This window comes from Chryseobacterium herbae (assembly GCF_025154075.1).
Taxonomy (GTDB): Bacteria; Bacteroidota; Bacteroidia; order Flavobacteriales; family Weeksellaceae; genus Chryseobacterium; species Chryseobacterium herbae.
In genome coordinates this window covers 178,493-355,000 of sequence record NZ_JAOAMU010000007.1, presented here as the reverse complement: position 1 = coordinate 355,000, position 176,508 = coordinate 178,493, and the positions used below count along the sequence as shown (strand labels likewise).

Genomic DNA, 176,508 nt, shown 5'->3' with positions numbered 1-176,508 from the left:
TAGAGTTTTAGAGTTTTAGAGTTTTAGAGTTTTAGAGTTTTAGAGTTTTAGAGTTTTAGAGTTTTAGAGTTTTAGAGAAAATAAAAGCATTTCTGGAAATATCCAAAAAAAATAAAAAAATATACGCAATCATCTGTGTCAATCCGTGAAATCTGTGGTTAAATATAATCTCCCGCAGATCTTACAGATTATGCAGATCTAATTATCAAATTTTAAAAGAATTATTTTATGATCTTCAAAATCCTCGCCTATCCAAAAGAATAATGATGTATGCAATCATCTGTGCTAATGTGTGCTTATCAGTGGTTAAAATAAATAACACATTGATCAACTCATTTTCTTCAAAATCTTCTCAAAAGTATTGATATTCCTGCTCGTAAACTGGTCTTTAAGGCTTTTCTTCCCCAAAACTTTTCCAAAAGAAGAATCCAAAGTATTCCCCTTCGGAACCTGCCAGTAAAACAAATTGTTAATGATTTCAGCCTTTTCGTTTTCAGTCTTGGAAGCTGCTTCAAATTCTCCCATCAAAACATTTTCTACTCCGGGATTCCCTACAAATCCATAGATATGCAGATCATCATTTTTTTCAAAAGGAATACTGTTCCAGAATATTTCCGTTTCTTTCTGAGACCTTATGAATAAGAAAGCTTCGTAAGAAAAATGATCGGACATCGCTTTTTCTAAAATTTTCTTTAAATCATCAGCTTTTTTATCAGAAGAGAACACAATATTTCCGGAAGCCAATATAGAACTTACATCCAGCATTCCGGCCTCTTTAAACACCTGACAGACATCAGCCATTTTCATATTGGTTCCTTTTACGTTCACGCCGCGGAGAAAAGCACAGTATTTCATTTTTTTTAAGGATTTTTTTGGAGTTGGAGTGTATTAGAGTATTAGGGTTTTAGGGTACCAGTCTAACTTCTAATTTCTAGCTTCTAACTTCTCTAATCAATTTTAATATACAAATTATAATCTGTTCCCGATGGTTTAAGATGATAGATCTTTTCCAGGATGGGGTTATCACTTTTCAGGTTATCTTTTATCCTGAATTCTTTCATCAGTTTGTAGTGGGTCTGATAATACAAAGCATCATTTCCTTTAAATAGATTTTTATAGGACAGAAGATATTTGGGTTTCCTGTTTTTGACGGTATTGATCCAATAATGGGCCTTATCTTTTTTCACTTCCGCCTGAATCTGTTTGTTTACCAAACCTACTTCATCAATGGTTTTTAACCCTGAAAAATAAGGAACATATCCAGCTGGTTCCAAAAGAATCCATTGTTTTTTATCTTTCTCGAAAGCGTCCAAAAACAGTCCGATTCCTCTGCGGTAATTCCACTCTCCGTTTCCTGTCGCAATGGCATGTACGGTTTGGAAAGCCAGCATCGGAACGATATAAAACACCACCAATAATGACAACCATAGATTTCTCCTCTCCTTCTGCTCCAGTACAAAAATAAGAACGGGAACGAAAAGCAGAAGCTGCGGAACCCAGTAATACCAGTCGAATAAGCTTTTTTGAGAGAGAAAAATAATCTGCTTTACCCAACCGAAAATAAAAATCATCCATAAAAAATAATTTCTCTTTTCTCTTTGTCTGACAAGATAAATAAAGCAAAGCAGTTCAAAAATCAAGACTATGATTGTAACCGGATTGAAGTCTCCGGGAAGTTTCAGCATTCCCCAGAAGTTACCGAAACTCACGAGGAAATAATTAAGATTTTGCTCAAAAGTAAAATTGTGCTCGTACAAAAGCTTTTTGGCAACAATGGTATTATTCACAAGCTCTCCGAAATACAACCAGTTGAAGGACAGAACAGATAAAAGCCCCAGAATTCCTCCGAAAACGTAATTCCATTTTACCTTTCTGTTCCAGAAAACATCTACCAGGAATACAATTCCAAGGAAAATCACCGTATCGATTCTTGTAAACATGATCAGAACCGGCAGAAAAATAAGTGCCCATCTTTTGCCTTTACTGAAGCCGTAATACAGAAGCGCCATTTCCAGAAAGAAAAGAATTCCATATTCCATTCCGAGAATGGAGATCTTTACTCCGGGAGGTAATATTCCGATTAAAAATATAAAAATAGCTTTATGCCATGGGTTTTTAAGGGTAAGATTCGCAAGAAATAAGGTTCCTATCGTAAAAAGGATAGAATTGAAAATTAAAAGAGGTTCAATAAAATATTCTTTGCCGAAGATCAGATTGAACAGATAGGAAACAAAAACATACAGATGGGTGGTAGAAGCTGAAATCTTAGTTTCGCCATTAAAACCTATCACTCCATAATCCAGTAAATTCTGGGCTACTCTCCAGGTGATGAATGCATCTTCCTGAATATAATGAGTCAGTAAAAAAAGAAGTTTTAAAACAACCGTAAAAATTACGGCATAGATAGGGATCCTATTAATTTTATTTTTTGCCATCACGCATTTTTTGTTTGACAAATATAATCTTAAAATTCATGAATCCCAATAACAAAAAAACGGAACCGAAGTTCCGTTTTTGTTAAGTATTTTATTGTGTTACTTTGATAATCGCTGTGGTGATCTGCTCCTCTTTTTCTTTTGAATAAGTAGAATCAAAAGGCTGCATCACATCAAACAGATATTGGTAGAAAGGGGTGATCTTCTGTACATTTTCAGATTCCTTTATCGCCTTTTCTTTACCCATCACCTGAAGCTCTTTGATGAAAGCATTGAACTTTTTATCAATCGGCTCTATGGATTTTACAAGGTATTCGTATGCTTTATCATCCTGTCCAAGCTTCTTATAGGCGTCTGTAACGGCTGCAACAACAAGAGAATATTCCATAGGTTTCGTTCTCATCTGTCTTCTTGCAAAGTTTTGATCTGCCGGAGCAAGGCTTAGATAATAATCATACTCTTCAAAGATTCCTTTTTTAAGGATTTCTGCCAGCTGAAGACCTTTTTTCTCCTGTCCTGCAATGATATATCCTGTTACCATAGCACTCAGTGAACGAGGATCATTAAATTTCTCAGCAGGAATTTCTTTTGATGCAAGATCCAGTAATTCTACTGCTTTAGCTTTCTGTCCATTTAATGCCAGTGCTGAAGCGGCTCTGCTTGCTGACATTCTGTAGCTCATGATATTGGATGTAGCGGTTTCATCAAAGTGGCTTTTTAAATGTTTAAAATTACCCCATCTGAAGTTTTTCACTACATTATATAAAGAATTTGGATCTACTCTTCCCATATCTCCATCTACATTCTGAGTCGTATGGATAGGAACCAATCTGTAGCTGAATCCGTCAAACTGAAGGTATTCATTCAGATAAAAAATATTTTCGTTGTCGTAGATTCCTCCTGATGAGAAGTTGATTGGACGTTTCCAGTCGAAGTTCGCCAACATATCCAGCATGATCAGGTTATTTTTATAAAGCGTGTTTCCTTTATAAGTGATCATAATCTGGTTCACTACGTTTGGAAGATCTGCCTGATTGATGATTCCTGCCTTTAATGCATTTTCCTTATTCACAGGAAGAATGAATTTATTTACCGGAAGGATATTGTATTTCTCAAACTTCTCTTCCCCGAAGTACATTTTCAAAAGTTCGTCTTTTTCAGGAGATTTGAACTTGATGAAATTCACCGCCTCTTTCAGCGTTAATGAATCCTGAGTAAGGTATTTTCTGAATCCTGCAAATTGTGTATCCGCAACGCCTTGTTCTTTTAACATAGAGAAAACGCCTTCCCAGTCTTCTTTCTTCATCATATAGATCTGGTCGTTGACACCGTCTCTGTAGTCATCATGAGTCAACTGGCTTGGAATTCCTGCCGCGTTGTATGTTTTTCTCTTGATCTGGTCTAAATTCCAAGGTGTAGAAGCAAGCGTGAAATTCACCACTTTTACATCATCCCTGAATCTTTCCGTTTCCTGGATAGCCCATACCGGATACGTGTCATTATCTCCGTAAACAAATAAGATGTCGTTTTTAGGAAGTGATTTTAATACGGAATAAGCATAGTCGTAAGCCGTATATCTGTTGCTTCTGTCATGTACATTATAGTTCTGGAAGCCCATCATGAAAGGTACGCCTAATAGAACTACACCAAATGCGATATTCGCTCCGTTAGATTTTATTTTGGACTGGACCAACCATAAAATAGCGCCGGCACCCATTCCGATCCAGATGGCAAATGCATAGAACGAGCCTACCATCGCATAATCTCTTTCTCTTGGTTCAAATGGTTTCACCCCTGTATAGAAAACAATTCCTACACTGGTTAAAACAAATAAGGAAAGAAGCGCATAGAATCTTCCAAAGTCTCTGTTTAGTTGGAAAAAGAATCCGATCAGTCCTAATAGTAATGGTAAAAAGAAGAACTTCACTGTACTTTCATTCTGGAATTTTGCAGGCATTTTATCCTGGTTTCCTAATAAAGCATTGTCTATAAAAGAAATTCCTGAAATCCAGTTTCCTTTTGTATTTTCCATGTTTCCTTCAAGGTCGTTCTGTCTTCCCACGAAGTTCCACATCAGATATCTTACGAAATAATAACCGTTCTGGAATGTAATGAAATAGTCCATATTCTGAGCCAGTGAAGGCTTCTGAACATTGATCAGGTTATAAGGTTTCACTTTCAGATAATCGGCCGCTGTGATAGATTTATCTTCATATTTCCCTCTTAATTCGTCAAAGATCTGCTTCGCCTGAGGATTGTCTGCCACTTCTTCATTGGCGTAATTGAAGGTGAAATCCGGAGCTCCGTACATTGAAATGTAGTTTGCCATCACATCCTTATCTTCATTGAACATTCTTGGCATTAAGCTGATCTGAGATTTACTGAAAACATAGTTGAAACGGTCACCCGTTTTTCTGTACGTTCCGGTTTTCTCATCCTTTTCATAGATCTCACCTGTTTTTTGAGTCTTGAAACTTCCGTCTTCATTTTTCTCAATTCCGTTGGCATCAAGGAAAGCGGTATAGTTTTGTCCGTAAATAGTTGGCCAGTCACCGTACTGCTCTCTGTTATAGTAATCCAGCATACCAATAGCTGTATCCGGATCATTAAGGTTCATCGGAGGATTCGCATTCGCTCTGATTGGAATGACCATCCAGCATGAGAACCCGATGATCATAAAAACCACTGACAATGCAGCAGTCTGATAAATATTTTTCTTAGCTTTTCTTGCATATTTGATGATGAAGAAACATGCTACTGTCATTAAAATAAATGCGACGATCGTTCCTGAGTGGAAAGGTAGTCCAAGTCCGTTCACGAAGAATATTTCAAGTCTTCCGAACATCGTCATGATCAATGGGAAGATAATTTTGAAAACAATGATCAAAATTCCCAGTGTGATCGCATTCGCCCAGATAAAGTTTTTCCAGGTAAATTTGTAATTTCTTGCATAATATACCAAACATACGGCCGGTACTGCAAGCATCCCCATCATGTGTACCCCTACAGAAAGTCCTAATACAAAGAAAATAAGGATGATCCATCTTTCGCTGTCTTTTGCCAGGTACTCGTTTTCCCATTTTGTAATCAGCCATACCAACAAGGCGATAAACATAGAAGCCATGGAATATACTTCCCCTTCTACTGCAGAAAACCAGAAGGTATCTGAGAACGTGAAGCACAATGCTCCTACCGCTCCTGCAAAAAGAATAGAAATTTCCTGGTGCTTCGTTACTTCTTCAAAATCCTTGTTTAAAAGTCTTCTTACAAAATGTGTAATCGTCCAGAATAGGAATAAAATCGTCAGTGCACTGAATAATGCAGACATTGCATTGATGACGATAGAATAGTTTTCTCCTTTTCCTAAAGCAAAAATGGCTGCCACGGCACCCACGATCTGGAATAAAGCCGCTCCGGGAGCGTGCGTTACTTCAAGTTTTACAGCTGAGGAAATGTACTCGCCGCAGTCCCAGAAACTGAAATTGGGTTCTATGGTCGACAAGTACGTGAAAAATGCAATGACAAAAATCACCCATCCTAAAACGGTGTTCCATTGCTTAAAAGTCCAATTTTTCATAGTATTAAATCAATTACGCGAAAATAAGGCTTTTATAGCATTCCGTGGTGTTTTTAACAAAATTTAAAAAATTTGGCGTAGTATTTGTGATCGTACTTCGCGTAAGATTGCAAATCAGAAAATAAATTTTGCTGAATCGCTGGCTTGAAATCAAACAAAAGTTTAGTAATTATTTATTTTTTTGTATTTTTGCGGTCAGATTTTTATTGAAAATAACAAATAATGAGTAATGTTTACGATAATATTCTTGGCCTAATAGGACATACTCCTATGGTGAAGCTTAATACTGTTACAAAAGATATTCCTGCAACCGTTTATGCCAAGTTAGAATCATATAATCCTGGACATTCCACAAAAGATAGAATAGCACTTCATATTATAGAAAACGCTGAACAAAAAGGTTTATTAAAGGAAGATTCAGTAGTTGTAGAAACTACTTCCGGAAATACCGGTTTTTCTATTGCGATGGTCTGTATTATCAAGGGATATAAATGTATTCTGGCGGTAAGCGACAAAACAAAGCCTGAGAAAATTGCTTATTTAAAAGCATTAGGGGCTACTGTATACATTTGCCCGGCTAATGTTGCAGCAGACGATCCGAGATCATATTATGAAGTAGCTAAAAGAATAGCTTCAGAGACACCAAATTCAGTTTACATCAATCAATATTTTAATGAGTTGAATATTGATGCACACTACCAGACTACAGGTCCTGAAATTTGGGAGCAGACAGAGGGTAAAATCACACACCTTTTTGCCTGCACTGGAACAGGTGGAACATTGTCCGGTTCGGGGAAATTTCTAAAAGAGAAAAATCCTGCTGTCAAGATCATCGGTGTGGATGCTGACGGGTCTATCCTGAAAAGCTACCACGAAACCGGAGAGATCCATAAAGAAGATGTACATCCTTACCAAATCGAAGGAATGGGGAAAAATTTGATCCCTGCTGCCCTTCTTTTTGACAAGGTAGATGAGTTTGTAAGAGTAAATGACGAGATGTCCGCTTACAGAACCCGTGAAATAGCGCTTAAGGAAGCTATCATGGGTGGATATACTACAGGAGCTGTAACCCAGGCCCTGATTCAGTATGCACAGTCTCACGAGCTTACCAAAGACGACATCATTGTCCTGATATTCCCGGATCACGGTTCGAGATATATCACGAAGGTATACAGCGACAAATGGATGGCCGAACAGGGTTTTGTAAATAACTGCGTACACAACTATGATGAAGTTTTCAAAACAGAATTCATCAAATAGAAATATATAAACCACGATACCAATAAAGTCTTTTGTGTTTTACAGGAAAGACTTTTTCACTTAAAAATTACTATACAAAATGTTAGATATTTTTGAACGTATTAAACAAAATCCAGGTCCATTGGGACAGTTTGCAGATTATGCTGAAGGGTATTTTGTTTTCCCAAAACTGGAAGGTCCAATTGGTCCAAGAATGAAATTTCAAGGTAAGGATGTAATTTTCTGGAGTGCAAACGATTATTTAGGACTTTGTAACCACCCGGAAGTTTTAGAAGCTGATGCGAAAGCTGCTGCAGAATTCGGAATGTTTTATCCGATGGGCGCAAGAGCGATGTCAGGAGAAACCCAGCAACATCAGCAATTGGAAAAAGAATTGGCGGAATTCACTCAGAAAGAAGCTGCTTATTTATTGAATTTCGGTTACCAGGGAATGGTTTCAGCTATCGATGCATTGGTAACAAGACATGATGTAATTGTATATGACGCTGATTCTCACGCATGTATCGTAGACGGAGTTCGTCTTCACATGGGGAAAAGCTTTACGTTCAAGCATAATGATATAGAAAGTTTAGAGAAAAACTTAGCCAGAGCCACTAAAGTAGCAGAAGAAAACGGAGGGGGAATTTTAGTGATTACTGAAGGGGTTTTCGGAATGAGAGGAATGCAGGGGAAACTGAAAGAAATATGCGACTTAAAATCTAAATTCAATTTCAGACTACTGGTAGATGATGCACACGGTTTTGGAACTTTGGGTAAAACCGGAGCGGGAGCTGGTGAGGAGCAGGGATGTCAGGATCAGATTGATGTTTATTTCTCTACTTTTGCTAAATCTATGGCCGGTTTCGGAGCTTTCCTTTCCGGAGATGAAACGATCATCAGATTTTTAAAATATAATCTTCGTTCTCAGATTTTTGCTAAATCTCTGACCATGCCAATGGTAATCGGAGGTTTGAAAAGACTGGAGCTTTTAAGAACACGTCCCGAAATCAAAGCTAAATTGTGGGAGAATGTATATAAACTTCAAAACGGTCTGAAAGAGAGAGGGTACAACCTTGGAAACACCAATACGTGTGTAACACCTGTTTTTATTGAAGGAACTACGATTGAAGCTACCCTTCTTGCTAAAGACCTTAGAGAGAACTACGGCGTTTTCACCTCAGTAGTGGTATATCCTGTAATTCCTAAGGGAATGATCTTATTAAGACTGATCCCGACTGCATCACATACAGATTCAGAAATTAATGAAACATTAGCCGCTTTCGACGGTATCCGTGAAAAATTAACTTCCGGACATTACAAGGAAATGGAAAAACAGATGAATATCGAGTACAAACAAATGTAATATTGATATCATCATATACATCTTAAAAACCACTGAATTATTTTCAGTGGTTTTTTATAAAATAATCTCAAATTGAAGAATGGAAGTTGCGGGATACTTTTTTGGGAGTTAAAGTTTTGGGTTATAATAGTTGAGTATTTATACAGGCTCAAATTAACCTACTTACACACGCTCAGCCTTAATCTTAACCTTAGCCTCATACAAAAAAACAAAATAGCAAATGAAATTTAAGGGTTACCTGTTGGGAGTTTTGTCGTCGGTTTCATTTGGACTGATCCCGATCTTTATTCTGCCACTGAAGAAGGCTAATTTTTCAATGGACATTACTTTGTTCTACCGGTTTTTATTTTCTGCCCTGATGATCGGAGGATATCTGCTGTATTCCAAAGAAAGTCTGAAGATCAATAAAAAAGAAGCTTTGATTCTGTCTGTTTTGGGAGTCTGCTATGCTTTGTCCTCAGAATTTCTGTTCATCGGCTATGATTTCCTGACACCGGGAATCGCTTCCACGGTGCTGTTCATTTATCCGGTCATTGTCGCTTTGATCATGTTCTTTTTTTACAAGGAAAAACTGACCAAACTATCTGTATTATCCCTGTTGTTTGCTTTTGCAGGGGTCATCGTTTTATGTTTAAAAGGAAAAGGTTTCGAAATCAATTTTGCAGGCCTCGGAATTGTCATGCTGAGCTCATTGTTTTATGCACTCTATATGGTGATCGTGAATAAATCTGATCTGAAGGTTTCAGGGTTCAAGCTTTCTTTCTATTCTATGCTTTTCACTTCAGCATTTTTTATGATCAAAGCATCGGCCGAAGGTGAATCTTTCGCTATTCCTTCCCTATCTGTATTTTTAAATTTCATTGTTTTTGCCTTCCTGACGACGGTTATTTCCGGCCTATGTTTAGTATATGCGATCAAATATATCGGATCTACACCCACGGCTATTTTGGGAGCGTTGGAACCTGTAGTTGCTGTATTGGTCAGTGTTCTTATGTTTCATGAACGGTTCACCACCAATTTACTCATCGGCATCACACTGATTCTTTTAGGCGTGATCCTCAATGTGATGGCAGACAACCGAAAGTCAAAACGCAATTCATATAAAACCTTAAAAAATGCCTGACGTTGGTCAGGCATTTTTTTATTTCGCTTTGTTAAACATATATCGGGCGATCTTCCATTTCCCGTCTTCCTTTTCCAGGACAAACAGTTCACGGTTTTCTTCCGGTGTCGTTTTATTTTCTGCGTGGATCAACTGTGTTCCCTTAGACATGGTACGGGCAATCGCATAGTTTTCATTGATTAAAGTAATTTCATCAATTCTAAACTTCACATTAAGCTGTAACATTTTGAAAACAAAATCATAAGCTCCTTTCAATTGTTCCTGTCCCTCTGCACTTGGCGCTCCCTGAGGCATGAATATCCCGTTCTTGGTGTACAAGGGTAATACCTGTTCAGTAGATGAAGCATTAAGGGCATTTTCGTAGGCGTAAAGAGTTTCTTCTATATTCTTTTTTATATCGTTTTCCATTGTGGTATTTTTTTCTGCTGATTTGTTAATTGCAGGACTATTGTTTTCCTTTTTTTCGGTACAGGCTGATAATAGAAATATGACCTGAGCGGCGATGAAGATTTTTTTCATCATTACAGTTTTGACTTAGCTTCCTCGATGTTCACTGTTTTTCCCAGTTTCCCGAATTCATGAAGATCTCCGAAAACTTCAATACGGATGGACTGATCAATACCTCCTACTCTTAAAGGTTCAAAACCTGTTTCTCTGATCACTTCTTCAATATCATTATTGATTTCCGTATCATCAGAAGCATAAAATAATACATCTTTTTCAGGCTCGTGATTGGACGATGATGCCAGTGTTCCTGCACCCAGTGTTCCGAAGGCTTTAACCAGTTTAGCCCCTTTAGGAAGGATCGCCTTGTTCAATTCTCCTGCTGACTCCATTTCTCCGATGATCTTCTTAAATCCGCCATTTCCGTCCGGAGCAATTGGGTTAGAAACATCAACAATGATTTTACCTTGTAAACTACTTCCGTTGTCACTAAAGAAATCCTTAAAAGAACCAAACCCTATTGCAGGTATAATAATATCTGCCTTATTGATTGCCTCTTCAATCGTTGTGCTTTTTGCAAATCCACCTGACTGCGCAGCGAAATCATTCGCTTCGTTTGCATTTCTAGTGGCTACGATAACGTTATACTTATTGTTTACTAAATTATTCGCTACTGCTTTACCGATATTTCCCAATCCGATAACTGCTACTTTTTTCTGTGTTTCCATTTTTGTAAATTTTAATGTTTTTGTATGGGTCAAAATTAGCACAGATAATGGTGAAAAACCGGCAAACAAGTTTAAGAAAACATCTTACCAATTGGTAAGGTGAATTCTTAATATAGTTTCATAAAACAGATTAATCCTTTACTCTTTTCGCGCGGATTTTACTGAGAAACTGAGGCGTAATTCCCAGATAGGAAGCGATTTGTGTATTGGAAAGACGGTTGGCCAGCTGCGGATACTGTTTAAGGAAGAATTCATACTTTTCATCTCCTGTTGCACTGATATTTTGAAGCATACGGTTCTGAAGTTCGATAAATTTGTGTTCAATGATCACTCTGAAGTTCCGGTCAAACTTTGGATAATAGGTATACAAAAACCACAGATCATTCTTTTCAATCTGCAGCACAACAGAATTTTCAAGGGCTATGATGTGTAATTTGCTGGGCTTTTTGTTGTGGAAACTGTCAATATCTACAATCCAGTCATTTTCAGAAGCAAACTGCAGGTTATGCTCTACTCCGTCTTTATCTATGCTGAACATTTTAAAACATCCGGAAACCACAAAGGTATAATATTGGCACACCTCATTTTCCTGAAGAATAAACTGTTTTCTTTTGATTCTCCTCTCGGTTATTCTTTCTTCCAATACATCAATTTCTTCCTTTGACAGAGGAATATAGGTTTTAAAATAACTGATAAGCGGAGCGGTTTCTTTCGACATTGTGAATAGGTTTGTTTGATTAATAAAATCAATCTCTATGACAATATATCAAAAAAAACTGAATAAGAAATTGGGGAAACTGTTCTTAACTTAATTTTAAACTTACTTTTAATTCCTAAATGGTTTTTTAACCTATTTTTGTATCCTAATCCATACAGATATACTTTCCTTATTTTATCCCAAACACCAATGAAAAGAACAGAAAAACTAACAAGAGAACAATTAAATCAGAAGGTAAAAAAAACTTCTGAAAGATTATATGCTACCATTGACGAATCATTAGAATTGATGTTCACCAGCGGAGACGATTGGGATCAAGACAGTCTATCAGAGTTTCTTGAAATGATGGATGCAGAAACGGCAGATAAAATGAGAGAAACAGCGCTACAGATGGACACTGACAATGACGACCCGGAGATTTTTATTATGAAAAATGAAAGTGTAACTTCTCTGAATTTAGTTACTGAACCGGCTGACGGCTTTATCATTATTCTTATTGAAGACGATATTCATTTAACCGGAAATCTTTTCATTGAAGAATACGTTACGCTTATTGTGACTGGTCATATAAAAGCTAAAAATATTATTGTTAACGGTTCATTATTTTCCTCAGGAAGTCTCTCCTGCAATGTGTTGTTTGGGGCCTCCGCTAATGATCATCAAACTTATATTCAAGGAAACATAAACACTTCACTTATTGCAGAAGATGGACACTACACAGTTTCAGAGGGTAAAATATATTCCCAATATTTACTCAGCACTCATAATACAATTGAAGGAAAATCAGGAAGATTAATAGAAAACAAAGCCCTTGAAAGAGGAAATGAAGCATCGGTACTTATTCCTGAAATCCTTGATGAAAACGGATATTTTGATGAAGTATCTTTCTTGAAGTATATTGAAATCAAAGAACCGGAATATTTATTTCTATAAATACAGGCCAAATTTTACAACCTATCAATAGCTATATTATTCAATAATGTCACTTGCAGCATACCTTACAAATTGCCTATCTTTGCATTCGCAATCTGAGGAAAGATACGAACTGTAACAATATCATTAAAATACTGTTATACAACATTTTAAACTTCGATTGAATGTAAATAAATTTGAAAAATTTCCTGTTGAAAGATTTGCTTCTCATCACTCCGCCTTTTACCCAGCTCAATACACCTTATCCTGCAACAGCTTACATAAAAGGCTTTCTGAATACCAAAGATATTTCCAGCTATCAGACTGATCTGGGACTGGATGTTATTTTGGAATTATTTTCAAGAAACGGAATTGAGAAAATTTTCAATACAGAAATCGATCTTCAGGAGATCTCAGAAAATTCACAGAGAATATATGCACTTCGCGAAGAATATCTGAAAACGATAGATCAGGTCATTCATTTTCTACAAGGTAAAAATCCTACACTGGCCAGACAGATTTGCAGCATGAATTTCCTTCCTGAGGCTTCCCGCTTCAATCAGTTGGACGACATGGATTTTGCATTTGGAAATATGGGACTTCAGGATAAAGCCAAGCACCTTGCCACTCTGTATCTGGAGGATATTTCGGATTATATTATTGAGAATATTGATGCAGATTTCGGATTCAGCAGGTACGCGGAACGTCTTGGAAAAAGTGCGAATTCTTTTGATGAATTATATTTAAAACTATCAGGAGATCAGACATTTATTGATTATTTCACATTAAAGATTCTTCAGGAAAAATTAGAATTGGTTCAACCCAAATTGGTGTGTTTTTCAATTCCTTTTCCGGGAAATTTATATGCAGGTTTCAGGTGTGCACAGTTCATTAAAAAACATTATCCTCACATCAAAACTGCGATGGGCGGAGGTTTTCCCAATACGGAATTGAGGGAAGTAAAAGACCAAAGGGTTTTCGAATTTTTCGATTTTATCACACTTGATGACGGTGAACTTCCTCTTGAACTTCTCTGCAGCAATGTCTTACATCCTTCAGAAGAAGCTGAGTATAAAAGAACATTTTTAATTGAAAACCAAAAGGTTACCTATAAAAACAATTCCAAAAGACACGATTATAAGCAGGCAGATATCGGAACTCCGGATTATACGGATTTACAGTTGGATCGATATATTTCGGTGATAGAAATTGCCAATCCGATGCACAGTTTGTGGAGCGACGGACGATGGAACAAGCTGACGATGGCCCATGGCTGCTACTGGGGGAAATGTACATTCTGTGATATTTCTTTAGACTACATTAAAATCTACGAACCAATTTCAGCGAAAATTCTGGTCGACAGAATGGAGGAACTCATCAAAACAACGGGTGAAACCGGATTCCATTTTGTAGATGAAGCAGCGCCCCCGGCATTGATGCGCGAAGTAGCCCTGGAAATTCTAAGGAGAAATCTGGTTGTTACCTGGTGGACCAATATCCGTTTTGAAAAAAGTTTTAGCCGCGATTTATGCTACCTATTGAAAATTTCAGGATGTGTTGCGGTTTCGGGAGGACTTGAAGTGGCCAGTGATCGATTGTTGCAATTAATTGATAAAGGAGTTTCAGTAGAACAGGTTGCCCGGGTAACAAGAAATCTCACCGAGGCCGGAATCATGGTTCATGCTTATCTGATGTATGGCTACCCGACCCAGACAGTTCAGGAAACCGTGGATTCTTTGGAAATGGTAAGACAGATGTTTGAAATGGGAATTCTGCAAAGTGGATTCTGGCATCAGTTTGCCATGACTGCCCACTCGCCTGTCGGAATTAATCCTGAGAAATTTGGAGTGACTCCTATAAAGGAAGAAATTCTGTTTGCGAACAACGATATTGATTTTAAAGACAAAACCGGAGTTGATCACAATAAATTCAGTTTCGGCCTGAAAAAGTCTTTGTTCAATTACATGCACGGAATCAATTTTGAATTTCCACTTCAGGATTGGTTTGATTTTAAAATTCCAAGAACACAGGTTCATCCTGATCATATTCACGACTGTCTTTTGGATGAAAACCAATTTGGCTTTAAAGGCAACTCAAAAGTGGTATTTTTAACCAAAAATGTAATCGCTGAGAATCGAATAAAAAATAAAAAGAAGTACTCCGGGCCATATACGCTTCTTACATTCCACTTAAAAACGAATATTGTAAAGATCGATCTGGAGCAGGATAAGGCCGAATGGCTGATGAAAGTTCTGGAAGAAAATTCTATAGAAAATCCGAAAAAAGTTACAGCTCAACAACTTAAGAATCAGTTTGAAGAAAATTTCGAAGATTTTGAACTGTTTTGGTTTTCAAAACCGATGCAGCAGCTTAAGGAAAATGGTGTCATTTTGAGTCTCTAATTTTTGAACAAAATAAATCCCGGAAAATGAATTTTCCGGGATTTTTATGAATTATCAGATTTGAACCATTAAGATCATTAAAGGAGGTAAGAATAATTAAGATAAAATCTGAAGATTTTAAAAAGCTCACCTTAATATTCTTAAAAACTTCATTTTTCTTAATGGTTCAAATTTTATTTCCAGTAGATTCGGGATAGTTATTTCAATTTTTATTTCTCACCACTCTCTTTCTGAACAGGACCTACGGTCACTTTTTCCTGAACCTTAATAAAATTAGGATCCATCATAGCTATCCGTTCTGCAATAGCCTTATACGTGGGATATTTTAAAATGGATGCTCTTCCGGACATTTCTCTGTAAAGCGTAAAGCTCTTTCCTCCTGCTGTTTTCAGTTGTTTTGTAGTGGTGATATATCTTCCGATTAATTTGCTTTTAGCATCATAAATCTCAATATCTACAAGTGTCTTTTCAGAAATCGTATCTTCTGAACCAAAACTTACAGGAAGATTAGTGAAATATCCTACGGGAACGCCATTAGACAGGATCTCGCCCACTTTATTGACCTCGATATTCATTTTATCGATTTTACTTCTGGTGGTATAAGCGTCTTTTGTCTTAGAATCAAGCTTTCTTTTGGGAACATTTGTAAAGATTTCGTCTAAATTCTTTATATTAATCCCTTTATTATCGATGATTTTCAAGCCTTTGATCGAAGTATAAACCGCTGATTTCTCTTCCCCCGAGAATGCAGACGGAGAAATATAATCCAGCTCTATAACCTTATCCCTGTTGTAAACCCTGTTCAGTTTAATATAACTATCTCTCACAGAATCTACTACACTTTTATCAATGAACTCGATGGTATACATCGGGGTTTCATTGAGGTCCATAAAGGTATACGTATCGGATTTGTTTGCGATCTTGGCGACATGAATTCCGTCCAGGCTTACAATACCTCTTTTGGTTTTGAAATTCTGGGCGTTGGATAAAATCCCCAGAATGGTAAAGAATATGATTGTACTTTTCTTCATAAAATCAGACTTTTACACATAAAAAAAGTGTAACCAAAGTTACACTTTCTTGAAAATATATTTAGCTTTTCATTTAATTATTCACAAAGGATGATTCCTTTATTATGATTAAATTCTACAACACCGCTTTTGATAGGATAAGAGAAAACTGACTCTTTATCATTTTCCTTAGTAAGGTTTTTAGCATAAGCTTCTCCAACAGAATTGGTAAAAAGCTTCACCTTCCCCCCGATCAAAGAAGAAACAATTCCTGCGTGGTTGGTCATGATGTGAAATTCACCATTCTTTCCAGGCAATAATACTGATTCTACTTCTCCTTCAAAAACTACGTACTCTGGTGTTAAAATTTTTATATTCATTTTAATTTAGATTAAAAGATTAAAAGATTGAAGATTAAAAGATTTTTGACAAATAATGTCTCTCATCTCAGGTCTAAAAATCTTATGTCTAATTTATTACGCGTTTTCAGCTAACATTTTTTGTCCCGCTTCGATAGCTTCTTCGATAGTTCCTTTCAAGTTGAAAGCAGCTTCCGGTAAATGGTCTAATTCACCATCCATAATCATTGTAAATCCTTTGATTGTATCTTTGATATCTACCAATGATCCTGGAATACCTGTAAACTGTTCAGCTACGTGGAAAGGCTGAGATAAGAATCTCTGAACTTTTCTAGCACGGTAAACTACAGACTTATCTTCTTCTGAAAGTTCTTCCATCCCAAGAATCGCGATGATATCCTGAAGTGCTTTATATCTCTGAAGAATTTCTTTCACTCTCTGAGCACAGTCATAATGCTCTGCACCGATAATTTCCGGAGCAAGGATTCTTGACGTAGAAGCCAATGGATCCACAGCTGGATAAATACCTAATGAAGCAATTTTTCTGTCTAGTACTGTAGTTGCATCCAAGTGAGCAAACGTTGTTGCAGGAGCCGGGTCAGTTAAGTCATCCGCAGGTACGTAAACCGCCTGTACTGAAGTAATTGAACCGTTTTTAGTTGAAGTAATTCTTTCCTGCATCGCTCCCATCTCAGAAGCAAGTGTTGGTTGGTAACCTACCGCAGATGGCATACGACCAAGAAGTGCAGATACCTCAGAACCAGCCTGTGTAAAACGGAAGATGTTGTCTACGAAGAAAAGTACGTCTCTACCTTGTCCGCTTTCACCACCGTCTCTGTAGTACTCAGCTAATGTAAGACCAGAAAGTGCTACTCTAGCTCTTGCTCCTGGTGGCTCGTTCATCTGTCCGAAAACGAATGCAGCTTTAGATTCTTTCATAGCTTCCATGTCTACTTTTGAAAGATCCCAACCTCCGTTTTCCATAGAGTGCATGAAATCATCACCGTATTTAATAATACCTGATTCCAACATCTCTCTCAAAAGGTCATTTCCTTCTCTCGTTCTTTCACCTACTCCGGCGAAAACTGAAAGACCTCCGTGTCCTTTTGCAATATTGTTAATCAACTCCTGGATCAATACTGTTTTACCTACACCGGCACCACCGAACAAACCAATTTTACCCCCTTTTGCGTAAGGCTCAACTAAGTCGATTACTTTAATACCTGTGAATAAAACTTCTGCAGAAGTTGAAAGTTGATCAAATTTTGGAGCTGGTCTGTGAATAGGCAGACCACCTTCCTTAGATATATTTTGAAGTCCATCGATAGCATCCCCAACAACGTTGAATAGTCTTCCGTTTACAGCATCACCGATTGGCATTGTAATAGGATTTCCGTATCCAATTACTTCCTGCCCTCTCTGAAGACCGTCTGTAGCATCCATTGCGATACATCTTACCGTATCTTCACCAATATGTTGCTCTACTTCTAAGACTACTTTTTCACCGTTTGTTTTGATAATTTCCAACGCATCATAAATACTTGGAATTACTTCCACGTCTGTAAATACTACGTCGATTACCGGACCAATAATTTGAGAAATTTTACCTTTAATTTGGTTTGCCATTGCTAAATTTTTTCTTGGTGCAAATATAATGATTCTTGATAAACCCACAATTGGTAAAAAAAAGATTTTTATCATACTTTTTATTAATTTATCAATCTAACAGTTTAGCAGTATAACAATGTTCTTTACTGAAAATATTGATACACTGGTAAATTGGTACATTGCTACATTATCTTTATATTTGCAGTCAAATTTTTCCGTTTTGAAAGTTTTCAAGAATTTTAAAGATTATTCCTCTCAAAAGCCTTTAGCACTGTCTTTAGGAATGTTTGACGGAGTGCATCTCGGGCACAAAAGTATTATCGATGAACTAATAAAAGTAGGTACAGAGAATAATCTGGAGACAGCTATCCTTACTTTTTGGCCACATCCGCGATTTGTTTTTAACCCGAATGAAGATCTGAAGCTTCTCAATACAGTAGATGAAAAGAAAGAACTGATCGAAAAATACAACATCGATCATTTATTTCTGAAAGAATTTGATGATGAGTTCAGAAACCTTACCGGAGAAGAATTTGTACGCCAGATCCTGATTGATAAACTGAATGTAAAATACCTTATTATAGGCTATGACCATTCATTCGGAAAAAATAAAAGCGGGAATTTCGAACTTCTCCAAAAACTGTCCAAAGAACTGGACTTCGACGTAGAACAGATGGAAGCCATCAATATCCACGAAAATAATATCAGCTCAACCAAAGTACGTAATGCCCTTCTGACAGGCAATATTAAAGCAGCCAATGAAATGCTTGGCTACACCTACTCTGTCTCCGGAACGGTAGTTCACGGGAAAAAGATCGGAAGAACCATCGGTTATCCTACTGCCAATATTGATACAGAATCTATTAAACTTCTTCCTAAGAAAGGAGCCTATATCGTAGAAACAGAGGTAAAAGGCCAGCAATACAAAGGAATGTTGAGCATTGGGACCAATCCTACTGTCAACGGTGAAAAATTAACCGTAGAAGTTTATATCCTTGATTTTGAAGGAGATATTTATGATGAAAGAATCACAGTGAGATTCAGGGATTTTCTTCATGATGAAATCAAATTTGAGGGTCTTGAAAAACTGATCGAGAGACTGGATGAGGATAAAAAACTTACCCAGGAGTTTCAATTCTAAGCATTTACAATTTCTTCTCTCGCTTTTTTCGTCAATGAATTAAATACCAATTCATAGGACTGATCGATCATTTTAAAGATCAGATCTCTTTTCAAACCATCTAACAGTACTGAATTCCAATGGGTTTTGTTCATGTGAAATGCGCCGGTGATTTGCGGATGCTGTTCGCGAAGTTCTGCACTCCATTCAGGATCGGTCTTTACATTAATTCCTAATGGCTGTCTCTCCAGTCCCATCAGTAAAAACATTTTCGTCCCTACTTTCATTACAAGGGTTTCATTATCAAAAGGAAAAGTTTCAGTAACTCCTTTTTTCGCAAGACAATAGTCTAGAATTTCGTTAGCATCCATATTTTTATGAGTAATGAGTAATTTATACTGTTATAGTTATACTGAGTGAGCTTTTGCTTTTATAAATGATAATTGATTATGAGTATTGATATTAATTTCAAATTTAGTAAATTTAAGAAAGAAAATACTATCCATACAAATCACAACTATTATGAAAGCTTTGGTAATTGGTGCTACGGGCGCTACAGGAAAAGATCTGGTGAAGCAACTGCTTAACGATAAGGAATTTGAGGAAGTCGATATTTTTGTCAGAAAACCTGTAGATGTTCAGAATGACAAGCTGAAAGTGCATGTAGTCAACTTTGAACATCCCGAAGAGTGGAAAGACAAAGTAAAAGGCGATGTAGTATTTTCATGTCTCGGAACCACCCTGAAAGATGCTGGCAGCAAGGAAGCCCAAAGAATAGTAGATTTTGGTTATCAGTATGAATTTGCCAAGGCAGCCAAAGAAAATGATGTAGAAGATTATATCCTGGTATCAGCCTATGGAGCCAATCCTACCTCCAAAATTTTCTATTCCAAAATGAAAGGGGAACTTGAAGAAGCGGTTAAACAGCTGCATTTTACTAAGATTACTATTTTTAAGCCCGGAATGCTGGAAAGAAAAGATTCCGGAAGAACCGGAGAAGTTCTGGGCAGCAGAATCATAAAATTTGCCAATAAACTTGGACTGTTGGAAAGTCAGAAGCCTTTACCTACGGATATTCTGGCCAAAGCGATGATCAATTCTTCCAAAATAAAAAGCAATGGCTATTCCAGTATCAAACTTGGAAATATTTTCTGCTTTGCGGATAAAAAGGTTGGGAATTAGAAGTTATGATTGCAGCAGGTTAACAAAAATGCTTTATACTTATTAAATTGTGCTTTTTTTTCTTTAATATCTTTATTTTAACTTGAAATAAAGACAAAATATCAATAAATACATCATTTTATTACAAAATAAGTATACATTATTTTTATATTGTATATTTGTTCGAATTAAAAAACAAAATGATGAAAAATTTATTATCAGCTGCTGGTGCAGCTGTGGCGCTTAGTTTGGGGTCATGTAAGAATGATAATGCCGTATTAAAAAATGAATTATCCGCAGCACATACCAGGCTTGAAGCTGATCACAGTCTATTGGAAAATTCCCACAACGATATGGAAAAAGAGCATGAAGAATTTAATATGACGCACAGCACACTAAAAGAGCCCTCAACAAGTGAACATAATAAAACAGAAGCTGCTCATCAGGCCATCCTTAAAAAACATGCAGCTCTTATCCTCAATCATTCAGAAATGATAGCAAAACATGATGCACTTGAGCACAAGCATAAAGAAGGCAAACTGGATTTAGCGCAATTGATGATCAATCATGATAAGATGATCAAAGAAGATCAGGTAATATTGGCTGACCATAAAAAAATGGCAGATGAACATAGGCTGATCATACAACAGGATGAGAAAATCAAAAAAGAAGACCAACTGAAATAGGTGTAGACCATTACATCAAAATGCTTCGACTCCGCTCAGCGTGACAAATCTAATACTGAATGTATTTTTGAAACTGTCACGCTGAGCGGAGTCGAAGCGTTATAAAGCTTTTATCTTATTTCAGATACTTTGTAATAGCCTCGTCAGTAGGTTTTGTCGTGCTGATGAAGGTATCCACCAGTTTTCCGTTTTCATCGATCAGGAATTTAGTGAAATTCCACAGGATGGTTGTATTTTTCACACCGTTTAATTCTTTCTCAGTCAGGTACTTGAAAATAGGCGCTGTATCATCTCCTTTTACAGAAACTTTTGCTGCCAATGGAAATGTTACGCCATAATTTTTCTCGCAGAAAGCTCCAATTTCCGTATTGGTTCCGGGTTCCTGGCTTCCGAAATTATTGGCAGGAAATCCTATAATGACCAATTTGTCTTTATATTCTTCATACACTTTCTCCAGATCTGCGTACTGTGGCGTAAATCCGCATTCTGATGCGGTGTTGACAATCAGGATTTTTTTTCCTTTAAAATCGGCAAAGTTGATCTCATTACCATCAAGGCTTTCAACTTTGTAGTCATATATTGTTTTTCCCATAAGTTCTTTGGTTTTAGCTTGAGAAATTTCACTTTTCTGATTGATACAGCTCTGTAAAAATGCCACACAGGAAAGCAGCCATAAGAAAACATTTTTCATTTTTTACAATTTAGTTGGCATTTTTGCCGGATTTATTTGATTAAAACTTAAATATATTGGCAGGAAATACTTTATTGATGTCTATTCTGTTCAGGATCATCATATAATCACCGTCTTTTTTGGTGCTTGAAGATTCTATTCTGAAAGCCATAACCAGATTTCCTGCTTTTTTATAATCCGAATAGATCAGTGTATCATCTTTTTTAATCTCTTTTAAAAGCATATACGTTTTCACGTCAAAATAGTAGATGTTCTTATTGACATTTTTCGTCAGTTCCACTTTATGACAGTAGATCTCCCCTATTTTTTCTTTTCCAACATATTTGGCTTCAAATCCTTTGCTTTCCCAGTCAATGAAATCATTATCAAAGCTTTCTGACACATACTCGGGATATACCTGAAGTTTGTTGGTGGCGTAATTCATTGCATATCCTTTAGTTCCGTCAAAGCCTTCAATGGCCGTCTCTTTTCCACTGATGCTGATCACCGTTTTGGTCAGATTGGGGCGCTGCTGATAAATTTTAATAGGATATTCATCCTTGATTCCCAGGATTACTTTCCCTTGCAACAGGACTGAATTTAAGAGTTTCCAATTCGTCAGTCCTCCGGACAGTTCTATATTTTTGTCTATGATTTCCTTTGCAGTCTGAGAATACAATGAAGTTGCGAACGTTAAAAGGACTAAGTATATTATTTTTTTCATTTATTTCTTTTAAAATAATGGTCTAAAGAAGGTCTAAAAACAAATTTCGATTCATTATGTTTCTTTTTGGAGATCAGATTTCCATTGATATAGGTGAAAACGGATCCCAGATCTTCTTCAAACTCTAATGGTTTGGCAAGATATACTACTTTATTTTCAAATTTATAATTAACAGGTTCTTTCACACTTTGCTGTTGAGATGGTATGACCAAATACGATGGATAAATTTTATTATTTTTAAATTCCAACACAAGAAATCTGTAGATATCAATCGCTCCATTGGTGGTTGCTCGACAGCCATGATTAATTTGGGCATAAAATTTCTTATTATTCAAGTTCTGACATTTCAGATTTGAACAGCAAAATAATATTATTAAAAATAAAATCCTCATGTACAGCTTGTATATTCATTCAAATATAAGAGGAATTGGGCGAAAAAACAAAAGCGTTGAACATCAGTCATGCTTTTCACTTATGCAATTTCAAATTTCCAAATTAATTCATTTTCAAATTAATTTCCTCGCTTTCTCCAAATCTTCCGGTGTATCGATCCCTACTCCGATGAAATTGGTTTCTATCAGTTTGATTTTCATCCCATATTCAAGATAACGGATACATTCTATCTTTTCTGATATTTCCAACGGTTTCATTTCCAGTTTGGAGAACTGAAGCAGCGCATGTTTTCTGAAAGCGTAGACTCCGATATGCTTAAAATAACTCACATCATAAGAAACTTCTCTATGAAAAGGAATCACAGAACGGCTGAAATAAAGCGCAAATCCATTGTTATCGGTAATCACTTTGACGTTATTCGGGTTTTCGATTTCTGCTTTTTCCGTCAGTTTTATTTTTAAGGATGCCAGAGAGATTTCCTGGTTGTCATCATCTTTAAAAACGTCGATAAGCTGTCTCAGAGGCTCTAATTTAAGGAAAGGTTCATCACCCTGAACATTGATCACAATATCACAATCGATGTTCTGTACGGCCTCTGCAATACGGTCGCTGCCGGTTTCATGCTGTCCGGTCATCACGGCTTTTCCTCCGTTTTTCACGATTTCTTCAAAAATAATTTCTGAATCCGTCGCTACAAATACTTCGTCGAACAGTCCTGTTTCCGCTACATTCTGATAGGTCGTCGTGATCACGGTTTTTTCACCCAGCATCTGCATCAGCTTTGCAGGAAAGCGGCTTGCTTCGTAACGTGCAGGAATGACAGCTATGATTTTCATTGATTATAAATTAAAAGTTATGGTTTCTGAATAATGAGTCATATAATTCGCTAAAAAGATAATTCCGTAGATCCAGGAGATATAGAGTAAAGAGTAAAACAGTCCGAAAGTAAGGCTTTTCAGTATATTTCCTTTACATTTTCCTGAATTTTTAAATACCAGACGCAAGGCCCTGAAAAAAATCCAATACAGCATGGCAGTAAAAAATAAAACAGCTGCCCAAAACAAAAATCCTAAAAAATATAAAAGTGCTGCAAAAACAATGGTAAATATAATCCACAAAATAACAGACAGTATCGCTGCTGCTATGCCATCACCAACAACAGGAGGGTCAAAATCGAAACCATCCACTGCCGGAACATTATCAGAATATTTTTTTAACCTATGTTTATTTAACACACTTCCTACATTTTCTTTCAATTTCAGACCATAATACAATCCTAAGCTGATAAACAGAAAAAAGGTACCCGCTAAAATGGATGTGGATAAGATTGAATTCTGAAATAAAGATCTGTGAGAACCTTTTCCTGAAAGCCACACACTTAGAATTACCAAAACTATAATTCCTAAGGTTGAATAACTCAACAGCTTGGTTTCCAGAAAGAGCTTTTTGGGAAATTTCATTAATATAACCCGATTTATTTATATTTTATTTTCAAAAACGCTTCGACTGCGCTCAGCGTGACACTGCTAATACTACCTATTGACTATAAGGGTGTCATGCTGAGCGAAGTCGAAGCATCTATTTTTATTTTTAATGTAACAATGTATCAATCTAACAGTTTACGAATATTGTAAATACCGGAATTGTTACATTGATACATTATTAGATTGTTACATTAAAAAACTATTTAAGATTATTTAAAGCATTTTCAAGCTTCGGAAGCATCACCTTGATCTCATCCACAGCCAAACCTCCTACGGAAGCACGGAACCAAGGTTCAGACTTTGCTTCTCCGAAAGCTGAGAATGGTACAAGAGCAACACCGGCATCATTAATCAGATAGAAAACTAAGTCGGAAGAATTTTCAATCACAGATCCGTCAGGTTTTGTTTTTCCGATATAATCCAGTCTGATGGTAAGATATAGAGCTCCCATTGGCTCGATGCTTTCTACTGACAATCCTTTTGCTTTCAGATCCTGAATTCCACCGTGAAGAACTTTTAAGCTTTCTTCTAATTTTCCTTTGAAATCTTCCACGAAAACATTTACATTTTCAGGGTTTTCATAGAATTTTGCGGTAGCTTCCTGTTCAGGTTTTGGCGCCCATGCTCCAACGTGCGTCAGAAGAGCTTTCATTTTATCCAAAATATGAGCAGGACCGAATCCCCATCCTACACGTACACCTGTTGCAGCAAGGCATTTAGAGATTCCATCGATATAAATAGTGTATTCCTTAAGTTCAGGGAAAAGAGAAACAGGATCTACATGTTCTGCACCGAAAGTAAGGTTAGAATAGATCTGGTCGTACATCAGGTACAACGGCTTTTCATCTGCTCTTCTTTTTTTGTTTTCTTCAAGAACCAGTTCACAGATATCTGAAAGCTGCTGTCTTGTAAACATTGTTCCTGTAGGATTTAATGGTGAACAAAGCGCTAACAGAACGGCACCGCCTAAATGAGGTCTCAGATCGTCTGCTGTCGGAAGGAAATTATTTTCAGGAGTGGTTTTCACTTCTACAGCTTCTGCGGAAGTAAGGTAAGCGTAATGGTTGTTGTTCCAAGACGGTGTAGGATATACTACTTTATCACCTTCATCTACAATGGTTTTGTAAACTGCATAAATCAAAGGTCTTGATCCCGCAGTAATTAAAATATCGTTCGGTGAATAATCCAGGTTCCATCTGTTTTTCAGGTCTTTGGAAACTTCTGTTCTTAAAGATAAAAGTCCGTTGGCAGGCGGATAATTCGTCAGATTATTCTGATATGCTTTCTGAATCTCTTCCTTCAGCAGTGCCGGGATAGGATATAGATTAGAATTCAGGTCACCAATAGTAAGATTGGCTATCTCCGCTCCTTTTGCTTTTAAATCATTTACTTCATTACCAATTTTTACGATTTCGGAACCAATCAGGTTCGCCGCTAATTTTGAAACTTTCACTTTATTTTTATTTAAATTTACTAATAATTGCTTACCACATTCATTTTTTCACGATTTGTAAGATTAATCTAATTTCAAATCTTTTCTTACATCCTCGATTTTAGCTTCTAATAATTGCAGTTTATTTTTAAAATCTGCTTCAGACGTTACCGTGTCTTTTACAGAGATATAAAATTTAATTTTCGGTTCTGTTCCTGAAGGTCTTACACAAACTTTGGTTCCGTCCTGGGTATAATAAATCAGTACATTCGATTTTGGAATGTCGTTCATTACTTTTGTTTCATTTTTTGAAACAGTGAAACTGGTCTGTTCTTTAAAGTCTTTCACTTCTTCTACCAGTGATCCTGCCAGTTCTTTTGGTGGATTCTCACGGAAATTTTTCATCATATTCTGAATTTCTTCAGCACCTTCTTTTCCTTTTCTGACAATATTCACCAGTCCTTCGTAATACATTCCCAGATCTTCATAGATCTCAATCATGTACTGATACATTGTTCTACCGTTGGCTTTGCACCATGCAGCAATTTCACATGCCACAAGGATACTTCCGCATGAATCTTTATCGCGAACAAAATCTCCGGTCATAAAACCGAAACTTTCTTCACCACCGCAGACAAATTTTTGTGTTCCTTCCGCTTCACGGATCATTTTTCCGATCCATTTGAATCCTGTCAGTCCGGACTTACATTCAACTCCGAATTTCTGAGCAATATCAAAGAAAATATCTGAAGTTACAATCGTAGAACCAATGAACTCTTTTCCGGTGATTCTTCCCTGCTTTCTCCACTCATTTAAAATATAGTAAGTAAGGATTGTATTGGTTTGATTCCCATTCAGAAGCTGCATGTCTCCATCCAGATTTCTTACGGCAATTCCTAATCTGTCACCATCCGGATCTGTTCCGATGACGATATCAGCATTGGTAATTCTTGCCAGATCCATCGCCATTTCCAGTGCGGCAGGTTCTTCCGGGTTTGGAGATTCTACCGTCGTAAAATTACCGCTTGGAATCATCTGTTCTTTTACCAGATCCACTTTTTTGAATCCCGCTTTTTCCAAAGCTTTCGGAATCGTAGTATATGTTGTCCCGTGAATAGACGTGAAAACGATATTTAAATTCTCTTTCCCTACATTCTGGTATGTAGAATTTTCAAGACAGGCATCGATATACACGTCGTCCTGCTCTTCCCCGATCCATTCGATCAGATCATCATTTCCATCAAATTTAATTTCGTCAAATTTCACAGAATATACTTCATTGATAATGGCTTCATCATGGGGCGGTACAATCTGTGCGCCATCGTTCCAGTATACTTTATACCCGTTGTATTCAGGTGGATTGTGAGATGCGGTCAATACAATTCCTCCGTTACATTTTTTGTCTCTTACGGTAAAAGATAATTCAGGAGTTGGTCTGTGATCCTTGAAAAGAAGTACTTTAATTCCGTTTGCTGTTAAAACATCAGCAACAAGTTTCCCGAATTCTTTTGAATTATGGCGAACGTCATAAGCAATCGCTACTTTAATTTCCTCTCCTTTAAACTGCTGAAGCATATAATTGGCCAGTCCCTGTGTAGCCTGTCCCAATGTATATTTATTCAAGCGGTTGGTTCCTACTCCCATGATACCTCTCATTCCTCCAGTTCCGAATTCAAGTTCTCTGTAAAAAGAATCTTCCAGATCCGGGGAATTGCTGTCGATCAATGCCTGTACAGCATCTCTTGTTTCTTTATCGAATGTATCACTTAACCAAAGTTGCGCTTTTTCTAATGTTGTCATATGTGTATTTAAGTTTGGAAGCTGGAAGTTTGAAGATGGAGGAAATTCTACGTCCAAATTCAAAGTTCCTGCTTTTGTTTTACTATTCTGTTTGTTTTTGTTTGGAAGATGAAGCCTTTTTAAGATGGGAGAGATTTTTGTCTCAATTTCCAACTTCCACTTATTTTTTAATTTTATTAATCCGACTTCTACTCCTTAATCCTTTAACTGGTTTCTAAAAGCTATAATCTGATTCATTAAATTATAACTCTCATTATACAAGGTCCTGAATTCTTCTTCTGAAATATAATTTCGATTTTTTGCCTTATACAGGCAGGTCACGGTTTCAGCTAAAGAACGGATTGCATATCCAAGAAATTTCTTAAATTCCGGTTTCGACTGTAAAATACTTCCTTCTGAAATATTAAGTCCTACTGAATCTGACGCCCTCCTTATCTGAGAAGTCAGATTAAAAGCTTCATCTTTTGGAAAACCCTGGGACAATTTAAAGATAATCTCCCCGAAATCCATAGATTTTTGCCAAATAATCAATTTCTCAAATTTGAAACTCATCCATTTCTTTTTTGCCTATGATAACTTCCCTCTTCCATCTCCCATCTTCCTTTCTATTTTAATTAATCCAATTTCTTGTTTTCCACACGAGCCTGCTTATCAATTTTAAAGGCACGGATCGGGTTGTTGTAATAGATGAATTTTGCAGTGTTCTGAATATTTCCTTTGAGAGAATCTTTCACATTAACTTCTGCGTAGTTTCCGTTTTTAGAATCAATATTCAGGTTTTCTATTTTCCAGTAAGGAGCGATCAGACTTGCTGTGTCTGAGATCTTTATCACGGCGTTTTTAGTCAGTCCCAAAAAGTTGGCCCGGCTTTTATTCTGCATATCAATTTCTGCTCTTCTCGTGTTCACTGAACCCATAAATGTAGCATTATTTTTTAAATTAAGCCTAAAATTGTCGGTCTTAATTTCACTCGAAATGTTCATTTCCACAGAGTCTGCAACAGCTACTTTTTCAAGATTATATTTTGAATAAATCGTCACATTATAGAAATCTACTCCTTTTGTACACCGTTTTTCTTTGATAAAAAGGGTCTTGTCTTTTACATCTACATCCAGATTGCCGGCTACATTTGGATAGGTTTCAATTTCCACAAAATTCTTATCCCCTCTGGCATAAAATACACGGAACTTACCTTCCAGATCCAGATTCACAAATTCTGAAACATCCACGTCTTTCCTTTCAATAGTTCCTTTCGGAGAAACTTTTCCGCAGGAAACCGCCGCTACAAGCAGTGATGTGTACCATATTTTTTTCATATTCAATTTAAAATATTCTATATAAAATCATAATTATAGCAAGACTTTCTATTCCCATCAGGACATACAGTACCGATACTCTCCAAAGCAGGCCCGGTTTTGAGTATGAATTTTTAAATGCATTCCAATACGTAACTGCCGGAAAGAGAATGAGAAGTACAACTGAAGCCTTATCCAGAATAGCAAAAATCTTCGCTGCAGGTTGCCACAGACCGATAAGACTTACCATATCATTAAACAAAAATAGGATTAAAATTCCTAACAGGCTTACTGTTCCGATGATAAAATGCTCGGCAATATTCAATTTTATCCTTTTGAAAATGAAAAAAGCATTGACCCCCAACATTGGGATGATTACAAAAAGGATGGTTTTGGAATATTTGGAAAAAAAGTGCAGGATTTTAGCACTGTCTTTCGGAATTTCCGCAGGGTTCAGATCTAAGTAAAAATGCATTGTTAACACATTGAATCCGAACAAAATAAGCAATAATGAAAACAGATTGTAATATTTAATTCTTTTCCCGGAAATATAATCCATCGCCATTCTTCCAGGGCCAAATAAAATGTGTTTCAATGTTCTGAAAAACCTTTCTTCTATATGCCAGATCGATCCTAAAATATCACTTTTAATCAATGAATGAGGGGTAATTCTTGCTGTATCTGCTTTCTGTCCGCAATGAGAACAAAACTCACCGGAGATCTCATAACCGCAGTTCAAACAGCTTTTTGGGTTCATTGTAAAAATCTGTATATTTTATTTTTTCCTGTAAAACCAGGTTTTCGGATCCTTCCCCGCTGACAGTAATAAATAATTTTTGCTTTCATAAGAAATATTCATCACAACAGTATCTACAGCAGGATATTTCATCTTCAAAGTTTTATTTTTTCTTTGATAACTCCCCGATTCTTCCATTGAAATAAAGAAATTGTCTTTATTGAAAGTCAAAGTTCCTGTTCCATATTTGGAATTATTTTCTTTGGACTTCAATGTGTCAATTTCAGTCACTACTCCATCATATAAATCTATGAATTCCCAGGATCCCAGAAGTCTGGAAGAGGTGCAGGAAGACAGAGACAGAAAGGAAAAAATGATGAAAATAAATTTTACCGGCTTGTTTTGCTGTGTTATCAATTTTATAAATTACACACAAATATAAAGAAAAATGGCTTCGGAAATGGTTGTGTAATTGCGTTATCTGCTAATATTTTGTATTTTTTGATTTGTTGAAATGTGTTGGGTTAATTTGTTGGTTTTTCGCCAAGTCGCAAGGATTCTCACCTGCTTTATGTTTTAAGACGCAAGGATTTTATCGAAGATAAAATTGATTACTGCTCAAATCTCTATACGGTAAATCTTACTGAAAAATCTTGATTTTCTTAGCCCTTAATAAAACCTTATAGATTTATGACTATAAAAATATCAATTCAGTAAACCTTGCTGAAAATCTTTGATTTTATTGCGTCTTAAAACAGCATCATTGTAAAACCCTTGCGTCTTCGCGTTTACCAAAAAAAAAGTTAGTTTATTTAATGTGTTGGTTTTTTGCAAAGTCGCAAGGATCCTTACCTGCTTTATGTTGTAAGACGCAAGGATTTTATCTGCGATAAAATTTAATACCGTCATTATGAGGAGTCTATCAACGATTAAAATTATTGTAGATGAATTGGTCGTATTTATTCAAACCTTATAGGTTTTCGAAACCTATAAGGTTTATGACAGAGCTGCTACATTCCGTTCCTGTAAAAACATCAATTCAATAAACCTTACTGAAAATCGTTGATTTTTTTTGCGTCCTAACTACAGCATCATTGTAAAACTTTTGCGCCTTGGCGTTTACCAAAAAAAAGTTAGTTTATTTAATGTGTTGGTTTTCCGCAAAGTCGCAAAGATTCTTACCTTCTTTATGCTTTAAGACGCAAGGATTTTATCTGCGATAAAATTTGATTACTTCTAAAATCTTGATTTTTTAAACCTTAGTACCATCGTTATAAAACCTTATAGGTTTTCGAAACCTATAAGGTTTATGGCAGAGCCGCTACATTCCGTTCCTGTAAAAACATTGATTCAGTAAACCTTGCTGAAAATCTTTGATTTTATTGCGCCTTAACAACAGCGTCATTGTAAAGCCTTTGCGCCTTAGCGATTACCAAAAAAAAATATTTAAATGCTATTCCAATAAAGAAAATTGCAAAAAAAAATCCCCAAAAAGCTCTAGACCTTCCTGGGGATTTTATGAGTTTTTAATGATGTATTTAATGTATTAAATTACTTCATCAATATTATAATTCTTATGTTCTCTGTTCGTTCTGATGATCATTTCACCTAAGAATCCGGCAATGAAAAGCAATGTTCCCATCATCATCATCGTTAGAGCAATAAAAAACCAAGGGTTGTTGGTGATCAAATGACCATAAATTCCTCTCGCTACATCAATCAGTTTTGAAACACCTAACCATAGTGCAGATAGGAAACCTACGATGAACATTACAGTTCCCACCGCACCAAAGAAATGCATGGGCCTTCCTCCGAAACGACTTACAAACCAAAGTGTTACAAGATCCAGGAATCCTCTGATAAATCTTTCGGTTCCGAATTTTGAAGTTCCGTAAGGTCTTGCCTGGTGCTGTACTTCTTTTTCCGTAATTCTTCTGAAACCTGCATTGGCAGCCAATACTGGAATATAACGGTGCATATCTCCGTACACATCAATTGATTTCACCACCTGTTTTTTGTATGCTTTCAAACCACAGTTGAAGTCGTGAAGATAAACGCCTGAAACTTTTCTGGCTGCCGCATTGAACAATTTTGACGGAACATTTTTCGTCATTACATTGTCAAAACGTTTCTTTTTCCAACCTGAAACGATGTCGTAGTTGTCTTCAATAACCATTTTATAAAGTTCCGGAATTTCTTCAGGAAAATCCTGTAAATCAGCATCCATTGTGATCACCACATCTCCGTTTGATCTTTCAAAAGCGGCATGAAGGGCCTGTGATTTACCGTAATTTCTGGAAAATTTTATAGCGTGGATCTGAGGGTGCTGAACCTTCATATTTTCGATAATACTCCATGATAGATCTGTACTTCCGTCATCTACAAACCAGATTTCATATGATAAGCTGTTGGTATAACATACATTATCAATCCTTGAAAAAAGTTCTTCCAGAGAGTCTTCTTCGTTTAATAACGGAATAACTATAGATAAATTCATTTAATTCTAATAAAAATTATTCTTGATTTTCTGTTTCCTGGTAAACGGATCTCGTTCTGAAAAACGCTCCAAAAAACACTGACAAAACTACGTAAAATATAAGAATTGCCGCAAAATATCCTGAAAAATGACTTGCCGTAAGCATATCTTTTCCTTTAACGGCCTTGGGAGAGAAGCTTGGAAGCCTTTCTTTGTACTTTTTGTCTAATTCATCAATATCTTTCTGATGCTTCATAATTTTCCTTGCAGACTGATACTCAGTATCCAATTCATTTTTCTGTCTCTGTACATATTGGTAGTTAAGAAGCTTTTTCGCATCCGTATCTACGAAATTCAGGAAAGCATACATACTGAAGATGGAAAGAATTCCCCCGATGAACATCGGAACAAACGCTCTTGAGAACGCATCTTTAAAACTTACCACTCTATTTTTGTTCCAGAACGACTTTACGGACCAGAACGCGGCTCCCGCATAAATGATCGGCAGCACGAACGCGTTGATTTTCAATGAGGTTTCAAAATAATTGATTCCTGAGAAAAAGAAATATGCTACAAAAAAGATGATCATTGTAGCGATAAAAAGTATAATTCCTAATGTTGATGGACTTTTCGTCATGTTAGATTTTTTAAAAAAAGTTGAAAAATTATTGCACTAAATTCCAGCTGTTTAGCTTTAATACTGCATTTTTTCCACTAATTTTCTTTAATAATATTTTGAAGTTTATAAATTATTCCTACCTTTGCAACGGCAAGTCCTAAACAACCAGCTCCTGAGAACCCTCCAGGGTGGGAACACAGCAAAGGTAATTGGTCGTAGCGGTGTGATTTAGGTAGCTTGCCATTTTTTTTTAATTTAAGTTGAAGTAAGGTAATTGGAAGATTATCTTTTTTTGTTTCTATACTTTTCAACATTTCCATTCTAATTTCCGGATTACCTTTCATTTTTTATTTAAAATTCAAACTCCTCTCCTAATTTAGGAAGCACCAGCTCTACATTTTTATCTGCAAAATGCTTCAGTGCACTTTCGTGATTGATCTCAATGGCAGGAAAAGTATCAAAGTGACAACCGATTACTTTTGGAGTTTTCAATAATTCCGCTGCTGCAAAAGAAGCTTTTCTAGGGCACATCGTGTAGTGGCTTCCGATAGGCAGGATAGACAGGTCAATATTCCCGTAAAGTCTTGGGAACAGCTCCATATCAGCCATTACACCTGTATCTCCGGCCAAATAGATGTTCTTTCCTTCAGGAAGTCTGAAAATATAGCCTACAGGAACACCTCCGTAGCTCCCATCCGGGAACGAACTCGTATGATGAGCCGGTACCATAGAAATTTTAAGATCGTCGATTTTTGCCGATCCTCCTAAGTTCACATCATCTTTATTTTTCGCTGTTTTAAAATAGGCACATACTTCAGGTACCCCAATTACAGTAGCATCCGGATGGTGCTGCAGTACTTCTGCAACATCAGCAATATGATCACCGTGAGCATGAGTCAGTAGGATATAATCGATCTTCTGTGCCGATATATCAAATCCTGATTCCGCTTTTTTGTAATTGTAAAAAGGATCACTTAAAATTGTTTTGTCTTTGTACGTAAACAAAAAACAGTTTTGTCCTAAAAATTGTATTTTCATTTTTAATTGATTTTATTAATTAAGAGATCATTTTCGAATTGATGATTACTTATTTTTCAAGAATAAATTTCAAATAACACCCAAGATGTTACTATGATTATCAAAATTTGGAAAATGATAAGAAGTACTTTTGATTTTATCTTTTTCGTCAAGAGTAAGATGGAAAGTAAAAAATTAAAGATGACGAAAATGGTAAAAATTAAGGCCGTTAAATTAATTTCCCGAAATAATTTTTTAACCCCTCCAAAATAACTCATCAATTCATACAAATATATGATCGCCAACAAAAGTGATACAGAAGAAGTTATTTTGTAGGTGAAAGTATTTTTCATTCTTTATTTCTGGGGAAATTTATCTTCAATCAGGTTTAATTTAATTCCATGTTCAAGATAGGCTTTACAACCATCTAAAACTGTCGTAAAACCGCCTGCATTATCATTAACCGTTCTCAGCAGGTCTTCACCTGACTGGGCATAGCCATAGCTTTTAATGATCACAAGCGTTCCTTTCTCCATTTCTTTAAATTCATAATCCACCTGTACTGCCGGATCGCCCCACTCTGTTTTGATCAGTTGATTAGGAATGATATTGTGAACTTTCACATTGGATTTCATGTCATACATTTCCCATTCCCACGTTACAGATTTCCCTTCTTCCAGTTTCCCGGTAGATTTTGTAAACCAGAACTGTGTGGTCTTCTCAGGATTGATAAATGCTTCAAAAACGTCCGCAACCGGCTTTCTGATCAACATCTGAGCTTCAACAAAAACATCAGTACTCATAGTGGTATTATTTTAGTTAAAAAAATTAAGTCCAAATGCTGTAAGAACGGCCATCATAAAAGTCATGATCCCCACCTGCTTCAGATATTGGTCCAGTTCTTTTGGCTCCTTTACAGTCATGATATTTCTTCTCAGCTTCATCAATGGCAACAGAAGGATCATGACGATAAAAACGTAATAGTTCTGCGCCTGGATAAAACCATTTACCCCTAAAAAGACAAGAATTAAGATTAACGGGAGCTGTAACAACACCATTTCATAGATCATTGCATTTTTAAAGCCTATTCTTAAGGCTAAACTGTTTTTCCCGGAAAGTCTGTCGCTTTCAATATCTCTCATGTTATTCAGGTTTAAAACCGCCATACTCATCATTCCGATGGCTGTTCCCGGCAACAGCATATCCCAGCTGAAGGTTTTCGTAAACAGAAAATAACTTCCGCATACCGAAACCAATCCGAAAAATACAAATACAAAAAGATCTCCCAATCCCATGTATCCATAAGGTTTCTTTCCTACTGTATAACCAATAGCTGCTAAAATACAAGCAACACCCAATCCGATGAAAGTATAAAACTCTTTCATAAAATCAGGGAAAAATGCTACATATAAAAGCCCAATTGTGGCTACAAATGACAGGACAGAAAAAAGAATGACTGCATTTTTCATCTGCTTGGCCGTAATCCTTCCTGAGGCTACCGCTCTCGCTTCCGCTTCATTGATTCTTTTGGCATCAGTTCCTTTTACGCCGTCACCGTAGTCATTGGCATAGTTTGATAAAATTTGGTACAACAGCGTTACTAAAAGAGCCAGAGCAAAAATTCTCCAGTCCCACGTTCCGCCTTCACGGTAAAGCCTCCATTTTGCAATGAAAGCCCCCATAATAATTCCGCTTAATGATAGCGGCAAAGTTCTTAGCCTTGCGGCTTTTATCCAATCCGACATAAATATTTAGATGTTAGATATTAGAAGCTAGAAATTAGATTTAAAAAACGCATAGGTCTAGTATCTAATTTCTAACCTCTAACTTCTTATTTTAAGAGATCCATTGATTTTCTCCGAAGTCCGGTTTTCTTTTTTCAAGGAATGCATTTCTTCCTTCCTGCGCTTCTTCCGTCATGTACGCTAAACGGGTTGCTTCACCGGCAAATACCTGCTGGCCAACCATTCCGTCGTCTGTAAGGTTCATAGCGAATTTCAGCATTCTGATAGACAATGGAGATTTAGCTAAAATTTCCTGCGCCCATTCGTACGCTGTATCTTCTAATTCTGCGTGTGGAATCACTGCATTCACCATTCCCATGTCCATCGCTTCCTGAGCAGAATAATTTCTTCCTAAAAAGAATATTTCCCTGGCTTTTTTCTGTCCTACCATTTTGGCCAGGTAAGCAGATCCGTATCCTCCGTCAAAACTTGTCACATCCGCGTCAGTCTGCTTGAAAATAGCGTGTTCTTTACTCGCTAAAGTAAGATCGCACACCACATGAAGTGAATGTCCGCCGCCCACAGCCCATCCCGGAACCACCGCGATTACCACTTTTGGCATGAAACGGATCAGACGCTGAACTTCAAGAATATTCAAACGATGTCTTCCATCTTCTCCTACGTATCCCTGATGTCCTCTCGCTTTCTGATCTCCTCCGCTACAAAAAGCCCAACCTCCGTCTTTAGGACTTGGTCCTTCTCCGGTAAGCAAAACAACACCTATTGAGGAATCCTCAGAGGCGTCATAAAAAGCATCATACAGTTCGGAAGTCGTTTTTGGACGAAAAGCATTTCGAAGTTCTGGTCTGTTGAAAGCAATTCTTGCTACACCATTACATTTTTTATAGGTAATATCTTCGTATTCTTTGACGGTTTTCCACTCTATCATCTTGTAAAAAATTTTTCTCAAAGATACGGAATTGCAGAGAATTTTTAAGGTGAAATTTAACGATAATACCAGTAAAAAACAGATATGTTTTTCAGGACATTAAAAACAAAAGCCGGAACATTTCTGTTCCGGCTTTCATTTATTATTCAATTAAAGAATAACTATTTCCCCTGTGCTTTAAGCTCAGTTTCTTTAGCTTTCATTTCTTTAACTTTATCCATGTTTTTAGTCACTACATAAATCTCTTTCAAGGCAGTAACAGCATCGATGTTCTTAGGTGCAGCTTTGTACCATCCTTCAGCATACGGAAGTGCTTTCGCAAATCGCTCTCTTCTTGCATCAATCAGCTTGGTCGCTTCATCCGGCTTATCTTTTCTTGTCGCATTGATCTGGTCTACGATTTTAGAATCTTCCCCGATCACTGTATACACAAGATTCTGGTAAGCGTTATCGAAGTCAGGTTTGATCTCGATTGCTTTTTTGAATGATGTGATGGCATCTTCTAAAGAAGCAGGATTTTTAGACTGCATTACCCCAAGATTGTACCAGTTGGTCGCATCATTAGGATTTTTAGCTAACTGCTCTTTAAGAGCTCCGATAAACTTCTCTGTATTTCCTGACTCGTAGTACGCAGTACCCTGAGCGTCTTTAAGTTTAACATTATTCGGATATTTAGCCAATCCTTTTTCAATGATTACTAATGCCTCATTAGGTTTCTTTGCATTAAGAAGTAATGTCGTTAATGTTTCATACAGATCCGGCTCAACACTTGGTGTCTGTTCAGTTTTGAAATCTGAATAGTCATTGTTCTTATTCTTCATAAGATCCCAGGTTGTTTTATCTAAGGGAACTACCTGACCGGATTTTTTCTCTTTTGCAGTATACGTGGTCTGAATACCTGTAAAACCGGAATTGATAAGCTCTGTGTATATTTTGATGGCTTCGTCATTGTTATTGGCTAACGCATAACTCAACCCTGCATAATACATGTAAATCTTATCATCCTGTCCGTTGGTTTTTAGCAAGTTATACACTTCTATAAACTTAGGTGCAGCAACGGTGTAATTTTTTGCAGTATATGCATCCATTGCAGCTTTATTCGTTTCCTGTAACTTGGCATTTACATCGTTCTTCTGACCGAAAACGAAAGCAGAAGCTACGATGGCTATACCTAAAATGAGTTTCTTCATAATAACTATATTATATTAATTGTACTTTTTATTCTTCAGAATCAGAATTCTCATTTTCCTCAGCCGGACTTTCCTTTTCAGCCTGAGGTTCTGTATTGCTTTCCTGGTTATCGGCTACAATTTCTGTCCCTTCTACATTTTCTTCAGAATCATCTTCAACATCTTTGTCCATTTCTACTTTTGCAATCGCTGCAATTTCGTCATTTTTCTTAAGGTTGATCATTCTTACTCCCTGCGTATTTCTACCCATTACTCTCATTTCATCCATATTCATTCTGATGGCAACACCGGACTTATTGATGATCATCAATCCGTCTTCGTCTGTCACATTCTGAATAGCAATCAGATTTCCTGTTTTTTCGGTAATGTTCAGGGTGATAACTCCTTTTCCTCCTCTGTTGGTAATTCTGTAGTCTTCTACAGCAGTTCTCTTCCCATATCCTTTTTCAGATACGACAAGAACCGTTTCTTTGTCCACATCATTCACAACAATCATACCAATTGCTTCATCATCTTCATCCATGCTGATTCCACGAACCCCGATAGATCCTCTACCTACTTCTCTTACTTTTTCTTCAGGGAAACGGATACACTTACCGTTTTTAGTAGCGATCATAATCTGAGAAGTACCATTCGTAAGATATGCACCTAATAACTGGTCATTATCTCTGATCTCAATAGCATTCACACCATTTACCCTTGGTCTTGAATACGCTTCAAGAGACGTTTTCTTAATAGTCCCGTTCTTGGTCACCATTACTACGCTCATCTGGTTAACATATTCAGCGTCTTTCAGGTTGTTGGTTCTGATATAAGCCTTGATCTTGTCATCCTGCTCGATATTGATAAGGTTTTGTACTGCCCTTCCTTTTGAAGTTTTAGATCCTTCAGGAATTTCAAATACCCTTAGCCAATAACATCTACCTTTTTCTGTGAAGAATAACATATACTGGTGATTGGTCGCAGAAACGATGTACTCAAGGAAATCTTCATCCCTTGTGGTTGCCGCTCTGTTTCCTACCCCACCTCTGCTCTGAATTTTGTATTCAGACAGAGAAGTTCTCTTAACATATCCTGCGTGCGAAATCGTAAGAACCACTGCTTCATTCGGGATGATGTCTTCGATAGACATTTCACCTCCTGAGAAGTCAATAGCAGTTCTTCTTTCGTCACCATATTTTTCTTTAATTTCAGCAAGCTCTTCTTTGATGATCTCAAATCTTCTCGGCTCATTCGCCAAGATGTCTTCCAAGTTCATGATCTCTTTCATGATTGCATCGTACTCGTCACGGATCTTATCAAGCTCCATTCCTGTAAGACGTGCCAATCTCAGATCAAGAATAGCCTGAGCCTGGATTTCAGAAAGGTCAAATGCTTCGATCAAACCTTCTTTTGCACCCTGAGGGTTAGCACTGTGACGGATAATCGAGATAGCTCTGTCCAGAGAATCCTGAGCACCGATCACCTTCATGAAACCTTCTAAGATATGCGCTCTTTCTCTCGCTTTCTTAAGCTCAAAATGAGTTCGTCTCACGATCACTTCATGTCTGTGCTCTACGAAGTGATGGATGATATCTTTTAAATTCAGCTGTTCCGGTCTTCCTTTAACCAATGCAATATTATTCACACTGAAAGAAGTCTGAAGTGCTGTATACTTATATAACAGGTTTAAGACAACATTAGGAATCGCATCATTTTTCAGTTCATAAACGACACGCAGACCATTTCTGTCCGATTCGTCTCTGATCTCATGAATTCCTACAATTTTATCATCTTTAACCAATTCAGCTGTTCGGGCGATCATATCCGCCTTATTTACCTGGTAAGGAACTTCTGTAACGATAATTGCATTTCTGTTTCCGATTTCCTCGAAATTCACTTTTGCTCTCAACACTACTCTTCCTCTTCCGGTATGGAAAGCGTCTCTCACTCCGTCGTAACCATAGATAATCCCTCCTGTAGGGAAATCCGGCGCCGTAATGTGGTGCATCAATTCATCGATCGTAATATCTTTATTATCGATATAAGCAGTAATAGCATCTACAGATTCTGATAAATTGTGCGGCGCCATATTGGTAGCCATACCTACAGCGATACCTGATGTTCCGTTTACTAACAGCGTTGGAATTTTTGTAGGCATAACGGTTGGTTCCGTCATACTATCATCAAAGTTATTCTGAAAATCAACGGTTTCCTTATCTAAATCCGAAAGAATATCATCAGATATTTTTTTCAGTCTTGCTTCTGTATAACGCATTGCTGCAGGCGGGTCACCGTCCATTGAACCGAAGTTACCCTGTCCGTCCACCTGTGGATAACGTAAGCTCCAAGGCTGCGCCATTCTTACCATCGCATCGTAAACAGACGAGTCTCCATGCGGGTGGTATTTACCTAAAACATCCCCAACAATTCTGGCAGATTTTAAATGTTTTCTATTAGAAAAAACCCCTAATCCATACATACCATAAAGTACTCTTCTATGAACGGGTTTAAGGCCGTCTCTTACGTCCGGCAACGCTCTTGAAACGATAACCGACATCGAATAATCGATATAAGACGATTTCATTTCATCAACAATGTTGATAGGAATCAGTCTTTCTCCTTCTTTTTGCATAAACAAATTTTATTATAATGACAGTCAGACCTTTAGCTGTGCGTCTGAAAATTATTTATTTCCAATTTTTATTAACGGGCTAATTTACGAAATTTTTACCGATTTTTGCACTAGAATTTATCCACAAAATCTTAAAAATTCATAAAATATGAGCTTATTGAGTATAACTTTCCACTGCACGAAAAACAATATTGAAGAATGGGAAAATTATATTGACGAAACACTGGTCCAGATGGCGGAAAACCTGATGGATGTCAACAAATATATTCTTTCTGAAGTACACACGGATTATATAGACGAAGGTAAGAATTATAATCTTCTTTTGATCTTTGACAATGAAGATCTCAGGGAAGACTTTATTAAAAGTGAAATGCTGAACATTGCAGAAAGGGTCGAGAAAAAATTCGGAACCGAAGTGATGATCTTCAACACATTCCTGAATCCTAAAAAATCCAGATTTTAAATACAAATCAAAAGCCCTGAAAAAATCAGGGCTTTTTTATTTTTCTCAATCTCTGTGATGTTTCTTTCCTTTGTGTCTGTGGCCGCGGCCTCTGTCGTCATCGTCGTAGTAATACACTCTTTTTTTCACATGTCCCGGAGCATAATACCTTGCGCTTCCTCCATACATTTTCTTGGCGTGTCCCGGTGGAACCCTTCTCACATGTTGATCATGCACTACACATGATGACAACATGAACAGGACCGTTACAACTCCCGTCATTTTAATCAAACTTTTCATTTTCTACTTTTTCAAATTTCAATAGGGAGATAACAAGGTTGATGCCAAAATTTGAAAAGAAGTTAGATATGAGAATTTAGAAGTTAGTTTCGGGATATATTTCAAAGTTTCACACAAATATCTAATTTCTAACCTCTAACTTCTGATTACTCTATTATTTCGCTTCTCTTTTCCATCAAGATAACGTCTTTCCACTGTCCGTTCAGCTTTCCGATTTTCTTGCGGACACCTACGGTTCTAAAGCCGTTTTTCTGGTGAAATCTTATGGACGCTTCATTTTCCGGGAAAATACTGGCCTGTAATGTCCAGAATCCGTGGCTTTCGCTGTCGAGAATCATCTTTTTCAGCAACACTGACCCTAAACCTTTCCCTTGATAAGAATTCTCAAAATAAATGCTTACTTCAGCCACTCCTTTATAACATTCTCTTTTGCTTACCAATTTCAAAGCGCACCACCCTACTATTTCATTCGTTTCATTTTCCAATACCCAGCGGCAGTCATTGAAATATTCCATATTCCAGGCTTCGGCCGTAGGAACTTCGGTTTCAAAAGTAGCCATACCGCCTTCCAGCCCCTGTCTGAATATTTCCAACACCCTTTTTTCGTCGCTGGGAAGCATTTCCCGTAATTCGTAATTCATACTATTTAATGGTATTTTCGTTTGTTCCTTCTTTTTATTCTTGAATAATGGGTCTGTGTCTGTGTTTCGTCCTGAGAAACAACGCTGATATTTCCGTCCACTTCAAGAATAGAGAGCTTTACATTCTGTATTTTTTCTACACCATGTTCCCTTATCGCTTCTTCCAGCTCATCACGGGTGATTTTTACCCTGTTCAAGGCAGGTTGATCTATCACTCCATCTCTGATCAGGACTACAGGATCTTCTTCCATGAAGGTTTCGAATTTCCGGTTGGCAAACATGAGCCTTTTTAAAATAAAGTTGGCCGCAAAAAGAACAAGCGCAGCAATAAGACCGCCCTGCAATGAGGTATCCGGTCCCACCATGGCATTCTGAACGGCATTGGAAATAAGGAGCAGCAATACCACATCCCCTGCATTGAGCTGGGAAAGCTGGTTTTTACCAAAAAGACGGATTGCGATTACCATAAAAAGGTAAACACACAACGAACGTAAGACAACATCAAGAATAGGATTCACAAATCATGTTTTATACTCAAATGTATACATTTTTATGATTGGCTCCTCAATTTATTTTTAACCTATTCAATGAAATAAATTAGAAAAATCGGCATAGGGTTTGAGCCTTCAATGAAAAAAAATCACATTCATGATCAAACAATTATTTTTATGCTTAAGCGGCTTTCTGTTTCTCGTAAGCTGTAAAAACAATGAAACCCACCCGTCTGTATCGGCTGATACGGAAATTACCAAAAAGGTTAATCAGCTGTATACGGAATATGACGGTTCAAAAAAATCGATTTACAATCAATCTTTCTCCAACAGTCTGTTTTCTCCGGAACTAAAAAAAACATTGGAAGACGCTATTCACGCATCAGAGGCAGATATTGAAAGGGTAAAAAAAAGCGATCATCCCGATGAAAAACCGCTATTGTTCGAAGGAGCTGTTTTCTCCAGTCTCTATGAAGGATACACCGGATATAAAATAAAATCGGTCAAGGTAGATCCTTCCCGAACCTCAGCCAATGTAGCTATTGAACTTGAATACACCCTTTCGCCACCGAAAATTAAATGGACTGATCATGTACAGTTGATCAATTCCGGTCAAGGCTGGAGAATTGATAATATTCTTTTTGACAGTATTGGAAATACGAAAGACCTGAAGGCAAGCCTAAAAGAATTCACTCAAAACGCCAATAAGTAAAACCTCATCATAAAAAAAGCTGCCCTAAGAGCAGCTTTAATTTTTTAAGGGCATTGAGAAATCGGAACCTCGCTGCATACTACTTTATTCATCCATTCGCAGAATACACAATATTTCTTTGGTTCTCCGCCATACACAGATTTCAAATCGGTTTTTGTTAGTTTCTTTAAATTTTTCATATCGTTTTAATTTTATGTTTAACAAATTTATAACGAATTCATGATCTGTTTATTACAGTTTAATATTTAAAGTTTTCATTATTTATAGGTCATTATGAAAAATTTATACTAAATCAAAAGTAGATCTACCAATAGGGAAATATTGTTTAATATTTAATGCGTATCTTTCACTACACCAAAAACATACACTAAAACAATTAAAAATATGGAAATTATAACAGCCAAAGGAGCCTATTCAGGCCAACTGGATCCCATAAAAAAGACGTTGATTTCTAACGGTCTTCTTTCCGGTCAGGATGATATGGGCAACTACAACAAAGGAATATGTCATGATGTGGTCGCTTATGCTTTATATATGAGAGGTGCCGCGATATCTCCCACTGAACTGGTACAGTATCATGCACAGGGATGGCTTAACAAATTCGATTATTCCGGAGGAGAACAATGGGATGGATATTCCGTGCTTCCCAAAGGAAAGGCCATCGGTTTTTACAGAGTAAGAGATAAGACCTGGTTTCACTCAGCGGTTACTACCGGAAGCGGTTCGGAGATCAGATCTGTGAACGGTTTCTCTTTAGGAACAGCTTGGTCAGTGCCCGTAGATATGAAATGGGTCTTGGGTAAGCGTAATTCTGACGGAACTTTTAATTACGACGGAACTAAAATAGAGGTTTACATCTCTCCTTTATAGAATCCCGGACTCCAACAAGATTTTCATTATTCAAAAAAGTATAATGTTAAAAACAGTCAATAGTAAAGAGCGAACTCCTGTATGGATCGCTCTTTCTGATTTTTATTTGGATACGGAACTTCAGGATTCCGATTTTCGATATATTGCAAAAACAATTCTTGAAAGTCCATATACTTTTGAAGAAGTGAAAACCATTAATACCTATGAAGTTTTCCCGCTTCTTCAGTCCAACCTGCTTCAACCCGCGGGTGAATGGGCCTGTTTTAATGAAAAATGGCTGGTTGAGGCTATTACCGCTCATCTTGAAACCAAAAACAGGTTTAAAAATCTGATGATTCGGATCGGTTACAAGAAATATGGGTGGATGCAGGAGGATTATTGGGAAAAGCTTGAAAGTATCTACAATGAAATGAAGAGGAAATAAAAAAGAATCTGCTTTCACAAATTCTTTTTTTATATACTTAAATAGATATTTTCTTATTCCAGTTCCCGTTTCAAAAACTTCCCGGTTAAACTCTTCTTAGACTTGACAATCTCTTCAGGAGTTCCCTGGGCTACGATCTGTCCGCCGTGTTTTCCGCCTTCCGGTCCTACGTCGATGATATGGTCGGCCAGTTTGATCACATCCATATTATGTTCAATGATAATGAATGAGTTCCCAAGTTCTACCAGCTGATTGATGGCTTCCATCAGGATTTTTACATCTTCAAAGTGGAGTCCGGTTGTAGGCTCATCTAAAATATAAAGCGTATTTCCGGTCTGTCTTTTTGAAAGTTCCGTAGCAAGCTTGATACGCTGTGCTTCACCTCCTGAAAGGGTCGTCGATTGTTGTCCAAGAGTAATATATCCCAATCCTACATCCTGAAGGGTTTTCACCTTAGCAAAGATCTTAGGAATCGGCTGGAAGAAGTCTACCGCTTCATCAATGGTCATATCCAGTACGTCGGAGATTGATTTTCCTTTATAACGTACTTCGAGAGTTTCTCTGTTGAAACGTTTTCCGTTACAGGTTTCGCAGTGAACATAAACGTCCGGAAGGAAATTCATTTCAATCACTTTCAGTCCGCCACCCTGACAGGTTTCACATCTTCCGCCTTTTACGTTGAATGAGAATCTTCCCGGCTTGTAGCCACGGATCTTACTTTCCGGAAGTTCTGCAAAAAGATTTCTGATGTCTGTAAACATTCCGGTGTAGGTCGCAGGATTTGAACGGGGTGTTCTTCCGATCGGCGTCTGGTCTACGTCTACAATTTTATCAATATTATCGAGTCCTTCAATCTTCTTATACGGAAGAGGTTCCTGAACGGCTCTGTAGAAATGTTTGTTAAGGATCGGGTATAAAGTTCCGTTGATCAGAGAAGATTTTCCGCTTCCTGAAATTCCGGTTACCACCACCAGTTTTCCTAATGGAATATCAAGCGTGACATTTTTAAGGTTATTTCCTGTAGCTCCCTTTAAAAGAATGTTTTTTCCGTTTCCGGCTCTTCTTTCTGCAGGAACTTCAATTTTCCTTTTTCCGTTGATGTATTGCGCAGTAATCGTATCTGCTTTTAAAAGATCTTTCGGTTTGCCCTGCCACAATATTTCTCCTCCGAATTTTCCCGCTCTCGGACCGATATCCAGCACCTCATCGGCTTCCAGGATCATATCTTTGTCATGTTCAACAACAATTACGGAGTTTCCGATGTCTCTAAGGTTCTTTAATGAACTGATCAGTCTTTCATTATCTCTCTGGTGAAGCCCGATACTCGGTTCATCCAGAATATACAATACATTCACAAGCTGTGAGCCGATCTGTGTTGCCAAACGGATCCTTTGAGATTCTCCTCCGGAAAGTGTTTTCGAGCTTCTGCTTAAGCTCAGATACTCCAAACCTACATCCAGAAGGAACTGAAGTCTTGTTTCAATTTCCTTTAAGATCTCGTAGGCGATGATTTTATTTTTCTCTGAGAACTTATCTTTAATGTGGGATAACCATTCTTTTAAATCGGATAAGCTTAAAGCATTTACCTCAGCGATATGCATTCCGTCTATCTTAAAGCTTAAACTTGCCGGCTGAAGACGGGTTCCTCCGCACTCCGGGCAGGTTTCTTCAGTGGTGAAGTGTCTTTCCAACAGAACGGCTTCGTAAGATTCTCTTTCGTCGATGATCTCTTCCATAAAAGTGATCAGACCATCGAAGCTTATTTTTATCTTTTTGGTAATTCCTGCGTATTTCAGGTCTTTGTTAAATTCTTTGTGACATCCGTTGTAAATGTAATCCAGAGCTTCTTCAGGAATATCCTGCATTGGCGTGGCCATTCCCAATCCAAAGATCTCAAGGATATTTTTAATCTGAGACAGGATCCATTTGTTGGATTTAATATCTTCCAACGGCAATAATCCTCCCTGATTAATGGAGAGTTTAGAATTTTCAATAAAATAATCTGTATTGATCTTTTTAATAGTTCCCAATCCTTTACAATCCGGACAGCTTCCTTTCGGAGAGTTGAAAGAGAATGTATTCGGTTCCGGAAGCGCCAGTGAATGACCTGTTTCGGCATCCATCAGGTTTTTCGAGAAATATTCGATGTCTGTGCTTCCCAGTTTCTGAATTCCGATGATCCCTTCACCCATTTCCATAGCGGTACGCAGAGATTTCTCCATTCTGGTTTCAGAGGCGTTTTCCCCGATGATCCAACGGTCGATGACGATATCGATATCGTGGGTTTTATAACGGTCAAGTTTCAGATCGTATTCAATATCCTGAAGTTCACCGTCGATTCTTGCCTGGCCATAGCCTTTCTTGGCCATCTGCACGAAAAGTTCATGGTAATGTCCCTTTCTGGAACGTACCACAGGAGCCATCAGCATTATTTTTTCGCCTTTATAATTTTCTTTGATCGTATCCAGGATCTGGTCTTCCGTGTAGCTTACCAATCTTTTCCCTGTAGACAGAGAGTAGGCATCGGAAACCCTTGCATATAAAAGACGCAGGTAATCATAAAGCTCAGTAACCGTTCCTACCGTGGAACGTGGGTTTTTATTGGTTGTTTTCTGCTCGATGGCAATAACCGGAGAAAGTCCTTCGATTTTGTCTACGTCAGGACGCTCCAAACCGCCTAAAAACTGACGCGCATACGCTGAAAATGTTTCAATATAACGGCGCTGTCCTTCGGCAAAGATCGTATCAAAAGCCAAAGAAGATTTTCCGCTTCCGGAAAGCCCGGTAATCACTACCAGCTCGTTTCGCGGGATCTTAACATTAATATTTTTAAGGTTGTGTTCACGTGCTCCGTAAACTTCTATATATTCTGTTGATTTGCTCATAATTTGAAGTGACTCTGCCTGAAAATCACGATGTGCAAAATTACGGAATTTTATGGAATTGTATGAACCGGAAAGTTTTTATTAAAGTTTAATTTTAGTTAAATTTTCAGGATGCCGTCTTCAGAATCAATTGGGCTCATTTAACTGAGGCTCCGGTTAAGAAAATTAAAATTAAGGGAACTGGAAGAGGAAGGTTGGAAGTTACCAGTAGACGCTTATTTTTAACAATTACCTTAAAAACTGCGCTGAATTTTTTCTTTAAAAGTCTCAGGTTGAAAATTCCTTAAGTCAGTAAAAACAAAAAAGACTGATAACATGTATCAGTCTTTTTCTATAAATTATATTCTAATCCTTATTTTACAAATGAATTGTATGAATTCAATACGGATTCATAAGAAGAATCGATCTGCTGGATATCGCTGTCGGAAATTTTTCCTGTTCCTTTAGCATCACGGATCAGTTTTCTGTAGGTATCCAAAAAGCCTGAAGCCGTTTTATTGAAGCTTTCAAACTGTGATTTTTTATAAGAATACTGTGGATCTTTCACATTGAAATCTAATTTTGAATTCGCTTCTACTGTTTTGGCAAGCTCATCATACTTTTTCTGAGCTTCAGCTTCGTTGAATTTTCCTGAATACTGCTTGTCCAGAAGATCAATATTAGCATCCAAGGAATTCATTATACTCTTCGAAGAGATGATGTATTCTTTCATCGGATGATCTTTCAGCACCACTTCTTCAGCAGCATCTGTTCCCGGTTTGATCTTGGCTATCACATTTTCTCCGGAAATAAATAAAGCCTGCGCCTCGGTTTCAATTTCTTTTGTAATGGCATCCGCTTTTGCACCCTTATCATCTTTATAGTCTTCAGAAGTCATATAAGATTTAAGCTCTTCAAACTTCTTCTCTATATTTTCCTTTTTGGCTTTATAGCTATTAAAGTCTGCTTCTATAGCGGCTTTGTCTTTTCCAAATCCCGACGGCACTTCTTTGATCTTTCCGAATGAATAGTCCATCGAGCTGATCACGATAGGCATGATCATTACGTTCTCTCCTTTTGCTTTTGCAGCGGCGGCATCAGCATATTTAAGGATACCTTCGATATGTCTGGATGTGCTCTTATACGAATCTAAAAAATTGTTGTTAAAATCAATGATCGCGTTGGCATCATCCGCCCCTCCAAGATTCAAAACAGATTTCCCCAGTTTACTGACGTCTTTTTTACAGCTGATGACACTCACCGATGTAAAGGTCAGGGCCATAGCAAGTACGATAATTTTTCTCATATTTTATAGTTTGTTTGGTTATATTTCATCTAGATCGATGTCTTCATTGTTTATTTTTACAACATATTCGATCCCGTCAATAGCTTTTGAAATGATCTGGTTTCTGAGGATATTGGCCATATTTTCCCAGTAGGCTCTTCCGTAAAAAGAATAGTTCTGAGGAATAATTTCCACCTCAACAGTTCTTACAAAACCTTCTTTAGGACGGTTACTGACCATGGTTCCTCTTCTTACCCTTACTTCCTTCACCTCATCTTTAAGGATCATTCTGCAATAGTTTTTAACGTCCTCCAGAGAAATGATCTTGTCTCTTGTGGTTAAGGCATATTTATAAGCCTGAATACTGTCTGTTCCTTTCTGCTCTTCCGCACCCCCAATGGTTTCAGTAAGAAGTACCACTGTCTGCGATTTCAGCTGATTGGAAAGCTCCGTTCCCGGACGCATATGATTGGCCAAAGTACAGTGTGTCACCCAGAAAGAAGCATACGTATGATCTGTTTTCTCTACAGGCTCCATGATGACGTAATTCAGCTCCTGTCTGATATTTCTTTTGGCGTTGTTCACCTTTTGTACCATCGTCTTCATTTTGTCGGACATTTCGCTGAGGACTCCTTTAACATTATCTCTGTTTAAAAGTGAAAATGCAGCGATCTCATCTCTGGTCAGTTCCAGTACATTGGCGATCATATCTACTGCGTTTCTGTTGGTGAAACGCTCCATTCCGCCTTTTCTTACGGTGTACAAACCTTTTTTAAGATCATCTGCAGGGGTAAAAGGGATCTCGGTATATTTTCTTCCGTCACCGTCCTGAACTTCATCCACATAAAGGAAATGCTCGCCTTCGTCTGTTACCAGAGGAATATTGTTCCCCATGATATCCAGACTGTATTCTGTTTTCTTCCAGCCTCTGTTGTAAACCGGGAAAGCATTCATCACAAATGAAAAATTATCTAAGATCTCGGCAGAAAACTGTGGCGGAAACTCGAAAGTAAGCCATAGATAACGCTTATCTCCAATCTGTTTCTTGATTTCCTCTTTTCCCTCCAGAAAATCCAGGTTCTGTGGCAATTTTCCGGGTTCTGAGAAAAGACTGTTGGAAAGTCCTGTTATTTCTATGAATTTATGACGGTAAATGCTTTTAATATCTTCAATAGCTTTGTTCCGGATAGACTGTTCCCTGAACATCTGCTCATATCCTTCAGGCTGATTATTGTTGAGATAACTGAGACCTTCCCTTACAAATAAAGGATTTCCATTGCTCGTCACCGTGATATAAGGAAGAAGCTTGTAGACAAAATCCATATGCTCAAAAGCCGGGTTTGAACAGAATACGCTTAAATATTTAGGGAAATTCTCGCTCACATACCTGCTGACGTCTACACCGATGGTGATCTTTCTGTAATCCTCAGGTTTCCCCTGAAATCTGGCTACCGGAATTTTATTAAGCCTGTCGTCGATGCTATAGCAGGTATTTCCTACAAACATCACGGCCGTCTGTACTTTATTGATCCGTACATTTCCTACCGGTGTAAAAGGAATATTCAGCTGTTTGTCCGATTCTGATTTCACCGTAGAGGTCATCTGCTTGCGAAAAAAGAATTCCGTGTGCTCCAACAATACTTCCGAGGAATCATAAGGCAGCGTAAAAGCCACCGCATGAGCCGGAATCGGATGGGTATAAATGGATGGTGTCAGAAGTTTGGCCAGTTTCTCCAGGATACGGGCATTGACGGTCTGAATCTCGTTATTGGCTTTAAAGACTTCCGTACTGAATGCGTCTATCAGTAGCTTTACAAAAGGGTCCAGAGATTGCGGGCTTTTCAGTCCCCACACTTTGGTGGCATTCTGAAGCATTCTTGCCTTTACAGATTCTTTGGAGTATATATTTTGATCTAAGTTCATAAATTTTTCTTGCAGTTAAAAACATTTAGTCAATAGACATCGGACTTAAAAATAATTCTGTAGAAAAGCTGAAACGCTCTCCCGTTGCCTCCATTTTTGCATTGATGGCAATTCTTACTTTCTTTTTGATCTCTGTGTGTTCTTTGGTATCGTAGCTGTGTTCTACAAATTGAATATGGGCATCAACCTGTGCCTGTACGATCCGGGGTTCATACTCCTGAATCTGCCTTCTCAGGCTCTTAATGAAAACGCTTTCCCATACGGCGCTGGTAACTCCGTTGTCGAATTCCAGGTTCCAGACGTCGTTTCCATAGTTGTCATCATATCTATTCTCGCCTTTTTTGGTGGTGATCAGTAGCATGATATTGTGCGCGATGCTTTCGCCCATGTCGCAGATATCAATGCTCCCGCCTTCAGTCATGAGTGTTGAAGGTACAAAAGGCATTCTGTAATTTGGTGTATCCATAGTCAGCTTCTTATTTTTTACTTCATGGTCTAGTTTACTTAAAAAGAACTACCAAAATACACATTTTCATGAAATAAATTGGAAAATACCTCAAAAAATATCGCATACAATAAAGGCTTCCGGGTTTTTACGGAAGCCTTTAATAGGGTTAATACGGTTAAAATTTATGATTGATCTGCCGTCTTTTTTCTGTTAATGAAATAATAGACCGGCAGCCCCAGCAGAACCAATACAAATCCTGGCCAGGTGTATTGCTGTTTGTAGATCAGAAGCAGTACGCAGAAGCCTGTTCCAATCAGAAGATAAATAATAGGAGTTACCGGATACAGCCATGTTTTGTACGGTCTTTCAAGGTCCGGTTTTTTAAATCTTAAATAAATAACCCCGAAAACGGTGATCATATAGAATAAAACAATCACAAAAGAGATCATATCCAGTAGGTTGCCGTACTGTCCGCTCAGGCATAATACCGAAGCCCAGATTCCCTGCGTCCATAAAGCATTTTCCGGAACTTCATTTTTATTGTTCTTCTCTGCAGATTTAAAGAACATTCCGTCTTTGGCCATGGTTTGAAATACTCTTGCGCCCGCAAGGATCAATCCGTTGTTACAACCAAATGTAGATACCATCACAAGAACAGCAATAATAACAGTCCCCGCACTTCCGAAAATATTCTGAGATGCGGCTACAGCTACCCTGTCGTTTGTAGCGAAAGCAATACCGTCTCTGTCCAAAGCGTTTAAGTAAACATAATTAACTGCTATGTAAAGGATCATCACAGCAGAAGTTCCGTAGATCATGGATTTCACAATATTTTTCTTCGGATTTTCTACTTCTCCGGAAACGAAGGTTACACTTTCCCAGGCTACAGAGCTGAACACAGAACCTACCATTGCCGCTGCAATTCCTCCAAGCAGGGTCATTCCCCCGATAGGCTCCCAGCCTTCTTTAAGGAAATTACCGCTGGTGTCTTTTTTAAGATTATTAAATGAATCTGAACCTAAACTGAAATTTTCAGCCATATGCGAAAAATCAACCAGTATAAATCCGGCTGCAATCAGACCTAATATCGCTATGATTTTTGAGCCTGTAAATACATTCTGAAGCATTTTCCCACTTTGAACACCGCGTGTATTAATATAAGTCAGTAAAAGGATAACCGCTATTGCCAGAATCTGTATCCAGGTGATTTTAAATTCTCCACTCTGGAAAAGAGGGGCCGCATCGTTCAATGAAGGAACGAGATAGGCTGTAAATTTACCAAAAGCCATGGCCACGGCTGCAATAGTTCCAGTCTGGATCACTGTAAATAATCCCCAGCCATAAAGGAATCCCATCTTTTTACCAAAGATCTCCTTAAGATAGGTGTATTGTCCGCCCGCCTTTGGAAACAGAGCCGAAAGCTCTCCGTAGCTTATTGCTGCGGCTACTGTCATCACTCCGGTGATCACCCAGACTACAATCAGCCAGTAACCTGATCCCAGATTCCGCATCATATCGGCACTTACAATAAAGATCCCACTTCCGATCATAGAGCCCATTACCAGCATAATGGCGTCCCAAAGTTTCAGTTTTTTTTGCATAGTCAAGTATAGGCGTCAAATATAAACAAATCTGTCTTTCGTTTTGAAATTTGTTTAAAATTTACTGCACCACCTGTTTTTTATCAACCTTTTGCCAATTTAATATTCAATTTTAATTAGTACTTTTGAAAAAAATATTAAAAATGAAATTCAAGGCTATATTATTTGCAGCAGCTGTGAGTGTTTCCACTTTAGCATTTGCACAGGAGACATCGCAGAAAAAATTCGGTCCACCGGAAGGGAATGCTATTGTAGGTGATACTTATGGATCTGGAGTTGTTTCGACCTCAGAGTCTAAAGCCATTACCGTAGATAAATTAAGCAAGAAGCTTAAAAAAGACAATAAAAAAGTGGAAGGTGTAGCAGTGAAAGGAAAAGTAACTGATGTATGCGAGAAAAAAGGATGCTGGCTTACGATCCAGACTGAAGATAATTCTCAGTTTTTCGTAAAAATGAAAGATTATGCTTTCTTCGTACCTACCGCTTTAAAGGGTAAAACGGTAGTGCTTGAAGGAACTGCAGAAAGAAAAGTAACTTCTATAGACGAGCAGAAACACTACGCTGAGGATGCTAAAAAACCTCAGGCGGAAATTGATGCCATCACGACTCCTAAGGAAGAGATCAGATTTGTAGCCAATGGAATCAAAGTAGTCAACTAAATTTCATTCCACCATACAATAACGTCCTCAGGAAATACTATTTTCTGAGGACGTTTTATTTTGTGTATAATATTATATCTAGTCTTCTATCGTAAATTCTGCCACAGCATCCAGTTTAGGATATTTGGTCGGGGCTACAAATTTCTTTCCGGTACAGTCTATTTCTATCCAACCTTTTCTTTTTTTCACATCACCTACTTCCATCACAAAAGGCACAAAAGATATTTCGTCTTTACCTTCCTCCATCATTTCCCTGTATTGAACTGCAACATCCAGAATGCATTCATGATCCGTATTCAGTCTTACATTCCTGTAAATAATGTCGTAATGGGTTTCCTGGTTCTCGGGGATTTCAAGATACTTTTCCCAGCCTTCAATATCAGAGTTCAATTCACTGATCGCTTTAAGGGCATAATATAAAGCTACCGTATAATATTTTCTTGTTCCCTTCCTTGGATAATCGTCAGCGAAATGTCCCCCTTCAAATAAGATTGTGGGCATTCCTCCTTTGATAAAATTGTCTCCGGTAGAAGTCGGATAAAACTCATCAGAATATCTTCCGATCTGATTCGGGATTAATTCTTTTAAATGATCATAAATCCTTCCTATAACCGCCATGCATTTTTTCCTGTTATCCGTCACGGTACGTTCTACATTTTCTGATGGAGCCAGAAACGAAAGTGTAGCAGGATGTATTCCATCTGTAGTGAAAATCGTTCTCTGCTCGTGAAGATTTAAGGCATAGTCATAAGTATTTGCAGCAGCAGCTTTTTTAAGGAATTTAATCTCTGTACTGGACTCGTTGTGAAAGTCACGGTTCAGATCAATATCTGCTGCATTCAGCCTTGTCCATTTTTCAGATCCGTCAGGGTTCAGCATAAAAATAAAATCCAATCTGATCTTACTGAAAAGATCTTCCTTCATTTCCGGAGCCTTATCTAAAGTTTCAAGGAGATCCAGCATGGCGTGTGTCGCGTTGGATTCATTCCCGTGCATTTGAGACCAGGCAAGAACTTTAATGGTTCCTGTTCCGATGCTCAACTGGTAAATAGGTTTATCTAAATATGATCTTCCGATCTCTTGAATGTAACCGCCGAGATTGGCCTGTAGGTAAGAAAATAATTTTTCAGGGGAAATATAGCGGTTTAAGAAATTAGGGTTTGGAGAATAGATCTGTTCAAAATTCATTATAAATAATTTACAAGAGTCAAATTTAATCATTTTTAGACAAAAATTATTGGTTAACATTTGTAATTTAACCAAACAGTATCAACTGCCATTTTGTCTGTGGATAAAATTGTTAATTGAATATAATCTAACCTATGTAATTTAATTAGCTTAAATTCAATACTTTACAAGGTCTATATCAATCATATTTATAATGTTGCTTTAAGTACAGAAAAGCCTGTTAATCAGTAAATAGGCATAATATTATTAAACGAGATTAATGTGGAAAACTTAGTTGTTTACCTATGTATACAAATGTAAATCCTTGCTTTTATTCATCTTCCTCTGAACTTTGACCTAAATCTAGTCATGGTATATACTCTACTGCAGTCATCAAAAAAAGGAAAGAGTTATTTACAGACATATATTGGTAAACTCATCAATAAATTGCTTATAAATAGATAGTTATGGTCATTATTTACGTTTGTATACAGCAAAAATGGGTCTTTTATAGCTTAGAAACTTTTATTTCCTAGTAGTGGCAGTAATTATCAGTTTACATTTGAAAACTCTATTAATCAGACATTTACCCCAAATTTAATGTACAATCAACATTAGTGTAATCATACCGAGGCCAGAGGTTTAACAATAGTTAGTCATATAGCATCCGAATTTTAAAAATAGTGTTTACTTTGTTAAATAGAGATATAGTAGTAAGGTTTACATCATAAACTACTGTATTTAAGCATATTATATTTATTTACATTTGTATATAAGTAAAATTACACCTAGTTTACTTATGTAATTTGTTTATGTAAATTTTATTATTTACATTTGTAAAACAATTGACAACTTATTTTTATGAGTTTAAACGAAAGAATTTCCAAAGTTATTGAGTATTCCAATCTCAGCCCTTCCGAGTTTGCAGATGAGATCGATGTGCAGCGTTCTTCCATTTCCCATATTACTTCAGGAAGAAACAAGCCGTCTCTTGAATTCATCATTAAGATCAAATCCAGTTTTCCAGAGATCCTTTGGGATTGGTTGGTCAACGGTGAAGGTGAAATGCTAAAGTCTGAATTACCGGAAGTAGAATTATCAGCTGAAGAAAAAGCAGAGAATGGGAAAGGAAAACCTACACCGCTCCCCGATCTGTTTACCATGATGAAGGATGATGAGGATTTCGGAGCTGAAGAGGAAATTGAGGCCGTAAAAGAGAGCCCGCGAGAATCGTTTATACCGCCCCAATATAAGACTCCGGAAAATATATCAGATTCTCAGCGATTAGAAAATTCCACTGAAAAAATATTAGATCAAGTTATTGGAAATCAATCTAATAAGATAAAACGTATTGTTCTGTTCTACGAAAACGGAAAATTTGAGAGTTTTGAGCCATAAAAAACCTGGCCAAAGAAAAAGGCCAGGATAAAAAATATTTGAAGAAGAAAACTAAAGCTATTGCTTTAATAGTTTTGTAATTTTCGTATGCCCACCTTCATTCTTTATCTTAAGAATGTAGTTTCCTTTCGGCAAATCTGAAACATTGTATTCTTCCGAGCCCTGTAATGTTCTTACCAGCTTTCCGGAAGCATCTATAATTTCTACACTGCTTATTTTGAGCTTTTCAGGATTATTAATTCTGAAATTATCTTTTGCCGGATTAGGATAAACCTGAACCCTGTTATCATACTGCATCGTCTCCTGTGTACCCAATGTGGTCGCAGTAAATGTAATAACGAATGGCATGTCCAACGGAACATCCGGAGCTGTTGCAGGGTTTCCTAAATCTGTGATAGGCGCCCAGGTACTCAAAACAGCATCAAACTGTTTAGCATTAAATGTGGGAAGCCCTCTGCTTCCTACAATCGTGACAGGTGGTAAAAAGCCAGCACTCGCAGTCACTACATTTTGCAGCTGATATTTTATCCAATAGGTTCCTGCACCTAAAGTCTTAGGAGTACTTGCTGTAACTTTCCATATCTTTCTTGCAGTACCAGGTGCCGCAACAAGCGGTACCGTAGTATTTCCTGTTCTATACATAGTAGCATCTGCCCCAACACTGAATCTGTTGGTGGTATCGTCACCATATACACTTACAGCGCCCGCCACAGAAGGGTCTGAGCTGAATATATTTACCCTCACCGTATTAAAAGGAGCAGTAGTTCCCAAATAATTGGTTTGATAGGCAAAAAAGTCAATGGTCGTGATCTGCCATGAAGATCCTACAGGAACTGTAAAGTCGTCTGCAATAAAAAAACTTGCTGCTGCCGAACTGAAAGTTCCGCCCAATCCCAAACTGGTATTAGATTCTGTAGTATTTCCTGTATTATTCTGAAGTTCAGACCATGTATATCCGGCAGGTGCCGCAGTACCGCCGCTAGAAGTTGCTCCCGTACTTAGACCGCCATTGCTGAAGGTTTGAGCGAAGATAAAGTTAGTTGCTATAATGGCAACAACGAGTAATGTTTTTTTCATGTATTAGTTTTTTATGGTTTAATCAAATATAGAAAATTACAATCAAATAAACAATAAAAAGTTAATAATTTTAAGACATGCGTAACATAAAATGAATTTTGTAAAATTATCATCAATAGAGTAAAACTATTGAAATTAACAATAAAAGCCACTTTTCCATATAAACATTTCAAACAAAAAGACCCGCATTGCTGCAGGTCTGATCTATCTTAAATGGATATTTATTATTTTCTTCTTCTCTGAAGTTCTTTTTTAATAAGCCCAAGCTCTCTTCCTGTTTGTCCTGCTACAGACGTGTTTTCTCTTGCTCTTCTTGTAAGATAAGGGACAACATCTTTTACAGGTCCGTAAGGCAGATATTTAGCCACATTATAGCCTTTATCTGACAAATAGAAGGAAATATTATCACTCATCCCGTAAAGCTGTCCAAAATAAACATGCGGGTTTCCATTGTCAAGAGACTTCGCCTTCATTTTATCCATGATCAGTTCTGATGAAATCTCATTATGGGTACCGAAAAATGCCGATACTTTATCCAAATGATTCATAACAAAATCAATTCCTGCATTATAGTTTTGGTCTGAAGCTTCCTTAGTCGGCTGGATCGGATCTGCATAGCCCTTTTCAGCAGCTCTTGCTCGTTCCTTCTCCATATACGCTCCACGTACGATTTTATACCCGATAAAGTAATTTTTTTCTCTGGCTCTCTGAAGGTTTTCCTCCATGTATTCCAGTCTTCCGGTTCTGTACATCTGGATGGTATTCCAAACAATCGGTTTTTCCTGATTGTATTTTTCCATCATCTCTTCACACAGATGATCTGCTGCATCCTGCATCCAGGTTTCTTCAGCATCTACCATTACTTTCTTGTTGTGTTCATGGCACAGACTGCATATTTCATCAAATCTTTTAACTACTCTGGCCCATTCCTCTTTCTGGCTTGAAGTAAGCTCTGTTCCTTTTCCAACCGCTTCGTACAGATCAATTCTCCCGAAAGCCGTCGGTTTAAATACAATAAAAGGGATCGCAGGGTTTCCTACAGAAAATCTGATGATATCCTTGATCTCTTTGCACACCGCATCAAAAGTTTCTTCATCTTCCTTACCTTCAATAGAATAATCGAAAATACTTCCCACTCCTCTTTTGAAAAGCTGTTTCACCACCTTCATACTTTCTTCACGGGTTTCACCTCCGCAGAACTGTTCAAACAAAGTGCTTTTCACAATTCCGGTCACGAAAGGAAAATTGTTGTGTACCGTAAAATTAAGGACAGAAGTTCCAAGGCTGGTAAGAGCAGGCTGTTCAATCATCTTAAACATCCAGTACGCCTTTCTCAATTGTGCATCAGACTTGTCTGCAAATGCAACTTTAGTATCGTTAAAAATGGGCATTCCTTTTTATTAAATTTAGTTTTGCAAAGGTAATAATAACCTCAGTTTATTTAAAGAAATTTTTCTATAATTTGCTCTCAATTCCGTTCAGCAGCATCGCAATAATCCCGACAAAAACCCAGAACCTTAATATATTGAGTGTGAAGAATTTACTTCTTCTGGATGAATTCAGCAGCAGATAAATGCAAAGGATCATGACAAACAGCCCTCCCGTAAAATAGTAAGCCATAAAACCTGAAATACCGGTTTTAGCAATAAGCTTCATAGAAACAGCCATGGTAATTACCAGTAAAAAAATAATGATGATCTGCGTATTTCTGGTTTTAAAATAGTTCGGAATCGTTATATAACCAAATGCTTTGTCAACACTTTTGGTCAGCATATCCTTGACAATATCAATGCACAGAAGGATCAGAAACAGAAAAATAGCCATCAGCACTACCTTTCTGGAAAAAGTCTCATAATAGACCATCATTCCGAAAAAAGGATACAGTGTCAGGCTAACAAAAGTGAGATTATTGATGATTAAGATTCTGCTCAGTTTATGGCTGTAAAACCACATAAAAAACTGATAGACGAGAAAAAAGGCGAAAACTTTATGGGAAATCATCCAGGCTACGCCAAGAGAAATAACCGTCAGCGCAAGATAAGCGTATAAAAAATATTTCTGCTTGATAAAGCTTTGAATCCTGGTCCGGAAAGGTTTTACCACATGGTCTTTTTCCAGATCGTAAAACTGATTGATAATTCCGCCCGCCAGAATAGTGATTACTGTACAAAAAATAATGCCGTGAACTTTAAAATCAAAGACAAATTTTCTAAAGGTTTCATCCTGATTAAAAAGGAAAAAAGTAGATACATACAGTGCAAAAGTCAGCAGCACTGCTACAAAAAACCGTGCGCCGATCAGAAAGCCCACGAATTGTGAAAATCTGTAAAATATAGATTTAGAGATATAGTTTTTAGATTGGAAAGTTTCTTTTTCAGAATTCATTCCACCCAATTTAAAATCTGTAGATCACTTCTTTCTGGAAGCCGTCAAGCATTTTTTCTGCTTTCGCATAGTCTTTGGTGAAGCCCAGAATGTATCCTCCACCGCCGCTTCCGCAGAGTTTCAGATAATAAGCATTAGAGTCAAGTCCTTTTTTCCAGATGTTGAAAATACTTTCAGGGATCATCGGACGGAAATGTTCATACGCCCAGTGGGAAAGCTTTTTCAGGTTTCTGAAGAAAGGATTCATGTCTTTTTTAAGGAACGATTCGATGCAGGCATTGTTGTAACGGATGAACTCTTCTTTTAATGTCTTACGGAAACCTTCCGTTTTCATTTTTTCAAAGAAGATCTGGATCATTGGTCCTGTTTCGCCCGTAATACCGCTGTCGATAAGGAATATGGCTCCTTTTCCTTCCTCGCCGTCGGGAATAGAAACTCTATCCAGGTTGTCTTTGTTTTCGATAAGGATCGGTAGATTCATATAGCAGATCAAAGGATCCATCCCTGAACTTTTACCATGGAAATAACTTTCCATTTCACCGAAAACGGTTTTTAATTTCTTCAGATTATCTTTGGAAATCTGTTCAGGATCCAGTTTGCTTAATGCATATTTTTCAAAAATAGCAGCTACCAAAGCTCCTGAACTTCCTACTCCATATCCCTGAGGAATATTAGAATCAAAGAACAGTCCGGATTCAATATCGTTTTTAAGGCGTTGAATATCCAATCTGAAATCATCAGAAAGGTCAAGCGCTGCCAGGAAGTCAGCGTATTTTTGCAGATGTCTGTTGGATTTAAGTTCAAATTCAGAACTCAAATCTGAGAATTTAAGGGCTCCTTTATAGAAACTGTAAGGTACTACAAGCCCCTGAGAGTCTTCAATCATCCCATATTCTCCGAACAGAATTATTTTTGCATAAAATAGAGGATTCGTCATTTTGACAATAAATCTTTTTACAAAGTTAAAATTATTCCGCTGAATATAAGCAAAACTCACGCCGAATTCCAATTTATTTATGCAGAAAAAGAGTTTTTGGCTTTAGTACAGCAAAAAAGCCTGAAATGATCAGGCTTTTATGTATGGACTGGAAGATGGAAGAAGGAGGCTGGAAGTTATATTGAGCTATCATTCAACAGTTGTAGAGCTTAATCAGTAGCCTCAATGAAGATTAAAAACAGAATGTATATTTCTATTGTCGTTTTCAATCACTTTCCTCTTCCATTATGCTTCCTTAGTTCTCTTAATGTTTAATCAGTTTTTTATTCACTGTTTGTTTATCCGTTTCTATAGTTACAATATAATTTCCTGTCTGAATCGAAGAAATATTAACTTCCTGCTTATTGCCTTTTAGCGAAGAAGCTGAAATAACCAGTCTTCCTGATTCATCATAAATTTTATACGATTTTAAAGCATCTTTGGATGAAATAACAATCATATTTTTAGCCGGATTTGGATAGACACTTACTGTATTATCGTTTTTAACTACATCATCAACCCCTAAAATGGCACATGAAAAACCAGCCTTCCAACCGTTTCCTGTAACCCCCGGATCAGATACAAACCTAACCGTAATAGCGCCTGAAGAATGAGTAGAAGTGAATGGACCCGGCACCGTATTTCCTGTCAGGCTATTTCCGTTGGCAAACAAAGGAGAAGCCGTGGAAGGACCATTATATACATACATAAAATCGTAAGCCTGCTCCAGAGCAAATTCTGTAAAGGTCATTGTAAGTGCCCCTGAAGCCGGATAAAATGTTTTAACAATCGTTTCATTATTTCCATAACCAGCCGTCTGACCTCCGGTATCTGTAAACTGAGCACCATCGCACCATGCAGCATCCGTAAGGAATACCTGAGTTCTTTGATAGGCATTGGATGCTGAACAATTTGTACCTACCGACAAATTATAATAAGTTGCAGGTTGCAGACTGTTGAAATTAAGCGCCTGAGAGCTGGTATTACCTGACTCTACAAGCGTTCCGTCCATTTTGGTAAGTTTATATTTCCAAGTGGTAGAAACCGCATCAGTAAATGCTGCATTGGCTGAAATCTGGGTAATATTTGAGATGTTCATCTGTGTAATCGTAGTTCCACATGCGGTCGTACAGTTGGTCCCCAGACAAGGCTTTGAATCGATAGTACTTCTGATTAAAGCAGCCGGCTGTGGTCCAAAACCATTACTAAAGCTGATTCCTACGCCTGAAACCAGGTGACAGTAGCTCATGATTGAACCTTTAACCGTTGTGGAAGGAATCGGGCCTGTACATCCTTCGCTGTAACCGGCCTGAGCTCCGCATCCGTCAATGGCTGTATTATTTCCGTTCCATGCACAAGCGTGGGTGTGCGGGGATCCTAAGCTGTGACCCATTTCGTGTGTCATCGCCTGGATAGTCCAGGAATAAACAGGTACCTCAGAATACGTCTGAGAAATTCCTGAATATGCGTGTTTGTAGGTTCCACATAGAGAATTGATATATGCCACACTTGTTGTAGCCGGAGCATTGATCAAATGGGCCAGATCACCGTTAAATGTCTGTCTGTTATTTCTAAAGCTGGAAAGATTCGCATTGGGCGTTCCTGTGTAAGGATCCTGAGTCGTCCAGATATAGATTTCATTCAATGCTATTCTGATCTCATCATTGTTGTAAAGTGCTGCAATATTATTATGAACAGCAGTAAGCCAGTTGGTCGTAGTGGTGGCATCAGAATTATTATTTTGATAAGGCTTAAAGCATACTTCATAATAAATTCTCACACAGTTTTCCGTCATTGCTTTTTTGTTGGAAGCCGGATCAAACGACATATTTTTTGTCTGATTTTCTTTCAGCTCATCTACCCCGCAGACAAAAGGATTGGCTCCCGTCAGTTTAGATTCCGAATAGCTTACAAAGTCTTCTGAATTTTTCGCCTTTCCAAGTACAACATTCCCCAACTCGGAAGTGGAAGCTATTCCTACAATATCATTATCGAAGAAACTGAAGGCAGCAACAGAAGTATTATCCCCTTTCACAATCCCGATGTAGTAAGCACCCGGCGTATAGTTGATGATCTCTCCTTTATTGGTAACGACCTTAAAATCGGTGGTGAAAATTTGATTTTTATAAAGTTCCACAGTGATCTGCTTGTCTCCATCGAAAGGAAAACTAATTTCAAGGTATTCTGGCTTTTCTTTGACAAGCCTTTTCAGTTCGGCAGATTTTACAGTGATGGCTGTAATGTCTGTCGCTGCTCTTTTGTATTCAGCAAACTTGGGAGAAGTCTTATTGACCTCAAACAGATTATACTTTTGAAAAGTATTTTTTTCTGCATGAAATTCAGTAATTTTTTGCGCAATAGGTCTTAGCTTTTGGGAAAAGCCAAAAACAAAGCATTGCAGCAGGCATAGCAATAGGATTTTTCTTGTCATTTTCATTTAATTAGATTTACAAATAAACAAAAAAAATCAAACTACAGTGAAAAATATTTAATATTTTAAGATAGTTTTTCAATCAACCAACAACAAATACATTGCTTACATTGAATTTATTAATTTCAAGAGTATTGAAGATTTAAGCCATAAAAAAAGGCGTTATCAAATAACGCCTTAGTATATATCATTTTATTTATAAAGTATCTTTGTCTTTCAACATATTGACTTTAAGAAAGCGGATCAGAATAAGTCCTGTCGCGAAAAATAAAGTCATGGAAAGCGCAGCAATACGCATATTATTGAAGTGCTCAATCAATGTGGCAAAAATGAAGGTTCCTATAATGATCGCTATTTTTTCCAATACATCATAGAAACTGAAATACGTTGTATTTTCCATAGAGTCTTCCGGAAGAAGTTTTGAATAGGTAGATCTGGACATCGCCTGAAGTCCACCCATCACCAATCCTACTACCGCTGCTACTCCATAGAACTGATATTCTACCGTAGGATTTTCCTTGTTCAGGAAGTAGGCCCACAGACAGGCAACAATCCACAATACAATAGCAATTGAGATCACATTTCTATTTCCGATTTTCCTTGATAACCTGGAGAATATCACTGCCCCGATGATGGCTTCAATCTGAATTACCAATAGCGTTCCTATCAGTTTATCCTGAGCCAGGTTGATCTCACTTTTCCCGAATAAGGTCGCCATTAAGAAAATGGTCTGCATTCCTACACTGTAAAAGAAGAAACTGGAAAGGAAGAACTTCAAATTTTTATCTTTAAACAATACGCCACCTACTTTGAACAGTTCATGAAAACTTTCCTTGGCGATGTCTTTATAGAAGCTCATATTATCTTTCAGAACTTCAAAGAAACCTCCTTGCTCTTCATGCTTTTTGAAGATATTCTTATAATTCAGAAGTACTAAATCTTTTGGAAGTTTTTCCTTCACATCACCAAACTGCGGAAGATGCTTGAATGTGTATTGGGAGAACCCAAACCACCATGCACCAGTCAACAGAAAGCTGATTCTTGTAAATAAAAGTTGCTGTGCGGCTCCTTTTGCAAAAACCTGGATCAGTACCAGACAGATCACCACCAGAACTACAGAACCTAAATATCCATACACATATCCTTTGGCAGAAAGTGCATCCTGTTTATCCCGGGTCGCAATATCTGGCAGAAAGGAGTTGTAAAACACCAGACTTCCCCAGAACCCGACACTCGCCGTAATACTGAAAAGGAGCCCCAGAAATACATTGTGCATTCCTGTAAACATGGCCAGTCCCATACATGAGGTAGCCCCAAGATAACAGAAAAACTGCAGGAATGATTTCTTATTTCCAATGGTATCCGCCAGTGAAGACAGGAACGGAGATAGCAACACTACGATAAAAAACGATATCGTAAGTGAATATCCGTAGACCGCATCCGGCTGATATTCTTTCCCGAAAATCTTGATCATATGCCTTACGGGAACATCAATCCAGGATTTTGTTTCCTCCACGTACTCCTTTTTCTCGTAAGCAGTGGTGAGTATGGAATAATAAATAGGGAAAATAGTGGACGTAATAACCAATGAATAAACAGAATTCGCCCAGTCGTATACGGCCCAGGCTTTCATAATCCGTGGATTATTTTTTATGTTTTGAGGTTGTTGATTCTCAATTTCAGACATTTCAAATAAATATTAGTAGCACAAAAATAGAAAAACCGCTGAATATTCAACGGTTTTATTTTTAGTTTGAAATAATAAATGTAGAACTTCAATAAAATCGTTTTTTAAAAACGCTTTAGCTTCTTACATTGCGGGATCTGCATATCATCAAAAAGTCTCCAAAGAGACTTTTATTACTGCTTTGTAAGGATCATTACTTCAGTAGGCAGCAAGGGTTCAAAAGTCTCAAAATTTGGGCATTGTGAAGGACTGGTTATAAGACCATCTTTATCCTGAGAGTAAAACAATTTCATTTCATTAGGATTATTAAGTCTTGTCTCAATAAAAACATTTCCAGATTCTAAACATTTATAGTTACCGACAAAGTACATTACATAGCCTCTATGTTGAAAATTATCTCCAAAAAAAGATGTTTTATTATCAGTCTTACTCATAGAAGTATAAATAATATTTCCCGAATTATCCTTTACTAAAATTCTACCAATTAGTCTATCAAATGATCTATTATCGCTGGGATCACTTTTATAATTTATCTTTTTTTCCAATTTTATTTCATACTGTTTTCCTCCATAATTTCCTTTCCAGGTTCCTACAAATTGATCAAGCCTGTTGTTTGCATCTTTTACATACGTAATATTTTCTAAATCTGGACAACCTTCTTGGTCACGGTTTGGCCTCCTTGAACATTCTTCAAACTGTTCTAAAGATCCAATTACTTGAGCCTTGCAGGATAAAATCATGCATAAAAACGTAAGTATAAATAAACTATTTTTCATAATTTGTGATTCAGCACAAAAGCCTCTTCGCAGAGGCTTTATATTATTGTTTTGTTAATATCATTTTTTCAGTAGGCAGCAAGGGTACGAAAGTCTCAAAATTTGGGCATTGTGAAGGGCTGGTTATAATACCATCATTATCCTGAGAATAAAACAATTTCATTTCATTAGGATTATGTAGACTTGTCTCAATGAAAACACTTCCAGATTCCAAACATTTATAATTACCGACAAAGTGCATCACATAGCCGGTATGTTGAAAATTACCTCCTCGAAGTAAACCAGTCTCAGATAATGATTTATTCAAGGAATTATAAATAATATTTCCAAAATTATCTTTTATAATCATTCTTCCAAAAACTCTATCCCATTTTATATCGTCCCCCCATTGTAGTTGTTTTTCAAAATGTATTTCATATTGTTTACCATTATAGATTCCTTTCCAAATTCCAACAAACTGATTAAGCCTGTTATTTGTATCTTTTACATACGTAATATTTTCCAAATCTGGACAACCTTCTTGACCATGGTTTGGTCTCCTTGAACATTCTTCAAACTGTTCTAAAGATCCAATTACCTGTGATTTGCACGGAATATCCTTTAAGAATAATATGAATATAAATAATGTAATTTTCATAATCTGTGGTTCAACACAAAAGCCTCCGAAGAGGCTTTATATTATTGTTTTGTTAATATCATTACTTCAATAGGCAGTAAGGGTACAAAAGTATCAAAGTTTGGGCATTGTGAAGAGCTGGTTATAAGACCGTCTTTATCTTGAGAATAAAACAATTTCATTTCGTTGGGATTATTAAGTCTTGTTTCTATAAAAACACTTCCAGATTCCAAACATTTATAATTACCTACAAAACTCATTACATAACCTCTATGTTGAAAATTATCTCCTGAAAAATAAGTTTCTTTATCTGATTTATTCATGGAATTATAAATAATATTTCCAGAACTGTCTTTTATCAATATCCTACCTATAATTCTATCCCAAGACGTTGCACTTTCTGGGAAAAATTTATAATTAGTCTTCTTCTCTAATTTAATTTCATATTGCTTACCATTTGCTGAACCTTTCCATGTTCCAACAAATTGATCAAGCCTGTTGTTTGTATCTTTTACATACGTAATATTTTCCAAATCTGGACAGCCATCATCACTGTTGGGGCGATTGGAGCATTCTTCAAACTGTTCCAAAGTTCCAACCACTTGAGCCTTGCAGGATAAAATCATGCATAAAAACGTAAATATAAATATTGTATTTTTCATTTTATTTTTTTTAACTATTGAGGACAATCCTCAGATTGTACATTATTACTTGAATTCAATGTTTTTTTCTGGATTTTACCATTGCTCTTTATCTTATACAGCGCCACACCCTGCACATTCATTTTCTCTTTTAAGAAATTAAGAAATAATTTTTCAAATGACCAATACTTATTTTCTTTTCTATAATCAATATAATCTAATCTCCATTGTTCAGTATCAAACCCTGTTTTAATATCCGAAGCAGTACCTGTAAACTTGATGGTATAGTTTCCGTAACTGGAAACCATTGTTCCGTACAGTTCACTGTAATTACCATCAGTCACAAATCCAGCCATAGTCATTAAAGTATTTACATCTCCGGGAGAAAACATTCTGATGGGTTCATTTATAAAAGGTTCATTATTGTCGGTATATTTTCCATTTTCATAATCATTCAGATGGGTATGAATATAGCCTTTGGTATCGGATGTAACAGGAATTTTCAGAGCATCTTTAGTATTTGTAGAAGTACCCTGCTGCAATACTGTAAAGACCCCGCTTTTGGTCTCGGAAAAGCCTTTTTCTTTTTTCTGGCTTAAAACCGAAGGTTTATCCAGTTCCGCTATTTTTTCTTTGTAGCCGGCATTCAGATTTTGTGCTTTCATTTTTGTACAAGGATCTTGGTTTTGCTGGGGAGTTTGTGGTCCGGAAGAACCTCCCCCTCCATTACAGTCTCCAAATCCTCCACATCCGCCTCCCGGATTATTGTTCCACGGATTGTGGGTATTATCTGTTCCATCACTACTGATACCTATTGATTTTACTTTCTTAGGCGGAGGAGTTATAATGATGGGATCTATGTTTTCGCACAGGGTGCCATCATCTCCGCACTCACTACCATCCGCTTTAGCAGCCAATGAAGAAGATTTGCTTTTGAACCGGGAATCGAAGGTATTCAGTATATTGTGATATCCTTCTGTATCTTCAGAAAGGACATGATAAGATACATAATCTTCTTCCTTATTCAGTATTCCGGCAGCTATACCTGTTACTTTATTTTTCTTTATTATCGGGAAGAATACTGTCTTGCTTCCATCTTCCAGGATGATCATCTGTGAAGACATATACAGGTAAATATAAGCTCCGTTTTCTTTCTTTTTTCTCTTCTGTGTTTCAGAAAATTCCGGATGCAGCTTCGTGTATTTCTTGAAAAGCATCGCAAACCCTTTTGCATAGTCCGGATCTCTTCCGTCCGCGGATTTCTGAAATACATTAAAGGTTGATACCTGAGGATTGTTTTCCCTGTCGAAATCGTCATGCACACAAGAAAAAAGGAAAAAGACTACGGTAGCCAGAATGGCCAACCGAAGGGCTAGTTTTTTAATCATAATTTGTTGTTTTTAATCTTCGAAAAATAATTAAAAACAACAATAAATCACACAAATGAGATTAAATTAACCACAATTATCTTACAACATAAAAATAGAAACAAAAGAATACATATTTACTTAAAATTTCAATAAAAAATATAAAACTAATGATTACAAAAAGTCCAAAGTTCTGGAATTAACCATTAAAAAACATCGCACAACTAACCCTGCAAGCTATTAGCTATAATTTCGCAAACAAAAAAAAGCGAGGTTTAAAAACCCCGCCTTAAATATTGAAACCGTAAATTTTGATTTTACAGCCTTATTACATATTTTCAATGACGATAGCAGAAGCTCCACCACCACCGTTACAGATAGCTGCAGCGCCGTATTTAGCATTATTTTGCTTCAATACATTGATCAGCGTTACGATGATTCTGGATCCTGAACTTCCCAGTGGGTGTCCGATCGCTACGGCTCCTCCGTTTACGTTTACTTTTGATGCATCCAGTCCTAAGATCTTATTATTGGCAAGACCAACTACAGAGAAGGCTTCGTTGAATTCAAAGAAATCGATATCTGAAATCTCTAAACCTGCTTTTTTAAGAGCAATCGGAAGTGCTTTTGCAGGGGCAGTCGTGAAGTTTTCAGGCTCCTGAGCTGCATCTGCATAAGAAACGATTTTAGCTAAAGGCTTAAGGCCTAGTTCTTCCATTTTTTCTTTAGATACAAGGATCAAAGCAGAAGCACCGTCATTTAAAGTAGATGCGTTGGCTGCCGTCACTGTCCCGTTTTCTTTTTTGAATACGGTAGGAAGTGTAGGAAGTCTGTCAAAATTTACAGCTTTATATTCCTCATCTTCAGCAAAGATAACAGGCTCTCCTTTTCTCTGAGGAATCTCTACAGGAACTACTTCTTCGGTAAATTTCCCTTCGCTCCAAGCTTTTGCTGATCTTTTGTAAGATTCTATTGCAAAATTATCCTGATCTTCTCTTGAAATACCGTAATCTACTGCACATTTCTCAGCACATACTCCCATATGAACTTTACCGTACACGTCTGTAAGACCATCCAGTACCATTCCGTCCTGCATTTTGATATCACCTAATTTAGTAGCGATTCTTGCATTGTAGTAATGAGGAACTGAAGACATGTTTTCCATACCTCCGGCAACGATTACATCAGCATCACCAGCTTTAATAGCCTGTGCAGCCATAGTCACGGCTTTCATACCTGAAGCACATACTTTATTTACAGTAGTTGAAGGCGTCTCGATAGACAACCCTGCACCTAAAGCTACCTGACGTGCCGGCGCCTGGCCTTCTCCAGCCTGCAGCACATTTCCCATATAAATCTCCTGAACATTCTTAGGATCAAGACTGATTTTATCTAATGCCCCTTTTACAGCAGCAGATCCCAGCTTCGTAGCAGGAACCGTTGAAAGGCTTCCCATAAAACTCCCGATAGGTGTTCTTACTGCGGAAACGATGAATACTTCTTTCATGTGTATTATATTTTATTTTTTTTTACCCAATGCTGCCTTCCGGCCTCATTATACTATTCTATTTTTTTACTTTTACGTAGATCAGCTCGAACTTGTTTTTTTCCATTCTGGACTGTACTCTCAGTAAATTATCCTGAGTTTCTACAATTTGGTTATTGAAAACATCTCCGATCTGTACCGGATCATTTTTATCGGATTTCTCCAGCACGATCGCTTTATAATTACAGTCATCCACAAAAACAAGCGTAGATTTGATATAGTCTTTCCCATTATTGAAATATTCAGTCTGAACATTATTTTTAATAGTCATATACCAGATTCCCTCTGGATAGTTTGGACGCAGGAATTTTCCCTCTCTGATATTTTTGCAATTCACCGGTTGATCCAACTTTCCCACTGCGGTCTTTTGAGATTTAGCCTGAGAAGAAACCACCATCAATAAAGCTGCTGCTCCTATTTTTAAATGCTTCATATCTGTGTACGTTGATTTACTTTTTTACTTCCTATAGCGAAAACCATAAGGAAAGCTCCTAAAAATTCTACAGCCCAGCCCCATTTTAGTTTTACAACTCCTGCAAAAGCTTCTCTCCAGGATTTAAACGGCAGAAAGCTGAAATATTCCAGAGACTGCATCTTTACAGCCACCAATGTGAAAGCAAATAGCAGAATCAACATTACTCCAAAAAATCTTACCACTTTCGCATTGTGGTTCACCACCCCAAAAACGGCACATGCTGCAAAAATCCAGCATGCAATGGCCAGATAATGATCTAGTTTCCAGTAGTTCCAGTTTCCGATAATGGGAACATGTACGAGAGGGAGAAAGCTCCCTACAACTACTAAAATCAATCCTAATAACTGAATATTTTTCATATTTACTAAAGTGCCAAAATACAAAAAAAAACACACTTATAAACAGTGTGTTTTAAAAACGGATGATTGGCGTACAAACATTCGTTAGTATCAATAAAAATCAATTAAAAATATGTTATTTTCAACAAATACCGCTTTTTATTATTTAATTAAAAAATGATATTTACAAATTCTATACCGATCTGCACTCCGTATTTATTCTTCAGAAGCGCACTATCATTGAATACAGGGGTAAAATCTTTCTGAACAAATACTTTAAGACTGCCATAACTGATCCCGAATTTTCCACCCACGATAAAATCGTTAACGCCCTGCATAATTCTTTCTCTTTCTACTATTCTTCTTGAATTTTCATTGGAATACTTTACATAATTCACACTTCCTACTTTTACGCCGCCATATACTCCCATCACAATACTCAGCTGTTTTTTTCTGTTATCAAGATACTGAACCCCTTCGTATTCTGTATACTTTGGATTCAATACAAATCTTAAATCTACCGGCACATAGATGTATGTATTGTTGAATTGGGTTCTTTTTAAACTGCCCCGGTCAAAGTCATCTACGAATAAATTATGGTCTTCCTGCTTGAACACCTTTCCGTATTTAGGAACATACTGATCAAATCTCATCCCTAAACCAACTCTGTAGAATACAGGACTTTTAAAGCCTCCGATCTGACCTTCATATCTCAAAGCCATCTGTGAAGAGTTGACGATGGTATTTCTGGTGTCAGAATTTTTATCATAGAAGTTAAAAGGCTGATCTTTAGAAGTCAGGCCGGTTCCCATCATACTGACAGAGAGTTCTACGGTCGATAAAGAATGCTTCGGGTTTGTCCTTCTCTTCTGTCCCAATTTCATATTGAGTCCATTAAGCCCCACCCACATTTCATTTTTATGAATACTGTCCCGGTCCATAAAAACTGCATTTTTAACCATTTCTTTTGTAGCAGACTGCAGTTCACTTTGCTGGGCATCCACTTTTTCATTAATGGTCTGCTGATATCTTGATGCGATTTCAGTACGTTGTTTCTGCTTCTCCTCCGATGTGATTTTCTTGTCTTTAAAATCCTTATCAATCATATCCAGCTCTGCATTCATTTTGGATTTTTCCGAAACCACAATGCTGTCAATTTTCTTTGAATACATTTTAATTTGCGGGTTCACGTTTTGCTTTTCCTGGGCGGTACCGTATGTAAAAGCCATTACAGCAGCCATGAAGATTAGTTTTGTTCTCATATTTATTTTTTTAATTTTTAGACAATATTTTAGCGCTATCCCTATTTCAGGACAGTATTTTGATTTTATAAAAAGTTGATGATTTATTTGGATTCCAGGTAAACAGTCACTCCCAAAACAGTTACATTCCCTACATTCGGAACAACTTTATCAAATTTGAAGACTCCTAATTTCCGTTCATCTTTGCTGGATTTTTCTCTGGCTTTATCAAATTCCCTTCCCAGAAGAAGTTCATCAGGGTTGATGTAGTTGGGTTTTGATTTATTAACTTCTGCAATTACAGGATGGGATGGCGTAACATTTTCAACCTTCCCCGGATTAATGAAAATATTTTCCGGTTGATTCACAATTTGATTCTGCTCTTTATGCTGAGTAACATGAGTCTCTGACACTTTCTTTTCTTTTGTGGGAAGCAAAGCTTTATCAGAGCTATCTTTTTTATGATCTTCATTGACTATTTTCACTTCATTTTCCCCGATCGGCTGATCTTTTGAAATAACAGGTGGATTTTCAAATTCAGTATTGATTGGATTAACTGTTTTTTCAAGCCCTTTTTTCACGGCATAATCCGTTTCCTTATAATCAAATTTCGTTTTGTAGTTATTAAAATAAATAAAAGTTCCTGCAGAGATGAACAACAATATCACGGCAGCATATTTCCACCACTGAAAAGACTGTTTTAACGGCGCATCAGAGGTTTCATCCAACTTCTGGTCCAGTCTGTCCCAAAGATCCTCAGAAGGCCTTCTTTCGAGCCTCTCGTAATCAGACTTTAACTGTTTCAGTATCTCTTTTTTCATTTTCTTTTGCTTTTAAAAATTCTGTAAGCCATTTTTTTGCTTTGCTCAGCTGACTTTTGCTGGTGCCTTCTGAAATATTCAGAATTTCTGCGATCTCCTGATGCTTTTTCTCTTCAAATACATATAAATTGAAAATCAATCTGTATCCCGCCGGCATCTGTGAAAATATTTCCTCAATATTGATTTCCTCCAATCGTTCATCCGCATCTTCATCAGAATAATCGTCTGCGATTTCTATATCGGCATACAGGATATTCCTGCTCTTTCTGACAAAGCTTATGGAGTCATTGACAACAATCTTCCTCAGCCAGAACGGAAAACTTTTCCAGTCTCTGCATTCATCCAGCTTGGTAAAGCATTTCATAAATGCGCTGATCAGGATATCCTCTGCATCATGGATATTGTTCGTATAAGAATTTGATATGGCCAGCATTTTAGCTGAAAACATCTCATACAGAGCTTTCTGGGCCTTCCGGTCCTGTTTTTTAGCCAGTAAAAAATTCTTTTCGAGATTCTCCATGTATCGTTTTCTATCTATAAGACGGAATTTATTTAAAAAGGTTGCCTGAAAATAAAAAAAAATTGCACCTTTTTTCAAAAGTGCAATTTAATATTTTAAAAATCAGTACGGTAGAATTAATGTTTCACTGAAGAAACATCTTCCGGATTGTGTTTATGTCTGAATAAAACGGCGAAAAATATGGCCAGAATCAATGCATAGATTGCAAAAGATAACCATATATTCTGCCAGTCTTTTACCATGACCACAGAAGAAAGCGTCCCATCAGCATTGACCGCTGAATTGAAACTATTTTTAAGGATCTGCAGGAATGTTGGATTATCTGCCGTGGTATCGAGATAAGCAGTTAAGTCTGAAACGTTCGTAAACTTGTGGGTAAAAAACTTATCGATGGCCCAGCCTGCGATGTAACTCCCAAAAAGAGCTCCAAAACCGTTGGTCATCATCATGAATAATCCCTGAGCGGAAGAACGGATCTTTTTATCTGTCGTAGTTTCCACAAAAAGAGAACCTGAAATATTGAAAAAGTCAAATGCCATTCCGTATACGATACATGAGAAGATGATCAGCGTAAGTCCGAATCCGTCCGGAACACCATACGCAAAGAACCCAAATCTGAGTACCCAGGCCAGCATTGACATCAGCATTACTTTTTTAATTCCGAATTTCTTCAGAAAGAAAGGAATCGCCAGAATAAATAAAGTCTCTGAAACCTGAGAAATAGACATGATAATCGTAGATCTCTGAACTACGAAAGAATCTGCATATTTTGGAAAATGAGAGAATTCACTTAAGAATACATCCCCGTAAGCATTCGTTAACTGAAGTGCAGCTCCCAAAAGCATTGAAAACAGAAAGAACAGAGCCATTTTATAGCTTCCGAAAAGCTTAAATGCGTTCAGTCCCAGCTGTTCAAATAAAGGGGCACTTTTATCGATGAGTTTCTGTGGCGGACACTTTGGTAAGGTCAGCGCATAGATTCCTAAAAATATAGCGATAGCACCACCAATATAGAATTGTCCTTCAGTAGCTTTGTTTCCTGTAAGATTAGTAATCCACATTGCAACAATAAATCCGATGGTTCCCCATACACGGATCGGCGGGAAATCTTTCACTACATCCAGATTGCTGTTTTTCAGAATGGTGTAGGAGATAGAATTCGCAAGCGCGATGGTTGGCATGTAAAAACACATAGCCAGAAGCATCAGCCAGAAGAAAGAATTAGGATCAGCGGAGTGAGGCAGTATAAAAAGTACAACACCATACAGGATGTGCAGTACCGAAAAGATACGTTCTGCATTTATCCAGCGGTCTGCAATAATTCCGGTGATGGTCGGCATAAAAATAGAAGCTATCCCCATGGTTCCGAAAACGGCTCCAAACTGGGTTCCGTCCCAGTGTTTTGTCCCGAACCAAAAATTAGCCATCGTAATCAGCCATGCTCCCCAGACAAAAAACTGGAGAAAACTGAGGATGGTCAGTCGTAATTTTAAATTCATAGTTTAGTATAAAGTGTCTCTTTTAGTCAATTTTCTTTTTCCTCCTTTTAATTTCTTCCTGAATTTCCAAAGCGGTATCAAAGTCTTCTTCTTTTACGGCTTCATCGAGCAATTTTTGAAGTTCTTCCATAGATACGGCTTTCAGATTGTCTTCAGACTGTACCGTTTCAGAGAAAGGCTGTTCTTCTTTGGAAACATCTTCCAGTTCCAGAAGAATTCCTGCTTCGTTCAGGACTTGCTGAGTGGTAAAAATAGGCGCGTCAAATCTTACGGCCATGGCCACGGCATCTGATGTTCTTGCATCAAGAATCAGTTCTTCTTCGTTAGCTTTATTTTTGAAATTAATATTGGAAAAAAATACGCCGTCTACGATCTGATAAATGATCACTGAAACCAATTCATAATTGGCTGAAACTATAAATTTTGTGAATAAATCATGGGTAAGCGGACGAGGCGGATGGATGTCTTTTTCCAGTCCGAGAGAGATGGACTGAGCCTCGAAATTTCCTATGACAACAGGTAATTTTATATGTGTTTCTTCATGCTCCAGTAACAAAGCGTACGCCCCCGATTGTGTCTGGCTGTACGATATTCCGCGAATAATTAGCTGCTTATAATCCATAGCTACAAATATAGATTAATTTTTTATTGTGATTTCAGTTTTTTACGCAAAAATAAAAGCCCGGAAAAGCCCGAGCTTTTATTTTTTATGTGTGAAAATTGTGAATAATGAATGGTCAATTTTACTTCGTAAGTGAATGCATACTGTAACGTATTGATTTTATTCAATTGACAGTGTAGCGAATTGACAATTCACTATTGACTTTTTTATCCTTTAATTGCTTTAATTTTCTCTGTTAATGCAGGAATAATCTGGAAAGCATCTCCTACTACCCCGTAATCTGCAGACTTGAAGAATGGTGCTTCAGCGTCGTTGTTGATTACTACAATAGTTTTAGAAGAGTTTACCCCAGCTAAGTGCTGGATCGCTCCTGAAATACCTATTGCGATATAAAGGTTAGGTGAAATCGCTTTACCTGTCTGTCCTACGTGCTCTGTGTGAGGTCTCCAACCGATATCTGAAACAGGCTTAGAACAAGCTGTAGCAGCTCCAAGAACATTAGCCAGCTCTTCAACCATTCCCCAGTTTTCAGGGCCTTTCATACCTCTTCCTGCAGAAACTACTACTTCTGCTTCTTTAAGATCTAATTTACCTGAACTCTGCTCGTGAGAAATCACTTTAGTATCTTCATTGGCTACTGAAAGATTTTTAACTTCTTCAGAACCTGATACTGCGTTTTCCTTTACTCCGAAAGCATTCTGAGAAACCGTGATGATCACCCCAGTCCCTTCAGCTTTTGCATGCATGAAACCTTTTCCTGAGAACGCTCTTCTTTTCACCTGGAACGGAGAAAGGCTTTCAGGAGCTTCCAAAACATTGGTAATCAAAGAATAATTCTTCATTACTGCAAGCATTGGAGCGATAGAAGAAGCATCTGTAGTGTGAGGGAAAACAATTGTATTTCCTTCTGCTACTTCACTTACAGCCTGAGCAAATGCTTTCGCTGAGAAGCTCTTAAGACCTTCGTCTTTGATATTGATCACGTTTGACGCTCCATATTTGTACAATAAATCTGAAGAATCTGTAGGGTTTACAGAGATTGCCGTAACAGTGTCTCCTGCCTGGTCTGCAACCGATTTAGCATAAGAAACCGCTTCAAAAGCTGCTTTTTTGTAAACTCCGTTTATATTTTCTGCGTATACGAATACTGCCATTTTTTTAAAATTTAAAGATTAAAAAATTCAAGGATTAAGATTAGATTACCTTCGCTTCTTCGTGAAGTAATCTTACCAATTCATCAAGATTGTCAGGAGAAACCATTTTCACAGCCGCTCTTGCCGGAACGCTGTCATAAGATACTCCCTGAACTTTTACTTCAGAAGAAGTTGGCTCTACTACTTGTAAAGGCTTCGTTCTTGCAGACATAATTCCTCTCATGTTCGGGATGATAAGGTCTTTTTCGTCTACCAATCCTTTTTGTCCTGCGATGACAGCAGGTAATTTTACTGATATAGTTTCTTTTCCGCCTTCAATTTCTCTTACTGCAGTCGCTTCGCTTCCGTTTACGTCTAATCCTACCGATGCATTTACGAAAGGCTGGTTCAATAACTGAGCTACCATTCCCGGAACAGATCCTCCATTGTAGTCAATAGATTCTTTTCCACAAAGGATAAGATCATATCCTCCGTTTTGAGCTACGGCAGCAATTTCTTTTGCTGTAGAATAGCTGTCTTTAGGGTCTAAGTTTACTCTTACTGCATCATTGGCACCAATAGCTAATGCTTTTCTGATTACCGGTTCTGTAGCAGCATCTCCTACGTTGATCACTGTTACAGTTGCACCCTGAGATTCCTGAAGTTTAACCGCTTTTGTCAATGCAAATTCATCTAAAGGATTGATTACCCACTGAATTCCATTTTTGTCGAAAGCAGACTTATCTGCCGTAAAGTTAATCTTGGAAGTAGTATCTGGAACACTACTGATACAAACTAATATTTTCATGTGTACTATTTTATTTTTTCCCATTAATGCATAAAAAACCTTACTGTTTTATGCTGAGATTTTGTTATATTTTACTTTTGCTAATATAATTAAAAAATATATTATGCATGCATAATACTTATTTTTTTACTATTCAATACATTAAATGCTTTTACTAAGCTGGTTTTGTTGCCCTAAACTCTATCTTGCTGGGCAATACACGCGGATTCATTTTTAAAATATCTAGTACCAGATTCCCCATATCTTCAGGCTGTATCTTCCAGCTGTCTTTTTCTGAAGGAACATTTCCGTTAAAATTGGTGGCTACCGATCCGGGCATAATGACGGTAGATTTGATGTTGTATTTTCTGAGATCAATCATCGCTGCCTGAGTGAATCCTACGACTCCGAATTTAGACGCATTGTAGCCTGTCCCGTTTTCGAAGAAATTGGCTCCTGCCAGACTTGATACGGTAATATAATAGCCTTCCGTTTTCTTTAATTCTTCTACGGAAGCCTTTAATGTATAGAAAGCACCGGTCAGGTTGGTCTCTATCATGTCATTCCATTCTTCGGCTGTCAATTCATCTACAGGTTTGAATATTCCTAAGCCTGCATTCGCAATCACGAAATCCAGTCTTCCGAATTTTTCTACAGCGTATTTTACGGCTTCTTCCTCACTTTCGAGGCTTCTTACATCCGAAACTACCCCAAGAACATTCTCCGAATACTGTCTAAGCTCCTCTTCCGCTTTCTCTACATCATCTCTTTTGCGTCCCGAAAATGCCACTGAAATACCGTTTTCCAACAATATTTTCGCTATTCCGAAACCTATTCCTTTCGTTCCCCCAGTTATATAAGCTACTTTTTGATCTGACATATTCTTGAATTTTAATGCTCTAAAATAACAAAAACGCTTCAATTGAAGCGTTTTATATCTACTAAGATTTATCAGTATTTTATTTTTTAATGAATTTTTCAGAAAATGTATTTCCGTTGGTTTCAATATTAAGAATATAGGTTCCCGGACTCAGATTCCTTACCTCTACTTTATCATGATCAAATTTCGCATTCATCTTTCTTCCTGCTGTATCAAAGATTTCAATTTTAGTGATCAATGATTTGGACTTCACATTGATAAAATCAGTTGCAGGATTAGGATAAACTGAAATACTGTTTTCTTTCACAGCAGTCTCTTTTGTCCCCAATACTATATTATTTGTAGCAGTTAGCGTATAGTTATCAAAAGAAGTGATATGCGCCACCGTATTTCCCGCATTAACGACTGAAACGAAATCCATTTCAAAAGGATCTACGCCTGCCGCAGCCGGTATATAGTTTGCGGCAGGGCTATAAAGCATTCCTCCGGGACTTGTCCATACCACTGCCCCTGTAGTTTTATTGAATGTACACTTTAATGTAATCCATGTATTGGCGGGATAAGTATAGGTATTGGGTTCCAGATAAAAAAGGATGTTCCCTGTTACCCCCGAGGTCGTATTGGTGTAGTTTGCTATGCCTACAGTTCTTCGCGAAGCATAATCATAGCCAGCGCCAAGCAGGGTTTTATGAGTGGTTTCGTCATAAACTAAAACCGTCGCTCTACCTGCACCGCCTGTAGCACTTCCTGTGTATAAATTAAATTCCAGTTTAAGGATGTCATTTCCTGCAGTTCTTGCTGCCCATGCTGTCCCCAAACCTTTCTTCCACATATATTTTGTTCCGGCTGCAGTGGCACTTCCGGTAAGCTGCAAAGATTTGTCGTGAGCGGCATCTATACTTACAATCTGTGCTTCCGAATTAGACCCATTGGCAAATTGCGTATAAAACCCTCCTTGGCCTGGATCAGTCGCGGTAATATCCGTACCCACATTTCCTATCGTATAGGAATTAAAATTATCGCTTTCTAAAGATTGCGCATTCAACGTATGGCATAAAACCAATAGAAACGCGCTCATTGATAAAACTTTTCTCATAACCTATTTTTTAATTTGATATTATAATTGATACTATTTATTTCTCGGTATAATTCTTTTTCATCAATGTTGATGCAAAGCTATTCTGAGAGTAGTAAATGATCAATCCTTAAAAAACAGTAATTATTTCTACCTGATTTCAGGTATTTTAGAGCTTTGGTTCTATTTTATTTTTATCAGACCATAGTACAATAAAAAAACGCTCCAGTTGGAGCGTTTTTACTGATACGAAATTGATCAGGTATTATTTTTTGATGAATTTTTCGATAGTTCTGCCTTCTTTTGTTTCAAAACTTACAAGATAAGTTCCCGGATTAAGATTTTTTACATCTACTTTATTCCCTTCAAGTTGAGCAGATATTTTTCTTCCACCCATATCATAGATCTCAAGATGGTTGATCTTTAAATCTGTAAGGATATTTAAATAATCAGACGTTGGATTAGGTCCGATCGCTATAACGGAAGCTTTTTTAGTTTCAACATCAGAAGTTCCCAGTGTAATTGAATTAGATGCCGTTACTACATAATTATCAATTCCGAAAGTGGTTGGTCCTGCATTTACAGGCCCTGTTGCTGTAGCTCTTGTAGGAGAACTTAAGACTCTGAATCTGGCAGGATCAAGACCGGCTACGGTATCAGCTCCGTTTACAGCCAATACAAGAGGTATTTCATTACCAACCTGATACGTAATTTCTCCTGATGTCTTATTATAGGTATACGCTAGGGTCACCCATGTATTTGCAGGATAAGTATTCGTTGTAATACCGGTTATATTGTAAAAACCGCTTTGTCCCGGAACATTCAGATAAGCCAATCCATTAATTGTTTTAGTTTCTGAGTTATATCTGATACCCACGATACCATCCGTAACACCAAATACCCCTACTCCTGCAGCGTGCTGATTTGTAGATGTTCCTGTAAAAATATCCACTTTTCCTTTAACGATATTATTACCGGGAGTTCTAGCAGCCCAAGCAGTGGCAAAACTGCCTTTATAAGTAGCTCTGGCAGAAACTGCAGTTCCTTCATTACCTCCGATGATCTGAAGATATTTTCCGTGCGCTGCGTCTCCGGTCACGATTTGATAGTCAGCTGCTGCTCCACCGGATAGATACATACTTCCCTGTCCGATCACTGTACCTGTTGTATTGGTTCCAACGTTTCCATTGGTATAAGAATTATAATTGTCAGATTCCAGAACCTGCGCAGAAAAAGACACTGCGGAAAGTAATGCTAAACTCAATAGTAGATTTCTCTTCATGATATTTTTTTTATTTTATTAATTACACCGGTAAATATAGAACATTTACTCTAATTAAAAAAAATATCAATTAAAAATAGTAATTTACAGTAACTTTTCAATCAAATTATTTAAAATAAACCATTTTTATCATTTTGGCATAACTTCAATATTAAAATTATTTTCCTGTAAATGTTTTATAATAAAAATATTTTAACTGAAAAATCAATAAAAAGCATTAAAATTCACTACTTCGAGAAAAATATAGGTTAAAACAATTACAATCAATCATATACAGAAATCAAGCTATTTTTTAATGAATTTTTCTGAAAAATTACCATTCTCTGTTTTTATATTGACCAGATACACCCCGGCAGACAGGCTTGTCACGTCTATTTTGTCATTTTCCACTCTTGCCTGAATTTTCTTTCCGGCAGAATCAAACAGCTCAACACTTTTTATTTTACCGGAAGAATTGATCTTAATGAAATCTGTGGCAGGATTAGGATATACCGTCAAAGTATTTTTAACGGCCGCTACATTCGCAGCAGATAACATAGCCTCGGTGTACACCTTTACATTATCAATAAAAGCGGTCCCTGCCGTATTATCATGGACGAAGCGTAGCTGGTTCATCCCTATTGTTTCTGCTGCTGTACCGGAATATATTAAAATACCATTCAGAAAATATTTAACTTCTGCAGGCGTTCCTACGACAGTAATTCTGTACCATAGATTAGGCAGCCATGATGCAGAAGTACTTTCCATAACAGGAATTCCTGAAGACATTTTCAGTATTTTAACAATTCCTGAGGGATCGAAATCCACTCTGACCACGAATTTTTCATCAGCGCTGCTCAATCCCTGAAAGCTGAAAATTGAACCATTAAGCTGAGACATATTGATATCAAAAGAAACGGTAAAGTTATCGTAAGCAAGCAGAACCGGAAGGTTATCAAATGCCCCGATAATAGGAACAGATTGGGTTCCATAGGTGTTTTCTTTTACGATCTTCAGAGAATTCATCCCATCCGTCGCATTATCGGTACAAATCAGCTGATTGAGCACATTGGGAGGCACATCTCCGGTTGGGGTACTGATCCAGGTTCCCTGGCCATGGATATCTCCGGTATAAAATCCATCCAGATTTTCAAAGGAAATCATCTGCTGTTGCGCAAGGGAAATTACTGAAAACAAGCAGAATGCGATAGAGTAATTTTTTTTCATAGCATTATTTTTAGGTTGAACTAAAAATAAATACATACATTATTAAAAAAAATACCATTTGATAGGGGAAAACAATTAAAAAAGTAATAAAGCATTCCGGATATCGAAATGCTTTTATTTTATGGCTGAAGATTTTTATACGGAATAATGATAAATCCAAAATGATCAACGAAAACTTACATCATTGAAAAGCCTGAACGATGATTCATCCTCATTTTCAGCAGTTTTTTAGTTTTTTATAAATCTTTGGGTGTATTTTTTATCACCACAAGTTAAAACGATTATATAAGTTCCGGACTGAAATTTCCTTATATCTACTTTATTACCTTTATATGGAGCATTCAATTTTTTTCCTGAAAAATCAAAAATCTCCAAGTCTGTAATTTTCATAGATGATTTTAGGTATAAATAATCCGAAGCAGGATTTGGGAATATTTCAGTTCCAAAGCCGGAGGTAACTTCTGAAATCCCCAGTGGTGAGCTCTGAGTAACCTTAACTGTGTCCAGGATCATTATATACCCTTCAAGCGTAGTATTCATAAACTGCCTGAAATAAATCTTTACAGCTTGTCCCGCATACGAAGACAGATTGACGGTCTTTGATACAGTTGTAGTTCCGGCTGTAATATTTTCATCCAAAACAGGTGTTTCGGCTCCTGTAAACGAGGACGCTGCCGGGAGCACATAGACAGCATAGTGATTTTGAGTTGCTGTAAAAAAATCCTGATCTACATACGCCTGTACGGAAAACGTTAGTGAGCTTGGATTGCCACCGGGTACATTAATGGTGGGGGTTACCAGTACATTATCCGTTGAAGAAGTATCTTGTCCGGAAAAAATATAAGCTGCATCTCCCGGATATCCCTCAACAAGATCTGATATATCGTCTACTAACCACTTTTTACCATCGGAATCTCTGTCCAATACTTCCCAGCCTGTTGGTATGCCCAACGACGTTGTGAAAGTTTCTTCAAAAATGGTGGTCTGTGCAGATAATGGCAGAAAAGCACCTACCAATGTAAAAATTAGGAATGTTTTTTTCATAAATTTTATTTTTTGATTGTAAGGGCCCAAATTACATTTCCGATAAAATAAATAAAAGTAAAAACGAGAAAAAATAACAAAACAATCAATATGACGTGAAATATCATTATAACACAAAACATTTTTCATCTATACTTTAAAAATCCGCAAAAAAAAGCGCTCCGATGCCGGAACGCTTTCTAAAATATCTTGATAAAATATTATTTATTTCGAATAATTTTCAAAAAACAATGGAATGCTTTCAATTCCCTTGTAGAAATTAAATAAGCCGTAATGCTCATTCGGAGAGTGAATTGCATCTGAATCAAGTCCAAAACCCATTAATACGGACTTAGCTCCCAATACCTTTTCAAACATCGCTGTAATCGGAATACTTCCTCCGCTTCTGTACGGAAGAACTTCTTTACCGAACGCTGTTTCCATAGCCTGCTTAGCCGCCAGGAATTCTTTGGTATCACTTGGCAATACATAAGGCATCCCTCCGTGGTGAGGCGTTACTTTTACTTTTACGGTATCTGGTGCGATCTTTTCGAAATATTTCGTGAACTTCTCAGTGATTTCTTCCGGAGTCTGATAAGGAACCAGACGCATTGAAATCTTAGCAGAAGCTTTAGAAGGAATCACGGTTTTAGCACCTTCTCCTGTGTATCCTCCCCAAATACCATTACAGTCTAAGGTAGGACGGATAGACGTTCTTTCAAGTGTTGTATAGCTTTTTTCGCCTTCCACTCCACTTAGTCCGATAGACTTCTTAAACTCTTCAGGATTATCCTTCAGTTTATTCATATCTGCTCTTTCAGCATCAGATACTGTTTCTACATTGTCGTAGAATCCATCGATCGTAATATGTCCATCTTCGTCAATCAACTTAGCGATCATTCTGGAAAGTACGTGAATAGGGTTTGGAACCGCTCCTCCGTAAAGTCCTGAGTGAAGGTCTCTGTTGGGTCCTTCGATTTCAACTTCTACATAGCTCAACCCTCTTAAACCTGTTGTTACCGTAGGCTGTTCGTTGCTGTAGATATGCGTATCGGAGATCAGGATACAGTCGCAAGCAAGTTTTTCTTTATTCTCATTAACGAAGTCGCCAAGGCTCACAGAACCTACTTCTTCTTCTCCCTCCAGGATAAATTTAACGTTACATGGAAGTGTGTTAGTCTTCATCATTGCTTCAAAAGCTTTCACATGCATGAAAAACTGTCCTTTGTCATCGGCAGAACCTCTTGCGAAGATGGCTCCTTCAGGATGAAGTTCGGTCTTCTCAATATAAGGTTCGAAAGGTGGTTTTTTCCATAACTCCAACGGATCTGCAGGCTGTACGTCATAATGTCCGTATACCAATACCGTAGGAAGGTTTTTATCTAATATTTTCTCTCCGAAAACGATCGGATAGCCTTTTGTTTGACATACTTCAACCTGATCTGCTCCTGCATTTCTAAGATGTTCTGCACATACGTCAGCACATTTCAATACATCATTTTTATAAGCCGGATCTGCAGAAATAGAAGGAATTCTCAGTAACTCAAATAATTCATCCACGAAACGCTGTTTGTTTTCGTTAATGTAATTTAATGTCTCTTGCATTTTAAAAATTTGTTTTGTTAAAAGTAAAAAAATTGGTCTGCAGCAGCAAACAAAAACAGATAATTTTCCGAAGAACTGTTATTATTCAGGCTCAGTTTCAAAACTTAGGGAGTAAAATAAATTTAATCAAACCTATCAGAGTCTGTTTAAGATTGATCTTATTTTTCTTAACCTCAATAAACTTTAGTTTATTTCTTAATTTAAACATTAAGAATTTAAGCAGCACGCTTACTGTTTGAATGAAGAAATCAATAAATTGATTTTTTAAGTTCTTTAAGCACCCTATCTTTTAAGATCTTAATTTCTTAATGTTTATAATATTTTTTTGTTAGAAATAAATAGGATCACCTGCAACACTTAGGGGACAGATAAAGTCTTTTACCAAGTGATAAAAAAGCTTATCTAATCCTTAAATTTTGAAATTGATACATTAGAATCCGTACAAAAAATGTCCTGCATCTCGGCAGGACATTTTTTATATCGTGTACTAGTAATTAGTGTCCAGCTTTCGGAGCTTTTTCAGCTTCAGCAGGCTTTACAGCAGCAGTACTGTCTGTTTTGGGAGCTGCAGCCTCATGCTTTTCAGCAGGAGCCGCTTCTTTGTGTCCTGCAGCAGCTTCATGACCGTGTGCTTCACCTCCACCCTGAGCATCGTCAGAATATCTTTCTACTCCTTCTTCCAGTTTCAGCGTATTTTTGTTTCCTCCTGCCTGGATCTTTTTACAGCTTACGGCTACCGTTGCAACGGCTAAACATATAATTAATTTTTTCATATGTAAAATTTATTTTTTAAAGGTCATATGGAATCGCATTATTTTAGCCGGTTATGATTATTTTGACAGCAAGCGATTTCATGCTTAAATTTTTGATTGCCCAAAATTAAGAAATCCTGCTTTTTGGGGCAACATTTTTATACTGATTTTAAAATAATTTTACCTTTTTTGGATTGTGTAAAAATAAGATAGTCCTTTCCACCGTCTTTTAGTCCGTATTTCTTTTTGATATCTTCCGGTTTTAGAGGATAATTCTTTGAAATGATATTGAACTGCTCTTTCTTTTTAATCTGCTTAGATTCAATCACTTCCATATCCATTACTCTTCCAGGAAAATCGTTAATGTTTTGAGAGGATGTATAAATATGGGTGTTGGGATGAAGTTTTTTTAATTCAAACCTTTCTGAGATCAAATTAAAAACTCCGGCTTTCAAAATAGCATTATTGGGAATATATATGAATTTTTCGGGTTCAGAATACAGTGCCTGACTCTTTTCTTCCTCTCCAAATGTAAAACTAAAGGCAGATTCTCCGCTTTCAAGATTGATACAGTTTACTGTAATTCCTTCTTTTTGTTCCTTGGAAAGGAAAATAACGACTTCTTTTACATCATTTCTTACTGCTATAATTTCGATCCTGAAAATGCCCGGTAAAACAGAAATCAGATATTTCAGATCGATCAATGGAGAGAGTTTTACGACTACCTGAGCTGCTGTGGCAAGTAGTTTTTCTCTGATTTGAAGAATATCCGGTGAAAGATCTTCCAAAAGAAAGACTTTATTTTTATTCTGGTCTCTTCTCGCAGGATCCAGATAGATGACATCAAAATGTTCCAGATTGGTATGTAAGAACTCTTCCAGATTCTGATTGATGAATGTCGCTTTTCGTTCTAAAATGCCCCAGTTATGTTCCACAATGCTCAATAGCTCCTGATTCTGCTCCACCAAAGTGACTTCCTCAAAATTTTGGGACAGATAATAGGCATCAATTCCAAAGCCGCTCGTCAAATCTATAAATTTCTTTCCTTTAAGAATTTGGGATTTATAATCTGCTGTTTTTTCTGATGAGGATTGTTCCAGATTAAGCTGTGGTGGGAAGATAATGCCTTCTTTCAGCAGAAACGGAAATTTCTTCTGGGCCGTTTGTTTTCCTTTGATCTGCTGGACGATTTCCGGCATGGAGACGTCTGGAAACGGAGATGTTTTTAATAAGAGTGTGTGCAGATCTGTATTTAGATGTGCATTGATGTAGTTCTGAATTTCTTTGTTGATTAATTTATTTTCCAAGGTTAATCAGCTTTTTTTCATTACAAAAGTTTTTTATTTCTTAAACCACAGATTACGCAGATTTGCACAGATGTTTACGCTTAATCTTTATTACAAATACATACATACTCTTAAATATTTAAAAATTAGGGAATAGATACTTCTATAAATCGAAAACTAATTTATGCATCATCATCTGTGCAAATCTGCGTAATCTGAAAAATCTGTGGGAGCAACACACACACTTCAAACAACCTCTGTCAACAATAAAATTTATCTTTTATAAAAAATATAATCTGTCAACAATGGTTCAATACCATTCTGTTTCAATAGGGAATTGATTTGGCCGCGATGATAGGTTGAATGGTTGATGGCGTGGAACAGCATTTCAAAAATACTGTTTTCAAACTTTGTTCCTCTTGAGTTCTGGTATTCTGCTCGTTTATCAAGATCAAAATCTTGAATGATATTGATGCTTTTCTCGAAATTCTGATGATTGATTTCCTCTAATGATTCAAACGGATTGATCTGCCAGACTTCAAATGATTTTTCACCCAATATACGTGAGTTCCAGATTTGTTGGGCATTAATCGTATGGTTGATCAGACTTATTGTTTTCTCATCAACTTTTGTGATGTTTTCGGAAATAACTTTGATCATTTCTTTGTTGAAATGATAGGTATATTCAAAAAGGTCAATCAGCTTTTCTTTCATTGCTTGGGGATTATTTTTAACCACAGATTATACAGATCTACATGGATGTTTATGCTAATTTAAAAAAATAAAAAGCTGTATTTGCATAAAGTAAAGTTTGTGAACAGATGAAATTACTCAAACATTTCAGCCCAACGTACGGCCTTTATTTCTTTTTCGCTGTATAGATCTTCAATTGATCTTTTAACGTCTAATTTGGGGTATAAATTGACTCCTATCAGCTTTATTTTACCTTCTTCCACCCATTTCTGTTCTTCTATAGCCTGATCATAGATTTTTTTCTGAATAACTCCCTGATTTAAAAGGGCCAGATAGCCACCTGCCTCTTCCATTTCAACGAACAGTTCCCATGATTTTTCTGCAATCTGACGGGTAATATCTTCTACAAAATAACTCCCGTTCGATGCATCTTCAAATACATTAATGATACTCTCGTAAGCTAAAACAATCTGCTGTTTAAAGGAAATTTCTTCCGAATTGTCTGTACTTCTGCTGACAAGATAATTAGTACTGAAAACGGCATCTGCTCCTCCGATCATCGCAGCAGCAAGTTCCAATGTAGAACGGATCAGATTGTTTTCACTGTCTGCCACAGCTTTATTTCTCAAAGAAGTTTCAGCAAAAATATAAGGAGTGTCATTTAAACCATATTCCCTGGAAAGCTGGTTAAAGACTATTTTAAAAGCTCTCAGTTTGGCCATTTCAAAGAAATAATTTCCTCCGACGGCTATTCTGAAAATCAGTTTATTTAAAATTTCAGGTCCATACAGTTCAACAAGCTCCTTTGTTTTTGACAAAGCTATTCCCAATTGCTGGTAAATCGCTGCCCCTGCGTTTTGGTGAAGGGAAATATTCACACAGATATTTCTTTTAAAATCTTTGGCTAAAAGCTCTTTGGCCAACTGATCATCAATAATTCCTTCGTTTTCGTTAAAAACATCAACTAAAGAAAAATACTGATCCTCTTCCTGCGGGCTGATATGTCCGGCAAGCTCTTTATTATTAACAAAAAGCGTTTTCTGCTCTAGTGTTTCTACATTATGGTCTAAGATAAATGCAAATACATCTTCCTCCAGACTTTCATGATATCTGGCCACCAAATGAGTGTTTTCTTCCACTTTTGGCAGATTGACCAACGGTTTCTGAACTTCACTGTAAAAAGGTTTTACCTCTATTCCTTCCAGATTTTCTTTCTTCAGGATAGAATAAATATCTTCTGTTTTAAGCTGTTTTTTAACTAAGGCTTCCCAGTTTGGAAGTATATCTGTATTGGACATTGGCTATTGGTTACTATGTGAATGGTGAATTTTGCTTCGCAAGTCAATGGTGAATCTATAAAAATTAACGATTGACAATTCACTATTGATATTGCTTATCTTGTGAATGGTGAATTTTGCTTCGCAAGTCAATGGTGAATCTACAAAATTGACGATTGACACTTCGCTGCGAAGCTAATTGACTATTTACAGTTCAAATTATTTTTTCGCCTCATTGGCACTATCTACTACCAGGATAAAGATTTCTTCATCCGGTTTTTTCATAAAATAGTTTTCTCTGGCGTATTTTTCTTTTTCCGATTTATTGTTCATCAGCTTTTTATAAAAAGTGTCGTTTTTTTCGTATTCCTTTTTATAATATTCCAGCTGGTCTTCATATCGGCTGATTTCGCCGTTCAGTTCATTAATAACAAGGAAAGAGGTTTTATCAAAGAATATCATCCAGACCAGAAACATACAGATGGTAATGGTATATTTATTCAGAACATATTTCTGAATCACTTTTAATGTTTCAGACTTCGGCTGGATGTCTTTAATAAGTTTGTTTTCTTCCATTTTAATGTTTTCTCAACGAATTTTTAATAACAGTAGTTAAAAAATCAATCGCTACGGAATTCTGTCTCATATTGGGAATGATCAAATCTGCGTCATTCTTGGATGGTTCAATGAATTCCTGATGCATTGGCTTCAAAGTGGTCTGATAACGGTGAAGGACTTCACTCAGGTCTCTTCCCCTTTCCTGGGTATCGCGCCTGATTCTCCTGATCAGTCTTTCGTCTGAATCTGCATGAACGAATACTTTTAAATCGAATTCCTTCAGCAGTTCTTTGTTCGTAAGTACCAGAATACCTTCTACTACCAATACATTTTTAGGTTCTACAGTGACGTGGTCGCCCGTTCTGGAATGCGTTACAAAGCTGTAAATGGGCTGTTCTATAGGCTCATTGTTTTTTAAAGCTTTCACATGTTTTATCATTAAATCGAAATCTATAGACTTTGGGTGGTCGTAGTTGAGCGCCTCTCTTTCGGTCAGTGTCAGATTCGGGTTGTCGTGATAATAATTATCCTGAGAAAGGATATTCATTCCTTCAATATCAAGCTGTTGCAGTATCTTGTCAACAACTGTAGTTTTGCCGGATCCTGTACCTCCAGCAATTCCTATTACAAGCATTCTTTTTTTGTTTCTTTATAGTTGGTACAAATATACTATTTTAGATGAATGCAAGTAAAACAATCCTTCTACAAATTGATTTAAAACAAAAAAATCCGATGTCTGAACACCGGATTTTAAAATTTTATTTAAGATTTTTATTTCTTGATGAATTTTGCAGACAGTTCAATTCCTTTTACAGTCAGGATATAATTTCCGGACGGAAGGTTTGAAACATCAATTTTGTTTCTGTTGTTACTTATTGTGGTTTCCATTACTTTTCTGCCTTCCATATTGAAGATTTCAGCTTTTTCTTCTTTATTTCCTTTCCACGAAACGATCAGCAGATCAGAAACAGGGTTTGGATATACTGAAATCAGATTTTCTTTCGAAGTTTCTTTGGTGCTCAGTACACAACTGTATTCAGGAAGTACATATCCGGCTGTAGTAAATTCCTCTGTCATAGCCGTAATATCATTACAATTAAATCCGAACTGCCCCAACATATCTATACCGGCTTGTCTTACGGCAATAGCGGCATTCTGCTGGTTGGTCGTTGAAGTCGTTAAGTCCAGTCCTTCTAAAAAGGCTCTGTCTGTTTTTTCTTTCCCTATTCTGTTCCAGATTCTCATCAATGCAGCAGACCAGATCTGTGCTTTATCATAATAAGATCCTGATCCCGGATAGGTCATGGTTGTATTGGTTATTCTTCCTGCCCAGAAAGGATTATGCCCATCCCAGTTAAACATCCACTGATACTCAGGAGCAGATGAAGGCCATTGATTTAAGCTTCTGCTGTAAGAATGTGCCCAGTAGTCTCCGCATCCTTCGCTCAGACCGTCTGCATTGGAAATTCCTCCAGCAAGCCAGTGATGAATTCCGTGTCCAAGTTCATGCAGGATAACATCGGCATCTTCAGCATCATCTACACCGCCTTCTCCAAATCCAAGTGACTCGCTTCCCGTCAGATAATGGGAGTTATCAGAACCGTTAAAACCATGAGGATCGAATCTTAATACTCCGTTGTTTTGTGCAGGTTTGCAAACAATTCCTAACGTTACGTTGATGTATCTAAGGCTGTTATCAAGGTGCCAGTAAGCATTAACTGCTTCAAATCCATCATCACTTCTGTTAAATAAAAACTGGTCCGTAGACTGTGTAAAAATCCCTTTTGCAGGGGCTTCTATTTCTTTAATCTCTGCATACGTTCCTTTTAGTGTGTACACTCCTCCTGTAAGATCAAGTTCAGGAATGGTCACTAAAGTTCTTGCCGCATCAAGACTGGCATTGGTAGCATCGTTATTATCTACAAAGTTACCTGCATAAGCTGATCCTGTTTTAGACAAAGGATCTGGTTCAAAAATATAGGCACTACCGGTTACGGGAGCTTTCTTTGGTGTTACTTTTTTATTTTTCTTTGGAGTTGGATCATTTTTATCGTGATGCTTTACAGAAATGTCTTGCATGCTTATGACACTGCCTGTTTTTGCATCTACAATGGTTTCCCAGCTACCTGGATTGTCGAAAGAACTCGTCACAACCCTATAAACCAGTTTCGTTTCTCCTGAATCGGTAAGATAAACAACCAGTTTATTTTCTTCAAAAGTCACTGCACCCTTTGTTTTAGAAGCTATATGAGCTTTTTGAACGGCTTCTGATGCAGGAAAAGAAGGAACGGTATCAACTTCTTTCAGATTTTTTTTCAAACTTTCTGTCCCGGTATAGCTTATTCTGCCCTCTTTGTTGAAATGAACAACAATTACAGACTGAAAAACCGGCACATCTTTGATCATCTGCTGAAAGCGCAGGGTCTCACCTGTATTTCCTTTACGTACCGAGCTTAGTGTAAGTTCACTGAACCCTGGAATTCCTAAATTTCTTGTGTTTTCTTTGATCCAGCTTTTAGCCGGTGTTTCAAAAGATGATTCCTGAGCGTTTAATGCAGAACAGCATAATATACCACAGAGAATAAGCGAAGTAATTTTTTGTTTCATTGACTTATATTTTAAATTGATGTGTCTTAATTGCGAATATAAATAAATTTAATCTTATTTTTCACTAATAAGTGTATAAATATTATAAAAAAATACATTTTAAATAAAAAACCCTACCAATGGCAGGGTTTCGTTTATACTATTTCGCTTGTTAATTCTCTTGATAGCAGTTTTTCATGCATGGGTTTCAGAAGATCCAGTGAACCTGTTTTGACGGTGCATTTGCCTTTATAGTGCACCAGCATGGTACATTGTTCTGCCTGCTCCAGGGTATGTTTGCAGATCTCAACAAGACAGTCGATTACATAATCAAATGTGTGAATGTCATCATTGTGAAGAACCAGTTTATACACTTCATCCGTATCATCCAGAACCAATACTTCTTCTTCATACTGACGCTTCGGATCTTCGTAATCTTTTATGCTGTTATAAAAAATCATTTTTCTTTCTCTCTTTAAACTTCACCTAATTTATCGGCCAGGTCGCTGAGTACATTCGGGCCTTGATACACTAATTCTACGAGCTCTACGCTCTTATTATTCATTTTCAAAATCTTGAAATGGTAGTTTTCCAGATCAAATTCATCATTCTCTTCCGGAATATCTTCCAGCTCATGCAGAATAAATCCTGCCAGGGAATTGTATTCACTTTCCTCAGAAAGAGACAGTTTTTTAGGAAGATGTTCATTAATTTCATCCAACGGCTGTGTAGCCTGAACCCAATAAATATTATCTCCGATCTTGTCTACCAGTTTATCTTCATCATCTTCTTCATCCTGAATCTCCCCTACCAGTTCTTCCAGAATGTCTTCCAGGGTAATAATACCTTCAGTTCCTCCAAATTCATCGATAACGATGGCCAGGTGCTGTTTTTTCTGCTGAAATATCTTAAGAAGGTCTGAGATCTTTTTGCTTCCCACGACAAAGAACGCATCACGCATCAGGTCTTTAAGATCCTCATGATTCAGGTCCCCTTTTCTTTTAACATATTCTCTGATAATTTCTTTGGTATAGAAAATACCGATCACATTGTCTATGGAATCAAGATACACGGGAATACGCGAGTAACCGCTGTCCATGATCATATTGATGATTTCAGTGATATCTTCTTCAAAGTCAATTGATGTGATATTCTGTCTTGGAACCATGATCTGTTTTGCGGAATGATCTGTAAAATCAAATGCATTTTTAATAATCTCATAGTTCTCCTCTTCAATCTCACCACTGTCAGCACTTTGTTTTACCAAAAGCTGAAGCTCTTCGGTAGAGTGAATTTCCTGTTCGGAAGCCGGATGTATTTTTACCAGTCTTAAAAAGGTATTAGACATCAGGTTCATTAACCAAATAAACGGTTTGAAGATGGTATAAAAAACTCTCAACGGTACTGCTGTAGCCATTGTAGTCGCTTCGGATTTTCTGATTGCAATTGATTTAGGAATAAGTTCCCCGAATACAATATGCATCACCGTAATCAGTACAAAACTGGTTACTACTGAAATCGTAGTAATGGTAGATTGAGTCAGTTCAACGCTCAAAGAGTGGAAGATACTTTCAACTACGTGATGTAAAGCGCTTTCACCTACCCAACCCAATGCAAGAGATGCCAGGGTAATACCAAGCTGTGTAGCGGACAGGTACTCATCAAGATGCTTGATAATATGTTCTGCCTGCTTGGCCATAGAGTTACCTTCGGCGGCTTTTAACTGGATTTGTGAATAACGAACTTTAACAATTGAAAATTCTGCGGCTACGAAAAAGCCATTGAGTAAAACAAGAAATAAGGCTAGCAAAAGCCTGACTATGTCCGAGTCCATTTAGAAGTTGTATATTTTTAGGATACAAAGATAGATAAAATAAAAATAACCTGCATTGAGGTTAAGATATTTTGGGAATCTAATTTTCTAAGATAGAGGATAAAAGCGAAAAAACGGAAGCCTCCAGAGTGTTAAAAAAACAATTAAAATCTTTTTTGAACAAGGAATATAGATTCGGAAATATCTGAAGTTTTAGAGGCTAAAGAACAATAAAAGGCTTATTCATTCTTCAAAAAACACTTAAATCCTTAAAAATAAAGTCAAATTTCTATCTTCCTTCTTCCGAACCTTAATTCCACAAAAAAAGCACCGACAGTGTCGATGCTTTAATATGATATAAAAATAATTCTTTATGAATTTTTCAAAGCTTCTGCTCCTGAAACGATCTCTAAGATCTCGTTGGTAATAGCAGCCTGTCTTGCTTTGTTGTAGAAAATGACAAGGTCATTCTTAAGCTCCTGCGCGTTGTCAGTTGCTTTATGCATTGCTGTCATTCTCGCACCGTGCTCAGACGCTACAGAATCTAAAACAGCTTTGAAAACCTGAGTTTTAATAGACTTTGGAATCAAATTATCTAAAATTTCTGCTCTATTCGGCTCAAAAATATAATCTGTTTCTACCTGAGGCTGTGTAGTATCCACTTCTGCCATAGAAATAGGCAAAACTTGTTCTGTTGTTACTTCCTGGGTAGCAGCATTAATAAATTTATTGTAGATTACATAAACTTCGTCAAATTTACCTTCTTTGAAACTGCTCATAGCTGCTTCAGTAAGGTGAGAAACTGCCTCAAAGTTCAGATTATCAAAAACGGCGCTTTCATTTGAGTACACTGCACGAGTCTTTCTTACAGCATCGTAAGCTTTTTTACCAATTGTAAGAACTTCAAACTCATATTGAGCTTTATTCTGAAACTGAATGTTTAGTTCCTTTACAACATTAGAGTTGAAAGCACCTGCCAAACCTCTGTTTGAAGTTACAGCGATGAAAAGTACTCTTTTAACCTCTCTTTTTTGAGCATAAATAGAAACCTGATCAGGATCTGAACTAGAATTTACATTCTGGATGATCTCCTGTAGCTTTTCAGAATAAGGTCTTAACATTACGATTGCATCCTGTGCTTTTTTAAGTTTCGCAGCGGAAACCATTTTCATAGCACGTGTGATTTGCATCGTAGATGAAATTGAACTGATTCTTCCTCGTATTTCTTTTAAGTTTGCCATTTTATGTTTTCAATGTATAAAGTTTAAGGTTCAAAGGCCAGCTTTAAACCTTAAACATTGAATTTTTTAGTTATATTTAGATGCCAAGTCGTTAGCCGCCTGCTTAAGAACGCTTGTAATATCGTTGTCGATTTTACCCGCTTTAAGAGCTGCCATTGTATCAGGATGCTTAGATCTTAAGAATTCGATATATTCTAATTGGAATTCTTTTACTTTTTTAATAGGAACGTTTCTCATTAAGTTCTCAGTACCTGCATAAATCATTGCTACCTGACTGTCTACAGGAAGTGGAGAATTTACCGGCTGCTTAAGAAGCTCTACGTTTCTTTCTCCTTTAGAGATTACTGCTAAAGTAGAAGCATCAAGGTCAGAACCGAACTTAGCGAACGCTTCCAATTCTTTATATTGAGCCTGGTCTAATTTAAGAGTACCAGACACTTTTTTCATTGATTTGATCTGAGCGTTACCTCCTACTCTTGATACAGAGATCCCTACGTTGATCGCAGGACGAACCCCTGAGTTGAATAGATCAGACTCCAGGAAGATCTGTCCGTCTGTAATAGAGATTACGTTTGTTGGAATATACGCAGAAACGTCACCAGCCTGAGTTTCGATAATCGGAAGTGCAGTTAATGAACCTCCTCCTTTTACGATTGGTCTTAAAGACTCAGGTAAATCATTCATTTGGCTAGCAATTTTGTCATCAGCGATTACTTTTGCAGCTCTTTCCAATAATCTAGAGTGAAGATAGAAAACGTCTCCAGGATAAGCTTCACGTCCCGGTGGTCTTCTCAATAGTAGAGAAAGCTCACGGTATGCTACTGCTTGTTTGGATAAATCATCATAAACGATCAATGCTGGTCTACCAGAGTCTCTGAAGAACTCACCGATAGATGCTCCAGCCATTGCAGAATATACCTGCATTGGAACCGGATCTGATGCGTTAGCCGCAACAATTACCGTATATGCTAAAGCTCCTTTATCAGAAAGGGTTTTAACGATTTGTGCTACCGTAGAAGCTTTCTGACCGATCGCAACATATATACAATATACAGGCTGACCTGCATCAAAAAATTCTCTCTGGTTGATGATCGTATCGATCGCAACAGTAGTTTTACCTGTCTGTCTGTCACCAATGATAAGCTCTCTCTGACCTCTTCCTACAGGGATCATAGAGTCGATCGCAACGATACCTGTCTGTAAAGGCTCAGTTACGGGCTGTCTGAAGATAACTCCAGGAGCTTTTCTTTCCAATGGCATTTCGTAAAGTTCTCCTTCGATTGGTCCTTTACCATCGATAGGATTACCAAGAGTATCTACTACTCTACCTAACATACCTTCTCCTACTTTGATAGAAGAGATTCTGTTTGTTCTTCTTACTGTATCTCCTTCTTTTACTAATTTACTTTCACCAAGTAAAGCAACACCTACGTTGTCTTCTTCAAGGTTAAGTACAATACCTTCTACATCACTAGCAAATTTAACCAACTCACCGTACTGTACATTTTCTAACCCGTATACACGAGCAATACCATCACCGATGGTTAAAACTGTACCTACTTCCTCAACGTTAGATTGAGCGTCGAAGTTGGCCAACTGTTGTTTTAAGATCGCAGATACTTCTGCCGGATTTATTTCTGCCATTATATGGTTGTTTTTTTCTTAATTTAAATGAAAATCTTTTTTAATCTGACTCAATTTGGTTTTCACAGATGCATCGATCTGCTGATCACCTACTCTTAAAATGTAACCACCCAAAATATCAGGCTTCACGTTTACTTTAAGGTCAAAGTTTGAATCTGCTTTTACCAGATTGGTAGATCTTAAAATCTGATCAAGGTTCTCCTTAGAAAGCTGAGTCGCTGTAGTAAGAGTAATTCTCTGTACTCCGTTGATATCCTCTACCTTATTGATGAACTCCTGAGCAATATTTTTCAGTTGGTTTTCACGCCCGTGCTTGATCACTAGTCTGATCAGGTTCTGCGAAGAAACTGAAAAATCCTTAAAGATCTGGTCTGCTACCTCTATTTTCTTTTTTGCATCAATGTAAGGCGTAAGGAAGAACTTGTTCAAATCTACAGATTGAGACATGATCTTCACTACATCTTTCATTTCAGAAAATACAGCAGCTGTCTGACCTGATTCATTGGTGAAATCAATCAGTCCCTGTGCGTATCTTTTAGCTACTTTAGATGTAAGCATTCTTAGTTAAGGTTAGATTTGTTTAAATAATTTTGAACTAATTCGTTTTGAGCTTCGTTGTTATCCAACTTCTGCTTAAGGATAGATTCAGCAATGTTTACAGATAAAACACCAATTTGAGTTTTGATGTCTGCCATAGCAGCATTTTTCTCAGTCTGGATCGTCTGCTTAGCTGCTTCAATCATTTTGTCGCCTTCATTTTTAGCCGCATCTTTAGCCTCACCTACGATTCTATCTTTAATTTCTCTCGCTTCTTTAAGGATAGCATCTCTTTCGACTTTAGCTTCACGAATAATTCTTTCGTTATCCTCTTTTAAAGTCTCCATTTCTTTTCTTGCCAATTTAGCCTGATTAAGAGCATCAACAATAGAAGTTTCTCTGTCATTGATCGATTTTAAAATAGGCTTCCAGGCAAATTTGCCTAACAAAAATAATAATGCTAGAAAAATAACAGACTGGATAATAAATAATCCTGATGAAAACTGGTGAATTAATTCCATTATATAAATGTATAAATAATTATTACTTTTTTTCTTAAATAACCATTACCTGTAACCAACCGTTACGGGTAATGGTTTGATTTTAATTAGTTTACTGCGAATAGAGCAGCAAACGCAACACCTTCAACAAGTGCAGCAGCGATAAGCATAGCTGTTTGGATTTTTCCAGATTGCTCAGGTTGTCTAGCGATAGCTTCAAGAGCAGCAGCTCCGATTTTACCAAGACCAATACCTACACCTAGTACTACGATACCAGCACCTACAATTTTAGGGATTTCCATAATATATAATTTTAAAAAATTTGTTTTACTTTAATTTACAATTTCAATTAGTGAGCCGCATGATGTTCGTGCTCGTGCTCCTGTACTGCCATTCCGATGAACAAAGCTGATAACATGGTAAAGATATAAGCCTGTAAGAATGCAACCAATACTTCCAATAAATAGATTACTAACGTTAAGAACGGGAATGCAACACCAGCTGCGAAGTTCTTAAATACATAGATCAATCCGATCAAACTCATTACTACGATGTGTCCTGCAGTCATGTTAGCAAAAAGACGGATCATCAATGCGAAAGGCTTAGTGATCGTTCCTAACAATTCGATTGGTAACATGATCAGCTTCATTGGCACAGGCACTCCCGGCATCCAGAAGATGTGTTTCCAGTAATCTTTGTTAGCAGAGAACGTAGTGATTAAATAAGTAAGGATAGCAAGGAAGAACGTTAACGTAATGTTACCTGTAACGTTGATTCCGAATGGCATTAATCCTAATACGTTAAGGAATAAGATAAAGAAGAATACGGTTAATAAGTATCCCATAAATCTTTTATATTTATGACCGATGTTCGGGATTGCTACTTCGTCTCTTACGAAAATGATTAACGGCTCTAAGAATCTTGCTGCTCCTGTAGGAACTACAGATTTCTTGTAAGACTTAGCCATTCCTGCAAATAATGCAAGCATGAAAACAGATACTAATAAAAGAATAAGTACACTTTTCGTAATAGAAAGATCTAAAGGTCTCTCGTTAGTAGGAAAACCATCTTCACCAAGTGTTAAAGTTCCTGCTGCATCCGTTTTGAAAATTTTCTCGTGGTGCAGTTTATAATAAGAACCGTCTACTTCAGTTGGCTCACCGTGCATGAAACCTTCTTTACTGTTGCTCATGAAAGAATGAATACCGTTGTCATAGAAAATAACCGGAAGAGGGAATCCGATGTGGTGACCATCTTTATCCACCATCAATGTAAAGTCGTGAGCATCCAACAAGTGATGATCGATGAACTCTTTGTTTTCTTTACTTGCTTTGTCTTTTTCTGAAAGCTCCTGTGCTGGAACTGTTCCGGCAGCAGCCTCACCGTGCTGTGCAGACACTAAGTTTAATACAAAAATACTGTAGAATAAAACTGCGAATTTCTTAAACATTGATAGGTTTTTTTCGTTGTGCAAAAATATGATATTTTTTCTATTTTCAATAAATAATTTTACTGTTTTTTATCATGATTGATCAGCTTAATCGCATAGTAGGTAAGCAGCGTGGTCAGGACGAAATAAGGGATAATGAAATGAAATTTATAGCCTGGAATCACTTCAAAGTTTAATTTTTCTTTAATTAGATACATTAAACCGAATTTTAAAAGGATCAGACCGATTACAGCCAGTCCCAAAAATTCCGGAACTACTCTATTAATTAAAACAATCATTGTAATCATCAGCATGAACATTACACTTAAAAAAAGATAAAATTTAACAATAATAATCTCATCTAAGTGAAAAACAAATTTCCAAAGGGAAAAATGGATCAGAAATGTTAAAAAGAATAATACCGTAACTAAGATATTAGGATTTAATTTCATTATAAACTTATTTTCAACCTCTATTTCTACGAGGTTTATTTTAACTGATCGCAAAAATAGACTTTTTCTATCGTATTTTCATATGATTTGATTTTTATCATTTTTTCCATATATATAATATTACGTGTCCGAACACTTTGCATATGCTAAAAATTCCTTATTTTTGCAAACCTATAATTTACAATAAATATGTTTAATAGTTTACAGGATAAATTAGACAAGGCTCTACATAATATTTCCGGACGCGGAAAAATCACAGAGATTAACGTGGCGGAAACCGTAAAGGAAATCCGCAGAGCGCTGGTAGATGCCGACGTTAACTATAAAGTCGCAAAAGATCTTACCAAAAGAGTTCAGGATAAAGCTTTAGGACAAAATGTTCTTACTTCCCTTACACCGGGACAGCTGATGACGAAAATCGTTCATGACGAATTAGTAGATCTGATGGGAGGTTCTCAGGAGGGAATCAATCTTTCAGGAAAACCAACCGTGATCCTTATTGCCGGTCTTCAGGGTTCTGGTAAGACGACTTTCTCCGGGAAACTGGCTCATTATTTAAAAACAAAAAGAACCAAGAAGCCTTTGTTGGTTGCCTGTGACGTTTACCGTCCAGCTGCGATTGACCAGCTTAAAGTATTGGGCGGCCAGATCGGAGTTCCGGTATTTACAGAGGAAGGTTCTACCAATCCTTCTACCATTGCTGAAAACGCGATTGCTTTTGCAAAGGCAAACGGTCATGATGTTGTGATCGTGGATACTGCAGGACGTCTTGCAATTGACGAGCAGATGATGAACGAGATCAAATCCGTTCATTATTTTATCAAACCTGAAGAAACCCTTTTCGTAGTAGACTCCATGACAGGTCAGGATGCTGTAAATACAGCTAAAGCATTCAACGATGCACTGAACTTTGACGGGGTTGTTCTTACAAAATTAGACGGTGATACAAGAGGGGGTGCTGCTTTGACGATCCGTTCTGTAGTGGAAAAACCAATCAAATTCATCTCTACCGGTGAGAAAATGGAAGCTTTAGATCTTTTCTACCCGGAAAGAATGGCGGACAGAATCTTAGGAATGGGAGACGTAGTTTCCTTAGTAGAAAGAGCTCAGGAGCAGTTTGATGAAGAAGAAGCTAAAAAACTACACAAGAAGATCGCTAAAAACGAATTCGGTTTTGATGACTTCCTTAAGCAGATCAACCAGATCAAGAAGATGGGTAATATGAAAGACCTTATGGGAATGATTCCAGGGGTTGGAAAAGCCATCAAGGATGTTGAGATCAGTGATGATGCATTCAAACATATTGAAGCGATCATTTACTCTATGACTCCTGACGAAAGAAGAACGCCTTCTATCATCAATACGCAGAGAAAACAGAGAATTGCAAAAGGAGCGGGAAGAAAAATTGAAGATGTAAATCAACTGATGAAGCAGTTTGAGCAAATGGGGAAAATGATGAAGATGATGCAGGGACCTCAGGGAAAACAGATGATGCAGATGATGAGCAAAATGCCAAACATGCCTGGAATGGGCGGAATGATGGGCAAATAATTAAGCTTACAGCCACAAGACATAAAAAAACTCTCAGAAATTCTGAGAGTTTTTTTGTTTTATTTTATCTTATTTGAATTTGTATCCCAATCCGATCTGGAAGAAATTCATTTTCAATTTTTCGTCATTTACAGGATCTTTGATCATATTAGTAAGTCCGAAACTGTAACGTGCATCTACGAATAATCCTTTGTACACATTGTAATCAGCTCCAAAAAGCAAACCGAATTCTGTTGACTTCAGGTTGTCCTCAAAACTTTTCTCCAAAACTCTTTCGCCAGCGTTTAACACTTCCTGATTGGCAATTCCTCCGGATACATCTATATTTACTTTTGTGCTCGTTCTGAAACTTACAAAAGGTCCTGCGTACAATCCTAACTCAGGAGTGGCATAATATCTGGCCGTTACAGGAACTACAATTCTATTAAAATTGAATTTCTCTGTAACCGTCACTCCCATTGTGGAAACTTCAACTTTACCCCCTAAGTTGGCATATTGAACTTCTCCCTGTAAAGCAAATTTGTTATTTAATTTATGTTCAACCAAAGCCCCAACATAGAATCCTGATTTGGATTTCAAACCTCCGTTTACTCCATCCAGCACATCAATATCTTCGTTAGAATTTAACTTTGATAATGCATAACCTGCTTTTACACCAAATTTGGTCTGTGCATTCATGCCTGCAAAAAAAGCAAGCGCTGATGCCAATAAGATTTTTTTCATGATTATTATTGTATAAAATTTTATTCTTAGAGATAAAAAAAGCCCTAAAATAAATCTTAGGACTTTCTATTTTTACAAATGCTTTGTTAATTACTTAGCAAATACATATTTAACTCCGAAAGTTACAGAAGATAAATTCAAACCGAAGTTATAGTTGTTAGTAGCATCACCATTTTTTGGCTTATAGTTGCTGTAACCAAATTCTCCGATTGTAGCTTCGATAGACCAGTTTTTGTTTAAGAAATAATCTAAACCTGGCTTCACAGTAACACCAATCTGAGTATATTTAGCTTCAGTAGAAACTGAAGTTGAAGATGTAGTGCTTCCTGAAGTTACTGTTGAATTTTGTTCTGTTTCAGTTTTTCCAAACTGCATTGGCACTGCCAATTGTCCGAAAATAAATAACTTGTCAGATAAAGTCCAGTATTTTCTTACGAAAGGAGCAACAACAAAAGCTGGCTTCTTAATGATATCTTCGCTTACAAGGGTTGCACCAGGCAATGTTGTAGTAGATGTAGTTGTAGTTTTTTCAGTTTGGTATCCAACTCCAACTCCAACTGCTAAGTTTGTTCCTACGAAATATCCAACTGTAGGTAATACGTTGAAGTTTTCTTTCTTGTAGTTACCGTTATCGCTTTCTACTTGAGAATAACCAACAGATCCAGATAAATATGCAGTTCCTTTTGCAATCTGTGCATTAGATAAACCGAAAAGTGCAATTGCACCAGCTAATACTAATTTTTTCATTTTATAATAATTTTAATACTTTCTGAGGGCAAATTTACAGTGGGTCCCGCTAATATTAAAATTTGTTAACGTGATTAATATCATTGATAAACATTGGTGTTTTCCGAAAATAAAACGTACTAATTATAGGCTGTTGTTTTTTTCACAATATTTAGAATAAAAAATCTACAATTTATCATCAGAAGCGAAATATACTTAATTTTTTAAATTTTTCATTTTCTTTAAAATCGCCAATTATTTCTAATTATCATCAGTAAAAACAGTCTAAAACGTTAACATTTAAGAGATTAGTCTTAAAAAAAAGCAAAAGGCTGTTTTAATATGTTAAAACAACCTTTTCCAATATACATTAATAATGCAATTAAGCAGATATGTAGCAATGATAAGTTCCTTTAATAGAATACACTTCGCCTGCTGGTACATAATGGCCCGTTGTAGACGGTCCTGGAATAAGGAAGTAATAACCTGTCTGTTTACGGGAATCAATAATCTGATTCACATTAATATCAAAGGTCCATTTATCACGAGGGAATCCTTCATATTTAGCTGCGGTTAAATACAACATACAGTTGGAAGCCTGTATAAAATGGGTGTTTTTTAGTGCAAGGTTTTCATTATTAATTAAACCGATCTCATCCATATATTGGTCCCCTTCCGACAAATGTCTTTCAAGCAGTAAATTTCCACCTTTATCATATAGCTTATACCATCCACTACATATTTTTGATATAACTCCTTTTGCTGCTGGTTTCTGTGCAGCCATTTTGGTTCTCAACTGTACTTCTTTACTTCCTGCAAATTGCAAATAATCATAAGTGGTAGTACTTTCCAGATAATCTTTAAGACTATAAAATTCATCATCTTCTACTACCTTTTTATTATTATAAGTCATCGTTGCAGTTTTACCATTTATTTTATAGGCAATTTTCACTTCCTTATTCTCATTAGGATTTAAATCTTCACTCAATTGATCAGACTGACATGATAATGAAGATAAAATAATGGACAGGGCCAGTACAGCTTTAAGCTTTCTCATAATTTAAAAATTTAAATGTTATTAAGCAGTAAAAATACATCACCAATTAAAGATTAAAAAAGATAAACATATGACATTTATCACCAATGAGTGACCCTGTAAAAAAAAGAAAACTCCAGCCAAAAAGCCGGAGTTTGATGTATTATTCTTAATATTTCTTATTTAAGGAAGAAGTTGTACCCGATATTAACGGCACCTACGTTCCAGCTGGCGGTATACCAACCATAGTCACGTCTGTTGCTGATCGTCTGGTATCCTAAGTAAAGCTCACCTTTCTTCATCTGGTAACCAAATTTAGGCTGTGCATAGAAACCACCGTCTACTCCATCTTTTACAGAAATTCCATATCCAAGATCTAAACCTACAAAGATAGGAGCTCCTGAGAATTTGTATTTTCCGGAAACTGCTACAGGAATAAACCCGAAATCATCAAAATTATCTTTTCCGAAGAAATGAGAATATCCTGTGGCAACCCCAAGGTCAAGACCTTTGGTAATGTTCCACATATAGGCAGCATCTACTCCTAATGTAAATGAAGATGCATTGCTGGCATCACTTACCGGAATACCGATGTGACCTCCCAGCTTAAACCCTTCCTGCGCGTGTGCTGCACCACCTAATAGCGCAAAAGCACCTAGTAAAAATAGTTTTTTCATTATTTAAATAGTTTGATTGATACCACAAAATTAGTAATTATTTTCTTCATTAACATAAAATTAACAAAGTTCATTCGTGGCAACAATAAAAAAGCGGGACAATATTTTGTCCCGCTCTATATCTTTTTAATAAGATTCTAAAGAATTAGTTCCCTCCGAATTTGAAACCTATACCTACCTGTAAGAAGCTGTTTGTGGTTTTCTCACCATTAACAGGGTTTTTATCTAAATTAGATACCCCCATATTATATCTGGCATCAAAGAATAATCCGTTTTCCAATGCATACTCAGCACCTAAGAAAGGAGCAATATTAAAAGTATTCGTCTGGTCTTTAATATCCGTTTCATCATCAATCCCCAATTCTATTCCAGGGATTAATCCTCCTAAATTCAAGTCGGTAACCGTTTTAGATTTTGCCGTAAGGATATATCCAAAACTAGCACCTGCAGAAACCGATAACCCTTCTGTAATAAAATATTTAGCAGAAACAGGAACCAATAAAGTCCCAAAAGTCATTTTATTCTGAACTTTGACGAAGTCTTCATCTTCATTCTCAACACTTTCGGAAACCTTCCCTCCTAATTGAGAATATAAAACCTCTCCCTGTAAACCAAATTTGTCACTGATTTTATACTCAACCATACCTCCTACATAGAAAGTATGTAACGGATCTGTACTTTCTGACTCTCCGCTGCTTTTAAATTTAAGGGTAGATAAAGAATAGCCGGCTTTTGGACCGAATCTTAATTCCTGAGCGCTTATGTTTGCGCCTAGTACAGCGACTGCTGCAATAAGTAGAATTTTTTTCATGAGTTATTGTTAGTATTCGGCTGTAAAACTAAGCCTTTTTTTTAAAACACCAAATAGTGGCTAAAAATATTCTCATAAACAAATAATACCAGGTATAAAATTCAATAAAATCTTACCTTAAAAAAAACAGAGTTGAAGTCATTCCCATTTAATCCTTAAGTCTTTTATCTTCCTCGTTGTATGCTAAAATAATCTTTTTCACTACCGGATGCCTTACTACATCCTCTTCTGTAAGGTGTACAAAACCGATTTCTTTAACGTCTTTCAGAATTCTCATCGCTTCCTTCAGCCCCGATTGTTGTTTCGGCGGTAAATCAATCTGCGTAGGATCTCCGGTGATAATGAACTTTGCATTCATCCCCATTCTGGTCAGGAACATCTTCATCTGGGCATGCGTTGTATTCTGTGCTTCATCAAGAATCACAAAAGCATCATCAAGCGTACGTCCTCTCATAAAAGCCAGTGGAGCCACTTCAATCACTTTTTTCTCCATAAAACCTTCCAGCTTTTCGTGAGGGATCATATCTCTCAGCGCATCATATAAAGGCTGTAAATACGGATCCAGCTTCTCTTTAAGGTCTCCCGGAAGGAACCCAAGACTCTCACCTGCTTCCACGGCAGGTCTTGTGAGGACAATTCTTTTCACTTCCTTATCTCTCAAAGCTCTCGCCGCCAACGCCACACTGGTATACGTTTTTCCCGTTCCTGCAGGACCAATGGCAAAAACCATATCTTTTTTCTCGGTTTCTTTTACCAGTCTTTTAAGGTTGGTGGTTTTAGCTTTAATGATCTTACCGTTAACTCCTTTTACAATGATATCCTGATCGAAAACCAAATGTTTTTCATTCTCATCTTTGATATTCAGGACATTTTCAACGTCTTTCAGAGCAATAGAATTGTTTTTGGAAATAAATTTTATGAGATCATCCAGTTTTAGTTTTAGTATGTCTAAAGCCTCCTGATTCCCCATCGCGAAGATGAAATGATCTCTTCCGGTGATCTTAAGCGTCGGAAAGCTTGATTTTAACAAATTGAAATATTGATTATTAACGCCATAGAAGGTCTTTACATCGACATCTTCCAAATCATATGTTAATTCGAACATGCAGTATTTTATTTTTATTAGATTTTAAAATTAAAGCTTTTTTTCAAATTTCTATCAATTCTTTTCTACAATCTTTCGGGCTTTCTTTTTATTTTAAATAACTTTGCAGGAAACACTATTTATTCTACTACCAATTCATGTCAATTATTACCCTTACTTCGGATTTCGGAAATTTAGATTACAGAGTCGCCGCTGTGAAAGGCAAGGTCCTGTCTCTAAACCCTAAGGTGAATATTATTGATATAACCCACGATATCCAGGCATTCAACCTTATACAGACCTCGTATATCGTGCGGAATGCATATAAATATTTTCCTAAAGGCACCATTCATATCCTGTCTGTAGACAGCTTTTATCATAAATCAAGAAAAAATATACTCTATAAAGCGGACGGCTCGTATTTTCTGGCGGCAGATAACGGACTTTTGGGTCTGGTATTTTTCGACATCAAACCGGAAGCGATCTATGAAATCACCCTGAATACCCGATTTGACGACATCGTTAATTTCACTTCAACAGACGTTTTTGTCCCTGTGGCAGTACATTTGGCGAATGGCGGGCTCCCCGAAGTCATCGGACGGAAAATAGATTCAGCCAAAGAACTTCTTTTCCCGAAACCGGTCTTCAATGAATCTGAAAAGATGATTATTGGGGAAGTTACCTATATTGATAATTTCGGAAATATAATCTCAAATATCAGTAAAGACTTTTTTGAAAGCACCGGAAAAGGCAACGAAGGTTTTACTATAAAATTCAGAAATTTAACACTTTCAAGAGTGTTTTCAAGTCATACGGAAGTGGTTTCGGATTGGGAAAGGGAAACAGAATTCCATGGACAGTCTGCAGCGATCTTCAATGACAGTCAGCTTTTGGAGCTTACGATCTATAAAGGAAGTAAGAAAAACGGGGCTAAAAGCTTGTTTGGGCTTAATGTAGGCGAGAATATTTATGTTGAATTTGTCTAACATTATATATTTCATAAAAAAACCGATTTTTTTTATATATTTGTCAAAATCTAAAAATTAAAAATGGCAGAATACAAATTATTGCTTCCTTCCATGGGAGAAGGTGTTATGGAAGCGACGATTATCACTTGGTTATTTAATGAAGGTGATAATGTAAAAGAGGATGATTCCGTAGTTGAAATTGCAACAGATAAGGTAGATTCAGACGTTCCGACACCAGTTTCGGGGAAAATTGTAAAAATCCTGAAGCAGAAGGACGAGGTTGCTAAAGTTGGTGAGGCCATTGCCATTTTAGAAATTGAAGGAGAAGGCGGAAATACAGCTTCAGAAGAAGTGAAAACAGAAGCTCCTGCATCCACTCCTGACACTGAAACTTTAAAAACCATTGAAGAGCCTTTACAGGCTGCAGCTAATGTAGAATTCTCAGGAGATCTTTACCTGTCGCCATTAGTAAAATCTATTGCACAACAGGAAAACATTTCTGAAACTGAACTGAAAACTATTAAAGGAAGCGGTTTAGAAGGAAGAATTACAAAAGAAGACATATTAGCATACGTTTCCAACAGAGGAAGCCAGCCGGCTCCTGTACAACAGGCTTCGGCTCCGGCAGTAGTAAAAGCTCCGGTTTCAACACCTGTCTCTACAGTTTCTACAGCAGCAGGCGATGAGATCATTCCAATGGACAGAATGAGAAAGATCATTGCTGAGAACATGGTAAAAGCAAAACATATTGCTCCACACGTGACTTCTTTCATTGAAACAGATGTGACCAACGTTGTAAAATGGAGAAACAAGCACAAAGATATTTTCGAAAAACGTGAAGGTGAAAAATTGACGTTCATGCCTATTTTCGTGAAAGCTATTGTGAAAGCTATTCAGGATTTCCCAATGATCAATGTTTCTATCAGTGGTGAAAACATCATTAAGAAGAAAAATATCAACATCGGTATGGCAACTGCTTTACCAGACGGAAACCTTATCGTTCCGGTGATTAAAAATGCTGACCAGTTATCCCTTTCAGGTTTAGCTAAAGCAATCAACGACTTAGCGTATAGAGCGAGAAACAAGAAATTAAGACCGGAAGATACACAAGGTGCTACGTACACGATTTCTAATGTAGGAAGTTTTGGAAACCTGATGGGTACGCCTATTATTCCTCAACCTCAGGTAGCGATTTTAGCAATCGGTGCTATCGTGAAGAAGCCTGCAGTTCTTGAAACTAAAGACGGTGACGTGATTGCAATCCGTCAGCTGATGTTTATGTCTCACTCGTATGACCACAGAGTGGTAGACGGATCTTTAGGTGGAATGATGCTTAAGCATGTTCATGACTATCTTCAGAACTGGGATCTGAACACAGAAATATAAAAACAAAAAAAACCATAATCTAAATAAGAGCATGAAAAACGCAACATTAATTGCCATGATTTCAGTAGGAACAATTATCCTTATTGATCTTGTTCAAATTATTGCCAGTTTTTTTGAGTTCTACTCCATGGGCTTATTTAGATTATTCGGAATTTTAAACCTGATTGCTTTTGTCGGGGTATTGCAATTCTTTGTGAAACTTTACAATAAGCAAAAAGAATGAATAAAGAGCTGAGAGAGCTGTTTGAGATCAAGCAGGAAGACAAAGAGAAAAAGGTCAGTCAACCCACTGATCAAAACATTAAAAATCATATTTTAATACGTCTTGCTGTTGTTATCATCGGAACACTTGGTTTTGTTTTTCTAATCAATATCAATGAATCACAGGGATGGGAAGTAGTGGCTTTGCTTATATTTATGGCTATTTTCCACGCCATCTGGCTTCTTTATATCATCATTGAAGCGATGATTCTGCAGAGCAAAAAAGAGTTTATTCTCAGGAATATTAATCTTGTTTTTATCCTTATACTCTTATTAATTTACGGTATCGGAGGTATTTTCCTTTTCGGATTCGCCTGATACTTACATACAACGTAAAAAGCTTCCTCCGGGAAGCTTTTTTGTTTTAACTATCATGTTTAAGACCTTTCAATTTTAAATAGTGGGAGCTTTTTGAAAATTTTGTTTCACGCAAAGTCTGATTTAAAGAACGCTTAATTTTTGAGAAGGCAAAGAGTTCGACTACATCGCTGATGAAGCTATAAAGAATAGAAGAAAAATGGATTTTGCACTGATACTTGTGATATCGTTTTAAACATTTAATAATCGCAAGGATAAACAAAGGCATTTCATTTATCAAAATAAAACAAAGCATCAGAAATTTTAGGGCTTTAATTTATTCTAAAAATCGTATTTCGGAAATAAGTGAAACGCCTTTGTTTATCTTAATTTTAAAGTAATTAAAATCAATTCTTTGTTTTTCATTGCGTTAAAAAAATCTCTTTTTCTCTTGCACTTTTAATCCTACTCTCCTTTCAGATGACCTATCACTTTTCCTCTATGTGCTTCGCCCCAATTAATAAGTTCCATGATTAAAGGTTTTAATGATTTTCCGTGGTTTGTAAGCTCATATTCCGCCTGAGCTGAATAGATTGAAGTTCTTCTGATCAGCAGGTTTGTTTCAAGCTTTTTAAGCTCAATAGAAAGCATTCTGTCTGTGATTTGACTGATCAATACTGATATTTCCCGGAATCTTTTAGGCTCGTCCAGAAGAACAGCAATGATTTTCATCCTCCATTTTCCGTTTACCGCTTCCAAAGCATCACCGATCGACAGCAATACTTTTGAGGAATTTAGCGGACATTGGGAGTTTCCCGGTTCTTCTTTCATGAGCTTGTCTTTTAAGTTCTACATTTGCAACATACAGTAAAAGTAAGAAACTTGCCCGACTAAGAAAAGTTAATTTAAGGAAGCCTGAAGCTGGAAGAAGAAACAACTGAAAACCTTTTTACTATTTTAGACTATTTCGAAATTAAGTATCCAATAGCCACTTCCATCATCCCTCTCCCATCTTCCAGCCTTTTACTTAAATTCATTTGCCTGAACAAACTCATTGAATTTTTTCGGATTTCTGCCTAAAACTTTTTGAATACCATCGCCTGTGCTCTCATTTCGGCCGTCTAAAATCTCATCAAATGCAACAGCCATATGTCCGGCTACGAATGGAGGTAAACCAACCTGTATCAGCAACTCTCTGTATTCATCTTTTTCCAGGAAATTGTATTGAATATTATGGTTAAGTTTGGCACCAATCATTTTAACAGCTTCTTCAAAGGTCAATAATTCACTTCCCGTTATCTCATAAATCTGCCCATCGTGCTTTTCATTCGTTAGACATTCAACGACTACATCAGACAGATCATCCAGATCCACAAACGGTTCTTTCACGGAGCCGGCCATGAAAGTAACCTCTCCCGACTGTACACCATGCAGAAAATGACCTTCACTAAAATTCTGATTAAACCACGCCGAACGTACAATAGACCATTTCAACGGAGAATTAATCAGGATATCCTCGCATTTCTCCACCGATTCCTGACCACGTCCTGAAAGCAAAACCGTTTTCGATACGGAATTTTCAACCATCCTGTCGACCAGTTCTGATAGCTGTTCCTGCGCGCCCGGAATGGAAGTATCCGGATGTACGATGTATACTTTATCTATATTTTTCAAGGCCTGATCATAAGTGGCAGTATCATTCCAATCGAAGAAACGGGTATCTTCATTCATTTCATCCTTCACGCGAACTGTAGAAAAGACGGTATATCCGAGAGTTTTCAATTTCTTCACCACATAGCGGCCATTTTTTCCACCGCCACCAATCACCAGAATATTCCCATTTATTGTTTTCATATTTTTTAATTTAGAGTACAAAATTATGTCTACTCAATGGATCGTTATGCTTAACTATCATTGAGTATAGCGTTCTCTTTATTCTGTTTTTTTCAATCAGCCATTATTAAAACGGTTTATTTTTTACAACAGATATTTTCAAATACCATCTAATTTTCCTATTTTTCAGTTCAATAAAATGTCCCGGTCCACAAATGCTGAAAATTTTCTACCTCCTACGAAAAGGCCTTAAAAAGTCTTTTGATAACATAAGAAACGAACAACTGAAGAACAATCTGCTTCAGGCGATTCCTTTCTGGATTGGTTCTGTAATCACTGGCTTTTTTGCGGTGATGTATGCTAAGATATTTGCATGGGGAGAACATTTGTTGAATTTCATGATGAACTGGCATGCGTGGATGATCTTCATTATTGCTCCGATCGGGTTTGTGCTTTCGTGGTGGCTGGTCAAAGAATTTGCCCCGAATGCCAAAGGAAGTGGAATTCCACAGGTTATGGCAGCTGTAGAACTAGCTAATCCGAAAGAACATACCAAAATCAGAAGTCTTTTAAGCCTTAAAATCATTGTTTTCAAAATCATTTCATCCGTTGTTCTGGTTATCGGCGGTGGCGCTGTAGGACGTGAAGGACCCACGATACAGATCGCAGGCTCAGTATTCAGAAAAGTCAATGAATATCTTCCGCACTGGTGGCCTAAAATCTCTAAGAAAAACATGATCATGACCGGTGCAGCGGCAGGTCTTGCGGCAGCATTCAATACTCCATTAGGAGGAATTGTATTTGCCGTAGAAGAACTTTCAAAAACGCACATCAACTATTTTAAGACGGCATTATTTACGGCTGTCATCATTGCCGGTTTAACAGCTCAGACTTTGGCGGGCTCCTATTTATATTTAGGATATCCGAAAACCAATGATGTTTCTTTAATGGTGATGTTTCCTATTATTCTTGTAGCAGGAACTGCCGGAATTCTGGCAAGCCAGCTTTCAGTCCTGATGCTCAAAATGAGTGACTGGAAGAAAAGAAAACTGAAAACCGATCAGGCTAATGTCATTTTTCTGGTGATCTGCGCACTGTTTATCGCTTCTATAGCCTACTTCATCAACAGAGAGATTCTTGGCTCCGGAAAGGAAATTATGGAACGTGTTCTTTTTACGAAAGACAAACATGAAGAATGGTATGTCCCGATCTTAAGAATGCTGGGTCCTGCCCTTTCTTTTACATCAGGCGGTGCAGGCGGAATTTTTGCTCCGGCACTTACTGCTGGCGCGAGTATTGGTTCTGTAATTTCAGGAGCCATTCATTTAACCCCTAACGAAACCAATGTGGTCATCCTTGCAGGAATGGTCGCTTTTCTTACCGGAATCACAAGAGCTCCGTTTACATCCGCTATTATTGTCCTCGAAATGACGGACAGACATTCCCTCATTTTCCATCTGATGCTGGCGGGAATGGTTTCATCCATTGCCTCCATTCTCGTGAGCAGGCATTCTCTATATGATGTGATTAAGGTGAATTTTCTGACGGAGATCAGGGGGAAAGAGTAGTTTCGGGATACGGGGTTCGGGTTTGAGAGTCGGAGAGTTTTTGGGTTTGAGAGTTTGGGGATGCAGGTTGTTTAAAGATGTTTGAGTGTAGCATCGTTGTTTGTTGCTAGTTACTCGTTTGTAGTAAATAGGTTGATACAATTATTGTGCTATCTCTAATATATTGATTAAATGCTTCGAACTGATATTTCCCGACTCTTACAACTTAAAATTCACCATTACTATTTTCTAACATTAATTTCAACCTTAACCTTAAAGTCTCATATCTCGTGTCTGATGTCTCATGTCTAATGTCTGATGTCTGAAATCCACCTACAAATATTCACTCCAAACATTGCATATTCCAAATAAATTTTCTAATTTTGCACCTCGAAATAATTAACAAATTCATTTAACATTATGAACAATTACGAAACTGTTTTCATTTTAACTCCCGTTCTATCTGATGCTCAGGTAGAGGAAGCAGTGAAAAAATTTGAAGATCTTTTAAAAGAAAAGAACTGTGAAATCGTTGCCAAAGAGAACTGGGGATTAAAAAAACTAGCTTATCCAATTCAATTGAAAAAGAATGGATTCTACACTTTAATCGAGTTTAAAGGTGAAGGTACTGTAGTTGCTGATTTAGAATTAGCATTCAAACGTGACGAGAGAGTAATCCGTTACCTGACTACAAAACTTGACAAGCACGCTGTTGAGTATGCTGTAACTAGAAGAACTAAAATCAAAGCGGCTAGAGCTTAATTATTAACCCTATTTTTTAAAAAAGACAAGACATGGCAATAGATGAAATGGCTAAACAAGCCTCAGCTGGAGGAGAATCAGAAGTAAAATTCCTTACTCCACTTGATATCAATACAAAATCTGAAAAGAAATATTGTAGATTCAAAAAATACGGAATTAAGCACGTTGATTACAAAGATGCTGACTTCTTATTACAGTTCGTAAACGAGCAAGGTAAGATCTTACCAAGAAGATACACTGGAACTTCTTTAAAATACCAAAGAAAAGTTTCTGCTGCTATCAAAAGAGCAAGACACCTTTCTTTACTACCTTACGTAGCTGACTTATTGAAATAAGACAAAAAAATAAATAGAAGAAGAGGGTAACCTCTTCTTTTGTTGCTGAATAAATAATTAATTCTAACGATTTTTAGATTAAAGAAAAGAAATAATTTCTAAGACATCAGTCTTTTTTCTTTTTTCTTTTTTCTTTTCTCTAGAACTAAAAACGGACAACAACAATGGATATCATTCTAAAAAAAGACGTAGAAAACTTAGGACTTGAGTTTGATACAGTAAGCGTAAAGCCAGGTTATGCAAGAAACTTCTTACTTCCAAAAGGAATTGCACTTTTAGCAACTCCTAAAAACAAAGCAGCTCTGGAAGCTACTTTAGAGGCTAGAAAAGAAGAAGAAGCTAAACTTATCGCTACCGCTAACGGTGTAGTAGATCAATTGAAGAAAACTTCTATCACTATTCCTGCAAAAGTAGGTTCTGGTGACAAGTTATTCGGATCTATCAACAATTCTGATCTTTCTGACGCTCTTGCTAAAGCTGGAGTTTCTGTAGAGAAGAAATACATCAAAATCCCAGGGAACACTATTAAAAGAACTGGTAAAGTTACTGCAAACATCAGACTTCACAGAAATGTTGAGTACAATTTCGAATTCGACATCGTATCTGATGCTCCGGTAGAAGCTCCTAAACCAGCTGCTCCTAAAGCTAAAGTAGTAGTAGAAGAAACTCCTTCTGAAGAAGCATAAGCTTTAAAGAGATTTTCTCAAATATATAAACCACTTCGTTTGAAGTGGTTTTTTTGTTTTTTGTTCTATCTATTAGAAGCTTAATCCCGCTATCCACTCATACTCCTCGCGCAGCCGCTTAGCCAACGCTTACTGCGGGGTAACCGTTTCTATCGGGGCTAAGGAAGCGGGTGACTTCGGGAACCTCAGTCACCCGCTTCCAGTACTCTATCAACAATTAACAGAACATTCGTCATTGTATTGGTGGCTGAGGCTCCCGAAGCCACCCATACAATCACTCCCCTCCTCTCAATTTCTGCTGGTACTCAGTAGGCGGTATTCCTATTACTTTTTTAAAGATATTACTGAATGAAGACAGGCTGTTGTAGCCTACCATCATCGCTATTTCGTACATATTATATTTTCCCTCCATCATTAATTCCAGCGAGCGGGTAATCCTTAAAGCACGTAGGAAACGGACGTAATTCATCCCTAAAATCTCTTTAAACCTCCTGGAGAGGGTTCTGGTACTCATCCCAAATTCTTTTGCCGTAGATTCGATGGTAAGAGGTTTCTCGAGATTAGCATGGATATACTTGGCAATCTTCAGAAGGGTTTCGTCCTTTGGAAACGGATGCTGAACGGGGAAAGCCAGTTTTTTGTCTCTTTTTTCGGGAAGAATACCTTTTAATGCTTTGAGGAAAAAATATCTAGATCCGTCATTTTTTGTGATTTTTCCATTCCAGTCTTTGGTATACAAAATCATTTCCCTGAGAAGATGACTGACTGAATAAATATTAATTTCATCAAAGAAGCCATTTTCATTTTCTTCTTTTTTAAAATAAAAATTATAAAATTCTACATTTGGACTGCTTGAAAAGATATAATGAGGTGTTTCCGCCGGGATCCACATAAAGCATCTTGCCGGAAGGTACCAGTGTTGGAGATCTGTAAAAATATGGACTATTCCACCCTCTGCATAAACCATCTGGGCAGAACTGTGATGATGAATGTCTGTCGTTATGCCTCCTGTAAACACATTATAGACATAAAATTCTGCATCATCTTCCTCTACTGCTTTAAAATGGCTGTCATTCATAGAATAAATGTAAGAAGAAATTTTCACATTGGCGTAAATGAGCAAATCTTTTTCTGCTTTAACAAATAGGGTCCGATCCTGTGCAGCGTAACTTTGCAGCATCAAAATCATTTCAGCAAAAATCCCTTACTTAAATTATGAATATGACATTTAACGCCTTCCAATACAGGTGTATGGCGTTGTCCTTACTGTTGACAGGCAGTTTTTTACACTCACAAATGACCGATTACCAGCATCTGAGCTTGCAGCAGGCTATAGAGACCGGTTTGAAAAATAACAAGAGTATCCGCATCAGCCATTTAAAACAGGAAATGTCTGTTACAAAGGAGAAAGACCTTGCTATGGAAAAACTGCCAGATATTGAATTTCATACCAGCTACAATCAGGTGACCAATCTTTTCCAGCATCAGAATGGCTTTTTCAACAAAGCTACTAAATATGACATCATCAATGGAATGTATGATTTTACCCTTGCAGCCTCGATTCCTGTGTATATGGGTGGAAAAATCAGAAATACAGAAAAAAAAGCAGCGATTGATACCGAAATTTCGGCTCTAAAAACCCATCAGGATGAAAGACAACTGAAAATGGAGATCATTACAGCTTTTCTTCAGATCCATCATTTAAAGGAACAACAAAGCCTTATCAATGATAAAATGAAGGAGGACTCCATTAATATCAAACAGGTAAAAGCTTTAAAAGCCAATGGAGTTGTCACGGTGAATGAAGTCCTGAGAACGTCTTTGCAGCTTTCGAACCATACGATGAGCTGGACAGAGCTGGATAACGATATTCAGATCGCAGAACATAAACTTAAAACTATTCTTTCGCTTCCGGAAAACCAGGAAATGCATGCAAACACGGAAGATCTGATCTCCGACAAAGCTTCGGTTCCCTATATCGATGAGCTTACCGAAACGGCTTTGCATCAAAATGAATCGGTAGAAATGACCCACAAAAACCTTTCGTTAAAACAATTGGATCAGAAAATCACGAAAGCGAATTATTTACCGAGAATCACAGCCGGTGGAGAATATTTTATAAAGTACCCGAATATGATGTTTTTTCCTCCCGAACCATATGCCTACCGCCTTGGAATGCTGGGTGTCAATCTTACCTATCCGATTGAAAACCTGTATAAAAACAAATACAAAATGCAGGAAGCCAGGGAAAATATTGATCTGGCCCAACTTCAGATCGAAGAAAACGATGAAAATGTGCGGCATCATGTGTATGAAGCGTATAAAAAATTTGAAGAAACTGATCAGAAGGTTAAAATCGCAGAGGAAGCCATTGGTCAGGCCAAAGAAAACTACAGAATTGTAAAGACAAAATACGCCAATAAATTAAGTCTGATCACCGAGCTAATCGACGCAGACAATGCTTATCTGGAGGCTGAATCCAATCTTATCTCCGTAAAAATCAACCGACAATTAAAATATTACCAACTCCAGTACACGATTGGAAACTTATAAAAACTATGGCAAAGAAACAACTGACACAAAAGGAAAAAAGAATCAACAAAACGATCACCCTGCTGGCCTGGATCCTGATCATCAGCGGGATTACAGGAATGGTAAGCTTCTTTCTATTCTCAAGAAAAAATGTCACCACGAATGATGCCCAGATCGAGCAATATATTACACCCGTTTCCAGTAAGGTTTCAGGCTTCATTAAAACGATACAGTTCGAAGAAAACCAGTTCGTCCGAAAAGGAGATATATTAATCGTCATAGACAACAGAGAGTTTGTCAACCAGGTGAAAATGGCGGAAGCAGGCCTTCATGCAAATGCTGAAAACATCACCACCATTGAAAGCGGTGTCAATACCAAAGAAAGTGATTCCAAAATCATCGATGCTAAAATTGCTTCAGCCAAAATTGATATCTGGAGAACGGAACAGGATTTTAAGCGGTATAAAAATTTAGTTTCAGAAGATGCAGCCACAGAACAGCAATTTGAGAATGTAAAAGCTTCCTATGAACAGGCCAAAGCCAATCTTTTAGCCTTAGAACAGCAGAAAAATGCGGTGAGAGCAGGTGCCAATGAGCAGCAGACAAAAGTAGCTCCCGTCAAAAGTCAGATCCAGCAGAGTTCTGCAAGCCTGAATAATGCTAAGCTTTTTCTTTCCTATACCGTGATTACAGCACCTTATGATGGCTGGGTCGGGAAAAAGACCATCCAGGAAGGACAACTTATTAAAGAAGGCCAGGCTCTGGTACAAATTGTGAGCAAAGAAAAATGGATTATCGCGAATTATAAAGAAACCCAGCTCGGACAGATCGATCCGAAACAGGAAGTTACAATCACGGCAGATGCTTATCCTGATATTGAATTTAAAGGAAAAGTGGTTTCCGTATCTCCTGCTTCCGGTTCACAGTTTTCCCTCGTAAAGCCGGATAATGCCACCGGAAACTTCGTGAAAATTGAACAACGATTTCCTGTGAAAATTATTCTCGATAATAATCAAAATAACGAAAAACTACTTTCCGGGATGAATGTTCTGGTGAGTGCAAAGAAAATATAGTGATTTAGTGTGAATGTTAGAGAATGTAAGGGTGTGTGAGTTATTAGAGCTGAACGATAGTAATGCAGAAGAATACTTTAATAATGATCACATCCTCACATTTTTAAGTTCGCATATTATCATTTAATAAACAGCCTTAGATTTTTTCAGCGGAAAGACACATTTGCATCGACAGACTTATTATTATTCTTAAGTATTTGTCAATTTACCTTTTACTTTTACACCCTGCTTCTTTGTCTTTCCGCGTTTTTTTCTCCCACCCCCAAATCAACTAATCATCAAATCAACACATCAACGAATCAACACATCAACCATGCAGCATCATACAGTTTATCACAAATGGGTCCCACAATGGCTGAAATTACCCCTTCTTGTACTTGCTCTTTTTCCACACCTGATGTTATTGTCGCTTTTGCATTCCAATAGTGCTTTCACGTCTTCTTTTATGGATGTCGATTCGGATGACATCCAGTATTTAATGATTTTGATGTACGGGACATTTGTGGTTACACTTTTAGTTTTACAACGGTTTTTAGCCTATTTCAGCGTGAAGTATTATATTCTTCTGATGGCTTCTGTTTCGGTGATTATCCTGTATGTTTTATCAATCACAAATAATTATCAGGTTATTCTGGTGATCCGTTTTCTGGAAGGCATTTTCGGACTGTTCGAAGGTGCGATTTTTCTTCCGCTGATTATCGCCGAATTAAAAACAAAACACGCCAAAGTAATAGCCTATCTGTTCATGTACAGCATCATGCTTACCGGGGGAACCATCACCACTTCTTTACTGAAATCCAGTATTGAAGATTATGATTTCAAGCATATGATCCTGATGATGGCTTACTTTCACATCTTTGTCCTGATCATTGGAATTGCTCTTTTTAATACCAACAGATTCTTTCCTAAAATGCCTCTATATCAGCTGGACATTACCAGTTGGTTCCTGCTTTGGGCTTGCCTGCAGTCAGGAGGTTATGCCATTATTTACGGAAAAAGACTGATGTGGCTGGAGTCCGACACGATTATCATGTGTTTTTTCATATTTCTTCTTTCCGGAGGATTATTTATGCTAAAGCAAAGGAATTCCAAAAGACCTCTTTTTCATTATGAAGTGTTCAGTTCTAAAAATGTCATTGCCGGAATGATTATGTTCTTTATTTTCTATCTGATCCGATCAGGTTTAAATAATGTATACAGCATTATGGCCGTCGTTTGGAAATGGCCATGGGATTATATTGTGAATATTCAATACTGGAATGTGGCAGGGACTTTATTGGGCGTTATTTTATCCGGAATCTGCCTGATGCGTGGTGTTTCTTCAAGAATTGTCTTCTTCACCGGATTTCTGCTGCTGGCCATTGATTGTGCATGGTTTACATATACCTTTTATCCGGATACGACCCTTTCCACGATCTGTCCGCCTTTATTTTTACAAGGAATCGCACAAGGTCTACTATTTACGCCACTTGTATTCTTTTTAATTTCCGGGATGCCTGAGCAATATGTCGCCAATGCCACGGCCTTAGGAACCACTACCCGTTTCTGGACCACTGCAATCGGATATGCCCTGATGCAGAATCTGATGCTGTTTTTAACATTAAAACATTCTGACACTTTAAGTTTCAATATGACCGATTCCAATCCTGTTTTCTACAGCCAGTGGAATCAGATTTTCGGAGCTAATCTGTCTAAACTGCCGGTTAATGAATCCCTGTCTATGACTGCCGGTGCATTTAAAGCAAAAATAACCGCTCAGTCGATTCTTCTTTCCAATATGGAGATTTTCACCGGACTTTTCTGGCTGGCACTGATTACGGCTTTTGCTTTGCTGCTGTATCATCCCGTAAAAATTGCAGTGAGAAATATTATGTGATTATTTAGGCCGAAAATTTGCTGTACTTCAGGAAATTTGATTTTATGGACATTCAGGAAATTGTATCGAATCAACAGGCTTTTTTCAAAACCCAGCAGACAAAGAACCTCAAATTCAGGAAAATGTATCTTGAAAAGCTTCGGGATATTATTCTAAAGAATGAAGATCTTTTATATGAAGCCATTCACAAGGATTTCGGGAAATCAAAGTTTGATACTTTTACCACAGAACTTTCTTTTGTCCTGAATGATATTCATTATTATCTGAAGAACTTAAATTCACTTTCAAAGCCTAAAAAAGTCACGACTAATCTTTCCAATCAGATCGGTAAAAGCAGTATTCATCCCGAACCGTTGGGCTGTGTCCTGGTTATTGGTGCCTGGAATTATCCTTATCAATTGTCACTTTCTCCTATGATCGCCGCACTGGCTGCGGGAAACTGCTGTATTTTAAAACCCAGCGAAATAGCAGAAAATACAATGAAAGTGATGGCAAAACTCATCAATGAGAACTTTCCGCCCGAATATTTGTATGTATACGAAGGTGGCATTGATAAAACTACAGAGCTTTTAAAACTGAAATTTGATAAAATATTTTTTACAGGAAGCACAAAAGTTGGAAAAATCGTGTACAAGGCAGCTGCAGAACATTTAACACCCGTTGTTCTTGAATTGGGAGGAAAGTCTCCTGCAATCATCACTAAAGATGCAGACCTTGAAGTAGCCGCCAAAAGAATCGTCTGGGGAAAATTTCTGAATGCGGGACAAACCTGTGTAGCCCCGGATTATCTGCTTGTAGAAGAAGCTATTCATGAACAGTTTCTAGAAATGCTGAGAAAATATATCACAGAATTCAAATACGAATCTGGTTCCGAACAATATACAAGAATTATCAACCGTAAAAATTTCGACCGTCTCATAAAGCTTATCGATCAGGAGAAGATTTATTTCGGAGGAAATTTTGATGAAACAAAACTGCATATTGAACCCACTATTCTGCATAATGTAACCTGGGAAGATGATGTCATGCAGGAAGAGATTTTCGGTCCGATACTTCCTGTGATCACCTTTACTCATTTTAATCCGGTTTTAAATACTATTTTGGACCATGAAAAACCATTGGCCGCCTATTTGTTCACCCATAATTCTGAGGAAAAAGAAGCTTTTACATCGAAACTATCGTTTGGTGGCGGATGTATCAATGATGTCATCATGCATTTAGGTAATGAACGATTACCGTTCGGAGGAGTTGGAGCTTCCGGTATCGGAAATTACCATGGAAAATATGGATTCGAAGCTTTTTCACATCAGAAATCTATCCTTGAAAAAGCAACCTGGGGTGAACCCAATATTAAATATCCACCCTATTCTGAAAAAAAATTAAGCTGGATTAAGAAATTACTATAATTATTCCCATTACTGAGATTTATATATAATAATTTGTACATTTATAGATGAACATTTAAATCTATATAATTATGAAAAATTTTAAAAAATTATCTCGTAAACAGCTAAAAACGCTTTCTGGTGGCAGTTCGTGTGCTGGCACTTGTGCAGATGGTTCCTTTATATCTTTAAGTTCTTGCACTTCATGTTTAGATTATCAGGGAGGAGGTGTAGCGTGTTTTAATTCACACGATAATAGCATACATGTGGAAAATTGCTAGTCTAAAAAAAGAGGCTATCTTTTTGGAAGAGCCTCTTTATCTTATCTTAAATAGTATCACTTAAGCTTTACCTGTTTGCAAAAACTTTTTTACTTTTTCTTTACTATATCCCTTTCCTTCCTCTAAAACTTCGCTTTGTTGTACATTTAATTTTTTTCCATTCTTATCTAATATGATAAAAAAAGGATAAAATTGCTGTTCATTTATATTTATGTATTGACTGAAAACTTTTTCATTTTTATTTTCGGGAGAGTAATTCAGGTGATAATAAAGATAATTTTTATCTACAATTTCCTTCAACTCAGGGGTACTTTGAACAAAATTATTAAAACGGAGACACCAGATACACCAGTTTCCACCCGCCTGAATGATGATATTTTTCCCTTCTTTTTTAGCCTTGGCAATTAATGTGTTGATATCATCCTCTGCATTGGCTTTCGGATCGTAGGGTTTAGGAAGTTTGGCTTTTTCCTCACCTGCTTTCTTCTTCGCATCCAGTTCAGCCTGATCAGTTTTCACCAAAAGGGCATTATCCTTCTGTCTTCCTTCCGGTACATTTTTTGTTTCCTGTGAAAAAGCAAATATACTCAGTCCCAGAAAGGCTATAATCGACAATTTTTTCATAAGATAAAAATAAAAAAAATTTATACTTATTGCAAGCAAAAATAGAACCATAATTTTATTATCACTAGATTTGCATGTTTTATGAATTTCTTAATCAAAATATTATATTTCATTTCAAAACTTCCGCTTAAAGTATTGTATATTTTTTCGGACGTTATGTTCTTTCTGAACTACTATCTGGTAGGCTACCGAAAGAATGTCATTACCCAAAATCTGCAAAAGTCTTTCCCTGAAAAGTCGGAAGAAGAGATCAGAATCATCCGAAAGAAATTCTATCTTAACTTCTCTGATTATCTTGTAGAGACTATTAAATCTTTCAGTATTTCTGAAACGGAAGCCAGAGTAAGAATGCAGCACATCAATCAGGACGTATTTCATGAAGCCAAAGCTGAAGGCAAAAATGTCATCATGCTTGCCGGCCATGTCTTTAATTGGGAATGGATGAATGCTTTCGCGAGAGTTATTCCTCAAAAACATTGTCATCCGGTATACAGAAAGGTCAACAGCGATTTCTGGGAAAACCAGATGAAAAAAGTAAGAAACAAATTTGGCAATGAAGCGCTGGAGGCGAATGAAGTGATCATGAATATCTTCAGGTCTAAAAATGATGGTGAATCAGCCTATATGTTTGTGGCAGATCAGACTCCGCATGTTGCTCATGTCAATTACGGATTAGATTTTCTTCACCAGAGAACACCTGCCTTTATAGGGTATGACAAACTGGCTACCAGAATGGACCTTGCCTTTATTTATTGCGAAATGAAGAAAGTAAAACGGGGCTATTACCAGGTGAACTACCGCAGAATATATCCGGACGGTGAAAAGTTTACAGAACACGAAGTGGTGAAAAAATTCCATCATCTTCTGGAAAATACACTTCACAAAAATCCTGACAACTATCTTTGGTCCCATAGAAAATGGAAATATCAAAGTGCTATTAAAACATTTGATGGCGATAAAAAATAATCCTGATGCCTAAAAAATTAGCCGTTGCTATCTTAAACTGGAATGGTAAAAACTGGCTTGAGAAATTCCTTCCAAGCGTGGTGAGTTTTTCCCAAGATGCAGATATTTATGTCATCGACAATCTTTCTACTGATGACTCTGTAGCGTTTGTACAGACCCATTTTCCTGCCGTAAAAATCATTAAAAACACTCAAAACTACGGTTTTGCCGGTGGATATAACGAAGGCTTAAAGGAAATAAACAATGAATACTATTGTCTTCTCAACTCTGATGTAGAAGTTACTGAAAACTGGACAGATCCGGTGCTCGAATTATTTGAGAAAGACGCTTCCATAGCAGCAATACAACCGAAAATACTTTCTTTTAATCATAAAACATTTTTTGAATTTGCCGGAGCTGGTGGTGGCCTTATTGACAATCTGGGCTATCCTTACTGTCGGGGACGTGTCTTCGATGATGTGGAAGAAGATCTAGGACAATATGATGATGAAACAGAGATTTTCTGGGCTTCAGGATGCAGTTTCTTTATCCGTTCAAAGGATTTCTGGGAACAGAAAGGTTTCGATGAACGGTTTTTTGCCCATCAGGAAGAAATCGATCTTTGCTGGAGGCTGATTAACTCAGGAAGAAAAACTTTCTACACCGGAAAATCCAAAGTCTATCACGTAGGTGGAGGAACACTCAACAAACAAAGCGCTCAAAAAACATACTTAAATATCCGCAATAACCTTTCTATGATGCTGAAAAACCTTCCGTTTCCCAAACTGATATGGTTAATTTTTTTCAGACTTTGTTTAGACGGAATTGCCGGAATTTATTTCGGATTAAAAAACGGATTTCCACATCTGTGGGCCGTTGTAAGAGCGCATTTCGGATTTTACGGACAGCTTCCGGGAACATGGAAACTCCGTCAAAATCATCAGAAGAGCAATTTCTATCAATCAAAATGGCTGATCTTCAGGCATTTTTTGGGTGGAAAACATTAGAGTATTAGAGTATTAGAGTATTAGAGTATTAGAGTATTAGAGTATTAGAGTATTAGAGTGCAAATATCTGACTATTTTATTTTAAGGGAAAAATTCTTAACTTCAAAAAACGTTAAGCTTTAAACCTTCCATTTAAAACCCTGAACGCTAAATAACACCGGCAACTAACCAACCAGCAACTTATAATTTATAATTCAAAAAGATGGATTTCTGCGCAATAGATTTTGAAACGGCAACTCACGAGAAGAATTCAGCGTGTGAAATGGGTATTTGTATTGTTCAGGATTCCAAAATCGTGGAAACGAAGACCTGGCTGATCAAACCGCCAAGCTTTCCCTATTTCAGCAGATTTAATATTGCCGTCCATGGGATTACTCCCGACGATGTAAAGGATGCTCCTACTTTTGATGAGATCTGGTACGAAGCTGAAGAAATGATGTACGGATCACTGATGATTGCCCACAATGCAAGCTTTGATGCGGGGGTTTTAAGAGGCTGTTTCCAGCATTACGGTATGTTTACCCCAAAGCTGAATTATCTTTGCAGTATTCAGCTCGCTAAAAAATCATGGAATTATCTTCCAAAATACGGACTAAAACATCTGGCAGAACATCACCAGATCAGTCTGAACCATCACCGCGCCGGAGACGATGCAGAGGCTTGCGCAAAAATTGCACTGTTGGCTTTTGAAAAATTAATCATTACTGAAAACGACGAAATCCATGAATCTTTTTTAAATAAATACATCAAAAAACTATAACCCCATGAAAAAACTTTTACTTCCGGCTGTCATTATTGTCAGCACCCTATTCCAGGCACAAAGCTCGGAACTCCTGAGTACAACATGGAATCTAAAGAAAGTAATTAAAAACAACATTACTTATGATCTTCCGCAGAATAGCGAAATAGGAGCTCCCACACTAACCTTCACTCCTCCTCCCGGAGCTTCGGGAACATACGTCACCATGGACAGTCATTTCTGTGGGACGAGTGTTTGGGCAATGATTTATCAGATGGACATTCATCCAACCAATTTTACATTTTGGACTTATGGAGCGGGACCCAACGAAACCTGTACACTCCCTGAAAATGTAAATTTTGCGAATCAATATTATCATTATTTCGCCTTTAATTCAGATAATCATCAGTACGTAATTACCAGTTCAGGAAACACAAGAAATCTAGTTCTCACCAATAATCTGGGAGATAAGGCATTTTATGAAAGTGGTTTCTTAGCCACCAAAGAATCGGAGGCATCTAAAACTGCGTCAATAAAGATTTATCCTAATCCTGTTAAAGACAGTTTCCTTGAAATCAAGGGTATTGATCACATTGAATGGACAAAAATTTATACCGCTGAAGGGAAACTCGTTCAGCAGAATTCTAAAGATTCCAGAATAGATGTTTCCGGCCTTTCAAAAGGAGGCTATTTCTTAGAAATCAAATCTCAGAAAGGAATAAGCAGACATCAGTTTATCAGGGAATAATCCTAATTTTTTTGATATCAGATTTCAGACATAAGATTTCAGACTTTCAACTGAGATGAAGAATGTCAATGGTGAATTTTGCTCCGCAAATGAATCGTGAATGTAGGTTGGAGAATAAGAGTCAAGACATTAGATATCAGAATGTCAGATTTAAGACTATAATTTATTAGCTTAAATACTACCAACCAACAACTCATAAACCAGTAACTAGCAACCAAAATTTACCCTGAAACTCATAACTCAGCTTAATTGCTTAACACTTCAGACAACAGGTTGAACTTTGGGATCTCTATCTCAAAGGTTTCCTGCGTATCCGTGTTTTTAACGAGGTATTTTCCGCTCATATTACCTACGCCGGACCGAAGCATTACATTGGAGAAATAAGCGAAATTTTCGCCTGTGGGAATTTCCGGTGTCAATCCGATTACACCATCACCAATAATCTCTGTGTATCCAAAACCGACATCAAAGATGAGCCATTTTCTTTTAAGTACTTTAATGGGAAAGCTTCCGTCATTTTCTATTGTAATATTGTACTTAAAGACATAACGGTTTTCGGAAGGATAACTGTTTTTACTATCATATTCAGGTATTACTGAAACTTTGATATTGGAAGTCATTTTTGAGAACATCACCTTAGTTTTTATAACAGATACAAAAATCTCGCCTTTTTTAAGGCGAGATTGTAAGTTATCTTAAAATTTTATTAAATTTTATAGTCCAAGGCCTTTTCTTTCGTCGCCTCCCATTAAAATTTCAACAGGATTGTCGATACCTTCTTTTACCGCTACAAGGAATCCTACAGATTCTTTTCCATCGATAATTCTGTGGTCATAAGACATGGCAACGTACATCATTGGTCTGATCACTACCTGTCCGTCTACCGCTACCGGTCTCTGGATGATGTTGTGCATTCCAAGAATAGCAGACTGTGGAGGGTTGATAATCGGTGTAGACATCATAGATCCGAAAGTACCACCATTTGTAATCGTGAATGTACCGCCAGTCATTTCATCAACTGTAATTTTACCGTCTCTTACTTTAGTCGCAAGATCTTTGATGTTGGCTTCAACTCCACTGAAAGACATGTTTTCAGCATTTCTCAATACCGGAACCATTAATCCTTTAGGACCTGAAACTGCAATTGAAATATCGCAGAAATCATAGTTGATTTTGAAATCTCCGTCGATAGATGCATTTACATCCGGGTACATTTGTAATGCTCTTGTCACCGCTTTTGTAAAGAAAGACATGAAGCCTAATCCTACTCCGTGTTTCTGAGCAAATTCTTCTTTGTATAATTTTCTTAATCTGAAAATTTCAGACATATCAACTTCGTTGAAAGTGGTCAACATCGCTGTTTCGTTCTTTACAGAAACAAGTCTTGAAGCGATTTTTCTTCTTAGAACTGAAAGTTTAGTTGTTGTAGTTGTACGTGCACCAGTTGCTGTAGAAGGTGTTCCACCTAAAGCAGGAACTGCAGCCAATTCTGCGTCTGTTTTAGTGATTCTTCCGTCTCTTCCGCTTCCTGAAACCTGTCCAGTCTCAATTCCTTTTTCGTCAAGGATTTTTTTAGCGGCAGGAGATGGAGCTCCTGTTGCGTACGTTTGTGGAGCAGCTACCGGAGCAGCTGGTTTTGGAGCTTCTTGTTTAGCCGGTTCAGCAGCTTTCGGAGCCTCTTCCTGTTTTGGAGCTTCAGCAGCAGGTGCGCTTCCGCCTGCAGGTCTTGGAGCATCCACATCAATTAAACAAACTACCTGGCCAACCTGTACTACATCACCCTCTTCTGCTTTTAACGTGATCACACCGCTTTGTTCTGCAGGTAATTCAAGAGTTGCTTTATCTGAGTCTACTTCTGCGATGGGCTGATCTTTTTCTACATAATCACCATCTTTCACAAGCCAAGTTGCAATTTCAACTTCTGTAATGGATTCTCCCGGTGAAGGAACTTTCATTTCTAAAACTGACATATTGAGTATTTTTTATTTTTTAATTGGATATTATTCTTAATTACACGGTAACGGGTCTTTTTGCAGGAGCATCATCTCTGTCGAAAACTCTGTTGATCACTGCATTCTGGCTTTTTTCAAACATTTTGTGACTTCCCGGAGCCGGAGCACCGCTTGGTACTGGAGCTACAATCTGGATTCCCGTATCTCTGAAGTTTCTCAGGATATAAGACCATGCGCCCATGTTTTCAGGTTCTTCCTGAGCCCAGATCAGCTGTGTTCTGCTGTCGTACTTGCTGAAGATAGCTTCTATAGCATCTGTCTGAAGCGGATATAACTGCTCGAATCTTACCAGTGCAATATTTTCACAGTTAAGTTCTTCTTTCTTCGCTAATAATTCGAAGTACAGTTTACCTGAACACAATACTAATTTTTCTACTTTTTTAGGATCTGCTTTAGGATCATCCAATATAGGCTGGAATGAACCGTTTGCAAAATCTTCCAGTGGAGAAACCACTTTAGGGTGTCTCAACAGAGATTTAGGGCTCATTACGATCAGTGGCTTTCTGAATGTCCATTTAAGCTGTCTTCTTAATAAGTGGAAATAGTTGGCTGGTGAAGTAACGTTGGCTACTACCATATTTTCGTTCGCACAAAGCGTTAAGAATCTTTCTAATCTCGCTGAAGAGTGTTCTGCTCCCTGACCTTCTGAACCGTGAGGCAACAGCATCACCAATCCGTCCTGGATCTTCCATTTCTCTTCTGCAGCAGCCAGATACTGGTCAACGATGATCTGAGCACCGTTTACAAAGTCTCCGAACTGAGCTTCCCAGATCGTTAAAGTATTAGGGGAAACCATTGCATATCCATAGTCGAAACCTAGAACTCCATATTCTGAAAGGTGAGAGTTGAATACATCAAATCTGCTTTCTGATACATGTCTCAACGGAATATATTCTTCTTCCGTATCTTCCGTTTTCACTACTGCGTGTCTGTGAGAGAATGTTCCTCTTTCCACATCTTCTCCGGAGATTCTTACATTGTGACCTTCCACAAGAAGCGTAGCATATGCCAACCATTCTCCAAGAGCCCAGTCTAATGAATTTCCTTCAATAGCTTTAACACGGTTATCAAACAGTCTTGTAATTTTATTGATGAACTTTTTGTCTGCAGGAAGAGATGACATTTTAATCGCCAGCTCTTTAAGCTTCTCTAAGTCATATTTTGTATCTACAGGAATCTGAACTGCACCTCTTTTTCCGATAGGATAATTGGTCCAGTCATCTGCCATAAACAGATCCATTACATTTTTTTCGATTTCTTTGGAAGCATCAAAGTCTTTATCTAAAAGCACTTTGAAATCTGATTCCATTTTTGCGATCACATCGTTTGAAGTGATGCTGTCCTTAAGCAATTTATCTTTATAAATTTCTCTTGGGTTCGGGTGTTTTGAAATCAATTTGTAAAGATTAGGCTGCGTAAATCTAGGCTCATCACCTTCGTTGTGACCATATTTTCTGTATCCTAATAAATCGATATAAACGTCTTTACCGAACTTCGCTCTGAAGTCTGCAGCAAAATGCATTGCATGAACTACTGCTTCAGCATCGTCAGCATTAACGTGCATTACCGGAGATTCAGTTACTTTTGCAATGTCAGTACAGTATGTTGAAGATCTTGCATCCGCATAGTTGGTGGTAAACGAAACCTGGTTGTTAACAACGATATGAACCGTTCCTCCTGTTTTGTAACCTTCCAGCGTCATCATCTGAGCTACTTCATAAGCAATACCCTGGCCGGCGATAGCACCGTCACCGTGGATTACGATAGGAAGAATCTTAGAACCGTCTCCTTTGTATTTGTCATCTATCTTCGCACGGCAGATCCCTTCTACAAGAGCCGCTACGGTTTCAAGGTGAGATGGATTCGGGGTAAGGTTGATAGCTACTTCTTCTCCTGAAGCAGTTTTCACTATTTTAGATGATCCTAAGTGATATTTAACGTCACCTGAGAATACATCCTCTTCGAATTCTTTTCCTTCAAATTCTGAGAAGATCTGCTTGTAAGATTTCCCGAAAATGTTTGACAACACGTTCAGTCTTCCTCTATGCGCCATTCCAAGAACCACTTCATCTACTCCTAATTGAGAAGATCTTGAGATCAGCTGATCCAATGCAGGAATTAAGGTTTCCCCTCCTTCCAGAGAGAATCTCTTCTGTCCTACAAATTTAGTGTGAAGGTAGTTTTCGAAAGCTACTGCCTGATTTAATTTTAGTAAAATCTCAGTTTTTTCGTTGGCAGAAAGACTTGGGTGATTTTCGTTCACCTGAAGCCACTTCTTAATGAAATCTTTTTCTTCAACGTTGTTGATATACGTATACTCTACTCCGATAGAACCGCAGTAGATACTTTCTAAATGCTTGATCAGATCCTGTAGTGTTGCAGGTTCTTTCATCCCTGTTTCAACAGCACAGTTGAATTTTGTATTTAAATCCTCCTTGCTAAGACCGAAGTTCTCGATGTCTAAAGTAGGCGTATAGTGTCTTCTTTCTCTAACCGGGTTTGTTTTTGTGAACAAGTGCCCTCTCGTTCTGTAAGCCTCGATAAGGTTTACTACCTTGAACTCTTTTTTGATGTGTTCCGGAACTTCTCCACCGGCTACTGCCTGAGAGATCTGCTGTACTGCCGGAGCAGCGTTGGCCGGAGCCTGAATGTATTGAATGTTATCATCATCTCCATAGTTCTCCAAAGCGAAATCGAAGCCTTGAAAAAAGGCTTTCCATGATGGCTCCAAAGAATCCGGGAATTTTAAGTATTGTTGGTATAAATCCTCAATTAACTGAGAATGAGCTGCGTTTAGGAATGAAAATCTGTCCATTATTACAGTTTATCTATTATTAAAATTTATTTGTAGAATTAATCTTCAAATTTAATAAAAAAAACCGAGTTAGGACAGCCTGAGACCGTTAAAAAAAATTAAGAAAAAAATAAATGAAAAAAAATTACTTAAACACTGATAATGAGAGCTTCATGTTTACCTCCTGTCCTTCTATCGGACGTTCAATAAAGGTTTGACGGATATCTCCGAAGCGCATCTCGTCTTTTTTAGCCTTCTGAATCAGCTGCTGAACGGCCCTTATTCTGCCTTCGTAATTTCCTTTGTAGTAGATCACATAGTTTTGGGAAGGATTGATTGTACGGAAATTGAAATTATTATCGGTAACTCCGATCTTCTTGGAAAGAGGAATTCCCAGAAAGTAAGAAATCTCTTTGTCTTTGTAGTTATCTGCATCGGTGATCAGGATCGGAAAGCCGAATTCATCGTCTTTTTTACCGAGATCCATCGTGATATAGTTGTAAATTTTACTATAATTCATCACTATATTTTTATACAGCGCTTCTTTCTTATTGGATGCACTCACATTGATCCCCAAAATCAGTTTATCTTCTTCATTTTCCACCATCAGACTGTCATATTTGATGGAAGCCATCTGGTTGTCTTTTTCCACTTTATTGCCCAATACATTTTTCAGATTCACCATGCTTTTGTTGATGTTTTCAGCAAACCGGTCTTCTGTCCAGAAATTTTCCACTCTCCTAAACACGGAAAGTTTTGGCGTGTGAACATTCCAGGTGATCTTCGTCTTTTCCGCCGAAACTACTTTAAACTGAACGTCAACGACCGTCGGATTTTCGTTTCTGTCCTCAAAAAGCTGGTACCGAAGGCTATTTAATGGATTTTCGTAACGGATGAACATTTCACCGTCCGTATCATTTTTAGGATCTACATAACTGATGGCACCACCCTGTCCTTCATACGGCGTATAATAATCAATATCGATAGACTGCGAACTTGTAAAAAAGTTGTTCCAGCGCGTAAAATGCTGAAGATTATTAAACTGGGCAAAGACTTTATCAACGGGATAATCGATCTCTTTTTCTATTTTAAAGTCCTTGTTTTCATCCACAAAATAATACATGGAAGCAGCATAAGCTCCTACCAACAAAACAAGAATCACGGCTGTAATTTTAAAAAAACGCATCGCACAAAAGTAAGACAAATAAAAAAAGTGACCAATATGTTGATCACCCTAGTTTTATGTTTAACACTTATTAACCTGATGGAGGTTGAAGACAGGAAGATGGATGTGGGAAGATAGAAGTTATTGTCCGGGAATTTAATGACTGAAAATACTTTTAATAACTTTTTAAAATTCTATCCGTGTGAACCAATTTTATAGTTGGAAATCACAAAGACGCGGGAATTTATCTCTGATAAAATTGTATAATGTCATTGCGAGGAGCTATGCGACGAAGCAATCTCTAAAATACTTTTTTGTAGCATAAATCAGAGATTGCTTCACCTAAAGGTTCGCAATGACAAGGTGTTTTTACATCTATCGCATGAAAGAAAACCGCTTCAAAAGTTTTCTTCTTGTTATCCAATGTGCGTTCCCGAAGGAAGAACCGCTCCTTTTTTCACCACTACGATTCCATCCTGCACGGAATGGGTTCCGTAATCGCCATCCGGAAGGTGTTTCCCTCCGATGATCTTGACATTGTCACCGATGTAACAGTTTTTATCAAGAATCGCCTTTTCAATGTAACAGTATTTCCCGATTCCCATGTTTGGACGGCCGTTTCTGTCATTGAGGACAATTTCTGTCGTATTCTGGTAGAAATCGGCACCCATCACATAAGAATTCACGATGGTACTTCCTTTATCTATTCTTGTTCTGTTTCCGATCACTGAATTCTCGATTTTATCAGCCATAATGATGCATCCGTCTCCGAAAACAGCCTTGCTTACGTAAGAACCGTTGATCTTAGACGGCGGAAGCATTCTCGCCCTTGTATAGATGGGTGAAGAAGAAAACAGATTGAATTGCGGAAGATCCTGACAAAGGTCCAGATTCGCTTCATAAAATGATTCTATGGTTCCGATATCCGTCCAGTAGCCTTCGTACTGATAGCTTAATGTTTTATACTTTCCGATTGAGTTTGGAATGATATCTTTTCCGAAATCATCACCAGCTCCATCTTCGAACATTTTCTTAAGGATCGTTCTCGTGAAAATATAGATTCCCATCGAAGCCAGGTATTCTTTTCCTTTATGCTTGTTTTCCTCTGAAACTTCAGATTTTAAGCTGTCCAATATGTCGTACTCAGGCTTTTCATAGAAAGAAGTGATATTTCCGTCATCATCAGACTTTAAAATCCCGAATCCGGTTGCATCTTTAGCTACTACGGGAATGGTCGCAATCGTCACGTCACCTCCGTTTTCAATGTGAAAATCCAGCATTTCCCTGAAATCCATCTGATAGAGCTGGTCACCGGAAAGGATCAGAATATAATCATAATCATACTTCTCCAGGTGCTTCATCGACTGGCGCACTGCATCTGCTGTTCCCTGATACCAGCTTTCATTTTCCACATTCTGCTCGGCAGCAAGAATATCTACAAAGCCTTTGCTGAAAATATCAAAGTGATAAGAATTCTTGATATGTGAATTTAAGGAAGCTGAATTAAACTGCGTTAAAACCAGGATTTTATTGAGCCCCGAATTCAGACAGTTGGAAATTGGAATATCTACCAGCCTGTATTTTCCTGCAATAGGAACTGCCGGTTTTGATCTTGAATACGTTAACGGGAATAATCTTGTCCCTCTGCCGCCTCCCAAAACAATGGAGATTACATTTCGTTTCATAAGTATCTTGCGTTTTATTGAATTAATTTTCTATTTTTTAATATTTGAGCTAAAAAAACAATCTGCATTAACCAATTTTATAATTGAAAATCGCAATGGCAGACAAAGATTTTTAAATCCTCCTTGCTTCAAGATAAACAAAGCCGCTTCGCTTATTTTTGATATACAAAATTGTATTCCATTGATAAGTTTACGCCTTTGTTTATCTTAATAATATGACATTTTTAATCAATGAAATCCTTGTCTTTCTTTGCGATAAAAATACCATTCATTAAAAGTATATTTTTCTACAATCTTAAGCTCTTTTATTTTCTTGTTTAATACCTCCTTTCTGCATTATGAATTTAAAATCACGCTTTCGTTTTATCAGTTTTTATATAAAGCTATATATTTTTCTGCAGATTTCTCCCATGCAAAATCAAAATTCATGTTGGCATGGATAAGTTCTTTCATCACTCCTTTCTGATTATAAATTCCCAGCGCCCTGTTCATGGCATGGACAATATCATCTACGCCCGGATAGGTGAAATTCAGACCCGCTCCACCGGTGGAAATATCTTCTACCGTATCTCTTAAACCGCCTGTATATCTCACGACAGGAACCGTCCCATATCTCATGGAATACATCTGGTTCAGTCCGCAAGGCTCTACTCTTGACGGCATCAGCAGAAAGTCCGCCGAAGCATAGATCTTATGGGAAAGATGTTCTTTATACCCCAGATCCAAAGCAAAATTGGTGTAGGTATGAGCATATTCTTTGAGCTTATTTTCAATATAAGTATTTCCTGAACCGAGGATTATCATATTTAAAGCTCCATAACTCTGTTTAATGCTTCTCCAGACCACATCCGGAAGAAAATCTGCTCCTTTTTCCGTAGCAAATCTTCCTATGAAAGCGAATAGCGGCAGTTCAGGCTTCAGTCCATATTCTTTGCAGAGTTTTTCTTTGTTTTTTTTCTTTTGGGCAACTGCATTTTTAATGTTAAAATTAAAATCCAGCATCGGATCTGTTTCAGGATCCCAAACTTCCGTATCAATCCCGTTGATGATTCCATATGCCTTTCCGAACTCTTCCCGTACCAGGCTTTCCAGTCCGCGGAAGCTGATGAACAGTTCTTCCAGATAACCTTCAGAAACGGTGGTAAAAGCATCGGCACATTTGATCATACTTGCCAATGGATTCATGTAACCGTTCCAGTCCATGAGGCCCCATTTATAGGAATCAAAAGAAGGCATATAATTCGCCATATTCCAGCTCATCATGCCCTGGTATTCTCCGTTATGGATCGTTCCTATTGTTTTTACACCTTTTAAAAATTCAAATTCAGGACAGTGTTGGGTCATAAAAGGCACCAGTCCTGTATGATAATCGTGGCAATGCAGAACATCCGGACGAATCTTCATCGCAGACAGCCAATGCAGTACTGCGTGCTGAAAAGCGATAAACTGAAAACTTTCATCCTGATACCCGTAAGGATTCTCCCGGTCTAAAAGTCCCGGAACCTTTACCATATACAGCTCAAATCCCAAAATATCCGTTTTCTCCTTCATCACCTGAACCTGCAGCATATCCGAGCCCTGATGAATAAACCCATCAAAAACGATATCAAATTCATGGTTATGGACAAAAGGCTTGTTGTACCAAGGCATCACCACCTTAGCGTCTATTCCTTTTATTTTGTTCTGATACTTCGGCAATGCGCCTACAACATCTGCCAGACCGCCTACTTTGGCTATCGGGTAACATTCTGTACTTAAGTGATAGATTACCATAATTTCAATGTCATTTGTATTTTGTCAGATTTTGCTTTAATTCCCAACATCATCATTCTTTATTTCTTATGTTTTATTCTATGTAATTTATACTTTTTATCTTTTTTCTGTCTTAAAACAATTCCGGCCAGCGGTGGTAGTTTAAGGGCAATAGATTTCGGATGCCGCATCCATTCTTCATATTTTTCATTCAGAATTTCTGCCTCTGTCCCGCTTCCACTGTATCTGTGGTCGTCAGAATTAAGAACAACTTCCCAATGAGTTCCTGCATCCACTCCTATTGTATACTCCAAAACCTGTGGTGTCAGATTCAAAACAACCATCAGAACGTCATCTCTTCTTTTTCCTTTTCTCAAATACACATACACCGAATTCTCCAGATCATCCGCTTCCACCCATTCAAAACCATTTTTATTAAACTGATTCTCATACAAAGCGGTTTCATCACGATAAAGATGATTAAGATCTTTTACAAGCGTCTGCATTCCTTTGTGAACAGGGTATTCCAGCAAATGCCAGTCCAGGCTGCGGGTAAAATTCCATTCGCCTGTTTGTGCAAATTCGTCTCCCATAAACAAAAGCTTAGCTCCCGGATGAGTATACATATACACATAAAGCGCACGAAGATTGGCAAATTTCTGCCATTCATCGCCCGGCATTTTATAGATGAGACTCGCTTTTCCGTGGACGACTTCATCATGTGACAGTGGCATCATATAATTTTCATTATACATATACACGGACGCGAAAGTGATTTTATGGTGATGGTATTTCCTGTTTTCCGGAGCTTCTTTAAAATAATCCAGCGTATCATGCATCCATCCCATCATCCATTTCATTCCAAAACCTACGCCACCTTCATGGACCGGTTTTGTGAGCAAAGGAAAATCTGAACTTTCTTCGGCTATCGTCATGATGCTGTCGCCAAATTCTTTATAAACCGCCGTATTGAATTCCTGAAGGAAAGCTTTAGCTTCAAGGTTTACATTTCCGCCTTCTATATTAGGCTCCCACTCGCCTTCATTCCTTGAATAATCGAGGTGAAGCATTGAGGTTACTGCATCTACGCGAAGCCCGTCGGCATGATAACGTTCCAGCCAGAACATGGCATTGGAAATCAGAAAAGATTTAACCTCATTTCTGCCGTAATTGAAAATATAGGACTTCCAGTCGGGATGAAAACCTTTCCTCGGATCTTCATGCTCATAAAGATAAGAACCGTCGAAACGGTGAAGTCCATTGGCATCTCCCGGAAAATGGGATGGTACCCAATCCAAAATAACCCCGATATTGTTTTTATGAAGTTCGTCAATCAGAAACATCAGATCCTGCGGAGAACCGAAACGAGAAGTTGCGGCAAAAAAACCTGTGATCTGATATCCCCAGCTAGGATCATACGGATATTCCATAACTGGCATGAACTCTACGTGCGTAAAACCCATTTCCTTTGCATAGGGGACAAGTTTTTTAGCAATATCACGATAATTTAAATATTGATCCGGAGCCTCTCCCTGTCTTACCCAGGAACCCAAATGAAGTTCGTAAACGGATATAGGTGCCTCCAGACTGTTATTTTTCCATCGCTTTTCCATCCAGTCTTCATCACTCCATTCATACCAGGTCGTGGAAACCAGCGAAGCGGCCTGCAAATTCTGCTCCCAGCTTAAAGCATAAGGGTCACTTTTCTCCAGAATTTCACCTCTGGCTGTTTCTATAGCATATTTGTATAAAGTCCCCCAAGTCAGTCCGGCAATAAAACCTTCCCAGATTCCGGAGCCATCCCATCTCGGGAACAGAATATGATCTTTATGATTCCAGTTATTGAAATTTCCTATGACGGAAACTTTTTTGGCATAAGGAGCCCATACCGAAAAGTAAACGCCTTTTACACCATCTTTTTCAACAGAGTGTGCTCCAAATTTCCCATACAGCTTATAATGCCTTCCTTCTTTGAAAAGGTAGACATCATGATCCGTGAACAGCGTATAGGTTTTTACAGAATTCATCAAGATATGGTCTTACTTTATTTTTGTCTGAAACTACGAAAATTCCCTGCAATAACGGTTAATAATTAGTCAATTTATTATTATGTTAACAGAGTTCGGAATGAGATACTATTTATTGGGAAGCCAAGAGTCAAGAACCAGGAATTAAGATGTCAGACATCAGATTTCAGATAGCAGACTTTTAGGTTAAGGTTGAAATTGATGTCAGAAAATACGAATGGTGAATTTTAAGTTGTAAGAGCCGATCAACTTTAGTTCGACACAGTCTATCAATATATTAGACATAGGATAATAATCATATCAACCTATCTACTACGAACCAACAACTAACAACAGACAACTAAGCTCTACACTCAAACATCTTTAAAAAACCCACATCCCGAAACCCTCAAACCCAAAAACTCTCCAACTCTCAAACCCACACCCCGCACCCCGCACCCCGTAACTTTCAAACTTTTCAGCACATTGATCAAATATATTATTTTTTACATTCAATTTTTTATGATTTTAAAACAATCTTTTTTATAAATTTAGCTTTCAATTTATATTAAACACATAGGATGAGGTTTGAACTTTATACAGAAGAAAGCGATGACAGAACGGTGTACATCACCGGAAATTTCAACAACTGGAACCCCAGAGATTCCGGTTATCAGCTTAAACAGCTGGATTCACAGAATTATTTCATAGAAATCGATAATGAAATCCTTCCCGACACCATAGAATACAAATTCACCAAGGGCGGCTGGGAAAACGTAGAACTCGATAAGTACGGAAATATCACCCCCAACCGGAAGGTTGACAAGGCAAAAGGGAAAACATCTGATACCATTGAAAAATGGAGGCTCAACTGGGGTCCTTTCAAAAAGGAATTTTTCCCGATCGCAGAGGTTATTTCCGAGGAATTCTATATTCCGCAGCTGGAACGTTACCGTAAAGTCTGGGCAGTGCTGCCTTATGATTATTATGTAGCCGATAAAAGCTACCCAGTCCTTTATCTTCAGGATGCTCAAAATCTCTTCAATGAAGGAAGCGGCTACGGAAACTGGGAAATCGACAAAAAACTGTCTATTCTTGCGGAATATGGCCGTGGCGACGTCATTATCATTGCCATAGAACACGGCAGCGAAGAGCGCATCAAAGAATATATTTTCGACAACGATAATGTGGCCAACGGCTCAGAAGGTAAAAAATACATCCGTTTCATTACCGACACCTTAAAACCTTTTGTGGACGAACATTACCGCACCAAAAAAGACCGTGACAATACCGGAATCGGGGGCAGCTCTTTGGGCGCACTGATCAGTATTTACAGTGGATTCCTTTATCCGGAGGTTTATTCCAAGTTGCTGATCTTCTCTCCTTCACTTTGGGTGGAGCCCAATAATAATTTCCCGATGATGAGCTTTAGAGTTCCGTTTAAAACAAAAATCTACCTTTACGGCGGTGGTCAGGAGGGGTCTAAAATGGTCAAAAGAATCCATGTTTTTGAAGAATATTTAAAACGCTGGGAAAAGAAAAATCTTTTTGATTTTGAATTCAGGACTAGCATCAACCCGGAAGGAACCCACAGCGAATTTTACTGGTCACAGGAGTTTCCGAGAGCCATTGAATGGCTGTTCTATGACAACACGGAAAACCCGGTAGAAGTAAAACCACAACAACAGAGCATTAAAAATTAAGTTTATGAAATTAATCAACAAAAAAAATAAAAACTACACCCAGATTTTCCAACTTTTCACTGAGGAAGAATGGACAAAATCCGGCAAAAATTTCAATAAAAATGTCGCTTCTTTTTTCACCGGAAAGAAAAATGAGGTTTTTATCCATACTGATGACGAAAGTATCACCTATCTGATTGGTTTGGGAAAATCTACACTGCAGAATTTCGAGGTTCAGCAAGTGGCCGTTAAATTCTCCCAGACGCAAAAAGACAAGCTTCAGGCTGTTCCTACTCTCGTTTTGGCAGATTTCCTGAAAGAAGAGCAGTTTGCAGAATTTGTAAAAGGCCTACTTTTCGGAACCTACACCTACCCTTTTGATAAAAAACACGCTTGCTGGAATACCAAATTTGAGATTCATTTCGAAAATTTAAGTCAGAAAAAATTAGATGCTATTGGTTCAAAAGCTGAAGCTTTGGCTAATGGACAAACGGCTTGTCAGGAGTGGCTGAATAAACCTGCCAATCTTAAGAAACCCGATATGCTGAGTCTGTATCTTAAAAATTTAGCCAAGAAGCATGAATTAAAATACACGGTCTTCAACAGAAAAAAATGTGAGGAACTGGGACTTGGTGCCTATCTATCGGTGAATCAGGGAAGTGCTTATGATGCTGCTTTCACGATTATCGAGTATAAAACTACCGTTAAAAATGCCAAAACATTTGGCCTCGTAGGAAAATGCGTCCTGTTTGATACCGGTGGGGTTTCTCTGAAGAATCCGGACAATATGCACTACATGAAATCTGATATGGGCGGTGCTACAGCTGTTATCGGAACCCTTATCTATGCGGCAGAGATGAAACTTCCGGTAAATATTATTGCGGTGCTTCCTATTACGGATAATGCTATTTCTGAAAAGGCTTTCCTTCCGAGCGATGTCATTACAGCTTATAACGGAAAAACCATCGAAGTTCTGAATACAGATGCGGAAGGCAGAATGATCCTTGCCGACGGTCTCTCTTATCTGGCTAAAAACTATAAAACAGACTTCCTGATCGATCTTGCTACATTAACGGGAAGTTCTGTAAGAATGTTTGGAGATACCTGTGGAGCCATGTTCTCCAACAATGATGATCTAAAAAATCTTCTCATAAAAACCGGAGACAGCACCAACCAAAGGGTTTGGAATCTTCCTTTGTGGGACATCTGGAAAGACGACATCCAGTCTGATGTGGCCGACCTTAAAAACATTTCGATGAAACCTATTGGTGACTGTATTATAGCGGCTAAATTTCTAGAGCAGTTTATAGAAAACCATCCGAAATGGGCGCATTTGGATATTGCCGGCGTTGCATTCGGAAGTACGGGATATGCAAAGGAAAAAGCGGCAACCGGCTATGGGGTGCAGTTACTGGTCGATTTAATTGAAAATTATCATTAAAAATTAGTTTTTTTCAAAATTTCTCTGTATACTTGGTTATAGATTCTCAAAAACGCACTTAATTAAGGTTTTTAACATTAATTAATCAATAAAAAATTGCTTTTATTTTTGATAATCCACTAAAAAATAAAAAACATTATATGGAGGAGAAAATTATAGTATGTATTTCGTGCTATTACAAGGGCTATGACTTCATGGATGAAATGAAGAAGCTCGGCAACAAAATAATCCTGGTAACGTCCGAGGGTCTTAAAGAAAAAAACTGGCCCTGGTATGCGATTGATGAGGTATTTTATATGTCCGAATTAAGACCGTCCGTCTGGAATCTGGAGCATTTGGTTCAGGGATTTTCACATCTTATGACGACCAGAAAAATAGATGCTGTAGTGGCCCTTGATGATTACGACGTAGAAAAAGCAGCACTCATCAGAGAAACATTCCGTATTCCCGGGATGGGACAAACCACCCACCGGTATTTCAGAGATAAACTGGCGATGCGTCAGAAGGCAAAAGATTCGGGAATCAGTGTTCCGGAGTTTACTGCCGTTTTTAATAATGATGAAGTCAACAGTTTTGTAGAGAAAGTTCCTGCTCCATGGGTTTTAAAACCACGTTCGGAAGCTTCTGCATCCGGGATCAAAAAATTTTCTTCCAAAGATGAACTGTGGACGGAACTGAATGCATTAGGAGAAGAGCGCCATCTGTTTTTACTCGAAAGCTTTAAGCCCGGAGATGTATATCATGTGGACAGTCTGACTTTTAATAAAGAAATAGTATTCACCTCTGCCTCAAAATATCTTGCCCCACCTATGCAGGTTTCTCATGAAGGCGGCGTGTTCAGGTCGAAGACGCTGGGAAGGTATTCTGATGAATTTAAAGCCCTTGATGAAGTGAACGCCAAAGTTCTTTCCAGTTTCGGCCTTCTCAACGGAGCTACACACACTGAATTTATCCGTGGAAAAGCAGATGGAAAATGGTATTTCCTTGAAACCTCTTCCAGGGTTGGAGGTGCCCATATTCCGGATCTGGTAGAAGCATCAAGCAATATCAACATCTGGCGGGAATGGGCCAAAATTGAAGATGCTCTGCTGCGGGGAAAAAGCTATAAGGCTTCAAAACCTACAGGCTACTATTCAGGGCTGATTGTTGCCCTGATCAAAGATAAACAGCCGGACTACACGGTTTTTGAAAGTGAAGAAGCCATTAAGTTTCTTCCGATCGATCACCATGTCGGAATTGTTTACAAATCCACAGACCCGGATATCATTCAGGAAAGATTAGACAGCGCTGCGGAAAAGATACAGGCAGAAATGCTGAATATTTTACCCCCAAAAAGCAAACTGACAAGCTAAAATTATAACAAAAGAAATTGATCAATGCCGCATATAGAACATACGGATTATTACTCCAATATATTAGGAACAAGCCTTAAAATAGAAGTGACGGGACATTACGGACATCCGATTATTATGTTTCCGACTTCTCAGGGGCAATATACCCAAAATCACGATTTCCATCTTAACGGAAGCATCAACTGGTTTATAGAACAGGGGAAAGTAAAACTTTATAATGTTCAGACCATTGATGGCTGGAGTTTTTATGATGAAAAAATTTCTCCCCAGAAAAGAATTAAGAATTATGAGCTGTATGTACAGTTCCTGATTCAGGAGTTCGTCCCTTACATTCAGAAGATCCACAAAACACATCGTGTCGCAGTGGCTGGAGCAAGTTTCGGAGGGTATCATGCCGCGAATTTCGCTTTCAGGTTTCCGGATGTGGTTTCGCATCTGTTCTGCCTTTCCGGCGCTTTCAGCATCAGGAATTTCATGGACGGATATTCTGATGAGCTGGTTTATTTTAACTGTCCGAGAGAATTTGTCAAGAACGATGAAGCCTGGAAATATAAGCATATGCACATCGTTCTAAGTACTTCAGATCAGGATATCTGCAGGGACAAAAATATAGAAATGGCCGAAATCCTAAGCTCGAAAGGCATTGACTTCTGGTATGACGAGAGAAAATGGATCAACCATGACTGGACTTTATGGAGAATGGTCTTTCCAACATTTATAAGTACTTTTTTTTCGTAAAAAGCAGTACATTTAAAAAGATAAAAATAACTCATACACCAATTTAAAAACAGAAATTATGGCAAAAAAAGTGGGAATTCTATTCGGTATGGAAGATACATTTCCTTGGGCGTTTATCGACAAGGTAAATGAACTGGGCGGCGGCGAGATCATTGCTGAACCGGTCAATATCGACAAACTGGAACAAGGTGCTGATTACGGCTATGCAGTCATTATCGACAGAATTTCGCAGGATGTTCCTTTTTACAGAGCTTATTTAAAAAATGCAGCACTTAACGGAACTTATGTAATTAATAACCCATTTTGGTGGAGTGCAGATGAAAAATTTTTCAATAATGCACTGATGTCAAAACTGGGAATTCCGCTTCCTAAAACGGTACTTCTTCCTTCGCACGAAAGACCTACGGATACGTCTGAGACTTCATTCAGAAATCTGAAGTTTCCTCACGACTGGGAATATATTTTCGATTATGTAGGATTTCCTGCTTATATGAAACCTCACGACGGCGGTGGTTGGAAAAGTGTTTACAGAGTGGAAAATCCAGATGATCTGTGGGATAAATTAAGCGAGACAGAACAGCTGGTCATGATGGTTCAGGAAGAAATTGTTTTCGACGATTATTACAGAGTGTACTGTCTGGGCAAAAAATACGTCCATATTATGCCATATGAGCCGCGTAATGCGCATCATCTGAGATATGCTACCACGCATCAGACTCAGGGAGCAGAACTGGAAAAACTATTAAAAGTCATTCATGATTATACCATTACCATGAATGAAGCATTGGGCTATGATTTTAATACAGTAGAATTTGCTATCAGAGACGGAATTCCATACGCAATTGATTTCTGTAATCCAGCTCCCGATGCCGATAAAAACTCAGTAGGTGAAGAAAACTTTGCATGGATTGTAGAGCATTCCGCTAAACTTGCCATTGAAAAAGCAAAAGAATACGTTCCGGGAAAACCGAATATCTCCTGGGGTACATTTGTAAAAGACTCCGTAAAATAACCGTTAAAAAAATAAAAAAACACGAAAAAAAATGCATCAGTTTACTATAGGAATCGAAGAAGAATATCAGATTATTGATGTTGAGAGCAGAGACTTAATATCTCATGTTTCGAAAATAATTGAGGGTGGAAAAGCGGTTTTAAGTGAAAATTTAAAACACGAGATGCACGAATCTATGATTGAAATGGAAACCGGCATCTGTCAGAATATCAAAGAAGCCAGAGCTGAACTGACCAATCTTAGAAGACATTTGATCAACACAGCTCATGAACAGGGCCTTCGGGTTTCCGGAGGTGGAACTCACCCTTTTTCAAACTGGGAGCACAATACGATCACAAACGGTGAACGTTACAACAAAATCGTAGATGATATGGGTGATGTGGCCCGTGGAAATCTAATTTTCGGACTCCATGTTCATATCGGAATTCCTAACCGTGAAGAAGGCGTAAGAATTCAGAATGTGATGCGCTATTTTCTGCCGCACGTCTATGCACTTTCTACAAACTCCCCTTTCTGGATCGGAAGAAATACAGGATTCAAATCTTACCGACAGGAAATCTTTGTTAAATTCCCGAGAACTGGGATTCCCAGCTATTTCAACTCACTCGCTGAGTTTGACAGCTACGTAGAACTTCTTGTCAAAACGGGAACCATAGATAATGCCAAGAAAATCTGGTGGGATCTGCGTGTTCACCCGTTCTACCCTACCATTGAGTTCAGAATCTGTGACATGCCTTTAAGGATAGAAGAAACCGTTTGTATGGCTGCCATTATGCAGAGTTTAGTAGCAAAAATCTATAAGCTTCATCAACAAAATTTAAGTTTCAGGAGTTACAGAAGATTATTGCTGAACGAAAACAAATGGAGAGCCTCCAAAAGCGGTATTGAAGCCCATCTGATCGATTTCGGGAAAGAAGAATCCGTTCCTTATCCACATCTGTTGAAGGAGCTTCTAGAATTCATTGATGATGTCGTAGACGAGCTTGACTGCAGAAAAGAAGTTGAATACGCCTGGACTATTCTCGAAAACGGAACAGGAGCCGACAGACAACTTAAAGTCTTTCATGAGACCGGCGATCTTACCAAAGTAGTAGACTATATGATCTCCGAAACAGAATATGGCATAACACATGGCGAAACCGCTTCATAATATTTTCGGTAACTTTGTAAAAAATATGAAGTAGTATGAAAAATATTCGAATCGCATTGATAGATATGAACAACAACCATGTCAATCAAGGCTTTAGAAATATTAAAGAGATTTCGGAAGCATTCCAGCAGAGCTCTGAAGAACCTGTCATCATCGAAACATTTGATGTAAGGTTTAAGAATGAAATGCCCAATATTGAAGATTTTGACATCTTTATTTCTTCGGGAGGGCCAGGAAATCCACACAGAGAAGGTCTGGAATGGGAAGATAGGTATGCCGCTTTTTTGGATGCTGTGTTAGAGCACAACCAATACAATGAAGATAAAAAGTATCTTTTCCTGATCTGTCATTCATTCCAACTGGCCAGCATTCACTGGAAACTGGGAAATATCTGCAAAAGAAGATCTTATTCTTTCGGGGTCATGCCGGTTCACAAAACAGAGGATGGCGAACAGGAATTTTTATTCAAAAACCTTCAGGATCCTTTCTACGCCGTAGATTCAAGAGCATACCAGTTCATTGAGCCGGATATGAACCGTTTTGATGAATTAGGCATGAAAATCATGGCTATCGAAAAATCCAGACCCCATATCAATCTGGAAAGAGCAGTGATGGCTGTGCGTTTCTCGGATGAAATATTCGGGACACAATTCCACCCGGAAGCTGATCCTAAAGGCATGATTGAAAATCTGAAAGACGAAAAAAATAAAACGGCCATGATCGAGAACTTCGGAACGGAAAAATATCTTGAAACCGTAGACAGAATTGATGATGAAGACAAGATTATCCTTACCAGAAGCCAGATCTTACCGAGATTCCTTCAGTCTGCAAAAAAAAACATTTTGAAGGGAAGTGAAGTTTTAGCTTAAACTTATACAATAAATGCTTCGACTCCGCTCAGCATGACAATGCTGAAAAACACTCAGTATTAGAGGTGTCACGCTGAGCAGAGTCGAAGCATCATTAATAAAAATAAGATATTGTATTAACCACAATAAAACTAAAAATCGGGCAGAAATGCTCGATTTTTTAAAATCAAATCACAAAGAAAAAATATGATCCCAAAATACAGAAAACAGTTCAACCAGGAGTTTTCACAGGAAAAATACGATCAGCTTAAAGTTATCCTCACGGAAAAAGGAGGCATCACACCGGCCTTCCGAATCTCAGAAAGTCCTATTTTCCTTCCCAATGAATTTAAAAACAAACTTCTTGACGCCAGCGACAGTATTATTGACCAGATCAAAGCACTTCCAGCCGAGGTCCTTTATAAAGCTGTTCCTGATAACTGCAGAGTTCCCAATGATACCAAACAGCCTCACTTTTTCACAATAGATTTTGGGATCTGCAGAAGCGAAAACGGAGATATTGAACCCCAACTGATCGAGCTACAGGCGTTTCCTTCATTATATGCTTTTCAAAAGACTTTTGAAGAAACGTTTTGTGAGGTATATCCTTTTCTGTCAGAGATCAAAAATAAAATGCCCAATGAGGAATTTAAAAATCATTTAAAGAAACTTATTGTAGGAGACGAACATCCTGAACATGTTATTCTGCTTGAAATATTTCCAGAGAAACAGAAAACGGCTATAGATTTTGCATTAACGGAAAAACTATTAGGCATAAAAACAGTATGTCTGACCAAAGTTAAAAAAGAAGGCAGAAAGTTATTTTACGAAAACGACGGAAAACTGACTGAAATCAAAAGAATCTATAACCGCGTCATCTTTGATGAACTCGACAGAATTCCTGATCTAAACGCCGGATTCGATTTCCGCGAAGACATTGATGTACAATGGGTCACACATCCCAACTGGTTTTTTAAAATATCAAAATTCCTTCTTCCCATGCTGAAGCATCAGTTTGTTCCTAAAAGTTATTTCCTGTACGAATTTCCGGAGCATGAAACTTTAGAACATTTCGTACTGAAGCCTTTATTTTCATTTGCAGGAAGCGGGGTGAATTTAAATCCTACAAAAGAAATCACGGAGGCTATTGAGGACAAGGAGAACTATATTTTACAGAGAAAAGTAACTTACGAACCTATTTTCGAAGATATTAACGGAGACTTTTCAAAAGCAGAAATAAGACTTCTTTATATCTGGCACGAAAATGAAGACCGCCCTATCCTTCTGGAAAATCTGGGAAGAATGACTAAAGCCGCTATGGTGAATGTGGATTTTAATAAGAAAGATGCGATCTGGATTGGAAGTTCCAATGCATTTTTTGGAAACTAATAAGAAATAAATCAAATCTTGATTAATACGACAAATCCTTCTGAATTCAGAGGGATTTGCTACTTTTGTAGCCGGATTTTCAATAACAATTTCTATATCTGAATAGAAAAAGAGCAAACAATAAAAATAACACGAATGAATCTTGAACATGTTGATGAGCTGATTTTTCAACCCCTTGGACTGAAACTTTTACATACGGAAGAAGATAGAGAAGCTAAAGACTATTTCGGTTGCAGTTTCACATTGAATCGTTTGCATGTTAAATTTCGAACAGCTAAAATAACACCCACGAAAACAGGTCAGTTTGTAACCATTTGGAAACGGAATGTAAAGGGAGAAACAGCTCCGTTTGATTCAGATGATATTTTTGATTTCTATCTAATCTCTGCTTCCAAAGATCATAACAAAGGGATTTTTATTTTCCCGAAAGAAATTCTTATGAACAAAGGAATTGTTTCCCATGGGAAAAAGGTTGGAAAAAGAGGAATCAGAGTTTATCCAATTTGGGATCTTACAGAAAGCAAACAGGCCAAAGCGACTCAAAAATGGCAGATCGAATATTTTCTGGATTTTTCGGAGCATAAAGAATCATATCTTCATAAAGCTAAAGTATTGTTTGATTTGAAATAAAAGTCGTTTTCTTAACGCAAAGATTTACATTAATTACGCATATTTTAAAGGTTGCAAAGACGGAATCGATCCCTGATCGATTCGATTAAGCCAGCGTTTTATCCATATAACTTCATCAGCGGCTTCGCCTCCTCCTTTGCATTACTAAAGTAGAACGTATTTTTTGAAAAAACTTTACGTTTAAAAAAATTCTCGCAGATTAAACTGATTTTGCAGATATTATGAGCTTTTGTTTACAATAAAAACGGCTGAAAATTCAGCCGTTTTAGTATAAATTATTTCCTATTTTATGAATTTTTATCGTCTTCCAGTAGCTCCCGTGCCTGATACTCCTGTACAAGGTCGATTGCGTTTGAAATAACATCACTTAAAGCAGTAATAAAAGTTCCATCCTCAGCCATTCCCATGGCATGTTTTAAGGCTTCGATTTCCTTAGGAATGATCTCATAACTTACATCTCTTCCGGCTTCATTGATGCCATCGATGATCAGTCCATTGATCTCTTCTTCGGTTCTTCCTCTGAGATGTTTTTCATTTCTGATAATAATATAATCAAACATTCTTCCGGCGATTTTTCCGCACTCTCTGATATCACTGTCACGTCTGTCACCTACCCCGGAAATAATACCTATCTTCTTGGTAGATTCTACGTTTTTAAGATAATCTTCGATCGCTTCATACCCTGAAGGATTGTGAGCAAAATCAATCAGCACCTTGAAACTTTTGAATTTAAATACATTCAGTCTTCCCGGTGTAAGCTGGGCACTCGGAATAAAAGTTCTCAGAGAATTAGAGATATCCTCAATGGCAAAACCGTAAAGATAACTTGCCAAACTGGCTGCCAGAACGTTTTCGATCATAAACTTGGCCTTACCTTCCATCGTAATCGGGAAGTCCTTGGCTTTTCCTATTCTGATCTTCCAGTCCCCTTTTTTAATCGTTACAAAACCTTCTTCATAAATACAGGTAATCTTTCCTTCTTTAGCAAATTTTACAATGTGAGGATTATTTTCATTCATACTGAAAATGGCAACTTTACTGTCAAGATCATTAATGATCTTCATAGAATATTCGTTGTCTGCATTCAGCACGCTCCAGCCGTTTTTCTTTACACTGTCCAGAACGACTCTTTTTACTTTCGTAAGATCTTTCAGGTTGTGAATATCATTCATTCCCAAATGATCTTCCTCAATATTGGTTAAAACCCCGATATCACACTGCGAAAACCCTAAGCCTGAACGAAGAATTCCTCCTCTGGCCGTTTCCAGCACAGCAAATTCAACCGTCGGATCTTTTAAAACAAATTCAGCAGAAAGCGGTCCTGTAGTATCTCCTTTTGTAAGCATCGTATTCTGAATATAAATACCGTCAGAAGTCGTAAAACCGACTCTGTAGCCGTTGCTTTTTACAATATGCGAGATCAGTCTCGTAGTCGTTGTTTTTCCATTGGTTCCTGTTACTGCAATAATTGGAATTGTGAAAGGTTTCCCCGGAGGATACAGCATATCAACAACCGGTGCAGCTACGTTTCTCGGAAGGCCTTCGCTTGGCGCTAAATGCATTCTGAATCCCGGTGCAGCATTCACTTCTATGATCGCAGCTCCACTTTCTTTCAATGGCTGGGTAAGGTTTTCTGCCATAATATCAATCCCGCAGACGTCCAAGCCAATGATTTTGGAAACTCTTTCAGCCATCGTAATATTTTCCGGGTGTACCATATCTGTAACGTCTATGGATGTTCCACCGGTAGAAAGATTCGCTGTGGACTTTAAATACACTATTTCTCCCTTGTGAGGAACTGTTTCAAGAGTATAATGAAGTTTTTCAAGAAGTTCTAAAGTATCCTTATCTACTGCTATTTCCGTAAGGACATTTTCATGACCGTAGCCTCTTCTCGGATCTTTATTTTCTTTGTCGATCAGCTGTTGAAGATTCAGTTCGCCATCACCCACCACGTGAGCAGGAACTCTTCTTGCCGCAGCCACCATTTTATTATTAATGACTAAAACCCTGAAGTCATAGCCTGTAATATATTTTTCAACAATTACTTTTCTGGAATATTTTTGGGCATGTTCCAAACCTATTTTTGCAGCTTCCCAATCGTTTACATTAATGGAAGAACCTTTTCCATGGTTTCCGTCCAGTGGTTTCAGAACGATAGGATAACCAATTCTTCTGATGACATCCGTTAAGCCTTCTTCATCCACAATCAGATCCCCGATAGGAACCGGAATAGCTGCATCATGAAGCATCTTTTTGGTCAATTCTTTATTGCATGCGATATCTACCGCAATGGAGCTTGTTTTTCCTGTAATCGTAGCCTGAAAACGCTGCTGATTCACTCCATAACCAAGCTGTACCAGAGAATTTGTCCCTAATCTGATCCAGGGAATTCTTCTGGTAACGGCTTCCTCTACGATACTTCCCGTAGAAGGGCCCAGGCGTACACGTTCTCTGATCTCTTTTAATCTGTGGATACAGGCGTGGATATCATATTCTTTGTCTTCAATAAGAGCCTCTGCGATTTTTACCGCTTCTTCAGCAGCATAAATCCCAGCATTTTCTTCAATATAATTAAAGACCACATTATATATCCCCGGTGATTTTGTTTCACGTGTTCTTCCGAAACCTACATCCATACCCGCCAGAGTCTGTATTTCCAGGGCAATATGTTCAATGACATGCCCCATCCAGGTTCCTGTTTCTATCCGGTGAAAAAATCCGCCCTCTACTCCTTCTGAGCATCTGTGAGTGATGAGAGACGGAATCAGTTTTTGAATTCTTTCCCTGAAACCGTCGATCTTGTTCGTAGGAGAATTCTCCATTTCTTCAAGGTCCAATCTCATCTGTATCAGCTTCTTTCTTCTGATACTCCAGATATTTGGGCCGCGTAATGCCTGTATCTTCTCAATTTTCATAATCTATTTGCATTTTTATCAGTTAACAATAACTCCTTCAAAAATCAAAGATAATGTAAAACCCTAAACGAAACTATACCACATTTAAACATTTCTCAAAAAAGAATTAAAATAAATTAACAATCCTAAAACATTAAAAACCATTTAAATGTGGCATGAATTTCGCCAAATGTTAAATATTTTTTAAATTTGCACACTATGATGAGACCCGTTGGAAAATTAATTATTATCGGAGGAGCTGTAAACAAAGGAAGTTTTGCAGAAACCGATTTCGATCAGAACATTGAAAAAAACCTTAATTTCTTTGAAAGAGGGATCTTGCGAAAGATCATCAACGAATCAAAGCTCAAGGAAAATTCTGTCATCGAAATCGTAACGACAGCCTCACAGATTCCACAAATTGTAGGCACAGAATATAAGAAAGCTTTTGAGTTTCTTGGTGCCAAAAACGTAAACATTCTGGATATCCACAACCGTGAAGAAGCCAATTCCGATGCTATGGCCGCAAGAGCCAATGCTGCGGATGTCGTGATGTTCACCGGTGGAGATCAGCTAAGACTGACCTCTATTCTTGGAGGAACCAGATTTCACGATACTATTTTACTGAAATATCAGGAACAGGATTTTATATATTCCGGAACTTCTGCCGGTGCAGCCGCCGCTTCTGAAAATATGATTTATCAGGGGAGCAGCTCTGAATCCCTTCTAAAAGGTGAAATTAAAACTACCCAAGGATTAGGTTTAATAGATAACGTAATTATCGATACCCATTTTGTACAGAGAGGCAGAATCGGACGTCTTTTCCAGGCCGTGGTCAACAATCCACGAACATTAGGAATCGGGTTGGGTGAAGATACCGGACTTTTTATTCATGATGATGTCATGACAGCTGTAGGTTCAGGTCTTGTGATCCTGGTTGACGGAAGGTTCATTAAAGATACCAATCTTACCAATATCAACCTTGGAGAACCGATTTCTATCGATAATCTTACCGTACACGTCATGTCTATGAATGACCATTACGATCTTACCACGAAAAAACTGACGATAGAGAATTCACAGTTTAATCCGATCCCGCAGGATAAGTAGTTTCGAGATGCGAGGGTTCGGGATGCGAGTTTCGTAGTTGCGTGTTTTGAGTTTTTAGATGAAGGTTTTGGATGCGCGATTGTTGCACACGCTATATTTTCCTTTTTTAAAGGCTGAATTTTTATGTAGTTAAAAAAAAAATTCATTTTAAAACAAAAATGAATACTGCTAACTTCAATCAACACGAACCCCGTACCGCGTAACCAAACCGCAACCCGTACCTCGAACCCCGCAACCATTTATACAAAGAAAATTATTATCTTGTGTCTATAATTTGAAAACAAAGATGAGTACCGCTAACTGTGATGAATTTTAACAACTAAAGTGAATAAGAAACACGGATCTCGCAACTCGAAACCCACAACCCGAAACTCCTATGAAAATAATAATCCACGGCGGTTTTTTCTCTGAAAGTGACCAAAGCCATGAAGTAAAAACAGCCAAACAAAATTCTTTAAAACAGATCGCTCAGAAAGCCTTTGATTATCTTCAGATGCATTCAGCATTTGATACGGTAGCTTACGCTGTTTCGCTTCTGGAAGACGATCCGCTGTATAATGCAGGCATCGGTTCCCAGATTCAGAGTGATGGTGTGATCCGTATGAGTGCTGCCATTATGGATGGACAAACGCAGAAGTTAAGCGGTGTGATCAACCTTCAGGAAGTAAAGAATCCGATTTTTGTAGCGAAAGAACTAATCAATGAAGATGACAGGGTTTTAGGTGGAAATGGCGCTAAAATCTACGCTTCTGAACATGGCTTTGAGAACTTCTCTACTGAAATTCCTCAGAGAAGAAGCGAATATGAAGCTAAACTGAATAACGGCGGGAAAGGAACTGTAGGCTGCGTGGCTCTTGATCAAGATGGCAAACTGGCTGTGGCAACTTCTACCGGAGGAAAAGGTTTTGAAATTCCCGGAAGGATTTCCGATTCAGCGACTGTGGCAGGAAATTACGCCAATGCCATTTGTGCTGTAAGCTGTACGGGCGTAGGAGAAGATATTGTAAGCAATGCCACTGCGGCAAAAATCGTTACCAGAACTACCGACGGAATGAGTCTTGAACAGGCTTTTACCAAGACTTTTGAGGAACTAAAAATAATTGACGGATTCGCGGGAGCCATCGCCATAGACAAAGACGGAAATATCTATCATCAGGATTCTTATCCTACGATGGTCTTTGCAAGTTTTGATGGCGAAAGTTTCAAAGTGTTTCAATAATTTTAACATTTTTTTATCATCTGATTTATTTTTTTGGCACGTATTTTACATGTTTAGTAATAACAAATTTTAATACAACATTTTAAAAATAGAAATCATGGGAAACAAGACAAAAGGTTTATTAGCTTTACTAGGAATTGGTGCTTTAGCATATTGGAAATACAAAAATTCTACACCTGAAGAGAAGCAGGCTGTAAAAGATAAAATCAATACCGCTAAGGACAATCTGAATAAATGGGGAAATGATGTGAAAAACAAAGCTAATGATGTGGCTTCCCAGGTTCAGAACAAAGTAGATGAAGCTAAGACAAAAGCAGAAGATTCTTTAAGCTAAAAGCAGATTAGTTTTTTTAACATTCATATATAGAAAGTCATCGTAATCCCGGGATTACGATGACTTTTTTATGTTACAAACTAAGGAATATTTTCTATTATCTTATGTTTTATATGTCCTTTTGTCTTAAAACAAAAGAACGAAAAATTCAAGACTGGAAACTTTCACTAAAAATGAAATCTGTTCTCTAAAACTCTAAACTCGTGCGGTAGCAATCGATGTTAAGAATCAAATTTTGTCCCGCACTCAAACAATAGAGTTTTTTTAACGTTCACAGAATTCATTTTCTTAACGTTACAGCTTCCTAGGTCATTCGGAGCAGTCATCCATACTCTTCCTATTTTTAAAAACTTAGCTTTTTTGTGATTGAAGTTAATCCCATCGTCCAATAGTACTTCGAGCCTCCCTCTTCACGCTTCCTTCTTTTTAAATTTATTTCTGACATCCTCTTAAGCTGTACACCATTGGAATTTTATTTCCTAAGTGCGCAATTCTCCATTTTCCTTTTTCAAATTCGTCCACATGGCTGAAACACGGATACGGTGACCAGTCAAACTCCTGAAAAATTTCCAGTTCTATTTTATGGTTGATCAGATTTTGTAAAACTTCACCCAGAGAATGGTTCCACATCACATATTCCTGAACGATATCGGCAGATCTGTCAGCGTATGTTCCCTCAAAGGTTTCTACGATGGGCTTTTCGTTAAAATAATTATAAGCTACTTTGGTAAAATCATCGTCGAACATCCAGACTGCCGGATGAAATTCTGCCATGATAAATTTCCCGCCAGGCTTTAAAAAATGACTGATCACACCAGCCCATTGATCCAGATCAGGAAGCCAGCCTATGGTTCCGTAACTGGTATACACGATATCAAATTTCTGATCCAGAATATCCGGAAGACTGTAAACATCCGAGCAAATGAATTTTGTATCGGTCCCGCATTGTTGCGCAAGATCTTTCCCGGCCTCAATGGCTTTATCCGAAAGGTCAATTCCGGTGACCTCCGCTCCCATTCTTGAAAGTGAAATAGAATCCTGTCCAAAATGACATTGCAGGTGTAGAATGCTTTTTCCCTTTATATCTCCGAGCAGATCAAGCTCAATGGAATTCAGAGAAGTTCTTCCTTTTAAAAATTCATCAACAAAATAGAAGTCCGATTTCAAATGCGGGTCTACTTTGGCATTCCAGGAATTTTTATTGATTTCCAGGTAATTTTCCATGGTTTTATTATATTCAACAAATATAAATACTATTTTTAAATCTTTTTATAGGGATTTATTGAGGTAATTTTAACACCTGGTAATATTCTCCTGAGCTTTTCTATTTCAACCTCCGGTATTTTATTTCCCTGAAAAAATAGGGTCTTCAGGTTTTTAAGTTTCTCTATTCCGGGTGGCAAGCTTTCCAGCTGACAGTCTGTGAAATCTATAACTTCCAGGTTCGCAGCATTGTATAATTCACTAAGTGCTGATGGAGTAATTTTACTGTTTGATGCAGAGAAGTACTTCAGATTTTTCATTCTACCCATTCCCGGAGGAATAGATGTAATCGTGTTATTGTTATACGTGATTTTTGTTAAATTTTCTATATAATATACAGCAACCGGAAATTGGCTGAACCAGTTTTTACTTAAGTTTATTTCCGTTAAATTTTTAAGCAGGGAAACTCTTTCGGGAAGGTCCGTCAGATGATTTTGTGACAGGTCCAGAATTTTCAGACTTTTCATTTCTCCAATTTCATCAGGCACATTTTGCAGCATATTCCCTCCAGCAGAAAATGTTTCCACATTTTTTAATTTCCTGATGCTTTTCGGAATTGATAAAGATGAATATTTATGAGCATTTTCTTTCAGTGCCTCTTCGTCTCTGCTCTTTATAATTAAAGTCTTAAGGTTCTGCAAATCTCCAATATTTTCGGGGTAATTTTCTAAAAACGGACAGAAAAAGCTGAGCTCTTCCAAATTCTTCAGTTTAAGGATCTGAGGAGGCATCTGTTTTATATAAACGGAAAAAATACTCACTTTTTTCAATTTATTTAATTTTGCAAAAGCGTTGGGAAAATTGACAACCCCTGTACGACCAGTCATTGAAAACGTCTCCATATTTTCCAGCCTGTCTATTTCTTTTGGAAGTTCCGTGAATTCTTTATCACCGCTAATTCTTAAAACCTTTAGTTTTTTCCAGTCCAGAATATGTTTTGGAAACTCTTTTACATGATCCAGGGATACCACTTCAGCTTCTTTAGTAAGATCCTGGTCTCTAAAACTATATACATCAGATTGTGCATGGTACATCAATACCACGGAAGTAGATATAGTGGTTAGTATTTTTTTATTCATTTCTTTTTAAACTTTAATACATTTCTCAACTGGTCATGAAAAATTAAATATTGGGAATAACAATAGACGTATAAGGACTGTAGAGCTCCCATCCCATCGATTGGTAGAGGACTCTCCCCTTTTCTGTAGCTACTAAAAGATTATTAAGAATACCTTCTGATAATGCTGTTTTTTCAAGTTGCTGCATCAGAAAAGTAGCCAGACCTTTTCTTTGGTGCTTTTCTTCTGTTATAATCCTATCATAAACAGCGAGATCATCCACTATAACAATGCGGCCTACAGAAGCCAGTTCACCGTTTTCTGCAATGATTTTAATGACTGTTGTGGAATTGTATTTTTCAGATTCAATCCTGTAGCCTTTACCCAAATCTTTAGCTGCAGCCTTCATGGATCCGGCACAGAACATCATGTATCCCGGGGGCTGTATGACCCACTTTTCAGGCACAACGTTTTTCACTTCATCCGGAGAAGCACAGACTTTAAGATAGATCCAAGGTTCGTCGATCTGCTTTGAAAGTTCGATAAAATCATTATTCAACTCAGAAAAAACATATCTTCTTTTTTGCTTTTCCTCTCCTACTTCTACTTTAAAGCCCGATTGATATCGTACCGGAAGAGGAAGTTGCCTCGACAGTGACCAAGCCTTCAGCCATTTTTCCACGATATCATCAGATACACTGCCAGCTATGATCATATTGATTATATTTATGAAATCTGGTCCAGCAACTTCTTTTTCTGCTCTGCAAATTCCTGCTCGGTAAGAATTCCGTTTTCTCTTAATTTTCCTAGTTTTTCAAGCTGTTCAAAAATAAGATTGGATGCGACTTCTTTTGTTTCCGGTGTCTGTTTTAGTGTTTTATTTTGATTATAAATCTTGCTGATAAAGTTGTAAAAACGCTCTCCGTCCAATCTGTCGCAGAAACACTCGAACTCAACGACTCTATCTTCGGTATGCAGTTTAATAACCGGAGAAATAGAATTACTGACAAAACTTACTTCATTGATATTTTCATTGAGATATTCATTTACTTTTACCGGTGCAAACATAGCCTTCGACACAGAAACGATCCTTTTGGGTGTCACCAATAGCATTCCTGCATCTACAGTCTTTATAAACTGAGCATCAGTAGCGGCCAGAATAACCTCATCTACGGCAAGTATGTGAGGCAGTTCTTTGATTTCGCCTTTTGCAAACATGGAGAGATTGGCGCCTACCTGCTCCAATTGGTATTTTATTTCTTTCAATCTTCTTTTGTAAAGATCCCGGGGCATTTCATTAGAGGCGAAAACCACCATACTTTCTATTTTATTTTCCTCGGGTTGTTCAACTGTTTCCGGCTGTATTTTTCCCGTTTCTACAAGATTTTTAATATCCCGGATGCTGAATGTATTGAGATTGTACAGAAGTTCCTGATGGATACTGCTTACTTTATCCAGACATTTGTTGCAGAGATTTCCGCCGTCCGAAAGTTTATTTTCGCCGAGAAGTGTGTCTATTGACGTCAGTTCAGTGCTGCATAATGCACAGATATTACTCATTGTATGGTCTTTTTTTAAAGTTTAGCCAGAAGCTTTTTCTTCTGCTCTGCAAATTCTTCTTCCGTCAGAACACCCATTTCCCGGAGTTTGCCCAGTCTTTCGAGCTGTTCAAAAATCAAGGAAGGAGCTGCTTTCTGTTCAGAATTCTGCTGGGGTTTAGGAGACTGCTGTACAACTTGTTGTTGTTGTTGTTGTTGTTGTTTTGCCTGCATCTGCTGTAATCTGATCTGATCTTCGGAACGTCCGATATAATCCTGTACGGCATCGGAGAAATTTTTTGCAGCACTTTTTATATACAACTTAAATTCGGCAGTAAAACCTGATGTATACACCTTCAGTGTTGAAGATATCAGGCTTGTATCGTGCTGTACTGAACTTACTTTTTGCAGTGGAAATTCGTTTTCAAAAACGCCTCCGAAAAACTTCTTATCGACGAAGATGATTCTTCTCTCCGTGGAAACTACAATTCCTTCCAGATTATTGTGAAGGTATTTTCCTTCTGCAATGGCAATAAGTTTTTCGTTTTCATCAAGGACATTCACCAGCTCTTCTACCTCGCTGTCCACAAAAAGACTAAGCTTTGCACCGGTTGCTACGATCTGATCTTTGATTTCATCCAATCTGCTCGGCTCATCCGGAGTATACGTAAATTGAATACTTTGAGATGGGGTTTCAACAATCCTGGGTTGGGCTATCTGTATGGTTTCAAATGGTTCAGTTTCTATAGCTAATTCCTGTTCAGCACCTCCGTTCAGGACCATGCTTTTTATCTGGATAATGCTGTAATTGGCAAGGTTTGATACAAGATCTGTATTAACATTTGTGGCTTTATTAAGGCATTTATTGCAGAGAATTCCGCCGTCGGAAAGTTTATTTTCTCCTAAAATTGTATCCATGGATGTGAGCGGACTTCCGCATAAAGCGCATTCGATGTTCATTTGGTTTTATGTTTAATAGTTTAAAGATTAATGCTCAGTAATATTTGCATTAACCCAAATTACAAATTTGTGTTTAAAGTAAAGATAATATTACAATCTTTCCATCAGTTTTTTCTTCTGCGATTCAAATTCTTCTTCCGTCAAAACACCAGTTTCCCGGATTCTTCCCAACTGTTCCAATTGATCTAAAACAGTAGGCTCGGATTTATTTTGGAAATATTCTTTAGGGCGGGCCATAAAGTCTCTTACCTTTTCACAAAACAATTCTGCATAATATTTTCCGACATTATCGATCTCGAGAACATTATCCGAGATATGAATGTCTATGGAAGCCAGCATCAATGACTTTTCATATTGTATGGAACTTACTTTATCATAAGAAAAATCTTCTACTTTCAGTCCATACATGAATTCTTTATCTACAAAAATCAATCTTCTTTCTGTTGCCACCAAAATAATGTGGTGATTGGTAAGTTTATTTCTCCCCTCAATCAGATACACCAGTTTTTCATTCTCCGAAAGCACTTCCGGCAATGCGTGAATTTCTTTTCTGGCAAAAATGGTAGGATTGATATCTAAGGTTTCCAGCTCATCTTTTATTTGATCAAGTCTTGATTTTTCGCTCATGATTCATTTTTTTAAAATAGGACATATTACAAATTTAATTTTTTTTAAAATACGGAAAACCATAAGGCTATTATTTTACCCCTAATTATTTTTGAATAAAATTATTATCATGTCATTAATTACAAAAACAGATCTTTATTTTACAGACTATTCCTGGAGTGCCATACATCCTGATGATCCTAAAGTAACGGGTGAACCCGACAGCACTTTGTTAAACAGAAAAGAAGGCTATGAAATTCTCTATTTCATCAATAAACTCAGTGATATCTGGAGTTTGAAAAACAAATCATCAGCCATGAAAATTGAAAGAATGGTAAGAGACGAAGTTCCAACAGACCTACACAGTCAATTGAATATCCGAAATTGGATTCATGATAACTGGAATGAAAGTAAATATTAAAAACCACAAAAAACTCGTTTTTATCTTAAAAAACACTATGAAATAAGAAGCCTGCTTTTGGTGGAAAGCAGGCCTGTTTTTTACGATGAAAAATTTATTTAGTTTCGGCTATAATCTTTATTTCTGAACCCATCCTTCTTCGATCTCTTCCAATGTTTTCCCCTTTGTTTCCGGAACTTTTTTCCATACGAAGATTAACGCCATGAAAGCAGCGGCCATGTATAACCAGAATGTATATGCTGGTCCCAAAGATCCCATCAGCACGGGAAAAGTCTGCGAAACGGCAAAAACAGCAAGCCAGAGAAAGAATGTGGCAATAGACATAGCGGTACCGCGGGCCCTGTTAGGAAATATTTCAGAAATAACGACAAAAGTAAGCGGCCCTAGTGACATCGCAAAACTGGCAATATATCCAAGTATCGCTATAAGAATGAAATATCCCTGCCAATGCATAAAAAAAGCAATCCCTACGATGCCCAGACAAATAATCATGCCTGCAATGCCATACATCAGCAGCGTTTTTCTTCCCCAGTTATCTACATATTTGATCGCTACAAAAGTAAATATGACATTAATTATACCTACAATAATAGTCTGCAATAATGCAGATCCTGAACCCACTCCTGCTGACTTAAATATCTCAGGCGCATAATACATAATTGCATTGATCCCTGTAATCTGTGAAAATATCGCCAGCATAATCCCTATGACAAGGGCTTTTTTAAGTTTTGAATCTTTCAGTTGGGACCATGCAAAAGGGAGTGTATCTTTCAATGATGTTTTAATAGAATCGAGTTCTGCAGCTGCTTTTTTTTCTCCGTGAATCAGATTCAATATAGATAAGGCTTCTGTGTATTTCTTTTTTTCGGCCAGCCACCGTGGACTTTCCGGAACAGTAAAGAGCAGCAGTATAAAAATTAATGAAGGAATTACGCCTGAACCGAACATCCATCTCCAACCGTAAGACACATTCCAGCTTTCATCATAAATTCCCGCTATGTAAGCATTCACAAAATAAATAACCAAGATACCGGTAACGATACCCAGCTGAAAAATTGAAACCAGACGGCCCCGTATAGCAGCAGGGGCCATTTCTGAAATATACATCGGAGAAAGGATGGATGCAATCCCAATTCCCATCCCACCCACAATACGAAATACTACAAAAATCAAGAGACTTGGAGCCAATGCCGTTCCTACAGAAGAAATGGTAAACAGCAGCGCAGAAATCATCAACACTTTTTTCCGTCCTATCCGATCGCTCAGCATTCCCGAATACATAGCTCCTACGAGACATCCCAGCAGCGCACATGAAGCCGTCCATCCAGTCATGGCATCAGACAAATGATAGTAAGTCCGCATAAAACCGATAGATCCGGAAATCACTGCGGTATCATATCCGAATAATAAACCGCCCACCGATGCTACCAGGACAGCTTTGTAAATAATGTGAGAATTTTCAGTCTGCTGCATATCGATTATTTTAAGATTTTCTCTTTCATCCTATCCGTACGGACAGATGCTTTTATGGTGACACATTCCTGTCCTTCACTTTCACCGTAAGGACTGATGGTATAAGCTCCTACAGATGCCGGTACTATAAAGGTTTCTGCATAATGGATGATATAAGGTTCAAAACTATTCTCCGGGCTTTCTACAATGACCTCCCGACCTTCAACCAGGTTTAAAACGTTCACAACACCTTCCGTATGATGTACCACTTTTTTGCTAAACCAATGTCGTCTGGTCTCAATAAATGATAACGCATCCAGACCGGTTCGTTCTTCCCGCCATCCGTCGCCTTCTGCAACAGGTTCCGTCAGATTCAGTATATTTTCTTTTGTCCATGAGGTATCACGGTTCCACTGTATGTTCTTTTTTCCGTGTTCCAGAGATATGGGTCTAGGTTTTCCATCCAGCCCCATTCGCTCCCAGTCCCAAAGCTTAAATGTAAAAATATAAGGAGTAGCACTTATTTCCAGTACTACAGAATTCGCTCCTGAACAGTGGACTGTCCCAGCAGGAATGGATACATGATCATGTTTGCGGACAGGCCATTTCTTTACATATTGATCTGCATTGAAAGGGACATTGCCTTTTTGCGCTTCTACCAAATCACTCATCATACTTTCAGGATTGATATTCTCATTCAGCCCGAGGTACACGAAAGCATCTTCTCCGGCGTCCAGCATATAGTAACTTTCATCCTGCGTATATGGCATTCCGAATTTTTCCTTTATATACTCTTTTAACGGATGCACCTGAAGGCTCAGATTTCCTCCTTCCATGGTATCCAGAAAGTCAAAACGGATGGGAAACTCATCTCCAAAGCCTTCATATACCTGTTTTCCCAGTAAAGCTTCAGGCTGAAAAAACACCAGATTTATCGATGGTATCTCTACCACCTCATCCCCGAATCCTAAGAGCAGACTATTTTCTTCAGGAACGCAGTCAAATCCCCAGGCGTAATTCGGGACATTTCTGTCGAGGTCACAGACTTCCTTCAGCCATTGCCCGCCCCATGGTCCCGGATCGAAAAAAGGAACAACTCTGAAAGGTGAATTTACAATTTGATTTAAAGCATCATACAGAGCATTTACACTGATCAATTTCGGCTGATGAGGCTTTGTAGTATCCAGAATAAAATGACAACTTTCCAGTATTCTTTTTTTGTAACGATCACAGACACGCCAGTCTACAAAATAGGCATGCTTGTACTGATAAGAAAAAGAGTCGGTATAATTTGTTTTCCCCAGATTGCAGGTTTTGTTCTTACGGTAACGCATCTGTATTTCCCAGCGGGGCATATCTGCATAAAGGATCAGTTGCGGCTGACTGTTTAATAAAAGAGCTCCCGGTCCTATAATGACAACACAACCATTCGCAGAATTTATCTTTGTCTTAAGAGCTTCAATTTTCACCTCATCAAAATAATCTTCCAGTTCAAGAGAGGTCATGTATCCAAACACCGGATCATCCGTGACATAAGGCTGAACCAATGCGCTGATTTCTGCTTCGGACTTCATAGCATCAGAGGTATTGATGATCAAACCAGGATTCAAAAATTCTTTTACCTCAGCTATCATTTCTTCCACAAAAACACCCGGATAACATTCAATAGCAATGACCTTCGGTGATTGTTCTTTTAATTGACTGATGATATTTTTCCAGCCTGCAATACAGCTATGCCCTTTTATGGGTGTAACGGGAAATTTATTGTAATTCGATTTCATTATTATTCTATTTCATTAATTTATTTCACTTGTTCTGGCTGTTTACGAGATAGTTCATTCCGTACAAAGCTGAAGAAGATGGAAAAGCAGCCGCTTCAATTTTGACGTTTCCCCATGGAGTCCAGGCATGTTTTTCTGTCTGTTGTCTGATGTACGGTATAATGTGAGAGCCACTTCCCATAATGCCTCCGGTAAGGATGATTATTTCGGGATCATAGGCGTGAATAAGATTGATGGCACAGGCCGCCCACACCTCTAAACTCTGATCACGTATTGCCAATGCAGCCGAATCTCCTTCTTCTGCTAACTGAAACACAGCTTTATAATCTGATAACGGGAGTTTATGATTTGAATTAAGCTTCCATGTTGAGGCTTCCGTTTCTACGCAGCCTTTATTTCCACAATTACAAACTTCTCCTTTATAATTGATTACAAAATGTCCGCCCAATATTCCGGCTGTGAAGTGCTTGCCTCTCAGCAGCTGACCTTCTACAATAGCGGCACTTCCTACTCCTGTACCCAGACTCATTAAAACAACATTATCCAGATCTGTTGCTCTGCCATATTTCCATTCTCCCAATAATGCTGCTCGGGCATCATTTTCAATACAAAAAGAAAGGTCAAAAGTCCGTCTGCACCAGTCCTCAAGATCAATACCCGGAGCATCGCCAAATTTTTTATCAATAGAAAGTATTTTCTTCCGGTTGCTGTCGATGATACCCGGAGAAGCAATTCCCAATCCTGCAATGTCTTTACAGGAAAGGTTTTCTTGAGCCATTAAGTCTTTTACAGCCCCTTCTATATGAGGCAGCCTCTGCCTGAGCCCATTCCCGGAATCAGCACTGATGGATGTGGACGACATTATGATGTCTTCTTTTACAATTCCGATTTTGATCATGGTTCCGCCCATGTCTATTGCGATAACTGGTTTTGACATAGCTTTTAAGGCAAGATTTTTATTTCCACAACGTCCATTCCGGCAACTGTAATTTTTTCATCAGGAGAAAAAGCTTTTCCTGTTTTAATGTTTATCATTTTTTTAGGTTTCAATCTTTCCCACAGCAAGGCAGTTGATTGTTCCTTTTCATCAGAATTATAAAGCCTAATCACAAAGCTCTGATCCTTCTCCGGTGTAATCGTCGTAACGACAATCTTATCATTGCTCATTTGAAACAGGCTTCCTCCTTCAGGTAATTTTTCATTAACAGAAACAGCTATCAAAGGCTGTGTAAATGCTGCCGCTGATTTTTCATTCTCCACCGCATCAAAACCATTGTGCGGACGGAGTGCATAGTGATAATGCACCGGACCTTCCTGATCTGCTTTGTAGTTGGTATGCCAGTAATTATTCATGGCGTAACTGAACCAATTGGTTGTACCCGGGGTTCCTTTATCTTTCCATTTTTTATGGCTATTGTCTATGACCATTCTTTCATCTATCATTTCAGAGGCTTCGGTTAACGGAGTTTCCAGCATCATCCATTGTATTCCTTTTTTTCCTGAAGAGGCATCCACCCAACGGCGGCTGTACCAATAATCCATATTGGATCCCGGAAGCTGGTCGGTAAGGTATTTCATGATTCCATAGCCTGCATCTACCGTTATATCTTTAAATCCTGAATTAAACGGAAAACCGAAATGCACAGATTCTTTGGTACGGACAGGCTTTTTATCTACAATATTTTCCAGGGAAATTTCATCACTATCTGAAAACAGAGTAATGATACGTTCAAGGCTGTTGGCTCCCGGCGCTTCTGATAATAAGGAAACTTTAGCGACCAGGGGACCGTTTTCCAGGATCTTTACTTTAACATCTGAATTGGACAGAGCTTCCTGAGGATCAGATCCGGGTACATACCAATAACTGTTTAGTCCCTGCTGATTAAAACTTCCGGCATGATTCACTTCACTTTGATCTTTAATCCGGGTAATACTTCCTGTTTTTGCATCCCATGTAACTGTCACTTTTCCATTAGAGATTTCATTCCCAGATAGAGAAAAAGGATTTTTTACTTTTACCACATCTTTAATCACTTTGTACGACGTATATCCCAGAGCAGGAACATCATTGGCTACAAATGCTACCGCCCCGTCATTAAGCTTCTGTAACGGAATTTTATGACCTGTAGCATCTACCAGACCATTTCCATCCACTTTGTTTTTCATAATTACTGTCCCGCTGCGTTTCCAGGATGAGGTATTGAACACTGCTATTGTTTTTGAGCTTGAGTTAATGATCGGTTTTAGCAAGTCTTCTTCCAGTTTGTTGGCAATTGCATTTCCATCGGCAGAAAACTGTTTTTTCACCTTCCACTGATCGGTTACGAACGGAAGATCAGGAGCCGTAATGCTATTGAACGCTCCCCAGGTATGTTCGTGAAAAAGAATCACGTTTTTCCAGGCTTCATAGAATGTATCACGGTTATACAGTTCTGGATTCAGAATAGAATAAAGTGTTGTAAGCTGTTGCAGTTTTAAACTACTGTTTCTGTTGATCCCTTCCTCTTTAGCGGTAGACATAGCTCCGTCTTCCCAATAAGGGCTTATATCTCCCTTCACCACAGGAATCTGATCGCCATATTTCTTTTCAAATGTTTCAAACATTTTTTCATTGGTACTCAGTATGATTTTCGGGGAAGTATATTTTTGATTCCATTCCTCTACAAATCTTGACACAGATGTATCAATAGGCCCATTATCAGCGACTATATTGTAACGCCACTGTACCATATCGTAAGGGTATTGGGTTTTCGTAAGATCAATAAGATATTCAGCTATTTTTTTCTTACCATTTTCAAAAACATCCCCCGGATGAGTTCCATGCCATGAAGAGTACCCTCTCCCGGCAGTCCAGAATAATATTTTATCTTTACCGGCGGGTGACTGCCACCATACCGGACGGTCTCCCCAACTTTTCACAAAATTTCCTACACGGTCTCCAAGATAAGGGTTAGTTTTACCCAGATAATTCGGTCCGCTTGAAAAGTATTTTACCCCTGAAGAAGTTAATGCGGGTACCAAAGACCATGCAAATCCCGGAACATCAGACATCATAGCGCTTTTAATCGATAAACCGTATTCTTTTTCCAGTTTTTGGGCATATTCGGTATAGTGGAATAATTCTTCAGGTTGACTTAAGCCCGTCAAAATATTGGCATACATCGCAGAAAGTCCTATACTTCCTTCCTTTACAGCTTTAACGAAAGACTGTATTTCTGCAGGAGTTGCTTTCTGCATAAAGTTTTCTACATCCCAGAGTGCCTCTACGTTCCATTTAAAACGGGCTTCTTCAGACAGATTGCGGGTTTCTTCGATCATTTTGAGTGCATCGTAAATATTTTGGGTATGAATTTTCGCAACTTCTGCCTGCAAATGAGAATATCCTACATCTGTATGGGAATGATGGATGAAATATAATGTACGGGGAACTACAGCTTCAATAGGAAGTATTTTTCGGTAAAGCTCTTTATTGTCTGCTGCTACGGTTATCAATACTGAATTTTCTTTCCCTGAAACAGAAACAGGTATTTCAAAGCTTTTAATGCCATCTTCCATCGTAAAGGAAAATGTTTCTTTATTACTGATTTTAGCGGTTATTTTCTGCTCTTTTCCAAAATGAAGCGTAGTAAGATTGATCACTCTTTTACCGTCTTTCAGAATAAAAGGAGTCATATCTGCATCCATTTTTTCCTGAAAAGTAAATTTATAGGTCATAAACCAGTCTCTGCTGTTTTGTGCCTGACCTGTCATTTTCAGTCGCAGGGGTTTACCGGGAGTCACTTTGTTTATGGGGATTCTCAGATAAGCAATTCCATAAGAATCTTTAAGTCCGTCTGTTTTTTTCTGATGAAATACAAAAGCTGTACTGTCGGCTGCTTTAGAAATCCAGTCCTTACGTTGGTTTCCGGGATAAGTAACAAGGGTTACCGCCTTTTCTCCATTAACCGAAAGATCGAAATGACGTATTCCTCCGCTGGTTCCTGAAGAATGGGATACCAGCCAGCTGAAATAGATATACGGACCTGATACTTTTCCTGGCACCATATCAGTTTCCCATTCAATAACTTTAGCACCATCCGTCGTACGGGTAAGTAGAGCCTGATTGGCATAATCGGGAAATGCCGAAAAGTAGCTGATGTTTTCACCACTTATTTCACGGGAATAACCATTGACGGTTTCTATAGTGCCAAAAAAGGGAACTTTTTTCTGTCCGTAAACAAAATGACCTGATAGGAGAATGAACATTAAAAAAGTAAAATATCTTTTATGCATAAGAGTTATATTTTTAAATTATATGTAAGAATGTTTGAACATATAAAAATCCGAAAAACACTTTTAAATTTCAGCAGATTTTGTAATGTCTATGCTGTAAGTGAATTTATCTGACCTGTAATATCCGATATTATATTCTACCGGTTTTCCATTGATATCATATACAAAACGTTCGCGTTTCAGGATCGGGAAAGATGCCGGTACTTTTAATTTTTTTCCTATCACGGTTCCTGCATTACAGGCACTAATATTTTCGCGGGACTGGTGTACTACCACTCCGTAACGCTCCTGCATCATCGTGTACAAAGGAATATTAAAATCATCTTCTTTGCTGATACCGATTCGCGGATGAAAATAACTTTCGAAATAAACGATAGGCTCATCAGAATTTTCTCCTTTTAACTTTGATAGTTTAAATAACTTTTTATCCGGAGTCACGTTGAAAAAATTACAAATAGTTTCACCTGGAGTTTCGGTTTCCGTTTTTAGTAACAGATTAATAACCTCAATTCCTTTTTCCTGCATTTCTCTGGTAAAACTGTACCAGTGGTCTAAGCCTGTCACCAGATTCTTTTTCTCTGCTGCGCGGGTACCGATCCCTTTTTTCCGTACAATTAGTCCTTCGTGTTCCAATTTATTCGTTGCCTGGCGGATTGTATTTCGGGAAACACCCCAAAGATTAGCCAGATCTACTTCTTTGGGAAGGAGAGCTCCTTTACTGAAAGGTTCCATTTTGATAAGCTTACGGAAAAGCTCCTCTACCTGTACATGAAGCGGCAGTTTACTTTTGTGGTCAATGGTGAAATTCTTTGTAGGTATGTTCATACATATAAGATTGAGGCAAATGTAATTATTTTTTCTTTTCGAGCGTAAAAATATTTCAAAAAGTTTATTTCACAGAAGACACTTTAAAGGAAACCTGAAAAAACTAATTAATAATCATTTTATTTTTACACAAAAAACCTGTTACAGAAGGTTAGACTAGGCTTTTGAATGCCCGGAATAAACTTCTGTAACAGGATCTTTGTTATCTTAAAAGTTATTTATAAACTTAAAAATTCTTCCAGGGAAAGCGTTTTCTGCTCTCCGGCTGTAAGATCTTTGAAAGTAACTGTTCCATTTTTGATTTCTTCTTCTCCTAAGAAAACCAGGTTTTTAATTCCCTTCTTCTCTGCATAGGTAAACTGTTTGTTCAGTTTTGAATTTTCAGGGTAAAGTTCAGCAGAAACTCCTTTTTGTCTCAACTGCATAATCAATTTTAAGGCTTCTACAGTTCCTTCTGCTCCAAAATTAGCAAACAGATACTCTACCTGAGTGGTAGCTTCTTCAGGGAAAAGATTAAGCTCTTCCATGACCAGATAAACCCTGTCCAGACCGAACGAAATACCAATTCCCGGAATGTTTTTCACTCCGAATACTTCAGTAAGGTTGTCATATCTACCGCCGCCGCCGATAGATCCCATCGCCACTTCATCCGCTTTCACTTCGAAAATAGCTCCGGTATAATAATCTAAACCTCTCGCCAATGTAATATTGAATACAAGATTCTGCATATCTACACCAAGATTCAGAGATTGTGTCAAAACAAATTCTAATTCTTCTACTCCTTTCAATCCAATTTCACTGTCTGCAAATTTTTCTTTCAGTTGAAGAAGGTTTTCCAATGCATCATCCGATTGGTTAAATAAGAATTCCAGCTTATCAATAGATTCCTGAGAAATTTCTCTTTCCAATAACTCCTTCACCACACCTTCTTTCCCGATCTTATCAAGTTTGTCCAAAGCAACAGTAAACTCAATCAGCTTATCAGTAATACCAGCATATTCAGCCAAACCGGAAAGGATCTTTCTGTTGTTCATATGAATGGTAACAGGAATTTTCAGATCGGCAAATGATTTCAGATAAAGTTGAACCAAATCTACCTCCTGTAAAAGACTTTCACTTCCTACTACGTCAGCATCACATTGGTAAAACTCTCTGAATCTACCTTTCGCCGGTCTGTCTGCTCTCCAAACGGGTTGAACCTGATATCGTTTGAACGGAAAAACAAGCTGCCCCTGATTCATAGCCACATATCGTGCGAAAGGAACGGTCAGATCATATCTCAAAGCTTTCTCTGAAATTTTCTTTGTCAGTGCCTGATGATTGTCAACATTGAGTTCTTCTTCAGAAATTTTATCAAGATAATTTCCTGAATTTAATATTTTAAAAATCAGACGATCTCCTTCTTCTCCATACTTACCTGTCAATGTAGAAAGATTTTCAAAACTGGGAGTTTCTAGTGGCTGAAATCCGAACAATTCAAAATTCTTCTGTAGTGTATTGATAATATATCTTCGTCTTGAAACTTCCAATGCGGAAAAATCACGTGTTCCTCTTGCTAAACTTGGTTTCATTTTATAATTGATAAATGATATTAATAATTAAACATGCTTAAACTGATTCAACGTTTTAAACCACAAAAGACACAAAAGCAAACACTTAAGCTTCATTGAAGTTTATCATAAAAACGGTTTATAAGTACACTTAAGTTTTTGAAAATCTTTGACTTTCTTCTTTACACCACTTTAAATGTGTAAAGTATCAAACTTTAAATGGATAATAATCGCTTTAACAGATTGAATGGATAAGCAGTGCAAAAATAAGGAATTGAAAGGACTTTTCCGAAAGATAAAAAAGCTGAGGAAGAAATCTTCCCCAGCTCCTGATGCATTATCGTTACTAAGTCCAAAAAATCAGACGCTTTCAAGGATTTCTAAAATCTCTTCACCATAATTTTCAATCTTATGCTTTCCGAAACCTTTGATTTCAAGCAGTTCTTCTTTTTTCACAGGCTTATACTTGGCCACAGACATCAGTTCTTTGTTGCTCGCGATAAAATAAGTGGGGAGATTCTGTTCTTTCGCCTTCTCTGATCTCCAGTATTTCAGGGCATCTAAAATTTTTTCTTCATCTGAGTTTAAGACATCATTATCTGCAGAGTATTTAACTGTTTTGGTTTCTTTCACTACATTTTTAGCGGTTTTCACCTCTTCAAAATACAGAACCACGGACCAATAACATTCATCATTTACAAAAGCGGTTTCCACTTTTATAATTTCGTTCACTTCCAGGAAATCATCAAGCATTCTTTGATCTTTATAGAGAAATTCTTCAGGAAGCCTGATTTTAAAAACTTTCACTTTCATCATCTGTGTTTTTAAAATTATTTACTTCCCAGCAATAGAATCTCATCGATTCTGATCTCCGTAATATATCGTTTCACGCCATCTTTATCATCGTACGATCTGTACGTAATTTTTCCTTCAATAGCAATTTCCTTTCCCTTAGGCACATATTTCTGAAGGATCTCAGCTGTTTTTCCAAAAGCAATCAGATTGTGCCATTGTGTTTCTTCTACTTTTTCGCCTTTTGCATTCGTGTAATGATCGCTGGTGGCTAAAGACACGCTTGCTTTTACGCTTCCGCTTTCGAAGTTTACGGTTTCAACTTCTTTTCCTGTGTAACCAATTAATGTTACTTTGTTTCTTAGTGACATAGCTTTAAAATTTTTATGATTAATAATTCAGATGAGAGACGTTCACTTTCTTTCTCAAATCTCTGTTGCAAAGATTGTCACATCGCAGTAGCTTAATCGGTTATAAACTATTTAAATTCATTTGTATCCGTTTGTTGTCGAATAATTTTCTTTCTGATTTTTAAAATTTATTCCATTACGTATGTAATTGAAATCAATATCATTTGATAAAAATCCATTTTGTTTGAAATTGAAAAAAATTGTTATTATTTTTTAATTCAGAGATAAAAATTTACGATCTATTTCCAGTGATTAAATTTTTAAAATGTTATCGTCATTTTCTTTAATTATTATCATCATAGCAATGATCAAAAAACATTTAAAAAAGAGTGAAATGTATCGTTTTACCCGTTTTCAAACGGATAATTCCGTATCTTTGAGGAAATATCATTTATGAAAAGGGACATCAATATTTTTGAGTTTCCTCTCAATTTGGGATTAAAGAAAAAAGACCACGAAACTGAGCCCGGTGTCAGAAAGCTTCCGGATTGGTTCAGAAAATTTGATTTTCATCAAGAAATCAATCCTCAACATATTTTCAGACTGGAGGCACCAGATTATTCGATGGAACTTGATCAGGAATCCGGTGTTTTAAATGCAGGTAGCATTATTGAGTATGCTCAAAAACAGGCAAATTTCATCTCAGAAAACCATACAGAAGGCACTTTCAATATTATGCTAGGAGGTGATTGCAGTATTTTGATAGGAACTGCTCTGGCTTTAAAGAAGCTTGGGAATTACGGACTTTTTTATCTGGACGGGCATACTGATTTTATTCCTGTCAGTCTTTCTGAAACGGCTGCCGCTGCAGGACTTGACCTTGCCATCATTACCGGAATGGGGCATGAAAAATTGACCAATATTCAGGGACTCAGACCTTATTTTTTGGAGGAAAATATTTTCTGTGTCGGAAATGCAGAAACAGATGATGAAGAGTATGTGGGACAGATTATCAATTCTGACATCCATTATTTTGATTTGTATAAATTGAGAAAAAATGGTTTTAGAAAAACTGCAGAAGATTTTCTAAAGATGGTTAGCAGCAAAGCTTTGGATGGATTTTTCATCCACCTTGACGTTGATGTTCTGAAAGACGAACTGATGCCTGCCGTAGACAGCAGAATGGAAGATGGAATTGATTATGAAAATCTAAGAGATATGCTGAAACCTCTGATTCATTCTCCCCTTTGCTTCGGAATACAAATTACCGTTCTGGATCCAGATTATGATGAAAACGGGACCTATACAAAACCTTTCATAAAGCATTTAATTCAACTCATAAAAAAATAAAGAAGATTAATGAAGAAGACGATAAAAAGAACGTTCAGGGTATCAAAATATGTGATCTACAAAGAAACTCTGGTTGATTATAAAGAACATTTCTGGTCGTTTCTGGGAGCATTTGTAGGCATTGGACTTATTGCATTTATCCAGTCTCATTCTGTTTCAGCTACCGAAAATATATTCCTGATTGGGTCTTTCGGGGCCTCCAGTGTTCTGATCTATGGAGCGATCCAGAGTCCTTTGGCTCAGCCAAGAAATCTTGTGGGAGGACATGTGCTCTCAGCTATTGTAGGCGTTACCGTTTATAAAATTGTTCCCGATATTATCTGGCTTTCTGCCCCGCTGGCTGTGGCATTTTCCATTGTGCTGATGCAGTATACCAAAACCCTTCATCCACCCGGAGGCGCTACGGCTCTTATTGCTGTGAGTTCTGTGGGTAAGATTCCGGAATTAGGCTACTGGTACGTTATTTCGCCTGTTTTGTCTGGCTGTATTATTCTCCTTCTTGCAGCCCTTTTATTCAACAATATGACACCGAACAGAAGTTATCCTACCCATACCAGATTCAAAAGACTTTTAAGAAAAAAACACGAGCACACTCACAAAATGAAAAAATAAAAACATGGAATGTCTTGAATGTGGCGAAAAAATTCTCGGAAGGTCTGATAAAAAATTCTGCAATGATGCCTGCCGCAACGCCTATAATAATAAGCAGAATAAAGATTCTACCAATCTGATGCGGAATGTGAACAACAAACTTCGTAAAAACTACCGCATTATGATGGAACTGAATACGGACGGTAAAGCAAAAATTGCAAAATCCAGGATGGATGGCTTGGGTTTTGATTTCGATTATTTCACCAACCTGAAAGTGTATAAAAATGGTTCTGAATATAGATTTATTTATGATTATGGCTATAAACTTTTAGAGGAAGATTTTGTTCTGATTGTTAAAAGTCAGTCTTAATCTCACACCATTCCTAAATATCGTATTATGAAAGAAATCGTTCTGATAACCGGTGCCGGCGGCATGATCGCCCGTGAGCTGTCTAAAAAGATAGAAAAAGATTATGCCATTCGCTTCCTTACCCGAAAGAAAAAACATGAGAATGATTTTGAATGGGACATCAAAAAAGGAACGATGGATGAATCTGCACTTGAAAATGTTTCCCACATCATTCACCTGGCCGGAGCCAATATTTCTGAAAAACGCTGGACCAAAGAAAGAAAACAGGAACTGATCTCCAGTCGTGTAGATTCTGCGGGCCTTCTTTTGGAAACTGTACGAAAGAAAAATATAAAGTTAAAATCCTTTATTTCCGCATCAGGGATCAATTATTATGGTACCGTAACAACTGATAAAATTTATACGGAAGATGATGCACCGGGCAATGATTTCCTCAGTGAAGTGGTGGTTTTATGGGAAAGAGCCGCAGATGATTTTAAAGAGCAGAATCTGGCTGAAAGAGTCGTGAAAATACGAACAGCCGTTGTACTTTCCAAAGAAGACGGAGCATTGAAAAAAATGCTTCCCACTATACAATATGGCATCGGATCAGCTTTAGGAAGCGGAAAACAATACATGCCGTGGATTCACATCGAGGATATCTGTTCAATCTATGAGGCTACTTTGAATGATTCAGCTATGAATGGACCTTATAATGCCGTTTCTCCTCAGCATACCACTAATGAAAATTTAACGAAGAAAATCGCTGAAGTCCTTAACAAACCTTTGTTTATGCCGAATGTTCCAACTTTCGTTTTAAAACTGATATTTGGAGAGTTGGCAGATGCTTTACTGGAAGGTTCAAGGGCTTCTTCACAAAAGATTCAGGATACTGGATTTCAGTTTAAATTCCCGGAGCTTAAAGGAGCGCTTGAAAATTTATTAAAAGAAAAAAATTAAACCCAAATATGGATGAAAGTTTAGTTTTAAAGCATATTTCCCGGCATATTTCCCTTGACAGCCGAGAGACCTCATTCTTTCTTTCTTTATTAACAGAGAAAAAGGTTCAAAAGAAAGAATTGATCTTAAAACAGCAACAAGTATGTAAGGAAATCAGCTTTGTCCAGTCGGGTGTTCTAAGGGCTTTTTATCTTGATCCTTCGGGGAAAGAATCTACCATTATGTTTGCTCTCCCGGACTGGTGGATCACAGACATGTATTGTTTTATTAATCAGAAACCAGCTATGCTGACTATTGAAGCCCTTGAGGAAAGTTCATTACTTCAATTGAAAAAGGACAGTCTGGATGAACTGTATTCTGAAGTTCCCAAATTCGAAAAATTTTTCAGAATCATGATGCAGAATGCGTATATCAGGGAACAGCTACGAACCATAGAAAACCTTTCTCTGCCTGCTGAAGAGCGGTATTATACTTTTCTAAAAAAATATCCTTTGGCCGCAGAACGGATTACCCAGAAACAGATTGCATCCTATCTGGGAGTTACTCCCGAATTCCTAAGCTCAATTAAAACCAACAAACAAAAAAAATCATGAGTCTTAATCTATCTTATTTTTTGTAGAAGATAAGTTCCTTTAATTTACTCAAAAAAAAAATATGCTAATACTTATTGCAGGTCCTTACAGAAGCGGTACCAATGACGATCCGGAATTGATCCGAAAAAATCTGAACAACCTTGAAGCTGCGGCACTGCCAATTTTCAGAAAAGGCCACATTCCTATGATTGGAGAATGGCTGGCTCTTCCGCTCATCCATCTGGCTGGTTCTTCTCAAATCGGAGACGAGGCATGGCAGGAAATACAATATCCCATTGCCCATCGCATTCTTGAAAAATGTGATGCCGTACTCCGTATCGAAGGTCATTCTAAAGGAGCAGACGAAGATTTAAAAATAGCCCGAGAAAGAGGCCTTACCATTTATTATAATATAGAAGATATTCCCAATGCAGAATCCTAACATCAACATCATTAAAACAGAAATTCTTTCTGACAACTGGTACACTTTAAACAAAGTCACCTACACCATCGCCAAAAAAGACGGAACTACAGAAACCCAAAGCAGAGAAGCCTATGACAGAGGAAACGGAGCGGTGATCCTGCTTTATAACAAAACTTCAGGCACTGTAATTTTGACCAGACAGTTCAGATTGCCTACTTTCATCAACGGAAATACCACAGGGATGCTTATCGAAGCCTGTGCCGGCCTGCTGGATAATGATAATCCGGAGGAATGTATCAAAAGAGAAACGGAAGAAGAAACCGGGTACAAAATCTCAAAAGTAGAAAAAGTATTTGAAGCCTATATGTCGCCGGGCTCTGTAACGGAGATCCTTCATTTTTTCATTGCAGAATACTCTTCTGAGATGAAAATCGCAGACGGTGGCGGACTTGAAGAAGAAGGTGAAAACATTGAAGTTCTGGAATTTTCATTTGAGGATGCTCTTTCGATGATAGACAACGAAGAGATCATGGATGCCAAGACCATCATGCTTTTGCAACATTTGCGTATTAAAAACATTGTATAGAGAATAAGATGAAAAAACTATTACCTGTATTCGTTCTATTTACTTTGGTCTGCTGCAAGGAAGAACCTAAAAAGGAAAATAAAGCAACAGTAAAAAAGGAAACACCAGTATCAATTAAAGCTGAGGTTGTAAAAGATGCTCCATATACTGAATTTAAACCTGACAAAATTTCTGATTTAAAAATTAAAGGATTCGATATTGAGCAGGCTTTTTCTGTGGAAGGAAACAAGATTGTAGCAGGAAATTTTCAATTTACTGATGGTAAAATTACTTTGCCCGATACTGAAGAAGACTTTGGAAAGAGACTTTTATTGCTGAATCATAAAAACGAAATCATTTATCAATCTCAAGGTTCCGGAGAAGCCTATCTTTATGAACCCTATTTTTATAAGAACAGCCAAAATGGAAATATTATTATCGTCTGTCAGCAAGCGTATGAATATTTTTTCGGTGGTGATGCTTATTTATTAGAAAAAGGAAAGATAAAATATCTCGGAAACCTGGATATTGAACCCAAAAATGAGGAAAAAAAACTGACGGATATCTTACGAATCAAAGAATCAGGAGATAGAATCACTTTCACTTTTGATTCAGATTCCTTAGTTTTGAAGCCGGGAAGTGAAGATATGACCATCAAAAACAATGATGTGAAATATGTGTATGATTATAAATCACTAAAATTATATAAATAGTTTTATGATGGAGGGTTAATGAAGGTTTCCAAAACACCTTAAAGAAAAACGGAATGATACAGGATCATATCACGGTAGAAAACCGCCATAAAGATTTTATAAAAAAGGTTAGCGAAACAGAAATCATCTACGCCTTAAAGGATGAAAACGGTTATTCAGTCTCCTATTCCAACGAACTGGAATATGAAGATGGGGAGCCAGTACAGATTATTTGTTTCTGGTCTGATCAGGCAAGGGCAAAATCGTGTATCGGTGATGAGTGGAGTCATTATGAAGTTTCATCTGTTCCCCTGAATGATTTTGTAGAAAACTGGTGTCTCGGAATGAATAATGATGGTCTGGTTGTAGGAACCAATTTCGACAGTAATTTATTTGGTTGTGAAGCAGAACCTTTGGAGCTGGTGCTCGATATTATTGAAGAACTTAAAAAGACTGGCAAAAACATAACATTGAGGAAGTTTAGAAGCATCGAAGAAATGGAAACACAAATCCGAGAAGTTTTGAGCAGCTAAACGAGATGAACAAATCTCTTGGAATAAAGGTTAGCGGAGCACTTGCTATCTCTGCCATTCTGATTTTCAGTATTCTCATGCTGAAAACGATTTCCCAATACACAGGTCTTGATAAAAATATAGGCTTCCTGATGTTTAAACAGAAGGTTGTGGATAATCCGTACTGGATGGCGTTTTTTTACATTCATATCTTTTCAGTCACCCTGTGTCTTCTCACAGGACTCACCCAGTTTTCAAATCGTTTTTTAACGGAAAACAGGACGCTTCACCGGTGGATCGGAAGGATGTATGTTTATAATATCCTGATCATCAATGTACCGGCATGTTTTGTACTGGGATTATTTTCAAACGGTGGAATCATTGGGGTTACAGGCTTTCTGCTTCAGGACATTCTGTGGGCATACTGTACGGTTAATGCTGTTATTTTAGTTAAAAAAGGAAATATTGCAAGCCACAAAAAATACATGATCTTAAGCTATGCCGTTACCACTACAGCCATTACTTTCAGGGTTATTAAAAACCTTTTCTATCGGGAAGATCTATATGATTATGAGCTGTTTTATGGACTGAATGTCTGGGTATCACTGCTTGTCAATCTTTCTGTGGCTCTTGTGATCATTAAAAGGTTTAACGACTTACCTTTCAAAATTGAGATTCATGATAAAAATAAAAAAGGAACCGAACAACAGTGCCGCAAAAAGACCAATAAAAATTAAAGTATTCCAAAGGTTTCTGTACTGGCTTTTCGATGTCCATTTTTCAAAGAACCGCATCATAAGAAAAGCTATTCCGGCAAATATCAATACAACAAACAGTCCAAAAATGACAAGCGAACTCATAGATTTTAATTTATATCAAAACTATTATTTTAAAATTAAAAAACAATAATCTACTGACAAATATTAAAAATGACACGTTCTGAACAAATAAAAAAATTAATCTCAAAACCTTACTTCATTCTATTCATTATATTAGTCCTACTCTTCTGTCTTGATACTTTTGTCTTAAAACCATTCATCAAAGAACATTATTTAGATCAGGATCTGCAAAGTTTTAAGGACTTCTCGTGGAGATATTTATTGGTGATAGCCGTTGTTATCGCCATAGTTGTGTCTATCTGTATAAAAGCTAAAAAAATTCTTGAAATCATTAGTGTATGTTTATATTCTGCTTTTTTTGCTTTGTTCGCATTTAGAACATTATTTATCCATATCTTATTACTCACCAATTTTCAAACCGAAAAAGAACGTATAATTAATACTTATGAAGTCATCAACCATAAAGAAGCGATGGTCTTTTGGCTGGACGGGGGGAAAGAAAACTCCATCCATGACGATAATGCAATAGAATTGATTGACAAAAAAAGAAAAGCGAAAGGTTTAAAATCAATTTTTGAATATAAAACTGGTGATAAGGTAAAAGTAGAATTTAAAAGAGGTGTTTTTAATGTAAATTATCTTGATTAAACATACTATAAACACGAATATCACAAATTTAAAACACAAATTTAAAACACAAATTCTCACAAATGCAACTCCTCCATTTGTGTCATTAGTGAAAAATATTCGTGCAATTTGTGTTTAAAAATAGAAACAGAAATGCGTCATAAACCACGAATAACACAAATTTAAAACACGAATTATCACGAATGCAACTCCTCCATTTGTGTCATCAGTGAAAAACACTCGTGTAATTTGTGTTTAAAAATAGAAACCGAAATGCTTCATAAACCACGAATAACACAAATTTAAAACACGAATTCTCACGAATGCAACTCCTCCATTTGTGTCATCAGTGAAAAACACTCGTGTGATTTGTGTTTGAAAATTCAAAATATTAATTTTACAATCACATTCAGAAAGTCTTTTCGGAAATACATCACACAACAAATTATATGAAAAAATTAATACTTACACTTTCAGTAGCTCTTTCTGTAGCAGCCTTTGGACAGAAAACGACTGGTAAGACCAACAATCTGGCTCTTTATGCTTACCAGACCTACAACTGCGAGAATAAAGGATATTACGATCCGGGGAAATACAAAAAAGAGGAAATAGACGGAGTTTTTAAACTTCTGTACACACTCAACGGAGGTGCTTTTGATAATCATACGGTTTTTAAACTTTCAGATCTTGAAGATATCAGAAAAAATAAAAACACCTATCTGCAGCAACTGGATAAACAATATCAACAAAAGAAGGCAGAATTGTACAATCTTAAAGTGATCAATCTTCCGGAGTGGAAAAAACTTCATCAGGAAGCCATTCAGGCTTTTGAAGGCGAATACCAGCTCAAAAAAGAAGAGCTTAATGCATATTCTAATCCTGTATCACTGAAAAACAGTCAGTTTTACAATACCTGCAAAGAATATATTGATGCCGTTTCTTCTCCGGACAAAGAGAAAATGTATGCCGTATGGGAAAAGTTTGCACAGGAAAAAAGCAAAAACAATGCTGATCCACAGTCGGTGATGACCAGGTTTAAT

The 176,508-nt window shown here is 37.6% G+C and carries 170 protein-coding genes and 1 other RNA gene (1 of these 171 running past the window's edge); 58 read left to right on the top strand and 113 right to left on the bottom strand.

Going from position 1 to position 176,508, the window contains the following annotated elements:
* Nucleotides 1–327: 327 nt before the first annotated feature.
* From N0B48_RS20775 to N0B48_RS20765, 3 genes are all read right to left on the bottom strand, one after another.
* Nucleotides 328–855 carry a DUF1697 domain-containing protein gene (locus N0B48_RS20775; protein WP_259841168.1) on the bottom strand — a complete coding sequence of 176 codons (528 nt, stop codon included), beginning with the start codon at nt 853–855 and terminating at the stop codon, nt 328–330.
* A 92-nt stretch (nt 856–947) separates the two neighbouring features.
* The gene (locus N0B48_RS20770) at nt 948–2,435 is read right to left on the bottom strand and encodes a DUF8728 domain-containing protein (protein WP_259841166.1); all 1,488 of its coding nucleotides are present in this window, start codon (nt 2,433–2,435) and stop codon (nt 948–950) included.
* Nucleotides 2,436–2,526: 91 nt separating this feature from the next.
* A complete protein-coding gene (locus N0B48_RS20765; protein ID WP_259841164.1) occupies nt 2,527–6,012 on the bottom strand; it encodes a glycosyltransferase family 117 protein in 3,486 nt (1,161 codons plus the stop codon).
* A 222-nt stretch (nt 6,013–6,234) separates the two neighbouring features.
* On the opposite strand from N0B48_RS20765, the gene N0B48_RS20760 reads away from it, so the two are divergent.
* The 3 genes from N0B48_RS20760 (at nt 6,235) to N0B48_RS20750 (ending at nt 9,737) form a co-directional block, all read left to right on the top strand.
* Nucleotides 6,235–7,272, top strand: coding sequence for a PLP-dependent cysteine synthase family protein (locus N0B48_RS20760; protein ID WP_223607775.1), 1,038 nt, complete (start codon nt 6,235–6,237; stop codon nt 7,270–7,272).
* A 79-nt stretch (nt 7,273–7,351) separates the two neighbouring features.
* A complete protein-coding gene (locus N0B48_RS20755) occupies nt 7,352–8,614 on the top strand; it encodes an aminotransferase class I/II-fold pyridoxal phosphate-dependent enzyme (protein WP_259841162.1) in 1,263 nt (420 codons plus the stop codon).
* Nucleotides 8,615–8,834: 220 nt separating this feature from the next.
* Nucleotides 8,835–9,737, top strand: coding sequence for a DMT family transporter (locus tag N0B48_RS20750; protein WP_259841160.1), 903 nt, complete (start codon nt 8,835–8,837; stop codon nt 9,735–9,737).
* An 18-nt stretch (nt 9,738–9,755) separates the two neighbouring features.
* Here the strand turns inward: N0B48_RS20750 and N0B48_RS20745 are convergent, their stop codons facing one another.
* The 3 genes from N0B48_RS20745 to N0B48_RS20735 all read right to left on the bottom strand — a co-directional run bounded on the left by N0B48_RS20745 (nt 9,756) and on the right by N0B48_RS20735 (nt 11,627).
* Nucleotides 9,756–10,256, bottom strand: a complete 501-nt coding sequence (locus N0B48_RS20745; protein ID WP_259841158.1) for a YybH family protein — start codon at nt 10,254–10,256, stop codon at nt 9,756–9,758.
* A gap of 2 nt (nt 10,257–10,258) precedes the next feature.
* The gene (locus N0B48_RS20740) at nt 10,259–10,909 is read right to left on the bottom strand and encodes an NADPH-dependent F420 reductase (RefSeq protein ID WP_259841156.1); all 651 of its coding nucleotides are present in this window, start codon (nt 10,907–10,909) and stop codon (nt 10,259–10,261) included.
* A 130-nt stretch (nt 10,910–11,039) separates the two neighbouring features.
* Complete coding sequence (locus N0B48_RS20735; RefSeq protein ID WP_259841154.1) at nt 11,040–11,627, bottom strand: Crp/Fnr family transcriptional regulator; 588 nt, start codon at nt 11,625–11,627, stop codon at nt 11,040–11,042.
* A gap of 189 nt (nt 11,628–11,816) precedes the next feature.
* Here N0B48_RS20735 and N0B48_RS20730 point away from each other — a divergent pair, with 189 nt between their 5' ends.
* Nucleotides 11,817–12,560, top strand: coding sequence for a hypothetical protein (locus tag N0B48_RS20730; protein ID WP_259841152.1), 744 nt, complete (start codon nt 11,817–11,819; stop codon nt 12,558–12,560).
* A 191-nt stretch (nt 12,561–12,751) separates the two neighbouring features.
* On the top strand, nt 12,752–14,941 hold the full coding sequence (locus N0B48_RS20725; RefSeq protein WP_259841183.1) for a B12-binding domain-containing radical SAM protein: 2,190 nt from the start codon (nt 12,752–12,754) through the stop codon (nt 14,939–14,941).
* 209 nt (nt 14,942–15,150) lie between these two features.
* On the opposite strand, the gene N0B48_RS20720 is transcribed toward N0B48_RS20725, so the two are convergent.
* The 3 genes from N0B48_RS20720 to atpD all read right to left on the bottom strand — a co-directional run bounded on the left by N0B48_RS20720 (nt 15,151) and on the right by atpD (nt 17,936).
* Nucleotides 15,151–15,972 carry a hypothetical protein gene (locus N0B48_RS20720; RefSeq protein ID WP_259841150.1) on the bottom strand — a complete coding sequence of 274 codons (822 nt, stop codon included), beginning with the start codon at nt 15,970–15,972 and terminating at the stop codon, nt 15,151–15,153.
* A gap of 77 nt (nt 15,973–16,049) precedes the next feature.
* Nucleotides 16,050–16,331 (bottom strand): FoF1 ATP synthase subunit delta/epsilon, encoded by a 282-nt coding sequence (locus N0B48_RS20715; RefSeq protein WP_223607769.1) that lies wholly within the window; start codon nt 16,329–16,331, stop codon nt 16,050–16,052.
* Between the two features lie 96 nt (nt 16,332–16,427).
* Nucleotides 16,428–17,936, bottom strand: coding sequence for a F0F1 ATP synthase subunit beta (gene atpD, locus N0B48_RS20710; RefSeq protein WP_259841147.1), 1,509 nt, complete (start codon nt 17,934–17,936; stop codon nt 16,428–16,430).
* Nucleotides 17,937–18,138: 202 nt separating this feature from the next.
* Between atpD and N0B48_RS20705 the strand changes: the two genes are divergently transcribed.
* Nucleotides 18,139–19,059: a bifunctional riboflavin kinase/FAD synthetase gene (locus tag N0B48_RS20705; RefSeq protein WP_259841145.1), complete on the top strand. Its 921-nt coding sequence runs from the start codon at nt 18,139–18,141 to the stop codon at nt 19,057–19,059.
* Here N0B48_RS20705 and N0B48_RS20700 read toward each other — a convergent pair.
* Nucleotides 19,056–19,409, bottom strand: a complete 354-nt coding sequence (locus tag N0B48_RS20700) for an MmcQ/YjbR family DNA-binding protein (protein ID WP_259841143.1) — start codon at nt 19,407–19,409, stop codon at nt 19,056–19,058. The genes N0B48_RS20705 and N0B48_RS20700 overlap by 4 nt on opposite strands.
* A 151-nt stretch (nt 19,410–19,560) precedes the next feature.
* Between N0B48_RS20700 and N0B48_RS20695 the strand changes: the two genes are divergently transcribed.
* Nucleotides 19,561–20,220 carry an NAD(P)H-binding protein gene (locus tag N0B48_RS20695; RefSeq protein ID WP_259841141.1) on the top strand — a complete coding sequence of 220 codons (660 nt, stop codon included), beginning with the start codon at nt 19,561–19,563 and terminating at the stop codon, nt 20,218–20,220.
* A gap of 182 nt (nt 20,221–20,402) precedes the next feature.
* Nucleotides 20,403–20,885, top strand: coding sequence for a hypothetical protein (locus N0B48_RS20690; protein WP_259841139.1), 483 nt, complete (start codon nt 20,403–20,405; stop codon nt 20,883–20,885).
* Between the two features lie 115 nt (nt 20,886–21,000).
* Here the strand turns inward: N0B48_RS20690 and N0B48_RS20685 are convergent, their stop codons facing one another.
* From N0B48_RS20685 to N0B48_RS20625, 13 genes are all read right to left on the bottom strand, one after another.
* Nucleotides 21,001–21,576: a glutathione peroxidase gene (locus tag N0B48_RS20685; RefSeq protein WP_259841137.1), complete on the bottom strand. Its 576-nt coding sequence runs from the start codon at nt 21,574–21,576 to the stop codon at nt 21,001–21,003.
* Nucleotides 21,577–21,616: 40 nt separating this feature from the next.
* Entirely contained in the window at nt 21,617–22,279 is a 663-nt protein-coding gene (locus N0B48_RS20680) for an outer membrane lipoprotein-sorting protein (protein ID WP_259841135.1), read from the bottom strand.
* Nucleotides 22,276–22,614 carry a hypothetical protein gene (locus N0B48_RS20675; RefSeq protein ID WP_259841134.1) on the bottom strand — a complete coding sequence of 113 codons (339 nt, stop codon included), beginning with the start codon at nt 22,612–22,614 and terminating at the stop codon, nt 22,276–22,278. Before N0B48_RS20675 ends, N0B48_RS20680 begins: the two co-directional genes overlap by 4 nt.
* 171 nt (nt 22,615–22,785) lie before the next feature.
* A complete protein-coding gene (kdsB, locus tag N0B48_RS20670) occupies nt 22,786–23,508 on the bottom strand; it encodes a 3-deoxy-manno-octulosonate cytidylyltransferase (protein WP_259841132.1) in 723 nt (240 codons plus the stop codon).
* A gap of 3 nt (nt 23,509–23,511) precedes the next feature.
* The gene (locus N0B48_RS20665; protein ID WP_259841131.1) at nt 23,512–24,132 is read right to left on the bottom strand and encodes a hypothetical protein; all 621 of its coding nucleotides are present in this window, start codon (nt 24,130–24,132) and stop codon (nt 23,512–23,514) included.
* Between the two features lie 223 nt (nt 24,133–24,355).
* Entirely contained in the window at nt 24,356–25,609 is a 1,254-nt protein-coding gene (locus N0B48_RS20660) for a pyridoxal phosphate-dependent aminotransferase (protein ID WP_259841129.1), read from the bottom strand.
* Nucleotides 25,610–25,672: 63 nt separating this feature from the next.
* Nucleotides 25,673–27,388, bottom strand: coding sequence for a phospho-sugar mutase (locus N0B48_RS20655; protein WP_259841181.1), 1,716 nt, complete (start codon nt 27,386–27,388; stop codon nt 25,673–25,675).
* A gap of 195 nt (nt 27,389–27,583) precedes the next feature.
* Complete coding sequence (locus N0B48_RS20650; RefSeq protein WP_259841127.1) at nt 27,584–27,940, bottom strand: four helix bundle protein; 357 nt, start codon at nt 27,938–27,940, stop codon at nt 27,584–27,586.
* A gap of 62 nt (nt 27,941–28,002) precedes the next feature.
* Nucleotides 28,003–28,704, bottom strand: a complete 702-nt coding sequence (locus N0B48_RS20645) for a GIN domain-containing protein (RefSeq protein WP_259841125.1) — start codon at nt 28,702–28,704, stop codon at nt 28,003–28,005.
* Nucleotides 28,705–28,711: 7 nt separating this feature from the next.
* Nucleotides 28,712–29,440 (bottom strand): DUF3667 domain-containing protein, encoded by a 729-nt coding sequence (locus N0B48_RS20640; RefSeq protein WP_259841123.1) that lies wholly within the window; start codon nt 29,438–29,440, stop codon nt 28,712–28,714.
* An 18-nt stretch (nt 29,441–29,458) separates the two neighbouring features.
* Entirely contained in the window at nt 29,459–29,836 is a 378-nt protein-coding gene (locus N0B48_RS20635; RefSeq protein ID WP_259841121.1) for a hypothetical protein, read from the bottom strand.
* A gap of 1,129 nt (nt 29,837–30,965) precedes the next feature.
* Nucleotides 30,966–31,916 carry a glycosyltransferase family 2 protein gene (locus N0B48_RS20630; protein ID WP_259841119.1) on the bottom strand — a complete coding sequence of 317 codons (951 nt, stop codon included), beginning with the start codon at nt 31,914–31,916 and terminating at the stop codon, nt 30,966–30,968.
* Between the two features lie 16 nt (nt 31,917–31,932).
* Nucleotides 31,933–32,532, bottom strand: a complete 600-nt coding sequence (locus N0B48_RS20625) for a DUF4199 domain-containing protein (protein ID WP_259841117.1) — start codon at nt 32,530–32,532, stop codon at nt 31,933–31,935.
* Between the two features lie 130 nt (nt 32,533–32,662).
* On the opposite strand from N0B48_RS20625, the gene ffs reads away from it, so the two are divergent.
* Nucleotides 32,663–32,760, top strand: an RNA gene (ffs, locus tag N0B48_RS20620) — signal recognition particle sRNA small type.
* A 105-nt stretch (nt 32,761–32,865) separates the two neighbouring features.
* Here ffs and N0B48_RS20615 read toward each other — a convergent pair.
* The 6 genes from N0B48_RS20615 to gyrA all read right to left on the bottom strand — a co-directional run bounded on the left by N0B48_RS20615 (nt 32,866) and on the right by gyrA (nt 40,008).
* Nucleotides 32,866–33,552 (bottom strand): metal-dependent hydrolase, encoded by a 687-nt coding sequence (locus N0B48_RS20615; RefSeq protein WP_259841115.1) that lies wholly within the window; start codon nt 33,550–33,552, stop codon nt 32,866–32,868.
* Nucleotides 33,553–33,887: 335 nt separating this feature from the next.
* Nucleotides 33,888–34,334, bottom strand: a complete 447-nt coding sequence (locus tag N0B48_RS20610; protein WP_259841113.1) for an SRPBCC family protein — start codon at nt 34,332–34,334, stop codon at nt 33,888–33,890.
* 12 nt (nt 34,335–34,346) lie between these two features.
* Nucleotides 34,347–35,276 carry a 1,4-dihydroxy-2-naphthoate octaprenyltransferase gene (gene menA, locus N0B48_RS20605; RefSeq protein WP_259841112.1) on the bottom strand — a complete coding sequence of 310 codons (930 nt, stop codon included), beginning with the start codon at nt 35,274–35,276 and terminating at the stop codon, nt 34,347–34,349.
* A gap of 91 nt (nt 35,277–35,367) precedes the next feature.
* A complete protein-coding gene (locus N0B48_RS20600; protein WP_034725441.1) occupies nt 35,368–36,204 on the bottom strand; it encodes a 1,4-dihydroxy-2-naphthoyl-CoA synthase in 837 nt (278 codons plus the stop codon).
* 161 nt (nt 36,205–36,365) lie between these two features.
* The gene (locus tag N0B48_RS20595) at nt 36,366–37,394 is read right to left on the bottom strand and encodes a tetratricopeptide repeat protein (RefSeq protein ID WP_259841108.1); all 1,029 of its coding nucleotides are present in this window, start codon (nt 37,392–37,394) and stop codon (nt 36,366–36,368) included.
* Between the two features lie 28 nt (nt 37,395–37,422).
* Nucleotides 37,423–40,008 carry a DNA gyrase subunit A gene (gyrA, locus tag N0B48_RS20590; RefSeq protein ID WP_259841107.1) on the bottom strand — a complete coding sequence of 862 codons (2,586 nt, stop codon included), beginning with the start codon at nt 40,006–40,008 and terminating at the stop codon, nt 37,423–37,425.
* A 148-nt stretch (nt 40,009–40,156) separates the two neighbouring features.
* On the opposite strand from gyrA, the gene N0B48_RS20585 reads away from it, so the two are divergent.
* Nucleotides 40,157–40,471 (top strand): DUF4286 family protein, encoded by a 315-nt coding sequence (locus N0B48_RS20585; RefSeq protein ID WP_034725437.1) that lies wholly within the window; start codon nt 40,157–40,159, stop codon nt 40,469–40,471.
* A gap of 45 nt (nt 40,472–40,516) precedes the next feature.
* On the opposite strand, the gene N0B48_RS20580 is transcribed toward N0B48_RS20585, so the two are convergent.
* The 3 genes from N0B48_RS20580 to N0B48_RS20570 all read right to left on the bottom strand — a co-directional run bounded on the left by N0B48_RS20580 (nt 40,517) and on the right by N0B48_RS20570 (nt 41,909).
* The gene (locus N0B48_RS20580; protein ID WP_072923909.1) at nt 40,517–40,750 is read right to left on the bottom strand and encodes a hypothetical protein; all 234 of its coding nucleotides are present in this window, start codon (nt 40,748–40,750) and stop codon (nt 40,517–40,519) included.
* Nucleotides 40,751–40,896: 146 nt separating this feature from the next.
* Nucleotides 40,897–41,391 carry a GNAT family N-acetyltransferase gene (locus N0B48_RS20575; RefSeq protein ID WP_259841103.1) on the bottom strand — a complete coding sequence of 165 codons (495 nt, stop codon included), beginning with the start codon at nt 41,389–41,391 and terminating at the stop codon, nt 40,897–40,899.
* A 5-nt stretch (nt 41,392–41,396) separates the two neighbouring features.
* Nucleotides 41,397–41,909: a DUF421 domain-containing protein gene (locus N0B48_RS20570; protein WP_259841101.1), complete on the bottom strand. Its 513-nt coding sequence runs from the start codon at nt 41,907–41,909 to the stop codon at nt 41,397–41,399.
* A gap of 130 nt (nt 41,910–42,039) precedes the next feature.
* Here N0B48_RS20570 and N0B48_RS20565 point away from each other — a divergent pair, with 130 nt between their 5' ends.
* Nucleotides 42,040–42,594: a YqhG/Tai3 family protein gene (locus N0B48_RS20565; protein WP_259841099.1), complete on the top strand. Its 555-nt coding sequence runs from the start codon at nt 42,040–42,042 to the stop codon at nt 42,592–42,594.
* A 44-nt stretch (nt 42,595–42,638) separates the two neighbouring features.
* Here N0B48_RS20565 and N0B48_RS20560 read toward each other — a convergent pair whose 3' ends face one another.
* Nucleotides 42,639–42,773, bottom strand: coding sequence for a bacteriocin-like protein (locus tag N0B48_RS20560; RefSeq protein WP_259841097.1), 135 nt, complete (start codon nt 42,771–42,773; stop codon nt 42,639–42,641).
* A gap of 205 nt (nt 42,774–42,978) precedes the next feature.
* On the opposite strand from N0B48_RS20560, the gene N0B48_RS20555 reads away from it, so the two are divergent.
* Both N0B48_RS20555 and N0B48_RS20550 read left to right on the top strand, forming a co-directional pair.
* Nucleotides 42,979–43,464, top strand: a complete 486-nt coding sequence (locus N0B48_RS20555) for a hypothetical protein (protein WP_259841096.1) — start codon at nt 42,979–42,981, stop codon at nt 43,462–43,464.
* Nucleotides 43,465–43,507: 43 nt separating this feature from the next.
* Nucleotides 43,508–43,888: a DUF7079 family protein gene (locus N0B48_RS20550; RefSeq protein ID WP_259841094.1), complete on the top strand. Its 381-nt coding sequence runs from the start codon at nt 43,508–43,510 to the stop codon at nt 43,886–43,888.
* 53 nt (nt 43,889–43,941) lie between these two features.
* On the opposite strand, the gene uvrA is transcribed toward N0B48_RS20550, so the two are convergent.
* The 5 genes from uvrA to N0B48_RS20525 form a co-directional block, all read right to left on the bottom strand.
* Entirely contained in the window at nt 43,942–46,773 is a 2,832-nt protein-coding gene (gene uvrA, locus N0B48_RS20545; RefSeq protein WP_259841092.1) for an excinuclease ABC subunit UvrA, read from the bottom strand.
* Nucleotides 46,774–47,125: 352 nt separating this feature from the next.
* Nucleotides 47,126–48,058: a DUF3829 domain-containing protein gene (locus N0B48_RS20540; RefSeq protein ID WP_259841089.1), complete on the bottom strand. Its 933-nt coding sequence runs from the start codon at nt 48,056–48,058 to the stop codon at nt 47,126–47,128.
* 18 nt (nt 48,059–48,076) lie between these two features.
* Entirely contained in the window at nt 48,077–49,960 is a 1,884-nt protein-coding gene (locus N0B48_RS20535) for a type VI secretion system baseplate subunit TssF (RefSeq protein WP_259841087.1), read from the bottom strand.
* A gap of 25 nt (nt 49,961–49,985) precedes the next feature.
* The gene (locus tag N0B48_RS20530; RefSeq protein ID WP_034725422.1) at nt 49,986–50,426 is read right to left on the bottom strand and encodes a GPW/gp25 family protein; all 441 of its coding nucleotides are present in this window, start codon (nt 50,424–50,426) and stop codon (nt 49,986–49,988) included.
* 164 nt (nt 50,427–50,590) lie between these two features.
* Nucleotides 50,591–52,009: an APC family permease gene (locus N0B48_RS20525; protein WP_259841084.1), complete on the bottom strand. Its 1,419-nt coding sequence runs from the start codon at nt 52,007–52,009 to the stop codon at nt 50,591–50,593.
* Nucleotides 52,010–52,152: 143 nt separating this feature from the next.
* Here N0B48_RS20525 and N0B48_RS20520 point away from each other — a divergent pair, with 143 nt between their 5' ends.
* The gene (locus N0B48_RS20520; RefSeq protein ID WP_223607731.1) at nt 52,153–52,668 is read left to right on the top strand and encodes a DUF4920 domain-containing protein; all 516 of its coding nucleotides are present in this window, start codon (nt 52,153–52,155) and stop codon (nt 52,666–52,668) included.
* A 78-nt stretch (nt 52,669–52,746) separates the two neighbouring features.
* Here N0B48_RS20520 and N0B48_RS20515 read toward each other — a convergent pair whose 3' ends face one another.
* Entirely contained in the window at nt 52,747–53,856 is a 1,110-nt protein-coding gene (locus N0B48_RS20515; RefSeq protein ID WP_259841080.1) for a M14 family zinc carboxypeptidase, read from the bottom strand.
* 840 nt (nt 53,857–54,696) lie between these two features.
* On the opposite strand from N0B48_RS20515, the gene N0B48_RS20510 reads away from it, so the two are divergent.
* Nucleotides 54,697–55,233 (top strand): helix-turn-helix transcriptional regulator, encoded by a 537-nt coding sequence (locus tag N0B48_RS20510; protein WP_259841079.1) that lies wholly within the window; start codon nt 54,697–54,699, stop codon nt 55,231–55,233.
* Nucleotides 55,234–55,290: 57 nt separating this feature from the next.
* Here N0B48_RS20510 and N0B48_RS20505 read toward each other — a convergent pair whose 3' ends face one another.
* The 42 genes from N0B48_RS20505 to N0B48_RS20300 form a co-directional block, all read right to left on the bottom strand.
* Nucleotides 55,291–56,310: a T9SS type A sorting domain-containing protein gene (locus tag N0B48_RS20505; protein WP_259841077.1), complete on the bottom strand. Its 1,020-nt coding sequence runs from the start codon at nt 56,308–56,310 to the stop codon at nt 55,291–55,293.
* Between the two features lie 224 nt (nt 56,311–56,534).
* The gene (locus N0B48_RS20500) at nt 56,535–57,701 is read right to left on the bottom strand and encodes a proline dehydrogenase family protein (protein WP_259841075.1); all 1,167 of its coding nucleotides are present in this window, start codon (nt 57,699–57,701) and stop codon (nt 56,535–56,537) included.
* A 64-nt stretch (nt 57,702–57,765) separates the two neighbouring features.
* Nucleotides 57,766–58,695, bottom strand: coding sequence for a UbiA family prenyltransferase (locus N0B48_RS20495; protein WP_259841073.1), 930 nt, complete (start codon nt 58,693–58,695; stop codon nt 57,766–57,768).
* A gap of 10 nt (nt 58,696–58,705) precedes the next feature.
* Nucleotides 58,706–59,632, bottom strand: a complete 927-nt coding sequence (locus tag N0B48_RS20490; protein WP_259841071.1) for a mevalonate kinase family protein — start codon at nt 59,630–59,632, stop codon at nt 58,706–58,708.
* A 304-nt stretch (nt 59,633–59,936) separates the two neighbouring features.
* Nucleotides 59,937–62,102, bottom strand: coding sequence for a T9SS type A sorting domain-containing protein (locus N0B48_RS20485; RefSeq protein WP_259841069.1), 2,166 nt, complete (start codon nt 62,100–62,102; stop codon nt 59,937–59,939).
* Between the two features lie 196 nt (nt 62,103–62,298).
* Nucleotides 62,299–63,789: an MFS transporter gene (locus tag N0B48_RS20480; RefSeq protein ID WP_259841067.1), complete on the bottom strand. Its 1,491-nt coding sequence runs from the start codon at nt 63,787–63,789 to the stop codon at nt 62,299–62,301.
* 173 nt (nt 63,790–63,962) lie between these two features.
* Nucleotides 63,963–64,565 carry a DUF6705 family protein gene (locus N0B48_RS20475; protein ID WP_259841065.1) on the bottom strand — a complete coding sequence of 201 codons (603 nt, stop codon included), beginning with the start codon at nt 64,563–64,565 and terminating at the stop codon, nt 63,963–63,965.
* A gap of 43 nt (nt 64,566–64,608) precedes the next feature.
* A complete protein-coding gene (locus N0B48_RS20470) occupies nt 64,609–65,202 on the bottom strand; it encodes a DUF6705 family protein (protein ID WP_259841063.1) in 594 nt (197 codons plus the stop codon).
* Between the two features lie 41 nt (nt 65,203–65,243).
* A complete protein-coding gene (locus tag N0B48_RS20465) occupies nt 65,244–65,843 on the bottom strand; it encodes a DUF6705 family protein (RefSeq protein WP_259841062.1) in 600 nt (199 codons plus the stop codon).
* Between the two features lie 14 nt (nt 65,844–65,857).
* Entirely contained in the window at nt 65,858–67,210 is a 1,353-nt protein-coding gene (locus tag N0B48_RS20460; protein WP_259841061.1) for a hypothetical protein, read from the bottom strand.
* Nucleotides 67,211–67,517: 307 nt separating this feature from the next.
* Nucleotides 67,518–68,696 (bottom strand): acetyl-CoA C-acyltransferase, encoded by a 1,179-nt coding sequence (locus N0B48_RS20455; RefSeq protein WP_259841060.1) that lies wholly within the window; start codon nt 68,694–68,696, stop codon nt 67,518–67,520.
* A 58-nt stretch (nt 68,697–68,754) separates the two neighbouring features.
* A complete protein-coding gene (locus N0B48_RS20450; RefSeq protein WP_259841058.1) occupies nt 68,755–69,168 on the bottom strand; it encodes a hypothetical protein in 414 nt (137 codons plus the stop codon).
* The gene (locus tag N0B48_RS20445) at nt 69,165–69,569 is read right to left on the bottom strand and encodes a hypothetical protein (RefSeq protein ID WP_259841056.1); all 405 of its coding nucleotides are present in this window, start codon (nt 69,567–69,569) and stop codon (nt 69,165–69,167) included. Before N0B48_RS20445 ends, N0B48_RS20450 begins: the two co-directional genes overlap by 4 nt.
* A 149-nt stretch (nt 69,570–69,718) precedes the next feature.
* Nucleotides 69,719–70,810: an OmpH/Skp family outer membrane protein gene (locus N0B48_RS20440; RefSeq protein WP_259841054.1), complete on the bottom strand. Its 1,092-nt coding sequence runs from the start codon at nt 70,808–70,810 to the stop codon at nt 69,719–69,721.
* 83 nt (nt 70,811–70,893) lie between these two features.
* Entirely contained in the window at nt 70,894–71,610 is a 717-nt protein-coding gene (locus N0B48_RS20435) for a hypothetical protein (RefSeq protein WP_259841052.1), read from the bottom strand.
* Nucleotides 71,576–72,130: an RNA polymerase sigma factor gene (locus N0B48_RS20430; protein ID WP_259841050.1), complete on the bottom strand. Its 555-nt coding sequence runs from the start codon at nt 72,128–72,130 to the stop codon at nt 71,576–71,578. Before N0B48_RS20430 ends, N0B48_RS20435 begins: the two co-directional genes overlap by 35 nt.
* 116 nt (nt 72,131–72,246) lie before the next feature.
* On the bottom strand, nt 72,247–73,629 hold the full coding sequence (locus N0B48_RS20425) for a nucleoside permease (protein WP_259841048.1): 1,383 nt from the start codon (nt 73,627–73,629) through the stop codon (nt 72,247–72,249).
* Nucleotides 73,630–73,651: 22 nt separating this feature from the next.
* Nucleotides 73,652–74,251, bottom strand: coding sequence for a bifunctional nuclease family protein (locus N0B48_RS20420; protein WP_034725399.1), 600 nt, complete (start codon nt 74,249–74,251; stop codon nt 73,652–73,654).
* A gap of 206 nt (nt 74,252–74,457) precedes the next feature.
* On the bottom strand, nt 74,458–75,405 hold the full coding sequence (locus tag N0B48_RS20415) for an electron transfer flavoprotein subunit alpha/FixB family protein (RefSeq protein WP_259841045.1): 948 nt from the start codon (nt 75,403–75,405) through the stop codon (nt 74,458–74,460).
* 40 nt (nt 75,406–75,445) lie between these two features.
* Nucleotides 75,446–76,192, bottom strand: a complete 747-nt coding sequence (locus tag N0B48_RS20410) for an electron transfer flavoprotein subunit beta/FixA family protein (protein ID WP_259841043.1) — start codon at nt 76,190–76,192, stop codon at nt 75,446–75,448.
* A 154-nt stretch (nt 76,193–76,346) separates the two neighbouring features.
* Nucleotides 76,347–77,051 carry an SDR family oxidoreductase gene (locus N0B48_RS20405; RefSeq protein WP_259841041.1) on the bottom strand — a complete coding sequence of 235 codons (705 nt, stop codon included), beginning with the start codon at nt 77,049–77,051 and terminating at the stop codon, nt 76,347–76,349.
* Nucleotides 77,052–77,130: 79 nt separating this feature from the next.
* Complete coding sequence (locus N0B48_RS20400) at nt 77,131–78,147, bottom strand: T9SS type A sorting domain-containing protein (protein WP_259841039.1); 1,017 nt, start codon at nt 78,145–78,147, stop codon at nt 77,131–77,133.
* 244 nt (nt 78,148–78,391) lie between these two features.
* A complete protein-coding gene (locus tag N0B48_RS20395; protein WP_259841036.1) occupies nt 78,392–79,408 on the bottom strand; it encodes a T9SS type A sorting domain-containing protein in 1,017 nt (338 codons plus the stop codon).
* Between the two features lie 285 nt (nt 79,409–79,693).
* Entirely contained in the window at nt 79,694–80,614 is a 921-nt protein-coding gene (locus N0B48_RS20390; protein WP_259841034.1) for a T9SS type A sorting domain-containing protein, read from the bottom strand.
* A 228-nt stretch (nt 80,615–80,842) separates the two neighbouring features.
* Nucleotides 80,843–81,658: a T9SS-dependent choice-of-anchor J family protein gene (locus tag N0B48_RS20385; protein ID WP_259841032.1), complete on the bottom strand. Its 816-nt coding sequence runs from the start codon at nt 81,656–81,658 to the stop codon at nt 80,843–80,845.
* A gap of 204 nt (nt 81,659–81,862) precedes the next feature.
* A complete protein-coding gene (locus N0B48_RS20380) occupies nt 81,863–83,242 on the bottom strand; it encodes a dipeptidase (protein WP_259841030.1) in 1,380 nt (459 codons plus the stop codon).
* A 494-nt stretch (nt 83,243–83,736) separates the two neighbouring features.
* The gene (locus N0B48_RS20375; RefSeq protein ID WP_259841028.1) at nt 83,737–84,015 is read right to left on the bottom strand and encodes a hypothetical protein; all 279 of its coding nucleotides are present in this window, start codon (nt 84,013–84,015) and stop codon (nt 83,737–83,739) included.
* Nucleotides 84,016–84,152: 137 nt separating this feature from the next.
* Complete coding sequence (locus N0B48_RS20370) at nt 84,153–85,301, bottom strand: class I SAM-dependent methyltransferase (RefSeq protein WP_259841025.1); 1,149 nt, start codon at nt 85,299–85,301, stop codon at nt 84,153–84,155.
* 252 nt (nt 85,302–85,553) lie between these two features.
* A complete protein-coding gene (locus tag N0B48_RS20365; RefSeq protein ID WP_259841023.1) occupies nt 85,554–85,994 on the bottom strand; it encodes a DinB family protein in 441 nt (146 codons plus the stop codon).
* Between the two features lie 113 nt (nt 85,995–86,107).
* The gene (locus tag N0B48_RS20360; RefSeq protein ID WP_259841021.1) at nt 86,108–87,271 is read right to left on the bottom strand and encodes a methylmalonyl-CoA mutase family protein; all 1,164 of its coding nucleotides are present in this window, start codon (nt 87,269–87,271) and stop codon (nt 86,108–86,110) included.
* 198 nt (nt 87,272–87,469) lie between these two features.
* A complete protein-coding gene (locus tag N0B48_RS20355) occupies nt 87,470–87,826 on the bottom strand; it encodes an FtsB family cell division protein (RefSeq protein WP_047455472.1) in 357 nt (118 codons plus the stop codon).
* A gap of 1 nt (nt 87,827) precedes the next feature.
* A complete protein-coding gene (gene udk / locus N0B48_RS20350) occupies nt 87,828–88,442 on the bottom strand; it encodes a uridine kinase (protein ID WP_034725384.1) in 615 nt (204 codons plus the stop codon).
* Nucleotides 88,443–88,579: 137 nt separating this feature from the next.
* On the bottom strand, nt 88,580–90,415 hold the full coding sequence (locus tag N0B48_RS20345; protein ID WP_259841018.1) for a T9SS type A sorting domain-containing protein: 1,836 nt from the start codon (nt 90,413–90,415) through the stop codon (nt 88,580–88,582).
* Between the two features lie 134 nt (nt 90,416–90,549).
* Nucleotides 90,550–90,855 carry an ATP-dependent Clp protease adaptor ClpS gene (locus N0B48_RS20340; RefSeq protein ID WP_090021781.1) on the bottom strand — a complete coding sequence of 102 codons (306 nt, stop codon included), beginning with the start codon at nt 90,853–90,855 and terminating at the stop codon, nt 90,550–90,552.
* 14 nt (nt 90,856–90,869) lie between these two features.
* Nucleotides 90,870–92,228 (bottom strand): hemolysin family protein, encoded by a 1,359-nt coding sequence (locus N0B48_RS20335; RefSeq protein ID WP_259841015.1) that lies wholly within the window; start codon nt 92,226–92,228, stop codon nt 90,870–90,872.
* Between the two features lie 350 nt (nt 92,229–92,578).
* Nucleotides 92,579–93,448 carry an ATP synthase F1 subunit gamma gene (atpG, locus tag N0B48_RS20330; protein ID WP_259841013.1) on the bottom strand — a complete coding sequence of 290 codons (870 nt, stop codon included), beginning with the start codon at nt 93,446–93,448 and terminating at the stop codon, nt 92,579–92,581.
* 66 nt (nt 93,449–93,514) lie between these two features.
* Nucleotides 93,515–95,092 (bottom strand): F0F1 ATP synthase subunit alpha, encoded by a 1,578-nt coding sequence (gene atpA, locus N0B48_RS20325; protein ID WP_259841011.1) that lies wholly within the window; start codon nt 95,090–95,092, stop codon nt 93,515–93,517.
* Nucleotides 95,093–95,110: 18 nt separating this feature from the next.
* On the bottom strand, nt 95,111–95,650 hold the full coding sequence (gene atpH, locus N0B48_RS20320) for an ATP synthase F1 subunit delta (RefSeq protein ID WP_259841009.1): 540 nt from the start codon (nt 95,648–95,650) through the stop codon (nt 95,111–95,113).
* A gap of 2 nt (nt 95,651–95,652) precedes the next feature.
* Nucleotides 95,653–96,150: a F0F1 ATP synthase subunit B gene (locus N0B48_RS20315; RefSeq protein WP_259841007.1), complete on the bottom strand. Its 498-nt coding sequence runs from the start codon at nt 96,148–96,150 to the stop codon at nt 95,653–95,655.
* 86 nt (nt 96,151–96,236) lie between these two features.
* Nucleotides 96,237–96,431 carry an ATP synthase F0 subunit C gene (gene atpE, locus N0B48_RS20310; RefSeq protein ID WP_002979108.1) on the bottom strand — a complete coding sequence of 65 codons (195 nt, stop codon included), beginning with the start codon at nt 96,429–96,431 and terminating at the stop codon, nt 96,237–96,239.
* A 47-nt stretch (nt 96,432–96,478) separates the two neighbouring features.
* Nucleotides 96,479–97,579, bottom strand: a complete 1,101-nt coding sequence (atpB, locus tag N0B48_RS20305; RefSeq protein WP_259840990.1) for a F0F1 ATP synthase subunit A — start codon at nt 97,577–97,579, stop codon at nt 96,479–96,481.
* Between the two features lie 59 nt (nt 97,580–97,638).
* Nucleotides 97,639–98,010 carry a hypothetical protein gene (locus N0B48_RS20300; RefSeq protein ID WP_259840988.1) on the bottom strand — a complete coding sequence of 124 codons (372 nt, stop codon included), beginning with the start codon at nt 98,008–98,010 and terminating at the stop codon, nt 97,639–97,641.
* Nucleotides 98,011–98,199: 189 nt separating this feature from the next.
* Here N0B48_RS20300 and ffh point away from each other — a divergent pair, with 189 nt between their 5' ends.
* The gene (gene ffh / locus N0B48_RS20295; RefSeq protein ID WP_259840986.1) at nt 98,200–99,561 is read left to right on the top strand and encodes a signal recognition particle protein; all 1,362 of its coding nucleotides are present in this window, start codon (nt 98,200–98,202) and stop codon (nt 99,559–99,561) included.
* A gap of 69 nt (nt 99,562–99,630) precedes the next feature.
* Here the strand turns inward: ffh and N0B48_RS20290 are convergent, their stop codons facing one another.
* The 6 genes from N0B48_RS20290 to N0B48_RS20265 all read right to left on the bottom strand — a co-directional run bounded on the left by N0B48_RS20290 (nt 99,631) and on the right by N0B48_RS20265 (nt 104,639).
* The gene (locus tag N0B48_RS20290; protein ID WP_259840984.1) at nt 99,631–100,284 is read right to left on the bottom strand and encodes a porin family protein; all 654 of its coding nucleotides are present in this window, start codon (nt 100,282–100,284) and stop codon (nt 99,631–99,633) included.
* Nucleotides 100,285–100,374: 90 nt separating this feature from the next.
* Nucleotides 100,375–101,031 (bottom strand): outer membrane beta-barrel protein, encoded by a 657-nt coding sequence (locus N0B48_RS20285; RefSeq protein WP_259840982.1) that lies wholly within the window; start codon nt 101,029–101,031, stop codon nt 100,375–100,377.
* 361 nt (nt 101,032–101,392) lie between these two features.
* On the bottom strand, nt 101,393–102,067 hold the full coding sequence (locus tag N0B48_RS20280; protein ID WP_259840980.1) for a hypothetical protein: 675 nt from the start codon (nt 102,065–102,067) through the stop codon (nt 101,393–101,395).
* A gap of 158 nt (nt 102,068–102,225) precedes the next feature.
* Nucleotides 102,226–102,723, bottom strand: coding sequence for a hypothetical protein (locus tag N0B48_RS20275; RefSeq protein ID WP_259840978.1), 498 nt, complete (start codon nt 102,721–102,723; stop codon nt 102,226–102,228).
* Nucleotides 102,724–102,868: 145 nt separating this feature from the next.
* A complete protein-coding gene (locus tag N0B48_RS20270; protein WP_259840976.1) occupies nt 102,869–103,534 on the bottom strand; it encodes a porin family protein in 666 nt (221 codons plus the stop codon).
* A 148-nt stretch (nt 103,535–103,682) separates the two neighbouring features.
* The gene (locus tag N0B48_RS20265; RefSeq protein ID WP_090021803.1) at nt 103,683–104,639 is read right to left on the bottom strand and encodes a PhoH family protein; all 957 of its coding nucleotides are present in this window, start codon (nt 104,637–104,639) and stop codon (nt 103,683–103,685) included.
* Between the two features lie 137 nt (nt 104,640–104,776).
* Here N0B48_RS20265 and N0B48_RS20260 point away from each other — a divergent pair, with 137 nt between their 5' ends.
* The 4 genes from N0B48_RS20260 (at nt 104,777) to N0B48_RS20245 (ending at nt 107,551) form a co-directional block, all read left to right on the top strand.
* Nucleotides 104,777–105,604: an SAM hydrolase/SAM-dependent halogenase family protein gene (locus tag N0B48_RS20260; protein WP_259840972.1), complete on the top strand. Its 828-nt coding sequence runs from the start codon at nt 104,777–104,779 to the stop codon at nt 105,602–105,604.
* A gap of 63 nt (nt 105,605–105,667) precedes the next feature.
* Complete coding sequence (locus N0B48_RS20255; protein ID WP_259840970.1) at nt 105,668–106,972, top strand: dihydrolipoamide acetyltransferase family protein; 1,305 nt, start codon at nt 105,668–105,670, stop codon at nt 106,970–106,972.
* A 31-nt stretch (nt 106,973–107,003) separates the two neighbouring features.
* Entirely contained in the window at nt 107,004–107,195 is a 192-nt protein-coding gene (locus N0B48_RS20250) for a hypothetical protein (protein WP_259840968.1), read from the top strand.
* On the top strand, nt 107,192–107,551 hold the full coding sequence (locus tag N0B48_RS20245; protein ID WP_259840966.1) for a hypothetical protein: 360 nt from the start codon (nt 107,192–107,194) through the stop codon (nt 107,549–107,551). Before N0B48_RS20250 ends, N0B48_RS20245 begins: the two co-directional genes overlap by 4 nt.
* A 444-nt stretch (nt 107,552–107,995) precedes the next feature.
* Here the strand turns inward: N0B48_RS20245 and N0B48_RS20240 are convergent, their stop codons facing one another.
* Both N0B48_RS20240 and N0B48_RS20235 read right to left on the bottom strand, forming a co-directional pair.
* Nucleotides 107,996–108,361: a winged helix-turn-helix transcriptional regulator gene (locus N0B48_RS20240; RefSeq protein ID WP_259840964.1), complete on the bottom strand. Its 366-nt coding sequence runs from the start codon at nt 108,359–108,361 to the stop codon at nt 107,996–107,998.
* Nucleotides 108,362–108,553: 192 nt separating this feature from the next.
* Nucleotides 108,554–109,384 carry an NmrA family NAD(P)-binding protein gene (locus N0B48_RS20235; RefSeq protein ID WP_259840962.1) on the bottom strand — a complete coding sequence of 277 codons (831 nt, stop codon included), beginning with the start codon at nt 109,382–109,384 and terminating at the stop codon, nt 108,554–108,556.
* 194 nt (nt 109,385–109,578) lie between these two features.
* Here N0B48_RS20235 and N0B48_RS20230 point away from each other — a divergent pair, with 194 nt between their 5' ends.
* From N0B48_RS20230 to rplI, 4 genes are all read left to right on the top strand, one after another.
* A complete protein-coding gene (locus N0B48_RS20230; RefSeq protein WP_259840960.1) occupies nt 109,579–110,931 on the top strand; it encodes a chloride channel protein in 1,353 nt (450 codons plus the stop codon).
* Nucleotides 110,932–111,330: 399 nt separating this feature from the next.
* A complete protein-coding gene (gene rpsF, locus N0B48_RS20225) occupies nt 111,331–111,672 on the top strand; it encodes a 30S ribosomal protein S6 (protein WP_034706729.1) in 342 nt (113 codons plus the stop codon).
* Between the two features lie 32 nt (nt 111,673–111,704).
* Nucleotides 111,705–112,007, top strand: a complete 303-nt coding sequence (gene rpsR, locus N0B48_RS20220) for a 30S ribosomal protein S18 (RefSeq protein ID WP_034706728.1) — start codon at nt 111,705–111,707, stop codon at nt 112,005–112,007.
* Nucleotides 112,008–112,171: 164 nt separating this feature from the next.
* The gene (gene rplI / locus N0B48_RS20215; protein WP_259840958.1) at nt 112,172–112,693 is read left to right on the top strand and encodes a 50S ribosomal protein L9; all 522 of its coding nucleotides are present in this window, start codon (nt 112,172–112,174) and stop codon (nt 112,691–112,693) included.
* 274 nt (nt 112,694–112,967) lie between these two features.
* Here rplI and N0B48_RS20210 read toward each other — a convergent pair whose 3' ends face one another.
* Nucleotides 112,968–113,873 carry a helix-turn-helix domain-containing protein gene (locus N0B48_RS20210; protein WP_259840956.1) on the bottom strand — a complete coding sequence of 302 codons (906 nt, stop codon included), beginning with the start codon at nt 113,871–113,873 and terminating at the stop codon, nt 112,968–112,970.
* Nucleotides 113,874–113,944: 71 nt separating this feature from the next.
* Between N0B48_RS20210 and N0B48_RS20205 the strand changes: the two genes are divergently transcribed.
* The 5 genes from N0B48_RS20205 to N0B48_RS22965 all read left to right on the top strand — a co-directional run bounded on the left by N0B48_RS20205 (nt 113,945) and on the right by N0B48_RS22965 (nt 119,840).
* Nucleotides 113,945–115,246 (top strand): TolC family protein, encoded by a 1,302-nt coding sequence (locus tag N0B48_RS20205; RefSeq protein WP_259840954.1) that lies wholly within the window; start codon nt 113,945–113,947, stop codon nt 115,244–115,246.
* A 5-nt stretch (nt 115,247–115,251) separates the two neighbouring features.
* On the top strand, nt 115,252–116,298 hold the full coding sequence (locus N0B48_RS20200; RefSeq protein ID WP_259840952.1) for an HlyD family secretion protein: 1,047 nt from the start codon (nt 115,252–115,254) through the stop codon (nt 116,296–116,298).
* Between the two features lie 313 nt (nt 116,299–116,611).
* Complete coding sequence (locus N0B48_RS20195; protein ID WP_259840950.1) at nt 116,612–118,174, top strand: MFS transporter; 1,563 nt, start codon at nt 116,612–116,614, stop codon at nt 118,172–118,174.
* 20 nt (nt 118,175–118,194) lie between these two features.
* Nucleotides 118,195–119,580 (top strand): aldehyde dehydrogenase, encoded by a 1,386-nt coding sequence (locus N0B48_RS20190; protein WP_259841179.1) that lies wholly within the window; start codon nt 118,195–118,197, stop codon nt 119,578–119,580.
* Nucleotides 119,581–119,651: 71 nt separating this feature from the next.
* Nucleotides 119,652–119,840 (top strand): bacteriocin-like protein, encoded by a 189-nt coding sequence (locus N0B48_RS22965; protein WP_442867485.1) that lies wholly within the window; start codon nt 119,652–119,654, stop codon nt 119,838–119,840.
* A gap of 60 nt (nt 119,841–119,900) precedes the next feature.
* On the opposite strand, the gene N0B48_RS20185 is transcribed toward N0B48_RS22965, so the two are convergent.
* Entirely contained in the window at nt 119,901–120,464 is a 564-nt protein-coding gene (locus N0B48_RS20185) for a thioredoxin family protein (RefSeq protein ID WP_259840948.1), read from the bottom strand.
* Between the two features lie 81 nt (nt 120,465–120,545).
* Between N0B48_RS20185 and N0B48_RS20180 the strand changes: the two genes are divergently transcribed.
* The 4 genes from N0B48_RS20180 (at nt 120,546) to N0B48_RS20165 (ending at nt 123,903) form a co-directional block, all read left to right on the top strand.
* The gene (locus tag N0B48_RS20180) at nt 120,546–121,430 is read left to right on the top strand and encodes a lysophospholipid acyltransferase family protein (protein WP_259840946.1); all 885 of its coding nucleotides are present in this window, start codon (nt 120,546–120,548) and stop codon (nt 121,428–121,430) included.
* A 5-nt stretch (nt 121,431–121,435) separates the two neighbouring features.
* Complete coding sequence (locus N0B48_RS20175; protein WP_259840944.1) at nt 121,436–122,416, top strand: glycosyltransferase family 2 protein; 981 nt, start codon at nt 121,436–121,438, stop codon at nt 122,414–122,416.
* 202 nt (nt 122,417–122,618) lie between these two features.
* Nucleotides 122,619–123,176 (top strand): 3'-5' exonuclease, encoded by a 558-nt coding sequence (locus tag N0B48_RS20170; RefSeq protein ID WP_259840942.1) that lies wholly within the window; start codon nt 122,619–122,621, stop codon nt 123,174–123,176.
* A gap of 4 nt (nt 123,177–123,180) precedes the next feature.
* A complete protein-coding gene (locus tag N0B48_RS20165) occupies nt 123,181–123,903 on the top strand; it encodes a T9SS type A sorting domain-containing protein (protein WP_259840941.1) in 723 nt (240 codons plus the stop codon).
* A gap of 245 nt (nt 123,904–124,148) precedes the next feature.
* Here N0B48_RS20165 and apaG read toward each other — a convergent pair whose 3' ends face one another.
* The 7 genes from apaG to glgB all read right to left on the bottom strand — a co-directional run bounded on the left by apaG (nt 124,149) and on the right by glgB (nt 135,338).
* Entirely contained in the window at nt 124,149–124,535 is a 387-nt protein-coding gene (apaG, locus tag N0B48_RS20160) for a Co2+/Mg2+ efflux facilitator ApaG/CorD (RefSeq protein ID WP_259840939.1), read from the bottom strand.
* 81 nt (nt 124,536–124,616) lie between these two features.
* Complete coding sequence (gene odhB / locus N0B48_RS20155) at nt 124,617–125,873, bottom strand: 2-oxoglutarate dehydrogenase complex dihydrolipoyllysine-residue succinyltransferase (RefSeq protein WP_259840937.1); 1,257 nt, start codon at nt 125,871–125,873, stop codon at nt 124,617–124,619.
* A gap of 40 nt (nt 125,874–125,913) precedes the next feature.
* Nucleotides 125,914–128,730 carry a 2-oxoglutarate dehydrogenase E1 component gene (locus N0B48_RS20150; protein WP_259840936.1) on the bottom strand — a complete coding sequence of 939 codons (2,817 nt, stop codon included), beginning with the start codon at nt 128,728–128,730 and terminating at the stop codon, nt 125,914–125,916.
* 124 nt (nt 128,731–128,854) lie between these two features.
* Nucleotides 128,855–129,895: an SRPBCC domain-containing protein gene (locus tag N0B48_RS20145; RefSeq protein WP_259840935.1), complete on the bottom strand. Its 1,041-nt coding sequence runs from the start codon at nt 129,893–129,895 to the stop codon at nt 128,855–128,857.
* Nucleotides 129,896–130,290: 395 nt separating this feature from the next.
* A complete protein-coding gene (locus tag N0B48_RS20140; protein ID WP_034725336.1) occupies nt 130,291–131,559 on the bottom strand; it encodes a glucose-1-phosphate adenylyltransferase in 1,269 nt (422 codons plus the stop codon).
* 366 nt (nt 131,560–131,925) lie between these two features.
* Complete coding sequence (locus tag N0B48_RS20135; protein WP_259840932.1) at nt 131,926–133,332, bottom strand: glycogen synthase; 1,407 nt, start codon at nt 133,330–133,332, stop codon at nt 131,926–131,928.
* A 59-nt stretch (nt 133,333–133,391) separates the two neighbouring features.
* Nucleotides 133,392–135,338, bottom strand: a complete 1,947-nt coding sequence (gene glgB, locus N0B48_RS20130; RefSeq protein WP_259840931.1) for a 1,4-alpha-glucan branching protein GlgB — start codon at nt 135,336–135,338, stop codon at nt 133,392–133,394.
* A 560-nt stretch (nt 135,339–135,898) separates the two neighbouring features.
* On the opposite strand from glgB, the gene N0B48_RS20125 reads away from it, so the two are divergent.
* The 9 genes from N0B48_RS20125 to N0B48_RS20085 all read left to right on the top strand — a co-directional run bounded on the left by N0B48_RS20125 (nt 135,899) and on the right by N0B48_RS20085 (nt 145,559).
* Complete coding sequence (locus tag N0B48_RS20125; RefSeq protein WP_259840929.1) at nt 135,899–137,020, top strand: alpha/beta hydrolase-fold protein; 1,122 nt, start codon at nt 135,899–135,901, stop codon at nt 137,018–137,020.
* Nucleotides 137,021–137,024: 4 nt separating this feature from the next.
* Nucleotides 137,025–138,440 carry a leucyl aminopeptidase family protein gene (locus N0B48_RS20120; RefSeq protein ID WP_259840927.1) on the top strand — a complete coding sequence of 472 codons (1,416 nt, stop codon included), beginning with the start codon at nt 137,025–137,027 and terminating at the stop codon, nt 138,438–138,440.
* Between the two features lie 140 nt (nt 138,441–138,580).
* Nucleotides 138,581–139,792 (top strand): ATP-grasp domain-containing protein, encoded by a 1,212-nt coding sequence (locus N0B48_RS20115; protein ID WP_259840925.1) that lies wholly within the window; start codon nt 138,581–138,583, stop codon nt 139,790–139,792.
* A gap of 24 nt (nt 139,793–139,816) precedes the next feature.
* On the top strand, nt 139,817–140,530 hold the full coding sequence (locus N0B48_RS20110; protein WP_259840923.1) for an alpha/beta hydrolase-fold protein: 714 nt from the start codon (nt 139,817–139,819) through the stop codon (nt 140,528–140,530).
* A 58-nt stretch (nt 140,531–140,588) separates the two neighbouring features.
* Nucleotides 140,589–141,542: an ATP-grasp domain-containing protein gene (locus N0B48_RS20105; protein WP_259840921.1), complete on the top strand. Its 954-nt coding sequence runs from the start codon at nt 140,589–140,591 to the stop codon at nt 141,540–141,542.
* A 31-nt stretch (nt 141,543–141,573) separates the two neighbouring features.
* Nucleotides 141,574–142,692 carry a carboxylate-amine ligase gene (locus tag N0B48_RS20100; RefSeq protein WP_259840919.1) on the top strand — a complete coding sequence of 373 codons (1,119 nt, stop codon included), beginning with the start codon at nt 141,574–141,576 and terminating at the stop codon, nt 142,690–142,692.
* A gap of 35 nt (nt 142,693–142,727) precedes the next feature.
* On the top strand, nt 142,728–143,561 hold the full coding sequence (locus N0B48_RS20095) for a type 1 glutamine amidotransferase (RefSeq protein ID WP_259840917.1): 834 nt from the start codon (nt 142,728–142,730) through the stop codon (nt 143,559–143,561).
* Nucleotides 143,562–143,747: 186 nt separating this feature from the next.
* A complete protein-coding gene (locus N0B48_RS20090; protein WP_259840915.1) occupies nt 143,748–144,929 on the top strand; it encodes a hypothetical protein in 1,182 nt (393 codons plus the stop codon).
* Between the two features lie 135 nt (nt 144,930–145,064).
* On the top strand, nt 145,065–145,559 hold the full coding sequence (locus N0B48_RS20085; RefSeq protein WP_259840913.1) for a MepB family protein: 495 nt from the start codon (nt 145,065–145,067) through the stop codon (nt 145,557–145,559).
* Between the two features lie 287 nt (nt 145,560–145,846).
* On the opposite strand, the gene cphA is transcribed toward N0B48_RS20085, so the two are convergent.
* Nucleotides 145,847–148,477, bottom strand: a complete 2,631-nt coding sequence (gene cphA, locus N0B48_RS20080) for a cyanophycin synthetase (protein ID WP_259840911.1) — start codon at nt 148,475–148,477, stop codon at nt 145,847–145,849.
* 198 nt (nt 148,478–148,675) lie between these two features.
* On the opposite strand from cphA, the gene N0B48_RS20075 reads away from it, so the two are divergent.
* From N0B48_RS20075 to N0B48_RS20065, 3 genes are all read left to right on the top strand, one after another.
* On the top strand, nt 148,676–149,566 hold the full coding sequence (locus N0B48_RS20075; RefSeq protein WP_371830626.1) for a cyanophycinase: 891 nt from the start codon (nt 148,676–148,678) through the stop codon (nt 149,564–149,566).
* Between the two features lie 376 nt (nt 149,567–149,942).
* Nucleotides 149,943–150,785 (top strand): isoaspartyl peptidase/L-asparaginase, encoded by an 843-nt coding sequence (locus N0B48_RS20070; protein WP_259840909.1) that lies wholly within the window; start codon nt 149,943–149,945, stop codon nt 150,783–150,785.
* 97 nt (nt 150,786–150,882) lie between these two features.
* Nucleotides 150,883–151,119 (top strand): YtxH domain-containing protein, encoded by a 237-nt coding sequence (locus N0B48_RS20065; RefSeq protein WP_223607658.1) that lies wholly within the window; start codon nt 150,883–150,885, stop codon nt 151,117–151,119.
* Nucleotides 151,120–151,551: 432 nt separating this feature from the next.
* On the opposite strand, the gene N0B48_RS20060 is transcribed toward N0B48_RS20065, so the two are convergent.
* The 6 genes from N0B48_RS20060 to N0B48_RS20035 form a co-directional block, all read right to left on the bottom strand.
* Entirely contained in the window at nt 151,552–152,343 is a 792-nt protein-coding gene (locus N0B48_RS20060) for a class I SAM-dependent methyltransferase (protein ID WP_259840904.1), read from the bottom strand.
* 35 nt (nt 152,344–152,378) lie between these two features.
* A complete protein-coding gene (locus N0B48_RS20055) occupies nt 152,379–153,461 on the bottom strand; it encodes a leucine-rich repeat domain-containing protein (RefSeq protein WP_259840902.1) in 1,083 nt (360 codons plus the stop codon).
* Nucleotides 153,462–153,504: 43 nt separating this feature from the next.
* Complete coding sequence (locus N0B48_RS20050) at nt 153,505–154,155, bottom strand: GNAT family N-acetyltransferase (RefSeq protein WP_259840900.1); 651 nt, start codon at nt 154,153–154,155, stop codon at nt 153,505–153,507.
* 11 nt (nt 154,156–154,166) lie between these two features.
* The gene (locus tag N0B48_RS20045) at nt 154,167–155,000 is read right to left on the bottom strand and encodes an SHOCT domain-containing protein (protein ID WP_259840898.1); all 834 of its coding nucleotides are present in this window, start codon (nt 154,998–155,000) and stop codon (nt 154,167–154,169) included.
* Nucleotides 155,001–155,014: 14 nt separating this feature from the next.
* Nucleotides 155,015–155,938 (bottom strand): PH domain-containing protein, encoded by a 924-nt coding sequence (locus tag N0B48_RS20040; RefSeq protein ID WP_259840896.1) that lies wholly within the window; start codon nt 155,936–155,938, stop codon nt 155,015–155,017.
* Nucleotides 155,939–156,028: 90 nt separating this feature from the next.
* Nucleotides 156,029–156,565, bottom strand: a complete 537-nt coding sequence (locus tag N0B48_RS20035; RefSeq protein ID WP_259840894.1) for a PH domain-containing protein — start codon at nt 156,563–156,565, stop codon at nt 156,029–156,031.
* Between the two features lie 109 nt (nt 156,566–156,674).
* On the opposite strand from N0B48_RS20035, the gene N0B48_RS20030 reads away from it, so the two are divergent.
* A complete protein-coding gene (locus N0B48_RS20030) occupies nt 156,675–156,965 on the top strand; it encodes a hypothetical protein (RefSeq protein WP_259840893.1) in 291 nt (96 codons plus the stop codon).
* 117 nt (nt 156,966–157,082) lie between these two features.
* Here the strand turns inward: N0B48_RS20030 and N0B48_RS20025 are convergent, their stop codons facing one another.
* From N0B48_RS20025 to N0B48_RS19990, 8 genes are all read right to left on the bottom strand, one after another.
* On the bottom strand, nt 157,083–158,438 hold the full coding sequence (locus tag N0B48_RS20025; RefSeq protein ID WP_259840891.1) for a sugar porter family MFS transporter: 1,356 nt from the start codon (nt 158,436–158,438) through the stop codon (nt 157,083–157,085).
* A 5-nt stretch (nt 158,439–158,443) separates the two neighbouring features.
* Nucleotides 158,444–160,198 carry a class I mannose-6-phosphate isomerase gene (locus tag N0B48_RS20020; protein ID WP_259840889.1) on the bottom strand — a complete coding sequence of 585 codons (1,755 nt, stop codon included), beginning with the start codon at nt 160,196–160,198 and terminating at the stop codon, nt 158,444–158,446.
* Nucleotides 160,199–160,223: 25 nt separating this feature from the next.
* Nucleotides 160,224–161,135, bottom strand: coding sequence for an ROK family protein (locus N0B48_RS20015; RefSeq protein ID WP_259840888.1), 912 nt, complete (start codon nt 161,133–161,135; stop codon nt 160,224–160,226).
* A gap of 5 nt (nt 161,136–161,140) precedes the next feature.
* The gene (locus tag N0B48_RS20010) at nt 161,141–164,470 is read right to left on the bottom strand and encodes a glycoside hydrolase family 38 C-terminal domain-containing protein (protein WP_259840886.1); all 3,330 of its coding nucleotides are present in this window, start codon (nt 164,468–164,470) and stop codon (nt 161,141–161,143) included.
* A gap of 63 nt (nt 164,471–164,533) precedes the next feature.
* The gene (locus N0B48_RS20005) at nt 164,534–165,295 is read right to left on the bottom strand and encodes a GntR family transcriptional regulator (protein WP_259840884.1); all 762 of its coding nucleotides are present in this window, start codon (nt 165,293–165,295) and stop codon (nt 164,534–164,536) included.
* A 218-nt stretch (nt 165,296–165,513) separates the two neighbouring features.
* Nucleotides 165,514–166,866, bottom strand: coding sequence for a histidine--tRNA ligase (gene hisS / locus N0B48_RS20000; protein ID WP_259840882.1), 1,353 nt, complete (start codon nt 166,864–166,866; stop codon nt 165,514–165,516).
* Between the two features lie 339 nt (nt 166,867–167,205).
* Nucleotides 167,206–167,661 (bottom strand): HRDC domain-containing protein, encoded by a 456-nt coding sequence (locus N0B48_RS19995; RefSeq protein ID WP_259840880.1) that lies wholly within the window; start codon nt 167,659–167,661, stop codon nt 167,206–167,208.
* Nucleotides 167,662–167,675: 14 nt separating this feature from the next.
* Nucleotides 167,676–168,008 (bottom strand): single-stranded DNA-binding protein, encoded by a 333-nt coding sequence (locus tag N0B48_RS19990; protein WP_259840878.1) that lies wholly within the window; start codon nt 168,006–168,008, stop codon nt 167,676–167,678.
* Between the two features lie 432 nt (nt 168,009–168,440).
* Between N0B48_RS19990 and N0B48_RS19985 the strand changes: the two genes are divergently transcribed.
* From N0B48_RS19985 to N0B48_RS19930, 12 genes are all read left to right on the top strand, one after another.
* A complete protein-coding gene (locus N0B48_RS19985) occupies nt 168,441–169,337 on the top strand; it encodes an arginase family protein (RefSeq protein ID WP_259840876.1) in 897 nt (298 codons plus the stop codon).
* A gap of 9 nt (nt 169,338–169,346) precedes the next feature.
* Nucleotides 169,347–169,949, top strand: coding sequence for an HPP family protein (locus N0B48_RS19980; RefSeq protein ID WP_259840874.1), 603 nt, complete (start codon nt 169,347–169,349; stop codon nt 169,947–169,949).
* Nucleotides 169,950–169,953: 4 nt separating this feature from the next.
* Nucleotides 169,954–170,298 carry a hypothetical protein gene (locus N0B48_RS19975; RefSeq protein WP_259840872.1) on the top strand — a complete coding sequence of 115 codons (345 nt, stop codon included), beginning with the start codon at nt 169,954–169,956 and terminating at the stop codon, nt 170,296–170,298.
* 27 nt (nt 170,299–170,325) lie between these two features.
* Nucleotides 170,326–171,237: a TIGR01777 family oxidoreductase gene (locus N0B48_RS19970; RefSeq protein WP_259840870.1), complete on the top strand. Its 912-nt coding sequence runs from the start codon at nt 170,326–170,328 to the stop codon at nt 171,235–171,237.
* A gap of 8 nt (nt 171,238–171,245) precedes the next feature.
* The gene (locus tag N0B48_RS19965) at nt 171,246–171,830 is read left to right on the top strand and encodes a Crp/Fnr family transcriptional regulator (protein WP_259840868.1); all 585 of its coding nucleotides are present in this window, start codon (nt 171,246–171,248) and stop codon (nt 171,828–171,830) included.
* Nucleotides 171,831–171,891: 61 nt separating this feature from the next.
* Nucleotides 171,892–172,251 (top strand): DUF4406 domain-containing protein, encoded by a 360-nt coding sequence (locus N0B48_RS19960; RefSeq protein ID WP_259840866.1) that lies wholly within the window; start codon nt 171,892–171,894, stop codon nt 172,249–172,251.
* Nucleotides 172,238–172,819 carry a GDP-mannose pyrophosphatase NudK gene (nudK, locus tag N0B48_RS19955; RefSeq protein WP_259840865.1) on the top strand — a complete coding sequence of 194 codons (582 nt, stop codon included), beginning with the start codon at nt 172,238–172,240 and terminating at the stop codon, nt 172,817–172,819. Before N0B48_RS19960 ends, nudK begins: the two co-directional genes overlap by 14 nt.
* An 8-nt stretch (nt 172,820–172,827) precedes the next feature.
* Nucleotides 172,828–173,511, top strand: coding sequence for a hypothetical protein (locus tag N0B48_RS19950; protein WP_259840863.1), 684 nt, complete (start codon nt 172,828–172,830; stop codon nt 173,509–173,511).
* Nucleotides 173,512–173,564: 53 nt separating this feature from the next.
* Nucleotides 173,565–174,023, top strand: a complete 459-nt coding sequence (locus N0B48_RS19945) for a DUF2750 domain-containing protein (RefSeq protein WP_259840861.1) — start codon at nt 173,565–173,567, stop codon at nt 174,021–174,023.
* Between the two features lie 5 nt (nt 174,024–174,028).
* Entirely contained in the window at nt 174,029–174,739 is a 711-nt protein-coding gene (locus N0B48_RS19940; protein ID WP_259840859.1) for a DUF2306 domain-containing protein, read from the top strand.
* A gap of 192 nt (nt 174,740–174,931) precedes the next feature.
* Nucleotides 174,932–175,489: a hypothetical protein gene (locus N0B48_RS19935; RefSeq protein ID WP_259840857.1), complete on the top strand. Its 558-nt coding sequence runs from the start codon at nt 174,932–174,934 to the stop codon at nt 175,487–175,489.
* Between the two features lie 428 nt (nt 175,490–175,917).
* Nucleotides 175,918–176,508, top strand: partial view of a hypothetical protein gene (locus N0B48_RS19930; RefSeq protein ID WP_259840855.1) — the 5' portion only. Its footprint extends 174 nt past the window's final position; only the first 591 of its 765 coding nucleotides appear in the window; the start codon lies at nt 175,918–175,920; the stop codon falls past the right edge of the window.

Coding starts and splice junctions, on each gene's coding strand:
- N0B48_RS20775 (WP_259841168.1), bottom strand. CDS start 855: ATGAAATACTGTGCTTTTCTCCGCGGCGTGAACGTAAAAGGAACCAAT.
- N0B48_RS20770 (WP_259841166.1), bottom strand. CDS start 2,435: ATGGCAAAAAATAAAATTAATAGGATCCCTATCTATGCCGTAATTTTT.
- N0B48_RS20765 (WP_259841164.1), bottom strand. CDS start 6,012: ATGAAAAATTGGACTTTTAAGCAATGGAACACCGTTTTAGGATGGGTG.
- N0B48_RS20760 (WP_223607775.1), top strand. CDS start 6,235: ATGAGTAATGTTTACGATAATATTCTTGGCCTAATAGGACATACTCCT.
- N0B48_RS20755 (WP_259841162.1), top strand. CDS start 7,352: ATGTTAGATATTTTTGAACGTATTAAACAAAATCCAGGTCCATTGGGA.
- N0B48_RS20750 (WP_259841160.1), top strand. CDS start 8,835: ATGAAATTTAAGGGTTACCTGTTGGGAGTTTTGTCGTCGGTTTCATTT.
- N0B48_RS20745 (WP_259841158.1), bottom strand. CDS start 10,256: ATGAAAAAAATCTTCATCGCCGCTCAGGTCATATTTCTATTATCAGCC.
- N0B48_RS20740 (WP_259841156.1), bottom strand. CDS start 10,909: ATGGAAACACAGAAAAAAGTAGCAGTTATCGGATTGGGAAATATCGGT.
- N0B48_RS20735 (WP_259841154.1), bottom strand. CDS start 11,627: ATGTCGAAAGAAACCGCTCCGCTTATCAGTTATTTTAAAACCTATATT.
- N0B48_RS20730 (WP_259841152.1), top strand. CDS start 11,817: ATGAAAAGAACAGAAAAACTAACAAGAGAACAATTAAATCAGAAGGTA.
- N0B48_RS20720 (WP_259841150.1), bottom strand. CDS start 15,972: ATGAAGAAAAGTACAATCATATTCTTTACCATTCTGGGGATTTTATCC.
- N0B48_RS20715 (WP_223607769.1), bottom strand. CDS start 16,331: ATGAATATAAAAATTTTAACACCAGAGTACGTAGTTTTTGAAGGAGAA.
- atpD (WP_259841147.1), bottom strand. CDS start 17,936: ATGGCAAACCAAATTAAAGGTAAAATTTCTCAAATTATTGGTCCGGTA.
- N0B48_RS20700 (WP_259841143.1), bottom strand. CDS start 19,409: ATGGATGCTAACGAAATTCTAGACTATTGTCTTGCGAAAAAAGGAGTT.
- N0B48_RS20695 (WP_259841141.1), top strand. CDS start 19,561: ATGAAAGCTTTGGTAATTGGTGCTACGGGCGCTACAGGAAAAGATCTG.
- N0B48_RS20690 (WP_259841139.1), top strand. CDS start 20,403: ATGAAAAATTTATTATCAGCTGCTGGTGCAGCTGTGGCGCTTAGTTTG.
- N0B48_RS20685 (WP_259841137.1), bottom strand. CDS start 21,576: ATGAAAAATGTTTTCTTATGGCTGCTTTCCTGTGTGGCATTTTTACAG.
- N0B48_RS20680 (WP_259841135.1), bottom strand. CDS start 22,279: ATGAAAAAAATAATATACTTAGTCCTTTTAACGTTCGCAACTTCATTG.
- kdsB (WP_259841132.1), bottom strand. CDS start 23,508: ATGAAAATCATAGCTGTCATTCCTGCACGTTACGAAGCAAGCCGCTTT.
- N0B48_RS20665 (WP_259841131.1), bottom strand. CDS start 24,132: ATGAAATTTCCCAAAAAGCTCTTTCTGGAAACCAAGCTGTTGAGTTAT.
- N0B48_RS20655 (WP_259841181.1), bottom strand. CDS start 27,388: ATGACAACATTAGAAAAAGCGCAACTTTGGTTAAGTGATACATTCGAT.
- N0B48_RS20650 (WP_259841127.1), bottom strand. CDS start 27,940: ATGAGTTTCAAATTTGAGAAATTGATTATTTGGCAAAAATCTATGGAT.
- N0B48_RS20645 (WP_259841125.1), bottom strand. CDS start 28,704: ATGAAAAAAATATGGTACACATCACTGCTTGTAGCGGCGGTTTCCTGC.
- N0B48_RS20640 (WP_259841123.1), bottom strand. CDS start 29,440: ATGAACCCAAAAAGCTGTTTGAACTGCGGTTATGAGATCTCCGGTGAG.
- N0B48_RS20630 (WP_259841119.1), bottom strand. CDS start 31,916: ATGAATTTATCTATAGTTATTCCGTTATTAAACGAAGAAGACTCTCTG.
- N0B48_RS20625 (WP_259841117.1), bottom strand. CDS start 32,532: ATGACGAAAAGTCCATCAACATTAGGAATTATACTTTTTATCGCTACA.
- N0B48_RS20615 (WP_259841115.1), bottom strand. CDS start 33,552: ATGAAAATACAATTTTTAGGACAAAACTGTTTTTTGTTTACGTACAAA.
- N0B48_RS20610 (WP_259841113.1), bottom strand. CDS start 34,334: ATGAGTACTGATGTTTTTGTTGAAGCTCAGATGTTGATCAGAAAGCCG.
- menA (WP_259841112.1), bottom strand. CDS start 35,276: ATGTCGGATTGGATAAAAGCCGCAAGGCTAAGAACTTTGCCGCTATCA.
- N0B48_RS20600 (WP_034725441.1), bottom strand. CDS start 36,204: ATGATAGAGTGGAAAACCGTCAAAGAATACGAAGATATTACCTATAAA.
- N0B48_RS20595 (WP_259841108.1), bottom strand. CDS start 37,394: ATGAAGAAACTCATTTTAGGTATAGCCATCGTAGCTTCTGCTTTCGTT.
- gyrA (WP_259841107.1), bottom strand. CDS start 40,008: ATGCAAAAAGAAGGAGAAAGACTGATTCCTATCAACATTGTTGATGAA.
- N0B48_RS20585 (WP_034725437.1), top strand. CDS start 40,157: ATGAGCTTATTGAGTATAACTTTCCACTGCACGAAAAACAATATTGAA.
- N0B48_RS20580 (WP_072923909.1), bottom strand. CDS start 40,750: ATGAAAAGTTTGATTAAAATGACGGGAGTTGTAACGGTCCTGTTCATG.
- N0B48_RS20575 (WP_259841103.1), bottom strand. CDS start 41,391: ATGAATTACGAATTACGGGAAATGCTTCCCAGCGACGAAAAAAGGGTG.
- N0B48_RS20565 (WP_259841099.1), top strand. CDS start 42,040: ATGATCAAACAATTATTTTTATGCTTAAGCGGCTTTCTGTTTCTCGTA.
- N0B48_RS20560 (WP_259841097.1), bottom strand. CDS start 42,773: ATGAAAAATTTAAAGAAACTAACAAAAACCGATTTGAAATCTGTGTAT.
- N0B48_RS20555 (WP_259841096.1), top strand. CDS start 42,979: ATGGAAATTATAACAGCCAAAGGAGCCTATTCAGGCCAACTGGATCCC.
- N0B48_RS20550 (WP_259841094.1), top strand. CDS start 43,508: ATGTTAAAAACAGTCAATAGTAAAGAGCGAACTCCTGTATGGATCGCT.
- uvrA (WP_259841092.1), bottom strand. CDS start 46,773: ATGAGCAAATCAACAGAATATATAGAAGTTTACGGAGCACGTGAACAC.
- N0B48_RS20540 (WP_259841089.1), bottom strand. CDS start 48,058: ATGAGAAAAATTATCGTACTTGCTATGGCCCTGACCTTTACATCGGTG.
- N0B48_RS20535 (WP_259841087.1), bottom strand. CDS start 49,960: ATGAACTTAGATCAAAATATATACTCCAAAGAATCTGTAAAGGCAAGA.
- N0B48_RS20530 (WP_034725422.1), bottom strand. CDS start 50,426: ATGGATACACCAAATTACAGAATGCCTTTTGTACCTTCAACACTCATG.
- N0B48_RS20525 (WP_259841084.1), bottom strand. CDS start 52,009: ATGCAAAAAAAACTGAAACTTTGGGACGCCATTATGCTGGTAATGGGC.
- N0B48_RS20520 (WP_223607731.1), top strand. CDS start 52,153: ATGAAATTCAAGGCTATATTATTTGCAGCAGCTGTGAGTGTTTCCACT.
- N0B48_RS20515 (WP_259841080.1), bottom strand. CDS start 53,856: ATGAATTTTGAACAGATCTATTCTCCAAACCCTAATTTCTTAAACCGC.
- N0B48_RS20510 (WP_259841079.1), top strand. CDS start 54,697: ATGAGTTTAAACGAAAGAATTTCCAAAGTTATTGAGTATTCCAATCTC.
- N0B48_RS20505 (WP_259841077.1), bottom strand. CDS start 56,310: ATGAAAAAAACATTACTCGTTGTTGCCATTATAGCAACTAACTTTATC.
- N0B48_RS20500 (WP_259841075.1), bottom strand. CDS start 57,701: ATGCCCATTTTTAACGATACTAAAGTTGCATTTGCAGACAAGTCTGAT.
- N0B48_RS20495 (WP_259841073.1), bottom strand. CDS start 58,695: ATGAATTCTGAAAAAGAAACTTTCCAATCTAAAAACTATATCTCTAAA.
- N0B48_RS20490 (WP_259841071.1), bottom strand. CDS start 59,632: ATGACGAATCCTCTATTTTATGCAAAAATAATTCTGTTCGGAGAATAT.
- N0B48_RS20485 (WP_259841069.1), bottom strand. CDS start 62,102: ATGACAAGAAAAATCCTATTGCTATGCCTGCTGCAATGCTTTGTTTTT.
- N0B48_RS20480 (WP_259841067.1), bottom strand. CDS start 63,789: ATGTCTGAAATTGAGAATCAACAACCTCAAAACATAAAAAATAATCCA.
- N0B48_RS20475 (WP_259841065.1), bottom strand. CDS start 64,565: ATGAAAAATAGTTTATTTATACTTACGTTTTTATGCATGATTTTATCC.
- N0B48_RS20470 (WP_259841063.1), bottom strand. CDS start 65,202: ATGAAAATTACATTATTTATATTCATATTATTCTTAAAGGATATTCCG.
- N0B48_RS20465 (WP_259841062.1), bottom strand. CDS start 65,843: ATGAAAAATACAATATTTATATTTACGTTTTTATGCATGATTTTATCC.
- N0B48_RS20460 (WP_259841061.1), bottom strand. CDS start 67,210: ATGATTAAAAAACTAGCCCTTCGGTTGGCCATTCTGGCTACCGTAGTC.
- N0B48_RS20455 (WP_259841060.1), bottom strand. CDS start 68,696: ATGAAAGAAGTATTCATCGTTTCCGCAGTAAGAACACCTATCGGGAGT.
- N0B48_RS20450 (WP_259841058.1), bottom strand. CDS start 69,168: ATGAAGCATTTAAAAATAGGAGCAGCAGCTTTATTGATGGTGGTTTCT.
- N0B48_RS20445 (WP_259841056.1), bottom strand. CDS start 69,569: ATGAAAAATATTCAGTTATTAGGATTGATTTTAGTAGTTGTAGGGAGC.
- N0B48_RS20440 (WP_259841054.1), bottom strand. CDS start 70,810: ATGAGAACAAAACTAATCTTCATGGCTGCTGTAATGGCTTTTACATAC.
- N0B48_RS20435 (WP_259841052.1), bottom strand. CDS start 71,610: ATGAAAAAAGAGATACTGAAACAGTTAAAGTCTGATTACGAGAGGCTC.
- N0B48_RS20430 (WP_259841050.1), bottom strand. CDS start 72,130: ATGGAGAATCTCGAAAAGAATTTTTTACTGGCTAAAAAACAGGACCGG.
- N0B48_RS20425 (WP_259841048.1), bottom strand. CDS start 73,629: ATGAATTTAAAATTACGACTGACCATCCTCAGTTTTCTCCAGTTTTTT.
- N0B48_RS20420 (WP_034725399.1), bottom strand. CDS start 74,251: ATGGATTATAAGCAGCTAATTATTCGCGGAATATCGTACAGCCAGACA.
- N0B48_RS20415 (WP_259841045.1), bottom strand. CDS start 75,405: ATGGCAGTATTCGTATACGCAGAAAATATAAACGGAGTTTACAAAAAA.
- N0B48_RS20410 (WP_259841043.1), bottom strand. CDS start 76,192: ATGAAAATATTAGTTTGTATCAGTAGTGTTCCAGATACTACTTCCAAG.
- N0B48_RS20405 (WP_259841041.1), bottom strand. CDS start 77,051: ATGTCAGATCAAAAAGTAGCTTATATAACTGGGGGAACGAAAGGAATA.
- N0B48_RS20400 (WP_259841039.1), bottom strand. CDS start 78,147: ATGAGAAAAGTTTTATCAATGAGCGCGTTTCTATTGGTTTTATGCCAT.
- N0B48_RS20395 (WP_259841036.1), bottom strand. CDS start 79,408: ATGAAGAGAAATCTACTATTGAGTTTAGCATTACTTTCCGCAGTGTCT.
- N0B48_RS20390 (WP_259841034.1), bottom strand. CDS start 80,614: ATGAAAAAAAATTACTCTATCGCATTCTGCTTGTTTTCAGTAATTTCC.
- N0B48_RS20385 (WP_259841032.1), bottom strand. CDS start 81,658: ATGAAAAAAACATTCCTAATTTTTACATTGGTAGGTGCTTTTCTGCCA.
- N0B48_RS20380 (WP_259841030.1), bottom strand. CDS start 83,242: ATGCAAGAGACATTAAATTACATTAACGAAAACAAACAGCGTTTCGTG.
- N0B48_RS20375 (WP_259841028.1), bottom strand. CDS start 84,015: ATGAAAAAATTAATTATATGTTTAGCCGTTGCAACGGTAGCCGTAAGC.
- N0B48_RS20365 (WP_259841023.1), bottom strand. CDS start 85,994: ATGAAAGAAAAGCTGATTGACCTTTTTGAATATACCTATCATTTCAAC.
- N0B48_RS20360 (WP_259841021.1), bottom strand. CDS start 87,271: ATGTCCAATACAGATATACTTCCAAACTGGGAAGCCTTAGTTAAAAAA.
- N0B48_RS20355 (WP_047455472.1), bottom strand. CDS start 87,826: ATGGAAGAAAACAAACTTATTAAAGACATCCAGCCGAAGTCTGAAACA.
- udk (WP_034725384.1), bottom strand. CDS start 88,442: ATGCTTGTAATAGGAATTGCTGGAGGTACAGGATCCGGCAAAACTACA.
- N0B48_RS20345 (WP_259841018.1), bottom strand. CDS start 90,415: ATGAAACAAAAAATTACTTCGCTTATTCTCTGTGGTATATTATGCTGT.
- N0B48_RS20340 (WP_090021781.1), bottom strand. CDS start 90,855: ATGATTTTTTATAACAGCATAAAAGATTACGAAGATCCGAAGCGTCAG.
- N0B48_RS20335 (WP_259841015.1), bottom strand. CDS start 92,228: ATGGACTCGGACATAGTCAGGCTTTTGCTAGCCTTATTTCTTGTTTTA.
- atpG (WP_259841013.1), bottom strand. CDS start 93,448: ATGGCAAACTTAAAAGAAATACGAGGAAGAATCAGTTCAATTTCATCT.
- atpA (WP_259841011.1), bottom strand. CDS start 95,092: ATGGCAGAAATAAATCCGGCAGAAGTATCTGCGATCTTAAAACAACAG.
- atpH (WP_259841009.1), bottom strand. CDS start 95,650: ATGCTTACATCTAAAGTAGCTAAAAGATACGCACAGGGACTGATTGAT.
- N0B48_RS20315 (WP_259841007.1), bottom strand. CDS start 96,150: ATGGAATTAATTCACCAGTTTTCATCAGGATTATTTATTATCCAGTCT.
- atpE (WP_002979108.1), bottom strand. CDS start 96,431: ATGGAAATCCCTAAAATTGTAGGTGCTGGTATCGTAGTACTAGGTGTA.
- atpB (WP_259840990.1), bottom strand. CDS start 97,579: ATGTTTAAGAAATTCGCAGTTTTATTCTACAGTATTTTTGTATTAAAC.
- N0B48_RS20300 (WP_259840988.1), bottom strand. CDS start 98,010: ATGAAATTAAATCCTAATATCTTAGTTACGGTATTATTCTTTTTAACA.
- ffh (WP_259840986.1), top strand. CDS start 98,200: ATGTTTAATAGTTTACAGGATAAATTAGACAAGGCTCTACATAATATT.
- N0B48_RS20290 (WP_259840984.1), bottom strand. CDS start 100,284: ATGAAAAAAATCTTATTGGCATCAGCGCTTGCTTTTTTTGCAGGCATG.
- N0B48_RS20285 (WP_259840982.1), bottom strand. CDS start 101,031: ATGAAAAAATTAGTATTAGCTGGTGCAATTGCACTTTTCGGTTTATCT.
- N0B48_RS20280 (WP_259840980.1), bottom strand. CDS start 102,067: ATGAGAAAGCTTAAAGCTGTACTGGCCCTGTCCATTATTTTATCTTCA.
- N0B48_RS20275 (WP_259840978.1), bottom strand. CDS start 102,723: ATGAAAAAACTATTTTTACTAGGTGCTTTTGCGCTATTAGGTGGTGCA.
- N0B48_RS20270 (WP_259840976.1), bottom strand. CDS start 103,534: ATGAAAAAAATTCTACTTATTGCAGCAGTCGCTGTACTAGGCGCAAAC.
- N0B48_RS20265 (WP_090021803.1), bottom strand. CDS start 104,639: ATGTTCGAATTAACATATGATTTGGAAGATGTCGATGTAAAGACCTTC.
- N0B48_RS20260 (WP_259840972.1), top strand. CDS start 104,777: ATGTCAATTATTACCCTTACTTCGGATTTCGGAAATTTAGATTACAGA.
- N0B48_RS20255 (WP_259840970.1), top strand. CDS start 105,668: ATGGCAGAATACAAATTATTGCTTCCTTCCATGGGAGAAGGTGTTATG.
- N0B48_RS20250 (WP_259840968.1), top strand. CDS start 107,004: ATGAAAAACGCAACATTAATTGCCATGATTTCAGTAGGAACAATTATC.
- N0B48_RS20245 (WP_259840966.1), top strand. CDS start 107,192: ATGAATAAAGAGCTGAGAGAGCTGTTTGAGATCAAGCAGGAAGACAAA.
- N0B48_RS20240 (WP_259840964.1), bottom strand. CDS start 108,361: ATGAAAGAAGAACCGGGAAACTCCCAATGTCCGCTAAATTCCTCAAAA.
- N0B48_RS20235 (WP_259840962.1), bottom strand. CDS start 109,384: ATGAAAACAATAAATGGGAATATTCTGGTGATTGGTGGCGGTGGAAAA.
- N0B48_RS20230 (WP_259840960.1), top strand. CDS start 109,579: ATGCTGAAAATTTTCTACCTCCTACGAAAAGGCCTTAAAAAGTCTTTT.
- rpsF (WP_034706729.1), top strand. CDS start 111,331: ATGAACAATTACGAAACTGTTTTCATTTTAACTCCCGTTCTATCTGAT.
- rpsR (WP_034706728.1), top strand. CDS start 111,705: ATGGCAATAGATGAAATGGCTAAACAAGCCTCAGCTGGAGGAGAATCA.
- rplI (WP_259840958.1), top strand. CDS start 112,172: ATGGATATCATTCTAAAAAAAGACGTAGAAAACTTAGGACTTGAGTTT.
- N0B48_RS20210 (WP_259840956.1), bottom strand. CDS start 113,873: ATGCTGCAAAGTTACGCTGCACAGGATCGGACCCTATTTGTTAAAGCA.
- N0B48_RS20205 (WP_259840954.1), top strand. CDS start 113,945: ATGGCGTTGTCCTTACTGTTGACAGGCAGTTTTTTACACTCACAAATG.
- N0B48_RS20200 (WP_259840952.1), top strand. CDS start 115,252: ATGGCAAAGAAACAACTGACACAAAAGGAAAAAAGAATCAACAAAACG.
- N0B48_RS20195 (WP_259840950.1), top strand. CDS start 116,612: ATGCAGCATCATACAGTTTATCACAAATGGGTCCCACAATGGCTGAAA.
- N0B48_RS22965 (WP_442867485.1), top strand. CDS start 119,652: ATGAAAAATTTTAAAAAATTATCTCGTAAACAGCTAAAAACGCTTTCT.
- N0B48_RS20185 (WP_259840948.1), bottom strand. CDS start 120,464: ATGAAAAAATTGTCGATTATAGCCTTTCTGGGACTGAGTATATTTGCT.
- N0B48_RS20180 (WP_259840946.1), top strand. CDS start 120,546: ATGAATTTCTTAATCAAAATATTATATTTCATTTCAAAACTTCCGCTT.
- N0B48_RS20175 (WP_259840944.1), top strand. CDS start 121,436: ATGCCTAAAAAATTAGCCGTTGCTATCTTAAACTGGAATGGTAAAAAC.
- N0B48_RS20170 (WP_259840942.1), top strand. CDS start 122,619: ATGGATTTCTGCGCAATAGATTTTGAAACGGCAACTCACGAGAAGAAT.
- N0B48_RS20165 (WP_259840941.1), top strand. CDS start 123,181: ATGAAAAAACTTTTACTTCCGGCTGTCATTATTGTCAGCACCCTATTC.
- apaG (WP_259840939.1), bottom strand. CDS start 124,535: ATGTTCTCAAAAATGACTTCCAATATCAAAGTTTCAGTAATACCTGAA.
- odhB (WP_259840937.1), bottom strand. CDS start 125,873: ATGTCAGTTTTAGAAATGAAAGTTCCTTCACCGGGAGAATCCATTACA.
- N0B48_RS20150 (WP_259840936.1), bottom strand. CDS start 128,730: ATGGACAGATTTTCATTCCTAAACGCAGCTCATTCTCAGTTAATTGAG.
- N0B48_RS20145 (WP_259840935.1), bottom strand. CDS start 129,895: ATGCGTTTTTTTAAAATTACAGCCGTGATTCTTGTTTTGTTGGTAGGA.
- N0B48_RS20140 (WP_034725336.1), bottom strand. CDS start 131,559: ATGAAACGAAATGTAATCTCCATTGTTTTGGGAGGCGGCAGAGGGACA.
- N0B48_RS20135 (WP_259840932.1), bottom strand. CDS start 133,332: ATGGTAATCTATCACTTAAGTACAGAATGTTACCCGATAGCCAAAGTA.
- glgB (WP_259840931.1), bottom strand. CDS start 135,338: ATGAATTCTGTAAAAACCTATACGCTGTTCACGGATCATGATGTCTAC.
- N0B48_RS20125 (WP_259840929.1), top strand. CDS start 135,899: ATGAGGTTTGAACTTTATACAGAAGAAAGCGATGACAGAACGGTGTAC.
- N0B48_RS20120 (WP_259840927.1), top strand. CDS start 137,025: ATGAAATTAATCAACAAAAAAAATAAAAACTACACCCAGATTTTCCAA.
- N0B48_RS20115 (WP_259840925.1), top strand. CDS start 138,581: ATGGAGGAGAAAATTATAGTATGTATTTCGTGCTATTACAAGGGCTAT.
- N0B48_RS20110 (WP_259840923.1), top strand. CDS start 139,817: ATGCCGCATATAGAACATACGGATTATTACTCCAATATATTAGGAACA.
- N0B48_RS20105 (WP_259840921.1), top strand. CDS start 140,589: ATGGCAAAAAAAGTGGGAATTCTATTCGGTATGGAAGATACATTTCCT.
- N0B48_RS20100 (WP_259840919.1), top strand. CDS start 141,574: ATGCATCAGTTTACTATAGGAATCGAAGAAGAATATCAGATTATTGAT.
- N0B48_RS20095 (WP_259840917.1), top strand. CDS start 142,728: ATGAAAAATATTCGAATCGCATTGATAGATATGAACAACAACCATGTC.
- N0B48_RS20090 (WP_259840915.1), top strand. CDS start 143,748: ATGATCCCAAAATACAGAAAACAGTTCAACCAGGAGTTTTCACAGGAA.
- N0B48_RS20085 (WP_259840913.1), top strand. CDS start 145,065: ATGAATCTTGAACATGTTGATGAGCTGATTTTTCAACCCCTTGGACTG.
- cphA (WP_259840911.1), bottom strand. CDS start 148,477: ATGAAAATTGAGAAGATACAGGCATTACGCGGCCCAAATATCTGGAGT.
- N0B48_RS20075 (WP_371830626.1), top strand. CDS start 148,676: ATGATGAGACCCGTTGGAAAATTAATTATTATCGGAGGAGCTGTAAAC.
- N0B48_RS20070 (WP_259840909.1), top strand. CDS start 149,943: ATGAAAATAATAATCCACGGCGGTTTTTTCTCTGAAAGTGACCAAAGC.
- N0B48_RS20065 (WP_223607658.1), top strand. CDS start 150,883: ATGGGAAACAAGACAAAAGGTTTATTAGCTTTACTAGGAATTGGTGCT.
- N0B48_RS20060 (WP_259840904.1), bottom strand. CDS start 152,343: ATGGAAAATTACCTGGAAATCAATAAAAATTCCTGGAATGCCAAAGTA.
- N0B48_RS20055 (WP_259840902.1), bottom strand. CDS start 153,461: ATGAATAAAAAAATACTAACCACTATATCTACTTCCGTGGTATTGATG.
- N0B48_RS20050 (WP_259840900.1), bottom strand. CDS start 154,155: ATGATCATAGCTGGCAGTGTATCTGATGATATCGTGGAAAAATGGCTG.
- N0B48_RS20045 (WP_259840898.1), bottom strand. CDS start 155,000: ATGAGTAATATCTGTGCATTATGCAGCACTGAACTGACGTCAATAGAC.
- N0B48_RS20040 (WP_259840896.1), bottom strand. CDS start 155,938: ATGAACATCGAATGCGCTTTATGCGGAAGTCCGCTCACATCCATGGAT.
- N0B48_RS20035 (WP_259840894.1), bottom strand. CDS start 156,565: ATGAGCGAAAAATCAAGACTTGATCAAATAAAAGATGAGCTGGAAACC.
- N0B48_RS20030 (WP_259840893.1), top strand. CDS start 156,675: ATGTCATTAATTACAAAAACAGATCTTTATTTTACAGACTATTCCTGG.
- N0B48_RS20025 (WP_259840891.1), bottom strand. CDS start 158,438: ATGCAGCAGACTGAAAATTCTCACATTATTTACAAAGCTGTCCTGGTA.
- N0B48_RS20020 (WP_259840889.1), bottom strand. CDS start 160,198: ATGAAATCGAATTACAATAAATTTCCCGTTACACCCATAAAAGGGCAT.
- N0B48_RS20015 (WP_259840888.1), bottom strand. CDS start 161,135: ATGTCAAAACCAGTTATCGCAATAGACATGGGCGGAACCATGATCAAA.
- N0B48_RS20010 (WP_259840886.1), bottom strand. CDS start 164,470: ATGCATAAAAGATATTTTACTTTTTTAATGTTCATTCTCCTATCAGGT.
- N0B48_RS20005 (WP_259840884.1), bottom strand. CDS start 165,295: ATGAACATACCTACAAAGAATTTCACCATTGACCACAAAAGTAAACTG.
- hisS (WP_259840882.1), bottom strand. CDS start 166,866: ATGAAACCAAGTTTAGCAAGAGGAACACGTGATTTTTCCGCATTGGAA.
- N0B48_RS19995 (WP_259840880.1), bottom strand. CDS start 167,661: ATGATGAAAGTGAAAGTTTTTAAAATCAGGCTTCCTGAAGAATTTCTC.
- N0B48_RS19990 (WP_259840878.1), bottom strand. CDS start 168,008: ATGTCACTAAGAAACAAAGTAACATTAATTGGTTACACAGGAAAAGAA.
- N0B48_RS19985 (WP_259840876.1), top strand. CDS start 168,441: ATGAAAAGGGACATCAATATTTTTGAGTTTCCTCTCAATTTGGGATTA.
- N0B48_RS19980 (WP_259840874.1), top strand. CDS start 169,347: ATGAAGAAGACGATAAAAAGAACGTTCAGGGTATCAAAATATGTGATC.
- N0B48_RS19975 (WP_259840872.1), top strand. CDS start 169,954: ATGGAATGTCTTGAATGTGGCGAAAAAATTCTCGGAAGGTCTGATAAA.
- N0B48_RS19970 (WP_259840870.1), top strand. CDS start 170,326: ATGAAAGAAATCGTTCTGATAACCGGTGCCGGCGGCATGATCGCCCGT.
- N0B48_RS19965 (WP_259840868.1), top strand. CDS start 171,246: ATGGATGAAAGTTTAGTTTTAAAGCATATTTCCCGGCATATTTCCCTT.
- N0B48_RS19960 (WP_259840866.1), top strand. CDS start 171,892: ATGCTAATACTTATTGCAGGTCCTTACAGAAGCGGTACCAATGACGAT.
- nudK (WP_259840865.1), top strand. CDS start 172,238: ATGCAGAATCCTAACATCAACATCATTAAAACAGAAATTCTTTCTGAC.
- N0B48_RS19950 (WP_259840863.1), top strand. CDS start 172,828: ATGAAAAAACTATTACCTGTATTCGTTCTATTTACTTTGGTCTGCTGC.
- N0B48_RS19945 (WP_259840861.1), top strand. CDS start 173,565: ATGATACAGGATCATATCACGGTAGAAAACCGCCATAAAGATTTTATA.
- N0B48_RS19940 (WP_259840859.1), top strand. CDS start 174,029: ATGAACAAATCTCTTGGAATAAAGGTTAGCGGAGCACTTGCTATCTCT.
- N0B48_RS19935 (WP_259840857.1), top strand. CDS start 174,932: ATGACACGTTCTGAACAAATAAAAAAATTAATCTCAAAACCTTACTTC.